Genomic DNA, 230686 nt, shown 5'->3' on the forward strand with positions numbered 1-230686 from the left:
ACCCTCCCCTTGCCAAGGGCAGGGTTGGGGAGGGGTAATTTTGTACCTCACCAGAGTTGGAAACGCTAGATACCCGACATTCTTCAAGAAAGTCGGGTATCTGAAAATAAATGAGTTTTACATATCAAATATATTAATTATGAATACTACTTGCACTTAAAACTGGTACAGGCGCAAGACTGATACCGCGGACAAAAATATCAACGCAAGTATTTATATATTCTTCACTGGTATAACTTTTGTTCTTGAGTTTGGCATTGTGGCAAAGCATACCAGCTAACAGCATCCCGGTAAACATATCGACTGCTGGCGTGGGGTCAAGTTCAGGTATGACAGTACCATTTTTCTGACAAGATTGGAGATAGGCAATTAATTTTTTGCTTAATGGTTGAACAGCTTCTTGGATAACTTGTTTAGCTGCTTCTGGATGACGTTTAGCTTCGCCAATGAAGGTACGAATTAAGTCTTCTTGAGCTTCCAGCATACTGTTATACAGTTTGGCATAGTTTCTCAGATCAACACGGAGATTTTGTGTCCAAGTTTCTGGGTGAGCCAAAGCTTCTATTTGGAGTGCAAGAGCATTTTCCATAACTGCTTTGAGCAGTTGTTCTTTGCTGGCAAAGTGACGAAATAATGTCACCTCATTCACGCCAGCAACGCGAGCTATTTCGCGGGTAGTTGCGCCTTGCACACCTAAACTAGCAAATACCTGTGAGGCGGCTTCGATTAAACGTATACGGGTGAGAGTTGATGAACGGATGTTTTTGGCCATTTTGCTTGCAAGTACTTACTTGCATTATATTTAAGGTTGAAAAATGTTTTATTGAGCAACTTACTATAATATTTAGCAAAAAGTTGCAAATTTAAGAAAGACGGAGAATACTGAGCTTAATAAAGCTATAGGAATTCTTATCTGCGGGTGTAGCGATGCTTGACTCCAATGGGGAAATATTCGCGATCGCCTGTTGCGGTTAAAGTCACCTGTGGTGTTTGATATTCTGGGGGAACGTAATTAGCAAATTCACTGTTGAGGCGTAGTAGCTGCGCCAGAATTGACTCAGTTATGGCTTGGCGTTTATCTTCACTACCTGCTATTCCCGGTGCTAGTTCTACAACTACAGATAAAAATCGGTTCTTGTCTGCATCTTCTTTAACTTGCAAGACGAATTTACCAGTCACCCATACTTGAATGAGTGGTTGTTCTAAACCGACACTGATATTTTCGGGATAAATATTCGCGCCGAAGTAAGACACCGTAAAGTTAGAACGTCCAAAAACGTAGACGAAAGGTAAGGGGTGAATTCCTCTGGGGGAGTGCTGAGTGATGGAGTTGAGATGTTCTAGTGGGTTGAAGTTCCATTCTGCTAAAAACTCCAGCATTGCATCGTAGGTAATAATTCCGCCAGTGTCGAGGATGTCGTAACGTATTAGGGGAATACCATTGTCACCAGAAAATAGCAATGAGTTGTTCTGCATCTCGAAAAAGCGACTGGTGGGGTCATATTGGACTAATGTGGGTAAACGAGATTCACCAAATAACGCTCTAGCCGCATCGGGATTTTTGGCTAAGAAACGACGAATGCAGATACTCAAAGGTGTTTCATTCCCTAACACACCAGCATCCGCAGTTCCGTAAAGTGAAGCGAAATCATAATAAGGATTTTGCGAACCTACTCTTTCACCAACTAAACTGCGCCATTCTTCGCTAAATACTTCTCCCGCCATGACTAACTTAATGTGATATTGCGACCATTCCACGCCACGACTAATACCTGTGTCAATGACATCTTTGAGGAATGGTGGATATCCCAAAAGGACAACTTGCTGAAAATTTCCCCCTAGTTCTTGAACTACGCGCAAGATTTCGTCTTTGTTGTTACCGGGTGTAATAACGGTGAGGGGATAACCTTTACTCGCCAGATAGCGACAGCAATTAGTGGTGAACATTCCCCCTACCCAAGTTCCCAGTGTGAAACAAATTACGGCGAGGGTGCGTCGAGTATCTGTAAAAAAACTATCATGGAAAATTTGCTCAAAGCGTGTAGCAATTTGCAGTTCATCGGTGAAGAAGCGCGGCCAAAATGTGGGTTTACCTGTGGAACCAGAAGAAGCGGCTATCATATCGCACTCGGCTAATTGACCATTGCGACACAAATCAGGCAGAGGATAACTTTGGATATAATTTTCTTTAGCGATCGCTGGTAATTGCTGAAAATCTTCCAGAGTTTGAATTTTATCAGGATTAATATCTCTTTCTGCTAAAAAAGCCTTGTATGCTGGGACATTAGCCGCCACATCGTGAAACAATGTTAAGACTACTGATGAATTGGCGGTGTTTAGATGCCTGTGTAGTATGGTTTCTATAGGTGTAGAGATAAATTCCTCAAATGCCTTGATGCTTCGTTGCTGTTGGGAATTGGCGTTCATAAATCTATCTGAAGTCGTTGAATATCAAGCTAGATTTGATTTTAAACGCCCAGGAACATGGAGGTAAACGCAAAGAGGCGCAGAGTTAGTTGATGAATTGTCCGTAAACAGAACTACTCCTGTTGTAGTAATTTATAAAAACCCTAATTTATCCTTCAGCACCATGCAAGTTTATTGCAGTAAACAACACACAAATCTTGACAGTAATCGGTTTTGCACCTCGTGTGGTGAACCATTACCTCTGGCTGTTGGGCAAATTGTCAATCAACGCTATCAAATTATACGTCAGCTAGGACAAGGTGGTTTTGGACGTACTTATTTAGCGGAAGATCAACAAAAAGCCAATCAAGTGTGCGTGCTGAAGGAATTTGCACCCCAAGTCCAAGCACAACAAGATTTACAAAAAGCGAAGGAATTATTTGAGAGGGAAGCAAATGTACTCAAGAAACTCCAGCATTCGCAAATTCCTCGGTTTCATGCTTCTTTACAGGTGCAGATAGGTAGTAAAGATTTTTTCTTTCTGGTGCAAGATTATATTGAGGGTGATAATTATTGCCAGTTATTAGAACAACGTCAAGCTAAAGGACAAACTTTTACTGAGGAAGAAATCATTCTGCTGCTGCAACAGATTTTACCTGTGTTGTCTTACATCCACTCCCAAGATGTTGTACATCGTGATATCTCACCGGATAATTTGATTTGGCGACGTTCTGACCATTTACCTGTACTGATTGATTTTGGCGGGGTGAAGCAATTACCTGCATCTCAAGGTTTTTGGTTCACAAAGTTAGCTGTGAATCACACATTGTTAGGTAAAAAAGGCTACGCACCAGAAGAACAAATCCGTCAAGGAAAAGTATTTCTCAGCAGTGATTTATATTCTTTAGCGGTGACGATACTCGTATTATTAACAGGTAAGGAACCTCAAAAATTATACGACAGCTATCAAGGGATGTGGTATTGGGGTAAGGAAATTCGGGTTAGCCCCAAACTAGAATCTGTATTGAAAAAGATGTTGGCTTATAAACCGAGCGATCGCTATCAAACAGCCGAACAAGTTCTCAAAGATTTACCATTGCCAGCTGTAACCCAACCAAGCAATCCTTATATTACCAAACTCAAGACTCAGATAGTTTCGCCGGGACAAAAACGCGCTAACGCAATTGTCAGTAGAATTCATCAAAGAACTCAAGCTGTGAGCCGCGCTTTACCTTTACCTGCGTGGTTACGTCCTTTTGCGGTGAGTATGGCGGGGACAGCAATAGTTGGTTTAACCGTGGCGGGAACTTTTGCAGCAGTAAATGCGGTAGTGCGAGGGATCACATCTATCACCATACCTTCTATATCATTGCCCACAATGCCATCATTACCTAATCCGCTGGCTCAACCAGTCAGCGACAAAGGAAGTAAAAGTAATGGGGATGTGCTGGCGCGTCGTCAAGAGTTGGAAATTTCCGAAGTATTTTTTGTCCGAATGGTAGATACTTTGTTTTATAGTCAAAAGCCGGAAATGCAAGGGCGTACCATCACATCAAAATCGGAAGATAAGGCTTTGCGCGATGAATGGTTGAGAATTGGTGATGACTTGTTGGATAAACTAGAACAGGCTGAACTTAGCGCCGCCGCACGGAGGAAATTAGGTAGTTACAGTCAAAAAGATTATGAAAGATGGAGACTGCAAGCCAGAACCGGAAAGTTAGGTAACTATACAGCCAGTCAGTTGAACAAAGACACAAATCAAAAATTTGCCGAGTTATTTCCCGGAAAGCAACGGGAGAAACAGAACCAACAAACTTACGGTCAAATTTGGTATGCGATCGCGGCTGATAAAGTTAGTAAAATACAATCGAACAATTAGTTAAGGTGTCAGGGTGATGAGTGTGAGAGGAAGCAGAGGTGTAAGGGTACAGACTTCGACTGCGCTCAGTCAGCGGGGGTGTACTTCGACTGCGCTCAGTAACCAGGGTGTAGGGGAAAAATTTATGACTCAGCATTCAAAACGGGCTAAACGCCCCGCTACCGGTAACAGCACTCAGCACTAATGACTAAATTCTATTGCTCTAAAGGTCATGAAAATCCAGCAGGTAGTCGGTTTTGTCTCCAGTGTGGTGAGAATTTACAAAATTTACCTGTCAGTAATGGTATCCAAGCTGGTTTAACTTTAAGCGATCGCTATGTTATTGTCCGTCAAATCGGACAAGGTGGGTTTGGACGCACTTATTTAGCTGAAGATATCAACCGCTTCCGCGAACCTTGTGTTTTAAAAGAATTTTCTCCCCAAGTGCAAACGGCTTACGTTTTACAAAAAGCCGAAGAACTATTTCAACGTGAAGCCAGTGTTCTTTACAACTTACAACATCTGCAAATTCCCCGCTTTCGAGAATTGTTTCGCACAAATCTGCAAGGTAAGGAATACTTATTTTTAGTGCAAGATTATGTAGAGGGACAAACATATAACTCTTTATTAAATACTCGCAAACAGCAAGGTTTACGGTTTACAGAAGCAGAAGTCCGTCAACTGTTACAGCAGATTTTGCCAGTTTTAGAATATATCCACTCGCTGGGTGTGATTCATCGAGATATTTCCCCAGATAATTTAATTTTACGCGCCGCCGACCAACTGCCAGTATTAATTGACTTTGGGGGTGTGAAACAAGTAGTCGCCACGGTTGCTTCTCAATATTACCAACCAGGTGCGGCGGCTCCAACCCCAGCGCCAACTTTATTGGGTAAAATCGGCTTTGCACCATCAGAACAAATGCAAACTGGTGCAGTATCTCCCCATAGTGACTTGTATGCTTTGGCAGTCACCATATTAGTATTATTAACAGGGAAACAACCCCAAGAATTATTAGATAATTACACTCTGGCTTGGAAATGGCAGCAAGAAGCTAGTGTGAGTCCGGCGTTAGCACAACTGTTAGATAAAATGTTAGCGCCTCGACCAAGCGATCGCTATCAATCTGCTAGTCAAGTTTTACACGCCTTGAACCCGACACCGATTCAATATCCTGTAACTCAACCACCAGTTATATCTCAGCCAGCAACCTCGGCTACTTTTGCAGTCGCCCCTTCTCCTGCTATTAACCCAATACAACCTCGTCCTCTCTCCCCATCTTCCGCACCTATTCCCCAAGCCAAAAGTCGATGGACAACAACGAAAACTTTTACTGCAACATTAGCGGTAGTTGGTGTGATTGGGGTACTCTGGTTAGGGACAAATCGGAATAAGAATGATGGTGGGAATAATATTGACCCTACACCAACACCCAGCGTTACCCAACCCGTTGATGCTTCCGAGAATTATTCCCCAGCAGAAAAGCAACGCAAAGAAAAATTAAGCGATCGCCGTCAAGAGTTGGGAATTGAGCAAAGCTTTTATGTAAACTTAGTCAATCAAATCTTTTGGCGGAGAAACCCTAGTTTACAAGGGCGCACCCTCAGCGATCAACCAGAAGATGAAAGTTTGCGCGCTGCTTGGGATAAAACTGCGGATGAAGTGTTAAATAAGGTTGCGGTTCTCAGTAATCAATCACGGCGACAACTAGGAAATTATACCGCAGCCGATCGCGATCGCTGGAAAGCCGCAGTGAATAAAATTAACGTTGGTAGTCGCGCTTTATATGATTTAGGTGATGTAGCCTTTTACCGCATATTTCCTGAACAGCGTGGGCGAGATTTTATGAAGGAACCCATCGGACAAGTTTGGCATGGGTTTGTCAACGATCAACTAAATGCTATCCTCAACGGGAGTGCTTTTGACAAGATTGTTTTTGAGACAGGAGCGATAAGTAAAACAGTCAGTGGAACTCTCAAACCGGGAACTGGTAAAGTTTTCATCGCTGGACTGGCTAAAGGGCAAACATTAGACTTAAACCTCAAAGCAAATTCCCAAGTTTTGCTATCAGTTTATTCTCCTTCCGGCAAAATCAGACTTTTAGAAGACTCGACAAAACGCACTTTAACCGCAGAATTACCCGAAAAGGGATACTATGAGTTTGCGATCGCTTCCACAGCCTCAGCAGCCGTAGATTATCAACTCACTATCGCCGCAGAAAATCCCGCCCCAGTGGAAACCCCAACACCCACACCTACAGAAACGCCCACGCCCATAGAAACGCCTACAGAAACGCCCACAGAAACGCCCACGCCAGTAGGAACAGAACTGTGAACTGATTTGGCTTTGTTTAGAGTGCGATCGCGATTAAATCTTCAAAATGAGCGCGCGTAATTTCTGTGTCAGTATTTTTAATTTTCTAGAGAACTGCTACAATCCCCCTATTCCCGATAGAGAATATGAATTTTTTGTGGAGTTTGCAATTAAACATCATTAATCCGTGCAAACATCTAGTACTATAAATCTTATATAACCATATATACATCAATTTACCGTAGATTGAGAGGAGCCACGGAATGAATTTTTGGCAGCGTCCCCTGAAGCGATCGCAGCAACTTATGAATCAGCACCAACCATATCGGTTCAGGCTCAATTCGCTCAAAGGTTTTGTATCGCTCACATTGGTAGGAGCTATTTTGAGTGTGGCGCTGGCGGCCTGCTCTGGTGGAAATAGCAGTAATTCTGGAACTGAAGCTCCTTCTGCTAGTCCAGTTGCAGCTAACAAGCAAAACGTTGAAGTCACTTTAGTTTCCTTTGCTGTAACTAAAGCTGCTCACGAAGCCATCATTCCTAAGTTTGTTGAAAAGTGGAAGCAAGAGCATAACCAAACTGTCACTTTTAAACAAAGCTATGGCGGTTCTGGCTCTCAAACTCGTGCTGTCATTGACGGTTTAGAAGCAGATGTTGTTCACTTAGCACTATCTGGAGATACGCAAAAAATTGAGAAAGCCGGATTAATTCAGCCTGGATGGGAAACTGAAGTACCAAATAACGGTATTGTTTCTAAATCTGTAGCGGCGATCGTTACCCGTGAAGGTAATCCGAAAAACATCAAGACTTGGACAGATTTAGCCAAAGATGGCGTAAAACTAATTACAGCTGACCCAAAAACATCAGGTGTAGCTAAGTGGAACTTCCTCGCGCTGTGGAATTCGGCAATTAAAACTGGTGCAGACGACGCTAAGGCAACTGAATTTGTCGGTAAAGTTTATAACAATGTACCCCTTTTAACTAAAGATGCCCGTGAAGCAACTGACGCATTTTTCAAACAAGGTCAGGGAGATGCTTTAATTAATTACGAAAACGAAATTGTTTTGGCAGAACAAAAGGGTGAAAAAGTAAGTTACATCGTTCCTGAAGTTAATATTTCTATCGATAACCCAGTTGCGGTGGTTGATAAAAATGTTGATAAGCATGGCACCCGTGAAGTTGCCGAAGCTTTTGTCAAATACCTGTATACACCAGAAGCACAGCAAGAATTTGCCAAATTGGGATTCCGCCCAGTTGATGAAACTGTTGCCCAATCTAAAGAAGTGAAAGACAAATTCCCCAGTGTGAAAACATTAGGTACAGTGAAAGATTACGGTGGTTGGAGTGAAATTGATAAGAAGTTCTTCGCTGAGGGTGGTATTTTTGACAAGATTCAAGCCCAAAAGAAACGGTAATTAATTATTAGTCAATGGTCAAGGGTCATTTGTTCTTTGTCAAATGACCCTTGACTCATGACAAATTACAAAAAACAAATTCTCATTTTTTTATGGCTGTATCTTCTCCTCCATCCCCACATCAGAATCTCGCTTCGGAAACTCCAGCCTGGAAGAAGTTTCTACATCAGTTAATTCATCTGCCTTGGACATGGCGAATTACGTTGGTATACCTAACATTTATGTTATTTATGCCCATAGCTGCTATGTTCCTGAAAGCCAGTACAGAATCTCCGGCTAGGTTCTGGGAAATTGCTACTAGCGAGATTGCCTTAGCAACTTACAACGTGACTTTTGTTACATCCATAGGGGCTGCACTACTCAATGGAGTATTTGGTACTTTAATTGCCTGGGTTTTAGTGCGTTACGACTTTCCTTTGAAAAAGGTAATTGATGCCACCGTAGACTTACCTTTTGCCCTGCCAACTTCTGTTGCTGGTTTAACATTGGCGACAGTTTACAGCAATAATGGCTGGATTGGTTCACTGTTAGCCCCATTGGGAATTAAAGTCTCTTTCACTCGGTTGGGTGTAGCAGTAGCCATGATATTTATTTCCCTACCATTTGTTGTCAGGACTGTACAACCTGTACTCCAAGAAATGGAACAAGACATTGAAGAAGCAGCTTGGTGTCTGGGTGCTTCTCAATGGCAAACATTTTGGAAAGTGATTTTACCGCCATTATTCCCGACAATTTTGACTGGGATTGCCTTGGGTTTTTCTCGCGCCGTTGGTGAATATGGCTCGACGGTCATTATTTCTTCTAATACACCCTATCAAGATTTAATTGCGCCGGTACTAATTTTTCAACGCTTAGAACAGTATGACTATTCTGGCGCTACTGTTATTGGCATGGTGCTACTAACAATTTCTTTGATACTGCTATTGGCGATTAATTTCTTACAAGCGTGGGCAAGAAGGTATGACAGTAAATAAGCCAAAACTTCACTCATCTGGGTCTACTAGAGGTATAGCCAAGCCCAAACAACAGAATAGTTGGGTTCCTACCATTTTAATTGGTATAGCAATTGGTTATTTAGCCTTAATTCAATACATCCCAGCCATTAACGTTTTTATCCAAGCTTTTAGAAAGGGTGTTGGCCCGTTTTTTGCTAACTTGACCCACCCGGCCTTTCTTCATGCAGCTTGGCTAACGCTGATACTGGCATTAATTGCCGTACCGTTAAATACAGTTTTTGGCTTGTGTGCAGCTTGGGCGATCGCCCGGCATAAATTCCCTGGTCGTGCCATAGTTTTAAGTATTATTGACCTGCCCTTTTCCATCTCCCCAGTAGTCGCCGGGTTGATGATTGTCTTACTCTACGGTCGGAACGGTTGGTTTGGGCCTTTTCTGGAAGCCCACGACATTAAAATTATCTTTGCCTTTCCCGGTATGGTATTGGCTACAGCATTTGTGAGTATGCCTTTTGTCGCACGAGAAGTCATTCCTGTGTTAGAGGAATTTGGTAGTGATCAAGAGGAAGCCGCTAAAACCTTGGGTGCAAAAGATTGGCAGATATTCTGGCGCGTCACCTTACCTAGCATTCGCTGGGGATTACTTTACGGCTTAATTTTGACTAATGCCAGAGCAATGGGAGAATTCGGTGCTGTTTCTGTAGTTTCCGGTAACATTGCTGACAAAACCCAGAGCTTACCACTGTTTGTCGAAGATGCTTACAAACAGTACGAAACTGAAGCCGCCTTTTCCGCCGCGGTACTTTTGGCACTATTAGCAGTCGTCACCTTAATCCTGAAGGAAATTTTAGAACGCAAAACTCGCATCAAAGATGTTGAGTAGTGCATCTGTCCCGCCGCGGCACTTACCAGTCTCATAGCATAAATCATCTAAGGATGAGTCAAATAAAAATTTATTTCAGTCCACGCTTTGTGGACTTTGGCTATGAGTCTGGAACTTTAGTTCTAGGCGGGAACGTTTTTATAGTTCCCTATTAATTAAAGGTTGATTTGATATGGATAGCGAAGATACCCTTAAATCTAAACGGATACGGCTAAGAATTCCCAAAGATTATCATCAAGAACCTGTGATTTCCCACTTAGTTTCAGACTACGGTCTGACTGTAAATATTACTGCGGCAATTCTGGGAGCGAATGCTGTAGGTGATGGTTGGTTTGATTTGGAACTCAAAGGAATCGATACACAAATTCAGGATGGACTCAGCTATCTCCAAAATCTACAACTAGAAGTCTGGGACGATCGCAAAATAGCTGATTGGTAATACCAATTAAAAAAAAGCAGATCAACGTTACATCTAATGATGGTTGGAAAAACCTTCACTGGAACCATGACTTATGCGGGTGAAGACCCGATGGGTTTCCGCGCTACCAAAATCTAAAAAGGCGATCGCGCACAAAGGTTAGTACAGACAGTCAAGTAGGGTAGGCGATCGCATTGCACGCACCCTACTTGACTACCGTAGCCTCAACATCAGTAGATTATCAACTCACTATGGTTGCGGAAAATCCTATCCCTGTGGAAACACCCACGCCTGTGGGAACAGAACAATGAAGAGGCTGTTGATTGAGAATTTTCTGGAAAATACCCACCCTACAAATTTTATTTAAGACCAACCAAGTGTATCCAGAATGTCCAGCGATCGCACATCATCTGATAAAAGTTCTACTTCTTGCACCTCATGGCAAGTAATGTCACCTATCACCTGCTCCCTACTATAAGTCAGTCAGGCGACTCCATTCATTCCAAGAGCCATCGTAATTCCGAACATTTGGATAGCCTAGTAGATACGTTAAGACAAACCAAGTGTATCCAGAACGTCCACCGATCGCACAATAGGGAAAAATTTCTTTATCCGGTGTAATACCTTGGCTGGTATAAAGATTTTTTAACTCAGCAAATGATTTAAAAGTACCGTCCTCATTCAGTGTGAGGATATGCTCAAGATGAACTGCGCCAGGGATATGTCCAGTGCGTTCATTGGCTTTAGGTGGTTGGTTAAAAAACCACTCACCGTTGTATTCTTGAATTGTGCGGACATCTAATAAAATGCGTTCCTGTTGATGAATTGCCGCTTCAACTTCAGGATGTAAGACTCTCAAACTATGATCAGGCGCTTGGGGTTGATAATCAGTGGTGGGAAATGTAGATAACTCAGTTGCGAGTGGACGATTTTCTGTCTTCCATTTTTGATAGCCGCCATTGAGAACTCTAACATTATCGTGACCAAAGACTTTTAACAACCAAAAAATCCAGCCGCCGATGCCGGGATAATTGCCATAAGCAATGACTGTTGTATCATTACTGATACCAGAGCGTGCCATGAGTTTGGCAAAAGCGATCGCATCTAAATTAATTTTTAAATCGGGTAATAGTAAGTCTGTAAAAATATTCCAAAATACCGCACCCGGTAGATGGGCATTTTTGTAAGGCTCTGGACTTGTATCTACTTCAACAATGCGAACATGAGGATCATGGAAATGATCTGCTAACCATTGGGTATCAACGATAACTGATGGATCAGCGTAATCAGAATTTATAGTCATAGTGAATTTATCCAAAAATCTATACTCAAAACTCACACTTCGGCTTCTCCTGTCGGAGACGCTGCGCGAACGCTCAGTGAACAGCACTCAGTACTCAGCACATTGCTCTAAGATAAAGCAGGTGGCAGTATTGCTTCTAGACCTCAAAAGTGTACAATTTGCCTATGGTTGCGTTACAAGATATATTTCGGGCAATTGCTCAAGCTGAAGATGAACAAACATTGCGATCGTATATATTCACAGATATCAGTCACTATTTTGCCGCTACACGCAGTGGGCTGTTTTTCTTTGATCAAAGTCATCTGATTGACAAAGCAATACTAATTGCCTTATCACCCCAATACAACCCAGTTGCACGTTACTTACTAGAACGCCACGCCCCAGTTCACGAAGCCTTGGTAGTCGAACCAAAAACATGGAAATTGATTTGTCCTCGTCCTGATCACTATCATGTTATGGCTGGGCCAATTGTTAGCGCTGGTAAATTAGTAGGTGCATTAGGTTTTACCCGTCAACAAGATATACCTGCATTCGATTCGCAAAATCTCACAGATTTGAGTGCAATTTGTCTGCACATTTCCACTTGGGTAACAATGACTCAAGCCCAACATCCACCTTTACAAACAGCAGGTTTAACTTCTAGAGAAGTGGAAATTGCTACCCTAGTGGCGCAAGGGTGTAGCAATACAGAAATTAGTCGTGAATTGTGGATTACCCAGAACTCTGTGAAACAAGCTTTAAAAAGAATGTTCCGCAAGCTAGAAGTTTCATCTCGCACGCAAATGTTGGCAAAGCTTTCGACAGTTGCACAGTCCCAGCAATTGCCGAAATAGTAATTGTAATTTTTATCATGAAAATATAAATTTTGGGATTTCTTGAGATGAATTAATAGATAGTAAATAGTGATAAATCTCAAAATTCGCAGTGTTCAGATCCCCGAATTCTTGAAAAAGTCGGGGATCTCGCTTAGTCAACTTTAAATAGCGCGATCGCACACAAAGGTTAGTATAGTCAAGTAGGATAGGTGACACCCTACTTGACTAGCATTGGTTCTTGCTTAGGTAACGCAGAGGCTGTAAGTGGGTCGTAGCCTAATTGTTGAGTAATTCGTTGTCTAGCTAAAACCCGGTACTCCCAAAAATGTTCTCCCGCAGCACATAGTCCTAAATACATATTCAAAACTTGCGGTTTTGTCACTAGAATTGCCCAGAGTTGTTGCCAGAACTGCACACGAATTTCTGGTTGACGTAAGCCTTGAAGCCAGATTAACTGAACAACGAGACGCAATGCCTTACCTGGAGACAATTGCATAGTTTGTTTTCGCTGGGCGAGGGAACCAAGACTCAGACATTGCTGAAAACAGCGTCTCAGATAGTTTCTGGGTTCATATAAAGTCCATAAACCTTCTACATATTCTCTGGCAATTTCATCAATGGAGCGTGTGGGGATGAAATTCATTAAGGTATTCTGGTCTCCTACTTCAGTTCCACCAATACCCTTACTATCTAACAAACGCTGTTCTTTTTGCAGACGGTTCCATAAAGCAGTATTGGGCAAAGCTTGAAGAATGCCCAACATTGGTTGAGGAATATTAGTTTGTTCGACAAAAGCCTGAATTTTTTCTCCTGCGCCTGGGCGTTCTCCATCAAAACCGAGGATAAACCCGGCATAGATGAGTATGCCTGCTTGATTAATCTTCTGACAGGCTTGCACAAGCGGACTTCGAGTATTTTGCACTTTTTGTGTTAGATGCAAACTTTCTTGGTCAGGAGTTTCTATGCCGAGAAAAACTGCATAGAAACCTGCTTCATTCATTAATTGCAACAGTTCTTCATCTTCGGCTAAATTCACAGAAGCTTCAGTGATGAATGTGAAGGGATAGGAGTGCTGCTTCATCCAAGGAATCAACTCCCGCAGGAAACGTTTGACGTTCCGCTGATTGCCAATAAAGTTGTCGTCCACGATAAACAGTGACCCTCGCCAGCCTAAATCATACAAAGCTTGTAACTCAGCGATGGCTTGCAGAGGTTCTTTTGTGCGTGGTTTGCGACCGTAGAGCGTAATAATATCGCAAAACTCGCAGTTAAAGGGGCAACCGCGAGAAAACTGGATAGCCATCATCAAGTAAGCATCCCGTTTTAGCAAGTCAAAACGAGGCATGGGGCTTTGGCTGACATCAGGTTTTTCCAGAGAGCGAAATATCCCCTGTTCTTCACCTTGATTGAGGGCTGCTAAAAATTGCGGAACAGTTAATTCCCCCTCATCCAAAATTAAATAATGCGCTCCAGAGTTCAAAGCATCTTGTGGAATAGATGTTGGGTAAGGGCCACCGACTGCTACTTTTTTACCTAAGCGCACGGCTTTTTGAATCAGGGCATGAAAATCTGGTTTCTGCACCAACATTGCCGACAAGATGACGAGATCGCACCACTCCCAATCAGCTTCTGTTTCCAGAGTGACATTGCGATCGCAAAATCTAATTTCCCATTCTGGGGGTAGCAGTGCTGCAACTGTGATAATTCCTAGTGGCGGTAAAACGGCTTTCAGTCCGGCGATTTCCATGAAGCGATCGTAAGACCAAAAGGACTGGGGAAACTGAGGGTAGAGCAATAATGCTTTCATAAAATCCTTGTTGCAAAACTTATGCTATCTCGGACTCCCATCAATAGCCAACATAATCAGTTTGGGAACTGATTTGTTGCTCCAAACAAATTAACGCCTCATCTCTGCACTACAAGTTAGGCATATAAGCATGATAAAAATAATCAAAACCTTAATTTGTTTGAGTCTTTTAAATTAGCAATACATCTGTCAGAAGATTGAGAATATCTTCTTGCTAAATGAATCAACAAAGACACTCTAAATAATACAACTTAGAAGGCTTTTCTTCTCTCTGTCTAAAGTAAGAACAAATTGATATTCCTAGTCTGTAGGCAGAATATTCATTAAACTGGATTGAATTGCAGGATAATTCAGAAGTCAAAATCAATAATATCACCGAGAATCCAATTCTCAATTCTCGCTCCTGACTTCTGAATTCTGTTTTGATAAAATCAATATTGCCAGATTTAGAACTCTTTCAAACTATGGTTGTTTCGCCTCTGGTTTTTGATATTTACCTGGATATTTCCTTTGATAATAGTCTTGCATAATTTCTAAAATCATCGGCGCGGCGATCGCACCACCACCACCACCAGAATGTTCGGCAAAAGCAACAATCACCATTTCTGGATTATCGGCGGGCGCATAAGCACCAAACCAAGCATGATTTTGCTTGACGCGATTTTTCCAGGCTTCTGCTGTACCACTTTTGCCAGCCACAGGGGGAATTGTCGGCTTATTTAAAGCTTTACCTGTACCTTCAGCTACAACCTTGCGTAGTCCATCGCGGAGAACCTTAATGGTTGTCGGCTGCATATTTAAAGATTCACGCCAGCTTTTAGCTTCTTCATTATCTTTGAGTAAATGCGGCTGGACTCGATAACCGCCATTAGCTGGAACTGCAAACATAATCGCCACTTGTAAAGGTGTGGTTTGTAAAGCACCTTGACCAATAGACATATTAATGGTATCGCCCACAGTCCAGGGGATTTTCCAGGCTTTTTGCTTCCAGTTTTCATCCGGGACTAAACCTTTGGTTTCTTCGGCGGCGAACTCAAAGCCAGTTTTTTGCCCAAATCCATACTTGCGAGTCCATTCAATTAAAGTCGGGCCGCCAACACCTCTACCTATTTGATAAAAGAAAGTATCACTACTCCACTGCATCGCACCGACAAATCCTAAAGGCCCAAACCCTGCATGATTCCACTCGCCAAATCTGGTTCCGCCAATGTTTAAGGAACCGTAGGTTTGTAAAACTGTGCTGGGCGAAAATTTCCCTGATTCTAACCCAGCCGTTGCAGTGACAATTTTAAAAGTACTAGCGGGGGGAAAGGCGCTGAGGGCGCGATTAACTAGGGGATGGTCTTCACCTTGAACAGATTCCCAGTCTTTTTGCGTGAGTTTTTGTTTAGAAAAGATATTGGGGTTAAAGGTGGGATGGGAAACTAAGGCTAAAACTGCACCATTTTTCGGGTTGATTGCCACAATAGCACCATCGCGATCGCCCAAGGCTTTTTCTGCGGCTTTCTGTATATCTAAATCTAAAGTCAAGTGCAGATCATTCCCAGCTTTGGCTTGTTTTTCTCCTAAAACCCGCAACGGTCGCCCAGCCCCATCGACTTCTACCTGCTGACCGCCCCATTCACCTCGCAATGATTTCTCATAAGCCTTTTCGACCCCCATCTGGCCAATAACATCACCTAAGCGATAACCTTCTTTTTTTCTTTCTTTTAGTTGTTCAGCCGTTAATTCCCTGGTATAACCCAGTACATGAGCGAGGGCTGTACCGTGGGGATAGTAACGCACCGCTTCTGTATGAACTTCTACTTCTGGTAGTTCGTTTTCATATTCCTTCATCGCTGTGACTTGCGCTTCATTCAAGTCACGGGCAATTCTAATTAAAGAAGATGAATATGCACCAGCTTCATCTAGCTTTTTTTCGATGTCTGCTTGGGGAATATCTAAAATACTGGCTAACCTTGGCCCGACAATTGGCCAAGAAGGTTTAGTATGTGCCATTGGCCAAAGATACACAGAACGGGGATAACGCGTACTAGCCAAAAGTTTGCCGTTCCGGTCAAAAATATTCCCCCGTTCTGGTTGTTTCGCAATTACCCGAATGCGGTTAGACTCGGCGCGTTTGCGGTGGATTTCCCCCTCAGCAATTTGCAAATATGCTAACCGCGCCCCAATGCCCGTTAACATTGAAAGGGTAAATAGGATTAAAAACCCCGACTGAAAATTGCGTCCGACTGTACGGGTATTTTTTTTGCCACCAAGAGGAGACGGGTGTAATACTGCCATAAACAAATTAATTTACTTATTAAGTACTATATGTATTCAATGGGTCTGACCTTATACCGGGTATTACTGTAAATTACAATAATTTTTTGTATAGAGTTTTACCCATTTATGTAAAACTATACTGCTGATTAAGTTTATCAACAATTATTGCAATTAGCCATTCGTAAGATGTATGGCTACTCTAAATATTCGTGATAAATAAGATACCCAATTTCTTCAATGCGGTTCAGGAAAATGCCAATCTTCCCTCTTCCCGACGATTAATGTTTACGCCGCTAAGATATTTTAATAAAATAATTGCATTAAAAGATTCGCAGATATATCAATGGACTGGATTACGCTACTGCGATCGCTACAGTCTGATTTTATTCAAAGGTTAACATCCGGTTCTCTGCTTCATTGCGAAACAGAAGCTCAATATAGTGAATTCACTATAATTTCTGGAGAGAGATTAAAAATCCTCCGAGATTTTTGCTGGCTGATGGCGGAAAAATATAAGCGGGTTTCGCCAGTGCGTGACGTGTTTATCAGCTATCTCAAAGGTAAATTGGGTGAAGAGGTTGTCAAAGAACGTTTAGCTGATTTGATTACCGAAGTTGATTATGAAAAACGCTTCGGCGGTGATGGCAAGATTGATTTTACCCTAACTACTAACCCCTCCGTTGGCATTGAAGTCAAATCTCGGCATGGTAGCCTTGATAAAGTCAGATGGTCTGTCAGTTCCGAAGAAGTAGAAAAAAATGCAGTGATAGTCTGCATTTTAATTCAAGAAGAAGTACACGAAGCCCAATCTGAATATCATCTTTTTTTAGCAGGGTTTCTACCAACCCGGATGATTAAACTCAAAACAGGTAGAATCGCCTTTGGGATAGAACAATTATTATATGGCGGTGGTTTGCGTTGCTATTTAGAACAGTATCAAACCAGCATTAATTACAATATATCTCAGCCAGAAAACAATCACAAATCACAAAGTTTATTTTCTGCAAATAATCATCAATTCATTAAGGCTAATCCAGTCATTAATCAAGAGTCAAAATTATTAATATCTCCCCAAGAAATTGATTATCTAAAACTAGGACATAATTGCTTAGTCAAAGGAGAATATACAGATGCGATCGCTCACTACAGCCAAGCCTTAAAATTACATCAAAATGATGCTGAAATTTATTATCAACGAGGGTTGAGTTATTATCATTTAGGAGATTATGCAGAAGCGATCGCTGATTATTCTCAAGCAATAAGAATTAACCTTAATGATTCAAAATTCTACATCAAACGGGGTTTAGCTAATTATCAATTAGGAGACTATACCGCAGCAATTGATGATTATACTCAAGCTATTAGACTCAACCCCAATGTGGCAGTTGCTTATAAAAACCGCGCCGATGCGCGTTCTCATTTAGGAGATAATCAAGGCGCAATTGAAGATTATACGCAAGCACTCAAAATTAATCCTAACTATGCTATAACTTATAAAAACCGTGGGATGTCACGTTATTTTTTAGGATATCAGCAAAGCTTTACTAAAGCCATCAAAATAAATCCCCACGATGCAATTGCTTATAAAAACCGTGGTAATGCTCGTGCGGATATAGGTGATTATGAAGGTGCAATTGATGATTATACTCAAGTAATTACTATTAACCCTCATGATGCCCACGCTTATTACAATCGCGGCAACGCTCGTTATGATTTAGGTGATAATGCCGGAGCTTTTGAAGATTATACTCAGGCTATACAAATTAATCCTAATTACGCTGATGCTTATTATAACCGTGGCAATGTGCAATCAGAAATCGGCGATAAACAAGAAGCAATTGCCGATTTCCAAAAAGCTGTAGAACTTTATCGCAAAGAAGGTAAATTAGATGCGCTTAAAGATGCACGAGCAAGAGTTTTAGATTTGCAAATTGAAGAATCATTAGATATTTTGAATTTCTAAATATATTTAGTAATACCAATTCTGCGTAAAGATGCACTTAATATAAAATAATATAAAAAACCGACCCGCTAAGTAGGCTGAACAGCACAACAAAAAATCTATCTAAATGCGCGGATGGGTAGGTGTACAAAATCGCCCTTGAACAACAATCGCTAGATTCCTTTCAGCACAAGCTTTTACAAGAAATTTTAATTAAAATTATCCGCGCACCTTACTCAGTCTACATTACAGCTATTTTCGTTCAATTAACTTACATTTGCTTGTGTTAAAATTAATCCATCCGCGAAATAGAACCTTGAAAACTAAATACAGATTGGCTTTCCGGCTTCAGCGATTGCAATTCCACTTAATCCCTATTAGGGATTGAAACATACTTTTGGGAAATAAGAGGAGGGGGTGAGGTTCCATTGCAATTCCACTTAATCCCTATTAGGGATTGAAACGTTAAATCCGCTTTTGATTTAGGATTTCCTCAAGATTGCAATTCCACTTAATCCCTATTAGGGATTGAAACCCTTGATGATTTGGACGCGATCTCCTGGCTGAAATTCGTTGAATTGCAATTCCACTTAATCCCTATTAGGGATTGAAACGACCCCAACGCCACCCCAGAGCAAAAGGACGCTGCAATTGCAATTCCACTTAATCCCTATTAGGGATTGAAACTTATTTTTGAAGGCGCTGATTTTGCGCCCACCAATATTGCAATTCCACTTAATCCCTATTAGGGATTGAAACGTGAATGCATTCGGGCAATGGCGTATCAATGTTGATTGCAATTCCACTTAATCCCTATTAGGGATTGAAACTTGTATGAAGGAAAACAACCACCAGCTTTATTTGCATTGCAATTCCACTTAATCCCTATTAGGGATTGAAACATTCTCATGCTTTTGCTCCTTGAGACAAGCGATCGCTCAAATTGCAATTCCACTTAATCCCTATTAGGGATTGAAACTCAATAGAGTAAGTTGTCAACTGACAACTCACTTTAATTGCAATTCCACTTAATCCCTATTAGGGATTGAAACACCTCTACAGGTAATGAATCGCCCCGCCCCAAATTATTGCAATTCCACTTAATCCCTATTAGGGATTGAAACCAATCATGTTCAGAATTGGGATGCAAAAATTCCCATTGCAATTCCACTTAATCCCTATTAGGGATTGAAACAAAATCTGATTGATAACTGCTTTATTGTAGATGAGATTGCAATTCCACTTAATCCCTATTAGGGATTGAAACTAATGCAACTAATCCCAAAGATGCACGCACATTGCAATTCCACTTAATCCCTATTAGGGATTGAAACTAAATATCTCATTTCGCTGGGGTGTATCCCCGCAAATTGCAATTCCACTTAATCCCTATTAGGGATTGAAACTATCTAAAAACTCAAACCTGGGAACCAAGCTATGTTATTGCAATTCCACTTAATCCCTATTAGGGATTGAAACAAACGCCCAGAAAAATAAAGCAATTCCTGCACCTGATCGATTGCAATTCCACTTAATCCCTATTAGGGATTGAAACCCGCATTGGGCAAGGCTCATCAACATCTACCAATATTGCAATTCCACTTAATCCCTATTAGGGATTGAAACATTTAGCTAATAATTGCTTACCTTCAGCAAATTTATTGCAATTCCACTTAATCCCTATTAGGGATTGAAACTGTAATCATTAAAATATCGGCAGACTTATATTTAATTGCAATTCCACTTAATCCCTATTAGGGATTGAAACCCGATGCAAAGGCTGGAAAACTTTTCTGGCTTTGAATTGCAATTCCACTTAATCCCTATTAGGGATTGAAACGAGCATATCAGCCATAACTTAGTTATTACTTTTATTGCAATTCCACTTAATCCCTATTAGGGATTGAAACGTAGTTACCAAGAGAGAACACAAAATTATCTAAATTGCAATTCCACTTAATCCCTATTAGGGATTGAAACTCCACTTCGGTACACCCAAACTACAAGAAAATTTGGCATTATTGAATTAGGGGATGAAATCTCAGAGGATATCTGAAAATTATTAAATATTTCTATTGATCCCCCCTAGCCCCCCTTAAAAAGGGGGGAAATAATTCAAAGTCCCCCTTTTTAAGGGAGATTTAGGGGGATCTACTAGTCTTGAATACAACACTAAAAAGTTTTCAGACATCCTCTCAAATATTCAATTTAACCGAGTGCGATCGCACTCGGTTAAATTGGGTAAAGTACCCAACCTAATATTGCTAAGAAATGGACACAACCCAATCCCTTAAAAGTTGGTTTACCTCATCGGGAATTTCATCATGGGGACAATGACCAGCTTTGAGAAAATATTCAGTTAGTTGAGGATAATATTGGCGAAATTTTTGCGAACGTTCTCGCGCCTTCATCCAAGGATCAGCTTCGCCCCATAATAATAATAAAGGACAAGTTAAGCACTGCAATAGCACATCAACTTTTTCCCCTTGAGGACTGCTAAAAACAGAAACAAACACATCAAAAGCACCAGTATCAAAAGCAGGGCGATAAATATCTTCTACTAATTGGTCTGTAATTGCAGTTTTGTCTAAATAAACTTTTTCTAAAGTGCGGCGAATTACCCAACGCTGTCGCACATATTGAAATATCACAAACCGCGAGAAAGATTGTTTCAAAACCCACTTCACACTATCACCCAATATTTTTTGTAGGTGTGATGGTTTAGGCGGTTGGATTTGTGATTGGATAGGTTCTGGTTCGGCTGTGGGTGGGTTGTCGCTAAAAGGGCCAGCACTATTGAGTAATACTACCCCAGCAACACTCTCAGGATATTGGGCTGCAACACACAAACAGCCATAGCCACCGAGAGAGTTACCCGCTAAGATGGCTTTGCGACCAATCACTTCATTAATAAAATCATGAAGTTGGTCACGCCATAAATCGCCACTATACTGCAATTTGGGTTTAGCCGATCGCCCAAATCCCAGCAAGTCGATCGCAAAAACTTCAAAATCTTGTTCCAATCCATTAATATTCTTCCGCCAGTGGTCTGTGGAAGCGCCAAATCCATGCACCAACAGCAAAGGCGGACGTTGCGGGTGTGACTTTCCCGCACGTACATAGTAAACTTTTTGCCCTCGCCACTGCCAATATTGACCGGGAACTGGATTTGTCGAGGGGGCTGTACTTACCTGCATGATTTTAAGTAATGTTAAGTAGCTCTTAACAATTGTAGAACAAGAAAAGAAAGGGGGTGGGGTGTAAGGGGAATGGCACGCGTGTAAAGCGTAAATCCATAATTTGACTGGGTTTTGGGTGTAAGGGTATAAGGGAAAGAATAAAAACGACCATTACATAGTTACAAATTAGTACTCTGTGTAGGGAAGAACTAATGACAAAGACCAGGACGAGAATAAGGGAAAATAACTATTGACTCTTGACCATTAATCAATGACTAAAGTTACAGGCACTACCAAATTATTGGGTGTAATTGGGCATCCGGTGGAACATTCTCTGTCGCCGGTGATGCACAATGCAGCGTTAGCAGCACTAGGCTTAGATTATATTTATCTACCTTTCCCCATTGCACCAGAGAATTTACAAATAGCGATCGCCGGTTTTGCGGCAATTGGGGTGACAGGTTTTAGTGTCACAATCCCTCATAAACAGGCAATTATGCCTTTACTCTCAGAAATTACACCCGTAGCCCAAGCGATAGGTGCAGTTAATACTGTTACCCGTCAAAATCAGCAATGGGTAGGAACCAACACTGATATTGAGGGATTTATCGACCCATTACAAACAACATATCAGCAAGATTGGAGTCAGAAGATAGCGGTAATTTTAGGTAATGGTGGTGCAGCTAGGGCTGTGGTTGCAGGTTGTTATCAATTAGGTTTTGCCGAAATTCATGTTGTCGGACGCAACGAACAACGATTAAGAGAGTTCCGTGATAGTTGGGGAAGTTCACCTATAGCTGAGAAACTGCAAGTTCATACATGGCATACTCTAGCGAAACTCATTCCCCAAACGCATTTACTAGTGAATACTACACCAATTGGGATGTATCCCAAAGTAGAAGACTCGCCGCTAAGTGCTGCGGAAATGAGTGATCTGCCAGCAGGTGCGATCGCCTATGATTTAATTTATATTCCCCAACCGACAAAATTTCTCCAACAGGCTGAAAAACAAGGCGCAATTGTTATTGATGGCTTAGAAATGCTAGTGCAACAAGGTGCAGCGGCCTTAAAAATTTGGTTACAAACAGACGCTGTACCAGTTGATGTGATGCGCCAAGCACTACGCCAACATTTAGGTTTGTAGGAGGGGATAGGTTACAGGTTACAGGTGATAGGGGACAGGGGACAGGGGATAGCTGATAGGGTTAAAAGTCTTTTAGTATCTAGGTTAGAAAATGTTTTGATTTTCTAATTACACTTTGGCTGTTGCTATAAATATTCAGCACTCAGAACTCAGCACTCAATACTTACTGTTTGACAAGGTTAATGGTAGCTGAACTGTAAACCTTGTCCAACCCTGAGAACTTGTAACTGCGATCGCACCTTGCAGATATTCCACTAGTTTTTTCACCAAAGTCAACCCTAAACCTGTACCGCTATTGAGTACAAATTCGTCTTGCAGAATTTGGTAAGTAGAATCAAAAATGGAGGATTTATCTTGGTTTTGATGTTGAGGCATCCGATAAAATGGTTCAAAGATTTGAGATTGTTCTGTTGCCGAAATTTCTACCCCAAAATTGCTCACGGTGATTTCTACCCAAGGAATTTGAACATCAAATGATTCGTCTTGAAGGTTTGGCGGATGGAAGGTTGTAGTAAGTTGAGCCGCCACGGCAATAACTTTGCCAAAGGGAGTATATTTGCAAGCATTGGTTAATAACTCTGATAAAATCCGAGTCAAGATAGCTAAATCAGTAATGATATTAGGTAAATCTGGGGGAACCTCAACTTGCAAAATTTGCTGCTGAGTTTGAGCAACTTCCTGAAAGCTTTCAGTAATGTGAGGTAGCCAGTCTTGCAACCGAATGGAAGTTAATTCCAAGGGATACATATCTGCATCAACGAAACGCATATTTAATAAATTGTCTACCAAATTTAGCTCGCGTTCGCATTCGTGACGCAAGATATTGATGTAGTGAGCTACGGCATTTAATTCAGGGGGTTTACCTGACTGAATCATCCGCCGCCGATCAAGAATACTTTCCAGCATAGTGATTGCCATTTTAATGTTTGACAACGGCGTACGCATTTCATGAGACGTAGCTGTTAAAAAATCTTCTTTTAACTGATTTAGCCGTTGCAGTTCGATCATTTGAATTTCTAATTGACGGGCGCGTTCATTTGCCAAGTTGCGCTCTTGAGTTAATCTGCGTTGGGTATCATCACGGAATACCAACACTGCACCAGTAACCTTACCTTGGTTGTCGCGCAGAGGTGCAGCGCTATCAGCAACGGGAATAGTTTTTTTATTTTTGGTAATAAGTAAAGTGCGATCGCCCAAATATACAGTTGTTTCTTGTTCTAGGGCTGCATGAATCGGATTTGCTACAGGTAGCTGAGTTTGTTCATCAATAATCTGAAAAACTTGATGTAATATCTCGTCTTGCACTTCTTGTAATTCCCAGCCTGTAAGAGTTTCTGCGACTTGATTCATATACTTGATGTGCAACTGAAGATCAACCACAATCACCCCATCCCCCATACCTCGCAGCACAGTACTCAAAAACTGCTCTCGTTCATAGCGATTCAGCGCCGTTTGAATGGCCACATAGAGTTCTTGCTCCCTAATAGGTTTGAGAATGTAACCAAAAGGAAAGGTGAGTGTTGCCCGTTCTACAGTACTTTGATCAGAGTGTCCCGTAACATAGATAATTGGGATTTGCAAATCATTCCAGATTTGTTCTGCCGCCTGGATACCATCAATTTCGCCGCGCAGTCGGATATCCATTAGAATCAAAGTTGGACGCAGTACGATCGCTTTAGCAATAGCACCTTCTGCTGTATCTGTGATGTCAACAACTGTGTATCCGAGAGATTCTAAACTTTCTTGTAAGTTGATGGCAAGAATATACTCATCTTCAACAACCAAAACTTGAACTGTGTTGTTTTTTTTGGTATCTGAAGAGATGTTCATCATATTCATGCCTTGCTTTTTGTAAAAGTAATTTTAAATTCTGTTCCTTGCTGATGGCTAATCTCCATCGTGCCTCTTAACTGCTTAACTAAGCCTTGTACAAGAATAATACCTAGAGTTTTTGTGTTTTTACTATCAAAATCTTGAGGTAATCCAACTCCATTATCTCGAATAGTCAGTATCAAATTGTCATTTCCTTGTTGCTCTAAGCTAACTATAATTTCTCCTTTACCTTGATCTGTAAAAGCATATTTTAAAGCATTTGAAACTAATTCATTAATAATCAAACCACAAGGAATTGCTGTTTCAATATCCAAGCTGGCATTATTAACTTGGATTTTTAGTTTAATACAGTTGGGAGTGATATTGTAAGAATCAAATAAATGAGTTGTGAGATCTGGGATGTATTGAGCAAAATCAATATTGGCTAAATCTGCGGAACGATAGAGTTTTTCATGAACTAGGGCAATAGAAGCAATGCGATTTTGGCTATCGCGGAGAATTGCTGTTGCTTGAGGGTCTTCTGTGCGACGACACTGCATTTGTAATAAGCTGCTCACAATGCCTAAGTTATTTTTGACCCGATGATGAATTTCTTTTAGTAAAACTTCTTTTTCTTTTAGAGATGCTTTGAGTTGTTCCTGTGCTTGCTTTTTTTCGGTAATGTCTTGGTGAACAGCAACGAAAACTCGTCCGTATTCAGGATGTTCAAACATAGAGGTGGTTGCACTACACCAAAAGGGAGTGCCATCTTTTTTCACATTGTGGACTTCATAACTAGCTTCACCATGTTCTAAAACAGCCGCAGTAATGGTATTGTTCACCTCTTCTGCTTGAGCTTGATCATCTGCGTAATTAACAATTGATATATGTAACTCGGTTAATTCATTGGTTTCATAACCAAACAGTTGCTCAAATTTAGGATTTGCATAGACGATAATTCCATCGTTGGCGCGAACCAAGCAAATACCTTCAGCCATATTGCGAGTAATGACTGCTTGCAGTTCTAGCAATTGTTGAGCGCGTTTTTGTTCTGTGATATTAATACTGCTACCAACAATGCGATAAATACTTAAGTCTTCGTCTCTCAGAGGTGTCAGACTGGTAATCCACCAGGTTTCCTGTCCTTTAAAAGATAAACATTCGTTATAAGTAATGGTTGTACCTGCGGCTAGACAATTTTGATAATGTTGTCTGACTATTACCGCTGCATCTGGTGGAAGAACTTGTTCTGGGGTTTTACCTTGCAACTCATCTGAACGTAAACCCGTTATTTCTTCGTGAGTGTGGTTAAAACCCACATAGCGAAAATCATCATTGACAACATCGACGACGAAAATTGACTGTCCTACGCCATCGTAGATACTGCGTAAAAAATGCTCTTTCTCTTGCAGTGCTTGTTCTGCTTGTTTGCGATCGCTAATATTAAAAGCTACCCCTTGTAGAATTTGGGTTTTTCCATCAGGTGCTAAGACTAAACTCGCTTGATCTTGTACCCAAATGACTTTGTTATCCCTAGTCACCATCCGATACTCAGTGTTGATAGACTCTCCAGTGGCGATACCGGTTTGAACTGCTTGTAAGACACGTAGGTGATCTTGGGGATGTACAAAGTTTGCCCAACTGTTACAGAAGCCTGCTTCCCATTCTTGTGGCGGAACATTGAGTAATGTTTGAATTTGGGGGCTAATGTAGGCAAATTCCAAACTATCGCTGATTGGTGATGTATACACTACTCCCGGAATTTGCTCAACGACAGTACGATATCGCAATTCTGCTTGCTTGAGCTTATCTTGTGCGAGTTTGCGATCGCTAATATCAATAATCACCCCTAACATCCGCATGGGCTGACCTACTTTGTCATAAATCCCCTGTCCTTTGCCTAGTAGCCAGCGAATTTCTCCATTCGGGAGAATCACCCGATATTCAGCTTCAAAATTAGTATGTTCTGTCAAAGCCTGGAAGACAGCCTGTTCAATTCGTTCTAAATCTTCTGGATGGATAGCGTCATTCCATAACTGATATTGGGCTGTAGATTTTTCTGGATCTAAACCCAGCAAGCGATAAATTTGCTCATTCCAGATAACTTCTTGTGTCTGAAGATTCCAATCCCAGATACCGATATGAGTGAATTCTAATGTTAGTCGCTGTTGTTCTTCACTTTTAGCTAAAGCTGCTTCTGTATATTTGCGATCGCTGATATCTGTAATTCTCACCAGATTCATAACTTGATCGGCAATCTTAATTTCTTTAGTTGCGATGTTTCCCCAAAAACTCTTGCCCTGTTTGGTGACGTATTCTATTTCTTGACACCAAAATCCTTGCTGGTTAATTTGGTCAACGATATCAGCTAATTCCTGAGAACTCAACTGTCGTTTTTGTAGGGCGTATCCTTCAATACCAATTAGGTCAGCTTTACATGAGGCGGCAAATAATTCTACTGCCCGATGATTACAGTCTGTAGTTAATAGTGTTTTGGGATCAACTAAAAACAGCGCATCCGTAGATTCATTAAAAATAGCTTCTCGCAAGTCGCGGCTTTTAATAATTTCTAATTCAGTTTGTTTACGCTCTGTAATATCGAGAACGGCTCCAAACAACTTAATTGTTTTTCCTTGAGTATCATAAACTACCTCGGCTCTAAATTCCAAATAGCGGATTGAGTTATCAGGTCTAATAATCCGAAACTCAATATTAAGAGGGGTTGTATCTACAACTGCCTCTAAAAAATGGGCTTGTAAAATTGACCGATCATCTGGGTGAACCATGTGCAAAAATTCAGCTTGAGTTGGTGCTGGTTGAATTGGGTAGAGGCCAAAAATGCGAAAGGTTTCCGCTGACCAAATTTGCTGTTCATTACCCAAATTCCATTCCCAACTACCAACATGGGCAATATGCTGTGCAGCAGTTAGCTGTGCTTCACTACGGCGCAATTTTTCTTCCGCCTGAAGGCGATCGCGCAACGCAACTTGTTGTTCAGTAATATCCCGGCCTTCAGGAATTAACAAAATCACTTCGCCACTTTCGTCTTGAAGTGGACGCAAGGAAAAATCAATGGTTGCTACTCGGTTATTTGCTCCTAAAACATCAACTTCATAGCGGATAAAGTTTCCTTGAGCCGCTGAAGCAATTGCCTGTTTAAGTTGCTCTTGGGTTTCTGGTGAAATTGTCCACCAGTGTGTTTCCCAAAATGGTCGATTAATTACATCTTCAGGCTTAAGTTCTGCAAAATCGAGCGCTGTCTGATTCGCCTCTAACAAAGTTCCATCAATATTCAGTAGTCCGATAAACTGAAATGAATGATTGAAAATTCCTCGAAATCTGCGTTCGCTTGCTTGTAAGGCAAATTCTGCTTGCTTACGATCGGTAATATCTTGAGTAGTACCATAAAGGCGGACTACTTCTCGATTAGCATTTAACTCTGCATAACCAATCCCCTCAATATAGATTTCCTCTTTATCAGATCTGGTCGCACGCAAAACTAGTTTGTAAGATTCACCAGTGGAGATAGTACGCACTACAGCTTGGTTTAATTTTTGCCGATCTTCAGGGTGATATAGTTGTAAATTTTCTTCATAGCTGGGAGCCAACAGATTTGGATCTCGTTGAAAAAGTTCAAACAGTCCTTTTGACCAACTAATTTTCCCAGTAGCCAGATCATAGTCCCAGTTTCCCAGACGAGCCACTCGCTGGGATTCTTCTAACAAAGCTTCATTTTTGCGGAGTATTTCTTCAGTCCGTTTAAATTCGGTCACATCCACTATCAGTCCATCCCAAGCTATGCGACCATCTTCTAACTGACGTGGCGAGGAACGAAAATGACACCATTTAATTTGACCACTGGGTGTGCAGATTCGCAGCTGAACATTAAAAATAGAGAGATGTTGCATTGACTCATTAACAGCTGCCTCCAGTCGGGGCATATCTTCTGGGATAAACTGACGATAGAGTAAGCTTGCATCCCTGAGTGCATCTGCTGCACTAACTTCCATGATTTTTTCAATTCCCGCACTCAGATAGTAAAAGCGATCGCTCCCATCTAATTCCCGAATAACTTTATAAATTGCGCCATTTGGTAAGTTATCTCCAATCCGGCGCAACATGGCTTCTCGCTCTTGCAATGCCAATTCTACTTGTTTGCGGTCTGTAATTTCCCCTAGTGAACCAACCAATCGCACGGCATTTCCTTGCTCATCCCAGATCCCTTTTGCCCGTGATCTAAACCACCCATAACTACCATCTTTGCGGCGTAGTCGGTATTCAAAGTTATAATCTGGGGTTTGTTGTAATAAATAAGCGGTTTGATCTGCGATTACTTGTGCATAATCATCAGGATGTATGCGTTTGCTCCATTCATCATCGTTACTACTCAGTTCATAACGTTCATATCCCAACATCTCAAACCAACGCTCAGACCGGAAAGTTTGATTAGTTGATATGTTCCAATCCCAAATCGCCTCATTCGTACCAGCAATAGCTAAATGCCACCGTTCTTCACTGCACCGCAAGGCGGCTTCTACCTGTTGGCGTTCGTTGATTTCCCTTTCTAGTTCTTGATTAGCAGCCTCCAGTTGTGCCGGACTGGGAAAAGCAAGTGCTTTTGGCATCCAACTTATGAGTTCAAATGCTGTGTACAGTGAGATGAAAGCGGTAATAGCTTTGATAACCCCACTTAGCCAATAGGTAGGATACCAGAGCGTCCAAATTTCCATCAGGTGGGTAGTACCACAGGTAATAATAAATGTGGCAAATAGCAAGAATATCCAGTTAAATGGCAAATCTCGGCGCTGGCGAACAAAATAAAGTAGGGTGAAGGGAATTGAATAATACGCCAGTGCAATTAAACTATCAGATAAAATATGCAGCCCTAGTAAATTTGATTGCCAAAGATAGCAATGACCATGAGGAATAAACTGTTGAGTAGTTAAAAGGATTTTAAAAAAATCCATCATAGATTTGTCTCAAACATAAGCTCCCTAAAAATTACATCTATCCTCAAAATAGGCAATAGGGAATGCTGAGATAAAACTGTTAACAGATTATAGAGGTTGCTGGAAGGTTAATCATCTAGGACTCATATCATGTCCGCTTGATTACTTATAAAAACCGAGGAACCCCACCGCCAAAACTACGTTTTGTCTCTCCTCGCTGTTCACGGCTGTGGTGTACACACAAATGAATGTTCGTTGAGTGCATCTGTCCCGCCTCGGAATGAATTCCGAGTCTCATAGCGCAAGTCATCTCAAGATGACTGAACGAGAAATATATTGCAGTCCAGTTGAGTGGACTTTGGCTATGAGCCTGGAACTTTAGTTCTCGGCGGGATGTGGTTGAACATGAAAATTTTTGACTTGTTAACCCTTAACTCCGCCTATTTAAAATCCCATTGCTGTGGCTACAGCTGTTAGTTCGGCGGGGATGCCTTGCTGAAATTTACTATCACTGTGCTTAATGGCTGTATCGGGATCTTTGAGTCCGTTACCTGTCAGCACACAAACTACTGTTGCACCTGTGGGTACTTGGTCTTTGACTTTTAATAATCCGGCTACAGAAGCGGCGCTGGCTGGTTCACAGAAAATCCCTTCGGATGCAGCCAAAAGCCGATAAGCATCCAGAATTTCGGCATCAGTGACGGCTTGAAAATTTCCTTGACTGGCAGATTGAGCCGCGATCGCTTTGTCCCAACTAGCGGGATTCCCAATGCGAATGGCTGTGGCGATGGTTTCGGGATGGGCGACTGGTTGACCGTTAACTAAGGGCGCTGCACCTGCGGCTTGAAATCCCATCATCTTGGGTAGGCGATCGCATTTACCAGCTTGGTGATATTGACAAAATCCCATCCAATATGCAGAGATATTCCCGGCATTTCCCACAGGGATACATAACCAATCTGGCGCGTTACCCAGTGCATCAACTACTTCAAAGGCTCCGGTTTTTTGCCCTTCTAAGCGGTAGGGATTAACGGAATTTACCAAAGTTATCGGATAGCTCTCGGCCATTTCTCGGACAATTTCTAAGGCGCGGTCAAAATTCCCTTTAATTGCCAGGACTTCGGCTCCATATAATAAAGCTTGTGCTAATTTGCCCAGAGCAACATAACCATCAGGAATCAGCACAAAAGCATCCATTCCCCCACGTTTGGCATAAGCGGCGGCGGCGGCGGAAGTGTTACCTGTACTGGCGCAAATTACTGCTTTGGCACCAGCTTCCTTGGCTTTGGAAATGGCCATTGTCATCCCCCGGTCTTTAAAACTGCCAGTTGGGTTAAGACCGTCGTACTTCACAAATACACTAACTTGTCTGCCAATGCGTTCTGCGATCGCCGGCACCGGAATCAAAGGAGTGTTACCCTCTAACAAGGTAACAACAGGTGTATTGTCACTGACAGGTAAGTACTCACGATAGGCTTCTATCAGTCCGGGCCAAGGTTGGCGATGAGATTTAGCAACAGACAAGCTCACAGTCACAGGTTTTAACAGTTTTTCGCTAAAGATTTATTGGTGATGGATGATCAAAGCTAATATTTAGCTTTCTCTCTCCACAGTTTGCACTTTACTATTCCAGAAAAATATTATCTTTGTTTGGTGTAATTTTTGAGATGATTTTTATTTTGTGCAGATTGTTAGTTTAACATAACCGCTTGCTCACTTGAACAAGCATGGGTGTAAGAGTGTAGGGGTGTCAAGGGACTTAGAAGCATACAGGCTCTTAATTTTTTGTAGCGATCGCCACAGGGGAACATCAGATTATCATCGCCGTCACTTATCACAAAACTCGTAACCCATCAGATGATTTGATGAAAACTATACAATAATTTAACAAACCTTAAACCGACACTACTATAATATTTAATATTGGTGTGAGTTGAGTTGTGTATCTATACTTAGTAAGCAATGTCTACATTATCTAGTGTTTCAGAACGGCAGTCTCAAGCTACTTTAATCAGTGATCTGAACAAGTCGTACTATCAAGCAGATCAGCAAGCTAAGTTGAAAAACCTGGAAGCAGAGGTAGATTCTCTGTTACAGCAATTACAAAACTTGAAAGAGCAAAAGTTAGCGGCGGCTCATCCAGAAGAAGAATAAATTCATTTTCATCAAAAGCGATCGCCTAATATCAGATGTAAATCTGATTGTGACCACAGCGCTAATTTAAAGCGTTGATTTTTATCTAACTAAAATTTAAAACCGTAATTTTTGGCATTGTCTACGAGAAAAGCTAAATACGGCGATCGCTAATGAAAACTCTTTGCGTATTGATGTTTAAAATCTGTATAAATAAAACTTAGCACTATCAAAAACAATTAGGATAGGAGTAAACTACTGATTTTCAGACAAATTCAAGCTGTGTGAGTATGAAACTGCTCACACAGCTTAACTGAGAACTTTCACAACCTATTCTCTAAAAACGGAAAGTTGTGCGAATAGTACCGACATATATAGTGTCGTTATTTCTATTGTGTTCAGGATTAAACAGGACAATAAACCCTGGTGTAATTGAAATATTGCTGTTCACCTGATAACGATACAAAGCTTCTAAATGATAGGAAGTATCGCTATCTTCACGACGCGCACTTGTAGCGGTGAGAGTTTGCGCCCCGTAATCATTACTTGTCACCTTCGGCGGTTGACCAAAAATAATTCCCCCGACATTACCTTTTTTACCTAAGTCGGGAAGTCCTAAAGTAACAGCCCAGTTCCAAATATCTGCCTTATCGCCTCTATTGACAGTGTTGGTAACGGGGTTTCGCCCAGAATTTGTTTCAGCGATCGCCTGAGTATAACCCACCCAACCAGATAAGATGAATTTATCACTCAACTTATAACTACTTTGAATGCCGTAGTGATTAGCTGATGTGGCAATTGGATTTGCAGTTGTCCCAAAAGGATTATTTGCAAAGGTACTTCCTTCAGAACCAGAAACATTCACATCACCAGTTGCAACTCCATTACCATCAACAGCACTAAAGTAAGAGTGAGCGTAAGTTAAAGCCAGCGTCAAGTTTTTATTTGGTTGAAATGCTACCTGTCCTAAAGCACCATAACTACCATCAAACAAACCTCTACCATCAACGGGATTTTCGGCATTTCTCGCTATATAACCACCTGAGAAGGTAATAGCATCACTCAACTTGAAGATAGCACTGATACCAGAACCTCTACCAACCGCCAGTCCAGAGTTACTTGCACGATAAATTGGTGCAAACCGACCAAACCGCGAAATAGCACCAGTTGTTGCAGCTGAGAATAGGGGGTTAACGGTGTTGAAATTATCGAAAAATGAACCGCCAATTGCGTCAACATTCACATTCAACTTATCCCCAACGGGAAAGTTATAAAATAACTTGGCAACTCCAAAACTGTTATCTGGTTCAAGAGTTGTATCCCAAGCCAACCGTGTCATGTTTGTCCCAGACACTTGATTTGTCGCATTAAAAGCTAGAGTATTATTTGCTCTTAATATTAACCGCAAGCGGTCTTGACCAGAAAAACTCGAATCAAATATTATTCGCACTCGGTCAGCCAATATTGTATTGTCTTCCAAGTCGCGCCCACCAGCACTTCTATAGGCGGTGGCTTCTCTGGCGGCTCTATTTCCACCTGGTGTATTATTGATAGTCCGCCACGCATCGGAAGTTAAAGCTTTTTCATCACCATATACACCTCCAAAGGTGACAATTACATCCCCTGATAATTTGGTTGTGGTGGAAAATTGATTGGCTTCTAGTTCGGCGGTACGTGCTTCTAGTGGATCGATTCTACCGCGCAACTCTACTAGACCATCAGCAAATTCTTGTTGCAGTTTTTGTAAGGTTTCCAAGTCTGCTTTTTTTACAGCATCAGCGGTACTAGTGGCAATTAATTCATTAATTTTTTCTAAGCAAGCATTTAACCCAGCGGCAAACTCATAACGCGTCATGGCGCGATTACCACGATATGTACTATCGGGATAACCTGCAATACATCCATATCTCTCAACTAAAGATTGTAGAGCTTGGAATGCCCAGTCTGTAGGTTGCACATCTGATAGCTGGGACACGGATGTAACTTGATTCATTGTATCGGAATTATCATTTTGCTGTGTTAATTCTGATACATTAATATTTTCAGGTTTAACCTCTGTTTGAGCAGTCGGAGTTGGTTGTGTTTGGATTAACTTGATACTTTCTGCCTGTATATTGCTGTTAGCTTCAACCGGATTTGCCAGCACTTTTTTACTTGTAACGACACTAGCAATCAACAATATTGGAGTTATCCATACTGCACTACGTAAAATACTATTCATGCGCCTCACACCTGATATATATTACACAATCAAGTTAGTAAAACTATATACTAACCAAGAAAGTTGGTAAAGCTAATCTATCATAGTTAAGGTGAGTTTAAAAGTTCGCCCGCTTAAGTTGTGTGGAAATGTTAACAACTCAGTCAGGAAAATACTTACCCAGTTACGAGTTTTGCCTTGTAACGTATTGAAGAGACAATTGCGCTAGATGCAAAACTTGTAACATACTACGTTCTAGAATTAGCGCTCGTTGAACTCAGGGTAAGTACAGATAATATTTTACTAGTTCTTTACCAACTTTATTTGTAAAATCCTATATAGTTGGTATTTATTCGGTGACATAGTATAAATATAAAAAAATAGTAAAAAAACTGCGTTGAATTTGATATTGCTAAATTTTAAAAATACTAAATGCTATATTAAACCTGCTAAGAATACTCAATCAGGGAGCAATAGAATATGCAAGTTAGCGCCCGCAATGGCTTAAAAGGGACAGTTAAAAAGGTTGAGGCTGGTAGTGTCAACACTGAAGTAACAATAGATATTGGTAATGGAGTAGAAGTAACTGCCATTATTACTAAATCATCAGCAGAAAACCTCAAACTGTCTGAGGGCAAGGAAGTATATGCAATCATTAAAGCTACTGATGTCATAATTGCTATCGATTAACTAATTAATAATTAGTTAATCGATAGTAAGCAAAGGGCAGTTAAGCTGTCCTTTGCTGTATCGAATTTTCACACTTTTTTTGTAGTAGATAAAAGTTGCGATCGCCAACTTTTAAACAATCTATCTTGCGCTAGTTGATATTAGCTAATTCTCATGCTTGGTTGACAGAATCCATAGCAAATCTAACCATAGCTGAGGATGAGTTCGCTTCAGATGAGACATAGGATCTTTAACTAAGTTGGTAGCATTGAAGCAGACAACTTCAATTAGCCCCAAGTAATGTGCTACTTCTCTGAGGAGATTTTTTTGCGTGAGTACAGCAGCCATCAGTTTGTCAGGACAGTAAATACTGACATATCGTTTATGGAAGTATGTAGGATGCAGATATGTAAACTGGGGATTAATGACTTTCACATAACAGTGGCGAATTACTTCCCATGCACCCGGATGAGTGTGTTCGACAATAGTAGTAAATTGCTGTGCCAAATCTTCTTCGGTAATCATATTGCCTCTAAAATCTTTCATTGCCAGGGATATCTAGATAGTTAGAACTATGGCGCGATCGCCTGATCCCTGTAACAATATTTGTTGGTGTATTTTTCACTAAGGAAATTACCCACCTCAAAAGCATCAAAACCGAAACTAAAAATAAAAACTGTATCAAACGTAGCTTTTTACCAACTTAATTGGTAATTAACTAAAAAATTAACCAACAAATTTTGAAAACTACCAAGCCTCAAAAGCCTGTTATCTCCAGGTTTGATGATTACTACTGCCTGACAAAAGCAGGTAAAACGAACTTAGTGCCAAAATTTTTGATTTTTTCGCAAGTAAACTAGCAAGATGTATGTTATTCTTTCTTTAGAGGGAATCGAAAAGGCAAAGCAAAAATAAAACAAATCTTTTGCAAGGGCAGATACAGGTAAATCCGCTACGGCTTTGTAAAGTTGAGAAAAAAGGAAGCCAATGAAGCAGGATAGTGACCTCCGCAATAACTTGAAGTCAATCAGAACCCGCTTAGGAATGAGCCAGCAAGATTTAGCAAACATCGCTGGTGTCACTCGTCAAACTATTAGTGGTGTAGAGTCGGGACAATATGCTCCTTCTGTTGCCATCACCCTAAAATTAGCGAAAGCACTTGGCTGTCAAGTTGAGGATCTATTCTGGTTAGAGCAGGATTTACCGGAAATTGAAGCCATTCTGGCCAAACCTGTCACGATTAATCAACCTCTGCGCGTCAGCCTAGCCAGAGTTGGCGGACAATGGATAGCTTATCCTTTAGTGGGAAAAGATGCGTTTCGCCAAGATATGACACCTGCTGATGGTGAGACAGTTGCGGTGGACGGGTTCCCCGGCATAAGCAAACTGTTGTTAGCGTCAGCGGTAGCGAGGAACGAGCGTCATCCGGAGGGAGAGGCAGAAAAGCAAATAGGTGCAGATAAAGTCAAAGTCAGGCTTTTAGACGATAATCTCGAAGCACTACATAATACAGTAGTTATTGCTGGCTGTTCACCTGTAATTTCCTTATGGGCAAGGGCTACCGAACGCTGGCATCCACAGTTGCGAGTGCATTTTACCTTTGCTAACAGCATGGCTGCATTACACAGTTTATGCAGAGGTGAAGCGCACATTGCTGGGATGCACCTGTATGATCCGAAAACAGGCGAACATAATGTTCCTTTTGTGCGAGAGGTTTTAGCGGGAAAGTCAGCAGTTGTAATTACCCTAGGTTTATGGGAAGAAGGATTATTAGTGCCATCGGGTAATCCCAAAGACTGGAAAACACTATCCGATTTAGTTGCAGCCAAAGCAACAATTATCAATCGTGAAACTGGCGCTGGTAGCCGGATGCTGTTGGAACGCAAACTACAAGAAGCACAAATACCATTTGATGCAGTCAAAGGATTTGAGCATATTGTTACCAGTCACCAAGATGTTGCCCAAGCTGTCGCATTCGGGTTAGCCGACGCAGGTATTAGTACAGCATCCATCGCTGCAACCTTTGGCTTAGGATTTATCCCACTGCATCAGTCACGCTACGACTTAGTAATTCTCAAGGAATATCTAGAAGAATCACCAATACAACAATTGCTGAGTACCTTGGGACATCGGATGGTTCACTCGCAATTAGAGGTTCTCGGTGGCTACGACATTAGCAAAATTGGGGAAGTTGTAGCAACTGTTTAGGCTGGGGAATAGGGAAATAGGGAGTAAGTAGGAAGGGTAAAATTTCCTACTACCTTACGGGAAGATGCTAAAAGCGTCTACACACTTCAGAATTTACACTTCACACTTCAATATGTACTGGATTTTCACAGTTGTGGGAGTAGAGCGATCGCCTCCAACGACGTTCTACTTACCATGCGAACACTTCACATCGCAGACCCACAACAATTCACCAATTACTAGGAAACTACATCATCATGTCCGACGAAAAAATTAGACAAATAGCCTTTTACGGTAAAGGTGGCATTGGTAAATCTACCACCTCCCAAAATACCCTTGCGGCAATGGCAGAAGTTGGTCAACGCATCTTAATTGTCGGATGTGACCCCAAAGCTGACTCTACCCGCTTGATTCTCCACACTAAAGCTCAAACAACCGTTCTGCACTTAGCTGCTGAACGTGGTGCAGTCGAAGATCTTGAACTTGAAGAAGTTGTGATTGAAGGTTTTCGGGGGATTAGGTGTGTGGAATCTGGAGGCCCTGAACCCGGCGTAGGTTGCGCTGGACGAGGTATTATCACCGCGATTAACTTTTTGGAAGAAAACGGCGCTTACAGTAACGTAGATTTCGTATCTTATGACGTACTCGGTGACGTTGTATGTGGTGGTTTCGCCATGCCAATTCGGGAAGGGAAAGCCCAAGAAATCTATATTGTTACCTCTGGTGAAATGATGGCGATGTTTGCAGCTAATAACATCGCTCGTGGTGTTCTGAAATATGCACACACTGGCGGTGTGCGCTTGGGTGGCCTAATTTGTAACAGCCGCAAAACAGACCGAGAAGATGAACTGATTACCACCCTAGCATCCCGATTAAGCACCCAGATGATTCACTTTGTACCGCGTGACAACATCGTGCAACACGCTGAATTGCGTCGGATGACGGTTAACGAGTATGCACCTGACAGCAATCAAGCGTCGGAATATCGCACATTAGCGGACAAGATTATCAACAATAAAAATCTTGCCATTCCTACACCCATCGAAATGGATGAGCTAGAAGATTTGTTGATTGAGTTCGGTATTCTTGAAAGTGAAGAAAATGCTGCAAAAATGATTGCCGCTGCTAATGCCCAAGAAGAAGCTGCTAAAAAGCAAGAAGATGCTCAAGGCGAAGCATTAGAAGCACTCAAACAAGGCAATGTTGAAGTTGTTTCTGGTAGTGACAAAAACTAAAGTTTGTTAGTTACCTCATCAGCATTGGGTGGGCGAAAATAGCCCACTCTATCCTCAAGATTCTATCAATATTTGGAGGTATTCTCATAGCTGAACTATTGTTTCGGATGTTTTCGCTTTACCGTTCTTACCGTAACCTTTTCAGATTTTTAATGCGGAATTAGTATTTTATTTTTTCTCTTTCTCTACTTGGTTGGTTGTTTATTTCCAAGGGAATGGGAAAAATAACTTTCCCATTCTTTTTTTATCTCGCTTCTAGACACACAGATGAGATGAGTTTTTTAGATTCAATTCCCAAATACTACCTGCTAATCACGAGCTATGAAAACTAATCAAGAAAATACCAACAGACATCCTCATAATTCAATGCCAGACAATGAAGATAGATTTGGGATGGAAGTACCTTCAGCTTTAGATGTTCATGAAGATTGTGCTTTTGATGGAGCAATGTTAACTCTTGTACCTATTGTTGATGCTGCACATTTAATTCATGGGCCAAGTGGGTGCATGAGTAATTATTGGGGAAATCACAGCAATCTTGCATCTGATTCTAGACTCAACAAAGTTCGCTTTACCACTGATATGGAGGAAAGCGATATTATTTTTGGCGGTGCTAATAAATTACAAAAAGCTATTGTCCAGTTAGTTAGACGCTACCAACCTAGTGCTGTATTTGTCTATTCTACTTGTGTTTCTGCTCTGATTGGTGATGACATTCATGGAGCTTGTAACGATGCTCATGCACAAACAGGAATACCAATTATCCCTGTAGATTCTCCTGGTTTTGTTGGACGCAAAAATTTAGGAATTCGTCTGGCTGGGGAAACTTTAATAGAACAGGTAATTGGCACAGCCGAACCAGAATTTATTACACCTTATGACATCAATATTATTAGTGAATATAATATCGCCAGTGCAGTTAATCATATCTTGCCGTTGCTAGAAAAATTAGGTATCAGAGTTTTAGCCAAAATTACAGGTGATACTCATTACAAAGAAATTTGTTATGCCCATCGGGCTAAACTTAATGTCGTAATTTCGGCAAAAGTGATGTTGAAATTTGCTAAAAAAATGCAGGATAAATTTGATATACCATATATTGAAACATCATTGTATGGTGTGGAAGAGATTAATCAACTTTTGAGAAATGTTGCTACCAAGCTGGGTAATAATGAACTTAGAGAACGCACAGAAAAATTAATTGCCGAAGAGATTGATAATTTATCTGAAAAACTCACATTCTATAAATCCAAACTTGCAGGTAAAACTGTAATTATTGATATGACTGATTTCCCTGTATGGGAGATGATTTCGTCTGCTAAGTCTTTAGGGATGAATGTGATTCCGATTAGTAGTAGAAGATTGAATCAAGAAGATAAAAATAGACTGAAACAATGGCTTGATAGAGATGACATAGTTTTAGTAAATGACCAAATCGCCGAGATTATGTTGATAATTAATGAAAATCAAGCTGATCTATTCATAGCAAGCAATGGCTTCAATTCTCTCGCCTGTCAATCCCACATTCCTTTCCTCAACATTAATCCAGAACGGCATTATGTTTACGCTGGTTATGTAGGGGTGTTAGCAGCCGCACAAGAATTGTACGCAACTATTTACAGTCCCATTTGGTCACAAGTACACAAATCTGCACCGTGGGAAGAGGTTGAATGATATTACCTGTTGGGATGAATCCTCATCAATAAACTTGCACCAAAGTTGAATTATGGCAATTGTTAGTATTACCAGTACATCAGTTACAGTTAATCCTCTGAAACAAAGTCAAGCAATTGGCGCAATTTTAGCATTCTTAGGCTTGATAGGAATGTTGCCTTTATTGCATGGTTCACCTGGTTGTAGTGCTTTTACTAAATCTCCTCTCGTACAGCATTTGCATACGGCAATTCCCCTTTCTAGTACGGCGATGACAGAAGTCTCGACTATTTTGGGTGGTGAGGAGAAGGTTGAAGAGGCAATTTTACAGATGGTGCAGAGATATCAACCAGAAATTGTCGGTTTATGTACCACTGGATTGACGGAGACTAGAGGTGATGATCTGCGGCGTTTGACTAAAGATATTCGCCAACGTTACCCAGAATTGAATGATTTACCAATTGTCTTAGTTTCTACGCCAGATTTTAAAGGGACTTTGCAAGATGGTTTCGCCGCCGCGGTGGAAAGCATCGTTAAGGAAATTCCCCAAAATAGTGACGGCTGTTGTCTTCAGCAAGTTGTAGTGTTGGCGAGTTCTGCGTTTACACCCGCCGATGTCGAACAGGTACAAGAAATAATTGCGGCTTTTGGTTTGCAGGCGATCGCAATTCCTGATCTTTCTGGTTTACTAGATAGTCAGTGGGATCGTGACTATAACGGCATCACAGCCAGCGGTACAACTTTGGCACAATTACAACAAATAGGTCATTCTGTCTTCACTTTAGCTTTGGGTGCAAGTATGCGCGGTGCTGCCAAAATTTTAGAACAGCGTTTTGACATTCCTTATGAAATATTTAATGAATTAACCGGATTAGATGCAACGGACAGATTTCTGCAAGCATTGGCAGATATTAGCGGTAATACTGTCCCAGAAAAATATCGTCGCCAACGCCGTCAATTACAAGATTTGATGCTGCATACTCACACTTACTTTGGTGGTAAGCGAGTTTCTGTCGCACTCGAACCAGACTTGCTTTTGTCTATGGTGACTTTTTTACAGTCTATGGGTGTGCATATTCATGCAGCTGTCACAACAACACGTTCTCCGGTGCTGGAAAAACTGGCGATTCCTTGTGTTACTATTGGTGACTTAGAAGATTTTGAGCAGATGGCAGTTGGTTCTGACTTGCTGATTGCTAATTCTTGTGCGGTTGCGATCGCGCAACGCCTGAATATCCCCCTTTATCGTCAAGGAATCCCAATTTTTGACCGCTTAGGCCATGCTTTCTCTACTAAAGTTGGCTACCAAGGTACTATGCAGCTTTTATTAGATATCGGTAACTTATTTTTGACGTGTTAATCATCTTGCAAGTTCTAGATATTTACCAACTAATTTGGTAAAAAGACATAATTGATACAATTTGGGTGTTCACTTTGGGCTTTGATGCTTATTAGGCACTATTAAATACCTGTTCCTACTATACCAACCAAAACTAGTCAGCAAGGTGAAAAATTGGCATAGGCGCAAAATTAAGCCTTTCACTTCAATTAATCCTATTAGGTCAAGAAAAACAATTGCAAAAGCAGCTGGCTTGGCTAAAAAACCTCATCCTTACTGGAATTGGACACCATCAATTGGAGTCGATTCCTTCCTGACGTGGTTTGAAGTCATTGGCTACACCGTAGAACTAGAAGCAGATATCGCCGCTGGTAGACATCAGAAAGAACGCAACAATGAGACTGAAGTGATTTTAAAAGATAGGCTGCGTCGCGCTTTAATGCGGATTAATCCTACAATATCATCAGAGGCACTCCAAGAAACTGTTCGTCAGTTGACAGCTTTACCAAATACTAACCTGATTGAAAACAACCTCCACTTTCATCAATTATTAACTCAAGGGATTGATATTACATACTCCATTAACCATCAAATATTTACCGAAAAAGTATGCCTCATAGACCCATCTAATTTACTCAACAATGATTGGTTATTAATTCATCCATTTACTATTGTTGCAGGCAAACATAGTCACCAACTAGATGCGGTTATTTTTATTAATGGCTTACCTTTAGCCGTTTTTTGTAATCAACCCCAGCAAATAGCACATATATTTAAAGAAGCTCAAGAAACATTACAAAAATATATTCAAAATCTTCCCCAATTATTTTTGTATAATGTCTTTCTCGTAATTTCTAATGGTAATCGAGCCAGCATTGGTACATTAACCTGTAACTCAAAAGAGTTTTTACCTTGGCGCACAATAGATGGTGAAGACTTTCCCCATCTACAAGCAACAGAAATAGATGTGCTAATCCAGAGTATCTTTGACAAGCGGCGCTTTCTAGAATTAATCAAACATTTTATAGTGTTTGAACCCAATGGCATCAGCCTCAGTAAAAAGTTACTTCGTTATCATTTCTGTACTGTGCCATAGGCTACTAACTTACCAACAAATTTAGTTTTATAACCTAATATCTGCTGTATACAACCAGTAAATACAAGCTTCAACATTTTGTAAGCTGGGTATCCACTACTATCTTTTTTGGCTTTGATTGAGAATTTTGCTGAAAATGCCTGCTATAAATATAATTCTGAGCCTCTCGATTTTTCGTCATAGAAATTAATTTTGTTACCACTTGATTACCAACTATCTTGATCTAAACCAATAAAGTTGGTATGATTACCCTGTCCAAAGATGTACTGAGTTTTTTCAAAACTCAAACGATGACATTTCTTTTAACCAAGTTGATAAAAACTAGGTCAATTTTATGCGCGAAACTATTAGGTTTATAACCAGAATTAAAAACTGTTAATCAAGGAATATTTTTATGTATTTTACTCGCCAGATAGCTAGTGTTTCTTTGATGTTGTCCATATTAGGATTTTGGCAACCAACCTTAGCTGAACCTGGAAATATTTTACCTTGGAGAAAACAAGAAATACCTGCTCCTTGGGCAAAAAATAGATGTCCTGGTGGATTTGTAGAAAAATTTCGTTTAAGTGGCGAACTTAATCATCCAAGGACTTTTACACTTCAAAAACTCACAGAGTTACGAGATTTAGTAAAAAACCAAAACCCATCAGCCGTTACAGAACTCACTGTTAGCTTTCAAACAGGTTCAGGCCCCAGAACAGAAACATACTATGGAGTTCCACTGTGGGATTTCATTAACAATGAAAAAGCTGGTGGTGGACTAGAACCTCGTAATCCTGGACAAAATTCCAAAAATGCCTTTCTACGTCAGTATATTTTAGTGGAAGCTACAGATTGCTATGGAGCCGTTGTAGCTATTGGCGAAATTCATCCCAACTTTGAAAATAAATCAATACTAGTTGCATTTGCTAAAAAAGCCAGCGATGGAACAGTACAATTGCTGACAGATGAAGGGTTTGCGCGGCTAGTAGTTCCTGGTGATAGAGCCGGAGGACGTTATATTAGCAATATTAGAAATATCGTCGTGCTTTCTGCGCCACCTTCTCCTTTAGAAGTTAAAGATTTTCGCTATCCTTAAGTGAGTTTTTTTATATCTATCTCCAAACTGAACAGTTTGTATTTAATAAATCATCAGCTTGATGTTAAAAACACATTTTTTTCAAAACCCATTAATAGTTATTTTGGGGTTCGTACTAACTACCTTCGCTACTGCTAAACCCTCGAAAGCAGCTATCTTTACTTATCAGGGTGATACAACAAATCAACCGATTTGGCGGCGTGTTGCACCAGGTAATCCTCCTACCCTAATTTCTGGACAAAGAGATGGTAATTTAGGGATGAGTGTATCTTATAGCGTGTTCGATTTTGTGGTTGATCAATCAGGTTTATATACTATAAGTGGTACATCTAAAGTTACGCCTCTCAATAATACGAAATGGGATATTTTTTTGGCTTTATATCAGGACAAATTCAATCCTTCTCAACAGCTAAATAATGTTCTCATAGCAAGTACTAACCCTAATACTGGCACTGTTGAATTCAGTAGACAACTGATTTCTCAACGAAAATACTTTTTAGTGACAACTGGCCGGAGAATAGCTGATTTTGGAGTTTTTACCAACTCAATTAGTGGTTCGGGTAGAGTCATTCCAATTCCTGAATCAGATTCGCTACTATCTGTGTTAGTCGCAAGTGGTGTAACTTTACTACTATACAAGCGAAATTCATGAAGAAAAATTCATGATTCAGAATTTACCTGAAGTTATTTAACGTCCCTAATGTTAATTTTGGCAATAAAAAATCTTTGTTTTGAAACTCTTGACTTCACTCCTGTTTATTTTGAAACAATTATAGTTATATAGAAATCATATTTGATTTGGAGAAAAAAACTCAGTACACATGTGTTACTTGTTTTCCTGTTCCCTATTCCCTACCTACACAAGTAATTTCAATAATCAAGTCGGATTCCTATAGTGATGAGTTGGGATTTAAGACTTTGCAGATTCATGATTCAATCGTTTTAGTAAATCTTGAATATCTGCAATAGTAGCCTTAGTTATTTTTGGCTGTTTTTCCAGCCATGAATTAGCACTTTCATCTCCTTGTTGAACGGCTAAGATTAAAGCCCCCCAAGCTAGTATTTCTGGCTGTTGTGGGTTAACTTCCAATGCTGCTACTACACGATTCCACAACTTGCCTTTTTCTGCTTTTAAAAGGATAGAAATTTCTTGGACATTTTGCGGTGATGCTTTAAAGACTTTTAAAGCTTTTTCCCAACGTCCATCAATTAAATCTGCCAAGATTTGTTCACTAGGACTAGCCCAAGTTTTTTCTGCTTGTGCTTGGGTGAATTGAGCATGTAGGCGAATTAAATCGATTTGAGTTTGTGCTGAGGTTGGTAAGGGGGTTTTGCGTTGTTTTTGAAGAGATTTTAAAGATTCTAAAGCAGGTGTCCACAAACCACTACGAGCAATCGATATAGCATTTTGGTAAGCAGTATCTTTGATGGCTGGTGGTTTCAGAGAAATTTTATCTAGCTGAATTGGGTTAAGGTAAAGCTTGGTAGGTTTAACTTGGTAAACGCGTAATTGAGGTTCTAAACCGACTGTTTGATCTAAAATTAATTCTTTAGCGTCGTTACCAGTAACTTGCTGCCATTTTGGTAATTGGCCATAAGAATTTTTCCAAGACAGAAGTTGGATTAAGTTAGAGCGTTCTGGATTGTAATATAAAATCTGACCATAGGCGATCGCACTTGTGCCTTGTTTATATTCCCCTTGCAAATTAAACCACACTCCCGGTGCTGGTGTTTCATCCTCAAAACCTTTGACGGTGGTTAAAGGTAACAGAGTATTAGTGTCATCACTTTCTGTTGTCGATTCGACAAAGGATTTTTCGATTCCAGTGATAGATAGTTGCGTTGCTAGACGATAGTGTTTTTCTGATTGTGATTTAAACTCTGCGTCTTGTGCTAGTTGATAAACTCGTAGTGCTACTAATTCTTGACAATTAGACTGACAATTGGCACGTTGTTGAAAAACTGGCATTAAAAATGAATTTTTGTTTTTATCTAAAGCCAGAGTCGCCCCAAATGTTTGTTTTTGTTCTCGCAAGCTGGCTTGAATTTCTTGTAGGGTGTGGGGATGTTCGCTATAACCAAAGGGAATTTGCGCCCATTCTGGTAAAAATTTGTTTAGCCAAACAATTTTTTCGGGATTGAAGATAAACAGCCAACTAATCCAAGCAAACACAAAAATTAACCCAGCACTACTGAATAAAACCGTAATTGCTACTGTTGATGTCAGCAAATTTGCCTGTTGCGGGGTTTTTTCTGCAATGTCTGTGGAAGGTTGATTGCGTCTAAAAAATTTGAGCGATAGTTTACGCGCGGGATGTGCCATATTACTTTTTGATCAATCTTGTAGGTGGGGTGAGGCTAGTTAGTGGCGGGAACAGACTCATAGAAAATTAACTACGCGCCCATAGTGAGAGAACTAACCCGATAAATAGCTTAGTTTTCCCTGTTCCCTTTCATTTTTATACTCGCGTTTTCTCCTATTGCCCAGAACTAGTTTCGTCTCATTTAGTACAAAGTCGGTAAAATTTCTCATGTCGAACCTGATATTTTTGCTTACACTCAGACTTCAGTATTGTCTGTAGAGTTTAAAAAATTGGAAGTTAACGTGATTCGCTATAGTCATCTGAAATTCTGGATAATCGCATCTTGCTTGATTGCTGGATTAAACGGCGGATCACAAACAGCATCCGCCCAAGATTATACAAATACAGACTTAGAACCAAGTCTGAGTTTAGACAACCAAGATTACCCGATATTCCCTACCGCTTCAACAGATCAGGGTGTAACAGAAAATACTGAGCCGATGGCACAAGTCACATCGGTGTCGCAATTAAATGATGTTCAACCTAGCGATTGGGCTTTTACGGCGTTGCAATCTTTGGTGGAACGTTATAACTGCATTGCTGGCTATCCTAATAATTCCTTTCGTGGCGATCGCGCTGTCACTAGGTATGAGTTTGCTGCCGGGATGAATGCTTGCTTAGATAAAATTAACCAAATTATCGCCGCCGCCGCACCCAGCGCCGAACTCGTAAAGCGTGCAGATTTAGATACAATTCAACGCTTACAAACAGAATTTAGCAGCGAATTAGTAACCTTGCGCGGACGAGTCGATAGCTTAGAAGCACGCAGCGCCGAAGTTCAAGCTAACCAATTTTCTACCACAACTAAACTTAACGGGCTGTTAATTGCAGGTGTTCAAGGACGGACTTCTAACCGTGCTGATGTTAATCCCAGAGATGGCGTAAAAGATTCAAATGATAATGGGACAAACATTAACGTCTTGACCTTTTCTTATCTGAGTTTAACTACTCAGCTAACTCCCCGTAGTGTTTTATTTACAGGGTTATTAGCCGCTGATGGGGTTACTTCACCGAGATTCAGCAATGATGTGATACTCAGCTACGAATATCCTACAGATAGTAAAATAACCATTACTGACTTGAATTATCGCTGGTTAGTCACTGACAAATTAGCCGTCATGGTGGGAACAGAAGGCGTAAATATGACAAACGCTTTCCGAGGCCCAGTACGAGTTGAAAGTGCAGCCACAGGCCCCTTATCTCTGTTTGCTCAAAGAAACCCGATTTTAAACACCGGCTTTGGTCACGGCGGTGTTGCTGTGGATTGGCAATTTGCCAAACGTGCCAGTATCCAAGCTCTCTATACTAGTTACAATCCTGGGAAGCCTGGTGAACGTAGTGGTTTGTTTGATGGAACTACAACCGCCGCGGTGCAATTGTTATTAACACCAATTGACACCGTTGATTTGAGTTTGTATTACGTCAATAATTATGCTTCTAATGGTTGTTTGCTTACCTTTGTGGGCGATGAATGTTTAACAGCATCTAACGCACCCTTAAAAACCAACGCCTATGGTGGGACACTCAGTTGGCAAATTTCGCCCCGCGTCACTGTTGGCGCGTGGGGTGGTTATACTACATCGTCTATTCCTGGGCGATCGGGCCGTGTGGAAACGACAAATTACATGGTATTTCTGAACTTCCCCGATTTATTTGCTCCAGGGAATTTAGGTGGGATTTATGTCGGACAACCACCAAAAATTACCAGTAGTACTTTACCTGTCGGTAATAATGTCCCAGATTTTGAGAATACAGGTTTAGGACGTGCAGGCGGACAACCAGGAACAACCACTCAAATCGAAGCTTTTTATCGTTTTAGAATGACAGATAACATCTATATTACGCCAGGGATAATTCATATATTGGAACCTGGTCACACACCAGATAGCGACCCAATTACCATTGGGATTCTTCGGAGTACCTTTCTGTTTTAGCTAAAAATCAACTCCCTTCTCTACGAGAGGCTGCGCTGGGAGCGTAGCTATGCCGCAGTCTTTACGGGAGAGGGAACTTTTAACGGGCGGGAAGAGTTTGTCCGTTTCCTCTCCTATCTCTGAGTCCCCACCATAGACAGTCCCTATTCCCTATTCCCCGTTAAACCCGTTTTTCGGGTCAAAACTGATTTGCAAGACACAAGCAGAAAAACATATTACAATACTACAGTATTACACAGCGAATACAAGAGTAACTAAATGGAAGAAACAGTAACGCTGTATCGTCCAACTGGCCCCAAAGAACTGGAATTGGTAAAACAAAGCGGTTACACAAAATGGCCGCCGCGACTCCCGGAACAGCCAATTTTTTACCCAGTGACTAACGAACAATATGCAAAAGAAATTGCCACTAAATGGAATATTCGAGACAGTGGTGTGGGTTATGTGACACGTTTTAAAGTTAAACAGGAATTTATGAATAAATATGAAGTTCATCAAGTAGGAGCTTCATATCATACAGAATGGTGGATTCCAGCAGAAGAACTAGAACAGTTGAATGAAAACATCGTCGGTCAAATTGAGGTAATTGGAGAATATAGAGATTGACATAGGACTTATACCAATTTTTTGTGAAAACTCATAAAAAACCAACACCTTGATCGGAAAAAGTTGGGAAAGGCTAAAGTAATGTGCAGCTTTACGGAGAATTGGTATAAACCATATTGAATTGTTTCAACTGATGGAGAAGTTTGAACAGCTAAATTCTTGAGCAGAAGCTAGACAAAAAGAATGCCAGTAATATGAAGTCTTCTCTAGATAAGTTAAGTTAATTTAAAATTATCAAACATAATTAAATTTATTTAAATCACCACTTTTAGCTGATTGATGTGTAGCAAATTATTTTAATAGCTACAAAAAGAAAAAAGGTTTGGCTCACCACCAAACCTGACTATAAATCCAGTGCATAACAACATCCCGCATTTATTTACTCATGATTTTTGCTGCAAAGCATCTTCCTATAGGATGTATCCAAAACTTATAAAAACTGATATTAAGCCAAGAATGTATTATTAATTACATTAACATAAAATCATTGCCAGGAATTATTTCAAAATTAAAAACTGCTGATATAATTTATAGATTTCTGACATCTGGATATGTTTTTATGGCTTGATTGGCAAATATCAGCAAAATAAAAGACGGGCTTTCACCCGTCGAAATAGCTTGAAAGTGGCGATGCACCTTGAATTATAGAAAAATCATACAAATTAAACTTAGTAGATTGTCAAGAAGACTCAGGATTTAAGCAATAAGAACAGTATTCGTACTCTACTTAATGGTAAGTATTCAGGAGTCAGAATTCAGGAGCCAGAAGGTTTACAGAATCAGGAGAAATATTTGATGAATTAATTTGCTAATCCTATAGATATTTCTAAATTCTGACTTCTGACTCCTGGGTGCTGAATTCTTACACTTAATGTTTTAACCAAAGTCATTCTTGTAGTGTTGATCAATTTAGCACAATAAAATTTTTATTAAATGCCAAAATGCCGAAATATTCAATAAAAAATATTATTTTATATCTCTTGATCAGTCTTATTTAGTAAACTCTATTAGTTATTTGTGTCATTTATTAATATCTCTGGGGTGCAAGTTATTCAAATAAGAGCAAGTAGTAAAAGCTACTAAATTTTTTGCGTGTTTTAGAGGCACAAAACCAACTACTATTCCATCATGATCTAAGATTGTTGGGTATTCTCTAGTTTACGATCGCCACCCTTACCGATGATTGAAGTTGAACATCTCAGTAAAACTTACGGTTCTACCCCAGCGATTACAGATGTAACTTTTCGGGTTGAACCAGGGGAAATTTTAGGGTTTTTAGGGCCGAATGGCGCTGGTAAAACGACAATGATGCGAATTTTAGCAGGTTATTTACCGGCAACTAGCGGTACAGCTAAGATTTCTGGGTTTGATGTCCATGATAATTCTTTGGCTGTGCGTCAACGCATTGGTTATTTACCAGAAACACCGCCGTTATATCCAGAGATGACGGTGGAGGGATTTTTGCATTTTGTTGCCAGAATCAAAGGAGTATCCGCAGGCGATCGCACTGCGAAAGTAAAAGCAGCGATCGCCCGATGTAACTTAGAAGATAAGCAAAAAGTCATTATTCGCAAACTTTCTAAAGGATATCGCCAAAGGGTGGGCATTGCTCAGGCGATCGTTCACGACCCGCCAGCCATCATCCTTGATGAACCCACCGTGGGACTTGATCCCCGCCAAATTATCGAAGTGCGAAATCTGATTAAAAGCCTGGCGGGGACACACACGATTATTTTGTCTACTCACATTTTGCCGGAAGTGAGCATGACCTGTACCCGTGTTGCTATTATTAATCGCGGTAAAGTTGTTGCCACTAATACCCCAGAAAACCTGATGACACAGTTGACTGGAGGCTCAGGATATGAATTGGAAATTGAGGGCGAAGCTAACTTAGCCAAACAAGTCTTGCAAAATGTAGCGGGAGTGAGTCTGGTAGAATCAATTCCTGGTCATCATCTGATCCATGCTACAGACGGACGGGCTTATTTGCGAGTGATTGCTCAACCGGGAAGCGAACCGGGAAGAGAAATCGCCGCTACCCTAATCCGGGCTGGATTTGGGTTACAAGAAATGCGCCGAGTCAGCGCCACCTTAGAAGATGTGTTCTTGCAACTGACCACCGAAGAAAAGCATTTTGAACCAGAAATAAACTCAATAGCCAACGAAGGAGAAGCAGCGTAAATGGGTATAGTGCTGGCGAATATTATTGCCATTTATCGCCGAGAGTTACAGAGTTACTTTATCTCGCCCTTAGCTTATGCGATCGCTGGCGTATTTTGGTTTATCTCCGGGTTATTTTTCGTGACCATTTTGTTTGGCCCTGATGGTATTTTGCCATCCGTTGCAGCCATTGACTTACAAGGTCAACAACTGGGTGTCCCAGTCCCCTTAATTGATGTCCCTTATGAATTTATTCGGGCATTTTTAGACCGGATGGGTTGGTTATTGCTGTTTATTTTGCCAATTTTATCGATGGGGCTGTACGCCGAAGAACGCAAACGCGGCACATTGGAACTTTTAGCCACCTCACCCTTAACTAATTGGGCAGTAGCCGTTGGCAAATTATTAGGCGTGGTGACATTCTTAATTACAATGGTTGCACCACTTTTGATATTTGAAGCGATCGCCCTGAGTGGTTCCAATCCTCCCATGTCGCCAGCTATTCCCCTACTCGGTCATTTAGGCTTAATCTTGCTGGCAGCTGCAATTTTATCTTTGGGAATGTTTATTTCCTCCTTAACAGACAGCACTATCCTCTCTGCGGTTCTCACCTTTGGCTTGGTTTTGTTGCTGTTATTTGTTGATTTAATCGCTAAAAGTATTGGTGGCCCTGTTGGTGAAGCCTTGGGTCATTTGTCATTACTCAAACATTACAACACCTTCATCCAAGGAATTTTTGACACCAGCGCCTTAATGTTATTTGCTAGTTACATTTTTTTAGGTATCTTTCTTACAGCCCAATCAATTGATGCTCTACGTTTTCAACGGCAATAGTTTAATAGTCAATAGTTTAAATTCCTGACCATTGACTCTTGAGAAAATATGAAAAAAATCACAAAAAAACAACCTTGGAAATATTTGTTTTGGCTGGGGCCGTTTCTATTTATGGTCGGCTTCACAGCGGGGTTAGTGTCTGGTAGCTGGGGATTATTATCCCTAGCATTTATGATTCCCGGAATTGCCGTTATTATATTTTGGGTAGTTTGGCAAAGCCAGCAAAACCGTTGGTGGGCGAGTCGTTCTACCCAAGCGGGAACTAATGCCTTAGTTGCCACATTAGCTGTCTTGGTAATTTTAGGGTTAATTAACTTTTTGGGTGTTCGCTATCAACTACGCCAAGATTTAACCGAAACTCAGTTATTTACCCTTGCGCCCCAATCAAAAGAATTAGTCCGTCGTCTACCACAAGCAGTCAAAATTTGGGTATTTGATACTAATCAAAGTCCCCAAGATAGAGAATTACTCGAAAACTATCAACGGCAAAGTTCTAAGTTTCAATTTGAATATGTTGACCCCCAACGCCGACCCGGAATCGCTGAGAAATTTGGGGTAAAAGAATATGGAGAAGTTTATTTAGAATCGGGCAACAAACGCCAATTAGTACAATCTTTAAATGTCAATGAACGCTTATCAGAAATTAAATTAACTAACCGACTACAGCAACTTACTAATTCCACTGTTGTCAAAGCCTACTTCCTTCAAGGTCATGGCGAACATCCTTTAACTGGTGGTGAAACTGGAATTTCCCAAGCAGTGCAAGGATTAACCGAGAAAGGTTACACCGTTGAACCTCTAAATTTAGCTGACAAACTGCAAGTTCCTAACGATGCGGCGACTGTAGTAGTCGCAGGTGCTAAACGCGGTTTGTTTGACGCAGAGGTCAAAGCTTTACAAGATTATCTCAATCGTGGCGGTAACTTGCTACTGATGATTGATCCTGATACTGACCCCAAACTCAGCCCTTTATTACAAGAGTGGGGTGTGCGCCTGGATAATCGTTTAGCAGTTGATGTTTCCGGTGCGGGTGTAGGACTCGGCCCCGCAGCACCCATCATCACAGACTATGGACAACACCCAATTACTAAAGATTTTGGCAAAGGTATTTCTTTTTATCGCTTGGCTAGACCGATAGAAATTACCTCAATCCCTGGTGTTGAGTCTACGCCCCTCATCCGAACCAAACCCTATCCCAATAGCTGGGCGGAAAGCGACCTGCAAAGCGAAAAATTAGAATTCAATCCTGATAAAGACCTCAAAGGGCCGCTGACTTTAGGTGTGGCGTTGACGAGAAAAGTATCAGTATCTAACCCTGTTCCCACTCCTACTGCTGCGACAACTCCTTTACCCACACCAACAACGCAACCTCAAGCAACTCCTACTCCTACTTCCTTACCTTCACCCACGACAAAACCTCAAGCAACTCCCACTTCTACACCAACAACTACTTCCTTACCCTCACCAACAACAACTCCCCCAACAGGCGAGAAATCTGAACAAACTCCGAAAGAATCACGGTTAGTCGTCTTCGGAAATTCTGATTTTGCTACTGATGGAGTATTTCAACAACAACTCAATGGTGATGTATTTCTTAACTCTGTAACTTGGCTGAGTCAGCAAGATCAGCAACCTCTTTCCATTCGTCCCAAAGAACCAAAAAATCGTCGCATCACTTTATCAACATCACAAGCCAATGTTTTAACATTGTCATCTTTGTTGGCATTACCTTTGCTTGGCTTTTTAACAGCCGCTTTCATTTGGTGGCGAAGAAGATGAAGTATGAAGTGTGAAGTATGAAGTCTGAAATTTCTAGGAATTACGCAAAAAATCTCTCAAACTCTCATTTCTCTGTAACCTCTGCGTCTCTGTGGTACCCTTCGGGAAGCCGCTTGCGCGTCTACGATTTTCCGTAGACTGTTCGTAAGTCCCGATTTCATCCTTCTGCTTTTTGACCAATGACAAATGACCAATGACAAATAACAAATGACTATTCCAAAGACAACTTTAATTTTGGTATTTTTGGCGCTGGGTTTGGGCGGTTTCGTGTATTTCCATGAAATGAGAGGTGCAACTCAGCAAGAAGAAGTCAAGGCAAAACAGCAGCAAATTTTCGCTTTTGCAGAAGATGATGTGCAGTCTTTGACAATCAAAACAAAAGCTTACACTCTGATGTTAGAACGCAATTCTCAGGGTATTAATCCTAAATGGTTGCTGAAATATCCAGTATCAGATTCAGCCAATGATGCGATTGTTTCTTATTTAATGGATTTGTTGGTTAAAGGTAAGAGCAATAACATTGTATCAACCCCCGCTAACCAACTCACAGAATTTGGTTTAGTTCAACCCAATGCCACCATTGATATTAAACTGAAAAATCAGCAAACCCATCAGTTACTTTTGGGCAAATCTAATTTCAATAATCGTTTTGTGTATGCTAAAACTGACTCAGCTAAACAACCAAATGGCAATATCAATGTATTATTAGTATCTACAGATTTTGCAAATGCCGTTAATCGAGAGCTATCAGAATGGCGACAAACTGTTGATAACAGTAAATCAACACCTTTACCAACTAATCTTCCTCTGCCAACACCTTAGAAGAAGTATGAAGTATGAAAGGTGAATAAACTCAAATAAAATTTATTGAATTACGCATTATTTTATGTCCAATCCAACTGCAACCTTGCTAATTTCTTGTCCTGATCAACGAGGACTAGTTGCCAAAATTGCTAACTTTATTTATGCCAATGGGGGCAATATTATTCATGCAGATCAGCACACAGATTTTTCGGCTGGGTTATTTCTGACGCGCATAGAATGGCAGTTAGCTGGATTTAATTTACCTAAAGATTTGATTGCTCCAGCATTTAATGCAATTTCTCAGCCTTTAGGTGCTAAATGGGAACTACATTTTTCTGACTCTGTACCACGGATAGCGATTTGGGTAAGCCGCCAAGACCACTGTCTCTACGATTTAATTTGGCGACACCGTGCTAAAGAATTCACCGCAGAAATTCCGTTAATTATTAGCAATCATCCTCACTTAAAAGTAGTGGCGGAACAGTTTGGTATTGATTTTCATCACATTCCCATTACTAAAGAAAATAAACCAGAACAAGAAGCTCAACAACTAGAATTATTGCGTCAATACAAAATTGATTTGGTTGTTTTAGCAAAATATATGCAAATTGTTAGTTCTGATTTTATTGCTCAATTCCCCCAAATTATTAATATTCATCACTCATTTTTACCTGCCTTTGTCGGCGCAAATCCATATCACAGAGCGTTTGAAAGAGGCGTAAAAATAATTGGTGCCACCTCTCATTATGTGACTACAGATTTAGATGCAGGGCCAATTATTGAACAAGATGTTGTGAGAGTCAGCCACCGCGATGAAGTGGAAGATTTGGTAAGAAAAGGTAAAGATTTAGAGCGAGTAGTCTTAGCAAGGGCTGTGCGGTTACACTTACAAAACCGCGTGTTAGTTTATGGTAATCGTACTGTTGTGTTTGAGTGATTGTTTGTCAGTACATAGTAGTCGCAGGTGATGGGTTATTTCTATGCGTCATCATAAATGATGGGTATAAACAATCTTTGGCTAACAATTGCGTCGTAGCTGGGTTAACAACACAACAATCTCATCAATAGCTTGCCTGATATTGCTGGCTGGTTGTTCAGATTGATTCACAATAATACTAAAAGCTAACGGCTCATATTGTGGCGAATTTATATATCCTGACAGAGAAATTACACCTCTCAAACTACCCGTTTTTGCTTGAACGATTCCCTGCGCCGAAGTGTTGCGAAAGCGCCCTTGCAAAGTACCACTAACTCCCGCCACAGGTAAAGAAGCCCGAAAAACTTTGGCTTCTGGTGATGCGGCTATTATTTGTAAAACTTGTACTAAAGCTTCTGGACTAATTAAATTCTTCCGCGATAGTCCTGAACCATCGACCACACTATAACTGTTTGGGTTAACGCCTAATTGGGTGAGAGTTTCTTGCATCACTTTTAACCCAACATCAGCAGTATTTTGATTTTTGGCTACTTGTTGTTTGTCAGCTAAAGTTCTTAATAAAGCCTCAGCAAATAAATTATTACTGTTTAAATTAGTCTCTTTTAATAACTCAGATAAAGGTGGAGATTCAATGGCTGCAACTTCGCGTTCATTATTTCCACCATTAGCAGTAGATGTTTGTTGTACAAAAATGCCTTCTGCGGCTAAACTCTGACGAAAGTGACGTAAGAAATTTTGTGTAGGGTCAAATACTGCGATCGCACTAATATCTGGTTGTGAATTTACCGCCAGTTGTCCTTGCAAATACAGCACAGCGCCTTTTAAGTCACGTCTTACTTCAACTAACCCTGGTTCATCTTTTTGCGCTGTGACAGAATTATTTTCGACTCGCCACTGATAAGCCTCTGTAGGATCAGCCCATTTAATTTGCAATGGTTTGCCGATAGTTTGGGGCAGAACTGTTAATACAGCAGCATTTTCATTCAAAATTAAACTATTGACTGGTGCGCCATAATAAGCTTGCACATCTTCCCATTGCCAACTCGGATTTATCAAATCTCCTTGAAAATAACTATCATCAGCAATTAAATTATTGACTTGAGTAATACCCTGTTGGCGTAATTGCTTGGCTAAGAGTGTTAATTGAGCATTTTTTAAACTGGGATCTCCCCTACCAACTACACGCAAATTACCATCAGCATCTTGATAAATAGAGGTACGAATGCGAAAATCTGCGCCTAATTGTTTGAGTGCCGCAGATGTCGTCAACAATTTAGTATTAGAAGCAGGTGTAAAGTATTTCTCAGCATCATGGCTGTAAATAGTTTGCGTAGAAGCTAAGTTTTTAACTAAAATTCCCCAGCGGGCGCGACTAAATAAGGGACGATTGATTGCAGTATCTATAGATGTTCCTAGTTCAGCGGGACAAAGTGATTTTGTGGTAGTTGCAGAGGGAACTGGCGTTTGGGCTGTAACTGCTTGTTGGGTAATTCCAATATGAGTCCCAAAAAACAATAGCAGCAAACTTAGGGAAATTTTGCGAGAAAACATACTTAAACTTCTACATTGAGAACTGAGGGTTATATTATTTTGTAGTGTTTGGCGATCGCCGCAGGCAGTATACTAAACGTATTAAAATTTACTAGGGAATAAATAGCCTACTCACGCCTAAATAATTTTCAACATAAAGTACAATCTCGATCAGACGCTCAACACACTGTTCTCGATACTCTCTCTCTATTATGCGGTCAACATTTGCAAGAGTAATTACAGGTAGAGATGTTGGCAGACTTTCTTCACGTATCACTTGTTCTAAAGAATCTTCTCCCTTCATACTGCGATTCCCTGTTAAGAGAATCATCTGCTTTTCTTGAGCAAAATCGCCAAACCATCCTATCGCTGCTGTCTATTGACAATTGAGCCTCATCAAAGGACATAAAATGAATAGGTAGAACATCAAGCCATCCCCCAGTAGTCAGGCTACCAAACAACATGAGGGCTTGCCCTTCAATATTATGGTCGATAAGAAAAATCATTGACTTGAGGTAATACGTTTAGCTTTCAGTTTCTGTAATTTTTCCCAAGCAGCTTTATACTCAGGTTTTGGTGTCAATGTGGCAATATCAACCAAACGCTTTTGATTTAGTTCTTCCCAATACTGACGAATTTCTTCGGCTTGTTGTAGCACACTCTGATACTCTGCTTCTACTTCAGCACGATGGGTTTCAATGTAAGACATTGCTGCACTGAACTGCTCATCAGTAATGTAGAAATAATTACGAATTAGATGGGGTGCGTAACCTGTAGAAATATAGTCCATCAACTGATACAAAGTAATACGTGTACCTGCAATGGTTAGTCCCCTTTCTGTACGAATAATAGCTGGTTGATCATTGACTACTTGAGACATAATAAAAACTTTGAGTCGGATATTTTCATAATATCCTGTACAAAAACTCGGAGAGCATTACCAGAAAGTGCTGTACTAAGGGGTTGGTTAAAATCTTCTCAGCAGTCGCAAGCCGTTAAGGGTAACTAATACTGTAGAGCCTTCATGGCCAATTACACCGATGGGTAGGTTAATATTCCCGAAAAAGTTAGCCAGCATCAGCAGAATAATTGATGTGAGCGCAAAGGTGATATTTTGTTTGATAATGAATTGAGATCGCCTACCTAGTTCCATTGCTGCGACAATTTTTTCTAGTCTGTCTGCTATTAATACAATATCCGCGGTTTCTAGTGCAACATCACTACCAGCACCGCCCATTGCTATTCCTACCGTTGCTTGGGCTAAAGCAGGTGCATCATTAATTCCATCGCCTACCATCGCTACAGTGTGATATTGTTTCTGCAAGCTGCGGATGAGGTTAAGTTTATCTTCTGGTAATAGTTGGGCGTGAACCTGAGTGATACCGACTGCTTGAGCGACAGTTTGGGCTGTACGCTGGTTATCTCCAGTAATCATGACGATTTGTTCTACACCTAGCTGACGCAGATGGCGAATAGTGGCGGCGGCTTCTGGTCTAATCATATCTGCAATAGCGATCGCTCCGATGACTTTTGTATCTTGAGCAACCCAAACTACAGTTTTTCCCTCAGATTCCCAACTATGAGCTAAATCTTGAAGTTTGTGCGGTAACTGGATCACATACTGCTGAACAAAAGCTGCATTTCCCAGGGTAATTTTTACACCATTCACATTGCCGATAATTCCCTGTCCAGGTATAGCTTGCACATCTACACCACGCTCCCAGCTTAAATCACTGGCTGCTTGAACAATGGCTTTGGCAATGGGATGTTCCGAAAATGCTTCTAAAGCTGCTGCTGCTTTTAATACATCTGCTTGTGTATATTCATCGGTCGCAATTACTTGGGATACTTGCACTTGTCCGGTAGTTAGAGTACCAGTTTTATCAAAAGCGATCGCCCGGACTTTGCCCATGTTCTCTAACTGTGCGCCATTCTTAAACAAAATCCCCTGTCTGGCACCGTTGGCAATGCCTGATAATAATGCTGGCATAATTGCCGCCATCAGCGCACAAGGAGAAGCCACCACCAAAAAAGTCAAAGCGCGATAAATCGTCGTGTCCCAGTCCCACGCCAAAATAAATGGCGGTAAAATTGCCAGTAATATGCCAGCTACAACAATTACCTTGGCATATCCCCGCTCAAATTTTGCGATAAACTCTTGAGAAGGTGGGGCTGATTCTTGCGCTTCTTCCACTAACCGAATCACTCGCTGAATCAAATTACTCGCAGCTGGTTTGTGAACTTTCAACCTCAGCGCCCCATAACCGTTGAGTGTCCCAGCAAAAACCTCTTCGCCTACTGTCTTTTCTACAGGTAAAGATTCCCCAGTAATCGCCGCCTGATTAATGGTGCTGTAACCAGACAAAATTATCCCATCGGTGGGAATTAACTCTCCTGGTTTGACAACTATTTCATCTCCTACTTTTAATTGACTGATGGGTAACATCTGTTCCTGTCCCTGATGCAGTACCCTGGCTGTATCGGGTGTCAAACTCATCAAACTGCGGATACTCCTTTCCGTCCGCCCCATTGCATAACCTTCTAACGCGCCGCTAACAGCAAAGATGAGAATTAAAATTGCCCCATCAATAATTAGGTGATATTCTCTGCGCCATAAACCTAAACTAGCTGCACCAACCGCCGCCACAATCATCAGCAAATCTACATCAAGTTCTTTCTCTTTAATTAATGTAGTTATTCCCTCACGGGCGCTTTCGTAACCACCAATAACATAAGCCGCACTTAACAACAGTATTGCCCATCCCAACCAACCTAGATGCAAGGCGTACCAGCCAAAAAATAATAACAGTCCACAAACCAATGCTGCTAAGATATCTGCGTGTTCTTTGGTGTATTTGGTTAAATGCTGTGGGTAAAGCATAAGAGTGAAATCCTTGATAACTGATCTCACGGTAAACCTTGACATTAATGTTAAGGTCAAGCAATTGTTTTTCTACAAGGAGGTATTTTGATGACGCGCCTGCATAATAAAACCGCTGTGATTACCGGAGGGACATCGGGGATTGGGTTTGAGACTGCGAAACAGTTTGTGAAAGAAGGGGCGCGGGTAATTATTACCGGACAAGATGAAGGACGTTTGCAAACCGCAGCCCAAGAACTGGGTTCTCAGGTAATTCCGGTGATAGCGGATGTGCGATCGCTTTCTCAACTAGATAATTTAGCAGCACGAGTCAAATCAGAATTTGGCAGTCTTGATATTTTGTTTGCTAACGCTGGTATCGGATTTTTTACGCCTTTAGAGGCGATCGACGAAACTTTGTATGATAACCAATTTGATATCAACGTTAAGGGTATCTTTTTCACTGTCCAGAAGCTATCAGGATTACTAAATCCAGGCGCTAGTGTCATCTTGAATGCTTCATCAGTCAATGAAAAAGGTATGGCGATGGGCAGTGTCTATTGTGCGACAAAAGCGGCTGTGCGCTCATTTGCCCGCAATTTAGCAGCAGAATTAGGCGATCGCCAAATTAGAGTCAATGCGATTAGTCCTGGTTTAATCCCTACGAATTTTCAAACTAAGATGGGCTTATCACCAGAGGCCTTGGAAAATTTTGGCAATTATATTAAGCAAACCGTACCTTTGGGACGCTTTGGTAAACCAGAAGAAATTGCGGCGGCGGTAGTTTTTCTGGCTAGTGATGAATCTTCTTACATGACTGCGGCAGATCTAGTTATTGATGGTGGCTATATGAACGTTTAGCAACGCAATATAGGAATCATATTTGATTTTTGAACGAAGGTGATAGGCGATCGTACGTCATATTCCCCAACGGTAGGGGCATACGGCCGTACGCCCATACTTAGATTTTTTCAAAAATCAAAAGTTTGACTTTTCGAGATGACGGAAATCAAATGAGAAAATTATGTACAAACGAGTACCAAGAACTGGTAAAGATGATTATGATATTTTTTACTGAATTTTATCATTGAGTGTCGAGTTACACTTTGTTGCACTCAATCTACCTTTTGAGTGATTTGCGCTTTGTAAAGGCTTGAGTAGTTAAAATGATAGGGTAAGCAAGGCAATTCTTAAACAGATTGAATGAAACAAACCCACTATTTAACAACAACAGTTCAAAAAGGCAACCGATTGGAAATTACCCTTCCTAATTTAACTGAAGGACAAACCATAGAAGTTATTATCATTGTGCCTGAAGCTGTCCCTCATCAATCAATAAATCGCCAAGCTTTTCGACAACTTCCTATTGAAGAACGTCGTCGTATTTTAACCCAACAAGCAGAAGCCATGAAAGATTATTATCAAAATGATCAAGACTGGAAAGATTGGGTTAATTTTGATAACGAGGAATGCGATGACAGTCACTCCTAAAAGAGGAGAAATTTGGTTGATTAACTTAGATCCGACGGTTGGCGCAGAAATCAAAAAAACTCGACCTGCGGTGGTTGTTAACTCAGATTACATCGGAAAACTCCCGCTTAAATGGGTTGTTCCCATCACTAACTGGCAATCAACTTTTAACGATAATCTTTGGCATATTTGTCTAACACCTACCTCGGAAAATGGATTAATCAAATTATCATCGGCTGATGTATTACAACTAAGAAGTGTTGATCTACAGAGATTTATTCGGAAACTTGGATCTGTATCAATTTCAGACTTACAAGAAATAGTGACGGCCATTTCAATTATTATTGAAAGTGATGTCCCAATCTCTTAGAGCGATCGCTTGGTTGTAGAGATTTGTAAAGGCGATTCTGCTTCCCAGACGCAAGGCGATCGCAGCTTCAATATATTGTCTGGTATGAGGTGGACGCAAGCAAGCTCATCTAAAGCAGTTATTGGTAGAAGTTGTCACTCTGTTGAAAGAGCGAATTTATCTAATAACTTTTGATGAAAAAACCTCTGTCTCTAGCACGATTTGGCACATTGCAAAAATCAAGTAAATCTAAGAATACTAAATCTCAAAGAGAAGGTATTCTATGTTAATGAAACGGCTTTCTGCTATTGGAAGTTGGATAACTACAACAGTTATTTGTTTATCTGCGATCGCTTTTATTTGGCAAGGTGCATTTTTCAACAATAATTCAGCAATGGCGGCTCCCTCTGTCAACTTGATTGCATCATCTGATGCAGGCGATAAAGTTCAAGAAAAAACCCGTGAAGATGCTGGACGCGCGAAGAATTTTATTCGAGATACCGCAGATAAAGTTGAGCGCACTGCCAATAAAAATGCGCGTAAAGTTGGGGACGCAACAGATAATAGTGGTAACTTGATTGAGCGTAAAGCTAAGAGTGATAGAAACACTATTGAGAAAAGAGCCGAGGAAGATGCGGCTCGGACAGAAAAAGCTGTAGACAATACCAAGAATGCGATTGAACGCACTGTTGATAACATTAAGGATGCTTTCAGTAAATAGACATAACAATCTTACTTAATTTGTAAGATGTTATGTGGTGCTTGTTCTGAGTTATTCCTAAAAATTAATTTAGGGTTACACAGTCAATGTACATTGTTGATTCATTTCATTTGCTTGATTTGAAACTTACGATGTACATTGATTAATTTTATGTATTTTAACTACCTAAATAAACATTAAATCAAGATAAGAATAAACTGAAAAAAAGATAAGTTTATGCTGAAATAAATAAAATAAAAGCTAAATAAATCAGAGCGATCGCATTTGTTGATAAAGTATCTTTGTCCTTATGGGATTTTTGCTCAAAAATCTAAAATTATGGCAAAGCTCACTGTTTACGGAACTCCCCTCAGTACTTATGTTCGTACTGTCCGGTTGCTGCTTGAGGAAGCAGGTGTAGACTATACCCTCAAAGAAATTGATATCTTCAAAGGCGAAAATCAGTCACCAGAGTATCTAGCCAAAAATCCTTTTGGGAAAGTACCAACCCTGCAAGTAGAAGCAGAAGTAATTTACGAAACTCCTGCAATTACGGACTACCTAAATACAGTCTTTACCAATCATCAGTTCAGCCCATCTGAACCACTACTTCAGGCGCGGATGCGCCAAATAATCACGATTATTGATAACTATTTTTATCCTACGGCGGTTGGGGCAATTGTCATTCAACGTCTGATTGTGCCAATTCGCGGTGGAAAGCCAGACGAAGATAAAGTAAAAAATGCTGTCGCACCTGCACAAACAGCCATACAAGCAATTGAAGCGATCGCTGTTGGTAGTCCATATCTGCTTGGTAGCCAGGTAAGTATTGCTGATTTCTACCTGATCCCTATCTTTATCTACCTGGCGCAAACTCCAGAGTACGAAGTAATTACGGCGCAAACTCCCAAACTGCGGACTTGGTGGGAGCAAGTCCAGCAGCTTGAGAGCGTCAAAAAGGTGTGTGCATAACCGCAGTTGATTGTGCTGAGTAAAAAATACTGACAAATATTTTCGCAATCCTAAAAACCCCCAGATTTATCTGTGGGGTTAATCAAAAAGCTAATTCAGCGACAGACTTTGTAAATTTGCGCCTAAATCAGCTGGTTTTAGGTAGTGTTTAAACCATTGACTTGCCAATCGTGCGACTGCTTCTAAAGCTCCAGGTTCGCCAAACTGATGAGTTGCGCCAGAAATAATCTCTAGTTGCTTGTTGAATGCGGGGATATTTGCCAGTGCATCTTCATTCATGGCAATGATGGGTAAGTCATCACCACCAACAATTAATAAAGTTGGAGTTTGTACACAAGCTATGGCTTCACTAACTAAATCGGTTTGTCCACTACGGGAAACAATCGCTTTCACCGCCATTGGACGTGTTGCAGCTGCTAACAAAGCTGCACTAGCACCTGTATCTGCACCAAAATAGCCGAGCTTGAGATTACGAGTGAAAGGATTTTCTAACAACCAGTCTGTCACAGCCACTACGCGATCGCTCAGGAAGCTAATATCACTGCGAAAATGTTTGGTGCGCTGATCTATTGCTTCTTCTTCTTTGGTGAGTAAGTCGATCAACAGAGTTGCTAGTTTACCTTCCTGACGTAGTATATGGGCGAGATAGTGGTTGCGGGTACTGTAGCGACTACTCGCACTGCCATGTGCAAACAATACCAAGCCTTCAGCACCAGCAGGTACAACCAATTCTCCTTTAAGTCTGGCTTTGGCAAGTTCGACAATAACAATTTGTTCTTCAACGTTGAGTAATAATGTGGTATTCATAACTTTCCCCTGATGATTAATTGAGATCCGTTTTTTTGTTAAGCTGATGTGCATTCAAGTTGCAGAATTTGAATTGTTGGTAAAAACTTCAAACCCTCTCCCCTGCTCCCCTGCCCCCTTGCGGACTAAACGAGCAAATTCAGTGATTAACAGCTTATTCAGGTGTAACTGCACATATCTCACACCCTCAATTGCGTTGTTATGCGTAAGTTTTATCTGGATTGTTGATCACTGACGATTGTGCAAGTAAATACCGTACTTCTACATCGGTTGTTTGCGAAAAATCTTCATACCAAAGACCGATTGCACATAATGACTCTGGCATAACTAAACAAACTACTTCATCAACTTCGGCTTGCAATTCTTTGTAAGTTATGGGTGCTGCAACTGGTACAGCCACAATCAGCCGTTGGGGTTGTTGTTGTTTAACAATGGCAATAGCCGCACGCATGGTTGAACCCGTAGCAATGCCATCATCGACTAAAATGACAGTCCGATTTTTAATTTTTGGTAGGGGTTGATCGCCTCGATAAGCGCGATCGCGTCGCTGTAATTCTTGCAACTCTTTGATTGCAACGTTGTCAATTATCTTGCTGTCGATACCCAAACTATTAATGACATCGTAATTTAACACGCGTACACCACCTGAAGCGATTGCACCCATCGCCAGTTCTTCCTGATCAGGTACGCCCAATTTTCTCACCAAACATATATCTAGTGGTGTATTCAGGCTGTTGGCAATTTCATAAGCTACTGGGACACCGCCACGAGGCAGAGCTAACACTAACAAATCTTGACTGTTAGTATATGCTGTTATTCTTTTCGCTAATATCTTGCCTGCATCACGGCGATCGCGAAATTTACTTGTCATAATTTTAAGCTCCCCTAGAGAGGAACGCTGACATGGATGAAGAAAACTTGCCATTGTCTCCACCCTTGTTTGCTTATAGGATGAAGGGTGCAACTTGCTAGTTCAGCTAAAACTTGAGCCAATACAGTTTGATTGACTTGACATTTTTCCCTTGTTATCATGCTTCTCTTACACCTTAATATTAACGCTCCATCACATTAAGGGTTTCAAATTGATACAAATTACCTAAAAATTTTATATGTTTAAACAAATGTAGTATTACAACCCTAGTGAACAACTGACTTCTACATTTAGTCTTATTTCCAGACTATTCCCTACAACATATTTAACTATGAACTCTGTGATTAATGTAATTTTTTTAATTAGCTTAGGCGCAGTTCCAGGTGCTATAAGTCGTTATTACCTCACTGTATTGTTTGGGCGCTGGTTTGGTATAGCATTTCCCTATGGAACCTTATTTATTAATGTGACAGGAGCTTTTATGATGGGCTTTTTTGCCACCATTATACCGAGGTTGACAATTTCTTCTAGTCTATCTTTATTAATAACAGTAGGCTTTTTAGGTGCTTATACAACATTTTCAACTTATGCGCTCGATACCTCTAACCTCTTACGCACTAGAGACTATAAAGCTGTAATAATTTACTGGATTGGTACTCCCATCTTAGGATTTATAAGTATAGAACTAGGAATTTTATTAGCAAAGATAGTATAACTCATACTCTCAAGTACAGACAGTTCCTGTTCACTGTTGCCCGTTAAAATTCCTTTTTGTGCCTGATAAATCCAGCTATCCTATTACCTAATAAGAGACTGAGCAGGGATAATATAGGACTACTTAGCCAGTAAACTAAACTAACTTCTATGCTGCGTTGTTGCAGCAACTTCACCACATCTAACTCATAAGTTGAAAAAGTTGTGTAAGACCCTAAAAAACCAGTACTTACTAATAATCTAATATCAGGATGAATAGTAATTAATCTTCCCAATACCAGTATCGTAAACAAACCCATTACAAAACATCCACTGACATTAATAATTAGCGTACTGAAAGGAAATTCTTGACCGAAAAGCTGAGTGAACCACAAACCGAGATAGTAACGCGAGAGTGCGCCTGCAATTGCGCCAAGACTAATACTTGCAGGGGTACGCAGCGCAGAATTTTGCAGCATAATCACTAGTTCCATCAAATTAAATTAGGAGCGAACTGAGATTTTTTCAAATATCAAATCATACTGCTATATCACTACAAATACTATAGCGATCGCGCCAAAACTGACTAATTTCTTCGGTATTGGCGCGAACATTTTACCACATACTTAAAGCTTTAATTTTTTCCGAACCACTGACTCATCTCTAAACCCAGCCAATACGGCTATTCCATCTTGAACAAACAACGGACGTTTAAGCAGCATTGCATCAAGCGCGAATGCATCAATCCACTGCTCCTCACTCCAAGTCTTTTTTTCATCGCCCAAAGCACGATAAGATTGACCAGAGGTATTTCGCATAGCAGCAACACCCAGAGACTTGACCCAGTTTTGGATTTGCTCACGAGTTGGTAGAGTATCTTTGGTATTAATGAACTGATAGTCAATATTGTTAGCTTGAAGCCAAGTAAAAGCTTTTTTGCAAGTACCACAGTTGGGGATACCGTAAATTTGCAGGGACATAAATTAATAATTCTCTAATTGCAGCTTAGGAGTCAGAATAAATTATTGCAAATTTTCACAATGAGAAACGCTTATCGAATTTCTTTAGAGATTATATCGGGAAAAAGTAAACCTACAATGGTAGTAATCTGTATATATAGCGAGATTAACTGATAATCTTGAAATTAATATGCCGCACCAAAAAAAAGAGCGCAGTGGATGTGGGTGTTTAAATATTCCATTATCCGTAATACTAGCTGTCGTCGGAGGTGGTTACTGGTGGTTCAGTCAACCAGGAAATTTAGATATGATCAGCAAAATTTTATCTAAGAATGAACGAATAAATATCCCAATTTTCAATTCTACTCCAAAGTCCGCCGCAATTTCCATCCCCACTGCCTCTTTAACTCCAAATAATTCTTTACCTACATCTCTAAATTTAGCTAATAAAAATAACAAAGCTCCCAGCACAATAAAACAAGAGACAAAAACAGTATTACCTCCAACTCCTTGGGAGAAAAAAGTAATTAGAGGGATTTATTTAACTCGTTATCAAGCTACAAATAATGCTGATGAGCAAACGATTCGCCAGCGAGTTCGCTACTATCATTCTCAAGGTATCAATACCATTATTCATGGTGTTTGGGGTAATGGTTGTACGATGTACAAAAGTGAGGTGATGCAGCAAACTTTAGGATATAGCAGTTGTCCTAATCAGTTTCAAGAAAAATGGTTAAATTGGCTGATTGATGAAGCACATAAACAAGAAATGCAAGTTCATGCTTATTTTGAAAAGGGAATTAAAATAGATAAAAATAGTCCGATTTTTGATTTAGCTGTTGCTAAAAAGTGGATTGTGCCAGGCATAGATAAAACTTATGCTGGAATTGACCATTATGTACTTGATGTAGAGAACCCAGAAGTGGCTACTTTCTTTAAAAATATTTCCGTTGAGTTTGTGAATAAATATCCTAATGTTGATGCAGTTCAATGGGATGATTATCTAGGATATTATGCTGAACTACCTGGAAAAGTTGACAGAACTGAGCATTTAACTAAGTTTGTACAACAAATGACAAGCTCGATGAAAAAAGCTAATTCTTCGGTAAGTTTTGATATTTGTCATCATAACCCTTATTGGGCTAAGAAATATTTTGCGGCTGATTGGGAACACTGGGGTGTAGATCGAGTATTTATTCAAGCTTATAATGATACGAATTTTGCTGAAGAACTAAATTATGCCCAAAAGTATGCTGGAATTGCAATTACAGATAAGCAGCTTGGTCGTTTAAAAGAATTAGTGAATAATCCCAATATTCACAGTATTTTAGTTTTTCCATTTTCCGGTAATCCAGAAAAGACAGCTTCTAATTTAAAACAAGCTATATAAAATGTGAAGCGCAGCTATATCTGCTATATCTGATACTGTTGTCTGTGCGATCGCTATCTGAGCATATAAACACTGAAGACTGTTAAAGCATACCGCTTCTCAGTATAAAATGTTAAGTCCTTAGTTAAATTATAGTTATACTCCTCGTTAACCATACTTGAGTAGCCTGAAGGTAAAAGCCCGTAGGGATAGCTCAAACTTGGTTTTTCGTAAGTTTGTATTAGCATAGCTATTTGAAGTGATATATGATACATAATTGTAAGTAAATTCAATACTTTATCAAGATCTCGAAAGTTTATCAGTTCACTCTGTCCACAAAATGTCTTAACTAGTACTTCATTTTGGGTATTCTCTGAATATGGATACACTCGCTTACCTGCATTTAGCTGAAAACTACGAAACATCTGTTAATTCAGAACAGGAAAATCTGGCCGATTCTGATTTATGTTATCCAGAACTAAACTGGCTACCAGAAAAGCGCGGAGCTTTGATGTTATTCATCTCTTGTGCTTTTGGTATTAGTTCTTTCGGTTGGACTAACCCGGCTCAGGCGCTAAAAAAAGGTGAAAAAAATCCACAAGTAGCATCGCTACAGCAAAAACTGCAAGCAGCAGGATATTTTAAACAAGCTGTAACTGGATATTTTGGCTCTGTAACCGAAGCAGCTGTCATCAAATTCCAAAAAGCTAATGGATTAAAAGCTGATGGCGTAGTTGGTTCTCAGACATTAACTGCACTGGAGTCTGCTTCGGGGACATCTACTCCACCGCTGATTCCCACAAAGCCTTCTGTAACTAAAACTACTCCAAAAAAGTCGCCGACTCCTAGTTCTTCAGTAGTGTTACAACGGGGTGATCTTAGCTATGAAGTGATGTCAATTCAGCGAAAATTGGAAGTAGCAGGATATTTTGACCAACCAATCACTGGAGATTTTAACGCCGCGACGGAAGCCGCTGTGATTAAATTTCAGAAAGCTCACGGACTTGTTGGTAATGGAATTGTTGATAATCGCACGTTAACAGCAATGGAATTGGGTAAAACCCAGCAAGCTGCTGCACCATCTCAGTCTACCACACCTGCTGTAGTGAATCCGCCAGTTAGTTCGTCAAAATTGCGATCGCCGCATACTTCACTGTTACGCAGAGGTGATGTCAGTGCTGAGGTGAAGTTTATCCAGCAACAACTGCAAACATCGGGATATCTGGAACAATCAATTACCGGGTCTTTTGATACAGCCACAGAAATAGCCGTGCTGAAATTTCAAAAAGCTCATGGACTCATTGCTGATGGGATTGTTGGGCCAAAAACATTAGCAATCATCAAATCTAAATCTATTAAATCGGCTTCTCCAACCTCTCAGCCTGCTAATCAAAATTCTGTAGTTCCCGATAAATCTAAACAACTCAAAAATTCCACCCAAAAACCAACAAAACCCTCACCAAAAGCTAATGCGATAAAATTCGCTTCAAATCCCACTCAAGCAACAAAAGAAAATTCTCTAGTTCCAAATCAACCACCGCAATTAGAAAATCCTAACCAAGAAAAAATATTAGTAGCATCTGTATCAGAATATGATTTCACTCAACCCTTAGAAAATTCAGCCCAAAAAGATAATATTCAGAAAACTGCTCCCAGTCATTCTCGGAAGATGACACTCAAAAAAACTATTGCGGGGAAGATTTCACCAAAATCTGTTGTACATTCAGGTAATGGGCTATTCTTTGCCCAAAACATGATGTATAACCACACAATCACTGTATACAATCGAGAGCATAAATTAGTCAAAGTCATTCCTGATAAAGTTGATTTATCTAAATTTGGTTACGCTAAATTTAAAGGTAATTATCAAGGCGCACCTGTTGAAGCTAGTTTTTCCCAAGATGGTAAGTACGCCTGGATTTCTAACTACCAAATGTATGGCGCAGGATTTAACAATCCTGGTAGCGATAAATGTAATCCCTCCCAAAAAACAGACAAGAGTTTTTTATATCGGATAAACACCGATAGTTTAGAAATTGACCACGTTGTTCAAGTTGGGTCTGTACCTAAATTTGTTGCTACAGCTAACGATGAAGGGTTAGTACTAGTTAGTAATTGGTGTTCTTGGGATTTGAGTGTTGTAGATACTGCCAAAAATAAGGAGATCAAAAAAATTCCCCTTGGCCCTTATCCCCGTGGAATCGCCATAGATGCAGCTACAAATCAGGCTTATGTTGCCGTTATGGGTTCTTATGATATTGCTAAAGTTGACCTGACAAACTTTTCCGTAAAATGGCTAAAAAATATTGGTAATGCACCAAGACATTTAAATATAGATCCCACAGGTAATTATCTTTATGCTTCCTTGAATGGAGAAGGAAAAATTGCCAAAATTCAGTTACCACAAGGTAAGTTAGTAGATAAAATTTCCACAGGTAATGCACCACGTAGTATGGTTTTATCGGATGATGGACAACGACTTTATGTTGTTAACTACGGCGATAACACAATTAGTAAAATTCGTACTAATGATATGAAAGTAGTACAAAAGATTACTGTTGGTGCTAACCCCATTGGCATTACTTACGACCCACAAACTAGAGAAGTTTGGGTCGCCTGTTACTCCGGTAATATCATGGTCTTTCAGGATTAAGTGAGAGTTTGAGCTAAACTTTAACTGTCTCTCCCTATGGAATGTTAGTAGCTGCTATCAAGAGGAGAGACAGCTTTTTTATTACTAAAACAACAAAGCCGTCATATTATTGCACTAAAACTCTAATACATATAGCTATCTTGCCAAAACGTACAGATGTTTATCTTTACTAAATAATTTGTTATTAACGTTAAACAGCATTATAAGTAAATCACCAAATTTTTTAACAAAAAACTACAAAAAATATTAAGAAAAGTAATAAATAAACTTTTTGCAAAAGTTAATAAATAAATGTGTCATCTTGATAATTTATAACCTATTTATAAATTACTAGCTGATTTTAAAATCAGGATTTACACGGTTATTTCTGAAATTAAAATTGTTTAAGATAATGTTAATGAGATTTTAGTTTTGAAATATAGCAATTCCAATTTTCAATCATAAATTACTTTAGTTGGGTAGCCAATAACAAAAAGGTTGTATTAGATAGTTTTTCTACTAATACAGTTGTGTCTCTTGGTTTTTATGACTCTGTTCGATCTTGCATAAGAAAAGCTATATATCAATATCCATAAAATAGCTATAGAAAGAAGAAGGTGGCAACTAAATATTGCGAGCTTCTAAATTCTTGCCAATCACTATGTGGCTAGTGTGGGTTTTGGCAGGCTAACTTGTGCATTATAAGAAAAAAGGATGACCTACCTGGAACTAATGGTATCAAATAACATAATTAATGAATTTAGAACTTGCACTCAGCTGCAATACAATGGTCAACTGGATATTAAAAGTGTCAAAGGACAAAAGTGGTCTTTTTATTATCGTCTAGGGCGGATAGTGTGGGCAACAGGAGGCACTCATCCTTTTCGGCGCTGGCGCAGATATATGACACAATATTGTCCGCAAATTGATATTGAGAAAATCCAGTTTCGCCAGCAAGATTTCGTAGCTTCTTACTGGGATTATCGCCTGTTAGAAATTTTATACAAACGGCAAAAGATTCAGAGAGAGCAAATTCAAGGGATTGTCGAAAGTACAATCACTGAATTGTTGTTTGACCTAGCCCAGCATACAGATTTTGTTACTTTCAGTTGCGATCGCAACCAAAACATAATTTTAGAAACACCAATGAGTTTCACCAGTGCAGATTTATCTGTCAAACACATGCAAGACTCGTGGAAAAGTTGGTCAGAAGCAGGCTTGACTAACTTTTCTCCCGACTTAGCACCAGTTCTCCGCCGGCCAGAACAACTCCAGCAACATGTCAGTCCATCTGTTTACAAAAACTTTGTCAGTTTGATCAATGGTAAACAAACACTGCGGGATTTAGCCGCAACAATGAAGCAGAATGTTTTACCTGTAACTCGCTCATTGCTTCCATACATCCTTAAAGGCATCATTGAATTAATCGAAGTGCCAGACCTACCTTTGCTATGTACTGAAGTTAATAATGAATCTAATTCCACGCAACCAAAAAACGCTTATATTCCATTAGTAGCCTGCGTAGATGATAGTCCCCAAGTCTGTAAAATGCTAGAAGAGATTGTTACTTCTCATGGGTTAAGATTCATTAAAATTCAAGACCCAATACAAGCACTCCCAATTTTAATTCAAAATAAACCAGATCTGATTTTTTTAGATTTAATTATGCCAGTCGCTAGTGGTTATGAAATCTGTACTCAGCTGCGACGAGTCTCTACTTTTGCGAATACACCCGTAGTCATCTTAACGGGCAATGATGGTTTATTAGATAGAGTCCGTGCTAAGGTTGTTGGTTCTACAGATTTTTTGACTAAACCTGTAGCTGCCGATAAAGTTATGAGCGTGATCCGGAAATATCTGCAAGTCCAAACTCCCACGAAAGTTACACCATCTAAAACGCAGAGTACATCTAGTTTAGAGATATCTTTAGGACATTAGTTATCTACTACAGATAGTTAGTAACAACAGACATGAATAGATATTTATCTGGCTTAATCTAATAGTTTGAGCAAACAAATTTTACTGGCTTTAAACTATGCCACTTTATCTATGTTCGAGAAAATGTTACATTTTTGTACCAACTTTTTTACAAAAAAAATCTAAAAGTAAGTGTTTTTTCTATAACATTTACCCCAATAATCAACCAGAATTGAATCAAGAAAAAACTCGGATTTATTTATGACTGTAGATTTAGAGTTTTTGTTTCTATTTGTAAGTAAATTTAGCAGGAAATTTCTATGAATACTGTTTTAGTTGTTGAAGATGGTTTGACAGATATGGAAATACTCAGTCGTTATCTGCAACAAGCTGGCTATTCTGTCATTAGTGCAATAAGTAGTGAAGAAGCCCAAGTTAAGATCCAAGGAAATAAGCCAGATGTAATATTTCTAGATGTAATTTTGCCCGGAAAAAGTGGATTTGAAATTTGTCGGGAACTAAAAGCTAATCCCGAAACTAGTAAAATACCTGTGGTTTTTTGTTCAACTAAAAATAGTGATGTGGATAAAATGTGGGGAAATATGTTAGGAGCGGATGGTTATTTATCCAAGCCTATTAATAAAGAAGAATTAGTGAAAACCCTGAAGCAACTACTACATTGAAGTTGTTCACATTTGTATTTCAAATTAATGCCCTATTTGCAATACACATCTTATCAAAAATTAAAGGATTAATTAACTTTGGAAAACCAGGAAAAATTTTTAAGCTTTACTTTAGGTAGCAGTGATCAGGCAGTAATTTCATTACAGTATATTACAGAAGTTTTACAAGTGTCATTGGGAGATATCTGTGGTGTACCTCAAATGCCTAGTTGTGTTTTAGGTATATATAATTGGCGGGGTGAAATGCTGTGGTTAGTTGATTTAGAAGAGATGCTAGGTTATCCCTCACTTTTACAAGGGATTAATTTTCTCTCCAAAATGATGGCTATTATTTTAGAAGTGGATGGGAAGAATCTCGGATTTTTAGTACGAAATATGATGGATATTGAGTGGCTAGAAACTCAGCAAATGAAGCTGCCATCTACTGATTTTTTCTCGCCCAAAATTTCGGCTTTTCTCCAAGGTTACTTTATTAATGCTATGGAAGAAATGGTACTTAGCTTAGATGCAGTAGCGATTATTAAATCTCCTATGTGGTTGAGCCAAAATTGAAATCAAAATGTGAATATTTGCCGTAAGTAAAAGCTGAAAAATCAATATTTTAATAACGTAATGGAGGTATTTTGAAATGACAATTGCATATCATAACAGTAAAGAAGGGCATGAACACGTAATCACTGAAGTAGAAGTAAGCGAAAATCAATCTGTCAGCCAGATAACTACAAATATTTCTCATACTGAATTAGCTACAGTCAATACAGTGGCTCAAGAATTTAAACTGTGGCGACAGCAGTTACAAGCCATGACATCTGTGATGCGTCAAGCTAAAGATATAGATACATTGCTGAAGGTGACTGTAAATCAAGTTAGAGAAAAAATTACTTGCGATCGCGCCTTAATTTATCAGTTTACTTCCATAGATTCTGGTACGGTCTTAGCAGAGTCAAGAATACTAGGTTGGACACCTGTATTAGGTGAAAATCTACCAGGAATGCTGTTTGGTTTGTATAACAATCAAGATTATTTAGAATCTGTAGTAATTGACGACATTGAGCAAATTCAAGTTACACCTTATCAAAAACAATTACTGGATAAATATCAAATCAAAGCGAGTTTAAGTTTACCCATCGTGATTGAAGGTAAAGTCTGGGGATTACTCACTGTTAATACTTGTTCTTATACCAGACAGTGGCAAGAAACAGAAATTACCTTTTTGTCTCAAGTTACTACAGAATTAGCTTACAAATTTCAGAGCTTTGAATTCCACAGAGAATTAGAAATTAGAACCCAGTCTAAAAAATCAGTAGCTAAAGTCATTGAGAAGATTATTCAAATATCTGATATTGACAAGATTTTTCAAACAACAACTCAGGAAATCCGGCAATTATTACGATGCGATCGCGTTGCTGTTTATCGTTTTAATCCTGATTGGAGTGGCGAATTTGTTGCCGAATCAGTTGGTCATGGTTGGGTAAAGCTAGTCGGCCCAGGGATTAAAACTGTTTGGGAAGATACACATTTACAAGAAACCCAAGGTGGACGTTACCGCCATCATGAAAGCTTTGTGGTTGATGATATTTATCAGGCAGGCCATTTTCAGTGCCATGTGGAAGTTTTAGAGCAATTTGAAGTTAAAGCTTATGTGATAGTACCCGTATTTGCTGGAGAAAAATTGTGGGGTTTGTTAGCAGCTTATCAAAATTCTGGCACCCGCAATTGGCAAGATTGGGAAGCTAGTTTCTTAGGGCAAATAGGTTTGCAATTTGGCATAGCGATCGCCCATGCAGAGTATCTCGGACAAATGCAAGTACAATCTCGACAATTAGTCCAGATTGCGGAACAAGAAAAAACCTTAACTAAGATAGTCAACCGCATCCGCCAATCTCAAGATGTGGAAAGTGTTTTTAGAACAACTACCCAAGAAGTCAGGCTCTCCTTAAGATGCGATCGCGTTGCTGTTTATCGTTTCAATTCTGACTGGGGTGGTGAGTTTGTTGCTGAGTCAGTAGGTAGCAATTGGGTAAAATTGGTAGGGCCAAATATCAACACTGTCCTAGATGATACTTATCTGCAAGAAACTCAAGGGGGTCGATATATCAGAGGTGAAAATTTTGTAGTTAATGATATCTACAAAATCGGTCTAGCCCCCTGTCACATCGAAATTTTAGAACAATTTGAAGCCAGAGCTTATATTATTGTTCCCATCTTTTTTGGTGAACAATTGTGGGGTTTATTGGCAGCATATCAAAACTCTAGCAGCCGTGAATGGCACCCGTGGGAAGTTAACTTTTTAAATCAGATTGCCTTGCAATTTAGTGTGGCAAAATCGCAAATAGACTATTTAGAACAAGTGCGAGTTAAAACCGAAAAATTAACTCAGATTGCTGAACAAGAAAAAGCCTTTACGAAGATAGTTAACCGGATTAGACAATCATTAGACGTAGATGAAATCTTCAAAATTACTACTCAAGAAGTACGGCAATTATTACGATGCGATCGCATCGCTGTGTATCGCTTAAACTCTGACTGGAGTGGTGAGTTTATTGCTGAGTCAGTTGGTCATAATTGGGTCAAACTGGTAGGCATAGATATCAAAACAGTCTGGGAAGATACCCATCTCCAAGAAACTCAAGGGGGACGATACGCCAAAGGTGAAAACTTTGTTGTAAATGACATTTATCAAGTAGGTCATTCTCCTTGCCATCTCGAAATTTTAGAGCAATTTGAAGCTAAAGCTTATGTAATTGTGCCAATCTTCTTTGGAGAAACATTGTGGGGCTTATTAGCAGCTTATCAAAATTCTGCCTCTCGTGATTGGGAAGAATCACAAGTCAGCTTGTTAGCCCGGATTGGTGATCAATTAGGACTAGCATTACAACAAACAGAACATTTACATCAACTACAGGCGCAGTCAGCACAACTAGCAGAAGCAGCCGAAAGAGAAAAAGCCGCCAAGGAATTACTGCAACAAAGATCTATTCAACTGTTAATGGCACTCCGGCCTGCTTTAGACGGTGATTTAACAGTCCGTGCGCCCATTACAGAAGATGAACTCGGCACGATTGCCGATGCTTACAATAATACTCTGCAAGCACTGCGGCAAATTGTAACTCAGGTGCAAGCAGCTGCCCAAAAAGTAGTGCAAACTTCTGCCAGTAGCAATGCTTCTCTTGCTGGACTGAACAATTTAGCACAACAACAATCTGAAGAAATTACCTCTGCTTTGGGTGATATTCAACAAATGGTAGATTCTACCCAAGCTGTGGTGGCTAACGCTGAATTAGTGCAAGTAGCAGTACAAAAAGCCAATCAAACAGTAGAATCAGGCGATACAGCCATGAATCTAACTGTCAAAGCTATTGAAGCAATTCGAGAAACTGTTGCCCAAACTAGCAAGAAGATTAAGCGCCTGAGTGAATCTTCGCAAAAAATCTCGAAAGTAGTCAATTTAATTAGTAATTTTGCTACCCAAACCAACGTTTTAGCACTGAATGCAGCCATTGAAGCCACCCGTGCAGGTGAGTATGGCAAAGGCTTTGCAGTTGTAGCTGATGAAGTACGTTCTTTATCTCGTCAATCAGCAGCAGCAACTATTGAAATTGAAAAATTAGTTCAAGAAATTCAAGCAGAGACTGGAGAAGTTGCTGTAGCAATGGAAACAGGTATTCAGCAAGTTGTAGAAGGAACAAATTTAGTTAGCGAAACCCGCCAAAACTTGAACGCTATTGTTTCGGTAACTGCTGAAATTAGCCAATTAATTCAACAAATTACCGCAGCTACTCAAACACAAATGGGTCAGTCGAAAACTGTGACTACATCAATGCAAGATGTCGCAGAAATTGCTAACAAAACCTTTGCTGAATCTCAAGAAATCGCGGCTATTTTCCAAGATTTATTAGGGATGGCACAAGAACTATTAACAACTGCAAGTAAGTTCAAAGTTCATTAAGTCAAAGAGAGTAGGAAGAAGGAGCCAATTACTTAGTCTCCTTTTTCCTTCACCTCTAGCCTCTAGCCTCTAGTTCCTAAAATTCATTTCCCAATTATGATTACAGATGCTGAAATCCGTGAACAAGGTTATATCTATTTCTTAGCAGAAGCCCCAGAACTGTTACAAACCATTGAACAAGAACTGTTGGGTTTTGCAGAAGACGAAGATAATAGAAAGAATAAAGTTCATACTTTAATGCGGGCTACTCATACACTCAAGGGCGGCGCTGCTAATGTTGGACTAGAAGCAATTCAAATAATTGCTCACTCTCTAGAAGATGTATTTAAAGCTTTATATAATCCAGAAATAGTTATTGATGCTGATTTACATACCCTCTTAATTAAATCTTACGAGTGTTTGCGTCTAGCTTTAACCGCAGAATTAACCAGCAGTGCAGTTAATGTGGAAGAAATTATTGCCCGCGCAACTACTATTTTTGCACAGTTACAAGAAAAACTCGGTGATGATTTTGGTGCGGATAATTATATTCCCACTTCTCAAGAATTAGGATTTGATGTTGTTCGGTCAATTTTTGAACTGGGAGTTCAACAACACATCGAAAGTATTGCTGCAATTATTCAGCATCCTCCTGATGATGATGAATTGAGAGATTTTTTGAACTCCCAAGCAGAAGTATTTCTGGGACTAGCACAATCTTTAGATTTACTTGGATTAGGAGAACTCGCAGAAAAAATTATAGCTGCTTTGCAAGTAAGCCCTGCTCAAGTTCAGCAAATTGCCGAACTGGCACTACAAGATTTACAAGCGTTACAAACAGCAGTATTCTCAGGCGATCGCACTTGTGTTGGTATCATCTCTTCAGCTTGGCAAAATCTCACACACGTAGTCAATCAAGAACCGTTATCTCAAGACGTTCAAGATAATTCACCTGCTTGTAATTTACTCAAAAGTGCGACAGAATTTTACCAATTTTTAACTATATCGGAAAATCACAATCATGAACGGGTTAAGCCTACAACGGCTAAGTTATACCTTAAGCTCATTCAATATATTTTAGGTTGGTTTGATTCCCAGAAACAAATACCTAAACAAGAGCTTAATTTATCTCTATTAATTCCCAAATTAGATATAGACAATCAAATAAATTATATTAAAGATTGGTCAACAGAATTTTTATCTTTCGTGCAGAATCCCGAAGATAGTTATAGTCTTTGTGTTTATCGCCAAGGGATTGTTTTAATTGTCCTTCTGGCAGTTACTAAATTTGAGTACGCCAATGAGCCGGGTGATAGCTACATTCTTTTAACCCAGAGCTTGCAAAAACAAATCCTGACATTAGCCAAAGAATATAAAAATTATCCGCCTGTAAATAGCCAAGAAAAAAATTGGCTAGAGCATCCTAAATTACAAAGTCTTTTAGCTCTCAACGAAACATTAAATTCTGATTTTCCAGAAACAGATAACTTATTAGAATCAATCTGGGGGGTGGAAGCAGAAGCTGGACTTTTACAAGATAATCATAATATTGATAAATTATCTGGTGAAGAACAGCAAGTTTTAGAGCCAGTTATTGAAGCTACTAGTAATACTCATGAGCAGTTAGCAGATAAAAGCCATCAATTTATCAAAAATCAAAACTTACGTCAGACTTCATTTGTACGTGTAGATGTTGAAGGATTACGCAACCTCAATTATCTAGCAGGAGAACTACTGATTCACCAAAAGAAACGTACTCTCCAGGATACACAACTGCAAGATGTGATTGAGCAACTATTCCGGCAGATAAATACTCATCAAATGGTATTAAATCATTTAAGAGATTTGCCATTAAATTTGCCAATTTTTACTAATCAATCACCACAAAATTTTGCCGCAGTGAAATTTGACTCACTGGAAATGGATGTATATACAGAATTTAACTTAGCACTACACGCAGCGATAGAAGAAACTCTACAACTACAAGAAACTACAGAATCTCTGGATTTAATTATCAAACAAGCTACTCAAGTAAGCGATAAAAAACAAAATTTAGTTTTCACTATTCTTGATAACTTGTTAGAAGCTAGGATGTTACCTTTAGGCGATATCTTGAATCGTTTTCCTTTAATGGTGAAAAAATTAGCTAACATTTATCATAAAAATGTCAAGTTACAACTTAATGGTACAGAGGTACTGGTAGATAAAGCGATCGCCGAAAAACTTTATGAGCCATTATTACACTTAGTGCGTAATGCTTTTGATCACGGGATTGAACCTCCACAAGTACGTCAAGAACGCGGTAAACCAGAACAAGGTTTAATTACAATCCGGGCATATCATCAAAGTAGCCAAACTATTATTGAGGTGCAAGACGATGGACAAGGATTAAATCTGGAAAGCATTCGTCAAAAAGCAATTGAGATGAATCTTGTTGTATCTAATGAACATGAACCAGAATTATTAGATTTGATGTTTGCACCAGGATTATCCACTGCTGAACAGGTAAGTAATATTTCGGGACGCGGTATGGGGTTGGATATTGTGCGTTCTCAAATGGAAGCGCTTCATGGTTCAATTTCTGTCCGAACTTTGCCGCAACAAGGCACAAAATTCACACTCAAATTACCTTTTTCTATGACTACTGACCAATTGATGCTAGTTCAGGTGGGGGGCGTTATTTATGCATTATTGTTAGACAATGTGGAAAAAATCTTAATTCCTTCTCCGCAACAAATTAAGCACCTAGAAGGTAAAAAAGTTTTACACTGGAATACAGACCAGGATGAGAGTTTAATTAGTTTATATCAGCTTTCTGAGTTGATGCCTTATAACTGTTCTGCTGTTAAGAGTAATAGCCTCAATCATACACAAACCACTCTTGACACAAGATTTATAAATAATCCTGTATTAATAATTAGGCGTAATCAGAGTGTTTTTGGGTTAGAAGTTGACCAAATAATTGGTGAACAAGAATTAGTCATTAGACCATTAGGAAATGCGATCGCGCCACCAAAATATGTTTACGGTTGTAGTACTTCTGCTAATGGTAATCTAATTTTAGTCATCGATGGCTCTCTGCTATCAGAGTCTATCAATATTCCAGCCACACCTGAACTTACCACAATACCAATAGTTTCTTATAGTCAACCCGCGTTACAAACAGCAGACGATTTACCTATCTCTCTACCCTTAGATACTAAAGAAATAATATTTTCTCAGCAGGTAGAAACTAATTCTCAAGCACCAAAGGTAGTTTTGATAGTAGATGATGCGATTAGTTTGCGACAAACCCTCTCTCTGACACTACAACGAGATGGTTATCAAGTAATTCAAGCACAAAATGGTGTGGAAGCTCTAGAGCAGCTACAAAAATATTCAGATATTCAAGTGATTATTTCTGATTTGGAAATGCCACACATGAATGGATTTGAATTGTTGAATAATATTAAACAATTCCCGAATATTGCCAAAATCCCCGTAGTAATTTTATCTTCTCGGAGCGCCGAAAAACATCGTCAACTTGCTCAAGAACTTGGTGCTAAAGCTTACCTAACTAAGCCTTATCTAGAGCATGAATTTCTCTCTACGATTTCGTCTTTAATTAAGAAAACAGACGCTGCAACTAATGTGGTCATGGAGTTAACTTATGAAGCTGTTTGACCAATGAACTATAGAAATAATTTAGAGGACTTACGCAATTGTCATATTTTTGTCGTTGAGGCTGTCAACAGTCAATGGTCAATAGTCTAAAAAAACCTTGATTTTTGACCATTGACCATTGACTATTGACTCTTGTACCAGAAAATAGGCGTGCCAGTTCCGTAAGTCCTGAATTAATTTCTCTGTTAATATATTCTCAGATCGGTTGAGTTTCTGGTAGCTTGAGTTGAAGCAATATTCATAGCTTTGTAAATCTGAGTTTAATGTCTATAGATTTAGTTTATCGACTGGGTGTTGCTTCACCAAATTTAATTAAAAAGGCGATCGCTACACTCACCGCTAAAATTAATGTCATACTTAGTGCAGAACCAAAACCCCAATTTTGGGTAACTCCAAGGAATTGGTTGTAAACTAACCGCGCCGCTGTCATACTCGAAGACCCACCCAAGAGTTCGGGGTCAATGAAATCTCCTAATCCTGTAATAAAGACTAGGATTGAACCAGCCGTTATTCCTGGGGAAACTTGGGGTGCGGTTACTTTCCAAAAAGTCTGCATAGGATTTGCACCTAAATCAGCAGCAGCTTCTAGCAAGCGCTTATCTAATTTTTCTAGAGAAGCATATAAAATTAACACCATATAAGGTAATAAGCTGTAACTCATGCCAATGAATACAGCAGGAATGCTGTAAAGTAAGTCTAAAGTTGGTAAGCCTAAATTACTCAGAATATTATTTAATAACCCAGTTCGACGGAGAATTGTAATCCAAGCGTAAGAACGGAGTAAAGAGGAAGTCCACAAAGGTAAAACAAAAGCTAATAATAGTAAATTACGCCATTTTTTGGGTGCAATTTGTGCTAACCAATAAGCAACAGGAAAACCGAATATTAAACAGATTATAGTTGTCCCCAATGCCAACCAGAGCGATCGCACAATCACATGCAAATAAAGCGAGTCGAATATCCGAATATAATTCTCTAAGCTACTGGGATTTACTAAATCCCCCGGTCTAATATGGGGAACTAAACTTAGCTGGAAAATTATCAATGCTGGTAGTACTAGTAATAATAGTAACCAAATACCTGCTGGGGCTAGTAATAATAAGGGTTGCAGAAAGTTAAATGTAGGACGATGCAATTTTTCAACACTGGGAATCTCATCGGGATGATTTATTGAAGAAGACATATTGCTTATCGATAGAAGTTTAGTTTAAAGTTTTACTTGGGAAACTTATTAGTACAGGTCGGTGTAAATCAACAGACCATGTGGAATTGCTAAAAGGCTTGTGGTATTAATATTCTTTGTTTTGACTTTTGACTTTTATCTTGTTGTACTAGTCTCTTGTTCATTAGTCTTAACTGCTAGTTAATTGAGTCCAGTAACGCTCATAAACTTCCTCAAAGTCACCCAGAGGAGTAATCCGTTCACACTTTTCTAAAAGTTCGGGGTCGGGAAATAAATTCTTATTATCTTGCAGCTTTTTGGGTAATTGTTCAAATCCTGCACCATTAGGAGTAGAAATATTCAAATTTTTGCTAATAATTGCTGCAACTTCCGGTTGCAAAATAAAGTTAATCCAAGCATAAGCACCATCGGTATTTGGGGCGCTTTTGGGGATGACAATTGTATCAGTCCATAAGGAAGAACCACTGCGGGGTACCACATATTTAAATTTAGGATTTTCTTTAATGACGCGAATAGCATCGGCTGAGTAACACATAGCTAATAGCAAATCTCCCGCCAGAATTTGGTTTTGCCAAGCATCAGTATCAAAGGAGGCGATCGCCGGTTTTAATTGCTGCAATTTGTTATATGCTTGTTTCAGTTCCTCTTCCTCTTTTGAATTGTAGGAATAACCTAACATTCGTAATACTGCACCCATCACCTCCCGGACATCATTGAGTAATGTTATCCGCTTATTTAGCATTGTCTGATTTTGCCAGAGATAATCCCAATCTTCTGGTGCTGTTTGCAGAACTTCAGAGTTGTAAATTAATCCTGTCGTTCCCCAGTTGAATGGTAAACTATAACGATTATTTGGGTCATAACTAGGATTTTTAAATTGCGGAAATAAATTATCTAAACCAATTAAGCGATTATGATTTAATTCGATTAATAAATTTTTCTCTACCATCTTCTGTACCATATAGTCAGATGGGTAAATTACACTGTAAGCACCACCACCTCCAGCTAATAGTTTGGCTAACATCACTTCATTAGAATCATAAGGATCTACAAGCACTTGCAGTCCTGTTTGGCTGCTAAAAGTTTGGAGTAGTTTTTTATCTGCATATTGTGTCCAAGTATAAAGATATAATTTGTCAGTGTGAGTTGATTTTGTAGCCGCACGGACATTTGCTAATCTCCAACCACAACCAGTTAAAGATAAGCTAGAAAATGCTGCTACTTTTTGGAGAAACTTTCTTCTATTTGTCATGTCTCATTTAAATTATTGACTAATAGCCAAACAATCACTTTCTGCCCATAAAACGTAAATAGGTGTGTCTCTATCTGGCAAATTACCAAAGGTATTAGGCTGTAAAACGCTGATGTTTATACCGTTTGTTAATTCCACCACATAAGTAACATGGGTTCCCAAATACATAACATTAACGAGTCTTCCTTCAAAGGAATTACTTGGTAAATTCGGCGGATATAGTGATAGTTGGATTTTTTCTGGGCGGACACTTACCACTACTGATTGTGATAATTCTGTTGGTGTGTCTTCATAACGCGTAACTATAATTTGCAGTCCGGTTTTCGTGACAACTTGTATACAATCAGCTTCGACAGCAGCAATTTCACCACTAAATAAATTAGTATCACCAATAAAATCAGCGACAAAAGCGGTTTGAGGATGTTCGTAAATTTCGCTGGGAGTACCAATTTGCTCAATTTTGCCTTGATTCATCACAGCAATGCGATCGCTCAAAGACAATGCTTCTTCTTGGTCGTGGGTGACTAAAATAAAGGTTAAGCCTAACTTTTTATGTAAGTTAGATAATTCCACCTGCATTTCTTTTCGCAGTTTTAAATCTAAAGCGCCTAAAGGTTCATCCAACAGCAGCACAGTTGGATGATTAACTAAAGCCCTAGCTAATGCTACCCTTTGCTGTTGACCACCAGAAAGTTGACTGGGAAAGCGCGATCGCAAACTTTCCATTTTGACGAGTTTTAAAGCTTCTGTCACTCGACTTTCAATTTCAGATTTGCGGAGTTTTTTTAATTGCAGTCCAAAGGCGATGTTATCCCAAACATTCAGGTGATTGAACAGCGCGTAACTTTGAAATACAGTATTGACTGGACGGCGATAAGGCGGAACATTCGTCATGGGTTGACCTTGAATCAACACCTTACCCGCATCCGCAGTTTCAAATCCCGCAATTAAACGTAATGTTGTTGTCTTGCCACAACCAGAGGGGCCTAAAATACTAAAAAACTCCCCTTTGCGGACATCTAAATCGATTCCATGTACGGCTGGTTCTTGCTTGAAGAACTTAAACACGTTACGCAGTTCCACATCCAGTGGCTGAAACGACGTAATCCCCTTCTGATTCTGCACAACAGATTGAGCCATAATCCTCAGTAGAATGCTGTGATTTAACCTGATTGTTTCCGTGAATGTAGCCTATTAAGCAGACTTAAATAACACTTTGGTTAATTGTATCCGCCAAAAACCCTAGATCGGGAATATACGTTTGTGATTGTTACAAGCTTAATATCAAGGCTCATTTTCGGGCATTCTATACCCAGCACTTGATCTCAGAATTTTTACTTAATATATGAGCAACGTTTCCCCAAAGGAACAAACCACAGGTTGATCTGTGGAATCAATCTAAAATCCCAAATCTAAAATTATTTGTCCTATGGCTTTATTTCCATCATCTTTACCAAATAGCAGAAAAGATACACGGACTGTCGGACGTGGTATACAGTCAATCTTCTTAATTGGATTCACTTTATTGACTCTGGCGGGGATTGAAGCACGGTTAGCATATTTACAAATCGTGGAAGGATCTCAACTGCGGAAACGTGCTGAATCTAACAGGGTTCGCACCATTCTCAAACAGCCAGAACGAGGTAATATTTTTGACCGCAATGGTAAGCTGTTAGCCACTACCCGATATCCGCATTCTGTATACTTGTGGCCGCTGGCACATACTAAGCCATCTTGGTCGGTGGTGGGGCCACGATTATCGAAAATTCTGGGTATCCCCCAAGAAGAAATGGAACATAAGCTAGACGCAGCTGGCCCTAACTCTGCTTCTCTAATTCGGATTGCGCGTGATGTTAGCGAAGCCCAAATTACAGCTTTAAAAGAGTATGAAAACGAACTAAAAGATGTAGAAATTAACACAGATGCAGTACGCTACTATCCACATGGTCAAGAATTAGCCCACATACTGGGTTATACAAGGGAATTGACCCCCGAACAGTTGAAAGATAAGCAAAAAGAAGGCTACCGTCTGGGAGATGTCATCGGCCAGATGGGCATAGAAAAGGCTTATGAAAAGACCTTACGCGGCGAATGGGGTGGTCAGCAGGTCGAAGTGGATGGCGCAGGTCGCCCAATCCGTATTTTGGGAGAAAAACAAGCTAAATCAGGTAAAGATCTACATTTAACAATAGACTGGGAACTGCAAAAAGCCGCAGACAAAGCTTTAGGTAAGTATCAAGGTGCAATTGTCGCCCTTGATCCTAGAAACGGTGCAGTTTTAGCAATGGTGTCTCATCCTGGGTTTGACCCGAATATTTTTTCTAAGCAAAAACTCTCACAAAAAGATTGGGAAAGTGTTCAAGGTAAAGACCATCCTTTAGTAAATCGGGCGTTAAGTGCTTTTCCTCCCGCGAGTACGTTCAAAATTGTCACCACAACGGCTGGGTTGGAATCAGGTAGGTTTTCCCCTGGAACAGTGCTGCAAACCTATGGTTCCTTAACTGTTGGTGGTGTGACCTTTGGGGAATGGAACCATGCAGGGTTTGGGCCTTTGGGATTTCCTAGGGCGATCGCTATGAGTAGTGATACATTCTTTTATCAAGTTGGTAAAGGCGTTGGTGGCCCGACTTTAATTGAGTGGAGTCGCAAATATGGTTTCGGTCAAAGAACTGGAATTGAGTTCCCCAGTGAAGAAACGAAGGGTTTAGTTCCTGATGAAAGCTGGAAACAAAAAGCTTGGAAAATACCTTGGACTGTAGGCGACACAATTAATATGTCCATTGGTCAAGGTGCTTTGCAGGTGACACCACTGCAATCAGCAATTATGTTTTCTGTCCCTGCTAATGGTGGGTATCGTGTCAAGCCCCATTTGTTGAAAGACAACGAAGAAGCAAAAAGCTGGCGCGAATCTTTAGATATGAAGCAGTCAACTATTAACGTTCTCCGGGATGGACTGCGGAAGGTAATTACTGAAGGTACAGGTAAGCGCTTAAATCTACCAACTATCGCCCCATCATCCGGTAAGAGTGGTACAGCCGAAGCTGGTGTTGGTCGGCCTAATCATACTTGGTTTGGTGCTTATAGCCCTAGCGATCGCCCCGAAATTACCGTTGTCGCCTTTGGCGAAAACTCCGGTGATCATGGTGGTACAGTCTGCGGCCCAATGGTTTTACAAGTATTGGAAGCATATTTCCAGCACAAGTATCCAGGTAAGTACCAAAAACCAGAATCAGCAAATTCTCAAAACGCTAGTGGTGTTAACGGTGACTAATACTGAATTAGTCATTGATCATTTGTATTTACAAAGGACAAAGAACAAATGATCAATGACATTCTCCACCAGAGAATTAGCACTCAAAGGAGCGTGACAATGAAAAAAGTAGCAGTATTTGGTAATGCTGGCGGCGGTAAATCAACTCTCAGCAAGGCATTATCCCAAATCACTGGTTTGCCACTTCACGTCTTAGACAAACTTAAATTTAAATCTGGGGGTGCTGAAGTTTCCAATGAAGATTATCAGCATATCCATCAGCAAATTTTGACTACTGACCGATGGATTATTGACGGATTTGGTAGCATAGAAACCCTCTGGCCACGACTGGATGAGGCGGATACTCTGATTTATGTTGATTTACCCCTATATGTACATTTCTGGTGGGTCACTAAAAGATTTATCATAGGTTACTTTCGTCCACCAGAAGGCTGGCCTCAAAATAGTCCAATCTTGAGGAGTTCCCTGAATAGCTACCGCACACTTTGGTTATGTCACAAATATCTAACCCCAAAATATCGTCAATATATTGAGCAGGCTAAAAACACAAAAAATGTGTATCACATTCGTTCGACTCAACAGATTTCGCAGTTTTTTGAACTAATTGAAAATGAGACTAAGTTGAAAGATGTACACTAACTTTACTAATCACCAGCTACAAACAACCTCTTAGGAATTATCCCTTTGATAAGATTCCAAAATTCCACTACGAACCATCAATTGTGGCCAAATAAATACAAAAAAGCCCATCCAAGTGAGTACCGGAATAGACACAAGAATTGTGAGCCAAATTGCCTTAAATAATAACCAACTACCACTAATTAAGATTAAAGATGTCAGAACTATAGACCAAGGCTGACACCACCAAGGTTTATAATCCCAAGGATTTAAAGGCTTTTGTTCAGTCATAAAACATCATAGACGGCGTGAATCAGACAGGGATGAGAGGCTAGAGATTAGTGTGTTTCAGAACTCAATACTTTTCTTACTTTACACCCCAAAACCCTTACACCCCTGTGTTGTTTAATCAACCATTCACAATATATTGCGAATTGACCGCCGCTACACGGCCAGCATCAACCAAAGCTTGATAAACCATCACCGCTACCTCAGCCCGTGTCGCATCGCGGGTAGGATTAAGTTGCTTCAGGTTAGGATGATTGACAATAATTCCCTTGTCTATAGCTTTTGCTACCGCATCTTTGGCATAATCAGGAATTTTGGCTTGGTCATCGAAAATTTTGATCGCGTTGGCTACATTACCAGATGTGCCTAACTGTAGTCCATTGATTAGAGAAACTACAACTTGCACCCGCTGAATATTTTGGTTGGGACGAAATGTATTATTAGGAAAACCAGAAAGAAATTGACCTTGATATGCTTGCTGAATTACTTTAGATGCCCAGAAGCTGGCGGATACATCTTTAAATTGGGCTGCTGCACGCTTTGAGGGTGGTGCAAAAGCTTTGACAATTAATGCTGCATACTGCGCCCTGGTCATCGTTGCATCGGGTTTAAAGGTGCGGTCTGGAAAACCGTTGACTATACCTTGTTTGATTAATTCCCGAATAAAGGCTGCTGCCCAATGATTAGCAATATCGGTTAAATCGAGGCTGGGTGTTGGGGTTGGTACTGGTGTTGGGGTTGGTGTTGGGGTTGGTGTTGGTGTTGGTGTTGGGGTTGGTGTTGGTGTTGGTGTTGGGGTTGGTGTTGGTGTTGGGGTTGGTGTTGGTGTTGGTGTGGGCGTTGGTGTTGGTATAGGGATAGGTACTGGTATTGGCGTTGGCGTGGGGGTTGGTACTGGTGTTGGGGTTGGAGTCGGGGTTGGTGTCGGCGTAGGAACTGGAGTGCTGGCAAACTGGATATTACCGCTGACTTTGCTAGGGTCAATTTGATTACCAACGGAAATTAGTTGATTAGAACTGGCATTTTGTAAATCGAATTTAGCGTTATTGCGGAAAATATTACCTCCAGGACTGGCAGCACTACCTAAATCTGGTAAGGCAGTGGAAATTACAGTTAGACCATCGTCGGTATTATTTTCACTAACATTGTTGCGGAGGATGGGGCGGGCGCTACCAGAAACGACTATGCCAGAACGGTTTTCGGAAATTTTGTTATTTAAGAGGGTGGGTGAGGCTGTATCACTGATGGCTATGCCAAAACCTGTTTTAAAGCAGGTGTTATCTTGAATTTGACCTTGGGAATTTTTAGCGATCGCAATTCCATTGGCCGCATTCTCTGTAAATACATTACCTTGAATCACTGGGTTAGCATCACCAGTAGCGAATACTCCCTCACGCTTACAATTTTTGAAGGTGCAATTAGCAATGGTGGGAGTAGTGGATTCTGCCCAGACACCACTACCGCGAGAGGCGGGGTTTGTCACACTCACTCCCCGGAGTGCAGCACCATCCATCATGACAAAAGTGACGTTTTGACCAGCAAAAGTCCGGCTGAGGTAAGTACCACTACCTTCAATTAAAATACTGCTACCTTTGTTTGCTTCGTTACCAATTACTTTGACACCAAATGGAATGGTTAAGGGGAAAACTTCTCCACTAGCGACGCTGTAATTTCCATCTGTGAGTTGAATTGTTGTATCTGGTGTAGCAACCTTGAGGGCTTGGGTAATTGTTTTAAAGGGCGCTTGTTGGCTACCAGAATTAGTACTATTTCCAGTTAAAGGATTTACGTAAAAAGTTTGAGGCATATTTATACCGCTAAAAAATACATAGTCATACTATTAGCTTTAACTTTGCGAATAGCTAGTTATCGCTAAAATTTGCAACATTGACTACCAAATTTAGCTGGTAAATTCCAGAAAAGCTGCTATTTGCTACTTATTTTACCTTGATTGGCTCATAACTAAATTCATCAAACTATCTAACAGGCGATCGCGTGACAAGGATGTGAGTTCTTTACCGTACAGCATTTCCTGTATAATTACGTAAGAAACTAAGGAACCCATGAAAATATGGGCGATCGCTTCTGGATCTATAATCCCTAATTCTGGATGGGCTGTAAAATACTCACTCAACAATAAGCGACCGCGTTGGACAACTGTTTGATTATAAAGTTTGGCGAGTTCAGGAAAGTTTTGTGACTCAGTAATAATCAAGCGTAACAGTGCCAAATAATCAGGATTCTCGGCAACTTTAGTTAAGTAAATTTCCCCAACCTGACGTAATAAACCTTCCGGTTCGCCGTGCAATTGTGTGTTAGAAAAGATACTTTGAAAACAAGTGAGCGTTAACCTTTCCATTAACGCTTTAAACAGTCCTTCTTTATCTCCGAAGTGACTGTAAATTGTTTGCTTAGAAACTCCAGCTTCTGCACTTACCCTATCCATACTGGTTCTAGCGTAACCTTCGCGCAAAAATACCCGAATTGCACCTTGCAAAATTTGTTCTTGTTTTTGCGTAATCGCAGGTAACACAGTTTCCAGTTGAGAGGTAAAGGAGTTAGGCATGAAAAGTAAATTTTTTTGCTGATCTCTTGCTGTATCATACTGGACAGTCTAGTATGATGACCAAAATATTTTCACAATCCAGGATGCTACTATGACTCAGACTACCCCAATCCCACCGGAAAGTCTTACAAATGTCCCAGTATCCAAGCAGCAGCGCCGCAAGAAGCCAATTCCGTTACTGATTGGCGGTTTGCTGGTTATCAGTGGTATTAGCTACGCAGTCTGGCACAGTCAACCCCAAGGTGCAGTAAATATACTGAAAGTTAGTGGTCGGATTGAGGGTTATGAAACTGAGATTGGGGTAAAGCGTTCTGGCAGAATTGAGACAATTGCCATGCGGGAAGGGACGGCAGTCAAAAAGGGACAAGAATTAATCACAATGGATGACAGCAATGACCAACTCCTGCAAGACCAATTGCGTGGTGCAGAAGCTAGGATAGCATCGGCGCAATCTGATGAACAGCAAGCAATTTCTGATGTTGAGCGAGTAGAAAGAGAAATTCAAGAAATTACCAGCCAAATTAACGAAGCCAAACTGAATGTGCGTCAGTCTCAAGGCGATACCCAAGGACGAATTGAACAGGCAAAATCGAACGTTGCAGCCGCCAAAGCTCAGTTAGTGCAAGCACAAGCCCAAGTTAAACAAGCAGCCGCAGAAGTAAATTTAGCCAATATCAACCGCGATCGCTATGCCAAATTAGTCAAAGAAGGCGCTATCAATCAACAACAATTTGATCAAGCCCAAACTACTCTTGACACAGCCATAGCCACCTTAGAAGCCAGACAAGCCGCAGTTAACGCCGCACGCCAAAATTTAAGTGCAGTCGAAGGGGCGCTAACCCAAGCCAAAACTACAGGTTTCAACCCCGACATTCGCAACGCCCAGCTAACTTCGTTATTCAGAAAGCAACAACAAAGCTATGCTCAACTTAAATCTGCACAAGCTAAAGTTAAATCTGCACAAGCTAAAGTCAGAGATGCCCAAGCCTCAAAGCAGCAACTCATTACCCAAATTACCGACTCTAAAAAAGATTTAAACGTCCTCAGCCCCATAGATGGCGTAGTTACAGCCCGGAGTGCCGAACCAGGGGCAGTAGTTAACAGCCAAACAAAGATTTTGACCATTGTTGATCCCAAAACATTGTATTTTCGCGGTTTCATTCCCGAAGGCGATATTGGCAAAGTGCGCTTAGGACAAACCACAAAAATTCTCCTAGATTCTGCACCAGACAAACCCTTACAAGGCAAAGTCATTGCCATTGATCCCCAAGCTTCATTCACACCAGAAAATATTTATTTCCAAAAAGATCGAGTCAGACAAGTAGTCGGCATTCGCGTCGAAGTTACAAACCCAGATGGTTGCTTTAACCCCGAAAATCCCTACGCCGAATCAGATTTACCCTGCGCCAAAATTGGGATGCCGGCAGATGCAGAGATTCTGTTGAAGGCAGGAGGCAGTGGTTCGGCTACGCTCACCAACCAGGGGCAGGAGGCAGGAGGTTGAAGGGAACAAATCTGACTCAACAAATAATTCTCTAAGAACTCTCTGCGCCTCCTCGTCTCTGCGTGAAAAAATATGAAACAGCCACTCATTATCTCACGACCATCATCCAGCCCCACCACAACCGCCATCAAAGTACACGCCTTACACAAGCACTACAACAACCTAGCAGCCGTTCGGGGGATTGATTTCAGCGTCCATAAAGGCGAGATGTTCGGACTCATCGGCCCTGATGGGGCGGGGAAAACCACCACCTTTCACATCTTGGGCGGTGTGATGGAAGCAACGGCGGGAGAAGTGGAGATATTTGGACAGCCGGCGCGAGATGCAAGATTAATAACAGGTTATCTCACCCAACAGTTTTCCCTGTATTTAGATTTGAGTATTGATGAGAATTTACGTTATGCCGCAGGTTTACGGCAAGTAGCAGATGATTTGCTTCAAGAACGCCGCCAGAAATATTTAAAATTAATGAATTTAGATAAATTTGGCGATCGCTTGGCGGGACAATTATCTGGGGGAATGAAACAAAAGCTGGCGCTATGTTGTGCTTTAGTTTCTCAGCCAGAAGTATTGTTATTAGATGAACCAACCACAGGTGTTGATCCCGTTTCCCGGCGAGAATTTTGGGATGTGTTAGCGGAACTTTCCGCCGAGGGGATGACAATTGTCGTGGCGACACCTTACCTCGACGAAGCCGAACGCTGTCACCGCGTGGCTTTGATGTATGGTGGGCAAATTCAGGAAATTGGCACACCCGCAGATTTACGCGCTAATTTGGGCTTGCATCGCTTGGAAGTGCGAACAGCCAATTTAACAACCACAGAAGAGATACTTTCCCAGACTGTACAGAACAATATTATAGATGTGCAGATTTTTGGCGATCGCTTGGATGTACTCGTTCCAGATTTAGACGCGGGAGAAACAGAAGTCCGCCAACTTTTGCAACAACATCAGTTACCCTCCCCCACTATCGAACGTGGCGAACCCACATTAGAAAACGTCTTCGTTACTCGCCTGCGTCAACAAGGTTCTGTTCCACAGTTTTTTCCCTTCCCTCGTTCGCGTATGAGGGGAGTAGAGGGGCAGGAGAGTTTTAAACCTATACCTGTGAATCAACAGACGCAGCAACTGGCTATATATGCCCAAAATTTGAGTCGGGTTTTTGGTAAATTCCAAGCTGTGAAAGATGTCAACGTTGAGGTGCGCTACGGCGAAATATTTGGCTTATTGGGTGCTAACGGTGCAGGAAAAACCACCACAATTAAAATGTTGTGCGGACTGTTAGAAGCCAGCGGTGGGGAAATTTCTCTCGGTGGTGAAACGGGAAATTTGCGGAGTGCAGACTTACGGCGACGCATTGGTTACATGAGTCAAAAATTCACCCTCTACGACGACTTAACCATTCTGCAAAACCTCGAATTTTATAGCGGAGTTTACGGCGTACCGCGCAAACTGCGACGAGAAAAAATCGATTGGGTAATTGCTACCTGCGGCTTAGAAGGACAAGAAAATCTCGTTACTGGACAATTACCAGGAGGTTGGAAACAGCGAGTCGCTTTCGGTGCTTCCGTCATGCACGAGCCAGATATTTTATTTTTAGATGAACCCACATCAGGTGTAGATCCCTTAGCGCGTCGCCAATTTTGGAAGCTAATTAATGACTTCGCCCGCAACGGAACAGCCATCTTAGTGACAACTCACTATTTAGAAGAAGCCGAACAGTGTAACCGCATGAGTTTTATGGTTGCGGGGGAAACCGTCGCCGAAGGTTCACCGAGTGCTATCAAAGCTTCCCAACCAGGACAATTAATCGAAATTATTGTCAATCAAAATCAAACAGCTTCCAAATTACTCAAACAACACTTTGATTCTTGGCGTATCTCGATTTTTGCCGATCGTTTACACGTTGTTCTCGACAACCCCGAAAAAGAAATCAACCAAATAACGCAACTATTAGCCGCCAATCAAATCAACATCAACTCCCTACGCCCCATCCCCTTTTCGTTAGAAGATGCCTTTATTGGCATAGTAGAGCGATCGCAAATATAAAAAACTCCGCGCCCCTTTGCCTTTACTTCCCCACACCTTGGCGTTAAACAAATGAAAAGAATCATTGCCCAATGTATTAAAGAAATAGCCCAATTTCGCCGCGATCGCCTTACCTTAGCCTTAGCCTTTATCTTGCCATTTATCACCCTCATAATTTTTGGTTTTGCTATTAGATTAGAAAGCAAAGATATCCCTTTAATTGTCCAAGATTTTAATCGCACCAGCCTCAGCAATAGCTACATTGAAAGATTATACGCCACTAATCAATTTACCCCTAAACAATGGTCAGGTGGCAACCCTACACGAGATGCTATAGATAAAGGAATTGCTAAAGCTGCCGTCATTATTCCTCCTGAATTTAGCCGTGATATTCAAGCAGGCAAAAGTACAACGGTGCAAGTTTTAATTGATGCGACTGATGTTAACAACGCGCGAGTAATTAGAAATAGTATTCAAAGAGTCACAAACTTTTTCATGCAGGAGCATGGACTATTACCACCTACTAATAGTATTACAGCAAGAACGCGTTTGTGGTTTAATCCTGGCAGATTAGAATCACTGTATATAGTGCCGGGAGTGTATGGAGTTGTGCTGTGGATTTTCCCTTCATTACTGGCTGCGATCGCAATGGTTAGGGAAAAAGAAAAAGGGACAATTATTCAAGTCTACGCTTCTAGTATCAGTGCCACTGAACTCTTACTTGGTAAAGGATTAGCCTACTTATTAATTGCTATCTTAGAAACCTTAATAGTCATGATATTAGGCTCAATAATTTTCCAAGTTGGTATAGTAGGCAATCCCATAACTTTAGTAATTGGCACTCTCTTATTCTTGATGGATAGTGTACTATTTGGTTTACTTTTAGGAGTACGCAGTAGTAACCAAAATGCTGCTGTTCAAGGCGTTTCTCTCGTTGGGTTTATTACATCATTATTATTATCAGGTTTTATTTATCCCCTCAATAACATTCCCTTCCCTCTTTCATTAGCACCTAATATAGTTCCAGCGCGTTATTACATTGATATTACTCGTGATTCTTTTGTACGTGGTACAGGCTTTGCTGGAGTTTGGTTTGATTTACTCATGTTGACAATCTTGGGTTTATTCTTTTTTAACGTATCACACCGAGTTTTAAGTCGAATGCAATTACCTAGTTAATCTTAAAAAAACTGCGTAAGTATTCAGGAGTCAGAATTAAGGAGTCAGAAGGTTTAAAGAATCAGGAGAAATATTTGATGAATTAATTTGCTAATCCTCTAGATATTTCTAAATTCTGGCTTCTGACTCCTGGGTGCTGAATTCTTACAAAACTGCTTCTTCTCTTTGCGTCCTTAGCGTACTTTGCGGTTTGTTAAAATGAAACTTATTCGTCAACTATTCGACAGTCCATTTTGGGCATTAGTCCGAAAAGAAATCAATCAGATATTACGCAATAGACAATTAATTGTATTGCTAATTGTCCCGCCGACTATCCAACTATTACTATATGGATTTATCTTAAACCCTGACGTGCATAACTTAAGATTAGGTGTCATCGATTATGCCAACGTCAGCGCCAGCCGTGAGTTAGTTTCAGCTATGACATCTAATCAAATTTTTACACTTGAATCTGTACCAAGTAGTGAAAAAGATTTGAGTCGGCAAGTAGAAGAAGGCAAGCTAGATGTCGGCGTGATCATTCCTCCTGATTTCCCTCGAAAACTCGCACAAAAATCAGCAGAAATTCAGGTATTTATTGATGCAGTCAATGCCAATACAGCCGGAATTGCTGGCAATTATATGAATCAAATTATTCAACAATATAATTTGCATTTGACTCAGGCGCGAGTTACTCTGCCAATTTCCCCTGAAGTCGTATTTCTCTACAACCCTGGATTAATTAGTAGCTGGTTTTTTGTACCGGGAGTTATGGGGTTAGTTCTCACATTAATTGGCACATTAGTTTCCGCAATCACAGTTGTTCGAGAAAAAGATACGGGAACTTTAGAACAATTATTGATGACTCCGGCGGCAAACTGGCAAATTTTACTATCAAAAATTGTGCCTTTAGCTGTTTTATTATTAGGAGATGTTTTACTCGCTTTAACTTTAGCAACAGTAGTATTTCACGTCCCATTTCGGGGAAATTTTTTCCTGTTTTTTGCCCTGTCGAGTATGTATGTATTTGTGGGGATTAGTTTAGGGATTATGTTGGCTACTGTTTGCCGATCGCAACAACAAGTAGTTCTGACATCTTTCTTTATTAATTTACCAATGGTACAGACTTCTGGTGCGATCGCACCTATTGAAGCTATGCCACCTTTTTTCCAAGTTTTGTCTTTAATCAATCCCCTACGTCATTATATCGCCATTGTCAGAGGCATTCTACTCAAAGGAGTTGGGTTAGATGTCTTGTGGATTAATGTTTTGGCATTAGTAGCCTTTGCGATTGTTTTATTAACTATTAGTATTAATAAATTTCGTAGTCAATTGAGCTAAATATATTTTTACATTGCTGGTAATACTGGTTAAATTTGCAGTGTTTTTTTGATGGTAAAAAAGAATGTGCTACCCTGATGAAATTCTGATTCCACCCAAATACTGCCACCATACATCTCAACAATCTTTTTGACTATAGATAAACCAATTCCCGTGCTTGTGGAATCTTCAGTACTAGATAATTTTTGGAAAATCTGGAAGATTTTTGTAAAATATTTTTCTTCGATCCCAATTCCATTATCAGCAACACTGATTTGCCAATAATCATCTTTTTCTGTGCAGTCAACTAAAATCTTTCCTTGAGGTTTATCTAAAAACTTGATGGCGTTACTCAACAAATTTTGAAAAACTTGTTCAAGTTTAGTCTTTTCCCAATAAATAATCGGTAAAGGTTTAGTTATTTCGATTTGAATATTTTTGCTTGCTTCCAAAGTTTCAATTACGTCTCTAATCAAAACATTTAAATTAACTTCTCTTTTGTCTTCTCTCAGCCTGCCAACTCTAGAATATTCTAAAATTCCATCAATCAAATTTTGTAACTTATTAACCCTGCTGATGAGTCTATTAACTAAGTCTTTACCTTCTGCATCAAATTTGTCTGCATAATCATTTAATAACCATTCTGATAATAAACCAACACCTCTTAATGGAGCTTTTAAATCATGGGAAACTATATGAGCAAAGTCATTCAATTCTTGATTAGTATTTTTTAATTGTTGGAGTAATTCACCCATTCTTTCTTGAGATTTCTGGCGTTGCACAATCTCCATTTGAAGTTGTTTATTGGCTGTGGCTAGTTCAACAGTACGTTGTTCTACCAGTTCTTCTAAGCGTTCTTTGTATTGGCGTAACTCATTCTCTACTAATTTACGTTCTGTAATTTCAACTTGCAAAGCTTGATTTGCTGCTTCTAGTTGTGCTGGGCTTGGTAAAGCTAGTGCTTGAGGCACTAACGGGATTAATGTCAAAGAAGTATAAAAGGAAATAATCGCTGTCAGTGCTTTGATACTTCCAGATAACCAATAATAAGGATGCCAAAGGGTGAATATTTCTGTTAAATGCGTTGTGCCACAAGAAATAATAAAAGCACTGAATAAAATAAAAATATTTTTAAATGGTATATCTTGTCTTTTTCGGACGAAATATACCAACATCAGCGGAATGGAATAATAAGAGAAAGCAATTATCGAATCTGACAAAATGTGTAACCATACTAACCCTGGCTGCCATAAGTAACAATGCCCATGTGGAATAAAATTGTCTGATAGAAAAGAATTAAAAAAATCTTCCACCTGCATACCCCCCATTCTTAGTTAAAGCTTTGTATCATAATTAGACTAAAATATTAGAAATAAATAATAATTTTTTATATTTTTCTAGATGCCCATAACTAAAGCTCCCAAATTTAGTTAAAATTTGGGAGCTAAAAATTTATAAGTTCACCGCAACGCCGTTTTACCTAAGTTTATGACCTGGTTAAACCAGGTGGGTACCGATGTTGCTCGTTTAAAGTTTCCGGGTACATGCCCGGTCTACTGCCACGATAACTGTTGGTTCCCTTTTCTTTAAAGACATAGATCAAAAAACTTGATGGCAGTCACCAACGTCGCAGTGCAACTAACTCATTATAGCTTTCTCAAACAACTTGTGTGTTCAATATAAAAATTCTCTGACCAATTTAACTGGGATACCAGATAGATTCGAGGGCTTGGGCGAGATTATTTGCCGCTGCTGGGTTATATTCATCTAGCAAAACCGTGACGTGTCCCAATTTCCGCCCAGGACGAGATGCGGTTTTGTTGTACCAGTGAACTGTCGCTTGGGGGATGGTGGCTAATTGTTGGCGCTGGGTTTGATAGTCACTCTCGGAATTTTCATATCCTAGTAGGTTAACCATTATCGCCATTGGACAGTGTAAACTAGGGTTGCCCAAAGGTAGACCACACACGGCTCTAAGGTGTTGTGCAAATTGGGAAGTTTCGCAAGCATCGATGGAGAAATGTCCCGAATTGTGCGTGCGGGGGGCTATTTCGTTGACTAGGACTTGGCCATCTTTGGTGAGAAATAGTTCTATACCAAAAACGCCCACGACTTGTAGGCTATTTAAGAGAGTATGGGCGATCGCTTGACTTTGTTGGGCTTGATTGGGTGTAATATCCGCAGGGGCGATGACTCGCCGACAGACTTGTTGTTCTTGTTGGGTTTCTACCACTGGATAGCTGACAACTTCACCATTAACAGAACGGGCTGCTATTACCGCTAGTTCCCGTGTAAATGGCACAAATTCTTCAATTAAAAACTGTGATTTATTTGCTGCTTGAGCTAACTTTTGCTGTAAACTTGCTAAATCTTGGATAATAAATGTGCCTTGTCCGTCGTAACCATGACGACGTGATTTTAACACAACAGGAAAACTTAAAGCCTCTAGCTTAGATGTTAAATTCTCGATATCATCTACAGCAAAAAATTGCGGTACAGGTAAGCCTAAATCTCGCAAATAACAACGCTGATGATATTTATCTAATAATGGTGATAAAGCTTCTAACCTCGGACGAAAGCAAACACCTTGATTAGCTAATAAAGATAAAGCATCAAGGTCAACAAATTCATTCTCAAAGGTGATAACTTCACTTTTTTGGGCTAATATTTCTGTGGCTTTTGCATCATCAATTGCCGCAAAAACCGTATCTTGAGCAATAGCCACAGCCGGATCAAATTTACTAGGAGTCTGTACAATTAATTCTACTCCTAGTTTTTGCGCTGCATCTCCCATCATCCAGGCTAGTTGCCCACCACCAATTACACCAACACGCTTCATCGACATCCTAAAGATTCACGAGTTTCTACGCCAGTTTTGGAATTTACCCCACTAGCTTTACTGCACAGTTCTTTGATTTGGGCTTTATCCAACACTGCATCAGTGAAGTCTGCACCTTGAATATTCACATCTGTAAACAGGGCGCGAAGTAACAAGGCTTCTTTGAAAACGGCATCGCTCAAATCAGCCCCTGTTAAGTTTACCTGATCGACCATCGCATTAGTTAAATCGGCTTGATGAAGATTAGCTTTGGTCATCACTGAAGCACTCAAGACGGCTCCGCGCAAGTCAGCACCTGTAAAGTTAGCCATTTCCATGTTCGCGTTGGAAAATTCCGCCGCTTGCAGCATTTGTCCCGAAAAATCACGTCTACCTAGCTGTGCATTACTAAATGACAATGGATGAGTCCAGTCTACTGCAAGGGCGGTAAGAGGCAGGAGGCAGAAGGCAGAAGGCAGGAGCAAGAGGGTAAGAATAGTTATTACTGTGTAGTGATTTTTGCTCAGGTGAATTAGACAAAGTAATAAACTTGCTAAAAGTAATATTAATCCTGGTAGCCAAAACATATTGATTTTTTAAGTATTGTAGATTACCTTAGCTTAACATTTTGTAATGTAACCCAGGCGATCGCCTAAACATCAACATTAGACTACGTATTAGAGTGGGCATTTTCAGCCAAACAGGCAATCAAAATATTATTTGATGCCCATATTTAGAGATATTGAAGTTTTGGCAACAATTAAATTGTCTCATCTCACCCAAGGCTGAGTTTCTTCAGTTCAAAACAATTTTCGGAAGTTATACCAATTTAATCTAAAGCTACACCCGATAAATTCTGTAGAGACTTTACCTGCAAAGTCTCTACAACAGCCGATTAATTGCATCTTCATAAAGCAACTGTATGACTACAGCGCATACTCACTTGTATATTTACAATTCTTGATTTTTAAAAATGCGTTTTGCGATATAAATGTTTTTATGATTATTTATCTACTATAGTTATTTACATTTCTTTATTATGGATTTTCAAAGTAAAGTTTATTAACTTTTGCTTTTAACAGCCATTATCGCCTGTTAATCTTCTTATTAAGGTGAGTAGTCAGCATTGCTTGAGCATATTGATTATCCGTCTCGAATGCTTGGCCGGCTACACAAGAGGAGAATTAAGTTTAGTTTCATAATAGTTGCTTGGTTAGTCAGAGAAAGGTAGGAGGAAGGCAAAAGTTCAAGAAGTTACATAATCGGCTTTTTAGCCTTCTCTAACATTCGGTTTATTTCTATTGCCAGTTGTTAGTTAGAAACCTATTAGTTTATATTCAGCAACTACACAAAATTCGTAAGCAGCATTACACAAATGATGAAACATTATTCTCTAGAATGGATCGAGACTTGGTGCCAAGAAAATGGCTGGACAGAATTATTTGTTGAACGGCGAAATAATTATTGGGCATTTCCTCCAGGCGGAGTAATGCCAGAACCCATTCCATCTCATGTTTTGAGAGGAATTAAAGCTGAAAAAGGATTCACCTTTGAAGAAAGAATTTGGTCAATGTCAGCCGTATTTGGTACGGTTGTAGCTGTCGCAAGCACCTTTATACTCAGATGTCCAATGCCTTTGGTAGTGGCCTTTGCCTTTAACGCTGTAACGGTAGCTCAGTTAGAATTAGAAGATGTTTAAGAGAAATCAAGGGTCAATGGTTGTGAAAGTTGACAATGACTATTGACCAGATTCCTGGGATACTTTGGCAATTTGTTGGGTAAAGTAAGATTCTTCGTGTTTGAGTTGTTGGGCTAGTTGTAGTCCTTGTTGAAAGGCTAAAAGTGCTTGAGGATAGTCTTTTTGCTGTAGGTAAATTTGCCCAATTTGGTCATAGGCTTGCATCAAGCCATAAGAGTTAGAAGTTTTTGCTTGGGTTTCGATGAGAATTTGACTTGTTTGTAATGCTGCGTCGATTTGTCCTTGGGAACGATAGAGGACAATTAACTTTTGTAAAGCTTCCGCAGCTATAACAAATTGCTGTGATTCCCAAGCGGTTGTATAAGCTTGTTGATAGTTATTAAAAGCTTCTTGAATCAAATTAGGATTTTCTTTAGCTAAAGATTCGTAATTACTGGCGATCGCTAATTTTAATTCTGGTATTTTAAGAATATTTTCTGGGTCAGTAGACATTAAGGCTAACTTATTTAATGTCTCGATCGCCTGTTGCGGTTGTTTGCCCTGCTGGTAAATATAAGCCAACTGTTTTAAATATGTTAGCTCACTGGTGCGATCGCCTCCATCCGAAGCTACCGTTAGTAATTCTTGATATGTGGCGGCGGCGTTGGGATAATCAAACCAAGCTAGGTTTAATTCGGCAATTGTTTGCAGGGTAGATAACTCTGCGGTTTTATCTTGTTGCTGGCGTACCGTTGTCAAAATTTGATTGTAAACTGCCAAAGCATTTTTAGGCGATCGCACATTTTGATAAGCTTCACCTAAAGCCTGCAACAATTGTACATTTACGCCTTGTTTAGCAATAGTTTTTGGTGATAAAGCCTGTTTTTGAATTGCTTGCAATCGTTGATTTATATAAAATAACTGCTGACGGTCGTTTTGATTCCATGCGATCGCCCCGACCCTAGATAAAGCTTGAATTTCGGGTATTGTACCCAAATAACGCCGCAAACGGATTTCGCGGTTCCAAATTTCAAAAGCTGTTACCTTATCTCCAGTTTGCAATGTCGCTGCTGCTTCCTGATTTAACTCATCCAAAGCCGCCTTTAGCTTTAGCTGTTCTATTGGAGTTAACGGTTCTTTATTCGCAGAACTCCGCACCAAAGGATCAGGTGTCGTAACTTCTAAAGGACTAGGGGGAAATTTATCTGCTTGGCTAGGGTCTTTCGGTGCAGCTAGTGTGACAGAGTTATTTAATAAGATAGAAAAAATTGCGATCGCACATAAGCGCCTGAGCATAAATACTTTACCTTTTTACTTTTACCTTGTTGTACTAGCTCAATAATGACGACATTTTTCTCAAAATTCTCCAGACGCGAATAGATTTATTGCATGAGGTAACATCAGCATTGACAAATAATTCATAGTTCTGCTTCACAAAATTTCATACTTTAGACTTCAGACTTCATACTTCATTAAAATACTCAAAGAGATTTTTAAACAACGAAAGATAATCTATAAATGACAAGCTCTACAGATATTACTACCCTAGCGCGGTGGATGGCGGCTGATTTTAGCAACCAAGCGCAGGCTTTTGAAAACCCGCCATTTTATGCACATATCCGCGTGTGTATGCGTCCCTTACCTTTAGAAGTGTTATCAGGGGTAAGTTTTTTTGTAGAACAAGCTTATGACTATCTGCTGAATGACCCTTATCGCTTGCGGGTGTTAAAGTTGGTGAACGCAGGCGATCGCATTCAAATAGAAAACTACACTGTTAAACAAGAAGAAAAATTTTACGGTGCATCCCGTGACCTAGAACGTCTCAAAACCGTAACAGCTGATGACTTAGAAAAATTACCAGGCTGTAACATGATTGTTGAGTGGACTGGTAATAGTTTCAAAGGTACTGTAGAACCAGGGAAAGCCTGTATTGTGTTCCGCAAAGGTCAAAGAACTTATTTAGATAGTGAATTTGAAATCGACGGCGAAAAATTCATCAGCCTTGACAGAGGACGCGACCCTGAAACTGATGAACATATCTGGGGTTCCGTCGCCGGGCCATTTTATTTCGTCCGGTGGGCGAGTTTTGCTGATGAAGTTAAGTGCTGAGTGCTGAACGCCGAGTAAATAGGGATATGATTTTTTTGACTTTTAACTTTTAACTTTTGACTTTCTTTAGTATCCCGTTGCGGCTAACTCCAGTGGGTGAAAATAGGGAACTCTTTCCACCGATGTTTCCCAGATACCACTGGGGTACAGTTTCAGCAGGCGAAAACCTGGGGCTTTTTGGTCAATGGCAAAAGTTGGACTATGGGAACGAAACTGAATACAAGTTGAGGGCGTTCCTAAATAGCCGACATTATGGCGCTGGCGTTGAAACTGTTGATGAATATGACCGAATAAAACTAATTTAACTTGTGGGTAGCGATCAATCACTGCAAATAATTCTTCAGGATTTTTAAGATTGCTGCTATCCAGCCATGCAGAATTGACCAAAAAAGGTGGATGATGAAGGGCTATTAGCGTGGGGTTATCACCTAGTTTTGCTAATTCTGAGTCCAGCCAATTGAGAGTGTTAGTTGAGAGATGACCATGTACACAGTCAGGTACAGCCGAGTTTAGTAAGATAAAATTCCAATTACCACGCTGGAAAGACTTGCGCCGGGAAATCATTTTGATGTTGAGAATCTCATTCATGGCGATCGCACAATCATGATTTCCTGGTAGCCAGTAAGTAGGTATTTGTAGTTGACTGACTAAACTTTGCAAATGTTCATAAGAGTCGGAAGTACCATCCCCAGATAAATCTCCCGTTAATAATAGTAAATCAATTTCCGATTTTAGCTCCTTTAATCGCTCCAGCACTACCTTAAAAGACTCAATGGTAGGCATTCCCAGCAGTTGATGACTTTCTGAGGCAAACAGATGTATATCTGTTACCTGAGCAATTGATACGGTAGATACTTGATTCATTCTTCACTGCTCACACTATGCTTGTCTTTGTACCCTGATTGTCATTCCTGGCAAAACACTGAACTTAAAATCAAGTAGCAAAACTAGCTTGATTTTAATTGTCTGCCCTATAGTTAGTGTGGCAACTTACCTCTAAACCTGAAAGCTTTGGCTCAAAAAATATGTTGCCATACTTTAAGTAATTTTTATACTCAAAGCTGTTCATAAAAATACAATTTGAAACAAAATTTTTTTGCATCTATCATCAGATAGAGATTGTATTTTTTGTATTTGACGATACTTATTTGCTTAAGGGGAAATATTGTTAGAACACAATTAAAATCAGCCTTTTATAGGAATCATATTTGATTTTTGAACGAGGGTGATAGGAGATCGTACTTCATGTTCCCCAACGGTAGGGGCGTTCGCTCTTAGCGTTCCCGCAGGGTACGGCCGTTCGCCCCTACTTGGCTTTCTCGCAGGTTACAGCCGGTTGGGGAATACGAAGTGCTTTGCTGGCTAAGCTAGTACAGTGCAGCGTCAATAAACCTACCATTTTAAATAGGTACAAGCCTTGATATACCTACTTTTTGAGTTTTGACTTTTGATTTCCACCTTGCGCTATTACGCATCGCCTACCAATCTCGTTTAAACATTAAATTATGATTCCTCAATGTTGAATATTGAGCGTTCCTGCACTAGCTTTTTTTACATAACTTTTCATATACTACGTTAAGACTATAGATTTGCCGGGTTTTATGAGTGATAGCAAAAAAGTTAGTGAAAATCTGAGTATTGCGGGACAAGTAACTCCTGAAGAATTACAGCAGTTAGCACAAGCAGGTTTTAAATCGGTGCTAAATCTACGTTCCCCTGACGAATCAGGCTTTTTTCATGATGAGCAACAACAAGCAGAAGAAGCGGGACTAGAATACGTCAACGTTCCATTAAAGCCTTCACAAGCAAATCAGGAACTAACAGAGTTAGCAATTGAAAAGATTGAAAACTTACCTAAACCAATTTTGATTCATTGTGCAGCTGGTGCAAGAGCAGGCGGTATCGCCTTAATAGCCAATGCTATTAGTGAGGGTTTAACTTATGAACAAGTCACTCAAAAAGCTAGTGAACTTGGGATTAATTTGGAACAACCACACCTCAAGCAATTTTTACTCGATAAATATATTGCTGATCAAACTGAGAAAGCTTAATTCAACCGAGTCAAACAATTATTGTCTGAGTTACGCCCTCACTAGCCTCTAACGTCAATGAAATGTCCCTCACTCACACGAGAAACGCTACAAAAGTTACATTACTTTGCAAACTCCGGCTTTTTTACCTCAGTACTAACGAAAAAGAATTAAAATAAACGAAGGTAAAACCAGGGAGGTGAACATAACATTATGTCAGTAAAACTTTTACCAGACCTTGGAGATTTAGCCGAAGGACTAGGAATTACCGGTATTGTCGGAGTTTTGCTTGTGCCTGTATTATTGCCACTGGTAGCTGGTGTGGGTAGACCAGTAGCTAAAGCGGTGGTTAAAAAAGGAATTGTGTTCTATGAAAAGAGCAAAGAAGCGATCGCCGAAGTTAGCGAAACCTGGGAAGATATCATTGCCGAAGCTAGGGCCGAAGTTGGTGAAGAACGTATGAAATCCGCTGAACCCAGAGAGACCTAGGCCACAACTCAGCGAACCTTTGCGTTTAAAAATAAACTCTGCTACTAAGACTCCCGCAGAACATATCCCACACCTCGCACTGTCTGAATTAACCGTTTTTGACCTTCGTCTTCGATTTTCAGGCGTAAGTAACGAATATACACTTCAATCACATTCGACTCACCCATAAAATCATAACCCCAGACATTTTCTAATATTTGTTCGCGGGTTAATACTTCACGGGGATGTTCCATTAAAAATTTTAATAACTCAAATTCTTTCATTGTCAAATCAATTACCCGTCCATTGTGGATGGCGCGGCGAGTTGATATATCTAAAACTAAATCCCCAAAGCGTAACTGTTCTGTCGTATCAATATCAGGTTTTAAATAAAGGCGAATTAGCTTTAAAAATTCTTCTGGGCGGTAGGGTTTAAGAATATAATCATCAGCACCCGCTTCTAGACAGGCTACACGGTCATCAACTGTATCTCTAGCCATTAAGACCAGCACAGGAGAACGCATCCCAGCACTTCTGATATTTTTACACAACGAGAGTCCTGATTCTCCTGCCAGCATCCGGTCTAGAACAATTAAAGCAGGTTGGCAATCACGACTGTATTGCAAACCACTGGCTGCATCGTGAGCCAAAATTGCATCATAACCTGCCTCTTGTAAATCAGAAGATAACTGATTTGCAAGGCTTTCATCAGTTTCAATCACCAAAACACAGGGACTGTGAGCAACTGTCATAAATAAGCCAAAGGTTAAAAATCAAAAGTCAAAACAACAGAACTGAGTAATAGTCCTGTTGTGAATGGTAACTTTGTTTTCCAATTCTATTTATAAACTAGCAATTCAGGAAAAAAGCCAAAGAAACAATTTTGACCATTTCCCTGTTGCTTGTTGCCCGTACCCTGTGGCTTTTTCAGAGAAATCAAGGTAACTCTACAGAGGTGGGTTTAGCTATATGCGGTAGACCCCATCCGAGTTTCTCGCGCAAGATGCGGAAAAATTCTGGTGGTTGTAGACGAATAAATCTCACACTGTATTGCGATCGCTCTAAATATACCCGATCTTCTGAGAATACATAACATCCGCCATTACCATCTACCACCATCACCAACCGCGGAATATTTACCGGATAAATATTGACCGTCTCTGTATCAGGAAACACTAAAGCTCTAGAAGCCAAGGAGTGAGGACAAATCGGCACTAACTGTAAAGCCGGGATACCAGGGGTGACTACCGGGCCACCTGCACTAAGTGAATAAGCCGTAGAACCAGTAGGTGTAGACACAATGATGCCATCTGCGGCAATATCTACTGGTGCGTGCCGACCAATAGCAATTTCAAAATGACACATACAGGTTAACGGTTCCCGATGCAGCACCATTTCGTTCAAGCACAATGCTTCCCATAGTACCGCATCCCCGCGCAATACCTTCACAGTCAGCATTGCCCGTTCTTCTATTTCATATTCACCCGCCATTGCTTGTTCAAGGGCTTGGGGCAGTTGATTAAGATATGTTTCTGTCAAAAACCCCATGTGACCAGTATTCACCGTTAACAAGGGAATCCCCAGAGGTGCAACCTGACGAGACGCAGCTAAAACAGTGCCATCTCCCCCAAGTACAACAGCAAACTTTATGTCTGAGTCAAAACCAGGGGGTGTCAAACCGTCAATAGGAGTGTGGCATACAGGGCTTTCTGGATTAGCATAGCCCAATATCCCACCGATGCTACTTGTAACACATACATCCCAACCAGCAGCGGTGAGTTTCTCTTCTAGTTCGATAGCGACACGACTCGCTATCGGTTTTAAATCATTGTAGATAATGCCTGCTTTCGGCACATTCAAATATCCAAACTTTTAGCGATGCTTTGTACTATGTAATCCTTACATATTTTGGCCAACCTAGTCATTAGTCTGTGAGCAAAAGTCAAAAAGAAAGAAGGCAGAATGTATTTATCACTCAGAACTTTCTAATCAGCACTATTGACCATTGACTATTGACTATTGACATTTTTAAACGGCGAACGTTTGTTTTTCTGTTTTTTGGTCTTGTTTTTTTCGTAATTTAGCTCTTTGAGCTTTTTCATAATTCTACTAAAATACTCTTGTAAGTAACTTTCTAGTGTGGTTGTTTCTTTTGGGTCTAAGCCAAAAACTTTGTATACTTCATCCATTGAGGCATTTAATGACTTACCACTGGCTAAAACTTCTGTAAATGCCAGCCTGTCTGCTACATTCCATCCCCACTGAAAGAACCGGACAAACCGGCGCACAGCCCGCAATAAATTTAATGGCATCCGTGTAACTTTGGCATCTTTCCCAGACAAGCGTTCACACAAGCTAATAATTTCTTCTGCACTCCAAGCACGAGTCCCCACTATCGGGAAAGCTTGTTTTTGTGTTTCTGGCACATTCAACGCCCGCACAGCAAATTTAGCAATATCTTGAGTATCCATGTAGGCTATTGGGGATGACTCACCAGTTACCCAAACTGGTTGTGCTTCTAAAATCGGGATGCCATATTGACCGATTAACCCTTGCATGAAGCCAGCTAAACGTAAGATGGTGTAATTCAGTCCAGACTCAGCTAAAAAGACTTCTGTACACCGCTTAATTTCCATCAGTGGGACTTCTGGGTACTTATCGGCATCAATTATCGAAAAGAAGATAAAACGCTCGACATTTGCAGCTTTGGCTGCCTGGATTAATGCTACTTGGCCTTCCCAGTCCACCTGTTTGATAGTTAAAGAATCAGTAGCCCGCGAGGTAGCCGCGTCAATAATTGCGGTTACTCCTTCTAATGCCTGGGGAAGAGTTTCTGGGTAACACAAGTCTCCTAGGACAAGTTCTGCGCCCCACTCTTTGAGAAATGCCGCTTTTTTACTACTCCGAACCAGACAGCGTACTTTATACCCCTCATCGATCGCCCGACGAGCCACTTGTCTGCCCAAGGTGCCAGTGGCACCGACTATTAGTAATGTCATGAGGGTTTGTATTAAATCTTAAAGTTTTATGAAAAGAATCTTAACAGAATTATATCTGTAAACAAAAGTTTACACTTTTCTTAGAAGTTAATTAATACTAGAGAATTGTGAAAACAGCGTTGTCCGTTGTAGCGGACACGCTATTTTGTCAGACTCCAGAGGGATTATTCTTCAGCACCCTGAATTTTCAGCAATAAAGCGCCTAAAGCCCAACCCACGAAGATTAAACCAAAAGACAAAAAAGCTGCGTTGAAAATTTCGCCACCCATTATTATGTTTCTCCTTTGTGAAGGTTTGTAATAATTCTAAAGCCTAAGCTTGAGATTGCATATATTTTGGGCTGTCTGTTGCCATTAAACTTGAAGTTGCTCAACAGCTACTGTTGAATTAAACCTGTGTAAATAATTTTAAACTAGTTTGATGGTTAATCCCTAGGGCTGAGGGATCAAGCGAAGTCCGTACCATATCCAGATAAAGTAGTCCTATGTATCACAGTGAGCAAAACTTAATCGTCAAACCACACAAAGAAAGTCTTCCGCGGTTAGCACTGACTTTGGGAGATCCCGCCGGAATTGGCACAGAAGTAATTTTAAAGGCTTTGGCAGAACCAGAAGTTAGCCAAAATTGTGAAATCACAGTTGTCGGAAATTGGGATTGGCTGGTGCAGACTTACGACGAGTTAAATTTGTCGGGTAATTTAGTAGCATTGGCAAATCCTCACAGCTTAAAAGTTGTGGATGTGCAGTTAAATCAAAATCTTGATGAGATTGTCACAGGTGTTGGTAATGCGGTGAGTGGTGCGGCGAGTTTTGCTTACATGGAATATGCGATCGCCCAAACATTAGCAGGTGAATTTGATGGTATAGTCACAGCGCCCATCGCTAAATCTGCCTGGAAAGCCGCAGGGTATAACTATCCAGGACAAACCGAACTGTTGGCAGAAAAATCAAATGTAGAGCGATATGGAATGTTATTTGTAGCGCGATCGCCTTACACTGGTTGGACACTCCGCACCCTCTTAGCTACGACACATATTCCCCTGCGTCAAGTAGCAGAAGCGCTGACACCCCAGTTATTAACTAAAAAACTAGATTTGTTGGTAGAGTGTTTGCACCAAGATTTTGGCATTAGTAAACCGCGAATTGCGATCGCGGGTTTAAATCCCCACAGTGGCGAACAAGGACAATTAGGGCGTGAAGAATTAGATTGGCTCATTCCCTGGCTTCACCAAGAACAGCAAAAACGCCCTCACTTACAGTTAGAGGGGCCAATTCCGCCCGATACAATGTGGGTGAAACCGGGTCAAGCTTGGTATGGTAATTCATCCATCCAGAATCCAGCCGATGCTTACTTGGCACTTTACCACGACCAAGGCTTGATTCCAGTCAAACTCATGGCCTTTGACCGCGCCGTGAATACTTCCATTGGTTTACCATTTGTCCGCACTTCACCCGACCACGGTACAGCATTTGATATTGCAGGTAAAGGCATTGCTGACTCTACCAGTATGAAAGCCGCCATCCAATTAGCCGCTGAGTTAGCTAGTGCTAGAAAACCGGATGATTTATAAAAAAATATCCTAAATCTTGACTAGCTAGATAAATATACGCTAACATTGACGATTGTGTGGTTAAGGACGTATAGCTCAGTTGGTTAGAGCGCTACGTTGACATCGTAGAGGTCACTGGTTCGAATCCAGTTACGTCCATTTATTGTACAGTGACTAATTATTTGTCGTCGGTGAAAGATTAGTGTCGTTATAACTATTTAATTGTCGTCGGGACAAATTAATGTCGTTTAAGTGCCAGTGACAGATTAATGCCATTTATTTAGAGACTATAGTTATCATGTCAACGTAGCGCTCTCTTTCAACCCTTCCTAACCAAAATTATGATAACCCATCTTGTATCTGGAGGGTTATTGCCACTTAGCTTACTTTCACAGCAATCGTAGAAAGACAAATCGGCTCTTTCAAACCATCCAGTACCTGGAAGGTTATTGCCACCAGGGTAAGGCGTAGTTCCATATTTGCTCAATCTCATCTTTCAACCCACTCAGTACCTGGAAGGTTGTTGCCACTGGCTGGGCTTACTGCTGCTGGCGTATTATCTCTGCGTCTTTCAACCCACCCAGTACCTGGAATGTACAGTGACTAATTATTTGTCACCGCGACAAATAATTAGTCACTGTACATACCTTGACAAAATTCATCTACCCAAGAAGCTATACTCCGGGCATTAGTACTAGGGAAAGGTTGAGCTTTATTAGGTGGGTTTTGGGGTGGCGATTTTTCTGCTGATTTGCCATTTGCAGACACTTCAGTATTCACAGTCAAAGATGGTGAGGTTTTTACTTGACTTACTACTGTTGTCTGGCGAGAAACCATAACACTTGTGGGCATTAATTTACGATGATTGGGGAGTTCCACTGCTAACGCGATAGTTTTACCGTTGCTGGGAACTGTTGTAGCCCAGGCTAAAGATGATATGGGTTGGTTTTGGGGTGATTTACTAGAAGATTTGAGAGTTACTTTAGTAGCAAATGCAAAGGCTGGTAAAGGTTTGTGTGCCTGTGGCAAATCTGAGGCGATGTTTTCGGGGTGTTGGATTGTCGCTGGAGATTGCGAAATGATATCGTTAGCAGTAGCGAGCGATCGCACTGGTTTTTCCTCAAGAGATGTTTGCTCCGTAAACTCGCTCTGACTCTGGTTTATAGCAACAGCATCATCTAAGTTGGTCAAACGTAACTCTTCATCGGGATTGAAGTTCAATCCCAAAGCTGTAACTATGTCATCAGGATTATTATTCAGATCCATCATAAAACTCAGCATTTGCTCAAACTCTGGCTCTAAAACCGATAAAGTTGCCAACATAAAGCCAGATGATGGTCGTCGCAGGCCATTATAATTTCCCCACACTCGCATTTTTACTAGCCAGGGGCGATTTTGTTTATAGTAACCCAGCCACTTCATTTTCAATGATTGACGTAGCTGCTGAATATTCATCGGATGCCTCTCTTGAGTCAAAAATAGTGCAGACCTGGTTGTTTTAAATAAAAAGAACTCAGAACTTAGAAGCAAGAATTCAAAATAATGACTATGCTTGCTTAATTCTGGATTGATGAAATTTTTATCGCTGTTTTAGGGCGGAGTGAAAACAGAAATTTTTCTTTTATCAGGAGTAATTCTGAATTGAGAATTTAGACTCCTTTATTCTGAATTTATTCCTGGGGATCAAACCGATAATAAAGCATCTGTTTGACTCTTTCACCACATCGTAAATGTTGTTCTACCAATAGAGGTATTTCATGGGGTTGAACACCGCTATACCAGACCATATCAGGTAGAACCAGCACCATTGGCCCGTTACCGCATTGTCCTAAACAGCTACTTGCTGTTACAGTCACATCTGGAACTGGTAAATTTGTCAACGCTGCTAAAACCTTAGCCGCGCCTTGCTTTTTACAGGTGCGATTTTGGCACACCCGCACACATCTGTGGGTAGATATTTGGCTAGTGGCTACTAAGTTAGATGGTTGAGTTATGTTTGTCATTTGTCCTTTGTCCTTTGTCAATGGTCATTTGACCATTGACTATTAACCATTGACTAATTTACTGATAACCCTTTAGAGGCCAGCCAATCACTATTAAATATGCGTGATTGATAGCGGGAACCACTATCACAGAGGATAGTAACAATCGTATGTCCAGGGCCTAATTGTTTTGCCAAAGCAACCGCCGCAGCCACATTAATACCTGTCGAGCCACCCATAAAGAGGCCATCTTTCCGTAGCAATTGGTAAACGACGCGCAAAGCTTCTGTGTCATCTATTTGGATGGCATCATCAGCAGGTGCGCCTTCCATATTTGCTGTAATTCGACTGTTCCCAATGCCTTCAGTAATAGAATTCCCTTCTAGATGGATTTCACCAGTTTTGATATAGCTATAAAGTCCACTACCTAAAGGATCGGCAACAACACATTTAACCGCCGGATTTTTTGATTTCAGGTACAACGCCACACCAGCAAAGGTTCCACCTGTACCAGTTGCCGCTACCCATCCGTCTATTTTACCATCTGTCTGTGTCCAAATTTCTGGTCCTGTAGTTTCGTAGTGAGCATGGCGATTAGCTAAATTATCAAATTGATTTGCCCAAATGGCATTATCTAACTCAGCGGCGACTCTACCAGATAACTTGACGTAGTTATTGGGGTCTTTATAGGGGACGGCGGGGACAGGACGAACTTCCGCGCCTAATGCGGTCAGTGCATCGATTTTTTCTTGGGACTGGGTATTCGGAATGATGATTAGGCATTTGTAGCCTTTGGCGTTACAAATATGCGCCAGTCCAATACCCGTGTTACCAGCGGTTCCCTCTACTACAGTACCACCGGGTTTGAGTAAACCTTTTGCTTCCGCATCTTCAATGATATATAGTGCTGCGCGGTCTTTGACAGAACCACCAGGGTTGAGATACTCTGCCTTAGCTAGAATTTCGCATCCTGTTTCTTCACTAAAACTGTTTAAACGAATTAAAGGTGTATTACCCACTGCGCCAATGAAACCGTTTTTGATGTCCATTTTCAATCTGCTTGAATTCTTCCCTATAAAAATTTTGGCTTATGGCGGTTGTAGAATTTACGGCTTCTATATGGATTTTCTAGTCAAACAATAGAAAAATTCAATTGTGATGCAATAATTACTACCAAATCTTACTTAAATTCAACACAAACCTAGGTAATACAGGTTCACCACTGACAGTTGCAGGATTTTGTAAAATTTTTACAGGTACGCCAGAACAATAAATATAGACCCGGTGATGCTTGCGGTCAATTAGCTAGCCTTTTATATTGAAACACTTAAGTAAAAAAATACTCCTAAATAAAAAGTAAGAATAAGGGCATCATTCTTGTTATTAGCAAAAATTTCTGGAATGACAAGAGATTTTATGGAAGATAACTTTTAACTTGAGTTGAATAAGCCATTGCGCTCAAAGCCGTAATATTACTGGAGTTTATAAAGTTTATTGTAAGTTAACATACACAGTGACTAACTTTTGAATGTCGATATCATTTCTTTGTTCTCAACGGAGTAAATACTGATGAAATCTGAAGAAGATCGCCGTCAAGAACTAGAACAGCGAGAACGTATACTGCGCGAAAGGGAAGTTGAATTACGACTTCGAGAAATAGAAACTGACATTCACGGTTTTCAAGCACCTTTTCATCAAACTGTGAAGCATCAGCCAGAAGATTCTCAAAAACCTTGGGTAAAAAAAGCTATCCTCGCGGGAAAGTTGTTTGCTTTGGGTGTTGTGGTACTAGTTGCAGCCAAAATAGCCTCAGCCGTTGCTGGTGTAATTATTGTTGCAGCACTTGTATGGATGTCTTACAAACTATTTTTTGAATCTCCAAAAAAGAATTCTTAATTAGAGTATTATTATCATGAGTAATCAAGTATTAACTGACCAATTTCTCAAAGATTTAGAGCGAGTTGCTCAAGTCAGGTCTGATATTTCAATATATTTGAATAATCTGGCTGAAACAATTACAAAAGCAGAGTTGGCGGGAGACTCTTCATCAGGAAAGTTGAGTTTAGAACGCAATATTGAAGATATTGCATTAGCTAGTAAAAATCTGCGTCAAGGTGTGTTTCGCCTTTTAGTATTAGGCGATATGAAGCGCGGTAAAAGTACATTTTTGAATGCTTTGATTGGGGAAAACCTTTTACCGAGTGATGTTAATCCTTGTACCGCAGTATTAACAATTTTACGTTACGGCCCCGAAAAGAGAGTTACCATTCATTTTAATGATGGGAAAAGCCCACAGCAGCTAGATTTTCAGAGTTTTAAATATAAATATACTATTGATCCGGCAGAAGCCAAAAAATTAGAGCAAGAGAAAAAACCAGCATTTCCTGATGTTGATTATGCTGTTGTGGAGTATCCTTTAGCATTACTCGAAAAGGGAATTGAAATTGTTGATAGTCCTGGATTGAATGATACCGAAGCACGCAATGAATTATCTTTAGGTTATGTGAATAACTGTCATGCAATTTTATTTGTCATGAGAGCTTCCCAGCCTTGTACTTTAGGAGAGCGACGCTATTTAGAAAATTATATTAAAGGTCGAGGTTTATCAGTTTTCTTCTTAATTAATGCGTGGGATCAGGTAAAAGAATCATTGATTGATCCCGATGATACAGCAGAACTAAAAGCAGCAGAAGATAGGCTCAGACAAGTATTTAAAGCCAATTTAGTTGATTATTGTTATGTAGACGGTCAAGATATTTATGATGAGCGAGTGTTTGAAGTTTCTTCCATCCAAGCATTGAGAAGGCGGTTGAAGAATCCCCAGGCTGATTTGAGTGGGACTGGCTTTCCAGAGTTTATGGGTGCTATTAATACTTTTCTTACCAGAGAAAGGGCGATCGCAGAACTCCGTCAAGTAAGAACTTTAGCCAGACAAGCCTGTAACCATACCCAAGAAGCCATCGCTAGACGCATACCTTTACTCGACCAAGATGTAGACGAACTCAAGAAACGCATTGAGTCAGTAGAACCAGAGTTTAACAAACTCACTGGTATCCGCGATCAATTCCAAAAAGAAATCATTAACACCAGAGATACACAAGCGCGAACCATATCAGAATCATTTCGCAGCTATGTTTTAAACTTAGGTAATACATTTGAAACTGATTTCTTGCGCTATCAACCAGAGCTAAATCTGTTAGATTTTCTTAGTAATGGTAAACGTGAGGCCTTTAATACCGCACTACAAAAAGCCTTTGAACAATATATTACCGATAAATCTGCGGCTTGGACTTTAACTGCTGAAAAAGATATTGATGCAGCATTTAAAAAGCTATCTCGCAGTGCGGCACAATATGGGGCATCATACAACAAAATCACTGACGAAATTACCGAAAAACTCACAGGACAAAAAGTTAATCTTAATGCTCATACTTCCCCAGAAGATGATAAATCTCCAGGTTGGGCAAAATGGGCAATGGGATTATTATCTTTAACTAAAGGTAATTTAGCGGGAGTAGCATTAGCTGGCGCAGGATTTGATTGGAAAAATATCCTGCTGAATTACTTTACTGTAATTGGAATCGGCGGCGTAATCACAGCAGTTACAGGCGTTCTACTTGGGCCAATTGGTTTTGCATTCCTCGGCTTAGGTGTAGGCTTTTTGCAAGCAGATCAAGCACGTAAAGAGTTAGTTAAAACTGCCAAAAAAGAGTTAGTTAGATACTTACCACAAGTTGCTCATGAACAATCACAAACTGTATACAATGCAGTTAAAGAGTGTTTTGACTCTTACGAAAAAGAAGTGAGTCAACGCATTAACGATGATATTACTTCTCGTAAATCTGAATTAGATAATTTAGTCAAGCAGAAACAAACACGAGAAATTAATCGAGAAACTGAGTTAAAGCGTTTAAAAACCTTGCAAGAAGATGTAATATCTCAATTGCAAAAAATAGAGGCTTCTTATAGTAATCTACTCACTTACTATAGTTAAGTTAGATAATTAGACCACAGATTGATGTATCTGTGGTTTAATTATGATCCTAAATTATTAAAAAACCTCCCCTACCGAAGTTTGGTTAACGTGGAGAACCCCGCACCTTAAGGTTAAAACAAAGCTACACTAAATCTAGATGCAGACAATAATTAGGGAAATATGCCAAATCCAGATGAAACTTACAAAAATTTAGCAACATCTCTCAAATCTGCATCTGAATTACTCAACTTAGAACGCACATCGCCACTATATCAAGATATAAATTCCATCTGCAATTATCTAACTAACCCTAACTTTAGAATTGCGGTATTTGGCCCGTTTAATCATGGCAAGTCTACCTTATTAAATGCAATCTTAGGAACGCGCACATTACCAATTGATTTAATTCCCACAACAGGCGCGGCGATTACTGTTAAATATGGTAGTAATGTCCGCACTCGCATCATGTTGACGGATGGGACAGAAGTATATCGCAATGGCACAGAAGTTTTACAACAATTTGCGATTCTTGATAACAATAGACAGATGCGAAAAGATGTCGCATCGGTAGAGGTTTTTTGTCCCCACACTTTTTTAGAAACTGGTGTAGAGTTTCTTGATTTACCAGGAACGAATGATAGAGATGAACAAGATAATTTAGTGAGAGAAAAATTATTAGGTGCAGATTTAGTTGTGCAATTACTAGATGCACGTAAGTTGATGACTTTAGGTGAACGAGAAAATTTACGCGATTGGTTATTAGATAGGGGAATTAAAACTGTTATTTTTGTGGCGAATTTTCTCAACTTACTAGAACCAGAAGAACAAAAGCAAGTGCAGAACCGCTTGTTATTTGTTGCTGAAAGTTTTCGCGCCGAATTACCCCCAGGTTTTAGTAATTTATATCGGGTTGATGCTTTACCTGCTTTACGCGCTAGGTTAAAGGGTGATGTAGCGGAGGCTAGTAGTAGTGGGTTAGTTGCGTTTGAAACGGCACTGCAAAATATTGTGGGTATTTTACAACAAAATCGGGGTAGTGTGAGGTTGCCGAGAGTGCAGGCGATCGCATCCCAAATTCAATTATCATTAAAAAATAAAATTGACCCCATCGCTAACGAATTTAAAGCTGTTGATGATAAATATAATGCCAAAATAGAAATTAAACAAAAAGCCAAAAATCTTATCTACCAAGGCTTTAATACTAGTATCTCTGAATTACGTGATTGGTTATCTTTATCAAAATTACTAGCTAAATATCAAGCTGATGCAGCTGTTGCATTGGCAGAAAATAAGTTTAAATATTGGCAAATTACTAATTTTAAAAAAGACTTAACAGAGTTACAGTTAGCTGTAATGAAATGGCTATATCAAGCGTATGATTTCTTCAAAGAAGAACGCCCTGAAGATTTATTAATTTCTTTTCCTCCAGAACCGCAAATTACTTTACCGCCGAAGTCAGATATTAATGAACTGTTAAGTGAACCGGGAGCAGTCGCAGTAGGTGGTGGAATTGGTTGGTTATTAGGTGGCCCTGTTGGTGCGGCTGTGGTTGGAAGTATTTCATATATATTAAATAAAAATATTCAAAAGCAAGAAGAAAAATCAACCAATGAATCATATCATCAACAAGTTGCGAAACTTTGCATAAATGCAACTGAAGATTATTTATCTCAATTTAGTAGCCAAGCTTTATCAATATTATCTGAATTTGAGCGCCAAGCTGAAAAAGTAATTTACTTTCAAGTACCTGAAGAATCTCAAGAAATAACTAAAAAACGTGCAGAATTACGACAACTGCAACAGGGATTTAATCAATTACTAAGTGAGTTAGAAAAGGCTAAAATTGCTACTAATTATCAACCTTATCAAGAAAATCCAAAAGTTATTCAACCTCAACAAAAATCTCATCGACAGCAAGAACAAGTTTATATACGTACCCTACAACCGGAAAATCAAGCCAAAACTACTGAGAAAAAAGTTGAACCTCCCAAACAGCAAGTTTATTCACCACCAAAAACTGCACCTTTACCCAATCCCGCAGAGGTAGAAGCGAAGTTTCGTAACTGGGAAATGGATGAAGAAATTGCGCGGATAAAAGCTCAAATGGGTTCTCCTGGTTTTCAAAATAACAAGCAGCAGACAAATCAAAATACCCAAGCAACTAAACCACCTCAAAGCCAAACTGAAAAAGAGAAAATTACTCGCGCCTATAAAATTTTAGGTGTACCACAAGATGCTACGTTTGCTGATATCAAACAGGCTTATAAAACTTTAGTAAAAAAATGGCATCCAGACTTATTTGTCAACCAACCCCAGATGCAAAAACAAGCGCAAGAAAAAATGCGTTTGTTTAATGAGGCTTATACAGTTTTGTCTAATAAGAATTAGGGGCGTGGGGAAAGAAAAAACCGGGATAAACCCGGTATAGTTTTGGATTATGCTTGCGATCGCAGTGTGATATACACCTTAGCTGTGAGCATTTGAGGGATGCGCCAAGAGACAAGCGATCGCCTGATAATATCAATTACCGCCTGTTCCTTAAAAGTGGAAGCCTGCTCATCTAACACCACCTGTCTGACTCGTCCCTTATTTATCTGCAACTCAAACACTAAATCGCCATTGACAACGGTATGTAATGGGAGAGATTCTAAATACTGAGTTAGCAGTGCAATCATCTGCTGATCCAATCCTGTCACACTAATAACCGCTAGATGCTTGACAGGTGCAATTTCCGCTAAAAAGGGTTCTTCATCCTCAAGACTTTCATCAAAAGCACGATACTGTTCTTCATAACGTGATACTTTTGGCGGTGGTGCTTCCTCAAAAATATCATCGAAAGAACCGTATGATAATTCAATTTCCAGTTCTTCACTTGGTGTGATTACTGGAGGTGGTTCAAACAGAAAACTCTCCGCTTCCGGTGCGCCTGGAGATAATTGGCTTCGTTTACGTTGCAAAAACTCAGGTGCAGGAGATAGCATATTTGCCATCATGGGAGGAGGCGTAACAGCACTAACAGCACTCCCAAAAATACCTTGATAACTGATACCTTCAGCCATTTCTACAGGTACTTGCACCGAAACTGAACCCTGACGCGAATCAACTCGCACATCATCACTCACCACTACAAAAGCTGTATATTGCGATAACAATTGATAAGTCAAAGCCGTATCCGTCACTGTTTCCACACCCAGCTTAGTTTCACCACTCACCATCTGATTCATCAATTCCTTAATACGGGAACGTCCCCAAAGTTGAGCGATTCCTCCGGAAAGCTTCGCTAACGCACAATTACCAGTTGCCTCAAAGTTCAAGTCAAAGGTATGCTGATAACGTGTACCACCCGCAGCCATTCCCGTAATATGCAATTTCCCCGCACGTCCATCTGGCTTTTTACCAAATAACACTAACGGCTGTTCTGCAAACAAATCTGGTGGGGTACAAGGATAGATAATTGGGGAATCGCCATCACCTTCCCATTGCAAATTAATGTTAGCCAGAACAGGATTGTTGATTTGACAGTAGAATTTTTCGACTACCTCATCAGTTGGTTCATCATGGCGAATGATGCGAGACATACCTCGTCCTAATTCTGCAATGCGGTTGAGTAAAAAACGATTCACCGAACTACCCGCACCAAAACTATAGAGGCGATTTCCTGGTTGGAGATGTTGTTGCACTTCGGAGAGAATTTGGTTTTCATTGCCGATATAACCATCCGTCAGCAGTACAATACTCCGCAACCGTCCGGGATCTGTGACTGGGAAATTTAAGACAGCACGAATCCCGCATAACATCTCCGTTCCGCCATTAGCACTCAATTGATTAATATAATTGATGGCTCTTGTGCGATTTTGGGAATTGTTGGCGAGGGGAACAGGCGATAGTTGCCGAGTCGTATCTGAGAAATCAATAATACTAAAAGTGTCATCAGGATTAAGTCCGTTAATGAAGCGGCGCATCAATTCCTGACATTGCATCAGTGGCGCACCCATCTGTGAGCCAGATGTATCAATGAGAAACACCACATCTTTAGGGACAACCTGATCTGGACGATATTGGAGCGCAGGAATTAAGTATAGTGCAAAGTGTCCCCCCCGTTCATCAACTTGGGTGAGTACAGTTACTTGGGTAGAGTCGCCTGCTACTTGATAGCGTAAAATCAAGTCTTTGTTAGGAATTGTGTCCCCACTGGCTAATTTCACCAACACCCGCTTACCTGCATAAGCTATCTGAATTTGGTGAGAAGGAGACTGGACATTTTGAACTTCAACCCCCGCATCAATTTCTATAGTCACATTAATATCATGAGGGGAGCGAGTACCCGATGGTAGGATAGGTGCATTCAACCGTGAACCATCGGGAACTATATCCGTATCTTGATTTTGCGTCATCGGTGCAGTAGCCGAACCGACACCACCTGCATTTCCCTCAATTGGTATCCCTGGAACGTAACGGGGAGCAACCACCATCGGGAAAACAAACTCATAATTACCCGCAGTAAATTTCAAGCTTTCAGAGTAGCAAATAATCACATCAATTTGCTCACCTGGTTGAATGTTGGCGAGGGATTGAGTAAAAATGTTGTCCCGTTCCTGTTCCAACAGTCCGGCGGTGCGTCCTTGCTGCTTCGCTTGCTCGTAGATTTGCTGTGCTTCTTGGCGTTTTTTAATACTACCTTTAATAGTCTTGTCACCAATCCGAATTAGCATATCATCAACAGCCGCCTCATCCGGTAATGGAAAAATATAGACAGCTTCGAGTGTAGTTTTAAAGGGATTTTCAAAGCTTTGGGTAACTTCCACCCGTGAGATATTCCCCGCAATTTTGGCTTGTACTTCAGTGTGTTTCAGGGGGAAAGCAATTTGCTGTTGTTCAGGCGTTTGAACATATAAGCCACCAGCTTGACGTTCTATAGTTTGAGTCATATCTGTTACCTCACGCTGTTTTGTTATGTCTCTAGAGTAGGCGCGTTTACTCGGCAGATATGCTCAGTTTTGTGTTCAGTCGATGCTCAGTGAGCAGCTAAGTAATGAACTTAGCGTAATCAAGAGTATTTTAAATGACCTTCAGAATTATCAGTATTATTAGTTGTTGAATTTTTTAATATGACAATGAAAAAAATCCTCTATGGTAAAATTCGGAGCAATCAGAATTAAGTAGCTGCTAGACTACACAAATATTACTGTAGAGTTTATTGATTATCGTATGTACACTTACAGACTTAACCGCATTGTATTCAATGATGGCTCAGAAATCATACCAGGAAACATGACAGTAATAATTGGCCCTAACAATGCAGGAAAGAGTCGTGTATTGAAAGATATTGCTGGGAAAACAACACAAGAAACTTCTTTACCTGGAATTGTTGTTAATGATGTTGAATGGACATCTCCATCTAGCTTGCAAGAATTCCGTGAAGCATACAGTATAGAGCGATATCTAGATGAAAATTATCAATGGATATTTCGTACATTAGCCCCTGAACTTTGCCAAGAATATCATAGTGGCGGGATAGATTGGCCTACTTGGTATGAACAAAATTTTCAGATGCTTATTACAGACAAGTTCCAGTTTGTTCAGCAATTTGGTAAGGCTATGGTTGCCTTTCTAACTACAGAACACCGTCTTCAGTTGGTGAAAAAGTGTGCTAGTGCAGAACATGATAAGCAAGAGGCCAACTTACTGCAAGCCCTTTATAATGCGGGGAGTCCTTTAGAAATTTCTATAAATGGATTAGTAAAACGTGCCTTTGGAAAAGAGATAAAATTGGACTTTACTGTACTCCAGCGATTGCTTCTTCGGGTAGGAGATAGCTTTAGTAGTGTTCCTCCAGATCCAAGAGATGCTAAACCAATTATGAGTCAGTATGACAAGTTAGATGAACAAGGTGATGGAATTAGGAGTTTTGTAGGAATTTTAACTGCGTTATTAGCAATTAAACGAAATGTGTTTTTAATTGATGAACCAGAGTCTTTTCTGCATCCACCTCAAGCTTTTCGTATAGGTGAATTTTTAGCGGAGCAAGCCAATAGTTCTCGCCAAATTATTTTAGCTACACACAGCACCGACTTGCTGCGTGGTATTTTAAGCAAGACAACTGATATAACTATTATCCGTATTGATCGGAAGGATAAAACTAACTTTTTCCATACACTTAACCCAAATGACTTACAAGAATTAGTTAAAGATCCTCTACTAAGTTCAGCGCGTGTTCTTGATGGACTTTTCTATACGGGTGTAGTTGTAGTGGAGGCTGATAGTGATGCACGTTTTTACCAGACTGCCTGCAATAAATTTAGGAATGACATTGACTTTCATTTTGTCAATGCAGATAACAAGCAGACTGTTTCACGAATCACTGAAACTTACCAACGAATGGGAGTACGTTGTGTAGGAATTGTTGATTTTGATGTGTTAAATAATCATGCAGAATTTGAAAAGCATTTAAAATCTTTACAACTTAGTCAAGAAGAAATTCAGAATTCGTTGAATATTCGTCAAAAGATTGCAGAAGCAGCTAAAGAAATTCCTGCTAATGAGAGATTAGCGAAAGTGCAAGAGCAAATGAAAGAACTAATAATCTCTGTTAATGAGATGCAAAATAAATTATTTACCTCAGAGGAAAAATCTACATCTGAAAAAGAAAAATTATTAAGGCAACTTGAGAGCAGATTCAAAGAGATTGCAGACACTACAAAAAATTGGAAGGATTTTAAGGCGAGAGGTCGTGAAGCTCTACCTGCAAAGCTACAATCAGAGTTCGATACTTTATGGCAAACTTGCGCTCAAAAAGGACTATTTATCAATCCGTGTGGTGAGTTGGAGTCAATGCTAACACAACAAGGTATTCCATACACAACTGACAAAAAAGGATGGATTACACAAGCCTTACAACTGCTTCCAAGACTTAATGTTAATGAAAGTGAATATCCTTGGCAGTTTATCAAAACAATCCATGATCATCTTGTAGAAGCAAAAACTTAATAATGGCACAAATATCGAAAATAACAGATATATGTCAAACTCGCTCAAAGCATCAACAACTGGACTGGTAATTGTAGACAAGGCGCGAAAACGTCTTGGCTGGACGAAAACTAGCACGGCTCGTTGGTGGCAAGATGCTCATACTTCTAGAGCTACTTTACGGCGATTTTGGCAGGCCGATCGCATTCAGCGAGAAATTTTCATCGCTATCTGTCAGGCTGTTGGGATTAACAATTGGGAAGCGATCGCAGAAATACCTGATGCAGATTCCGAGGAACTCTCTACGCAATACCTCGATTGGGATGAAGCACCTGATATTGAAAGTTTTTATGGACGCATCCAGGAATTAGCTCAGGTAGAGCAATGGACTATAGCCCATCGCTGTAAAATAGTCACTATTACAGGTATTGCTGGCATTGGGAAAACTGCTCTGGCTCTCGCTTTAGCCGACCGCCTTCAGTTACAATTTGATGGCTTAATTTGGAAATCGCTTGATTCTTCACCATCCCTAGTTTCCCTGCTAGATGGGCTTCTCAACACCTTTGAGCAAAATACTGTTAATGATATTCCCCAAGATACAGCAAAACTCATCCACCATCTGCAACAGCGTCGGTGTTTGTTGATTCTGGATGGGTTGGATGAGTCAGAGAAGCACTATCATCAATTTATCCAGCAATTAAGCCGCGCTCATCATCAAGGTTGCATTATCCTCACCAGTCGAGAACAACCAAACATCATTGAGTCAAATACTAAAACTGTTCGCAGTCTCACGTTAACGGGATTAGCAAAAGCCGAGGCTGTAGAACTATTGCAAGCCAGAGGATTCACAGGTAAGGAACTCGGATTATCAACCTTGATTCAACTTTATCGCGGCAATCCTTTAGCACTGAAACTTGTCACCCCATTGATTCAGTCGGTGTTTGGTGGGAATATTGCCGGATTTCTCAGTCAAAATACGATAGTGATTGGCGATCGCTTGCGTGGTATCTTCAAGCAACAGTTTGAGCAACTGTGTGATTTAGAACAAAGTATTCTCTATTGGTTAGCAATTTGGCAACAACCAATTTCTTTTAGCCGATTGCAAACTCATTTACTTATTTCTCTTGATCCTGCCACAGTTTTAGCAGCAATTATCAGTTTGGAAAAGCGATCGCTTTTAGAAAAATGGATCTGTAGTGGTGAACCTGCTTTTACCTTACAACCACTGGTGATGAAAATTATTACTGATGAATTAGTAGAACGTGCAACTCAAGAGATAATTCAGGTGATGCAGAGTCAAGATATCTCTGATTTTAAAATTTTGCGAACCCATTGGTTATTACGTCCGGGTAGTGATGATATTGTCGGCGATCGCATCTTACATCAACTACAAGAAAAACTCTGGCAGATTTATGGGGCAAATCTCGTACAGAATCTTCAACAAATTTTATTACTTTTAAATGATAAATCCCCTTTAGCAATTGGTTATATTGCTTGTAATATCACAACAATTATTAACCGATTAGGATAATAATATTGCTACCAAATTTTAGACATATTCAAGGAAAATCCTGGTAAAACTGGATCTGCGCTAACTGTCTCAGGATTTTCTAGACATTCTTCTGATTGACCAGGACGATAAATATAAACTCGGTGATGTTTGCGGTCAATTAAAAAACCTAACTGTACCCCTGGCGCTTGCATATATTCTGCCATTTTATCTTTGAGGGGTTGGAGGTTGTCGCTGGGCGATCGCAGTTCAATGACAAAATCAGGACAAATCGGTGCAAATACCTGTTTTTGTTCTGATGATAAAGCATTCCACCGTTCTAATTTCATCCAGGAAGCATCAGGAGAGCGTTTTGCACCCGTGGATAACGTAAAGCCTGTACTGGAGTCAAAACAAATACCTGTACCATCTTTTTCTGACCAAACTCCTAGCTGTAAAGCAACATTAAAGTTACGATTTCCTGTTTCTGAACCCGTAGGTGGCATAATTGATATTTCTCCGAATGGATTCATTTCAATGCGTAAATCTCGATTTACTTGACAGAAATCAAAGAATTGTTCGTCTGTCATTTGCATTGATGGTGGCATTTGGATCACAAAGGAAGATGACAGCATAATATTTCAAAAGCTGACTTTATTTTCCATTCTTACGTAAATACAAAAAAACGCAAAGATAAAGCTTTGCGTTCTATAAAAGAAACTAGTTAAAAATTTATTTACTCAATGCTGAATACTGGTTTTCACTCAGCACAGGCTAAACGCCCCGCTACTGCTAACAGCACTCAGCACTCAGCACTCAGCACTAATTACTTGTTAGGCTGAGGAGTTAACCGCAGATAGGGTTTGACTATTTCATAACCTTTGGGGAATTTTTCTTTTAAGACTTCGGGGTCTTTGAGGGAGGGGACGATGACAACTTTATCACCGTCTTTCCAGTCGGCTGGGGTAGCCACGCTGTAGTTATCAGTGAGTTGTAGTGAATCAATCACTCGCAAAATCTCGTCAAAGTTGCGTCCGGTGCTGGGAGGATAGGTGAAAGAAAGACGTAGTTTTTTGTTGGGGTCAATCACAAACACTGAACGCACTGTTACAGCCGCGTTAGCGTTGGGGTGAATCATGTCGTAAAGGTCAGAAACCTTACGGTCTGCGTCGGCCAAAATTGGATAGTTGAGTGTGGTGCTTTGGGTTTCTTCGATGTCGCCAACCCAGCCGTTATGAGATTCTACATCATCAACGCTGAGGGCGATCGCTTTCACATTACGCTTGTCAAATTCTGGTTTGAGTTTGGCAACTGTGCCAAGTTCTGTAGTACAAACAGGTGTAAAGTCAGCAGGGTGAGAAAACAGCACCACCCAGCTGTCACCTGCCCATTCGTAAAAATTTATGTCGCCGTGTGTTGAGGCTTGTGTAAAGTTGGGTACTGTATCACCAAGATGGAGAGTCATGAGAGATTCCCTGTAGATAAAGAGGCAGATGTAGTCTACTTTGCCATCATCCCATAAAACATCGGTTTCCCTATCGACTTGTAGCTGTTTTTTACAAAATTTTAATTTCTCAGCGTAGAGACAGAGATAGGGTCAGTGTAACTAGATGAGGCTTGATCATTATACAGATATAATGTTTGTCTTTTGCACTCAATAAAGTTAACTGAAAATTAACTTTTCTATCACACAATAGAAGCGGGATTCCACTTATTTATTGCAGAGATTGCTAGATGACTAATAATTCGGGGAAAAGTGCATGATTTTTCAAAGGTATCGGTTCGTCACCCATCTTGTCGTAATCTCTGCTGTAGTGTTCATGACTGGGTGTAATACTAATTCAACATCCGGCGATAATTTTACAGGGTTACAAGTCAAACTGTTGGTAGGTAGCGCGTTGGGAGACTTCTGTAACCAAGCGGCAAAAAACTTTAATGCTACACAACCAAAACTAGATAGTGGTGCAGCTTTTCAGGTGAAATGCGAAGCACTAGGTAGTGGTGATGTTGTAACTAAGATAGTTGGTCTAGCAGATCAATTGCAAAAAGGGACAGTACAAGCTGATGTAGTAGATTTTCCCACAGTTATTTCTCTGGATGGAGATATATATCAAAGTCAGTTAATTTACCGGATGAACCAAATTTCGCCGGGTAAAAATTACATTCCAGACATTACAGAATCACCACTCATCGCTAACACGCCAATGGTATTTATGGCGCAAGCTGATGTAGCTAGTGGATTGCGAAAAGTCGCTGACCCTTATAAAGTGTTGGTGACAGCAAAAACTCACCGTGATATTGACCCAGCTTCACCACCGTTAACAGTTCATTATGTACATTCTGCACCGACGCGTTCTAATTCTGGGTTGCAAACACTGGTAGCGCAATATGTCAGCGTCTCAGGTAAGCGTCCTGAAGATGTCACAGTGGCGGATGTGCAGAAGTTTCAATCCCAAATTCAACAAATCCAAAGTAAAATTACGCGTTACGGGGTTTCGACTAATTCTCTCGCCCAAGCAATGGTTAAGAATGGGCCTTTTTGGGCTTCAGTTGGTTCGGTGTATGAATCGAGTGTAATTGTTGCTAATTCCGGACTACCGCAGGGACAACAGCGTTATCAAGCAGTTTATCCCAAAGCCACATTTACTTCTAATATGCGGGCGATTGTACCGAATGCACCTTGGGTAAGCGCAGATGAGAAGGCTGCTGCGGAAAAGTTTATCACCTATTGGCGATCGCCTGATACACAAAAAATTGCCACAGATTTGGGTTTACGTCCCGGAACGCCTGGGGTTGCGTTGGGTGCTAAGTTTACTCCCGAATTCGGTGTAGAAGCTCAAGCCAAGTATGATTCCTTGCGTCCACCAAAGCCGGAAGTTGTAGACGCAATGTTGAAATCTTGGCAAGAATCAGCAAAAAAACCATCATTGGTGGTGGTTGTTGTCGATTCTTCTGGTTCAATGTCAGGGGATAAATTACCTGCTGTCCAAAATACTTTACAAAATTACATTAAGAACTTGGGGCCAAAAGAGCAAATTGCCTTGATTGATTTTGACTCGGTAATTCGTCAGCCTGTATTAGTAGATGGTACACCCCAAGGACGCGATCGCGGTTGGCAATTTATCAATGGACTTCAAGCTGAAGGCGGAACAAATTTATACGATGCGGCTTTAGAAGCCAGAAATTGGCTACAAAAAAATCTGCGTCAAGATGCAATTAACGCTGTGTTGATATTAACTGATGGAGAAGATGCTGGTTCAAAAATTAGGTTGAATGAATTAGAGGAAGAATTGAAAAAAAGTGGATTCTCTACTGACCAAAGAATTGGATTTTTTACTATTGGTTATGGTAAAGAAGGCGAATTTAAACCGGATGTTTTGAAAGAAATCGCTGAGTTGAATGGAGGTTATTATTCTCAAGGAAATCCAGAGACAATTTTGCAGTTAATGTCAAATTTGCAGGTGGAATTTTAAATCACAGATGAATACAGCCAGAATATCTGTTTGGTGAGGTGATATTTGATGAAATTAGTAAATCCACTTTATTATCCGTTAGCCGTTTTGACTGGAGGAGCGTTTCTATTCTTGGGTGTGCGTTTACTGCAATTGCCCAGCCTAGTGATGTTACCAGTCGCGTCGGGCATTACTATAATAAGTGCAGGTTGGCTAAAATTCCGTGAACCAACATCTTTTGAATTGGTAAATCCCGAATTAGAACGAGAAATTAACGCCGTCAAAGTAGCTGCTTTAGGTTTAGTGAATCAATCAGAAAGCTTGCGTTTAGAAGCTAAAAAAATACTCACTGATACCTTTCAAATAGAGCTTTTAACAGCATTAGAAATAAATAGCGATCGCACTGCTACATTACCCCCTAAAATAGACACTTTAGTTGTTAACTTATACGGCAATACTTCTATACTTTCGGTTAGTTCTTTACAACAGCAATTAATTGAAGTACAACAAAAAATTAATGCAAGTTCTGGTATAGCCAAAGAACATCTCAATCAACTTGAACAAAGTCTCAAACGCAATCTTAAGTTAGCTCAAGATGGTGAAGATACACGTTTAGCTAGGATGATTAATATTTCGACTTTAATTCAAAATTGTACGGGAATATTGCAACAATTACAAACTAAACTACGTACTTCTGATTTAACGGACTCTCAACAAATTAATGAAATGCAGTCACTTAGTGATGAACTGACGAGCTTATTAGAAAATCTCGATTTATTAGTTCGCAAGTAAGCAAAATTATGCCAATAGATTTAAAAAGTAACTCTAAAGTAAAGTCCCAATCAAAATCATCAAAAATTGTTACTTCAGTTGCGATTATTATTGCCACTTTGGGTTTAACTTATATTCCTCTTCCTGGTTCGCAAAAAAATGTCATTATTGTTAGTGGAACAGAGCTACAAGAACCTCTCCAACAATTAGAAGCTAAATTTGAGCAGGCAAACCCTAATATTAAATTAGAATTAAAATTTCAAGGCTCTCAAGAACTAGTTAATAATTATCTTGACCAGAAGAATGATTTTAAACCAACCATATTAATTCCCGCTAATGGAGAAATTTTAGCAGAATTAGGCGATCGCCTCCGCGCCACAAATTCAACTGAACCATTTTATGATTCTCCCCGACCACTGGCAAAAACCCTAGTAGTTGGTATAGCTTGGCCAGAAAGGGGTAAAGTCCTCTTTCCCAATGGACACTTTCAATGGTCAAAACTGGAACAAGCAATGCAAGCTGGTAACTGGGAAAAAGTAGGCGGTTCAAGTAATTGGGGTAGTTTTGATTTTGTCACCACAGACCCCACTCGGTCTAATAGTGGTCAGTTAACTTTGAATTTGTGGACACAATCAAAATTAGGCGGAACTATCAACGCCGATAGCTTCAACAGTCCATCAGTGCGATCGCTATTTAGTTTAATCAAAAAATCAGTTTATCAGCCGCCTCGCTCGACAGATATTCTTCTGCAAGAATTTATTGTCAGAGGTGCTAATGATGCTGATGTCGCTACTGTCTATGAAAGTGTAGCTTTATATCGTTGGCAACAATCAGCCGCCAGTAAAGGCAAACCTTACCAAGTTTATTATTTAAACCCATCAATTGAAACTACCGCCACAGCTGCAATTATCCGGCGAGATGTAGACGCAAGTACAGCAAAAGCCGCCAAACAATTTTTAGACTTTCTCACCCAACCAGAACAACAAGCAGTATTTGTCCAATACGGTTTTCGTCCAGTGAATAATAATGTTGATTTAAAAACTGTACCCAATAGTCCGTGGAGTCAAAACATTCCTGGCGCAGAAGTCAAGCCGAGTGTGAAAATCCTTCCACCACCTGATAGTAAAACAATTACAGAAATTCAACGCCTATGGGAAAGAGCTAATTAAAAAATTTTTCACGCAGAGTCGCCAAGGCGCAGAGAGGAAACTAACCTCTTATTCTCTGCGTCCTCTGCGTCTTGGCGGTTCGTTTAAATTACTTCTTGAGAATCTGTTGATAAGCTTGAATCATTTGGCGTGCGATCGCATCCCAGCTAAAATTTTCTAAGGCATATTTTTGAGCATTTTTTCCCCGACGTTGGCATTCTGTAGGATTTTGCAAAGCTTGTTGTAATAACTCAAACAACGCTGAAACCTCTGTTTTACCCACCCATCCCGATTCACTGTCGCTGACTTCCTGGCAAATATGCACTTGGTCAGAAATTACTACAGGTATCCCGGCTACCATCGCCTCAGCCACAGCAATCCCGAAGTTTTCGTAGTAGGAAGGTAACACGAATAAATCAGCAGCTTGGAGTAACCCAGTTTTCAATTTACCACTGACAAAGCCTGTAATAGTGGTATGCGATCGCAATGGTGAATTCTCAATTTGAGTTTGAATTTTTTTTTCATAGTCTGGGTCTTGAGGATTTGTCCCAGCTAAAACAAAATGAAACTTGTGATTATCCGCTAACAGTTTTTCTAAAGCTGGAATTAACAAATTCAACCCTTTTTTGGGGTCAATCCGCGACATAAACAGCACCAAAGATATATCTTCCGCAATTCCTAGCTGACTGCGTATGACACTTTGATAATTTGGTTGAGTAGGTTTCACACCCAAAGGTATCACCAAATCTTTTGTATTGACTCCAAATCTTGCTGATATTTTAGCTTCTTGTTCACTGGTAAAATGAATCGCTGCTGCACCTGCTAAATTTTGGCGTTCGATAAGTTCTACATATAGCTTTTTCAATTGTTTTTTCTTCTGTAAATCAGCCGGGTCAAGAGTACCTAAAGGACGCAAAATATAAGGTAGTTTTTTTTCCCGACAAACCGTTGCTGCTGCACTACTAATAGGCGAAAATAAAGCATGAATGTGTGCTAAATCAAATTCCCCAGCATGATTTTTCAGCCATTTGAGTAAATCCAGCGAAAATTTATAACGACGAAATGGCGCACAGCGGAAATAAATTATTTCATAACCATCTTGTTGAATTGGCCGATTTAAAGGTATATCTAAAGGCTGTTGACCATTATCGCCATTACTATCCGTTGTCAGAATAGTAACTTTTACATTCTCTTTAGCTAAAGCTGGAGCTAACCCTAATACCATTTGACTAGGGCCACCATAAATTAAAGAAATAGATGGAACAATTTGCAGTATTCGCATTTTAATTTAATAGTTTATTTTATTTTATTTTTATTGCTGCGCTATATTTCTATATTATCAAGAAGTTCATATCCCCAATTTCTTCAAAAAATCGGGGATATGAAGACTGCGATCGCAATTTTCAATTAGCAGACATAGAAGGTTGTTTATCAACAACTAACATCTCCGATTCTTGATCCAATTTGCTATATATCTGCCCATCATTCCAGATGGATTGAATTACACTAGATGAAGCATTTATAAAACCTAAAATGTAGAACATCGCACGGGACAAGACAGCAACAAAAGAACCGCTTTTGTTACAAGGTGGATGTCCCAAAACCTGACAATCAAATAAACGCGAGGCTAGTTGTAAAATTTCACTAAAATTCAGGTTCTTCAACGCCATCAAAAAATTATTGTGATAGAACGTGAATTGATATTTGAGCGATCGCGTACTAATATCATGGCAACCACCAGTTTCTTCACCTAAATGCACTAAATGAGCTTCTGGGTCATACCAAATCTTATATCCTGTCTGCCGAATTCTCAAACAAAAATCAGATTCTTCCCGCACTGCACTCCCGCGAAATCTCTCATCAAACCTCAGTCCATACTGACTGAAAATCTCGCGGCGGAATGACATATTACAACCCCTGGCTGTTAACACCTGTTGGGGTTTAATTGTATGTACTAAATCAAGATAATGCCAAGCAAGACCAGGATTCATAGCCTGGGGAGGGAGATATTCAATCTGTAAATTTCCCCCAGATTCGCTTAACTTCATTCGGTCAAATACTCGCCCCGCCACAGCCCCAATCTCTGGATTTTGCAAATAATTTTTCGCATGAGCCATTAAAAACCCAGGCGTTAACCTCACATCATCATCAATAAATAAAATTATTTCGCCAGATGACCGCCGCACGCCATAATTTCGCGCCCCAGGTAAACTAGCCCAATCTAAGCGAAACCATTGAATTTTACCTAATGCAGCTACTTCTTCTAAATAAGCTTGAACTTCTGGTTGGTGTTTTGGTGATTGATCTACTACCAAAACTTCAAAATGGGGATAATCTTGAATCAGAACATCCACTATACTATCCTTTAAAGCTTCCTCTCGTCCGTAGGTTGGTATAATTACGGAAATTACAGGCAAATCATTCATGTAATTTTCTGCTCAACTAAATTGGTTGTTTTTGTAGTAGAATGACCTGTGATTATATTCGTCACTGCCAAGATAAATATAATCAATTAAAACTTGATTTGTAAGCGTTTTTTCTTGTTTGCTTTTTCAGGATCGGCATCTTCTTTTTCTTGTTTATCCAGTACTGGTAATTTGAAGAGTACTCCCGCAAAAAACCAATAATATACAGCGACCGGATCAACGTCTAAAGGATAGTAGTAGGTGTTGTAACTAATAAACAATATAAACACCCACATAGATGCTCCGTAACTGCGGAAATTACGGTTTTTTATCGAGCGATAAGTCTTGAACGCCGTAAATGTCAGGACATTAGCTAAAGCGAAAAAACCCAACACACCAAAAATCCCCACCTCATATAAGACTTTTGGATAGTATGTCTCTACTAACTTGGTCTCACCTAATGCACGCGCCGAGTTAGTCGCTCGACCTAAGCCACTTCCTAAAGGGGTATCGACATTTTTCCAGTTTTCCTCAAATTGCTGAATAATAAAATCTTGCGGTGGAGAAGCATTCCAGCGAACCAAAAAACTATCCAGTCGCTCTTGGACAACTACAGGGTTAGTCACAACTGCAATTCCCAAAATCATCACCAGACCCACCCCAATAGGGATAAACCGTTTGAGGTTAGCAATTTGACCAGTGAGTAATAGCAGCATCACAAAGCAAGTGGGTACTAAGGCTAAAGCAATTCTCTGTCCAGAAATTACCGCATTCACAAAGATTAAAGCCAAAGAACCTAAACTTGTGAGCCGCCACAAAACCGACGGGTCAGAAAAACCTGTAGCAAAGGCAAAAAATGTGCTAGAAATTAAAAACCATGCCCATTGCCAAGGCGCAACAAATGTTCCGGGTAGGCGAATAATTCCTTGACTGGGGCTGTAGACTAAAGCTCCTCCAAAATAACATCGGGCTTCAAGTGTGGCTTTAAATAAAGCAGCACCTTCTAAATTTCTAGTACCTTCACAAATTCCCACTACTAATAGCAGATATTGTAAAAATCCCAGCCCACAGCAAATGATGATGAGGACAATCTGTAAGCGTGTTAACAACAGAAAATCTTTTTTATTACGGATTAGATAGTAAGCACAAGTAATTAAAGGCACATAACCTAAAAATACTTTTAAACCGAGAATTCCTAAGCCTATAGGTATTTCTTTAACTGGTGTTTGTAATAGTCCTACAGGTGGTGGGTTAAGTTGTTGTCCGCCATTGATAAACACCAAAGTTAATAAACTTGAAGCTAAGACAAAATACAAAGGAATTTTAATAGCTTGGGGGACAATGAAAGGTAGCTTCTGTGTGCGGCAAATTTGCCAAAGTGCGATCGCTGCTGGGACATAAAATGAATCTTTCGCTAATTGCAGAATCGGACTATTGCCAATGTAATAAGTGATTGTTCCCCCAAAGGGGACATAAATAATAAAGCCAATTAAAGCTTGACGGGGATATTTATAAGAAAAGGACATCACCAGAATCCCCAAGACAGCAGGTAATGCTGCCTTAATCCCGCCGACTAAAAATAACAAAAAGCCTAAAAATAAACCGCCAGAAAGGGATTTACTCAGCAAATCCATGAATTCTTTGCGGGCTTTAGTTGCTTGACGTTTTTGAGCTAACCTTTCTTGGAGGCTCAGAGTCGGGGCTTCCTTTGCAGGCTGCTTTTTTGAGTTTTTTGATTTTTGGAATTTTGATTTTACTTTTGCCATAGCAGCGCTTTAGCCTGTTAGCCCTTGTATAAAAAGTGCTGTTTGCTGAGTCAGAAATACTACTTTCTAGCCTCTAGTTTCCAAGCCCTTTTTCTTGGTTAATGATGGCTAATTACTTCAGCCCGAAAGCTAAAACCTGATAATAACATACATAAAGCTGGTGTCTAATGAGACTCAAAAACTTACTCAAGTGGATTATTCTTGGCGCACACCTCCAACTACTGGTCTAACTTGATTCGTAGAAAATGGGTCTGTACCACCAGTCCAATTAAAGTCACTAATGCGAATACTGAAGCCGCCCAACTCTAATACAGGATTGTAACGTAGGGTAATGCCATAGGTACGGCGGCTGTACTCCAAAATATAGTCGGTACTGGTTTCTCTTCCCGTATCCAAGTTAACTGAGGTTTGAAAACCGATGCGAAATGGCCCATAAATTTGTTGCACAATTCCGGCACTCAGGACTCTCACATCTACAGAACGGTCAAAGAAAAAAGGCGATAATCCGCTATTGAGACCTTGGGCGTAACTAATATTAAAGGCTGTGTAATCTAAAAAAGGACGAGAAAAATGGCCAATTTGTCCCAGTAATCCAACTGTACCAATTAAAGTGGTTTGGTCATCACCACTGGTGTAATAACTAGTAGTACCCCTCAGATTAGCCACCGCCCGTAAGTAGGGAACCACAGGATTACCTGTATAGCGCAATCCTTCGGTAGCCGTCGCTGGTAATGCCTTTCCTTGCCAGAGGTATACACCTGTGCTGAGAGCAGCACTGGCTTGCAGGCGACCTAAAGAGACTCGTTCAAAACCACGATCAGATCCATATATGTCTTGACGATCGCTATTGGCGTTAATATATTGTGCGCCTGCTTGATAGTCGAGGTAAATCCCACTTTTCCCCAAAGGAACAAGCGGAGAGGTAATAATTGCGCCCAAACTACTTTGGACAGTTTGAAAGCCCAGAGAACCGTTATATAAGCGATCGCGATAGGTATATTCCAAATTTAAAAGATGGGGATTGCGATCGCCCAACTGCTGTTGCAGCCGCACATTTGCCCGGAGATTTGAGTCTAATTGGCTCAAGTCAAAACTGGTTAATTCCCCAGAACCACGCAATGTGGTTTTTGGGCTTAAAGCAGCATTCACTCTACTTCTGACACCAAACAAAGACGCGGGATCACTAAAACCGCCCTGTGCTGCTTTCTGCACAAACAACTGCGGCGTGATGATCCAACGTGCTGTTTCTGTATTTATCGGTGTAAAACTCCGTTCCACGTATAAACCACCACGGTCATCGCCATCATAACCAGGAGACACAATTGCAGGCGTGACTTCTTGTTCTCGTCGGTCAATAGTTTGGTTATCTATTGGTATCGGTAAGCTAAGACCTTGATCAAATACCAAACGTTGACGTTCGGTTTTAATCCGGTCAATTAAGGGCGCTTGGCGTGTCAGGGTAACTTTACTCGCCCGTAATTCTAGTTCGGGCGGCGAAAATGGGTCATTTGTGAGGCGTACATCCCTAGCTTGCCAACCTCGCGGATAAAAATCAATGTGTCTGGCTTCAAACCGAACTCGTTTGACTTGTCCACCTTGTGGCGGTGTTGGCAAATTACTGGCGCTGCGACCACCGACAACCACATTCACTTCTCCCGGACTTCTCACATTTGTGAGTGGCTGATTAGCTCGAATGCGATCGCTTGGTGGTCTGAGTTGCAAACCAACAGGGGTGTTCTCAGCGGGTAAAAAGCCTAAATCTGTCGAAGATGTGGGGATATAAATTTCACCGCTACCATTTTCTAATTCCCCACTGTCTTGCAAGAAATTATAAGTAAAGCGTTGCCCACGCAACAATTGATCGCCTCTAGTCAGGGCCACATTACCTTCACCAACAGCAATTAAATTTGCTAAATTCACTTGTAGGCGATCGGCATCCACTACAGCCCCATCAAATCGCACAACTACATTACCTTCAGCCGTGACAATTCGTCGTTGCTCATCGTATTCTTGCCGATCGGAGATAACTTCGACAATTCTCGCCCTGACTACTGGTGTGGTTGTCGGGGATGATGGTTGGGCTGTTGGAGAACTAGGTGCAGCTTGAGTTGGTTGATTGGGTGATTTGAATTCTATATTTGTTGGGGTAGTCGATTCATTTGCCGGGCTACGAGATTTAAACTCGATAATATTTTGAACTGGCTGATTACTCGGTACGTCATCGCTAAAAGTACCAGAGAGATTGATATTTTCTGGTTTTTGTGGTGGCGCAGTAGTTGGTGTTGGGGATGCTGGTGGAGTTACTTTTTCCGCAACAACTTGTTCTGGTGATGGGAATTGTTGAACAGATGTTGGCTGAATAATTTTTTCAGTGACAACTTTTTTTGGTGATGGGAATTGCTGAATATTTGAGCCAGCTTGAGGCGGATTCTCACCACTTACATTCACTGTCTGAATGCCATAACCAACACCTAAAGGTTGTCCTAGAGTTGCAGCACTTCTAGATGAAGAAAAAGGAGAAAGTGCGGGTGGTAAAGTTTCTGGTGTATTGGGAGTGGGGATAGTTTTCGCAGTTCCTAAATTCTCGGTAGCCGATGCGATCGGTACTAACTGAGGCGTTGCATTTTTACTATCCGCAATTTTGGCACTTTGGGGCTTTTCGGGAATATTTTGGGTATCACTAACTGGATCTACAAATGCATGAATTTGGGTATGACCAACCGATGGCAAAGAATTTGTAGATTTTATCGGTTCAAGAACAGGAGGTGGTGCAGGCGGCAGAACTGGATGAAGCATATCTGGGCAAAAATAACCTAACAAATAGCCAACTAATAGCCGGAAAGATGAACTCACCTGTTGTCTTCCGACTTTTGCTTTCTGCCTACATGCAGCAAGCTGCTAAAAAGAGGAAATTGCATTGTCAAGGACAGTGCTTTGCCAAAATTCCCTTTGTTTGTCACAGAGGGTGGCTTCCTACTAGGTAGCAACTTTGCCATCAGCTAAACTCATGAAAAGCTAGTGTCTGTTGGAGTTGTCGAGGCAGTATGTTTCACCACGATTACTTTGTGTAGAAACCCAGTTACTGCGAAGGGAAACTCCGTTTTAGCCACTGGCTGCGGATTTTCCCTGTTGTAGCAACTGCCATTCAGTTTTAGGCGTAAAGCTTTCCCGTAGGATAGCAAGCAATTGTCCGTGACTTTGGGTGTTTTCCACCTTCCGGTAGTCGCGGATAATTTGTCTTGTTCTTACTCTAAATCCCGACGACCGGGGTTACGAGCAGGATCATTCGACAAGAATCCGAAGATAAAGATAGTGACAAAGAAGGCAACAACAATATAAACAGCGATTTTTAAAGTCAGCATAGAAATATCTCCAAAGGGGGTCGGAAAAAAGCTTCTCTCAGTATCTGCTATGCAGAAAAGATAGCTCCTTTATCTTACCCAAATCTTGTCTCGTTTTGAGCGGACTCTGTTGAGAGTGGAGGGCTATGTTATGACCACCCATAGAGTATGGCACAAGTTTGGATATTATCTCATACTGTGGTTTGTTTGATTCGTAGATGCCTGTGAGATGTAGTTGTTGACTGGCTAATCTTGTGACGTTAATTAATGCCAAAGGTTTCCTGAGTGTTTAGGGCGCGGGGGTATAGGTTTTCAAAACCCTTACACCCCAAACCCTTACACCCGGATTTCTCACCACACCTTTCAAAGCCTGCGCTTGTACAGGGGAGCAAGGGAACAGGGGGAAATGAAAGTAACCTCTCCCCTGCCCCTCTGCCCCATCAAACGCCTGAAGCTTTTGAGAAATGCGGGTTACACTTTCAAACCAGCCCTAGCTTGAATATATTCTTCTAGTTCAATTTTCACTGGTACAGCATTCCAGATTTCTTGACAATATTCTAAGATGGCTCGGTCAGAAGAGAATTTGCCCATACGTGCTGCATTGAGAATTGACATCCGTGTCCAGTGTTCTTGGTCTTGGTAAGCTTGATTTACCTGATCTTGGGAGTCAATGTATGACTGGTAATCGGCAAACAGCATATAGGGATCGTGGTACAAGAGCGAGTCTACTAACGGGCGGAAAAGATTAGTATCACCATGAGAGAAAAATCCAGAACTGATCAGGTCAATGACTTCTCTGAGTTGAGTGTTGTTATTGTAATAGTCCCAAGGGTTATAACCTTTGGATTTTAAATCGTACACTTCTTCAGTTGTTAATCCAAACAAGAAGAAGTTTTCTGCTCCCACTTCTTCGCGGATTTCGATATTCGCACCATCCAGTGTGCCAATAGTTAGCGCCCCATTCATGGCAAATTTCATATTGCCAGTACCAGAAGCTTCTTTACCAGCGGTGGAGATTTGTTCAGAAAGGTCGGCGGCTGGGTACACTCGTTGACCAAATCTTACATTGTAATCAGGTAAGAATACTACTTTTAGGCGATCGCGCACATCGGGATCATTATTCACCACATCACCAACAGAGTTGATCAGTTTAATGATCAATTTGGCAATGAAATAGCCAGGTGCAGCTTTACCACCAAAAATAAATGTGCGGGGTGTAATTTCAATGTTGGGATTTTCTTTGATGCGTTTGTAGAGCGTAATGATGTGCAGCACATTCAAATGTTGTCGCTTGTACTCATGTAATCGCTTCACCTGCACATCAAATAGTGATTCGGGATTGACTTCAATTCCGTGGTTTTCTCGAATATATGCTGCCAAATAGCTCTTAATGTCTTGTTTGGTTTGTCGCCATTCCCGACAAAACTCAGCATCTTCCACAAAGGCTTCGAGTTGCTTGAGATCCTCTAGATGACTAATCCAATTTGCCCCAATTTTACGCGTGATCAAGTTAGCTAGTAGGGGATTACTTACTACTATCCAACGCCGTGGTGTGACTCCATTGGTTTTGTTGCTGAATTTCTCTGGCCAAAGTTCGTGAAAATCGCCCAGCACATCCTGCTTGAGTAACTCTGTATGTAGGGCTGCAACACCATTAATTGCATGAGAACCCACACTAGCTAAGTTCGCCATACGAATATACTTTTCACCACTTTCATCAATTAATGATAGGCGTGCGAGGCGATCGCTATCGTTGGGATATTTAGCACGCACTTGACCTAAGAAACGCTGGTTGATTTCATAGATAATTTGCAGATGTCTGGGGAGTAAATTCTTAAATAGGCTTAAAGACCATTTTTCTAGAGCCTCTGGTAACAGTGTATGGTTAGTGTAACCAAAGGTGTTTTGGGTGATTTGCCAAGCCTGATCCCACTCGATTTCATACTCATCGACCAACAGCCGCATTAATTCTGCCACACCGATGGATGGGTGGGTGTCATTGAGTTGTACCGCAAAGGACTGATGAAAGGTGTCTAAGCTCTCGCCTTTTTGCAAGTGCAGCCGAATCATGTCTTGCAAAGAACAAGAAACAAAGAAATACTGTTGTTCTAACCGCAGTTCTTTGCCTTTGATCAACTCATCATTCGGATAAAGAACTTTGGTAATATTTTCGGAAACTACCTTTCTGTTGACTGCACCGTAGTAGTCACCAACGTTAAACGCTTGGAATTCAAAAGACTCAGGAGCTTCAGCTTTCCACAAACGTAAGGTATTAACAGTGTTAACGTTATACCCTGTGATGGGTGTATCGTAGGGGACACCCTTCACAACTTTATCGGGAATCCAACGCACCCGATAGCGACACTTTTCATCATAATAAGCTTCGGTGCGCCCGCCAAACTTGACTTCTATGGTTTCCTCTAGACGGGGAATTTCCCAAGGGTTGCCTAAACGCAGCCATTTATCAGTAATTTCTACTTGCCAACCGTCTCGAATTTCTTGGTCAAAGATGCCAAATTCGTAGCGAATTCCATAGCCAATGGCGGGAATTTCTAAAGTTGACAGGGAGTCCATATAACAGGCTGCAAGACGACCTAAGCCGCCATTACCTAGTCCTGGTTCTTCTTCAATTTCCCGTAATTGGACAAAATCTAGCCCAGATTCCTCGACTACTTGGCGCACTAAATCATAAATTCCCAAATTGACCAAGTTATTACTCAAATGTGGCCCCAAGAGGAATTCTGCTGAGAGATAACTGACAACTTTGACACCTTTTTTTGTGTAGACTTCAGTGGTTTTGAACCAACGTTGCAACATCCGATCGCGCACTGTATAAGCTAAAGCCATGTAATAATCATTGGGCGTTGCTGTAGCTGGGTACTTGCCTTGAATGTAAAAAAGATTATCAGCCAGGGCGCGTTTGATGGTTTCTTTACTTAAACCAGTGCGATCGTCTTCAAATTCACATTGAAATATTGGAGCTTGCTCAAATGTGGTCATAATTATTTCCTATGGAGAATAGAGAGTAGGCAAATCAGAACTCCTGACTTAGCACTTAGCCCTAAGTCATCACAGTTGGTTCTCGTCCCGTTAGTTCTCAAAGCTGAACTACTTCTTCAGCAAAAGTAATGAAACAAGCAAGTACTGATTGGGGATCAAGGTTATGTTCTGCGGGTTGGCTCGTAGCTTACTCAATAAACTCTTGGGATTCCACCTTGAGTACCTGTACCGGAAAGTTGCATCACAATGCGAGAACCATCGGTAAAGCCAATGCGAATACCCTGTTTTTGACTAAGGCTGTCATCAACAGGGTATGTATAACTTAAGTCATGGTTATTCTACGGCTTTGTTTTCTCAAGGAAAAAAAAGACACACTTTTCTTTAGATGAGGTGGTAATTATGTCCAAGAAATTTCTACACCTCTCTCCGATAATGGTTGATTCATCCGATTTTTGATGACTCGTGCAGGTACACCGATGGCCACGGAGAATGGGGGAATATCTTTAGTGACGACTGCGCCTGCGCCAATCACACTACCTTCACCGATAGTTACGCCATCTAATACCGTAACTCCATGCCCCAACCAACAATCATCAGCAATGACAATTCCTTGACGAGTAATACCTTGAGATTTAATTGGTTCTAGGGGATTAGAAAAATTGTGATTGTTAGCATATATGCCTGAGTGGGCGGCAATCAGACACCGTTTGCCAATTGTAATGTCTCCTGGGCCAGCTATACATACGTCAGGGCCGATAAAGGTTTCTTCGTCGATGTAGATGGATGTGTTGTCTAAACACCCGATATCAACGTTACGTTCTATCGCTACCCCACGACTCAAATAAATTTTGTTATTTGAGTGTCCTTGAGCATCTATTCGCACACCTTTAAAGATATGCACCTCTTTACCAATGCCAATCCGATCAGTTCCGAGAAATTCCACGCCATTTTGAATATAAACTGAGCTATCTAACTGAGCAAAAATACGGCGATATAATAAACTCCGAAGTTTTGTTCCCAAGGCAAGGGTAGGAATATCTCCTAACAAGGTGGTGAGCAGCAATTCCTTGAAGCGTTGGGATTTAGCAAAATATTTTTGGTTACTCATGACTGCTTATCTCTGAGACGAGTTTGTGTTGATTGAATTGAAGATGGGTATTTTTGGGTAGTGCTGCTTATTGGGAATTGCTCACGTTATTTTTTGGGAATAATTGAGCTAAAAGTTATCAATATTTTTTGATATTTTTGGGAAAATTTAGCAGGGTAAAAGCTGTATTCGCTGAAATTTGCAATCTTTTTATGTGGGGGCGATCGCCTAAGAAACGACTTAGAAAAATACCAATGAAGTTTGGCGTTTCCATCGTTAAGTAAGCAAGATAAAATTATTGCGCTGAAATGTTTTCCAGCCATTATCTAGATTGCCCTATCAAACCTCAGACTATGAAATAGTTTGAGTGGCTTGATATAGATTGTTCCTCAAGCTGCTATAGGTAATTTTTCCCATAAAAAACTTCACAAGCACAAGCTTTTTCAACAACAATATATGTTTGATTGATGAAACTCAAAATTTGCTGCGGATTTTTGATCAATCAAAATTTTATGTTGCTGCCTATTGTGTTGTTATTCTTAAGCCAATTAAATTTTACTAAGGTGGAGTATCACCAACTTCAGCCATCACATTAAAATTTACCATCGGTGCAAACAAGTAAGCGCTTCCCCGACTGCAATGACGACTTTCTTGCAATAAATTTTTAGAGTATGCGGCTACGCTCATTTGGCACACAGATGATTTACAACTTAACCAAGTCACGATTTCATTTAGATGGGTGGCTTTTCATAATAGTTGCCTCCCAGAATAACACATTTTATTTTTGATGGATCACTCCCAAGTAGGAAGTTATTCACAATATAATTAATTGCCAGAGATTGGTAGTTTAAACAACATTCATTTCCGAATAAATAGCAGGATATAAAATTTGATTGGCGTTATCAAAATCACCTTTAGATAAGAGAAAAACTTTCACTATAACCGCTTGGCTATTTGATATTGACTACACTAGTAAAAATTTAAGTTTTTTTATAGAATTGTTGTAGGTCAAGAAAAACATAGCAGGTATACAAGTAAGTGAATGATATCTGCGCTACTATTGAACAGTTATATTTCTCAGCAGTAGATTATAACCCTGTTCCCTTCATCAAGGAACGTTATTTACTGAACCCTATTGATCCATAACTATAATCTCAAAAATATAAATCACCCGATCAGGTGAGCCAAATGGACGATGCGTGTAGGATCTCCGCCATTATAAATTTTGAAATCTAGAGAAAATACATGCTCTTAGTAGGAATCCTCACAAGAAGACCAAATTTACAGACTAAGCTCTTCTAAATTAACTGCCACACTTGGTTGAAATTATGGTTGAAATTAAACAAATCGTCCAGCAAGCTTTTAGAACTGGTTATTTAAGTATCGCCGAGCAAAACCAGATACAAGTTTTACTACGGCAAGATTATGACTCAGAAGACTTGGATGCTTTTATTATTTTGCAGCGAGCGATCGCCTCTGGTGAGGTTCAGCAAGAGTTAAAACACCGACAAGCTACTTCTGTCTCTCACCACAAGGATAGCGCATCTAATATAAAACTTGCTTATAAGATAGCCGCAGATCTGGCCTATGCAGCGGCGATGACTCTGACAATGCCAAAAAATCCACAAGATCAGCCTTCTTTAGGAAGTTAAATATTGAAACTCAACTACTAACCTCTCTGTTCTGCCTAGAATAGGGAGTTTTTGTGTGATGCTTTTGACCGATGGATAAATAATCAACTGCGTCAATTATTAAATTTTCCTCACTCAGCCGACACTCAAGGAGAACACGGAAAAGCACAAAGATGCTTGGCACAAGATTTAGCCATAATTCTCATCTAAGTTTTTAATACTTAACAAAGTCAGCAGTACTTTACAAACACAGTATAAAGAATTGGCAGCATTGCATCAAGAAGGTAAACAATAACCATAGCTGAACTTGGAGAATTGCTAACCTATGCAGCCAATTCGCACTTTTAATGTGTCGCCGTCACTACCGCCGCGCCTGGAACCACTGCGGCGGCTGGCGTATAACTTACATTGGGATTGGAATGTTGAAACTAAAGATTTATTTCGCCGCTTAGACACAGATTTGTGGGAATCTAGCCGTCATAACCCAGTGTTAATGCTAGGTACCATCTCTCAAGCACGGCTTTTAGAGGTAGTTGAAGATGACGGCTTTTTAGCGCAAATGGATCGCGCCGCCCGTCAGTTGGAAGATTATCTCCAAGAAGGAACTTGGTATCAGAAACAACGTAGTCAAAAGCCTAAAGAATGCTACGCCTATTTTTCGGCTGAGTTTGGCTTAGTTGACTGTTTACCGGTTTATTCTGGTGGCTTGGGTGTTCTGGCTGGTGATCATTTAAAATCTGCCAGTGACTTAGGGCTACCACTAGTGGGTGTTGGCTTGCTCTATCAACAAGGGTATTTTGCCCAATATCTCAATGCTGATGGCTGGCAACAAGAGCGCTACCCCATCAACGATTTTTATAATATGCCCTTGCATTTAGAACGCAATCCTGACGGTTCAGAATTGCAGATTGCCGTTGATTATCCGGGGCGCAAGGTATACGCCAGAGTGTGGCGGGTACAGGTGGGTATGGTGCCTTTATATATGTTAGACACCAATATCGAACCCAATAACCAATACGATCACGACATTACAGATCAGCTGTATGGTGGTGATATCGATATGCGTATCCACCAAGAAATCATGTTGGGGATCGGTGGTGTGCAGATGCTCAAAGCTCTGGGCTATGATGTCACTGCTTATCACATGAATGAAGGCCATGCTGCCTTCTCGGCTTTAGAACGCATCCGGCTGTTAATTCAAGAAGATGGTTTGAGTTATGCCCAAGCTAAACAGGTAGTGATGTCTAGCAACATTTTTACGACTCACACACCTGTACCAGCGGGGATTGACTTGTTCCCTCCCGATAAAATTTTGTATTATTTGGGATACTATGCAGATATCTTTGGTTTACCCAAAGAGCAATTTTTAGGATTGGGGCGAGAAAATACCGGCGATTTATCTGCACCGTTTAGTATGGCAGTGCTGGCGTTGAAAATGGCGACATTTTCTAACGGGGTGGCGCAGCTGCATGGTGTGGTGTCGCGGCAGATGTTCCAAGGTTTGTGGAAGAAAGTCCCAGTCGAAGAAGTCCCAATCACCGCTATTACTAACGGTGTTCACGCGCGTAGTTGTGTGGCTAAATCAACTCAAGAGTTGTACGATCGCTACTTAGGGCCAAACTGGTCGTCAGTACCACCAGAGAACCAACTGTGGGAGCGGATGGAAGCTATTCCTGATCAGGAGTTGTGGCGCAATCACGAACGCTGCCGCTTGGATATGGTACTGTACGTGCGGGAGCATTTAGTTAAACATTTACGCGATCGCGGTGCTTCGGCTTCGGAAATCGCCCAAGCCCAAGAAGTATTAGATCCATACGTTTTAACCATTGGTTTTGCCCGACGGTTTGCTACTTATAAACGTGCTACCCTGTGGATGCGCGATTTAGAACGCATTAAACACATCTTGCTTGGTGATAAAACCCGTAAAGTCCAATTTGTGATTGCTGGTAAAGCCCACCCTAAAGATATTCCGGGAAAAGAACTGATTCGTGATATCAATCACTTTATCCGCGAACACCATTTAGAAAAACAAGTTGTTTTTGTTCCTAACTACGATATTCATATTGCTCGGTTAATGGTAGCAGGGTGCGATATCTGGTTGAACACACCCCGCCGTCCACGGGAAGCGTCCGGTACTAGCGGGATGAAAGCCGCGATGAATGGATTGCCCAATTTAAGTGTTTTAGATGGTTGGTGGGATGAAGCTGATTACGTCCGCACCGGGTGGGCGATTGGACACGGCGAAAATTACGAAGATCCCAATTATCAGGATGAAGTGGAAGCTAACGCGCTCTACGATTTGTTAGAGAAAGAAGTTGTGCCTCTATTTTATGACCACCGCGATGAGGATGGTCTACCCCGGCCTTGGGTTGCCAAAATGAAAGATGCAATTCGCTTGAACTGTCCGTTCTTTAATACAGCGCGGATGGTACGGGATTATGCTCAACAGGCTTATTTCCCCGCGAGCGATCGCTGTCATACTCTCATTACTGATAATTACGCCCCAGCTAAGGAATTAGCTGCGTGGAAAGCTAAACTCAGCGATCACTGGTTTAATTTGAGAATCAAAGATATTGATGTCTCCGTAGGTACAGATATTGAGGTTAACCAAAGCGTTGCTGTCAAGGCCAAAGTTGATTTAGCAACTTTGAGTCAAGATGATATCCAAGTGGAATTATATCAAGGTGTAATCGATGCCAATGGTGAAATCGTCAATGCGACACCAGTAGTCATGGATTACCAAGGCCAAGATGATCAAGGCTTGAGTGTCTACACGGCAGATATCATCTACACCACCTCTGGTTTTCAAGGTTTGTCCTTGCGTGTATTACCCAAGCACCCCAACTTGTCTAATGCTTATGAACCAAGATTGATTGCTTGGGCGGAATAGAAGGCAAAAGTCTTCCTTTTTACTTTTACCTTTTATTTGGGATGACAATGTAACCTGTGGTGCGATCGCCTAATACTAAGTTACGTTGTTCTCCCCAATACCACCAGTGTGCAGCAACATAAGCGCAGATTAAACTATCGAGTTTATCTTCAATCGCTTTCAGTGCTGCACCCGTGGTAGGTAAAAGAAAAAAATCAAAAGGAAAAAGATCAGGTTGTTGTGTCGTTAGCGTTCGATTCAATTTGAGACTAGGTTCGAGAGTTGGTAAAACTTCCATAATATATTCATAGAGTTTGATTAATTCCAGGCGACGCTCATTGATGCGTCCTTTTTTGTATTTGAGAATGCGTTCTAACCCAAATAAATGCACTATGGCTGGGTGAGGAAAAACTTCTATTTGATATTTACCAAGTTCTTTGGCTTCTATGGTTGGTGCATGAGCAAAACCACGCGATTCTAATTCTAAGCCAAAATTAATTGTCCGGTCGGCAAAGGGTAAATTTTGATTTGCGGGATAGCAGCCAGCGTGATATTTACCGAAGTATTTATGACTGAGTTTATCGGGGAGGCGGCTACCTGTGGCGTTAGGAATGAGAGTCGGTGCGTCAACAGCAATGATGGCTGGTTCTTCTGGTTGTACCCAGGTATCTAGCCAATTTAAAATTTGGGCGATCGCATCTTGGCGATCTAAATCGATTAATTGCAACTGTCCATCTATTAATTCTAAACAGCATAAGCCACTTGGTTGCGATTTCCAACCTAAATCAATCCCAATAAATTTCATTTAGATATAACTAATTACTGTCTAACTCAAAATATATCCATCTCTAATTTTAATACTATTAGACGAAAACTTTGATATGCGTAGTTTTTTTATATCTTGTACCATTCTCAATAACTGTAGTTGGCAATTTATACAACGCAAAATTAGATTTTAAGTAAGAATTCAGCACCCAGGAGTCAGAAGCCAGAATTGAGAAATATCTATAGAATTCGCAAATTAATTCATCACATATTTCTTCTTATTCTTTAACCATTCTGACTCCTGAATACTTACGATTTTAATTAGATTTTTAGCATTGCTCACCTGATTTTAATTGCCCTAAATTAGCTAGTGCAAGATGTAATTTTACACCTTTATCACTGAATAATATCTACAAGTAAACAGAGAGATAAATATATATCTCTCTGTTCCATTAACTTAATTTTTTAGAGAACAAAAGAGACTTTCCAACTTGCTCAAAATTCAATTACTTTTGAGAAGTTATCAAAATCTTATTAATCTTGGGTTTGAGAACCTTCTCCGCCTCCACAACTTTGCCCAGGTAAACAAAAGGCAAATGGGGTTACTGTAATGATACTACCTACAGCTAGACGTAATATCGGTTGCGATGCAATTACTGGTGATGGCGATTGCGATGGCGTTTCGGGTGATGATTCTACTGGCGATGATCCTTGAGTGGGTTCTTCACTACGACCATAATATCTACATCCACCAGCTAGAAATTGCTGTTTTTCCGTAGATAAATCCACAAGTAAATCGGATACACTTGTTTGTAATAACATAATCTTGACCTCACTTACTTGACACAGGTATGTGTTAATTACCTATGCTTCTGTTATAAACTGATTGATGCAGTTTAAAATTATTCTTTAGTTATAAAAAAATAGTTTAAAATTCTATCTTGAGATATTGCACAAAAAAGTTTTAGCTTATAATTACGGAATTAAAAAATATTAATTGATGATTTTTGCATAAACAATATAATTAACGTGCGCCGCGAACAGAGACACACGTTAGTTTTTGAATATGTGTAAAGGAGTTAAGTTAGTTCTAGCCGTCCACGATAGCCGGTGACAATACGGCTACCATCCTTGAGAATGTGGATTTCGATTTGGTCACTCGCCCAAGTAATTTGGTCAGCTAAAGCTGGGTTAAAGACATTCACCCGTTGATTACTGGAAGAAACAGGGGAGTTGGGAGAATTAATCGCCAGAGATTCGACAAATGGCCCATCAATTAATATATCTAACTGTTCTAATAATTCTTGAGAACCTGGAGGTGCAGAGTCAGACTGGAGTTGCTTGAGGGTAAAACCAGTGAAAGACATAACATTTAAACCAGCAGCTTTCAGTTTACGTGCTAAAGCGGCCAGTGCAGATGCTTGCCAAAAAGGTTCACCGCCAGAGAAAGTTACGCCTGTGTTTTGTGGTTTACTGAGTATTTGCTCGGCGAGGGTATCGATAGAAATCAGTTGGTTAATTTCAAATGGCCAAGACTCAGGATTAAAGCAACCAGGACATTCACGGGGACAACCTTGTACCCAAACAACAGCACGACAACCAGGGCCATTGACTTCTGACTCGTCAATATAGCCCATAATGTTGAGGTAGCCAAGGGGAATTTCTGGAAGTGTTGGCGATGGGCGAGTTGGTTGAGTTTCCATCTGTTTCCTCCGGTGCTGAAATTATCCAATACTCGTGATATTCTGATCACAATTGCGCGGTGCGATCGCGGTCAAAATCTTTATGAAAGCAATTATCGCTACAAGTTACTTGACGTACTGCATTTGATTTGACGAAACCACATCTAAATTTTTGGCAGTTATGCAGCCCATAGCAAGTGCAACAATTCTTTCAACCAATCCAAAAAGCATTGAACACGAAAAAAATGAGGAACTTGTGAAGATATTAGTTTTGTGGCTTAGTTCTGTTTATTTCCCGCAACTTGCTTAAATCACCACAAACCAATTAAATTTATGTTATGAATATCTTTTCTGATTGATTGAGATAATTTTTGATAATTTTATGTATATAAAAAGAATCGGGAAAAAATACTAGTATTTTATATTTACGTCAGATTTATTAATATTTTGTATTTTTAATATTGTAGGTTTTTCATAAACTATACAATTTTATAATAAGTATGTATAATCAGCCGATAAAAATTTTCTTAGTTGATGATCAACCTGAAGATTTAAAATTTTTAACTCAAATTCTTCAATGTCAAAATTATCAGGTACAAGAATTCACTTCCGGGAAACTGGCAATTGAGGCAACGATAGAAACACCACCTGATTTAATTTTACTGGCGGTGATTATGCCAGAAATGGATGGTTATACAGTTTGTCAACATCTTAAAAGCAATAAACAAACTCAAAATATTCCCATAATTTTTCTCTGTCCTATCGAAACTTTGCAGGATAAAGAGAAATTCTTTGCATTAGGGGTTGCTGACTATATTACTAAGCCACTTTGCTCGCGCGAAATTTTAATCAGAGTTCAAAATCACCTTTATCTTCCAACTCAGTTAAAACCAGAAAAATTTCATCCTCAACAGCCAGAGTTGGCTTTAGCACAAACAAAAGATAAATCTACAGAACAAACTCTCAAATTACTTAATCTTAAGCTGCGTAATCATAACTTAGTATTAACAGAATTAGTCAAAAATCAGATCTTGTATCAAGGTGATCTCAAAGCAGCATTGGCAACAATTACAGAAGCAGCTACCAAAAATCTGGAAATTGAACGAACTAGTGTCTGGTTATATAATCAAACTTCAACTTCTATTTACTGCATAGACTTATTTGAGCAAAGTCTTCACCAGCATAGTGAAGGGCGCACTTTAGATATAGCCGATTATCCGATTTATTTTCAAGCTTTGCAGCAAGAAGAAGTAATTGCTGTAGAAAATGCTCAAACTGATCCTCGAACTCAAGAATTTTCTCAACCTTACTTAGCTCTGAACATTATTTCTATTTTAGATACACCGATTCGATTAGCGGGAAAAACGATAGGAGTTTTGTGTTTAGAGGTGGTGGGAGTTTTGCGTGAGTGGACACTAGAAGACCAAAATTTTGCTCGTTCTCTGACAAATTTAGTTTCTTTGGCACTGGAAGCACGGGAACATCAACGAGCCGACACTGCGCGTCGTGCTTCTGAAGCCAAATTAGCGTCTGCTTTTAAAGCCTCTCCTGACCCTATTATTTTGTGTACATTGCCAGAAACTCGCTACATTGAAGTTAATGACAGTTTCTGTAGGCTGTTTGGTTATTCTCGTCATCAAGTGATTGGTCACACCGATAAAGAATTGCAGATTTGGGTTAATTCTGACGAAAGTGTGTTTCTGACCCAAATCTTGCAACAAACAAAATCTCTCCGCAACTATGAAGTTGATTTCCGTACCTCAACTGGAGAGATTAAAATAATGCTGTTCAGTGCAGAAATGATCGAAATTGACGGGCAAAAATATGTGTTAGGCACAGCTAAAGATATTACTGAGCGGAAGCAGGCAGAAAATGAAAGTAGGTTACTGCTATTAACATCTCAAGCTATTACCCGCGCGGTTGATGTGAATAGTGCTTTAAAAGTAGTGCTGCGCTTAATTTGTCATTCCATCAACTGGGATTTTGGCGAAGCATGGCTACCTAGTGATGATGGTGCAGTTTTAGAACATAGCTTAGTGTGGTATGCAGAAGAAATTGACTTAGAGGAATTTTCAATAAGTAGCCGAACGATCAAATTTGCCTTGGGTGAGGGACTACCAGGGCGGATTTGGCAAATGAGACAACCAGAATGGGTTGAAGATGTTGCTGCGGTTGGACAACCAGTGTTTGTGCGATCGCAACAAGCTACCAAAGTAGGATTAAAAGCTGCCTTTGGTGTGCCAATTTTAGCTAATGGGGAAGTATTAGCGATTTTAGTATTTTTTAAACGTAGTGCAGCAGTAATTGATAAACGTTTGCTGATGTTAGTCGGGGCTGTTGCTACCCAGTTAGGTAGTTTAATTCAACGTAAAATAATTGAAGCCGCCCATAGACAAAGTGAAGAACGTTTACAACTCGCCCTAGAAGCTAGTGATTTGGGTTTGTGGGATTGGAATCTGATCACTGATGAAGCCTACTGTGGCAGTCAGTGGAAACAAACACTGGGGTATAAAGGCGAACATCTGGCAAATGTGTCCCAAACTCTTGAGCAATTTCTCCATCCAGAAGATGTTTCGATCGTCAGTTCCGCTTTAAAAGCTCATCTCCAAGGGGGAAATGCTGTTTATGAAGTTGAGTATCGGATGCGCTGTGTCGATGGTAGCTGGAAGTGGATTCAGTCTCGCGGAAAAATTGTCGAATACGATGAATGGGGTCAGCCGTTGCGGATGATCGGCACTCACAAAGATATTACAGAACGCAAAACTTTAGAACGGGAAATAGCACTGCGAGAGGCGTATCTTAATGCTTTTTTCAGTAGTGCGCCTGTGGGAATGAATATATTAGACAACCAATTGCGATATGTGCAGGTTAATCAAGTTTTAGCTGATATTAATGGCTTATCACAACAAGAGCATATCGGCAAAACAATGTATGAGATTATACCCGAAATTGAGCCTCTAGTAATGCCATTCTACAAACATGTATTATCGACTGGGCAAGAAATTTTGAATGTAGAAGTTAGTACAAGCACACCCAAACAACCAGGAAAAATTGGTTACTTTCTCACTTCGTATTTTCCGATTCCCGGTGAAGACAACTGTATTTCTGGTGTGGGTACAGTTGTGATAGAAATTAGCGATCGCAAACAGGCAGAACTAGCTTTGCAAGCAAGTCGGTTGCGCTATCAAACGTTAGCCGAGGCTTCACCTGTGGGCATATACCATACAGATAAGTTAGGTCATTGCATTTATCTCAATCAGCGCTGGTGTGACATTACTGGTTTAGAACAATCACAAGCAATGGGCGCTGGCTGGGCAAAAGCCTTGCATCCAGATGACCGCGATCGCGTTTTTGCCATGTGGTACGAGGCAGCAGCAGCTAAATCTTTGTATAAATGTGAACATCGTTTTCTACGTCCTGATGGTCAAAGTGTTTGGGTGATTTGCCAAGCTATACCTGAAATCAACGAAAATGGAGAAATTACCGGACACATAGGGACAATTACAGATATTACCGAGAGTAAACTAGCAGAAGCAGCCTTACGTGAGAGTGCCGAACGAGAAAAAGCGATCGCCCAAGTAATTCAAAGAATGCGACAGACTTTAGATTTAAACACAATCTTTGCCGCCACCACCGAAGAACTACGCCAAATATTAAATTGCGATCGGGTGGTTGTCTATCGTTTTAATCCTGATTGGAGTGGTGAATTTGTCTCAGAGTCAGTGAGCCAAGGTTGGAAGTCTCTAATTTTAGAACAGAGAAACGATCCCATTGTTACAAATAATGCTTTAGAAGATGGTCGATGCTTAGAAACAATTTTAGCAAATGCTACTTATCCCATTCAAGATACTTATTTACAAGCAACCCAAGGTGGTGTTTATAGCCAAAATGCGAATTTTCGTTGTGTTCAAGATATTTACAAAGCTGATTTTGATTCTTGTTACATAGATTTATTAGAGCGATTTCAAGCCAAAGCTTATATTATTGTCCCCATTTTTTGCGGTAGCCAACTGTGGGGATTACTAGCCAGTTATCAAAATTCTAGCCCTCGGCAATGGAAAACAGGAGAAGTTAATATTGTTGCTCAAATTGGCAATCATTTAGGAGTTGCTTTACAACAAGCTGAATTGCTTGCCCAAACTCAAAGACAATCAGCCGCATTACAAGCAGCTGTGATTACTGCTGATGCTGCAAACAAAGCCAAAAGCGAATTTCTGGCCAACATGAGCCACGAATTACGCACACCACTCAACGCAATTCTCGGCTTTACACAAATAATGAGCTATGACCATGAACTATCAACAGAACATCTACAAAACCTAGCAATTATCAATCGTGCAGGCGAACATCTGCTTAACTTAATCAACGACATCTTAGAAATGTCTAAAATTGAAGCAGGCAGAACTACATTAAATATTAGTAATTTTGACTTAATTGCCTTATTAGATAACATCGAAGAAATGTTACGTTTGCGTGCCGAATCGAAAGGGTTGCAATTGCAATTTGAATATGCATCACAGTTACCAAAATATGTGCAAACAGATGAAAACAAACTGCGGCAAATTTTACTCAATATCTTAGGAAATGCAATTAAATTTACTTCTACAGGCAGTGTGATTCTGCGTGTCAAATTAGCAGATAAAATAAATCAAGAACACCCAGATACAGAGAATATTTCCCACTCTTTAATTTTCGAGGTACAAGATACAGGTGTTGGCATTTCTCCCCAAGAAATCGGTTTGTTGTTTCAAGCTTTTGGACAAACAGAAATTGGGCGTAAATTCCAACAGGGAACTGGACTAGGTTTAGCAATTAGTCGGAAATATGTGCAATTGATGGGGGGAGATATTACTGTCACTAGTCAAGAAGGTATTGGTAGTACTTTTACTTTCCAGATTGAGATTGATTTAGTCTTAACTAATCAAGTTCTAGTTAGGCAAACTCAATGCCGAGTTCTAGGTTTAGCACCAGGACAAACTGAGTATCGAATTCTAGTTGTGGATGATGTTTTAGAAAACCGTTTAGTATTAGTTAAATTGCTGCAAATTAAGGGTTTTATGGTGCGCGAAGCTGCAAATGGTCAGGAAGCTGTTAACTTATCGCAAGAATGGCAACCACATCTAATTTTTATGGATATGCGGATGCCTGTTATGGATGGCTATACAGCTACAAAGATGATTAAAGCTATAAATGAAGCAGTAGTTTTGTCTAATCTTCATCCTATGATTATTGCTTTAACTGCCCATGCTTTTGAGGAACAACGAGAAGCAATACTAGCAGCAGGCTGTGATGATTTAATTAACAAGCCTTTCCGAGAGGAGCAAATATTAGCAAAAATTCAGCAATATTTAGATGTTAAATATATTTATCAGGAAGAAAACCAACAAATTTTCAATGCAATGCAGCCCAATCTGATTCAGGAAGATTTATTATCTTGGTTAGCACAAATGCCAAATGAATGGTTGGCAAAACTACACAATGCTGCTGCTCAATGTAGTGATGATCTAATTTTAAAATTAATGTCAGATGTTACTGTAAACAATCATATTTTTCAACAATATTTAACTGATTTAGCTCAAAACTTCCAGTTTGAAAAACTTATGGAACTAACTAAAAATAATGGTATAAAGAATGGCTAATTACTGATAAGTAGAACGACTCAAAAAAACAAACTATGTGAATAAAAATTAACTATGCTAAAACCCTCTTCACTCCTGTCTTGTCCTAGCGATAAATATTCACAACGACTTACTTACTAAATCACTTACCATAATTTAATTAATTGCTTACTTTGCAAAAATAAATCAAATCTGTGGATATCTTTTTCACTTTCAAAAGCAGCAACTGGTAAGTAATAAAATTGGGCTTTGGTCATGTATAAAAAATAATAGTCAGCTTTTTTGGTAACTTTGAAGAAGTGTGAATAATTCAGTTTAATGATACTACCATCTTCATAAAATAGGGCAAAAAAGTTTTCATCAATTTCACAGTATCTATTTTGAAAATTTAAGGCGGAACTTCGTTTTTGCACTTGAAATAACAAGGGCAAAGATACAAAATAGGCGATTAAGCCGACTAAATATATTAACCACCAATCAAAACGATTTTGTATAACTGCAAAAATAATATTTATTACTAATAAAACTACTAATATAATAAAAGTAATTTTCATCCGCCTGTAATAGTCAAAAGTTAACAGGTTGCGTAATTGTTTGGGTGTGATTTCAAAAGTTTTAGTTTTGATTTGCATGATTTTAGAAAAACTCAATTAAATCACTGGTAAGCGAATTTGCGAACTGCGATCGCCGCCACAATGGACTGTTAAAGTGATAATCTGGGCATTGAATAAATCAGTGCTATTCATCACTGCGCCATGACCAGAGTTCATGGTGTATGCCGGAAAACAAGCTGCGCTTAAACTCAAACGCAAGGCATTACCTTTAGCAATGCGTACACAAGTGGTTTGCAGTTGAATTTTCACCGGGACGGCAGTTGTTTGTGAACAATGCACATACCCCTGCGTCAAATTATATACTTTACCATCAGGTTGTAGTTGCGATAGTACCACGCATAAATCATAACTAGGTTTATCAGTGCTGCAATCAATCTCTACAACTACATCTCCTAATAAATGTAAGTCTTCTGTGAGTGGTTGACTAGTATAAGTTAAAACATCTGAACGACAATCAATGTGCGATCGCTCAAATACTCCGGCGGGGATTCCGGCATGACCGCCTAAAGATGGTACTGGTCGCCAAGGGTCGTGAACTAACACATCTTGATTGCTGGGGAGCCGCTGCGTTGCTGAGTTTTGAGTGCTGAGTATTCCTGAGTCTTCGCGGATGCTGGCTAGTCCGGTAGTTGACAAAAAATAAGATTTCTGGTTATCTGTGTTTAAAGTGGGGGAAGTGCGCCAAATATTACTACCCATTTCAAACAGGCAAATAGAAGATTCCTGCAATAAGCCTGTATCTATATCTTTCAAAAACTGGTCAAACCAACGGATTTGCATTCTATCGACAGGACTAGCTGCTTTAGCTCCAAAGTCCACTTCACTAACTTTTCGACCCCAAGGCAAATGCGCCCAAGGCCCAACTAATAAATGCTGGGGTTTAGTGCTACGGGCGGCCATATCTTTGTATAAATGCAGGGTACCGCGCAGGTAAGTATCAAACCAGCCTCCAATGTGAAACATGGGCAAATCAACAGCTTGCAAATGATGCTTGGGTGAAAGTTCTTCCCAATAAGTATCGGGTTGGGGATGTGCAGCCCATTCATGATAAAACGACTCTGGGGCAAGTTGTTGGAGAATTTCAGGATTATTGACAGGCAAGTTACGTGCCGCTGTTAACAAAGCTTGGTAGGCTGTTTGATCATTCCGTAGACGCGCAGTTTCTGTGGCTAATTGAATTGCCCAAGCGAGATTTGTTTGCAAACATAATGCGCCGCCTTCATAAGCCCAATCTGTATACAAATCATAACCAATCATCGCCGGACAAATTGTTTTTAAAGCGCTGGGTTGAGCCGCAGCAGCGTAGAGTTGAGTCATTCCCTGATAGGAAAAACCATACATCCCAACTTTGCCATTACTTCCAGGTAAATGTGCTGCCCAATGTATGCTATCTTCACCATCCACAATTTCATGAGCAAATAACTTAAATTCCCCGGCGGAAGTACCGCGTCCGCGCACATCTTGAATCACAACAATATAACCGTGGGCAGCATACCAACTTGGATGAGCATAAACAACAGTTGAGGCGATCGCTCTACCATAAGGTTGCCGCATTAATAATACCGGAAAATTCTCTGTTGCATCGGGGCGATAGATATCTGCATCCAGACGGACACCATCGCGGGTGTACATTGATGCAGTTTGTTTGGGAAGGATTTTATACATGGATATGATGGCGGATGTTCAAAATAACCACAAATGGGCAGATTAAAATCATGCAGATGATTATATGTTAGGACTTACGCACTAGTTACGGAATAACGTAGACGCGATAGCGGCTTGCCGCAGGCTACCACAGAGACGCAGAGAACACAGAGAAATGAGAGTTTGAGAGGTTTTTTGCGTAAGTCCTATATGTATCTATCGGGGGAATTCTATATGAATATATGATATTACTTACTGCTCTAATTTCAGCAATTAGATGTATGTGTGATATTTGGCTTAGTGTTTTAATGTAATTAAGGTAATGACAATTTGTAGAAGCTAATCATTTTTAGCTAATTAGAAATCTCATCTTATGGAAAATACATTAGTTGATAAAACCTTCCGTGACAGCAGTGGCAATATTGTAATTGCTCAACCGCCAAATCCACCGCTAATTCTTTGGGTGGTAGCGAGTTTACTAACTTTAATTGTTCCCAGTGGCACCATTAATACGGTGTTACATATCCTGGCGAATGGCGCTTTGTTTACTTGGGCGTGGCTGGAATTATTTCAAGGTGTTAATTATTTTCGCAGAGCTTTAGGTTTAGCTGTGCTGATTGGTCTGATTATATTCCAAATTCAGTAGTGATTTATCTAATGAGAATTTAGGAGTAAGGAAGCCCAAATTCAGAATTTTATTCTGTTGGCTGACTCCTAAATTCTGACTTCTGATTTTTCTTCAAGCTGTTTGTTCTGTATTTTCTGTTTCTGTGACTAACTTCTGACCAATTTTTGGTTCAGTACCAGCTAACAGTCGCTCTACATTACTGCGGTGGCGGACAATTACATACAATCCACCAACAATACCAAACAAAATATAAGGTAATGGTTGATGGAAAATTACCATAAAAATAGAAACAGCGATCGCCCCAGTAATCGAACTCAAGGATACAATGCGAGAAATTGCCACAACAACGGCAAATACTCCCAAAGTTGCCAAACCAACTTGCCAACTCATCGCTAATAATATTCCTAAACTAGTAGCGACAGATTTTCCACCTGTGAAGCCGAGAAAAATTGATTTACTATGTCCTAAAATGGCAGCTAACCCAACTAAAGTTACTATCGAGGGTTGCCATAATCCTAAATCTATATTTGCCGGGATCAACTCTGAAGTCTCGGCAAAGTTAAATAAAGTATAAACTAGAGCGATCGCTAATACTCCTTTTAAGCAATCAAGCCCTAAAACAAATGCTCCTGGAACTTTACCCAAAGTTCTTAGTACATTGGTGGCTCCCGTTGAGCCTGAACCCACTTCTCGAATATCAATACCTTTTAACTGTTTAACAGCAATATAGCCAGTGGGAAAAGAACCCAGCAAGTAAGCTACTACTAAAATAGCCCCACACAAACTTAACCAAATAGCCATAAACAATCCAAACAAGTCAAGAGTCTGTAGTCAATAGTTTGACATAATCCCCGCAATTCAATTGCAGGGATTTTAGCCTCAACCCAGAAAATGTAAGTAGTTGCACCAAATTAAATTCATTCGTGGAGGTAGGGAACGGGGAACAGCAAAAGAATGTGTGTAATTAATTCTGTGTGAGTAGTTACAACTTGAATGCCCACCAGATGATGATCTAATCTAATTCTTGCAAAGCTCCTAGTTTAACCATACCTGGCCAAACTTTCGCAACAGCTATCACTACCAGAATAGTGCCAATACCGCCGCCGACAACCGCCGCAATGGGGCCAAACACCGCCGCCGCTAAACCGGATTCAAAACCACCCAATTCATTAGAAGCACTGATAAATACGCTATTAATTGCTGCTACTCGGCCACGTAAATGATCGGGTGTTCTAATTTGGACTAAAGTATGGCGAATGACAACACTAATACTATCTAATGCTCCACTCAAGACCAACATGAGTAGGGATAGCCAAAACCAACGCGATAGACCAAAAATAATGGTGACAACGCCAAAGCCAACGACTGACCAAAGTAAGGCTGGCCCGGCTTTACGTAATGGTGGAAGATATGCCAAACTCACCGCCATAATTAGCGCCCCGATGGAAGGGGCGGCTTGCAGGTAGCCTAATTCTACTGGCCCGACGCGCAAGATATCTTTGGCAAAAATTGGTAATAGAGCGATCGCACCGCCAAATAATACCGCAAACATATCGAGGGTAATTGCCGCTAAAATCAATTGATTCTGCCAGAGAAATTTCATCCCGGCGGAGAGTGCTTGCAGAGAAATTGGTTCTTTAGCGCGGGTATTTGGTTGCTCTTTAATTGCAGCGGTGAGACAGAAACAGAAAAAAGCCGCGATCGCCGCTAATATATATACCCCTGTTGCACTTCCCAGCAAAGCAATGCCAAATCCACCCAAGGCGGGGCCAATCACGGCGGCTAACTGAAAACTACTACTGTTCCAAGTGGCGGCGTTGGTAAAGGCACTCACGGGTATTAACTGCCACATTAAAGCATCACCCGCAGGTTTGAGAAATGCCCTGGCTACACCAGATAACATCAAGCAGGCATAAATGAGAAATATTGCACCCTTAGTATAGGAAAGTACAGCTAGAGTCAGGGAACAAAGAGCGAGTAAAATGATTGAAGATAAAACTGTGATTTTGCGATCGCGGCGATCGGCTAAATCTCCGGCAATTAAGGTGAGAGCAATAATGGGTAAGACTTGGGCGAGTCCCACCCCGCCTAACGCTAAAGCTGAATCGGTGCGTTCATAAAGTTCCCAGCCGATAGCTACAGTCTGCATTTGCGAACCAGTAAATAGCAGCAAACGCCCGATGGTAAATAATCTATAGTCTCGAAATCTTAGAGCCGCGAAGGGATCATGTTGTCCAGGCTCATGACTCTGGGGGGTGGATTTCCGTTTGATCGAAGACATTTTTTAAGAAGGTTAACCCTTGTTCTATCTGGGCAAATTCTTCGGCTGACAGACTATTGAGAATGTCAGCAATTTGAGCGCGAGTATGATTGAGAGATTGCTGAAGATGGTACTTTCCCTCGTCAGTTAAATTGAGAACTATCCGCCGTCGCTCTTGGGGATGGTGTTCCCGTTGGACTAAATTGCGTTGTACTAGCCGTTCTATGGTTGCTGAAGCTGTCGCCGAGGTGACACCGAGATGTTCTGCTAAACCAGATAGTGAACCACCAGGATTACGATTGATAAATGCCAGCGATCGCAACTGAGGAATTGACAAAAACCCGGCGTTATGCTCTCGCATTTCCTTCCTGATAAACCGCATCACTAATGGAATAGTATCCATTACTTTGGCAGCACATTCTTCAGAAGTCGCACCATGTGAGGGTTTATCAAGCTTCATCGGCTAGTCATTCTCCTACTTACATTGCCACCCGTGGATAAAGTTTCCCACAGATGAGGGTTAATATTATTAATGTTAGTAGGAGAATTGTACAATCCAAACCAAACCCATAAAGACTAGTGCCGTTAAGTAGCATTGTGCCACGTAAAGCGTCAACCTCATAAGTTAAGGGGTTGATATGAGAAATAAATTTTAGCCAGTCAGGCATTAAGGAAATGGGATAAATGGCATTACTGGCGAAAAACAACGGCATGGTTAATAATTGCCCAATTCCGGTCATTCTTTCTCTGGTTTTCACCAAACAGCCAATAATTAGGGAAAAAATACAAAAGCAACTCGCACCCATCAGCACGATTAATAACACTTTAATGATTGCCAAGGGATGCAAATTTAGTTTCACGCCTAATAGCAGCGCCAATCCATAAATGATAAATACTTGGGACAAACACCGTACGCCACAAGCAACGGCTTTGCCTAACACCATTGCAACGCGGGGTGTAGGACTAGCTAAAAATTTATGCACAATCCCTAAATCTCGTTCCCAAACCAGGGTCATCCCCCCAGTAAAAATGGCAACAAACAGTACACTCTGAGCGAGAATCCCCGCCGTCATAAAATCTAAATAAGGCAGATTTCCGCCTGTAGGAATGGCTCTAATTTTGGAGAAGACTTGCCCAAATATGAGTAACCACAGTGCTGGCTGGACGGCTCTGACGGCTAAATCGGTGGGATCATGGCGGAGTTTGCGAATTTCTAATTCGGCGATCGCTAATGTTTTGACAATTAACTCACTCAATGCAGAGATAAAATTATGTTTGCGCGTCGCTTTGGTTCTAGCCCAACCGTTGAGCAGTACGCCGGGTTCTTGCTGTGTCACGGTAGTTAACTCCTGATACTAATTGGTCGCCTGTGTAGTGAATAAAGACATCATCTAAAGTTGCATTCGGCTTATCCAACGAGGCTTTTAAGTCTTTGGGTGTGCCTTTGGTAATTTCTTCACCGCGTTGCATAATTACCACTCGGTCACAAAGATTATCGGCTTCTTCTAAAAAGTGAGTGGTTAAAAATATGGTGGTACCAAAATCAGTACAAAGTTTTTGTACTAGTTGCCAAACCTGAGTTCGCGCTAAGGGATCTAACCCAACTGTGGGTTCATCTAAAAACAAAATTTGCGGTTGATGCAAGATTGATTGGGCAATTTCTAGCTTACGAATCATCCCACCAGAGTAATTTCGCACTAAGCGATGGGTGGCATCGGCTAAACCCATAAATGCGAGAATTTCCTTAATGTATCGCTCTCGATGCTTGCTAGGAATTTCATACAACTTGGCAAATATCAACAGATTTTCGTAACCTGTCAGGCTACCATCAGCAGAAAGGGCTTGCGGTACATAGCCAATCACCCGTCTGACAGCCGTAGATTGATGGGTAATGTCATAGCCTGCTAAGGTTGCTTTCCCGGCACTGGCAGGTAACAGAGTTGTCAACATTTTAATAACTGTACTCTTACCTGCCCCATTCGGCCCTAGTAAGCCAAAAATTTCCCCCTCTTCCACAGAGATACTCAGGTTGTTAACCGCACTAACTTTACCAAAGCGGCGTGTGAGTTCTTGGGTTTCTAAAATAATCGGTTTCGGTGTGCTGGGAGTTGTTTCCGACCGATCTGCTCTTCCTATCAGTCTTGTCACAAGTTTGATCTACCCTTCATTTAGATTATCTAAATATTAGGTTTGCAATATATTCCTGTCAATATGTTGCTCGCATAAAAATTGACCAAGATGCGATCGCAGTTACTCAGCCTGATATTTTTGGGTGGGACAATAAACCTTGATTTTGTGTTAGTCCGAGCAGGTGGTCACTGAGCTTGTCGAAGTGCGGGCTTAGTTTGTATAGCAGCGAATTCCATTCGTCGGGGCATACTACAGAGATAAGGTGGAGATGGAATATCTTGGTTTCGCACGTAGCACTCCCGGAGAAGATTTATATGGCTTCAGATTCTCACGAACAGCAGCAGCAAAATTCTGCCAGCGGTAGGAAAGTCAATGGGGAGGAGCAAAGCAGTATGAGCAGTGATGAAATTAAAGCAGGATCAAAAGAGATGATGACTCACGCTCAAAGACAAGCTTTTCTGAAAAAATCTTCTTTAGGAAAATTATTTGGAATTGCACATTTACTCCCTGAAGTTGCAGAAGTACAAGAAGAAACTCCAGAGAAACTACCAAAAATAGTTAATAATTAATAGCTTATCTTTGATATTATCAGCATTCCCAGTAAATTATTATGTGTTTATACACTATATTAATGTTGGGCGATCGCCTACAATATCCATCTCTTCTTCTATAGACTCTTCTGTAATCACATCCTTACTAATAAAATCAAAATATTGTTCTTTAACTGTTTTTAATTCCTTAATTGATTCTAGGAAGAAATTTTTGATGTGATGTGATTGGTCTTCATAAGACAAAAAGTCTTGTAAGGTTTTACGATAAAATATACTAGACCAATCTGGTGTAACTGTTAAACCATAAGGAGTCCATATTTCAGGTTTATCATTGACTATGTTTTGCATAGCTTTAATAATTTTTGGGCGATTTCTGAAAATTGGTGAAACCTCTAAACATATACCTATATAAGGATAACTAGTAAAATCATTTGAATTTAAATAAAAATACCCTAGCCCACACCAAAGATTCCATCCATCAGACAAGCTAGTGTAAATAATATATCTACTGCGATGTCTCCATTGCGTAATACTGGGTGAACCACTAGTTACTCTAGCAAAAGCATTCTTAAATTCCGCTTCTACTTCTTCACTCAGGGTTGCTTGCATAAAATTGAGAGTTTTGTTAAAGTTCATCATTGTTAATAAATCAATTGATGAGAATTGATTTTTGTCTGCCATTTTATTACTCCTCATGAATGTTAATATTTCTTTGGCCAAGGTATCATAACCATGCTTTGCTAAAAAAGAATAGAACTGATACCACCTTAACTGATGAAAATTTACTATTGGTTTTTGTTCTAAAGCGAAAGTCTTGATTTCTTTTTGAGGGTCATAATTACGAGTAATATAAAGTAAGATACGTTGATTAACATTTGGTAGATTACTCAAAATCTCAACATATCTTTTTAAAGCATTATTCCCATCTGTAGAACCAATTTTGGATTCAATAATTATTATGTCTGTGTTTAAACCATTTGATAATTCAATCAAAATGTCGAATCTACTATCGGCGGTATGACTTTCTAGCCCTTGGTGTTCTTTTTGGGTAGTAATAGTGATACGAGAGTAACTCTCATCGCTAATAATGAGATTTTGTTGCAGCCAAGCAATTAGTAAATCTTGATGAATCGAGAAAAAGTAAGCAACAATTTCAGTGAAAAAGTCTTCTAATGGTTTACTGCCTGAATGCAGATTGAGTAAATTGGTAAATAAGGACATTTCAATTAAAGCTGATTAGATTAGTCAGCATGAAATGTGCGTTATGCGTTGCTAACACACCTGATAATGAATTGGATTGCAACAGTTTTAACTTAGATATTGCCAGTTGACAATATCAAAAACAAATAGGGGTAAAAATTTTACCCCTACACAGTAATATATACATTTGCAAAGAAGCTGGAATTTAGGTTAAGTGATTTTCTAGCAAAGATGCGATCGCTTCTGGGTGAAGTTTTTTATACTTCTTTTTACCGAGTTGTAAAACGCAGTTAGGGGCGCTGCTGCAACGCTTTTGACAGTCTGTGTGTTCAATTTTTACTTTGTCTAACAAACCGCGATCGCACAAAGTTTTTTCTATTTCTGATAATAAACCTTTACCGCCGCGTTTCACACAACCAGATTTTTGACACACCATAATTTTGGCTTGTGGTGGCGGTGATAATTCTTGATTTGGGCAAGTATCAAGTTGTGTTACTTGATGTGCTTTAATTTTCATCTTGCCTGTATGGGTGTTAACTTTAGTCACACCACAAATGTGAATTTGTTCACCAATAATTAAACTATGTGGCAAAATACTCCGCAATTTTTTAGGTAATTTAATATGCAAATCACCGGAAGAAATTGCTAATTGCAGATATTTAGCTTTTCCTGATTTCATGCCAGCAAAACCTAGGAACTGCCCTTCTAGGTTCAATTCCGATAACTTGAGATATTTGTCACCCATGTTAACTACTCAAAATTTATATTACAAAATAATTAACCCCAAGCTTTTGGGGCATTGTTGCTCATGCTGAGTAAAAAGGAAGAAGGGAAAATTGGTTTTTACCTTTTGCCTTCTCTTTTTACTTTTGACTTGTAATTTTAAGCTAAACGTCTAGCTTCTACAGTTTTAGGTAAATTTGCTACATCAGGTATTTCGTGGAATTCTAATTCCCAACCATTGGCTAAGGTAAGAATTTTTCCGGCTTCACCGTCTGTTTGTTTAACTACTACTTCTTCCAAATCTTTTTTAGCGACGTAGACTGTTAAATTACCAGTATCATTCATCCGTAGCATTACCTTCATGATTTTCCTCAGCAGATTCTAGTTCTTTTTTGCGACAACCAACAACGATTCCTTTATCTAAGAAATGCACGGCATAAATATAGGAACGTTGTAAAAAAGTGCCTATACTTGCGATGTAACCAATATCTCCTTTTTTTGCTAAAATTTCGCCAATCTCTCTACCGGGAAAAGTTCCATCGTTTTTAATTTGTTTGCGGAGTCTGACTTTTTCACCAATTTCAAAATCGGGTTCTGACTCTAATTCATATTCATCGGGTTGCATGAGAATACCTCTGTTCTTTTACCAAGTTCAAAAGTTCTTCTGTTGTCAGGCTACGTTTTTTCTTAACTGATTGCTGGCGAACTGCATCTAAAACAGATTGGGTTTCTTCGGGGTTGAGAAAGATTCCATGCTGCTGAAGCAAGTTAGACACTAAATGTTTGCCAGAATGTTTACCAACGACTAAACGTCGTTCCCAACCGACTTCTTCCGGTGCAAAGGGTTCGTAGGTGTTAGGGTTTTGCAATACGCCGTGTGCATGGATTCCCGATTCGTGAGCAAAGGTATTCTCACCGACAATTGCTTTCCAAGGTGGTACACCAGCACCAGCGGCGGCGGCTACGAGTTGGGATAATTCCAACAAACGGGGTGTGTTGATACCCATATCTAAGCCATAGATGCGTTTGATGGCCATGACAACTTCTTCTAAAGCAGCATTACCTGCTCTTTCACCTAAGCCATTAACAGTGGTGTTAACAGATATGGCTCCACCTTTAATTCCAGCGAGTGCGTTAGCTGTCGCCAAGCCGAAATCGTTGTGGGTGTGGATTTCTACAGGAATCGACAACCAGGAAACAAGGCGTTTAACTTTTTTGTAGGTTGTGAAAGGATCGAGAACTCCTACGGTGTCGCAGAAGCGAAAGCGAGATGCACCCCATTCTTGAGCATACAGAGCGACATCTAACAAGAAGTTTTCATCGGCTCTGGAAGAATCTTCGCCACCGACTGCCACCCAAAGACCGCGATCGCGTGCATAACTGATACAATCTTTGAGTCTTTGCAGACTTACTCGCCACTGTCCATGAAATTTTGCAGCGATTTGGATACCAGAAACGGGTATCGCAATATGGACTCTCTGCATTCCACAGGCGATGGAAGCTTTGATATCAGAAATGACAGCGCGGTTCCAGGCGAGGAGGTTGGCTTTTAATCCCAAGTCAGCAATGATTGAGATGGCACGAATTTCTTCTTCTCCCATCGCTGGGATACCGACTTCTAATTCATGCACGCCGATAGCATCAAGAAACTGAGCGATCGCAACTTTCTCCTTTAAGGTAAAAGCAACACCTGCTGCTTGTTCGCCATCGCGTAATGTAGTGTCATTAATTATGATTTCACTCATTTCAAACAGCCTCATAGGAATTTTTCTTAATATTCTTTCTGGAGCGTTAACTGTTATCCGCAACGCTAAGGAAAGGTAAATGCGATAAATTAATACAATTAATATTTTGTCTTCATCATTCTTTAATATTACCCAGACAAAGACATTGCATCTGTATGACAGAAAACAAAATGACAGTATAATTTAGCCGCCATTTTTACTATTGTCAGACAAAGTTTTTTCGAGTAGGAGATAGCCTAGATAGGTATTAACTAGACTCGTGGTTAATAAGAAAGCAAACCCACAAATTAAGCTGGAAATCATAGTCGTATCTCCCAATAATTGCAAGTCATTTCTGCCAAAAACTTAAGATAGCGATCGCCATCTGGTGGAAACTCGAAAGTCTTTCATGGCTGCTCATCCAGCCAATCTAAAATCTGTTCTAGCTGGTCTAAATTAACTAGTCCATATTGCCAAAGCAGCATCGGTAATGGTGCATCATCGAATTTTTTGTGTCGCAATGCTACAGCAATATCTGCATTGGTCAGTTCAATTTCTGTATGTAAAAAATTGATGAATTTTAATTCTTTCGTGCGGGTGGACATAATTAGAGCAGAAACAGATAAGTATAGAGAAGAATTAAAGGTGAAGAATGCAATTTAAGCGACGGAAAAAATCAGAACTAGAGATATTGGCGAGGCTGATTTTTTTCTGTGAGCAACCGCAGGTTTATAAATACCAGCAATGTTCTAACCAATTCAATAATTCTTGACGCGGAGCTAAACATTGCATAACGGTACTGCGGACTAAAATTGCGGCGAGTAAACTATTTACTTGTACCCGTAAAGAACCATCGGGGTGACAAGCACAGGGAATCGTCAGCTCTTGCAAACGGTGGTAGATTCGCCAGCGATCGCTCAACGGAATCTGTAAAACTTGCTCACCTAAAGTATTATTTGCCATTTGTCCTGTGAATTACCGTTGACTCGTAACTTTTGAGTTTTTGTTCAAGTTGCTCAATGCGAGAAAGTAAGGAACGAATCACAGTGGCTTCTACGTCTGGGAGTTTGTTGTGTTCCAGGGGAGAGTGATGATTGTCTTTGCGAGAGATAATCCTTCCGGGAACGCCGACAACGGTGGAATCAGCCGGAACATCGCGCAACACAACCGAACCTGCACCCACACGAACGCGATCGCCTAATTGAATATTCCCTAACACCTTCGCACCTGAACCAATCACAACGTTTTTACCCACAGTTGGGTGACGTTTCCCGCTTTCCTTCCCAGTTCCACCGAGAGTCACTCCTTGGTAAATTAGCGTGTAGTCTCCCACAATCGCCGTTTCACCAATCACAACCCCCATCCCGTGGTCGATAAATACTCCTTTACCAATTTCTGCACCTGGGTGAATTTCAATTCCGGTGAAGAATCGACCAATATGAGAAATTAAGCGCGGAAAAAAACTTACTCCTCGACAATGCAACCAGTGGGCGAGACGATGTAAACACAGCGCGTGCAATCCAGGGTAGCAAAACACCACCTCTAACCAATTACGTGCAGCAGGGTCACGTTCAAAAATAATCCGAAAATCACTCAATACTGGCTCAAAATCAAAGCCAAAGAGTAAATTTTTCAGCAGGGATGTTTTTACAGAATCTGGCGCTACTGTCGCTTTTTGATTACTGTCTAATGACTGTTGCATCGTTACTGTCTGGGTAAAAAAGCCTTGTGCTATTTTTATGCTTATATCAGGCGACTCCCAACAGGACAGTACACTCTATGTCGGTTGGATTTATTGTATTTATTAACCTTGTACTCAACGACTGCAAAGCTTGATTTTAAATTAACTTCAATATTCTCTTGGGGTGGGGGTACTAGTGTTTCAAGGTAGGGGTACTAGTATTTCTTGGGTGGGGGTATCAGAATTGCGGTACTCACTATCAAATGCTTTGGCTGTCAGCGATTGCCGCGATTTAGCCAAGTTATTTTACGATATATTAAGCTGTACTCAATTGCCCGGAAATAGCCTGTAGAGACGACTACAACTTAATTTCTGTATCCCTAGTTACGATTGTAATTTTAAGGTTTTGCCACACAAAAAACCAATTTCTTCACTTTGTTTTAGCTTTTATTGTCTGTATTTTTAGATACTAATAAATTCCCATCCCGCCTCGGAATCAATTCCGAGTCTCACAGCACAAGTTCTCTAAAGAGAACTCAAAAAGAAGTTTATTCCAGTCCACTCTTTGTGGACTTTGGCTATGAGCCTGGAACTTTAGTTCTAGGCGGGAATGGCTACAACATAGAAGTTGCAGAAGGTTTATAACGCCTGAAACCCTTGCAGATAGTACTTGTGTGTACACTGTAGCCTTAGAATGGGGGGAATTTTCTTCAAGTCCCCCTTTTAAGAGGGATTTAGGGAGATCTAAAATGTTTTACTACCAATGAGAAGACTTTTAAAACATCCTCTAAATTTATCTGTTTAATTTTATTATGCTACTTTTAATGACTTGCCTAAAGTTTGCGGCTCTGGCAACGTTTCACCCTCTTCTAAAGCTGATTCAATTAGCATTTCTAAAACTTCCTGAGCATTTTTTAAAGCTTCCTCATAAGTATCTCCGTGAGTGTGGCAATAATCTCCCCATTCAGGAAGACTTACAACAAAACAATCATCTTCATCAGACCATTGAATAATTATTGTGTAATGAAAATTCATTCTTGTTCTTCCTCTTGTGCTTGTTTAATTTCTTCTACTTTTTGAAGTGCATTATTAACGTCTTTCTCCTGGTAAGCTTTCGCATCATTTCCATCTTTACCTGATAGCGTCACTCTTCCAGGTAGCAGAGGATGATACCAATTAGTATGACTACCCTTCCCAGGACGGTAGCTAAACCCTGCTTGTAGCAATAAGCTTTTGAGTTCTCTAATTTTCTTGGGCATAACCTCAGTTTATGTTTACCCTTCCCACTGTTTCAACTGTTGTTGAGCATATTCCCGTACTTGCTCATCTGGGTCATTTTCGGCGCGATCGCGCAACAGTGGTAAAGTCCGTTCATGCTGGGGATATTGTTTGACAATTATCTCCAGTGTGGTTTGGCGCGGGTTGCTTTCCCAATTATATTTTCGCTGAAAGGGGTCATTGACCACGCAATTGTAGTAGATGTCAAACAACTCAGGTTGATTTTTGAAATATTTGCCCAATTCCTGCACCGCCGCTTGTCGCACATTGTATCTAGCATCATTAGTAGCGAGGTCTTTGAGGAAGGAGAGAGTTTGCGGGTCATCCTTGTAGCCACGGGCTAATTCTTGCACCGCCGCTTGTCGCACATCGTATCTAGCATCATTAGTAGCGCGGTCTTTGAGCCAGGTAAAAGTTTGGGGAGATTTTATCCAAGTAGTTGCGATTTCCACAACTGCTTGAGTACGAATTTCTTGAACTAGCTGAGTTTCTTCTTCATCTCTATAGGGTGTGTAGTAGTAATACCACAGGTCATATTTAGTTAAATCCTTGAGTTTGTTCAGCAATTTGTCAGCTATTACTTCAATTTCCTGACGATTTCTCACTTCTGCTAAACACTTAGCTGCTAAAAAGAGATTAAGAAACTGTTCGGTTTCACCATCTTGCACCATTAAATATTTAATCACTTCCCCCACAAATTTTGCCTCTATAATTCCAGCAATTAACAACAAAACTTCATGCCAGGTTTCATCCTGCCAGTGTTTACCAAACACTTCTTGCTTTAGTTCCTCAATACTTAGCGTTTGCGTTTCTTTAAACTGCCAGACAAACTCCCAGGCACAGAAATATTCTAAAAAAGTCCGATGCACAAAGGCATAATAATCAGCACCAAGAAAACATAACATAAAGTTACGAGTCCGCAGTTGATTAATCATTACCCTTGCAGCTTGTCTGGGTTGATTAATTTCTAAAGTTCTTAAATATGCAGCCAAAATATTTTCTAATTGACTGGCGCTAATCAAATTACCCGCTAAACCTTTATCACTGGTCTGCATACTATAGGCAACTTGACGCAACATTGCCTGTTTATCTTTATAATCAATGGTTTTATTGTCTAGTCGATGATCTTCTACTAAAGCGCGTTCTACATCCCACTGATGCAGCAATACCCGCGATGCTTGATTATAAAGTTCGGCTCTATCCCTAGGCAATTCCTGATTCCGATTCAGAATTGCCATCATCGTTAACAACAGAGGATTTCCTGCTAATTCAGTAATAGCTTTAGAAGCTTCAATTCCTCTTTGTAATCTTTCCCGTTTTCTAACTTTATCCGCTTCATCACTAAAAGTTAATTCATGCCAACGGTGAATAAAATCTTGAATTTGTTCTGAGTCTAAATCTTGCAACATCAAGTGACGAAACTCAGCATCTCGAAGCCGTTGCGGTTTATAACCAATCACGCGAGAAGTGACAATTACCTGCACATTAGGATAGTCATTAGTAAAACGATGAATATCAGTAATCACATCCTCTCGCTTACCAGGGTCAAATACTTCATCTAAACCATCAAACATTACTAAAGCGTTACCAGCTTTTAGTTGTTCGTGCAGTTGATGTTGGTTTAAATGTGTAATTGCACCGCTACATTTATGAAAAAATTCGAGAAAGTTATGACATTCTTTATCATCACGCCGCCGCATATAAGTGCGTAACTCAATCAGTAACGGAATTGGTAATGAAATAACATTATCTAGTGGTGATTCTGCCCAATTCAAAGCTAAATACTGCAATAATGTAGACTTACCCGAACCAGGATCACCCAAAACCACAATATATTTATAAGTCTGTTTTTCATTAACAACATCTAATACAGAACGTATCGGTTGCTCTAAATAAACCCGTTTGTGGTTTTCTAATTCCTCTGCTGCAATTTCCGCCTCTAGTTGGTCACTTTCCCGCAATCGTTTTAAATGCTCTTTTGGTAGTTCATGTACTTGCGGTAAAACTTGATGCACTTCCCGCACATTTTGAGCAATAAACATTCGCCATAACTTCAGTTCGTTATAGGCGTAACCTGTTGTATCTAAACTATCTAACTTCAAATTACCGTAGCTTTCGCGGATGGCTTCTTGATATTTAACTAAGTTGAAATCTGCAACAATCCCAGCAAGTTCTTTTGTATTCGTTTCAATACTCGATAATTTTTGTAGTTCTAAAATAGAATGTAATTCTTTCGATTTCTCAAGCAATTCTTGGACTTGTATAAAATACTGTTCAGTTAATAATTCCCAGTTAAATTTAGCTGGTAAAGCTTTGAGTTGTAGCTTTTGCCAACTATCTTCTAAAATTCGATAGTTTAAATCTTCCCAGCTAATATCAAAAGCTCTCCCAAGAGTTTCCTTGACAGATTTATCACTAATAAATTTCTTAATATCCCCGGTATATTCTTTAATTTCACCTTCCGGCAGTTTACACCGCACCTTTAACTGCTGCTGCATCAGTTGTAAAAACTCTTTCAACGCCTTACCCGCAGCAATTTCAATATCTTCCTTTTTCAGTTTCTCAAAAACCTTACCAGGAATGCCTTTTAATATATCCTTCGCCCAGTCTTTCGCCGCATCTTTGGCTAAATCTTCTAAAATTGGTTTAAAAATCAACCCCGCACCTTGAGCAACTCCCCAGATAACCAGCCAGTCAAGCATAATACCCGCATCCGCAGAGATTTTAATTACGAGTATATACACCAGCCTCAGCCAGCATTTCCGAGTTTAGGTTAATTTAAACTCAGTGATAAAAAAGAAAAGGCGATCGCATCAGTATAATTAATCGTTGTAGAGACATCGCACACAACATCTCTACGGCATTTAGAGAAATTACAAATAATCTTTTTGCTTCTCTTCTATCATCATTCGCACTACATCTTTCATTATGTATTGTGCTTGCCATCCTAACTTTTCTTTTGCCTTCGCTGGGTTGCCTCTACCAACTGCAATATCAGTAGGTCGTAATAAACTACTATCAGTGGTTACATATTCTTGCCAGTCTAGTCCTACACAAGCAAAAGCCTGCGCGACAAAATCCTCTAATTTTGATGTCTCACCCGTAGCTATAACATAATCATCGGGCTGTTCTTGTTGCAACATTAAATACATCGCATTCACATACTCAGGGGCCCAACCCCAGTCACGCCGAACCGAAAGATTCCCTAAATAAAGATGATTATCAGTTCCTTGAGCAATACGACAAGCCGCAGAAATAATTTTTTGTGTCACAAACCTTTCCGGCCTTAACGGTGACTCATGGTTGTATAAAATACCAGAACAAGCAAACAAACCATAAGCTTCTCGGTAATTAGCCACTTCCCAAAAAGCCGTAGCCTTCGCCACACCATAGGGACTGCGTGGCCGAAATGGTGTATTTTCATCTGCTGGCTGTTCACCTGTATTTCCAAAGCACTCACTAGAACCAGCATTATAAAGTTTAATCGGCGCACCAATAAAACGAATCGCTTCTAATAAATTCAAAGTCCCAGTAGCAATACTCTCTAAAGTTTCTACTGGTTGATCAAAAGACAAACCCACAGAACTTTGTCCCGCTAGGTTATATACTTCATCAGGCTGAATTTTTGTCAACACCTGCAAAACACTACGAAAATCAGTCAATGCTACAGATGCGAGTTTAATTTGATCACAGATGCCCAAACGCACTAAATTATAAAACGACGACATCTGTGCGTCTCGTGAAGTTCCACAGACAATGTATCCCTTGTTTAATAGCAACTCTGCTAAATAAGCTCCATCTTGGCCTGAAACGCCACAAATAAGTGCTTTTTTCTGCATAATTTTATCTCAGTAATTTTACGTAGGCAAATGTATTACCTTGAACTCAAGGTAAAAATAAAACAACCATACTATCATTATTTTTTAGGAATGCCTTGCTCACATTCCTGGTGGCTCAACTCCCAATACAGTTCGGTTAAGATATCTCTTCGTTGAAGCAGCAGGGGAGCGGAGGAGCAGAGGGGCAGGGGAGAGGTTACAATTCTCCCTTGCACCCCTGCACCCAGTCTCCACAGACAATTTTTGTGTGTAAGTCCTATTAGCGATCGCCTTTCATTTGTGACGTAATTAACTTTTTGTGCTATCTGTTAGATATGCTGCAATTTCAATATCAGAATATTTTACTTTTTATATAAAAAAATTAATTTTTGCAAATTATATTCATTAATTTTCACGGATTTGAAAACCGCGAAACCCAACATTATCATACTTTTCAGTGCGATTTAATTTCATTAAACTGACAAAACTTAAGAAAATGTGAATTACATTTTTCTCTAAAAAAAAATGATATGTTGTATACAGAATTGAATTTCGCACGTATCTGGAGTAGTACCAACGAATCTACTCCAGTTTTTCCCCCTTAAATCCTTCAGTCGGCGCTATTTTTGGCAAGATTTGTGAGGGGTTGAGTACAATTTTTTGTATCCCGAAATCAGCAGCAAACAGCCTCAAAGCTTTGCTGAGATTCGGTTATAGCTGAGTACAAAGAAATCCTAAACCCCACTCTAAAAATACAAGAACCCTGACCTAAAAATACTAGAACCTCTACCCAAAAATAAAAAATATAAATTTTTTGATAGCTCAATATCAAGGTTTCGAGATTTGAGTACAAATCTAATAAATCCAATAAATTCTATTCACAACTAACTATCAACCAAGATAAAAAACGGCTGCTATAAATCATATATCGCCAATCACTTAAAGCTCAAAACAAAACAGAGAGCCAAAAGTGAGTGGAGGGATGAGATAGCACCATGCCTCGGTGAATCGAAGTCGCGGCTGTACACACCAACTCTACCCAAAACCTCAAAGTTGACACACACCAGCCGAAACACAAAAATTCATAGCCTGCCATCATCTGCGAAGTTGCCCACCAAGTGGCTTTGCTACAACCAAAGGATGCACTTCTGCGGGCAGTGTGATGGCCGTGACTTCCATTCTACTAGGGCAAATAAAATAGCAACTGCATCTCCCACAGTGGCAGCTTAGTCCACCGACATTTGCGAAATTCAATGACACCACAGGTTACAGACTCCTCCGTTACTGAATCGACACCTACCCAAGCAAAATCTGGTGGTTGCGGATGCGACAGCAAAAGCAGCGCCACCGTGGAAATGGACGAAAAGCTCCAAGAACGTATTGCTAAACATCCCTGCTACAGCGAAGAAGCTCACCACCATTATGCGAGAATGCACGTTGCAGTTGCACCCGCTTGCAACATCCAATGCAACTATTGCAACCGCAAATATGATTGTGCTAACGAAAGTCGTCCTGGTGTAGTGAGCGAGTTACTCACACCCGAAGAAGCAGCACACAAAGCGTTGGTTATCGCTGGCAAAATTCCCCAAATGACAGTTTTGGGAATTGCAGGCCCTGGCGATCCTCTAGCCAACCCCGAAAAAACTTTCCGCACCTTTGAGTTGATTGCAGACAAAGCACCAGACATCAAGCTTTGCTTATCAACCAATGGTTTGATGCTAACTGAATACATCGATCGCATTAAACAACTAAATATAGATCACGTTACTATCACCCTAAATACCATCGACCCAGAAATCGGCGCGCAGATTTACTCATGGGTTCACTATAAGCGCAAACGTTACAGAGGTGTTGAAGGAGCTAGAATCCTGCTCGAAAAGCAGTTAGAAGGCTTACAAGCCTTAAGAGAAGCCGACATTCTCTGCAAGGTCAACTCCGTGATGATTCCCGGAATCAACGACCAACACTTGGTTGAAGTCAACAAGGCAATTCGTGAGCGTGGTGCATTCTTGCACAACATCATGCCTTTGATTTCTGCACCAGAACACGGTACACACTTCGGCTTAACAGGTCAGCGCGGCCCCTCACAAAAAGAACTCAAATCAGTTCAAGACCAGTGCGCCGGCAACATGAAAATGATGCGCCACTGTCGTCAATGCCGTGCAGATGCTATTGGCTTGTTGGGTGAAGACCGCAGCCAAGAATTCACAAAAGAGAATTTCTTGGAAATGGCTCCAGAATACGACTTCAGCAAGCGTCAAGAAGTTCACGAAGGTATTGAGAAATTTAGAGAAGAAATCAAAGCAGCCAAAGAAAAAGCCAAAGCAGGCAAACAGCAAAGTGCTAACAATCCGAAAATCTTAGTTGCAGTCGCAACCAAAGGCGGCGGATTAGTTAACCAACATTTCGGTCATGTCAAAGAATTCCAAGTTTACGAAGTTGATGGTAGCGAAGTTCGTTTCGTTAGTCACCGCAAGATAGATCAATATTGTCAAGGTGGATACGGTGAAGCTGCCACCGCAGAGAATATCATGAAGACAATTGCAGATTGTAAAGCCGTATTGGTTTCCAAAATTGGCAACTGTCCCAAAGAAAAATTGCACGAAGCTGGCATACAGACCGTTGAAGCTTACGACGTAATCGAGAAAGTTGCTTTAGAGTTTTACGAGCAATATATCCAAGAACTAGGGAATAAGGAATAGGGAATAGGGTACAGGTGACAGGGAACAGATGATTTTCTATCACCCATCACCTATCGCCTGTCACCTATCACCCTTCGGGTGACGCTCCTGCGTCGCTACCGCTTCGCTAACGCCACTTGCTTTATGCCGGGAAACCCGTCCACCGCAGTGGCTCACCTGTCACCTGTCACCACTCCCCTCATTCGCAAGGAGAATAATCATGGCTTATAAGATTACCAGCCAGTGTATTTCTTGCAATCTCTGTGAGTCTGTATGCCCCACTGGCGCAATTAAAGTAGAAGGCACCCGCCACTGGATTGAAACCGAACTTTGCACAAACTGCGTTGGTAGTATTCATACCGTGCCTCAATGTAAAGCTGGTTGCCCAACCTGTCATGGTTGCGTTAAAGAGACAAACGATTATTGGGAAAGCTGGTTTGCTAAATATAACCGCGTTATAGGTAAATTAACAAAAAAACAAGATTATTGGGAACGTTGGTTTGATTGTTATTCTCAGAAGTTAATGCTATCAAACAATTAAAAATGCCGATTCTGCAAGGTTTCATCAATATCTGCATCAAAGCTGATGTCCCCGTGTTTTTCACAAGAAACAAAAAGTATGAGCATTCGCTAAATTCTGACCCATTTCAATACTTTGGGGTCTTTGTTATAGCGGTAGGTAAAGCCGTCTTTAGCAGTGATGGATTTTCCTTGGCTTGATCGGCTTCTGATAGTGCCGAGTGAATAGTCTGTTAATGTCTGCATTTCTTTGTGAGAAAATCCGGCAACTGTGTTTGTTACTACTTTATTTTCCGGGTGCATTTGTGATTGATTATTAGGAATCTCATCTATAGTGATTGGAGCATTTTCAGAATGATTAGTAACTATTGCTTTTTGATGCTGATAATCTTCCACAGTTAAAAGCTGCCAAGTTGAATTTTCCGAGAGTTCTAAAACCCATTGATGATATTGAAATAAACTCTCTCGATGTCCAACACTGATAAAAGTTGTTTTCGCCTCTTGTAATTTTTGATACAAAACTCCTTCATTGGTTAAATCTAAGGCACTCGTTGCTTCGTCTAATATAGTGAAGCTAGGATGAGTAACTAATAGTCGTGCAAATGCTAGGCGCTGTTGTTCTCCTAGCGATAATATATTCTCCCAAGGAACTTCTGTATCAAAACCATCGACTCGATCTAGCACATTTTGCAGGTTAACTTGTTGCAAAACTTCTTTGAGTTGTGCATCGGTCATTTGATGATTAGTCTGAGGATAAAGTAACTGTTCGCGCAAAGTTCCCAAAATTATGTAAGGACGTTGGGGTAAAAATAAGACATCTTCTAGAGGAGGCCTTACTAAACGACCTGTTCCAGCATTCCATAAACCGGCGATCGCTCTCAGCAAAGAACTTTTTCCTCGACCACTAGGCCCGATAATTAATAAGCCCTCTCCTGGTTGAACAGCGAGTGATAAGTCTTCGACAATCACTTGTTTATAATTGGGTGTTTGTAAGGTAACACTCTCAAATGCGATATGATTATCTTCTACTATTTTGATACTACTAACATTTTCTGGTTGTTTAGCAACTTCTTCCAAAGCATAAGAAAATTTAGATAACCGCTCAACATAAATAGAAAACCGACCGGAAGTACCAAATTCATTGATTAATTCTGCTAGGGAATTAGCAAAAAGATATGCCGATAAGGAGGCTTGACTAATTTCTCCGAATTCTAGTTTATTTGTAATATATAAAGGCCCTAGTATGAGAAATGGAAATATTTCGATTACAGCCTGATATCCTCTATTAAAAACATCTTGATTTCTTTCCCAGTTAATTCTACGTTTAGCATTGTTGATTAACTGATTAAATCTTTTACCAATGATATTTGACTCTTGTTTCTCTCCCCGAAAAAAAGCAATTGATTCAGCATGAACTCGCACATGAGTCAGGCAATAGTTATAGTCAGCTTTAGATTCTAGTTCTTCTTGATTAATCTTATTTAATTCTTGAGTCAGGTATACGGCGACCACATTGCCTATAACTGTATAAATCACTAAAATAATTGCAACTTGATTAGAGATTGACCAAATAATTATGATATAAGCTATGATTTCCAGGATTTTTTCCAAGAAAGTAGCTAGAAAAGTCAAAGCATTAGTGATAACAGGTTCGATTTCTTGAGATAGACGTTGATCAGGATTATCAATATCAGATTTAAAGTTTATTTTGTAGTATGCTCTCCCAGATAAATATTTTGAAAGGATGTGATTATTGAGCCATTGATACCAATCAATGGCAATTTGCTTTCTAATAAATTTAGAAACTCCTACAAAGGCTGTTACAAAGAGCAGAGCTATACTATAAATCAATACAATATTAAAAAACTTAGAAACATCCTTTCCTGTAATTGTAATATCGACTAAATACCGATAAAGAAAATTAGTAAATACATTTAGTCCAACAAGTCCAATTATGAGTATTATTAGGAGAATAAGCATTCCCCATGAACGGATTACATCTGAAAATGCTCTTCCCCCTGGCTTAGTTGGATACCAATAATTTTCAATAATTACTTTAACATTTTCCCAAAATTGAGTAAAAGCTGAATAAGAAGTTTTGAGAGTTTCATCGCGGGAAATTTGAGCTTGCATATTCTAAAAATATTCTGATTCTAATTTGAGGTATAGGCAGCAATTTAATACTTGTCAGTTCAAGATAAAAGGTAAGAAAGAAACTTTGTTCTGATCCCTTCTTACCCTGTCTTTTGAGGTTGTCAGACTAATTAGTTCATGTGGTTAGCTAGTCATAGTACCAAATGCCATTTGATTATTTGCTAATTTGTCATCTAAAAAACCACTACTGATGAAGTATGAAATGTAAGTTTCCAGTAATTTTTGGTCTAATATAGGGTATGTTATACCAGTATTGACGAGACCATTCAAGGTGTTTTGATAGTCAATTTTTGGCTTTTGGTAGATTTTTACAGGAGTTTTGGGGATGATATGAGACAAAAATCTTAAGTTATCTCTATCAGACATTTTACTATGACGTGAAATCTCTGAATGCCATTGCTCTACAGGAATCATCTGCATAGGATATCCTAAAGAACAAAGCAAGTTAAACAAATGCTGGATCGGAGTAGATTCAGGATTGACCAGGTGAAATGCTTTTCCTAGAGATTCCTTCTGTCCTGACAAATAAACAATTATCTTGGTCACATAGTCTACAGGAGTCAAGTTATCTTCCAGGTGAATATCAGGAACTATTTTTGTTTGTAAACAACCTTTTACTACCCTACAAAATAAATCTTCTGTGTTACTAATCCCAGTTTGGCTGTGTCCTGAGATCCTTGATGCTCTATAAATAGCCACAGGCAATCCTAAATCACGAGCTTGCATCACTAACTTCTCTGCTACCCACTTGCTTTGGACATAGCCATTGTCAATGGTCTGATATTGGTCAAGAAGATCTGATTCAAGAATTAATCCACCATCATTTTGAGAAGATGCTGATAAGACAGATGTTGTGGAGATGAAATGCAAAGGTTTAACTTTAATTTCACTAGCTAGTCGAATAATTTCTTGAGTCCCAAGTACATTGGCTGCTTTTAACACAGAGTAAGGATATATGACATTGACCAAAGCACCACAGTGATAGATAACATCTATCTGACTGGCTAACCGCTGAAATTCTGATGTAGAAAGACCTAAATAGTTTTTTGCCAAATCGCCAACCACAATAATGATGCGCTCCCTGTCAAGTCCTTCCCAGAGTTGGTAGGATTTGAGTTGACTTTGCAGCTTATGTTGTGCATCTTCGGCATTGGTAGCGCGGATCAAGCAATAAATCTCAGTCTGAGTTTGTTGTAAGAGTTCATACAGTAAATGAATTCCGAGAAAGCCTGTTACTCCTGTTAACAAGATCCGCTTAGGCTTTTTGTTGTAGTCAAAAGTCTGGCTTGGGATCTGAATGCTGGAATCTAAAACAGTTTCTGCTTTTAAATCAAGATTAGTTGTGGTGGTAATATCCGTCTGGCTTGTTTGTAAGCTATCGATACCTGCTGCAAGTTCTCCAACTGTAGGGTTCTCAAATAGATAACGTAGGGGTAACTCTATTTGCAAAGCCTCTCTTAATAGAGACATCACCTGCATCGTAAGTAAAGAATTTCCCCCCATATCAAAAAAGTTGTGGTGAATGCCTAACTGTGTTGTTCCTAAAACACTACTCCAAATATCTGCTATCAGTTTTTGTGTGGGAGTGGTGGGGAAAACAAAGTTACTCAGGTCAATTTCTTGGGAGGGTGCGGGTAGGGAATGACGATCAACTTTGCCATTAGTCGTAACTGGTAAAGCCTCCATCATCACAAAAGCTGTTGGGATCATATAGCCGGGAAGCTTTTGTTTTAAGAAGCTTTGTAATTCATTTTGGGTTAAGGATGGATTATCGGAGACGACATAAGCAACCAACTGTTTATTTCCTGGTTGGTCTTCTCTGAGCATTACCACCTGGCAAATCACATCAGGATGCTGAACTAAGAGACTTTCGATTTCTCCGAGTGCAACACGAAAACCTCGGATTTTCACGACATCATCAATTCGACCGATAAATTCGATATTACCATCGGGTAAATAACGCGCTAAATCCCCTGTTTTATATAATTTATTTCCTTGTGCCAACGCTCGTGGACTCGCTAACGCTGCGCTATCCTGTCTTCTGCCTCTTGCCTTCACAAACGGGTTGGGAATAAATTTTTCTTCTGTCAATTCTGGGCGGTTGAGATAACCCCGTGCTAAACGCACACCACCAATGTACAATTCGCCTTTAACTCCAATCGGTACTGGTTGGAGATTATGGTCAAGGATATATATTTCCGTATTAGCAACAGGACGACCAATGAGGACTATGTTGGTTTTCTCTAATTGGAAACTTTGCACATCATAGACTACGGCTGTAACCGAAGCTTCGGTAGGCCCGTAGGCATTGAGACAAGTGACGCGATCGCCTCCGGTGGGCGAAACGCCATTGCCTACAAATTGCTGCCACATAGCCACTGTTTCCGGCAAAACTATATCCCCACCCACAGTCAATAAACGTAGACTTTGCGGCACAGTGGCATAAGATTGAGATACTGCTACCATCCATTCATGCCAATAGGCTGAAGTTAGAGTCAAGACACTTAGCTGTTGTTGTTCAATAAACTGGGCAAAATTGGCAAAGGAAGAAAACAGTTGTATCGGTCTTAACACAACTGTTCCACCTTTAAACCAAGTGGGGAAGATTTCTTCGACTGCCACATCAAAACCAAAAGCGGCAAATTGTAATACGCGATCGCGGCTAGTCAAACCAAATGCTTCACTAATACCACTGCTATGATTTACCAAAGCTGCATGAGTCAGCATCACGCCTTTAGGTTTGCCGGTAGACCCAGAAGTATACAATACACAAGCCAAGTTTTCTGGTATGACTCCACTAACTGGATTTTCTAGATGTTGAGAATTGAGTCCCTCCAACTCTTGATCTAAGGCAATCACTTTCACCCCGGCAACTGGCAAGAAATTGAGTAAAGTTTCCTGTGTAATCAATACAGAAATTTGTGAGTCTTCGGATATGTAAGCTAATCGCTGCTGAGGATAATCAACGTCTAAGGGGACATAACCGCCACCAGCTTTGAGGACGGCTAACAGTGCCACTATCATAGATAGCGATCGCTCTAAATAAATTCCTACCAAATCCTCTGGCCCTACACCCAAAGATTGTAAGTAATGGGCTAATTGATTCGCTTGGGTGTTTAACTGCTGATAAGTCAGTTGTTGATTGTCAAACACCACAGCTACTGCATCAGGTGTAAGTTCTACCTGCTGCTCAAATAAGTGATGGAGACATTTATCCCAAGGGTAATCGGCCTGAGTATCATTCCACTCAACCAATAACTTTTGTTGCTCAACTGCTGTTAATATTGGCAATTGGTCAATACGCGCTTGGGGATTGCTGACAACTGCTTCCAACAAAGTCACAAAATGACCAATCATCCGCTCAATGGTGCTGTGGTCAAACAAATCAGTGTTGTATTCCCATACTCCCACTAGCCCATCGGCAGTGTTCTGCATGGATAAGGTCAGATCAAATGCTGCTGTGACACCTTTGATTGGCAGTGAACTAACAGTTAACCCATTTAACTCCAACTCAGAAGCAGGGGAATTTTGCAGGATAAACATCACTTGGAATAGTGGTGTATGGGCTAGATCCCTTTCTGGCTGCAATGCTTCGACCAGCATTTCAAAGGGCAAGTGCTGATGAGCATAAGCCCCCATAGCCATTTCCCGAACCTGAGTCAGCAATTCACTAAAACATGGATTACCTGCCATGTTGGTACGCATGACTAAGGTATTAATAAAAAAGCCAATTAACCCTTCTATTTCACTGCGATCGCGGTTAGCAATGGGTGAACCTACCAAAATGTCTGATTGTCCAGTGTAGCGATAAAGCAAGGTGTCATAAGCTGCTAACAGTGTCATGAATAGGGTACACCCTTGCTCCTGGCTGAGTTGAACCAATTTATCAGTTAAGTCAACTGACAGGGCAAATTCATGAATTGAGCCGGCCACAGTTTGCACAGCCGGTCTTGGTCGGTCAGTCGGTAATGATAATACAGTTGGTGCGTCTTTTAGTTGCTGTTGCCAGTAAGAGAGTTGACTTTGGAGGACATATCCTTGCAACCATTCTCTCTGCCAAATTGCAAAATCTGCATACTGAATTGGCAGAGGTGTTAAAGGTGAAAGCTGACCTTGGGAATAAGCATTATATATTTGTGCTAGTTCTTGGACAAACACACCCATTGACCAACCATCAGAGACAATGTGGTGCATAAAGACTAACAAGACTTGTTCTGTCTGTGACAGCAATACTAATGTTGCTCTGATTAACGATTGTCTTACCAGGTCAAATGGTTCAATTAGTTGCTGTTGCCCTAATTGTTGTGTGACTATTTCTTGTTCAGTAGTTGGTAGATGTTGATAGTCAACAATTGATAGTGTCCAATTGGTCTGTGATTTAATACTTTGTTTGGTTTGTCCATTAATTGTGATGAAGTTGGTACGTAACGCAGCGTGACGATGAATAATTTCTTGTAAACTTTTTTCTAACGCTACAACATTGAGGTTTCCTACTAGACGCAAAGCTGTGGGGATGTTATATACAGGACTGTTCGGCTCAAATTGGTCTAAGAACCACAAACGCTGTTGAGCAAAAGACATTGGTACGTCTGAATTGTTTGCTCTTGATAAAATAGGCGGTATAGATACTTCCGCTTTTTGTTGCTGTAACTGCCCAATCAGATGTGCTAATTCACCAACTGTAGCTTTGGCAAACAACTCACGCAATGGTAGTTCTACTTTGAAAATGTTGCGAATGCGTGAAACCAATTGTGTTGCTAATAGTGAGTGTCCCCCCAGTTCAAAGAAGTTATCATGAATACCCACTTGCTCTACTTTCAGCACTTGCGTCCAAATTGGTGTTAGCAGTTCTTCAATAGGAGTGCGTGGGGCGACATATTTTTTTAGCAGTCTGCTGTCTAAGTCTGGTTCTGGTAGGGCGCGACGGTCGATTTTGCCGTTGGGTGTCAGGGGTAATGACTCTAACATGACAAACGCGCCTGGTATCATGTGTTCTGGTAGTTTTGTTTTTAGGAAGCTACGCAGTTCCTGGGCTATGGGTTTAGAGTCTTGATGTGGTACGACGTAGGCGACTAGACGTTTGTCTCCAGAGCTATCTTCGCGGGCGATCACTACAACTGATTTAATCTCAGGATATTGGCTGAGTAGGGTTTCGATTTCTCCCAACTCAATGCGGAATCCCCGAATTTTCACCTGATTATCAATGCGTTCTATGTATTCAACATTACCATTTGCCAAATAACGCACTAAATCCCCTGTTTTATACAATTTTTGTGAATTATCAAAGGGGTTGGCAATAAATTTCTCCTTGGTCAATTCAAGACGGTTGAGATAGCCTCGCGCTAATCCGTCTCCACCAAGGTACAATTCTCCTGGTACGCTAATGGGTACTGGTTGTAAATTTTGGTCAAGGATATAAATCTGCGTATTGGCAATGGGACGACCAATGGGAATAGTTGTAGCTGTTGCTGCTACATCTTCAACTAAATACCAAGAAGAAAAAGTAGTATTTTCGGTTGGGCCATAAACATGGAGCAAGTATTGAGGCGCACCTTTTTCTAGGACTTCTTGCACCCATTTGGGATCAACTGCTTCCCCACCAAATAGTAAATATTTTAAAGAACTAAATGCTTGTGGGAAAATACTGGCTAATTGATTGAATAAGGCTGTAGTTAAAAATAAGACGCTGATTTTGTGTGAGCGAATATTGACGGCTAGTTCTTCTGGCATCAACAAGACAGATTTGGTGATCATAACTAGCACTGCTCCGTGTAGTAATGCTCCCCAAATTTCAAAGGTGGCTGCATCAAAAGCTATATTTGCGGTTTGTGCAACCCGCTCTGAGGCTGTGAGTTCGATGTAATTGGTGTTTAAAACCAGTCGATTGACGGACTGATGAGTGACGGCGACTCCTTTGGGTATACCTGTAGAACCTGATGTATAAATTACATAGGCTAGACTTTCTGGACTGGCTTGGCAGTTGAGATTATTCTGATTTTCCAGGAATACGCTCTTCCAATCGCTGTCTAAACAAACCACACTCCCTTGATGTTCAGGAATAAACTCTAGTAATTTCTCTTGAGTTAGCAGCACTTTGATCTGAGTGTCTGCGAGCATAAAGCTTAAGCGTTCAGCCGGATAATCAGGATCTAGTGGGACGTAAGCACCACCTGCTTTGAGAATACCCAACAGTCCCACGATCATTTCTAAGGAACGCTCTACACAAATACCCACCAGTGTATCTGGTTTTACACCCAAAGATTGCAAGTAATGAGCCAACTGATTAGCGCGACAATTCAACTGGTGATAGGTCAGTTGTTCATTTTCAAACACCACAGCTACAGCATCTGGTGTTTTCTCCACCTGCTCCTCAAATAACTGATGAATACACTGATCTTGGGGATAATTTGCCTGAGTATTATTCCACTCTAGTAATAATTTATGTCGTTCTGGCTCAGTTAGCAAAGGTAATTCCTTTACTTTCTGATGGGAATCTTTCACTATTGCTGCTAACAAAGTCTGGAAATGACCGATCATCCTTGCAATTGTCTCTGCGGCAAACAGATCACTGTTATATTCCCATGACCCAAATAATCCCTTTTGTGTCTGCCACATAGAGAGGTTCAAGTCAAACTTAGATGTACCCCGCTCTACCATTTCTGGGGTGAGACTAATGCCAGGTAACTCCAAAGTATCGAGGGAGAAATTTTCTAGAACAAACGACACCTGAAACAGTGGGTTGTAGCCAAGAAAACGTTCAGGCTGTAGTGCTTCTACTATCTGCTCAAATGGTATATCTTGGTTTGCATGAGCATCCCAAACAAGAGAGCGGACTTTTTCGAGTAACTGGGAGAAACTCAGATTACCTTCTATCTGCGTACGCATCACCAAAGTATTGACAAAAAAGCCAATTAGTGGGTCAATCTCTCGGCGATCGCGATTAGCAAAAGGCGAACCAATGCAGATATCATCCTGACCGCTGTAACGATGCAGTAAAACAGCATAAGCTGACAGCAGGGTCATAAACAAGGTGACATCCGACTTTTGGCTGAGGGCTACAAGTTGAGAGGTTAAATGCTGGTCGATTTGAAATTCTCTAGTAGCACCTGCGAAAGTCTGTACTGGAGGGCGTGGATAATCACTTGGTAACTCCAACAAGGGCGGAGCGCCAGCTAATTTTTGTTTCCAGTAATCAAGTTGTTTGTCTTGAATTTCTTTAGTTAGCCATTGACGTTGCCACAGAGCAAAATCAGCATATTGTATTGTTAACTCTGGTAAGGGACTTGGTTGTCCTTGAATAAAAGCTGGATAGAGTGCATCTAATTCTTTGAAGAATACCCCCATTGACCAACCATCTACAACGATATGGTGCATAATTAATATCAACAGATGGGATTCTGGGGCTTGCCGTAGTAAAGTGCCTCGTACTAAGGGATCTATGCCTAAATCAAAGGAATGGCTAACCTCGTGAGTGATCATCTGTTGTACAGCAGTTTCCGTTAAGTACTGCACCTCTACCACTGGTATAGTGATGGTTAAACTCGGTCTGATTACCTGGAAAGGGACACCCTCTACGATAGGAAAATTAGTACGTAAAGCTTCATGACGGCGGATAATTTCGTTGATGCTCTGTTCTAAGGCTGTTAGGGAGAGTTTACCAACAATTCGTAGTTGGAAACTTTCATTGTAAAAAGTGCTTTCTCCATCCAATTGAGAAAGAAACCACATCCTTTGCTGGGCAAAAGATAACGGTAAATCTTTATCTCTGTTTCCAGAGACTAAAGATAAAGAAGTTAATTGTGTGGCGGTTTGAGCTTCCTGGAGAAAAGCCAGGATTTCTGTTTTCCGTTCCTTGAGTTGCTGCTTTATTTCTGCCGTCATTACTCCTTTAGGAGCGCGATAGTGTAACTGATCATCCTCAATCCAGATTTTAATATCTAAAGTATTTAGTAAAGATAAAAATTCAAATATAGCCATTTTATAAAAAATCCTCTTCGTATTCTTCTTCGAGTATTTGAGTCAAGGTATTCTTACTTTGGGTTACTGCTTGAATCGCCTCAATAGCTTGAGCTAAACCTGCGATAGTAGGTGCTTGAAACAAACGCTGGAGAGACAATTCTAGAGAGAAATATTCGCGTAACTGAGCAATTACTTGACCAGCGAGTAAGGAATTTCCCCCCAACTCAAAAAAGTTGTCGTGAATGCCTAAAAGTTGCACTTTCAGCACTTGTTGCCAACATTGGGCAATTTTGAACTCTATCTCGTTGCGTGGTTCTATTCGCTCTCTAATTTCCTGAGAGTTAATTTTTTTAATTAGGCTGGTGCGATCAATGTCGCCGTTTTCCAGACAAGGCATTTGGGGTAGTTGTACCAAGTCATAGATACAAGTCTTTCCAAAGCGGTCTTGCACATTCAAGTCTGGTAATTGAACAACCTCGTTACTAGCAGCAGTGAAATAGGCCGTTAATTTCTGTAAACTTACAGCTTGTGATTGCCAATATTGAATATTTTGATTGCTACCATCCAAACCTATCAAGAGATTTTTTTGTTGATTTTGTAAGCCAGCCAGCATTGAAGATATTGCTTGAGAGGCAGACATAATATAAGAACCTTTATTGCGGATCAGACTTTTCATCTGATAACCTTGGCTCATGCCTATGTCATCCCACATAGTCCAATTGAAACAATAGCTTGTTAATTCACTTTTACTTTTGTCATTTTGGTAATGAGAAAAGCAATTTAAAAAGCTATTGGCAGCAGCATAAGCTCCGACAGCAGTACTGCCAAAAAAACCGTGTGCAGAAGAAAAGTTAATAAAGATGATTTCTTTATTTTCTTTCACTAATTGATGTAATGCCCAAGCACCCGACACCTTGGGACGTAACACTGTGGCTAGGTTATCCTGAGTTTCTTCCAGTACAAGTTGCTCGTGGAAAGTTCCGGCTAAATGCAATATCCCATCCAGCTTTTTACCCCATTTGAATTGAGCTTTCTCAACTATTATTTGCAACTGTTGCAAATCACAAATATCAACGGCTTCATAAATTACTTCTCCCCCAAGCTCTTCTAATTCTTGTTCGACTTTTATACGTCTTTCTGAAGTTAAAGGGGTTCTGCCCAATAACAATAATCTAGCTTTATAATGTTTGAGTAAGTAGCGAGCAATTTCAATACCTATACCACCGAGTCCGCCGGTAATTAAATAAGTTCCTCTTTGCTGGAAGGTAATTGAGGATTTAGGTTTGCTTGTAAAATCAACCTTTTCTAAACGAGGAACAAAACGCTGTCCATTTCTGTAAGCTACTTCTCGTTCTTTTGATAAAACTTGTAACTCCCGTAATATCAAAACTCCATTTGTTTCCACTTCAGCAAAGGGTAAATCAATGTGGCGACAGTTCAACCAGGGTAATTCTAGAGGAATGGTTTTCAGTAGTCCTAATACTGTTGATTTCTCATAAGCTATGGGGTCATCTGAGAAAATAGACTGGATATGAGAAGAAATAAATAGTAATTGAACATAATTATCTGCACCTTGAACTTTGGCTAAAACTTGAACTAGGAATAATAAACTGTATATCCCATGCTCTTGTGCTTGTTCGAGAGTTTCTTGGCTTTTGAGTTCACCAATATATTGGTCATAAGTCCATAAGTGAAGAACCTGCCCAATGATAATATTATCTGTGGCTAAGGATTCGATTAAAAGTTGATAGTCCTTAGTATTTCCTGGAGTAATCGTGTAGTGTGAAAAATTGATTTTTCGGAAATCTTCTCCAGGTGAAATAATAATGTATGGTAGTTTATTTTCTGACAATTTTTGACATAAATATTCACCCAAACCGCAAGTGTCTAGAAATACTAGAGTGGTATTAGCTATAGTTAAAGCCGAATTAATAGTAATGGGTGATTTAGGTTTCCATACTTGACGATAGAACCAATTAGGAATAGTATTTGGATTACTCAGTAATATATCAATGCGTTTAATAATTGATTTAAATTCATCTGTTTGGAAACGTTGGCTGAGTTGCGATCGCTGGATCTTACCAATAGCGGTTTTAGGAATAATTTGTTTATCTACTGGAATGAGATAATCTGGATTTACTCCTACCTGATTGACAACACAAGTGCGAATTTCTTTAAGCAGAGCTAGTAAACCGGCATCATCAGCAAGGAGGGTATTGAAAAAGATAGCTAATTTATCAGTATTGATTCCTGGTTGTCTGACTGCACAAGCAGCTGTGTAAGAAGCTTCTACTCCTTTAACTTCTTCAACAGCGGCTTCGATTTCGTGACAGTAGTAATTGAGTCCATTGATAATAATGACATCTTTTTGCCTTCCAGTAATCGTTAAACGTCCTTGATGGAGAAACCCTAAATCTCCGGTATTAAACCAACTATCACTGGTAAAAGCTTCTTGGTTTGCCTGTGAATTTTGATAGTAACCAATAGTAACAGATGCACCTTTTACCTGCACTCTCCCAATGGTCTGTTCTTCAATTACTCGGTTTTGGTTATCTACAATTCGTATGGCACATCCGGGAATCGGTGCGCCCACTTCCACAAATTTTTGCTCGTCCGTGGTTGAATCTAGCAAAAAACTATCGGCAAATACAACACCGGAAGAGGTTTCAGACATTCCCCATCCTGGGTGCATTGCTGTCGCTGGCAGGTGATATGGTTGGAGTAGCTGTAAAAATTTTCTTGCTGTTTTGGCAACTATGGCTTCACCTCCATTATGGATTAATCGCATTGAAGATAAATCCCACGTTTGAGTCACGATATTTTTTAGCTTTTCTAGTTGCTCATTTATTAAGCCATAAGCAAAATTAGGTGCCCAAGTAACCGTAACTCGATAGTGAGAAATCCAATCTAACCATCTTGTAGGTTTTTGCAAAACTAATTCTGGGGTTGCATGAATTTGTTGGCAACCTACATAAAGATCCCTAATATGGAACATTACTAGCCCCACAACATGGTCTAGGGAAAACCAATTTAAAGATATATCTTCACTTGTGTAACCGTTCATATCAGTAGTACCAGCACAACGTGCTATCAAGCTGCTATGACTCTGCATAACAGCTTTGGGTGTACCTGTGCTTCCAGAGGTTAACAACAAAATTGCCAAATCCTCTGGCTGACTTTGATGCAAGTTAAAATCAGCTTTGCACTCACGCAACTTATCAATAATTTCAACTTTCAAGTCGATCAAATTCAAAAGCCTTGATAAAGCATTAATCTTGGGAGCTAAAGACGCACTTGTGATCACAAGCGGTCTTCCTAGCATCTGCCAAGTATTTTGAAGTTTGCTCGTGCTAGTGTTAAGTTGTTCGTATGTTGGGGCGATTGATAATGGCACGGGGACAAAGCCCCCTAGCACGCAACCCCAAAAAGCACAGATTAAATCTTGATTATCTTCTAGTTGAAAAATTACTTTGTCTTGGGGTTTTAGTCCTAAGCTTCTCAAGCCAGCTAAGATTCTTTGGACATCTTGCCATAATTCCCTATAGGATTGAACTTTCTCAGTGCCATCAGGTTGAATGTAGATAATACCTTTAGTTGAAGTTTCCGCAGCTCGTTGCAATACTTCCACTAAAGTTTTGGGATCGTCTTCGGAGTATTGGAGTTCTTTCCCGTGACTAATGGCTAACTTTTTTGACGAGGATGGGGTCTTGTTTTCTATCTTATGATTAGGTGTAGTTGCTTTTACCTCTTGCTGACTATTTGCAGAGATAATTTGAATATCGCCTAGCAAATCCTCCAAATGCACAGGAGGAATACTTGTAACTCTTGGTTCGACAACCACCGCAACACGCTCAATTCCTGATAATGACTCTAATTGACTTTCTATACGGCGCACTAAGTCAGTGTTAATAACTTCTAAGTTGGCTAGAGTCGCTTCATCTACCAAACCTACATCTGTTATGGGTATGGCAGAGATTGGTACGAATGCTGTGGGTATCAATTCGCTAGGCAGAATTGTTTGCAGATGAGACAACAATTGCTCTGGTAAGAATAAGCCTGAAGGAACTATGTAGGCAACTAATTCTTGTTGTTGCTTTTGGGTTTGTCTTTCTCTGACTATACAATCATTTACAGTCAAACTCGACCGAATAGCAACTTCTATTTTTCGGTTTAGAACATTTTTATTACTTGAGGTTGCTAAAATTTGACTATGATTATTTGACTGCATTAACTTTTATATCCTTATGAAATTGATATTTTTTACACATATATTAAAATTTTTTATTATCAAAAATTATAAGCTTGATTCATCTATTGTTTTTCAAAACTAGCTACCAGTATAAGTCGGTCGGCGTAAATAATTATTGTTGGAATAAGGCAGAGGCAGGATGAAAAAGAGTTTAAGCCTTATTTACTTTTCTTTACATAGTTTGATTTTATTCCACTGATTTACTTAGAGGAATGATCTCAGTTTTATCAGTAAAATGCAATAGTAGTTAAGACAGTTAATTGTCTTTTTAACTTAGCTAGATGGACAGTTAAGACATTTAAAATATGCAATAAGACAGTTAAGACATTTAAGGGTATGGTAAAAATATTTAAAAATTAGGATTGACGCATAAAGATTAGCCGTTGAGACTGGTTATAGAGGAGTAAAGGTTTTGCTTTGTAACACCTCTAAACTTCTATACCCGCTATTCAAACCCTTGATTTTTCGTATCACAGTGTACGTCCAATTTGAAAAATAATTACTATATATAATAGGTTAAATTGAGGGACATAGATGTAGATTTTTCGGAAAGTACCCTAAGAGTCAAAAGCTTGTATATGTTGGGGTTCACTTATAAAATTGCCCTGTTTTCTTGATTGGTGCAAGAGGTCTATTGTTGATACCGCTGTCAATCTTTACTTCAGTAGTAAGATTTGATTCGAGGGCTAACTGGCTTTCACTGGTCGATTAAACTAGGAGTGTAATCGGAAATAATTATCCGAACGTAATGTGAGTCATATATCTGCTTAACTGTCTTAACTGTCCACTTAACTGTCTTAACTGCTATTGCATTTTATTAGTAAAACTGAGATTATATTTTAACTAAAGTTCTAAGTACCAAATTATTGTGAAACCGCATAAAATTTTAGTAGGCTAGAATGCTCAAATAGCAAAGTTTTTAGCCTTTTTGTTCTATGCCATTTAATCTAAATTGGTATAAACTGTTTAATGTCAAAGTCAGTTAAGCAAAAATTCATATCATAATAATTAAAGAAATTAATTTATTATCTATAATCAATTGAGGGAAAATTCTTATTACAATAAATACGCTCAAAATAAATATATATATTTTATAGCCAATAAAATATATATATTTTTAATTAGAAAACTCTGGCTTTAATAGTTTCAAGATGAGTCATCATTAATTAACAAATACGTAAAAATGAAGTCTTCAAGTAATCCGTCTTATCGCATTGTTGCTATTGGTGGTGAAGGTATTGGTACAGAAGTTGTAGAAGCCTCTTTAAAAGTTTTGCAACTAGTTGCAAAACTTGAAGGATTTACTTTGCAGATAAACTATGGTTGGTTGGGTAAAACAGCCTTAGAACAATTTGGTAGTTACTTTCCGCAAGCCACAGTCGAGCTATGCAATGGATCTGATGGTATTGTATTTGGTGCAGTTACTCAGGGCGGACTGTTAGAACTACGAAAATATTACGACTTTTTTTGCAATCTACGTCCAATTCGGATTGTTGATAGTCTATTGCATAAATCTAGCCTCCGAGCAGAAAAAGTTCAAGGGCTGGATATACTCGTCATTCGAGAATTAGTCAGTGGTATTTATTTTGGCCCTGCGGGAAGGTCTAGTGATGAAAAGGGAGCTTATGGCTACCACACCATGCTCTATTACGATGAAGAGATTAGGCGGATAGCTCGTCAAGCATTAGAAAAAGCCCAACAGCGCAGAGGATTACTAACTGTAGCTCACAAAGAAAATGCCTTGCCTCATTTGCCTTGGACTCGTTTAGTGCAAGAAGAAGCTCTAAGGTTTCCAGATGTTGTTGTCGAACCAATGCTAGTAGATAACTTAGCGATGCAAATGGTTCTAAATCCCCAGAGATTTGATGTAATTTTGGCAAGCAATCTGTTTGGGGATATTCTCAGCGATATTGGCGGAGCATTAGTTGGTTCTGTGGGCTTATTAGGATCGGCGAGTCTGAATAGTGATGGATTTGGACTATACGAAGCAGTTCATGGTACAGCCCCAGATATTGCAGGTAAAGGAATTGCTAATCCTTTAGGAACTTTGGCAGCTTGTGTTTTAATGCTCCAGCAGTGGGGAGAATTGGGTGCTGCCCAACGAATTATGGCAGCGCAAGAGAGAGTTTTAGCTAAAGGATATCGGACAGCTGATTTGTCTCCTCAAGGAGCAGAGATATTGGTCAATACGGAAAAATTAGTTGACCTTTTATTAGAAGAACTTTCTAGTGAAAAACATTCTAAATATAAGGAGCTTTATGAATCAATTAAATAGAGTTTTACACTTAGGAGATGATATTAATACTGATGATATTATTCCTGCCAATCGAGCCACAACTTACGATCCAGATATTTTAAAACGATATGCTTTAGAACATTTGATTGGTGTAGGAGAGCTATCAAAATATAACGTAATTGTTGCCGGAGAAAATTTCGGGTGTGGTTCTAGTCGAGAAATTGCCCCTGTTGCCCTTAAAGCCGCAGGAATTGAAAAGATTCAAGCCAAATCCTTTGCAGAAATTTTTTATCGCAATAGCATCAATATTGGACTGTCTCTAGAAATTCTGGGAGAAAAACAAGAGAATCCTGTAGTAAATGCGATCGCCCAAGTCGGTGGACTGATACCTTTTAATCAAATGCGTCGTCAGGGAGAAATCAGCATTCCTCAAAGCGTAACTCCCAAACGACCCATGACTTTAGTCGAAAAACTCTTGGCTAAAGCCTCCGGTCATCCTTACGTCCGTCCTGGAGAAGTAGTTTTTGCTCAGGTCGATTTAGCTTTATCTCATGATGCTGTCGCTGGGCCTGTCGCCACGACATTTTATAAACACTATGGAGAAGATGCCAAGCTGTGGGATGCTCAAAAGGTAGTTCTAGTAGCAGATCACTTTATCCAAGTCAATGACATTCGTAGCGATCGCAAAGCCAATGTCATGTATGAGGAGATGATTCAGTTTGCCCAAGAGCAAGGCTGTCATTTATTTGATATTGTTTCCCCTGGTGAAGCTGCGGGCATCTGTCATGTTTTACTGCCAGAGAAAGGATTTGTCCGGCCAGGAATGATCATCGCGGGTACAGATTCCCATACCTGTACTTATGGGGCATTGGGAGCCTTTTCCGCCGGGGTCGGCACTACAGATATGGCGAATATCTATGCGATGGGGGATATGTGGATTCGTGTTCCCTCAACATTAGTATTCGAGTTGAATGGAACCCTACCTCCTTATATCAGTGCCAAAGATATTATCCTGTTTATTCTGGGACAAATCGGTTGTGCTGGCGCTACTAGTAAAGTGATGGAGTTTCGCGGGTCAGTCCTAGAACAACTGCCTTTTGATGAACGATTGACTCTAGCTAATATGGCCGTTGAGTGTGGTGCTATCTGTGGGTTGATTGTGCCTGATGAGACTACGCGAAATTATGTGAAAAGTCGCTCTACACAGGAATTTACAGAAATTATTGCCGATTCTGATGCTGAGTACGAAAAGGTATATAAATTTGACTTCAGTAATCTAGAACCACAAGTTGCCCGTCCGCCAAAACCAGATCGAGTAGTCCCGATTAGCCAGTTAGAAGAAGTTCCCATTACTAAAGCTTTTATTGGTTCTTGTACAGGCGGTAAACTCTACGATTTAGCTCAGGCTGCTGAGGTTTTGCAAGGTCGTCAACTAGCAGACGGCGTGAACTTGTTTATTGTCCCGGCAAGTGTGGAAATCAAAGAACAAGCCCAAGAATTAGGCTATCTCGACATTTTTGCCCAAGCAGGCGCACAAATTCTCAAGTCTGGTTGTGGTGCTTGTATCAATTCTGGAATTGGGGTTTTGGACAAAGAAGAAACCGGGATTTATGCAACCAACCGCAATTTTAAAGGACGTAGTGGCGATCCCACAGGCAAAAACTATTTAGCCTCTCCAAGAACGGTTGCGATATCTGCTGTCAAAGGCAAAATCAGCCACTCGCTTGATGAAGAATAAAGCTACTAATTTATCAGTCTATATACAAAATTTATGAAAGAAATGGTGAGCAACTCTACTCGTGATATTCATAATTTGTCTGTTTTAACTGAGCAAGAACGGCACAAAATATTGCTGGAATGGAATGATACAAAGGTAGATTATCCTAAACATTTGTGCATACATGAATTATTTGCAGCACAAGTGGAAAAAACTCCAGACAATATTGCTGTCGTCTTCGATAAACAGAAGCTTACTTATCAAGAGTTGAATCACCGAGCCAACAAAGTAGCTCATTATCTGCAATCTTTGGGTGTAGGAAGAGAAGTTCTGGTAGGGATTTGTGTTGAGCGTTCCTTAGAAACGATTGTTGGACTATTGGGGATTCTTAAGGCAGGAGCAGCATATCTTCCATTAGATCCAACTTATCCTAAGGAGCGTCTATCGTTCATGCTGTCAGATTCACAAGTACAAGTCCTGTTAACGCAGCAGAAGTTTGTTGATGAATTTTCTGCAAGCGGGGTGAAGACAGTTTGTTTAGATAGTAATTGGGAATCAATTAACAGCCAGAGCCAAGAAAATCCTACTAGCGATGTGACGGCAGAAAATCTCGCTTATGTGATTTACACATCTGGGTCAACTGGAACGCCCAAAGGCGTGCTGATTCAGCATCAAGGTGTATGCAATCTTGCCCAAGCGCAAATTAAATTGTTTGATGTACACCCGCACAGCCGTGTTCTTCAGTTTGCTTCTTTCAGCTTTGATGCTTCTGTTTGGGAAATTATCATGGCTTTGGGTTCTGGAGCTAGTCTTTACATGGGAACTCAAGATTCCTTGCGCCCAGGAGCAGATTTAATCCGATTCTTGCGCGAGCATTCAATCACTCACGTCACACTACCACCCACAGCACTAGCAGCTTTACCAGCAGAGGCATTACCAACCTTACAAACTCTCATCGTTGCTGGAGAAGCTTGTAATCCTAAGCTAATAGCTCAATGGTCACAAGGGCGGCGTTTCTTTAATGCTTATGGGCCAACGGAATCAACTGTTTGCGCCACAGTTGCAGAGTGTCATGCTGGGGATACTCAAACAACCATTGGTCGAGCGATCGCTAATACACAAGTTTATATCCTCGATAATCATTTGCAACCCGTTCCTATTGGGACTCCTGGCGAATTATATATTGGTGGCGACGGTTTGGCTAGAGGCTATCTGAACCGTCCAGAGTTGACTAGAGAAAGATTTATCCCCAATCCATTTGACGATAGCGCAGCGTTAGCGAGTCCGCGAGCGTCGACAGGAAGTAGATTATATAAAACTGGGGATTTGGCACGTTATTTACCAGACGGGAATATTGAGTTTCTGGGACGAGTTGATAATCAGGTGAAGATTCGCGGCTTCCGCATTGAACTGGATGAAATCGAGAAGCTTTTAATTCAACACCCAGATGTCAAACAAGTAGCTGTAATTGCCCGTGAAGACATTCCTGGCGATAAACGGCTTGTTGCTTATATAGTCTTGAATCAAAAGCCAGAAGCGATCATTGCTACTCTGAAACGCTTTCTGGAAGAAAAGCTGCCTAAATATATGGTTCCTGGGGTATTTGTCATTTTAGATTCTTTACCCCTGACTCCAAATGGCAAAGTAGACCGGCAAAATCTGCCAGATGGCGATCGCATCCGCCCTAATCTCGAAGAAACCTTTGTCGCACCGCGTAACCCAATTGAAGAAAAACTAGCAAGCATCTGGGCTGAGTTACTGGGAATTGAGCCTATAGGAATCAATGACAATTTTTTCAATTTAGGCGGTCATTCTTTAATTGCAGCGCAAATGCTTTCCCGCATCCGCGATGGTTTCCAAGTCGAGTTATTCTTTCACCACATCTTCGCCAACCCTACCATAGCGGCTTTAGCTGCGCTGATTGAACAGCCCAGCCACCTCCAGCAGCAATTACAACGTCCTGCAATCCAACCTGTTTCACGCTCAGAATACTTGCCAGCTTCCTTTGCTCAAGAACGAGTGCATTTCATTCAAGAAGTAGCACCGGAAGGTAGCGCCTATCAAGCTCAGGTAACTCTGCGATTTACCGGGGAACTTAATGTTGCAGCACTAGAACAGTGCCTCAGCGAGATTGTCCGCCGACATGAAATCTTCCGCACAACTTTTCCCGCCGCAGATGGACGCTTATTTCAAGTAATCCATCCAGCCTGGCCAGTCAACTTAAAAGTGGTAGATGTCCAAACCGTTCCTAAGTCCGAGCAACAAGCAGAAATTCAACGTCTATTTGACGCAGAGGTGCAGAAGCCTTTTTACTTGGATAAACTGCCGTTAGTCAGGTGGTTATTGTTGAAGTTGAGCGACCAAGAACATCTGTTAATCCACATCGAACATCACATGGTTCATGATGGTTGGTCTTTCAACAATGTATTTTTGAATGAGTTTCTTGCACTTTATCAAGCTTTCTGCTTAGGTCAACCTTCACCATTACCAGAATTAACACTCCAGTTTGCAGACTATGCCCATTGGCAGCGAGAGTGGGTGAAAAGCGAGGAAGCCCAAGCTCAATTAGCCTTTTGGCAGCAAAAATTATCCGGCAGTCCGCCTCTGTTGGAATTACCCTATGACCGCCCCCGACCAGTAGAACAAACTTACAATGGCACTCAAATCAGGGTAGAGTTGCCTATTCCCTTGTGTGAATCTTTGAGAGTTCTCAGCCGTCAAGAGGGAACCACTTTATTCATGACCACGCTGGCGGCTTTTTTGATAATATTGCGCCGATATACTGCACAAGAGGATCTGTGTGTGGGTACAGCTGTCGCCAATCGGCGGATGCGCGAAACAGAACAATTAATTGGCATGATTGTCAATAATTTGGTATTACGCACCAATTTGTCTGGTAATCCTACGTTTCGGGAGTTACTAGAGCGAGTCCGCCAAGTCACGCTGGAAGCTTTTGCTAACGAAGATTTACCCTTCGATAAGGTCGTGGAGGTTCTCAAGCCAATCAGGAACTTGAGTTATAATCCTGTATTTCAAGTGATGTTTAGCTTCCATGATTCTCCTCGGCCTGACTTAACACTCCCAGGCTTGAACATCACAACAAATGTAGCCCTGAGCAACAAATCAACAAAGTTTGACCTGGATGTTGTCTTAATTCCGCAATATGGCGAAGGGAAAGGAATTACGGCGATTTGGGAATACAACACTGATTTATTCGACGCTGCCACAATCCAGCAGATGGTAGAGCTGTATCAAAATTTACTACAAAAGATTGTTGTTAGCACAGAGCAGGGAATTTCTAATTTACCACTGCTAACCCAGTCTCAGCAGCAATTATTGATGGAGTGGAATCAGACTCACAAGGAGTATTCTTCTGTTGAATGTATCCATAAATTGTTTGAGGCTCAGGTAGAGTTAACGCCTGATGCTGTAGCTGTAGAGCAGGATGGGCAGAGATTAACTTACCGCGAATTGAGCGATCGCTCCAACAAAATAGCGCATTATTTACAAAGTTTGGGAGTCAAGCCAGAAACCCTGGTTGGTATCTGCGTTGAGCGTTCCCTAGACATGATTGCTGGCTTACTTGGCATTCTCAAAGCTGGTGGTGCTTATCTTCCCCTTGACCCGGCTTATCCCCAAGAGCGCATCGCTGAAATTATTGCCGATACGCAACTCGGCTTTTTGCTGACGCAAGATAAATACCAAGATCAATTACTAGGTTATACCGGAAAAACAATTTGTTTAGATACAAATTGGGAAATCATTGCAACCCACAGTACAGCCAATCCAATTAGCGACGTTCAACTAAATAACCTGGCTTACATTATCTACACCTCCGGTTCTACAGGTAAACCCAAGGGGGTAACGATTGAACATCGCTCCTTGATGAATTTTGTTAATACAGCCATTGATGAATATGGCATCAAGGCCAGCGATAAGGTTCTGCAATTTGCATCTGTTTGCTTTGATACATCAATTGAAGAAATCTTCCCTTGTTTGTGCGTCGGTGCAACCTTAGTTTTACGCACCGAAGAAATGCTCAACTCCAGTGAGGATTTTTGGCGGTATTGCCAAAAATGGCAGTTAACTGTTTTAGATTTGCCTACAGCATACTGGCATCAGTTAGTAGCCGAACTTAAACCCCAAGATTCTCACATTTATGAAGGTTTGAGAACTGTAATTATTGGGGGTGAAGCAGTTCAACTAGAAAAAGTGCAGCATTGGCATAGTTGTGTGGCTCATTTTTCCCCAGTACCCGAATTATTCAATACTTACGGGCCGACAGAAGCAACGGTTGTTACCACCTTAGAATGCTTAACCCCAGCAGCCACCTCTGTTAGTATTGGACGACCCATCAACAATGCTCAGGTTTATGTTTTAGACCAATATCAGCAACCTGTACCGATTGGCGTTCCCGGAGAACTGCATATTGGTGGCGCAGGATTAGCTAGGGGATATTGGCAACGTCCTGAGTTAACAAACGAAAAATTTGCCTCCAATGCTTTACAAAGCAGGGGAGCAGGGGAGCAGGGGAGCAGGGGAGCAAACGAAGACCAATCATCTCGCCTATACAAAACTGGGGATTTAGTCAGATTCCGCAAAGATGGCAAGCTGGAATACTTGGGTCGAGTTGATAATCAGGTGAAGATTCGCGGCTTCCGCATCGAATTGGGCGAAATTGAAGCAGTATTGAGACAACACCCACAAGTATTGCAAGCTGTTGTCATTGCTCATGAAGATACCCCCGGACAAAAGCGGCTTGTGGCTTACGTCGTACCCCAAAAACCGCAACCAACCACCAATGAATTACGGGATTTCCTCAAGCTGAAACTACCGAATTACATGATTCCTGCTGCCTTCATGGCGCTGGAAAGCATACCGATGACTGCCAACCAAAAGGTAGACTACCGCGCTCTACCTACACCCGATTTTTCTCGCAGTGCTGAAGATAAATTTATTGCTCCTCGTACACTGATAGAAGAGAAATTAGTGGCGATTTGGTCGGAAGTTTTAAGAGTAGAAAATGTTGGCATCCACGATAACTTTTTTGAACTAGGTGGAGATTCCATTCTCAGTATTCAGTTAATTTCCAAAGCTAACCAAGCAGGTATTCAAATTGCTGCTAAACAGTTATTTAAGTATCAAACCATTGCAGAGTTAGCGACTGTAGCAGGTATCACTCGTCAAATCAACGCTGAACAAGGGTTGGTAACTGGTTCTGTAGCGTTGACACCGATTCAACATTGGTTTTTCGACCAGAAATTGCCCGAACCCCATTACTTTAACCAGTCTGCACTGCTAGAAGTGCCGTCAGATTTGCAACCTGAACAATTGCAGCTAATAGTTCAGCAATTGTTAACGCATCATGATGCTTTGCGTTTGCGGTTTGTGCAGGAAGGGGAGAACTGGCTGCAAATTAACGCCACTACTCAAGAATCTGTACCATTGAGTGTATTTGATTTGTCTCATCTATCACTAGCAGAACAGCAAACGGCGATCGCCACTAAAGATGCTGAACTCCGGGCTAGTTTGGATTTATCTACAGGAACGCTCGCAAAATTAGCATTATTTCAATTAGGCAATGATAGACCTAGTTGTTTACTCTTCATCATCCATCACTTAGCGGTCGATGGGGTTTCTTGGCGGATTCTATTGGAAGACTTAGCTACTGCTTACCAACAAATTAGCCGAGGCGAGGCTATTAAATTACCAGCAAAAACAACCTCTTGGCAATATTGGAGCGATCGCCTAACAGAATACGCCCAAACAGAAGCCGTCAAACAGTTGGATTACTGGCTAAGTCAATCTAATCTTCAAGTCACAGCTTTACCAGTAGACTATCCATCTGGTCAAGAAAAGAACACCGTAGCTTCAACTGCTTCTGTGACCTTTGCTTTAAATGAAGAACAGACACGCGCCCTTTTACAAGATGTACCCTCTGCTTACAACACTCAAATTAATGATGTACTTTTGACTGCCTTAGTACAAAGCTTTACTCAGTGGACAGGCGAAAGTTCTTTACTAATTGATTTGGAAGGACATGGCAGGGAAGACTTATTTGAAGATGTAGATTTGTCCCGAACCGTCGGTTGGTTTACTACATTATTTCCTGTTGGGTTACAGCTAGGAGAAATCGAACATCCTGGAGAGGCTTTAAAGTCAGTCAAAGAACAACTGCGGCGCATCCCCAACCGAGGAATTGGATATGGTGTATTGCGTTATTTGCATGAAAACACCACAATTCGGGAAAAATTACAGTCCCTACCCGTAGCACAAGTAAGTTTTAACTACTTGGGACAATTCGATCAAGTCTTGAAAGCATCTGAAGTTTTGGGTTTGGCGAAAGAGTTCAAATCCGAACAAAGCCTACTTAATCAACGCAGTCACCTATTAGGAATAAGCGGCTTTATTCGTGCAGGACAACTTGAAATGACTTGGGCTTATAGCAAGAAAGTTCACAAGCCAGACACCATTGAACGGTTAGCTTCAGGATTTATGGAAGCATTAAAAAATCTCATTGCTCACTGTCAATCAAAAAACTCTCAAAGTTATACTCCATCAGATTTTTCAGCAGCTAAACTCAATCAAAAACAGCTAGATAAATTCCTAGCCAAACTCAACAAGAAGTAGTCAATGGTCAATGGTCATTAGTCCATAGTTAACAGCCCATAGTCAGAACGTTTTTCTCCCTTATCTTCCCCTACTCCCCACTCCCCTACTCCAGAGGTAATTATGCAAAATATCGAAGACCTTTATGAACTTTCGCCGATGCAACAAGGGATGTTGTTTCATACCCTTTATGCACCAGAATCGGAAGTTTATTTTGAGCAATTACTTTGCATTATCTCTGGGGAACTAAATTTTTCTGCTTTCCAAAAAGCTTGGAAACAGGTTGTAGCGAGATACTCTATTTTACGCAGTTCTTTTTATTGGCAGGAGATAGAAAAGCCCTTGCAAATGGTGAATAAGCAAGTGGATCTTCCTTGGGTGCAAATGGACTGGCGACATTTAACACCTGATGAACAGCAGAAACACTTAGAGAAGTTCTTGTCAAGCGATCGCCAAAAGGGATTTACTCTCAATCAAGCTCCTCTAATGCGCTTTACTATCATTCAATTAGGGGAGCAAACCCACCAATTTATTTGGAGTCATCATCATATTCTTTTTGATGGCTGGTCAATGCAAATTGTCCTCAAAGAAGTCTTAGCTTTGTATGAAGCCAATCAGCGAGGCGAACATTTACGGCTGCAAGGAGTTCGCCCTTATCGAGAATATATTGAATGGTTACAGCAACAAGATAGCGATAAAGCAAAAAACTTTTGGCAAAAAACTCTTCAGGGGTTTGAAACTCCTACTCTTATAGGGAACAGGGAACAGAGAACGGGGAACAGGGGAACACATAACGAGCAACGGTTTCAGTTCTCTCAAACGGTAACTGAAAAATTGAAATCTGCGGCGCGACAGCACCATTTAACTTTGAATAATTTAGTGCAGGGAGCATGGGCTATATTAATTTCTCGCTACAGTGGAGAAAGCGATGTAGTCTTTGGTGCAACTGTATCTGGTCGTCCACCGCAGCTTGAGCAAGTAGAATCGATGGTGGGGCTATTTATCAATACCCTTCCCATCCGGGCAAAAGTAACAGCCAAGACAGAATTATTACCTTGGCTTCAGCAATTACAAACCCAAGCACTAGAACAGGAACAGTATACTTATTTTTCTCTTGCAGAAATTCAACAATTAAGTGATATCCCGACCGGATTACCACTTTTTGAAAGTATTTTAGTATTTGAAAATTATCCTTTGGATTCTACTAAACCAGAAAATCAAAGAATTTTAGAAATTAGTCATCTTAGTTGTTTTGAACGCACAAATTATCCTATCACAGTAGTAATTAATCCCGGTTTACAACTAGCTGGCAGAATTGTTTATGATACTAGCTGCTTTGACGAACAAACAATTACTCGCATGATTGGACATTTCCAAACATTGCTAGTAGGGATGGCAGATAACTTCCAACAATATATTTCTCAATTATCTATACTTAGTGCAGATGAAGAACAACAAATAATTACACTAGAAAATCATCAACGAATAAATTCTATTAATTATAAATGTCTTCATGTTTTATTTGAAGAACAGGTAGAAAAAAGCCCCGATGCTATAGCAATTGTATATCAACAACAATATTTAACTTATCGGGAATTAAATAACCGTGCCAATCAATTAGCTTATTATTTAAAATGGCTAGGAGTTAAACCGGAAGTCCGTGTGGGAATTTGTATTGAGCGTTCCTTAGAAATGGTAATCGTAATACTCGCTATTCTCAAAGCGGGAGGGGCTTACGTTCCCATAGATCCAGCTTATCCTGCCGAAAGATTAGCGTTTATGCTGGAAGATGTACAAACACCTATATTATTAACACAAACTCATTTACGAAATAGGCTCCCACTCAATAATCAAACTGTAGTAGATCTTGATTTATATTGGGAAATTATTGCCCAACAAAGACAAGATAATTTAACCAGTGAAGTTACACCAGAAAATTTAGCTTATATCATTTATACCTCTGGCTCAACAGGAACACCAAAAGGTACAGAGGTTGCTCATCGTAGCATTCTTGGATTTATGTTTGGAGTTGATTATATTCAACTAGATGCAAACCAGATTTGGCTACAACATTCATCTATTTCCTGGGATGCAGCAACTCTAGAACTTTGGACACCATTGCTTCATGGTGGACGTTGTGTGCTTTATCCAGAAAAAAATCCTACACCTGAAGGCTTAAGCCAGATTATTCAAGAACAAAAAGTTAATATTCTGTGGCTAACTTCCGCCTTATTCAATTTAATGATTGATACAATACCGTCAGGATTGTTAGGCGTTAAACAACTGCTCATTGGGGGAGAAGTTCTTTCTGTAAATCATGTTCTGCATGCCTTAGAACTATTACCAGGATCGCAAATAATTAATGGTTACGGCCCTTCGGAATGTACAGTATTTACCTGTTGTTATCCGATTCCTCAACAACTTGCTGAAAATGCCAATTCAATTCTTATTGGTAAACCAATCGGTGATAGAACAGTTTACATACTAGATGAGAATTTAAACAGAACCCCAATTGGTGTTCTTGGTGAACTTTATATAGGCGGTAAAAGCGTAGCTAGAGGTTACTTAAATCAAGCAAAATTAACCAGTAAAAAATTTATACATAATCCTTTTATTGAGGGAGAAAGACTTTACAAAACTGGTGATTTAGTCCGTCGTTTACCTGATGGAAATATCGAATTTATTGGGCGAATTGATACACAAGTAAAAATTCGTGGTTTTCGCATTGAATTAGCAGAAATCGAAGCTGTTTTAATTCAGCATCCTGACATTAAACAAGTTGTAGTGATAGTGCGGGAAGATCAACCAGAGAATAAATTATTAGTAGCCTATTTGGTAGTGCAAAATAATACACTAACTCCTAAGATTTTACGAAATTTCTTAAAGGAAAAGCTACCAGATTACATGATTCCGACTGCTTTCGTAGTTCTGGAAGCCTTACCCCTAACTACTAATGGTAAAGTTAATCGCCGTGCTTTACCTACTCCTGAGCATACGCAAAGAAGTCTAGAGATTGATTTTGTTGCTCCTAGCACACCAATCGAAAAAGAATTATCCACAATTTGGGCTGAAGTTCTGAAATTACAACAGGTGGGAATTCACGATAACTTTTTTGAGTTAGGAGGACATTCTTTACTGGCTACTCAGGTGATTTCTCGCTTAAGGGAAGTTTTTAATCTAGATTTCCCTTTGCATTATTTGTTTGAGAATCCTACTATTGCTGAACTCTCTCAAAAAGTAATAGAACAACAAATTGAGCAAGCAGAAAATGACGATTTGGCGAGAATTTTAGCAGAAGTGGATCAGTTATCAGAAGAGGAGGTAACACAGCAATTACGGTTGTGATTATTTTTTAATTACAGAGGGGCGCAAAGTGACGCAGAGTTTTTAATTACGAGTTACCAATTATAAATTAACTTTTATCATGAGCGATTTATTGAAACGTCTTGACAGCCTATCACCAGAAAAACGAGAATTAGTTCTACAAAAATTAAAACAGCAGCAGAAACCATCTCTCTTCACGCCCGTATCTAGGGAACAAAATCTTCCTCTATCTTTTGCTCAACAAAGACTATGGTTTATTGACCAATTAGAAGGTGAAAACTGTGTCTATAATGTCCCGTTTTTCTGGCGAATTGAAGGTTTACTAGATATCAATGTTTTAGAAAAAGCCATTTTAGAAATTGTGCAACGTCATGAGGTCTTACGCACAAGTTTTTCTATGGTCGATGAGTCACCGGTACAGGTAATTCATGCTCATCTTCAAGTGAAAATACAGGTGCTAGACTGGCGACAAATCCCAGCAGCAGAACAATTAAGCAAGGCGCAACATTTAGCAACAACAGAATTACAACAGTCATTCGACTTATCAAACCCGCCTTTACTAAGAGTCAAGCTGTTAAAACTAGCTGATCAATCCCATCTATTGCTGTTGGTTATCCATCATATTATTTGTGATGGTTGGTCAATAGATATTTTCCGTCAGGAATTGTTCACTCTCTATAAAGCTTTTTATGCTGAGGAATCCTCTTTTTTACCAGCGTTATCTCTACAATACGCCGATTTCGCCCATTGGCAAAGACAATACTTACAGGGAGAGGTACTGCAAAATCAACTAAATTACTGGCAAAAGCAATTAGCAGATGTCCCTCCTTTGTTAGAATTACCCACAGATCAACCGCGTCCCTCAGTTCAGAGTTTTAGGGGAAGCAGTGAGTTTTTAGCAATCAATCAAGATTTAACACAGAAGTTAAAGCGGTTAAGTCAGGAGTCAGGAACTACTTTGTTTATGACTTTATTGGCGGTATTCGCTCTATTATTGTCGCGCTACAGTGGACAAAAAGATATTATTGTTGGTTCTGCGATCGCCAATCGTAACCGTAGAGAGATAGAGCCGTTGATTGGCTTTTTTGTCAATACTTTGGCTTTGCGTACCAACTTAGAAGGAAATCCCAGTTTCTTAGAGTTACTACAAAGGGTGAAGCAAGTAACTCTGGACGCTTATGATCACCAAGATTTACCCTTTGAGAAATTAGTTGATGAATTGGGATTAGAGCGATCGCTTGCTCATCATCCCCTATTTCAAGTCGCTTTTGGTTTGCAAGGTGGAACCCCAGAAACACTAAGCATTCCTGGGTTAACTCTCACCCGGTTTGAGTGGGAAAACACCACAACATTCTTTGATTTATCCTTGATTTTCCGTGAAACTCCCCACGGTTTAAGAGGTGAATGGGAATACGCAACCGATTTGTTTGCGGCTGAAACTATCCAAGGGATGATACAACATTTTAAAGTTCTACTGAAGCAAATTATTGATAATCCCAATCAATCAATTAATACTTTATCTTTGCTAACAGAGGATGAACGTCAGCAACTACAAATCTGGAATCAAACTCAAACAGAATATCCTCAAGATACAACTTTAGTTGACTTATTTGAACAACAAGTTACAAAAAATCCTGATAATTTAGCTGTAGTTTTTGAATCTCATGTAAGAGGGAACAGGGAACAGGGAACAGGTAACAGTAAAGAGTTAAAAACCTTAACTTATCAAGAACTGAATCAAAAGGCGGAGCAATTAGCTGAGTATTTAATTGAAAACTACCAAATTCCACCAGATACCTTAATTGGTATTTCTGTGGAACGCTCTTTAGAAATGATAATTGGTGTCCTTGGTATTCTCAAATCTGGTGGTGCATACCTACCGATTGATCCTAATTATCCCCCAGAGAGAATTCAGTTCATGTTAGAAGATTCTGGGGTATCAGTATTATTAAGTCAAAGTTATTTATTAGATAAATTACCTTTAGATAGTTTAGAAAATCCTGTTACAGTTGTTTGTTTAGATGATGGCTCACGCAAAGGCGCAAAGGCGCAAAGGGAAATATGTAAAAATCTAGTTAAGCCTGATAATTTAGCTTATGTTATCTACACTTCTGGTTCTACTGGAAAACCAAAGGGTGTGATGATTGAGCATAAGGCAATTGTTAATTTAGCCTTGGGTTGGGTTGAAACTTTTCAATTTCAACCTCACAGTCGCTTGCTGCAATTTGGTTCTTTTAGTTTCGATTTATCTATTGGTGAAATTGCGACTGCTTTATCCGCAGGTGCTTGTTTATATTTAGCTAATCAAGAAACTTTATTACCTAGTCAAACCTTAGTTGATTTTTTAACTGAACATAAAATTACCCATCTCTTTTTACCACCATCTGCTTTAGCGACATTACCAAAAGCAACTCTGACAAATTTACAATCCATCGGCGTTGGTGGGGAGGCTTGTCCGGCAGAATTAGTGAGCGAGTGGGGAACGGGACGACGTTTCTATAACTGCTACGGGCCGACAGAATGTACAGTTATTTCGGCAATATCTCTTTGTCAAGCCAATGGCAAAAAACCGCTAATTGGTAAACCTTCAGCTAATCTCCGCATTTATATTTTAGATGCTAACAATCAACTACTACCCCCAGGAATACAGGGGGAATTATGTGTTGCGGGAGTAGGTTTAGCACGAGGTTATCTCAACCGTCCCGAAACTACTGCCCACAAATTTATTGAAATTGATTTGTTTGGTAAAACTGAGCGCATTTATAAAACTGGTGACTTAGCCAGATGGAATGCTAACGGTAATTTAGAATATTTGGGTCGGATTGATGAGCAGATAAAATTACGCGGCTTCAGAATTGAACTCGGAGAAATTGAAGCTTTATTATTACAACATCCCTTAGTTCAAGAAGCTGTTGTCATTTTATATGAATCTGATAGCAATGCCAGATTAGTAGCTTATATTACGGAAGCAGAAAAAACCGCTAATTTAGCTGTTGAAGTGAGGGATTACCTGAAAAATCAATTGCCAAATTATATGATTCCTAGCCAGATTATGGTTTTGGAACAATTACCTTTGACTGCTAATGGTAAATTAGATCGACGAGCATTACCAGCACCAAATACAGCCAGTGGTAGTGATTTGGAAATACCAGTAACTCCCACAGAAGAATTACTAGCTAGTTTATGGCAAGGCTTATTAAAAATTAAATCTGTTGGTCGCTCGGATAACTTTTTTGAACGGGGGGGGAATTCCCTGTTAGCAACTCAATTAATTGCCCGTATTCGTGATAGTTTTGGGGTTGAATTATCTGTCCGCAAGGTATTTGAGCAAAGCATTTTGTCTGAGTTGGCGCGAGAAATTGACAAAGTGTCTGCGAGCGTTACTTTAACTGTTATCGCACCCCAGCCAGAAAATCAACCTAAAACTCTGTCTTTTGCCCAATCAAGACTCTGGTTTTTAGCCCAACTTGAAGGTAAAGGAACTTCTTCCACCTACAATATGCCGATCGCATTTCAACTTGATGGCAACCTAAATGTAGAAGCTCTACGGCAGAGTTTAACTTATTTGCTGCAACGGCATACTATTTTACGCACTTATTTTCCTGCCTTGGAAGGAGAACCGCAGGTAGTAGTTAAAAATCTAGAAGATATGGAAGTGCTGGAAGTTGCAGACTTACAAGCACTCAATCCCCATACTCAAGCAGACACTGTACAACAGTTGGCCAATACCCACGCTCAAGAACCCTTCGATTTAAATACTGACTCCCTGTTTAGAGCCAAACTACTACAACTCAACGAACAGAAAAATGTCCTACTGATTAACATTCACCACATTATCAGTGATGGCTGGTCGATGGGTATATTTAAGCGGGAATGGGAAAAAGCATACACCGCTTTTGCAGTCGGTTCTACCCCAAACTTATCACCCTTACCAATTCAGTATAGTGATTATGCAGCTTGGCAACGCAATTGGTTACAAGCGGAGATTTTATCAACTCAGGAAAATTATTGGCAACAACAACTAGGCGATGCGCCGCGCTTGCTGGAGTTACCTACAGATTGTCCCCGTCCAGCGCAGCAAAGTTACCAAGGTGAGCGTGAAGAATTTTGCTTGAGCAAAGAACTGACTCAAAAACTGAAACACCTGAGTCAACAACAGGGAGTGAGTTTATTTATGACTCTGTTGACGGCTTTCAATATCTTACTATCACGTTACAGCCGCCAAGAGGATTTATGTGTTGGCAGCGCGATCGCTAACCGTACCCATAGTTACACAGAAGGGTTAATTGGCTTTTTTGTAAACACCTTAGTATTGCGGAGCAAAATCAAGCCAGAACAAGGATTTATTGATTTACTCCAACAAACCCGCCAAACCTGCTTAGATGCTTATGCTCATCAAGATATTCCCTTTGAGTATTTGGTAGAACAACTGCAACCAGAACGCAGTCTCAGTCATAATCCCTTATTCCAAGTGATGATGGTGTTGCAAAACGCAGCGGGAGCCGGGGCGAGTGTCAGTTTACCAGGGCTTGATATTAAATACTTGGAACAAAGTTTCCCGTTTGCCAAATTTGATTTATTGCTGGATTTGTGCGAACGAGATGAGCAGCTACATTGTATGTGGGAATATGCCACAGATTTATTTGCGGCATCAACAATTAGGCGTATGGCTGGACATTTTGAAGTTTTGCTGACAGCAATTACCCAAAATCCCCAACAGCCGATTTATCAGCTACCCATCATCACCCCAGCCGAAATCCAACAACTGCAAATTTGGAATCAAACCGAGACACATTATCCTCATAACTCTACTTTGGTAACTCTGTTTGAACAACAGGTAGCAAAAACACCCGATAAGATTGCAGTTGTGTTTGCAGATCAAAGCCTGAGTTATCAAGAACTCAATCAAAAGGCTAATCAACTGGCGCATCATCTCTTGCAACTCAAAAACCTATCTGATAATCCATTGATAGCGATTTGCATTGATCGTTCCTTGGAAATGCTCATTGGTATCTTGGCTATCCTCAAAGCTGGTGGGGCTTATGTACCGATTGATCCGAGTTATCCCCAAGAACGCATTTATTTGATGCTGGAAGATAGTAATGCGTCTGTATTATTAACAACTAAATCGCTGAAGAAGCAACTGCCTTTAGAAAAGCTAAAAAATACTTCTCAAGTAGTATTTATAGATGAACAAACATGGACGAAACAGTCAACAAATAATCCTCAGCTAAACACTTGCACTGATGATTTAGCTTATGTAATTTACACTTCTGGTTCTACTGGAAGACCTAAAGGAGTGGCGATTTGTCACTCCTCACTGACTAATTTCCTATATTCCATGAAAGAACAGCCTGGAATAAACGCTTCCGATACTCTCCTGGCTGTGACAACTATATCTTTTGATATTGCTGCACTGGAAATTTATTTACCTCTAATAGTAGGAGCAAAAATAATTCTAGCCAGTAGAGAAATTGCCTCTGACGGTTTACAGTTAGCAGAACAATTAGTTAATGATGCCGTTACTTTTATGCAAGCTACTCCTGCTACCTGGCGGATGTTGTTAGCCGCAGGATGGAAAGGTTCAAGCAAACTTAAAATTTGCTGCGGTGGTGAGGCATTAACTTGGGAACTGGCTCATCAACTAATAGAAAGAAGTGCTGAACTTTGGAATTTATATGGCCCAACGGAGACTACCATTTGGTCAGATATTTATCCTGTAAATACTTTTGAGCAAAAAGAATATTTTCAAGGATCTGTATTATCCATTGGGAAGGCGATCGCTAATACTCGCATTTATATTTTAGATAATTACAATCAACCCCTTCCCCCAGGAATACCAGGGGAACTCTGCATTGCGGGCGCAGGTTTAGCACAGGGTTATTTACATCGTCCTGATTTAACCGCCACAAAATTTCTGGAAGTTAATTTATTTGGTAAAAATGAGCGCATCTATAAAACTGGTGATTTAGCCCGTTGGCTACCTGATGGTAATTTACAATATTTAAGACGGATTGATCATCAAATCAAACTGCGTGGTTTTCGCATTGAATTAGGCGAAATTGAAACATCTTTAATCAAACACTCAAAAATTCAAGAAGCGGTTGTCATCGTACAACAAGAAACTGAGTTTGATCAACGTCTAGTCGCCTATATTGTCCCCACACCAACAGAAGATGACTATCTCCAATGTGAGCAAGTGGAATTATGGCAACAAATTTTCAATGATACGTACCATCAATCGCAAAAACCAGAAGATGATCCTACCCTGAATTTAGCTAGTTGGATTAACAGCTATACGGGAGAACCTTATCCCAAAACTGTAATGCAAGAATGGCGAGATACAACCGTTGAGCAAATTTTAGAACTTGCACCCAAAAAGGTATGGGAAATCGGTTGTGGGACAGGGATGTTATTGTTTAAAATTGCACCCCATTGTCAGCATTATTTAGGCACAGATTTTTCATCAGGTGGATTGCAGTATATTGAACAATATCTCAAACAGCAGTCTCTCCAAAACAAAGTTACTTTAAAACAAAGTGCAGCTAACCAATTTGATGGCATTGGCACAAATGCTTATGACTTGGTAATCATCAATTCTGTAATTCAGTATTTCCCTTCCTTAGATTACTTGTTGTCAGTCATTGAAGGGGCTATCAAAACTGTGAGTCATCAAGGAAAAATCTTTATAGGCGATGTACGAAATCTGCATTTATTAGCGGCTTTTCACACCGCACTAGACTTTTATCGCGCCCCTGATCAATTATCAATTCACGACTTACGCCAACAGATTCAAAAAAGTATAGAGACTGAAGGAGAATTACTAATTGAGCCTGATTTCTTTATCGCACTCAAACAAAAATTCCCTCGAATTAGTCACGTAAAAATTGAATTAAAACGGGGTTATAATCATACAGAAATGAGCCGTTTTCGCTACAATGTTGTTTTATTTTTAGATGGTCAATATTCTATTTCTGTAGAACCGCAATGTTTGAGTTGGCAAGAACAACAGTTAAATTTGGAAACAATTGAGAAAATTCTAACAACTCAGCAACCCGATTTATTAAGCATTGAAGATATTCCCAATGCCCGGCTAACTTCAGAAATGACGTTGTTAGAAAAAGTAGCTCAATTAGATGGTACTGTTACAGATTTAAAAGCAGTAATTTCACAAATTAACTCAGGCATAGAACCAGAAATATTCCGAACTTTAACACAAAATTTACCTTATACACCTTTTATTCAATACAGTTCTACCAATTTTGCTAATTACGATGTTGTTTTGCAAAGGAATATACCTGGATGGGAGAAAATACCAAGATTTAATCAAGGGGCAAATTGGCGACTGAAACCTTGGCAAAATTACGCCAATCAACCATTACAATATCGCACCCATCAAGTTGATCCAGCGTTATTAGAAGAATGGCGAGATTTTCTGGCAAAAAATCTTCCTGATTATATGATTCCTAGCCATTTCGTTGTTTTAGAAAAACTACCATTAACACCAAATGGCAAAATAGATCGCAAAGCTTTACCCGCACGAAGTAAAGCAGTTGTAGCCACAAATATTGAATTACCTGTAACAGAAACAGAAAAATTACTAGCTCAACTATGGACAAAGTTGCTGAAATATGAAGCCATAGCCCGACAAGATAACTTCTTCAACTTGGGAGGACATTCCCTATTAGCCACTCAATTGTGCTACCGCATCCGCGACGTATTCAAGGTAGAAATACCACTGCGTCAAGTATTTGAGTCTCCCATACTCAGTGAATTGGCAAATTATATAGATAGCTGTATTTGGGTTAATTCCACCAGCGCAGATATACAACCTTTAAACTCAGACGAAGAGGAAATCGAACTATGACCATGACACAAAATCAGCAAATAGTTTCTTTAATGCTTCGTTTGCAGAATATGGGCTGCCGAATTTGGGCTGAAGATGATAAGTTACGGATTCGTACTAGCAAAAACACCCTCACTGCTGAACTCAAGCAGGACATTCAAAACAACAAAGCAGACATTTTAGCCTTCTTGAAAGCTGCTAGGACGCATGTCATCACAGAGGAAATTCCCACTTTAAGTGCTGACTCTCCTAAGCCTCTTTCCTTTGCTCAACAACGCCTCTGGCTATTAGCACAACTCCAAGAGTCATCAGCCGCTTACAATATGCCGATCGCTCTCCAATTAAACGGCAAATTGAATATTGATGCTCTGCGCTCTAGTTTGGCTTATCTGCTGAATCGCCACGACAGCCTGAGAATGTATTTCCCTGCGATCGCAGGACAACCCCAAATTGCTATCCGCAATTTAGACGAAATCAAAGTTTTAACTGTAGAAGATTGCCGGGAAGAAGCAGGGGAGCAGGGGAGCAGGGGAGCAGGGGAGAAATTTCTACAATGCCCAAATATCCAAAATTTAATTGATGCTCATGCTCAAGAACCCTTTGAGTTAAATACTGGCCCTTTGTTTAAAGCCAAACTACTGCAATTGAGCGATCTCCAATATGTGTTGCTGATCAATATGCACCACATTATCAGTGATGGCTGGTCAATGGGGGTATTTGTGCGGGAGTTACGGCAAGCCTATACTGCCTTTACCCAAGGTCAAACCCCAAATCTTGCTCCCTTACCGATTCAATACAGCGACTATGCAACTTGGCAACGTAACTGGTTACAAGGGGAGGTTTTAGAAAAGCAGATTAATTACTGGAAACATCAACTAGGTGATGCTTCCCCATTACTGAAATTGCCTACCGATTCTCCCCGCCCAGCACAACAAAGTTACAGAGGCGATCGCTTTCTTTACTCTCTCACGCCACAATTAAGTACAGCTGTTAAAACTTTCAGTCAACAACAAGGTGCAAGTCTATTTATGACCTTGTTGGCTATTTTGAGTATTCTGCTATCTCGTTACAGTCGCCAAGACGATTTGTGTATTGGTTCTCCCATTGCCAACCGCACCCATAGCCAAACTGATTCATTAATTGGCTTTTTTGTCAATACTTTGATATTGCGTAACCAAATCAAACCTGAGCAAAGTTTTATCGAGTTCCTGCAACAAACTCGCCAAACTTGTTTAGATGCTTATGCTCATCAAGATATCCCCTTTGAGTTGCTGGTGGAAAAGTTACAACCAGAACGCAGCATAAGTTATAACCCTTTATTCCAGGTGATGTTTGCGCTGGAAAATAATGAAAGTCCAGACTTGAGTTTACCAGGATTAGATATTCAATGGCTGGGAGTCAAGGGTGCGATCGCTAAGTTTGACTTAACCCTGATGGTGATGGAATATGACAACCGATTAAATTGCTCTTGGGAATACGCCACTGACCTTTTTGATAAGGCTACTATCCAACGGATGGCGGAACAATTTGAAGTTCTGCTCAAAGGAATTATTGATAACCCGAACCAACCGATTAATACTCTACCGTTGATGACAGCAGCTGAACTGCTACAACTACAAGGCTGGAATCAAACTCACACCGAATATCCTCACAATAAAACTTTGGTTGATTTGTTTGAGGCACAAGTTACTAAAAACCCTCATCATATCGCTTTAGTCTTTGAGTCTCAACAGCTAACTTATCAACAACTTAATCAGAAAGCTAACCAACTTGCTCATTATTTAATTCAAAATTACCAAATTCAGCCAGATACCTTAATTGGTATTTGTGTCGAACGTTCTTTAGAAATGATTATTGGCGTACTCGGTATTCTCAAAGCAGGTGGGGCTTATGTACCGATTGACTCTAATTATCCTCAAGAACGTATTGAATTAATGCTAGAAGATTCTGGGATATCAGTATTACTAACTCAAAGTTTTTTATTAGACCAATTACCTTTTGCTAATCAAGTCATTTGTTTGGATGCGGAACCTTTTAACGAAGAATTAACTGAAAACCCTAGTCCCCAAAGTCAGCCTGATAATTTAGCTTACGTTATCTATACCTCTGGTTCGACGGGAAGACCAAAGGGAGTGATGATTGAGCATCAAGCAATTGTTAATCTAGCCTTAGCCTGGGCTGAAACTTTTCAAGTTCAACACTACAGTCGTTTGCTTCAGTTTGGGTCTTTTAGTTTCGATTTATCTATTGGTGAAATTGCTACTGCTTTATCCGCAGGTGCTTGTTTATATCTAGCACCTAAAGAAACTTTGTTACCCAGTCAAGCCTTAGTTGATTTTTCAACTGAACACAAAATTACTAATATCTTTTTACCTCCCTCGGTGTTGTCTGTTTTACCAAGGGTGACTCTCGGCAATTTACAAACTATAAGCGTTGGTGGAGAGGCTTGTACTGCTGAATTAGTTAGTCAGTGGGGAATAAAACAACGTTTATATAATTGCTATGGGCCAACAGAATCTACTGTGACTGCGGCGATTTCTCTTTGTCAACCTAATGGCAAAAAACCAACTATTGGTAAACCAATATCTAATATAAACATCCATATTTTGGATACACATAATCAACCTTTACCTACTGGTATTCCTGGCGAATTGTGTATTGCTGGAGTGGGTTTAGCGCGGGGTTATCTCAACCGTTCCGAAACTACTGCTGAAAAATTTATTGAAATTGATTTATTCGGTAAAACTGAAAAAATTTATAAAACTGGTGACTTAGCCAGATGGAATGCTGATGGCAATCTAGAATATCTGGGGCGCATTGACGAGCAGGTGAAATTACGCGGCTTTAGAATTGAACTCGGTGAAATTGAATCACTCTTATTGCAACATCCATCAGTTAAAGAAGCCATTGTAACTTTACATAAAACTGAGAGCAACCAGAGTTTAATTGCATACGTAACAGGAATTCGTAATGATTTATCTACTGAATTGAAAAATCATCTCAAATCTCGTCTACCCGATTACATGATTCCGGCTCAGATTATTACCTTGGATAAGTTACCTTTAACTCCCAATGGCAAAATTGACCGTAAAACTTTACCTGCTCCTAATGTTGAAATTGAAGGGTTATACACAGCCCCACGCAACAAAGTTGAAAAACAACTAGCGCAATTATGGTCAGTTGTTCTTGAACGTCAAAAAATTGGCATTCATCATAACTTTTTCGACTTGGGGGGTCATTCTCTCTTGGCTATGAAGTTGCTCAATCATATTCAACAAGAGTTTGGGAAACAACTTTCCTTGAGCAGTTTATTTCAAAACCCTACCATTGCTCAACTAGCAGAACAACTCTCTAATAATGAGGTGCAACAGTCCCATCCCGATTTACTGTTACTCAAACCTCAAGGAGATGCAACCCCTCTATTTTGTCTACCTGGCGCAAATGGACACGGCTTCTATTTTCAAGATTTGGTTATCAATTTAGGAAATGAGCATCCAGTTTATGGGCTAGAAACTCCAGGAAGAGATGGACTGAGTGCAGTTCCAAACTCAGTAGAACTTCATGCAAGTCAATTGATTGAGCTATTACGCCAACAGCAACCCAAAAGTCCGTATCTACTTGCAGGATACTCATCAGGTTGTGCTGTTGCTTTTGAAATAGCTTCCCAACTGGAACAGCAAGGTGAAAAAGTTAGTTTACTGGCTATTTTGGATGCTGGTCTGGTTTCTCATCCTGAGCATTTAATTAATAGAAAAGAGATTGATTGGATTTGGCAATTACTCCAACGGATTGAAGCTTTAAAGGGAGTTTCTTTAGGTTTAAAATACGCTGATTTAGCTGCTCAACACGATGACCAAGCCCGTTGGGATGTAGCAGCACAGTATTTATACAAACATAACGTCCTACCAGAACACTCAAGCCTTGATTTACTAAAAAACAATATGCAGGTGATGAAAATGCTGACGCTCAATTACGCGAATTATCAGCCTACCCATCGGATTTCTGCACCGATTGTTTTATTCCGCGCTCAAGAAGTCCATGAAATTGTGTTGCAAGAACTCCAAGCTATTTCCAATTACGATTTACCGGATTGGGGATGGAAATCGTATACCCACAACCCTGTCAAGGTAATCTCTATACCTGGAAACCACGGTCGAATGCTTTATGAACCCAATGTAAAAATCTTAGCCACCCAATTACGGATGATGATGTCTTAATCGGTCAAGAGGTTTGTAGTAAGAATTAAAGTTCTTACTACAAACTGATTCAATCATTAACCTAATTTTCTTAATTTTGAATTGGTATACAAAAATGCAAACTCTTCCGATCAAAATTTACGATGAAACCCTACGAGATGGGGAACAACAAGTAGGCATTTTCTTCCCTTACTCAACTAAACACAAACTTGCCCATCTGATTGCTCAAACAGGAATTGATGGAATCGCCATCATGCCAAGTGTCTGTGAACAAGAAGCCGAGCTAGTCAAATCCTTAGTATCAGAGGGATGGGATGATTTGATTACGGCTGATACGATGATGGGAAAAGAGTACATTGATCACGCAAAAAGCTGCGGAGTAAAGCGCATCATTCTATTTCATGCAGTTTCTGACCGACTCCTGTTTTTACGCAATCCCCACATCCGCCTGATGAGCGAATACCAAGGTAAAACTATTGATGACGATATCCCATCTCATATCATCAATAAAATTCGTCAAGATGCTCTTAATGTGATTGTGGAAAATCTGCACTATGCCACAAAAGTAGCTGGCTTGAGAGTGGATTTTGCAGCCGAAGATGCTTCTAGGGCAGATTTTGATTTTTTAGTAGAATGTATTCGCTTATCCAGTCCTTATATCGAACATTTCTTGCTGTGCGATACAGTGGGGGTTCTCACTCCCGAAAAGAGTTATATCTGGGTTAACGACTTGCTCCAATCTACAACCGGGGTAGCATTGGGAGTACATTATCACAACGATATGGGTTTGGCTTTAGAAAATACTCTCCAATCTCTGATGGCGGGAGCAATTTTAGTATCTGGGACATTTTGTGGCTTAGGGGAACGAGCCGGAAATGTTGCGCTTGAGCAAGTGTTAAATGGGTTGCAAGTTCGCTTCGGCATAGAAGTTGAGGGGATCAACTACGATACTATAACAGCAGTGACTAATTACATCGAGCAAATGGGGATTCGTCCTGCACCACCTTATTCTCAAACGGCACAACGTCACGAATCTGGTATTCACGTTAATTCTTTGTTTCGTGACCCCAAGAGCTATGCTGTATTTCGTCATAACAAGATAGATATTGTATTTGGCAAATGGAGTGGAGTCAGTAATTTCCAATATCTATTTGAAAAGCAACTGCAAAATCCTCAACCCAGAAAGCAGTACGAGAAAATGCGTGCCGTAATCAAATCTCTGGCGACGGAACAAGAGCGCTATTTTACAGCCAACGAAGTCTTAGAATTATGGAAAGATGGTATCTTTGAATAGTCCATTGTGCTAATTTACAACTCACAATTCCTAATCGTTAAAGACTCAGGAGAATATTGGCTCAATCCGGGATTTATATCAATGCTGGCTTGTCAATCCTGAGTATTGATATAGGAATTTTATTTAATTTTTGTTGGCGTAGCCTGGGATTTGTGCTTACCAATTCCCTGTATATCTATTAGCCTACTTTTGGTGTTACCTATTATCTGCCACAAAAGACTAAAATCATTTTTATCCAGATGCAAGCTACAAGTTTTATTAATAAATCCGCAAACAATAATTCTGCTCCAGTTGCAAATCAATTTTGGAAGAACTTCCAAGCAATTATCGGGCCTTATTGGTATCCCACAGATATGAGCGGCAGGCCGTTTTCTGATGTGATTCGGACATGGGGAATGCTATTTCTCCTAATATTATTAATCATCGCCCTAGTAGGGGTAACTGTTTTTAATAGCTTTGTGAACCGCTATTTACTTGATGTTATTACTGAAGAAAAAGATTTAAAGAAATTTATTGATATATTATTGCTTTATGGTGTAGCCCTAGTTTCGGTAACACTTTTAGTAGGATTTTCTAAATTTATTAGGAAACGAATTGCTCTCGATTGGTATAATTGGCTTAATAATCATATTTTATCAAAATACTTAAGTAATCGTGCTTATTATAAAATCAACTTTAAATCCGATGTTAATAATCCAGATCAACAAATTGCTCAAGAAATAGAACCTTTAACCAGATATGTTCTCAGTTTTTTAGCTACGTTTCTAGAGAAAATTCTAGAGATGACAGCTTTTATAGTTATTCTCTGGTCTCTCTCCCAATTTGTAGCAATTGCTGTAGTTTGTTATACTATAATTGGTAATGTAATTGCCGTTTACTTGGCTCAAGAATTAAATAAAATTAGACAAGAAGAACTTGAATCTACAGCAGACTATACTTACAGTGTCACGCATATTCGGAATCATGCTGAATCAATAGCTTTTTTTCAGGGAGAAGAGCAAGAGTTAAATATCATTCAGCGCAGATTTAATAAGATTGTTGAAGGTACTAAACGCAAGATTAATTGGGAGAGGAGCCAAGATATTTTTAATAGAGGATATCAGGCTGTAATTCAAATATTTCCATTTATAGTATTCGGGCCTTTACAGATTAAGGGTGAAATTGATTTTGGCGAAATCGCTCAAGCTAGTTTAGCTTGTAATCTGTTCGCCAATGCAATGGCAGAATTAATCAGAGAATTTGCAACTTCAGGCCGCTTTTCCAGTTATATTGATCGTTTGGTTGAACTGTCGGAAGCATTAACAGTTGTCACTAAACAACCAGAAAATGTCAGTACAATTAAAACCAGAGAAGAGAAACGACTAGCCTTTGAGAATGTTACTTTACAAACACCCAATTATGAACAGGTAATTGTTGAGGAATTGTCGCTGACTGTTCAGCCTGGAGAGGGTTTGTTAATTGTCGGGCCTAGCGGTCGAGGAAAAAGTTCTCTGTTGAGAGCGATCGCAGGCTTGTGGAACTCAGGAACCGGTAGTGTGATCAGACCTCCCTTAGAAGACGTATTATTTTTACCTCAACGTCCTTACATCATTTTAGGAACTTTGCGCGAACAGTTACTCTATCCACACACAAAACGGGGAATGACCGATGCAGAAATCAAAGATGTTTTGCAACAAGTAAACTTACAAAACTTACTAAGTCGAGTTGAAGGTTTTGATACAGAAGTTCCTTGGGAAAATATATTATCGCTAGGAGAACAGCAACGTCTGGCTTTCGCACGCTTATTAGTCAGTCATCCAAGATTCACCATATTAGATGAAGCAACAAGTGCCTTGGATTTGAAAAATGAAGGGAATTTATACAAACAATTACAAGATACAAAAACAACATTTATTAGTGTAGGGCATAGAGAAAGCTTATTTGATTATCATCAATGGGTTTTGGAACTTTCACAAGCTTCTAGTTGGCAACTTCTGAGTATTCAAGATTATCGAAACCAAAAAACAATTACCGTAAACTCGACAGAAAATACTCGCATTACTCAAGACAATTTACCTAAAAATGAATATCAAAGCAAATCAGCAACATCAATTCAAAAAACTCTCATTGAAGGTCTTTCTCATAAAGAAATGAGTGAATTAACTTCCTATACTATTAATACTATTAGGAGTAAGGCCAGCAAAGGAGAGACTGTTGCAGCGAGAGATGGCTTTACCTACCGCTATGACAAAGATCCTCATACACTGAAATGGATCAAAGTTTAGTGATTACTTACGTAAGTCGATGCAATAAACCAAACTATGTAAAGAAACGTAAATAAGTCTCAAACTCTTTCTCTCTCTGCCTTATTCCAAAAATAATAGACCTGTTGCAAAATTCCCCGCACACCCCACCCGCCTTTGACACAAGTTAAAGGTGGGTGGGGTTCTTTTTTGATTTATGTAAGAAGTCTATTGATATCATTTGGTATTTCATTCATTACTACAATGCCTTATTGTTTATGTATTAATACTGCTTAATTCTCTTTTTCAGCATATTTTTTTTGATACATATTCAGAAGTATAGCTGTAGCCAAAGTAGTTAGGACATTGGTAAGCGATAAAACTTAAACAATAAGAGACTTTTAACTCTGTCACCTGCTATAGCTGCATAGCGCTTAATCTTCCAACAGGTTTTCAGAGCCTCTGAAGATGATTGCCAGACAAATTCTTTTCTACAGACAAGCTGTTAAATTACAGTTCCTTTGTCAGTACTTTAGTTTGGGTATTCAAACTACTTCTTAAAATTTTTCTCTCAAAACTAATTATTTTGAGTAACTGGCTTGTGATGAACAAAAAAATTTTGAACTTTCGCTATCCTCATATTAACTAACAATGGTACTTATGGTTTACGAAACTTGGTCACAAGTGGTAATTCGCACAGTTATGGAATGGGAAAAACGTAAAGCCGAGCTACAATCTACCTCGGCTATTCCAGAACAAAAAACAAAGTCTAAAAACAAAACTGCCTAGTAACGATACTCAATGGTTGTAATGAAGTTGCCATCTACACATATTTTTTTTACGCAACCATTGAGTATTAATCGTTTATCTTGGGCTTGAAGTCCTTGCCAGTAACTTTTATGAGAAAAAGCCTGGATAATGCGTTCTTTAGCAATCAGGGATTCTTTGGCTGTATTATTTGTTACGCCAAATGCGATCGCAATTTGTTCTTTGAGGTCATTTTTTATTTGTTCGATGGCTGAACTTGGCGGTAAAGTTTCTAGAGTATTCAGCGATGCACGCAGAGTTTTGACTTCTGGGGGTTCCTCAACAGGAATTTGCTCATCTGTGTCAACTAAGTTCGCTAATCTTTCAGCTTCTTGAGCTAAGAAATCTACTACTTGGATATCTAATATTTTGGATGAAATCATATTTTTATTGCCACAGTTGCCGGCTTTATACAAACGGCACTGAAAATAATAGATAGCCTCTCCATTTTTATTTATCCGTTTTGCATGGCGCGTCATTGAACCTCCACAATGGCTGCATTTGATTAAATTAGAAAATGGGTTCACTTCGTTCTCGTCTCTGGAAGCCCATCGGTTATTACGATTTTCTCTAATAATCTGTTTTACTCGTTCATGTTCGTCGTATGTGATGATGGCCTCATCGTCATGCGTTCCCCATTTTACCTTCCACTCGTCAAAGTGTTTGCGTTTTCCCTTTGATTTAACGTAAGTATCATAAGGTAAACCCCCTGCATAAACAGGGTTGACTAATAATGCTTTTAAACCTGCAATCGACCATCTCAGTCCAGACCACGGATAACGCAAGGGGTGGTTAACTTTATTTGGTGTAAAAACAATTTTATCTAAGTCATGATCACTCACAATCCGTGAAGATGTTTCCGCCTTGTTCCAATCAAAAGCCTTTGTTTCTATCCCAAAATCTGAATGCAGTTTACGCACAGTCGCCGCTACCGAACCGCACTCAAAAAAAGTGTTAAAAATATGTTTTGCCAAATCAGACGCAGTTAATTCTCTGCGTCCGGCTAACAAGCAAACGCATGGTGAGTCATCGCAGACATATTTATCTTTGTGGATACGATATCCCAATGGGGCAACTCGGTGACTTTTTCCTTGATTTACCCGATGACGACGTTCACTTTTTAACCTTTCCGTCACCATTCTGACCTCAAATTTGGCAGCCGCCAGTAACATATCTATTGTTAGTTCTCCGCCAAGACTGTCAGGGTCAACTCCTTGATCTAAGGCTATCAGTTTAATTCCCTTAGAACGCAGTACCTCCAACAATGAATAAAACAAGCGTGATGATGAACCAATACGGTCAATTCGGGTAAATTGTAGTGATTTTACTTTACCCTTAGGCGATGTCTGCAAATCATTAATTAATTGTTGTAACCCTTCTCTGACCTCCGTTGTCCGCGACTGAATATCCCAGTATACTTTTGAACATCCAGCACCACGTAAACGTTCTATTTGTTTACGCAATGCACCTTTATCTGTTTGCTGCTCTTCACCGCTGACTCTGGCGTAACCCCAATTTTCCATAACAACGCATAGATACAACCTTTATTATATTAGATAGTGAATACTTCTATTCTCAGAAATTCTCCGAACAATTGCAAAAGCATCAGGGTGAAATCCTAGGGGTATAAGAATGAGTGTCATTTATCTAGACAATAATGCGACTACTAAGATAGACCCACAGGTTTTAGAGGCAATGATGCCTTACTTAACCGAATATTACGCCAACCCCTCAAGTATGCACACCTTTGGCGGGCAACTTGGTAAAGCAGTGAAAACAGCCAGGGAACAACTAGCCGCCCTCCTCGGTGCAGATGAATCAGAAATTGTTTTTACTAGTTGTGGAACCGAGGGAGATAACGCAGCCATTCGCGCCGCTTTATTAGCCCAGCCCGAAAAACGCCACATCATCACCACCCAAGTAGAACACCCAGCGGTGCTGAATGTCTGCAAACAACTAGAAACCCAAGGTTATAGTGTTACCTATCTTTCAGTAAATAGTCAGGGACAGTTGGATCTAGATGAACTAGAAGCCTCTCTGACTGGGAACACAGCTTTGGTCAGCATCATGTATGCTAACAACGAGACAGGGACAATTTTCCCGATAGAACAGATTGGGTTACGCGTCAAAGAAAGCGGCGCACTCTTCCACGTCGATGCAGTGCAAGCAGTAGGTAAACTGGCACTGAACATGAAGACCAGCACCATAGATATGTTAACTATGTCTGGTCATAAGATTCACGCACCCAAAGGTATTGGCGCTTTGTATGTGCGTCGGGGCGTGAGATTTCGTCCCCTGTTGATTGGTGGACACCAAGAACGCGGTCGCCGCGCGGGTACAGAGAATGTTCCGGGTATCGTTGGTTTAGGTAAAGCAGCGGAATTAGAATTGCTGCATTTAGAAGAAGCAACTAATAGAGAAAGACAGTTGCGCGATCGCCTGGAACAAACCCTCCTCGCTAAAATCCCTGATTGCGAAGTTAACGGCGATACTAAAAACAGATTGCCCAACACCACCAACATCGGTTTTAAATATATCGAAGGTGAAGCAATTCTGTTGCTGTTAAACAAATACGGTATCTGTGCCTCATCTGGTTCCGCTTGCACCTCCGGTTCACTCGAACCATCCCACGTTCTGCGGGCAATGGGTTTACCATACACTACCTTACATGGTTCCATTCGCTTCAGTCTTTGTCGCTACACCACCGACGCTGAAATCGATCGCGTCATTGAAGTTATGCCCGAAATTGTAGAACGTCTCCGCGCTCTGTCACCATTCAAAAACGACGACGCGAGTTGGTTGCAATCTCAAGAACAAACATTAGCACATCGTTAATTAGGTTACAGGGAACAGGTTACAGGGAAAAGGAAATAGATAATTTATCACCTGTCACCTATCACCTATCACCTCTCTCCACTCAGCACTCGGAACTCAGCACTTAAAATATGTGGGACTACACAGATAAAGTATTAGAACTGTTTTACGATCCCAAGAATCAGGGAGTCATTGAAGAAACTAGCGAACCTGGAGTTAAGGTTGCAACGGGAGAAGTAGGCAGCATTTCCTGTGGTGATGCCCTCAGACTGCATCTAAAAGTAGAAGTAGAATCTGATAAAATTCTTGATGCCCGCTTCCAAACCTTTGGTTGTACCAGTGCGATCGCTTCTTCTAGCGCATTGACCGAAATGGTTAAGGGTTTAACTTTAGATGAAGCCCTGAAGGTATCTAACAAAGATATTGCCAATTATCTCGGCGGCTTACCTGAAGCCAAAATGCACTGCTCAGTAATGGGTCAAGAAGCTCTAGAAGCCGCAATCTATAACTATCGTGGCATTCCTCTGGCTGCCCATGACGACGATGACGAAGGCGCTTTAATTTGCACCTGCTTTGGTATCACTGATACAAAAATCCGTCGCGTAGTGAAAGAAAATAACCTTACTACTGCGGAGCAGGTAACAAATTATGTCAAAGCTGGTGGCGGGTGCGGTTCCTGTTTAACAAAAATTGATGATATTATTAAGGAAGTAGAGCAGGAACTCGCTACAACCAGCAAAAACAGCAATAACGACATAAAAACAACACAAATTCTTAACTCCGGTCAGATAGCTACAAAACCGCTGACCAACGTCCAAAAGATTGCCTTAATTCAAAAAGTCCTGGACGAAGAGGTAAGACCAGTATTAATCGCTGACGGTGGAGACGTAGAACTGTACGACATAGACGGAAATACCGTACAAGTAATCCTCAAAGGTGCTTGTGGTTCATGTTCTAGCAGCACCGCTACGCTGAAAATAGCAATTGAGTCCAGACTGCGCGATCGCATTAGCAAAGATATCGTAGTGCAAGCAGTTGAGCCATTGCTCTAAGTTTTACTCACAACACAAATACACCTTGATGTGCGACAGCCAAGAACAAAAAGTAGGATTTAACTGATACGATTGTTTTCCCATCAATGGTTTTATTCCTACTAACAACAGACAGCTAACAGCACATAGGCAAAGTTATACAGCGCCTACCTGCAATTTCATTATCCAATACGCTTCAAAGGAAAAGGATATGAGTGCAACATTGTATGAAAAACTTGGTGGACAAGCAACTATTGAGAAAATAGTTGATGATTTACACAAACGCATCGTCGCAGACAACTCCCTCAAACCATTTTTCGCTAACACAGATATGGCGAAACAACGGGCGCATCAAATTGCTTTCTTCTCTTTGATATTTGAAGGGCCAAAGCAATACACTGGTCGTCCAATGGACAAAACCCACACAGGGATGAACCTACAAGAACAACACTTTGATGCGATCGCCAAGCACCTAACTGCGGCTATGGCTGTAGGTGGAGCATCAGCAGACGACACCAAAGCTGCATTAGATCGCGTTGCATCCTTGAAGGGCGCTATTTTGAACAAGTAAGACGAATCCTGCGGGGCGATCTAGTATATCCGCAGAATTCACCAAGGGTAAGACTGACGCATTGATAGTTGAATAGCTAGTCAAATCCTACCCAGCGTTCCGCGTTCTTCCAGATTATGGCGTATTTGTAAAGTGTGTAATTCCTTTGTCATTTGCCTAATCAACAACAAATGACAAAGACTAAATAAAATTTTAACCCCGAATCATTATGACACCAGTATCCACCAATTTTGCTGTAGAGCGATCGCCCCCGGCGTGTGCCATTCGCGATCGTTCTACAAACCCCTCACAGCCATAGCTCAACAGGCGTGAGATTCTCAAACAAACCCAAAGACCCACTAAACCAACCAATTGTAGGACAAGAGAACCATGACTGACGAAAAAATTAGACAAATAGCTTTCTATGGTAAAGGCGGTATCGGTAAGTCTACCACCTCCCAAAACACCCTGGCAGCTATGGCAGAAATGGGTCAACGCATCATGATCGTAGGATGCGACCCTAAAGCAGACTCCACCCGTTTGATGCTCCACGCCAAAGCACAAACCACCGTATTACACTTAGCTGCTGAACGCGGTGCAGTAGAAGACCTAGAACTCGAAGAAGTAATGCTCACCGGCTTCCGTGGTGTGAAGTGCGTAGAATCTGGTGGGCCAGAACCAGGTGTAGGTTGCGCTGGTCGTGGTATTATCACCGCCATCAACTTCTTAGAAGAAAACGGTGCTTACCAAGACCTAGATTTCGTATCCTACGACGTATTAGGTGACGTTGTATGCGGTGGTTTCGCTATGCCTATCCGTGAAGGTAAAGCACAAGAAATCTACATCGTTACTTCCGGTGAAATGATGGCGATGTACGCTGCAAACAACATCGCTCGCGGTATTTTAAAATATGCTCACTCCGGTGGTGTACGCTTGGGTGGTTTGATTTGTAACAGCCGTAAGACAGACCGGGAACACGAACTCATCGAAACCTTGGCAAAACGGTTGAACACCCAAATGATTCACTTCGTACCTCGTGACAACATCGTTCAACACGCTGAATTGCGTCGGATGACCGTCAACGAGTACGCACCTGACAGCAACCAAGGTAATGAATACCGTGAATTAGCTAAGAAAATCATCAACAACGACAAGCTCACTATTCCTACACCAATAGAGATGGACGAACTAGAAGCACTGTTGATCGAATACGGTATCTTAGATGATGATTCTAAGCACGCAGAAATCATCGGTAAGCCCGCAGAAGCTACCAAATAGATCATCCCGTAATTAGGAGACAAGGAAAGTATGAAGATTGAAGTGTGAAGTATGAAGTGTGAAATATGAAATATGAAATCTACAATCTTTCAACTTTTAACCTTCAGCTTTGATCCTTTAGCCTTCAGCCTTCATCCTTCTCCTCTCCCTTTTTTCCCTAAATTTCCCCATCCGTAACAGAAACCGAGGCAGACTATGACACCTCCCGAAAACAAGAATCTTGTAGAAGAAAATAAGGAACTTATTCAAGAAGTTCTCAAAGCTTATCCCGAAAAATCTCGCAAAAAACGCGAAAAACACCTCAACGTCCACGAAGAAAGCAAGTCTGATTGCGGCGTTAAGTCTAACATCAAATCTATTCCTGGTGTAATGACCGCCCGTGGTTGTGCTTACGCAGGTTCTAAAGGTGTGGTTTGGGGTCCTATTAAGGACATGATCCACATCAGCCACGGCCCAGTAGGTTGCGGTTACTGGTCTTGGTCTGGTCGTCGTAACTACTATGTAGGTATCACAGGTATCAACTCCTTTGGTACCATGCACTTCACCTCCGACTTCCAAGAACGCGACATCGTATTCGGTGGTGACAAAAAACTCACCAAAATCATCGACGAACTAGAAATTCTCTTCCCTCTCAACCGTGGTATCTCCATTCAATCTGAATGTCCTATCGGTCTAATTGGGGATGACATCGAAGCTGTAGCTAAAAAAGCTTCTAAGCAATATGGTAAACCAGTTGTACCCCTACGTTGCGAAGGTTTCCGTGGTGTATCTCAGTCTTTAGGACACCACATTGCTAACGACGCTATCCGTGACTGGATTTTCCCTGAATATGACAAGCTCAAAAAAGACAACAAACTTGACTTCGAGCCAAGCCAATATGATGTAGCCCTAATCGGTGACTACAACATCGGTGGTGACGCTTGGGCCAGCCGGATGTTGTTAGAAGAAATGGGCTTGCGCGTTGTTGCTCAGTGGTCTGGTGACGGTACACTGAACGAATTGATTCAAGGCCCTGCTGCTAAATTAGTTCTAATTCACTGCTATCGTTCTATGAACTACATCTGCCGTAGTTTGGAAGAACAATACGGTATGCCTTGGATGGAATTCAACTTCTTCGGCCCCACCAAGATTGCTGCATCTTTACGCGAAATCGCCGCTAAATTTGACTCTAAGATTCAAGAAAACGCTGAGAAAGTTATCGCTAAGTACACACCAGTGATGACTGCGGTACTTGAAAAGTATCGTCCTCGCCTCGAAGGTAACACCGTAATGTTGTACGTAGGTGGTCTACGTCCTCGTCACGTTGTTCCTGCTTTTGAAGATTTGGGTATCAAAGTTGTCGGTACAGGCTACGAATTTGGTCACAATGATGACTACAAACGTACTGCCGATTATATCAATAACGCTACCATCATTTACGATGACGTTACCGCTTACGAATTCGAGGAATTCGTTAAAGCTAAGAAGCCTGACTTAGTTGCTTCTGGTATTAAAGAGAAGTATGCCTTCCAAAAGATGGGTCTACCCTTCCGTCAAATGCACTCTTGGGATTACTCCGAACTTGGCGACGGGGTGCAGATGTCAGACGAGGTAAGGTTTTTTAGTGGTGGTAGAAAAAAGAGTCTATTTTTAGCCTAAATGTCGGTTTTAGGGTTGGCTAGGCACAATATATTTTTGCTGATTTAGATAATATAACTCTTGTTGAGTCTGGTTTTTAGGTTTTGTTAGGTTTTGATGATATTAAAACTGTAAAGTGAAAGACTATTTTAAGAGAGTTTTTTTAGATTAATTTGGTGCGATCACACTAAAAATACCATTTATCTGGCTTGGTCAAGTGATAAATTAACTAAATAGTTTTAGTACAGTTGTATGTAAAGGAATTGTTAGGTTTACTTTGCTTTACTTGCAGAAGGATTAATTCTTCCGTCAACAATGAAAATTTCAGGTACTCTTCTACCACTACTTATTTCACTTTGTCTAAATTTTAGTAGCTCATCTAAAGCTCTTGTAGAATCCGTAGTCTTAATAATTAAAAAAATACTGTATTCGGTTCTTTCGGCGGCATTATATATAGGAAGTTGTTTTTCGTAACCTGCTCTAATATTGTTCGATGTGTACTTAACTTCAACATTTATCCGTGCTTTATAACCGTTAGATATTTTGAAGTCAACAGGCCCTCTTCCAGCGTTAGGCTCTCTATTCAAATCTAGATTATGGGCATTACAATAGGCATCAGCTATGCCATAGAAAAGCAGTTGCGCAAAGCGTTCATTTCTTAAGTTTTTTGAATCACTCCAGAAATGTACAGCTAATCCATTATCTTCAACCAGAACTTTAAAGTTGTTGCATATCTTAATTACCACCTGAAGAATATTTTCAGGAGTCACTTTATCTACATCTAATAAAAGTGGAAATAGATTAACATATTCTTTGGCAAGAGAATACCAGATAAGTTGTCCAGATGGATCATTTTCAAAATCATACTTTTCAGCAGGATTTTTCTTATATTGTTCAACTAAATCTCGCAGCACGTCAGGATTATTAAGCAGTATGTTCTTCAGTTCACGCTTCGTTATCTTTTTCCTCTTCGTTGCATTTTGCCAAGAATCACCGATGATATCGTTAACACGATTTCGTAATTCCTCATTGTACGCACAAACCCGGTCAATATCACATGCTCCATTGGCAACAGGAAGATCATTTAGAATCTCGTAAGGAATAAATACGGTAGGATTGTTACTACCTAGTACGGCTGGTAAGCATAATTCCTGACCGCTTACGTCTACAGGAACAGTATTCAAATTAAGATTTTTAGCAACTCGCTCTGAGTAAACCAACAGGTCTGAAAAAATGATGTAAATCGTCATATCACTAATTCTATCTGCACCTATATTTTCTTCAATGAGTCCAACTAACTCGAATATTACTGGATCGGTTATGCCTGCTTGTATAATTTCCCAAGCGGTTTTAGTCAGATTCATCGCTATACCTGATCCAATACCTCTACCGGAAGAGCCTTCTGACGAATATCCTAAAGACACAAACGGCAATTCTGGAAATATTAATTTTTGGTGAGCAGCACGGAAAAATCTATCCTCAGAATTTTTCGTTACCTGTAGAAGATGAATAATTTGAGCAAAATGCTCTTGAAACCTTTGGTATGAATCCTTAAGTTCAGAAATTTTTGTAGCTTGAAGAAGATGAGGATCGACATGGAATTTTGAGTCAATATCTATAAAACCGTTGAACACTCCTTCATTTTTTAAAGCTTCTTCAGAAACTCCAAACATCTCATTTATTTTCTTAGGCATAAACTTAGTGCAAATACTGCCAACACCTTAACATTCATCATCAGAAAGATAACAGAGGGTATATATGGTAATTAATCCGCTTTTATAAGCCATGCAATTGCATTGAAAACTATATAATAAGTAATTTTACTTATTCCTCAAGAACCTATTGAAACAGTTACATCCCTATTAACAACTCTGGTACTTTGCTGAAATATTGATGATTAATTTACGACATAGAGCGATCGCACCAAGTACCCACAACATCGATAGACTATCAGACTCGTTTTGTGTTGGGCTAAGAGTTGAATATTTAAATCGCATACATCATTAATTATCTACATCGGATTGCTTAAGCGCATCCATCAAAACTGCACCAGCCCCAAAGCTATTATATGGGGTGGATAAGCCGTAAGTTTTGAAAGGTTCTAATGGCGAAATATCCTCAGCTATGTTCAAATCCTCTGCTAGAATCCGAATTAGTTTAAGTTTTTCTATTGGGGAAAGTTGCAGAATAGGAGGAAGTATCTCAGCTAAGGTCATAATCTCTACCTCTACAGCTTTCTCAATAGTAATTGAATTTGTCCGACAGGCGATCGCAGACAAGCTGGGGAAACAAATCAGCTTCTTGGGTGGTGATTCCCAAATCAGTGGCAGCTTTTTCTAAGATAAAGTCACTGTAAGCCATAGTTTTGCAGTGCTTTGATTGTATTATGATATATACCCTAGCGTAGCTTAACCTATGGCGTTGGTAGATTATTGCCAGGAAGTTAGGCGGAGGAATAGAGGAGAATTAGTGTAGCTTCGCTACAGCTTGAAACAAGTTTTAAATCGCTAGACTGAATCTAGACTTGTAAATAAAATTAGTAATTATGCCTTATAGCCAGTTTACAACTATCAGTAAAGTTAAAGAAGCTTTCGGATTAAAAACCCAGGAAGGTGGAAGATTTATTCCACCAACTGAACCAATAGAAGCTTCTCATACACTAACTGCATATCTTGAAGAAAGTCTAACACTTGCTGCTTCTGCTAGTGAAAAAGCGCGTTCTGAGGGTATTATTTACCCAGTATTATTGGAAGTTAGACGCATATTAAATCGACAAATTGGCTTATTTTCTGGAGAAGATTTTACAGTTGATGAATCAGTTGGGCTTAATGGAATGTGTGATTTTCTGTTAAGTAAATCGCCGGAAGTGCTAGAAATTGAAGCCCCTGTAGTTGTAATTCTAGAAGCAAAAAAAGCAGATTTAAGAACTGGATTTGGACAATGTATTGCAGAGATGCTTGCAGCACAAAGATTCAATGCGGCAAAAAATCATCCGATTTCAGTTATTTATGGCTCGATTAGTAATGGTACACAATGGCGATTTTTGAAGCTGGAAGAGAATGTGGTGACTATTGACTTAATGGATTATCCTCTTCCTCCCGTGGACGAAATTCTCGGAATTTTAGTGTGGATGGTTAACAATAGTTAATTCATGTGTGTAAATGTAGTATTTTAGTACGATCGCCTGAATCAAAATTGTCATGAGAAACTGTCTCAAGTTTCAATTTAACTTTCCAACTTTCTTAAAAAATCGGCAAGCACAGTTTTATCCTGAAATGTTGCTCGAATCGTATCATTATTATTGTAATCAACAATAACTTCAAATCTCTCAAAGTTACCATTGGGGTTATCAATATTAAGTGTATTTAACTCCATAAGTGCGTTATCAATACTCTCAAACTCATATCTCACTGCAAAAAGTGGCATGATAACTATTTTAGTAACGTAACGCTCAAGACTGTTTCTCAGCGTTGCCATAAAAATGTCTACTTCTTTTTGAGAAACTTGCATTAAAGCTTGTCTCAGGTTTTCTTTATCTGAGCTACTAAGACTCGCTAATCTCTTTGATGCTGTTGTATAAAGTTCATGAGGAGTGTCTTCATCAAAAGCAACATCGAAATCAATTGTTTTAAATGCTGAAACTACATCTTTGTAAGGAATATAAATAACTGCAAAGCCATTATTTTTTAGTTGTTCTAGTGCTGGTTTGGTAAAGTCTCCTGCTAATACTACTCCATAGAATGGGGCAGACAAATGATGAAGCTCAATAATCGGTAAGATAGCCCCTTGTATTTCTTGAGCTTTATTTTTGGAGTGTTTTGTATATCTCCGCCATGCAGACTCAATAAATGCAACTGGTCTACCAATTTTATCATCTGTACCATCAACTTCAATGACAAAATCTAAATCGTGTTTGTTACCATATTTATCTTTCCAAGTAACTTTTTTTCCAGTTCTGGCTGGACGCGCTTTTTGTGAATCGAGATAATAATTTTTGGTTTGAGCAAACTGCTGTAGTCGGGGTTTGAGAATATCGTCTAAAACAATATCTTCTAGAAGTTTCCCTAGTGCTTGACCAAATTTATGTGATGGTGATTGTGCCATAATCTTGCTTTCTATCCAAAGTCTTCCTTCGTGGAGTGGAACATCATGTTTTCGATTTTTCCACTTGACATTTCGTTGTCTAATTTGTTCAAAAGACCAATCATCAAAACCTGCTGCGATCGCTAATTCTCCTAACCACTTCTCTACAGGAACATATACACCATAAGGGGCTGAATCTCCTACCACAAGGCACATTCTGCAATCAGAATTTGCAACTCGATGCAGAGATTGAAAGACTTTTGCCATATCCGCAAAATAAGCAGCAATCATTGTATGATATGCTTTATTGCCGCCCTTAGTCCCTCGAACTGCTTCTAACTCTTTACAAGTAGGAATTAGTTCATCTTTGATTGGTTCGATAATAGATTCAGCTATCAAAGAATCTAAGCTAAGTTTTTCCTTAGAAACGTGTTGTGAACTTGAGCGAATCAAGAACTTACGGACTGTTTCATGCAAATCTCCCCAAGAATTAACTTCACCCCAAAAAGTCATTTCCAGACGTGTTGCATCTGCGTAATCATAATTATTTGCATAGGGTGGAGATGTTATAACTAAATCAATTGATTTATCTG

The 230686-nt window shown here is 40.2% G+C and carries 160 protein-coding genes, 1 tRNA gene, 1 other RNA gene, 2 pseudogenes and 1 CRISPR repeat array (1 of these 165 cut by a window edge); of the genes and pseudogenes, 83 read left to right on the forward strand and 81 right to left on the reverse strand.

The window, feature by feature from the left end; translation table 11 throughout:
• Positions 1-133: 133 nt before the first annotated feature.
• Positions 134-772 (reverse strand): TetR/AcrR family transcriptional regulator, encoded by a 639-nt coding sequence (locus IQ244_RS03970; RefSeq protein WP_193890027.1) that lies wholly within the window; start codon positions 770-772, stop codon positions 134-136.
• A gap of 137 nt (positions 773-909) precedes the next feature.
• Positions 910-2427: a phenylacetate--CoA ligase family protein gene (locus tag IQ244_RS03975; protein ID WP_193890029.1), complete on the reverse strand. Its 1518-nt coding sequence runs from the start codon at positions 2425-2427 to the stop codon at positions 910-912.
• 163 nt (positions 2428-2590) lie between these two features.
• Between IQ244_RS03975 and IQ244_RS03980 the strand changes: the two genes are divergently transcribed.
• From IQ244_RS03980 to IQ244_RS33330, 7 genes and pseudogenes are all read left to right on the forward strand, one after another.
• Complete coding sequence (locus tag IQ244_RS03980) at positions 2591-4285, forward strand: serine/threonine-protein kinase (protein WP_193890031.1); 1695 nt, start codon at positions 2591-2593, stop codon at positions 4283-4285.
• A 183-nt stretch (positions 4286-4468) separates the two neighbouring features.
• Positions 4469-5350, forward strand: a pseudogene (locus IQ244_RS33325) (protein kinase domain-containing protein); the annotation flags it as partial.
• A 1490-nt stretch (positions 5351-6840) separates the two neighbouring features.
• Entirely contained in the window at positions 6841-7989 is a 1149-nt protein-coding gene (locus IQ244_RS03990) for a sulfate ABC transporter substrate-binding protein (RefSeq protein ID WP_193890035.1), read from the forward strand.
• A 92-nt stretch (positions 7990-8081) separates the two neighbouring features.
• Entirely contained in the window at positions 8082-8963 is an 882-nt protein-coding gene (cysT, locus tag IQ244_RS03995) for a sulfate ABC transporter permease subunit CysT (protein WP_193890037.1), read from the forward strand.
• Positions 8950-9825, forward strand: a complete 876-nt coding sequence (gene cysW, locus IQ244_RS04000; RefSeq protein ID WP_193890038.1) for a sulfate ABC transporter permease subunit CysW — start codon at positions 8950-8952, stop codon at positions 9823-9825. Before cysT ends, cysW begins: the two co-directional genes overlap by 14 nt.
• Positions 9826-9997: 172 nt before the next feature.
• On the forward strand, positions 9998-10264 hold the full coding sequence (locus IQ244_RS04005; RefSeq protein WP_193890040.1) for an NIL domain-containing protein: 267 nt from the start codon (positions 9998-10000) through the stop codon (positions 10262-10264).
• Between the two features lie 66 nt (positions 10265-10330).
• Positions 10331-10381 (forward strand): hypothetical protein, encoded by a 51-nt coding sequence (locus IQ244_RS33330; protein ID WP_416209757.1) that lies wholly within the window; start codon positions 10331-10333, stop codon positions 10379-10381.
• Positions 10382-10715: 334 nt separating this feature from the next.
• Here the strand turns inward: IQ244_RS33330 and IQ244_RS04015 are convergent, their stop codons facing one another.
• A complete protein-coding gene (locus IQ244_RS04015) occupies positions 10716-11546 on the reverse strand; it encodes a sulfurtransferase (protein WP_193890041.1) in 831 nt (276 codons plus the stop codon).
• A gap of 164 nt (positions 11547-11710) precedes the next feature.
• Between IQ244_RS04015 and IQ244_RS04020 the strand changes: the two genes are divergently transcribed.
• Positions 11711-12379 carry a LuxR C-terminal-related transcriptional regulator gene (locus tag IQ244_RS04020; RefSeq protein WP_193890043.1) on the forward strand — a complete coding sequence of 223 codons (669 nt, stop codon included), beginning with the start codon at positions 11711-11713 and terminating at the stop codon, positions 12377-12379.
• 199 nt (positions 12380-12578) lie between these two features.
• On the opposite strand, the gene IQ244_RS04025 is transcribed toward IQ244_RS04020, so the two are convergent.
• Positions 12579-14168, reverse strand: a complete 1590-nt coding sequence (locus IQ244_RS04025; RefSeq protein WP_193890044.1) for a B12-binding domain-containing radical SAM protein — start codon at positions 14166-14168, stop codon at positions 12579-12581.
• Between the two features lie 462 nt (positions 14169-14630).
• A complete protein-coding gene (mrdA, locus tag IQ244_RS04030) occupies positions 14631-16451 on the reverse strand; it encodes a penicillin-binding protein 2 (protein ID WP_193890045.1) in 1821 nt (606 codons plus the stop codon).
• Between the two features lie 325 nt (positions 16452-16776).
• On the opposite strand from mrdA (IQ244_RS04030), the gene IQ244_RS04035 reads away from it, so the two are divergent.
• Positions 16777-18396 carry a tetratricopeptide repeat protein gene (locus tag IQ244_RS04035; protein WP_193890046.1) on the forward strand — a complete coding sequence of 540 codons (1620 nt, stop codon included), beginning with the start codon at positions 16777-16779 and terminating at the stop codon, positions 18394-18396.
• A 333-nt stretch (positions 18397-18729) separates the two neighbouring features.
• Positions 18730-20355: direct repeats of the CRISPR family, unit length 37 nt; unit sequence ATTGCAATTCCACTTAATCCCTATTAGGGATTGAAAC.
• Between the two features lie 284 nt (positions 20356-20639).
• On the opposite strand, the gene IQ244_RS04040 is transcribed toward IQ244_RS04035, so the two are convergent.
• Positions 20640-21572 (reverse strand): alpha/beta fold hydrolase, encoded by a 933-nt coding sequence (locus tag IQ244_RS04040; RefSeq protein ID WP_193890047.1) that lies wholly within the window; start codon positions 21570-21572, stop codon positions 20640-20642.
• A gap of 253 nt (positions 21573-21825) precedes the next feature.
• On the opposite strand from IQ244_RS04040, the gene IQ244_RS04045 reads away from it, so the two are divergent.
• Complete coding sequence (locus tag IQ244_RS04045; protein WP_193890048.1) at positions 21826-22698, forward strand: shikimate dehydrogenase; 873 nt, start codon at positions 21826-21828, stop codon at positions 22696-22698.
• A gap of 156 nt (positions 22699-22854) precedes the next feature.
• Here IQ244_RS04045 and IQ244_RS04050 read toward each other — a convergent pair whose 3' ends face one another.
• The 4 genes from IQ244_RS04050 to thrC form a co-directional block, all read right to left on the reverse strand.
• Positions 22855-24531, reverse strand: a complete 1677-nt coding sequence (locus IQ244_RS04050) for a response regulator (RefSeq protein ID WP_193890049.1) — start codon at positions 24529-24531, stop codon at positions 22855-22857.
• Between the two features lie 2 nt (positions 24532-24533).
• Positions 24534-29480 carry a PAS domain-containing protein gene (locus tag IQ244_RS04055; protein ID WP_193890055.1) on the reverse strand — a complete coding sequence of 1649 codons (4947 nt, stop codon included), beginning with the start codon at positions 29478-29480 and terminating at the stop codon, positions 24534-24536.
• 145 nt (positions 29481-29625) lie between these two features.
• Positions 29626-29757 carry a hypothetical protein gene (locus IQ244_RS32920; protein WP_265578899.1) on the reverse strand — a complete coding sequence of 44 codons (132 nt, stop codon included), beginning with the start codon at positions 29755-29757 and terminating at the stop codon, positions 29626-29628.
• A 146-nt stretch (positions 29758-29903) separates the two neighbouring features.
• Positions 29904-30995, reverse strand: a complete 1092-nt coding sequence (thrC, locus tag IQ244_RS04060) for a threonine synthase (RefSeq protein ID WP_193890057.1) — start codon at positions 30993-30995, stop codon at positions 29904-29906.
• A gap of 426 nt (positions 30996-31421) precedes the next feature.
• Between thrC and IQ244_RS04065 the strand changes: the two genes are divergently transcribed.
• Positions 31422-31613: a hypothetical protein gene (locus tag IQ244_RS04065; RefSeq protein WP_096576031.1), complete on the forward strand. Its 192-nt coding sequence runs from the start codon at positions 31422-31424 to the stop codon at positions 31611-31613.
• A gap of 316 nt (positions 31614-31929) precedes the next feature.
• Here IQ244_RS04065 and IQ244_RS04070 read toward each other — a convergent pair whose 3' ends face one another.
• Positions 31930-33813: an iron uptake porin gene (locus IQ244_RS04070; RefSeq protein WP_193890059.1), complete on the reverse strand. Its 1884-nt coding sequence runs from the start codon at positions 33811-33813 to the stop codon at positions 31930-31932.
• Between the two features lie 459 nt (positions 33814-34272).
• Here IQ244_RS04070 and IQ244_RS04075 point away from each other — a divergent pair, with 459 nt between their 5' ends.
• Positions 34273-34482 carry a TOBE domain-containing protein gene (locus tag IQ244_RS04075; RefSeq protein ID WP_193890061.1) on the forward strand — a complete coding sequence of 70 codons (210 nt, stop codon included), beginning with the start codon at positions 34273-34275 and terminating at the stop codon, positions 34480-34482.
• Between the two features lie 144 nt (positions 34483-34626).
• Here IQ244_RS04075 and IQ244_RS04080 read toward each other — a convergent pair whose 3' ends face one another.
• Positions 34627-35007: a hypothetical protein gene (locus IQ244_RS04080; RefSeq protein ID WP_228058731.1), complete on the reverse strand. Its 381-nt coding sequence runs from the start codon at positions 35005-35007 to the stop codon at positions 34627-34629.
• Between the two features lie 441 nt (positions 35008-35448).
• Here IQ244_RS04080 and IQ244_RS04085 point away from each other — a divergent pair, with 441 nt between their 5' ends.
• From IQ244_RS04085 to IQ244_RS04115, 7 genes are all read left to right on the forward strand, one after another.
• Positions 35449-36669, forward strand: a complete 1221-nt coding sequence (locus tag IQ244_RS04085) for a substrate-binding domain-containing protein (protein ID WP_193890063.1) — start codon at positions 35449-35451, stop codon at positions 36667-36669.
• Between the two features lie 236 nt (positions 36670-36905).
• A complete protein-coding gene (gene nifH / locus IQ244_RS04090; RefSeq protein ID WP_193890065.1) occupies positions 36906-37883 on the forward strand; it encodes a nitrogenase iron protein in 978 nt (325 codons plus the stop codon).
• 321 nt (positions 37884-38204) lie between these two features.
• Entirely contained in the window at positions 38205-39557 is a 1353-nt protein-coding gene (locus IQ244_RS04095) for a nitrogenase component 1 (RefSeq protein ID WP_193890067.1), read from the forward strand.
• A 52-nt stretch (positions 39558-39609) separates the two neighbouring features.
• Entirely contained in the window at positions 39610-40896 is a 1287-nt protein-coding gene (gene nifN / locus IQ244_RS04100; protein ID WP_193890069.1) for a nitrogenase iron-molybdenum cofactor biosynthesis protein NifN, read from the forward strand.
• Between the two features lie 232 nt (positions 40897-41128).
• Entirely contained in the window at positions 41129-41971 is an 843-nt protein-coding gene (locus IQ244_RS04105; protein ID WP_193890071.1) for a type I restriction endonuclease, read from the forward strand.
• 394 nt (positions 41972-42365) lie between these two features.
• Positions 42366-43049 carry a hypothetical protein gene (locus IQ244_RS04110; protein ID WP_193890073.1) on the forward strand — a complete coding sequence of 228 codons (684 nt, stop codon included), beginning with the start codon at positions 42366-42368 and terminating at the stop codon, positions 43047-43049.
• Positions 43050-43110: 61 nt separating this feature from the next.
• Positions 43111-43701, forward strand: a complete 591-nt coding sequence (locus tag IQ244_RS04115; RefSeq protein ID WP_193890075.1) for a PEP-CTERM sorting domain-containing protein — start codon at positions 43111-43113, stop codon at positions 43699-43701.
• Positions 43702-43959: 258 nt separating this feature from the next.
• Here the strand turns inward: IQ244_RS04115 and IQ244_RS04120 are convergent, their stop codons facing one another.
• Positions 43960-45372, reverse strand: coding sequence for a hypothetical protein (locus tag IQ244_RS04120; RefSeq protein WP_193890077.1), 1413 nt, complete (start codon positions 45370-45372; stop codon positions 43960-43962).
• Positions 45373-45642: 270 nt separating this feature from the next.
• Between IQ244_RS04120 and IQ244_RS04125 the strand changes: the two genes are divergently transcribed.
• The 7 genes from IQ244_RS04125 to purU all read left to right on the forward strand — a co-directional run bounded on the left by IQ244_RS04125 (position 45643) and on the right by purU (position 54466).
• Positions 45643-47346: an iron uptake porin gene (locus IQ244_RS04125; RefSeq protein WP_228058732.1), complete on the forward strand. Its 1704-nt coding sequence runs from the start codon at positions 45643-45645 to the stop codon at positions 47344-47346.
• A gap of 258 nt (positions 47347-47604) precedes the next feature.
• Positions 47605-47952 (forward strand): hypothetical protein, encoded by a 348-nt coding sequence (locus IQ244_RS04130; RefSeq protein ID WP_193890079.1) that lies wholly within the window; start codon positions 47605-47607, stop codon positions 47950-47952.
• Between the two features lie 1179 nt (positions 47953-49131).
• A complete protein-coding gene (locus IQ244_RS04135) occupies positions 49132-50133 on the forward strand; it encodes an ABC transporter ATP-binding protein (RefSeq protein WP_193890081.1) in 1002 nt (333 codons plus the stop codon).
• The gene (locus IQ244_RS04140) at positions 50134-50946 is read left to right on the forward strand and encodes an ABC transporter permease (RefSeq protein ID WP_193890083.1); all 813 of its coding nucleotides are present in this window, start codon (positions 50134-50136) and stop codon (positions 50944-50946) included.
• Positions 50947-50994: 48 nt separating this feature from the next.
• Entirely contained in the window at positions 50995-52725 is a 1731-nt protein-coding gene (locus IQ244_RS04145; protein WP_193890085.1) for a GldG family protein, read from the forward strand.
• Positions 52726-52932: 207 nt separating this feature from the next.
• Positions 52933-53547 (forward strand): DUF4340 domain-containing protein, encoded by a 615-nt coding sequence (locus IQ244_RS04150; protein ID WP_193890087.1) that lies wholly within the window; start codon positions 52933-52935, stop codon positions 53545-53547.
• A 64-nt stretch (positions 53548-53611) separates the two neighbouring features.
• Complete coding sequence (gene purU / locus IQ244_RS04155; RefSeq protein WP_193890089.1) at positions 53612-54466, forward strand: formyltetrahydrofolate deformylase; 855 nt, start codon at positions 53612-53614, stop codon at positions 54464-54466.
• A gap of 81 nt (positions 54467-54547) precedes the next feature.
• On the opposite strand, the gene dacB is transcribed toward purU, so the two are convergent.
• The 4 genes from dacB to IQ244_RS04175 form a co-directional block, all read right to left on the reverse strand.
• Positions 54548-56017: a D-alanyl-D-alanine carboxypeptidase/D-alanyl-D-alanine-endopeptidase gene (dacB, locus tag IQ244_RS04160; RefSeq protein ID WP_193890098.1), complete on the reverse strand. Its 1470-nt coding sequence runs from the start codon at positions 56015-56017 to the stop codon at positions 54548-54550.
• A 91-nt stretch (positions 56018-56108) separates the two neighbouring features.
• Positions 56109-56327 carry a hypothetical protein gene (locus IQ244_RS33335; RefSeq protein ID WP_416209756.1) on the reverse strand — a complete coding sequence of 73 codons (219 nt, stop codon included), beginning with the start codon at positions 56325-56327 and terminating at the stop codon, positions 56109-56111.
• Positions 56328-56498: 171 nt separating this feature from the next.
• Entirely contained in the window at positions 56499-56876 is a 378-nt protein-coding gene (locus tag IQ244_RS04170) for a DUF433 domain-containing protein (RefSeq protein ID WP_193890100.1), read from the reverse strand.
• Positions 56877-56963: 87 nt separating this feature from the next.
• Complete coding sequence (locus IQ244_RS04175) at positions 56964-58877, reverse strand: heavy metal translocating P-type ATPase (protein ID WP_193890101.1); 1914 nt, start codon at positions 58875-58877, stop codon at positions 56964-56966.
• Positions 58878-58967: 90 nt separating this feature from the next.
• Between IQ244_RS04175 and IQ244_RS04180 the strand changes: the two genes are divergently transcribed.
• From IQ244_RS04180 to IQ244_RS04200, 5 genes are all read left to right on the forward strand, one after another.
• Positions 58968-59717, forward strand: coding sequence for a glucose 1-dehydrogenase (locus tag IQ244_RS04180; protein WP_193890103.1), 750 nt, complete (start codon positions 58968-58970; stop codon positions 59715-59717).
• Between the two features lie 342 nt (positions 59718-60059).
• On the forward strand, positions 60060-60347 hold the full coding sequence (locus tag IQ244_RS04185; RefSeq protein WP_193890106.1) for a hypothetical protein: 288 nt from the start codon (positions 60060-60062) through the stop codon (positions 60345-60347).
• On the forward strand, positions 60331-60696 hold the full coding sequence (locus tag IQ244_RS04190) for a type II toxin-antitoxin system PemK/MazF family toxin (RefSeq protein WP_193890108.1): 366 nt from the start codon (positions 60331-60333) through the stop codon (positions 60694-60696). Before IQ244_RS04185 ends, IQ244_RS04190 begins: the two co-directional genes overlap by 17 nt.
• A 262-nt stretch (positions 60697-60958) precedes the next feature.
• Complete coding sequence (locus IQ244_RS04195; RefSeq protein WP_193890110.1) at positions 60959-61396, forward strand: hypothetical protein; 438 nt, start codon at positions 60959-60961, stop codon at positions 61394-61396.
• A 318-nt stretch (positions 61397-61714) separates the two neighbouring features.
• Positions 61715-62347, forward strand: a complete 633-nt coding sequence (locus IQ244_RS04200) for a glutathione S-transferase family protein (protein ID WP_193890112.1) — start codon at positions 61715-61717, stop codon at positions 62345-62347.
• A 90-nt stretch (positions 62348-62437) separates the two neighbouring features.
• Here IQ244_RS04200 and IQ244_RS04205 read toward each other — a convergent pair whose 3' ends face one another.
• Together IQ244_RS04205 and IQ244_RS04210 are read right to left on the reverse strand one after the other, a co-directional pair.
• On the reverse strand, positions 62438-63154 hold the full coding sequence (locus IQ244_RS04205; protein ID WP_193890114.1) for a dienelactone hydrolase family protein: 717 nt from the start codon (positions 63152-63154) through the stop codon (positions 62438-62440).
• Positions 63155-63353: 199 nt separating this feature from the next.
• On the reverse strand, positions 63354-64025 hold the full coding sequence (locus IQ244_RS04210) for a phosphoribosyltransferase (protein WP_193890117.1): 672 nt from the start codon (positions 64023-64025) through the stop codon (positions 63354-63356).
• A gap of 331 nt (positions 64026-64356) precedes the next feature.
• On the opposite strand from IQ244_RS04210, the gene crcB (IQ244_RS04215) reads away from it, so the two are divergent.
• On the forward strand, positions 64357-64740 hold the full coding sequence (crcB, locus tag IQ244_RS04215; protein WP_193890119.1) for a fluoride efflux transporter CrcB: 384 nt from the start codon (positions 64357-64359) through the stop codon (positions 64738-64740).
• Positions 64741-64783: 43 nt separating this feature from the next.
• Here crcB (IQ244_RS04215) and crcB (IQ244_RS04220) read toward each other — a convergent pair whose 3' ends face one another.
• On the reverse strand, positions 64784-65197 hold the full coding sequence (gene crcB / locus IQ244_RS04220) for a fluoride efflux transporter CrcB (protein WP_193890121.1): 414 nt from the start codon (positions 65195-65197) through the stop codon (positions 64784-64786).
• A gap of 147 nt (positions 65198-65344) precedes the next feature.
• The gene (locus IQ244_RS04225; protein WP_193890129.1) at positions 65345-65698 is read right to left on the reverse strand and encodes a Spx/MgsR family RNA polymerase-binding regulatory protein; all 354 of its coding nucleotides are present in this window, start codon (positions 65696-65698) and stop codon (positions 65345-65347) included.
• Between the two features lie 169 nt (positions 65699-65867).
• Between IQ244_RS04225 and IQ244_RS04230 the strand changes: the two genes are divergently transcribed.
• The 7 genes from IQ244_RS04230 to IQ244_RS04260 all read left to right on the forward strand — a co-directional run bounded on the left by IQ244_RS04230 (position 65868) and on the right by IQ244_RS04260 (position 79869).
• A complete protein-coding gene (locus IQ244_RS04230) occupies positions 65868-67067 on the forward strand; it encodes a family 10 glycosylhydrolase (protein WP_193890132.1) in 1200 nt (399 codons plus the stop codon).
• A gap of 358 nt (positions 67068-67425) precedes the next feature.
• Positions 67426-69699, forward strand: a complete 2274-nt coding sequence (locus IQ244_RS04235; protein WP_193890140.1) for a peptidoglycan-binding protein — start codon at positions 67426-67428, stop codon at positions 69697-69699.
• 693 nt (positions 69700-70392) lie between these two features.
• On the forward strand, positions 70393-71616 hold the full coding sequence (locus tag IQ244_RS04240) for a response regulator (protein ID WP_193890142.1): 1224 nt from the start codon (positions 70393-70395) through the stop codon (positions 71614-71616).
• 299 nt (positions 71617-71915) lie between these two features.
• The gene (locus IQ244_RS04245; RefSeq protein WP_193890144.1) at positions 71916-72278 is read left to right on the forward strand and encodes a response regulator transcription factor; all 363 of its coding nucleotides are present in this window, start codon (positions 71916-71918) and stop codon (positions 72276-72278) included.
• Between the two features lie 78 nt (positions 72279-72356).
• Complete coding sequence (locus tag IQ244_RS04250; protein WP_193890146.1) at positions 72357-72830, forward strand: chemotaxis protein CheW; 474 nt, start codon at positions 72357-72359, stop codon at positions 72828-72830.
• 76 nt (positions 72831-72906) lie between these two features.
• Positions 72907-76227: a GAF domain-containing protein gene (locus IQ244_RS04255; protein WP_193890154.1), complete on the forward strand. Its 3321-nt coding sequence runs from the start codon at positions 72907-72909 to the stop codon at positions 76225-76227.
• A gap of 96 nt (positions 76228-76323) precedes the next feature.
• Entirely contained in the window at positions 76324-79869 is a 3546-nt protein-coding gene (locus tag IQ244_RS04260; protein WP_193890156.1) for a hybrid sensor histidine kinase/response regulator, read from the forward strand.
• Between the two features lie 280 nt (positions 79870-80149).
• Here IQ244_RS04260 and IQ244_RS04265 read toward each other — a convergent pair whose 3' ends face one another.
• From IQ244_RS04265 to IQ244_RS04275, 3 genes are all read right to left on the reverse strand, one after another.
• A complete protein-coding gene (locus IQ244_RS04265; RefSeq protein ID WP_193890158.1) occupies positions 80150-81052 on the reverse strand; it encodes an ABC transporter permease in 903 nt (300 codons plus the stop codon).
• Positions 81053-81221: 169 nt separating this feature from the next.
• Entirely contained in the window at positions 81222-82304 is a 1083-nt protein-coding gene (locus IQ244_RS04270; protein ID WP_193890160.1) for an ABC transporter substrate-binding protein, read from the reverse strand.
• Between the two features lie 12 nt (positions 82305-82316).
• Positions 82317-83444 (reverse strand): ABC transporter ATP-binding protein, encoded by a 1128-nt coding sequence (locus tag IQ244_RS04275; protein ID WP_193890162.1) that lies wholly within the window; start codon positions 83442-83444, stop codon positions 82317-82319.
• 289 nt (positions 83445-83733) lie between these two features.
• Here IQ244_RS04275 and mrdA (IQ244_RS04280) point away from each other — a divergent pair, with 289 nt between their 5' ends.
• Positions 83734-85575, forward strand: a complete 1842-nt coding sequence (mrdA, locus tag IQ244_RS04280; protein WP_193890164.1) for a penicillin-binding protein 2 — start codon at positions 83734-83736, stop codon at positions 85573-85575.
• A 99-nt stretch (positions 85576-85674) separates the two neighbouring features.
• On the forward strand, positions 85675-86214 hold the full coding sequence (locus tag IQ244_RS04285; RefSeq protein ID WP_193890166.1) for an adenylate kinase: 540 nt from the start codon (positions 85675-85677) through the stop codon (positions 86212-86214).
• Positions 86215-86244: 30 nt separating this feature from the next.
• Here IQ244_RS04285 and IQ244_RS04290 read toward each other — a convergent pair whose 3' ends face one another.
• The 3 genes from IQ244_RS04290 to IQ244_RS04300 form a co-directional block, all read right to left on the reverse strand.
• Positions 86245-86484, reverse strand: a complete 240-nt coding sequence (locus IQ244_RS04290) for a DUF6737 family protein (RefSeq protein ID WP_193890169.1) — start codon at positions 86482-86484, stop codon at positions 86245-86247.
• Between the two features lie 118 nt (positions 86485-86602).
• Positions 86603-88288 (reverse strand): DUF1565 domain-containing protein, encoded by a 1686-nt coding sequence (locus IQ244_RS04295; protein WP_193890171.1) that lies wholly within the window; start codon positions 88286-88288, stop codon positions 86603-86605.
• 135 nt (positions 88289-88423) lie between these two features.
• On the reverse strand, positions 88424-89047 hold the full coding sequence (locus IQ244_RS04300) for a TetR/AcrR family transcriptional regulator (RefSeq protein ID WP_193890172.1): 624 nt from the start codon (positions 89045-89047) through the stop codon (positions 88424-88426).
• A gap of 91 nt (positions 89048-89138) precedes the next feature.
• Here IQ244_RS04300 and IQ244_RS04305 point away from each other — a divergent pair, with 91 nt between their 5' ends.
• From IQ244_RS04305 to IQ244_RS04320, 4 genes are all read left to right on the forward strand, one after another.
• Positions 89139-90551: an HlyD family secretion protein gene (locus IQ244_RS04305; protein WP_193890174.1), complete on the forward strand. Its 1413-nt coding sequence runs from the start codon at positions 89139-89141 to the stop codon at positions 90549-90551.
• Between the two features lie 72 nt (positions 90552-90623).
• Positions 90624-92600, forward strand: a complete 1977-nt coding sequence (locus IQ244_RS04310; protein WP_193890176.1) for an ATP-binding cassette domain-containing protein — start codon at positions 90624-90626, stop codon at positions 92598-92600.
• Positions 92601-92651: 51 nt separating this feature from the next.
• Positions 92652-93758: an ABC transporter permease gene (locus IQ244_RS04315; RefSeq protein ID WP_193890178.1), complete on the forward strand. Its 1107-nt coding sequence runs from the start codon at positions 92652-92654 to the stop codon at positions 93756-93758.
• A gap of 198 nt (positions 93759-93956) precedes the next feature.
• A complete protein-coding gene (locus tag IQ244_RS04320; protein ID WP_193890180.1) occupies positions 93957-95078 on the forward strand; it encodes an ABC transporter permease in 1122 nt (373 codons plus the stop codon).
• Positions 95079-95107: 29 nt separating this feature from the next.
• On the opposite strand, the gene IQ244_RS04325 is transcribed toward IQ244_RS04320, so the two are convergent.
• The 4 genes from IQ244_RS04325 to IQ244_RS04340 all read right to left on the reverse strand — a co-directional run bounded on the left by IQ244_RS04325 (position 95108) and on the right by IQ244_RS04340 (position 98462).
• Complete coding sequence (locus tag IQ244_RS04325) at positions 95108-96376, reverse strand: sensor histidine kinase (protein WP_193890182.1); 1269 nt, start codon at positions 96374-96376, stop codon at positions 95108-95110.
• A 137-nt stretch (positions 96377-96513) separates the two neighbouring features.
• A non-coding RNA gene (gene ssrS / locus IQ244_RS04330) (6S RNA) lies at positions 96514-96696 on the reverse strand.
• 60 nt (positions 96697-96756) lie between these two features.
• Positions 96757-97896 carry a 5-(carboxyamino)imidazole ribonucleotide synthase gene (locus IQ244_RS04335; RefSeq protein ID WP_193890378.1) on the reverse strand — a complete coding sequence of 380 codons (1140 nt, stop codon included), beginning with the start codon at positions 97894-97896 and terminating at the stop codon, positions 96757-96759.
• Positions 97893-98462 carry a pentapeptide repeat-containing protein gene (locus tag IQ244_RS04340; RefSeq protein WP_193890184.1) on the reverse strand — a complete coding sequence of 190 codons (570 nt, stop codon included), beginning with the start codon at positions 98460-98462 and terminating at the stop codon, positions 97893-97895. Before IQ244_RS04340 ends, IQ244_RS04335 begins: the two co-directional genes overlap by 4 nt.
• A 788-nt stretch (positions 98463-99250) precedes the next feature.
• Here IQ244_RS04340 and IQ244_RS04345 point away from each other — a divergent pair.
• A complete protein-coding gene (locus tag IQ244_RS04345; protein ID WP_193890186.1) occupies positions 99251-99574 on the forward strand; it encodes a hypothetical protein in 324 nt (107 codons plus the stop codon).
• Positions 99575-99613: 39 nt separating this feature from the next.
• On the opposite strand, the gene IQ244_RS04350 is transcribed toward IQ244_RS04345, so the two are convergent.
• Positions 99614-100849, reverse strand: coding sequence for a tetratricopeptide repeat protein (locus IQ244_RS04350; RefSeq protein ID WP_193890188.1), 1236 nt, complete (start codon positions 100847-100849; stop codon positions 99614-99616).
• A gap of 222 nt (positions 100850-101071) precedes the next feature.
• Here IQ244_RS04350 and IQ244_RS04355 point away from each other — a divergent pair, with 222 nt between their 5' ends.
• Positions 101072-101662 (forward strand): chromophore lyase CpcT/CpeT, encoded by a 591-nt coding sequence (locus IQ244_RS04355; RefSeq protein WP_193890190.1) that lies wholly within the window; start codon positions 101072-101074, stop codon positions 101660-101662.
• A gap of 66 nt (positions 101663-101728) precedes the next feature.
• On the opposite strand, the gene cpdA is transcribed toward IQ244_RS04355, so the two are convergent.
• A complete protein-coding gene (gene cpdA / locus IQ244_RS04360; RefSeq protein WP_193890193.1) occupies positions 101729-102526 on the reverse strand; it encodes a 3',5'-cyclic-AMP phosphodiesterase in 798 nt (265 codons plus the stop codon).
• Positions 102527-103263: 737 nt separating this feature from the next.
• On the opposite strand from cpdA, the gene IQ244_RS04365 reads away from it, so the two are divergent.
• Together IQ244_RS04365 and IQ244_RS04370 are read left to right on the forward strand one after the other, a co-directional pair.
• Positions 103264-103713 (forward strand): beta-lactamase hydrolase domain-containing protein, encoded by a 450-nt coding sequence (locus IQ244_RS04365; RefSeq protein WP_193890195.1) that lies wholly within the window; start codon positions 103264-103266, stop codon positions 103711-103713.
• Between the two features lie 192 nt (positions 103714-103905).
• The gene (locus IQ244_RS04370; RefSeq protein WP_193890197.1) at positions 103906-104181 is read left to right on the forward strand and encodes a DUF5132 domain-containing protein; all 276 of its coding nucleotides are present in this window, start codon (positions 103906-103908) and stop codon (positions 104179-104181) included.
• A 44-nt stretch (positions 104182-104225) separates the two neighbouring features.
• Here the strand turns inward: IQ244_RS04370 and nblR are convergent, their stop codons facing one another.
• From nblR to IQ244_RS04390, 4 genes are all read right to left on the reverse strand, one after another.
• Complete coding sequence (gene nblR / locus IQ244_RS04375) at positions 104226-104912, reverse strand: response regulator transcription factor NblR (RefSeq protein ID WP_193890199.1); 687 nt, start codon at positions 104910-104912, stop codon at positions 104226-104228.
• Between the two features lie 184 nt (positions 104913-105096).
• Complete coding sequence (locus tag IQ244_RS04380) at positions 105097-106014, reverse strand: NAD(+) kinase (protein ID WP_193890201.1); 918 nt, start codon at positions 106012-106014, stop codon at positions 105097-105099.
• A gap of 155 nt (positions 106015-106169) precedes the next feature.
• Complete coding sequence (locus IQ244_RS04385; RefSeq protein ID WP_193890203.1) at positions 106170-107159, reverse strand: SDR family oxidoreductase; 990 nt, start codon at positions 107157-107159, stop codon at positions 106170-106172.
• Positions 107160-107323: 164 nt separating this feature from the next.
• Positions 107324-107428, reverse strand: coding sequence for a PetM family cytochrome b6-f complex subunit 7 (locus IQ244_RS04390; protein ID WP_193890205.1), 105 nt, complete (start codon positions 107426-107428; stop codon positions 107324-107326).
• A 215-nt stretch (positions 107429-107643) separates the two neighbouring features.
• Between IQ244_RS04390 and pdxA the strand changes: the two genes are divergently transcribed.
• Together pdxA and IQ244_RS04400 are read left to right on the forward strand one after the other, a co-directional pair.
• On the forward strand, positions 107644-108729 hold the full coding sequence (pdxA, locus tag IQ244_RS04395) for a 4-hydroxythreonine-4-phosphate dehydrogenase PdxA (RefSeq protein WP_193890207.1): 1086 nt from the start codon (positions 107644-107646) through the stop codon (positions 108727-108729).
• Between the two features lie 64 nt (positions 108730-108793).
• Positions 108794-108867, forward strand: a tRNA-Val gene (locus IQ244_RS04400).
• A 471-nt stretch (positions 108868-109338) separates the two neighbouring features.
• On the opposite strand, the gene IQ244_RS04405 is transcribed toward IQ244_RS04400, so the two are convergent.
• The 3 genes from IQ244_RS04405 to IQ244_RS04415 all read right to left on the reverse strand — a co-directional run bounded on the left by IQ244_RS04405 (position 109339) and on the right by IQ244_RS04415 (position 111739).
• Positions 109339-110163, reverse strand: a complete 825-nt coding sequence (locus IQ244_RS04405; RefSeq protein WP_193890209.1) for a DUF5331 domain-containing protein — start codon at positions 110161-110163, stop codon at positions 109339-109341.
• 215 nt (positions 110164-110378) lie between these two features.
• Positions 110379-110711 (reverse strand): (2Fe-2S) ferredoxin domain-containing protein, encoded by a 333-nt coding sequence (locus IQ244_RS04410; protein WP_193890211.1) that lies wholly within the window; start codon positions 110709-110711, stop codon positions 110379-110381.
• A gap of 53 nt (positions 110712-110764) precedes the next feature.
• Positions 110765-111739: a cysteine synthase A gene (locus tag IQ244_RS04415; RefSeq protein WP_193890213.1), complete on the reverse strand. Its 975-nt coding sequence runs from the start codon at positions 111737-111739 to the stop codon at positions 110765-110767.
• 520 nt (positions 111740-112259) lie between these two features.
• On the opposite strand from IQ244_RS04415, the gene IQ244_RS04420 reads away from it, so the two are divergent.
• The 3 genes from IQ244_RS04420 (at position 112260) to IQ244_RS04430 (ending at position 117054) form a co-directional block, all read left to right on the forward strand.
• Positions 112260-112586, forward strand: a complete 327-nt coding sequence (locus tag IQ244_RS04420; RefSeq protein WP_193890215.1) for a DUF3040 domain-containing protein — start codon at positions 112260-112262, stop codon at positions 112584-112586.
• A gap of 16 nt (positions 112587-112602) precedes the next feature.
• Positions 112603-114684, forward strand: coding sequence for a dynamin family protein (locus IQ244_RS04425; protein WP_193890217.1), 2082 nt, complete (start codon positions 112603-112605; stop codon positions 114682-114684).
• Between the two features lie 162 nt (positions 114685-114846).
• On the forward strand, positions 114847-117054 hold the full coding sequence (locus IQ244_RS04430; protein WP_193890218.1) for a dynamin family protein: 2208 nt from the start codon (positions 114847-114849) through the stop codon (positions 117052-117054).
• 47 nt (positions 117055-117101) lie between these two features.
• On the opposite strand, the gene IQ244_RS04435 is transcribed toward IQ244_RS04430, so the two are convergent.
• Positions 117102-119594: a VIT domain-containing protein gene (locus IQ244_RS04435; RefSeq protein WP_193890220.1), complete on the reverse strand. Its 2493-nt coding sequence runs from the start codon at positions 119592-119594 to the stop codon at positions 117102-117104.
• A 343-nt stretch (positions 119595-119937) separates the two neighbouring features.
• Between IQ244_RS04435 and IQ244_RS04440 the strand changes: the two genes are divergently transcribed.
• Positions 119938-121653: an ATP-dependent nuclease gene (locus IQ244_RS04440; protein WP_193890222.1), complete on the forward strand. Its 1716-nt coding sequence runs from the start codon at positions 119938-119940 to the stop codon at positions 121651-121653.
• Positions 121654-121684: 31 nt separating this feature from the next.
• Complete coding sequence (locus tag IQ244_RS04445; RefSeq protein WP_193890224.1) at positions 121685-123163, forward strand: NB-ARC domain-containing protein; 1479 nt, start codon at positions 121685-121687, stop codon at positions 123161-123163.
• An 8-nt stretch (positions 123164-123171) separates the two neighbouring features.
• On the opposite strand, the gene IQ244_RS04450 is transcribed toward IQ244_RS04445, so the two are convergent.
• A complete protein-coding gene (locus tag IQ244_RS04450) occupies positions 123172-123756 on the reverse strand; it encodes a Uma2 family endonuclease (RefSeq protein ID WP_193890226.1) in 585 nt (194 codons plus the stop codon).
• Positions 123757-123947: 191 nt separating this feature from the next.
• A complete protein-coding gene (locus tag IQ244_RS04455; RefSeq protein ID WP_193890228.1) occupies positions 123948-124586 on the reverse strand; it encodes a peroxiredoxin in 639 nt (212 codons plus the stop codon).
• Between the two features lie 295 nt (positions 124587-124881).
• Here IQ244_RS04455 and IQ244_RS04460 point away from each other — a divergent pair, with 295 nt between their 5' ends.
• From IQ244_RS04460 to IQ244_RS04470, 3 genes are read left to right on the forward strand one after another with little or no spacing between them, the layout of a single operon-like run.
• A complete protein-coding gene (locus IQ244_RS04460) occupies positions 124882-126594 on the forward strand; it encodes a VWA domain-containing protein (protein WP_193890230.1) in 1713 nt (570 codons plus the stop codon).
• 48 nt (positions 126595-126642) lie between these two features.
• On the forward strand, positions 126643-127365 hold the full coding sequence (locus IQ244_RS04465; RefSeq protein ID WP_193890232.1) for a hypothetical protein: 723 nt from the start codon (positions 126643-126645) through the stop codon (positions 127363-127365).
• A gap of 8 nt (positions 127366-127373) precedes the next feature.
• Positions 127374-128513 (forward strand): extracellular solute-binding protein, encoded by a 1140-nt coding sequence (locus IQ244_RS04470; RefSeq protein WP_193890234.1) that lies wholly within the window; start codon positions 127374-127376, stop codon positions 128511-128513.
• An 88-nt stretch (positions 128514-128601) separates the two neighbouring features.
• On the opposite strand, the gene hpsP is transcribed toward IQ244_RS04470, so the two are convergent.
• The 8 genes from hpsP to IQ244_RS32925 all read right to left on the reverse strand — a co-directional run bounded on the left by hpsP (position 128602) and on the right by IQ244_RS32925 (position 140778).
• On the reverse strand, positions 128602-129774 hold the full coding sequence (hpsP, locus tag IQ244_RS04475; protein WP_193890236.1) for a hormogonium polysaccharide biosynthesis glycosyltransferase HpsP: 1173 nt from the start codon (positions 129772-129774) through the stop codon (positions 128602-128604).
• Positions 129775-129895: 121 nt separating this feature from the next.
• Positions 129896-130918: a hormogonium polysaccharide biosynthesis glycosyltransferase HpsN gene (hpsN, locus tag IQ244_RS04480; protein ID WP_193890238.1), complete on the reverse strand. Its 1023-nt coding sequence runs from the start codon at positions 130916-130918 to the stop codon at positions 129896-129898.
• 86 nt (positions 130919-131004) lie between these two features.
• Positions 131005-132663 (reverse strand): hormogonium polysaccharide biosynthesis protein HpsL, encoded by a 1659-nt coding sequence (gene hpsL / locus IQ244_RS04485; protein WP_193890240.1) that lies wholly within the window; start codon positions 132661-132663, stop codon positions 131005-131007.
• Positions 132664-132858: 195 nt separating this feature from the next.
• Positions 132859-135459, reverse strand: coding sequence for a DUF3769 domain-containing protein (locus tag IQ244_RS04490; RefSeq protein WP_193890380.1), 2601 nt, complete (start codon positions 135457-135459; stop codon positions 132859-132861).
• Positions 135460-135908: 449 nt separating this feature from the next.
• On the reverse strand, positions 135909-136025 hold the full coding sequence (locus tag IQ244_RS04495; protein WP_041566417.1) for a photosystem II reaction center protein I: 117 nt from the start codon (positions 136023-136025) through the stop codon (positions 135909-135911).
• 450 nt (positions 136026-136475) lie between these two features.
• Complete coding sequence (locus tag IQ244_RS04500; RefSeq protein WP_193890242.1) at positions 136476-139004, reverse strand: glycogen/starch/alpha-glucan phosphorylase; 2529 nt, start codon at positions 139002-139004, stop codon at positions 136476-136478.
• A gap of 397 nt (positions 139005-139401) precedes the next feature.
• On the reverse strand, positions 139402-140112 hold the full coding sequence (locus tag IQ244_RS04505; protein ID WP_193890244.1) for an acyltransferase: 711 nt from the start codon (positions 140110-140112) through the stop codon (positions 139402-139404).
• Between the two features lie 537 nt (positions 140113-140649).
• A complete protein-coding gene (locus tag IQ244_RS32925; protein WP_265578900.1) occupies positions 140650-140778 on the reverse strand; it encodes a hypothetical protein in 129 nt (42 codons plus the stop codon).
• 641 nt (positions 140779-141419) lie between these two features.
• Between IQ244_RS32925 and IQ244_RS04510 the strand changes: the two genes are divergently transcribed.
• The 3 genes from IQ244_RS04510 to glgP all read left to right on the forward strand — a co-directional run bounded on the left by IQ244_RS04510 (position 141420) and on the right by glgP (position 144612).
• Entirely contained in the window at positions 141420-141743 is a 324-nt protein-coding gene (locus IQ244_RS04510) for a hypothetical protein (protein ID WP_193890246.1), read from the forward strand.
• A 51-nt stretch (positions 141744-141794) separates the two neighbouring features.
• Entirely contained in the window at positions 141795-141932 is a 138-nt protein-coding gene (locus tag IQ244_RS04515) for a hypothetical protein (RefSeq protein ID WP_193890248.1), read from the forward strand.
• 115 nt (positions 141933-142047) lie between these two features.
• Positions 142048-144612: an alpha-glucan family phosphorylase gene (gene glgP / locus IQ244_RS04520; RefSeq protein ID WP_193890250.1), complete on the forward strand. Its 2565-nt coding sequence runs from the start codon at positions 142048-142050 to the stop codon at positions 144610-144612.
• A 25-nt stretch (positions 144613-144637) separates the two neighbouring features.
• On the opposite strand, the gene IQ244_RS04525 is transcribed toward glgP, so the two are convergent.
• The 3 genes from IQ244_RS04525 to IQ244_RS04535 all read right to left on the reverse strand — a co-directional run bounded on the left by IQ244_RS04525 (position 144638) and on the right by IQ244_RS04535 (position 147059).
• A complete protein-coding gene (locus tag IQ244_RS04525) occupies positions 144638-145396 on the reverse strand; it encodes a DUF429 domain-containing protein (protein ID WP_193890252.1) in 759 nt (252 codons plus the stop codon).
• Positions 145397-145890: 494 nt separating this feature from the next.
• Entirely contained in the window at positions 145891-146178 is a 288-nt protein-coding gene (locus IQ244_RS04530) for a hypothetical protein (RefSeq protein WP_193890254.1), read from the reverse strand.
• A 257-nt stretch (positions 146179-146435) separates the two neighbouring features.
• Positions 146436-147059, reverse strand: a complete 624-nt coding sequence (locus IQ244_RS04535) for a 4Fe-4S single cluster domain-containing protein (RefSeq protein WP_193890256.1) — start codon at positions 147057-147059, stop codon at positions 146436-146438.
• Between the two features lie 479 nt (positions 147060-147538).
• Between IQ244_RS04535 and IQ244_RS04540 the strand changes: the two genes are divergently transcribed.
• Entirely contained in the window at positions 147539-152677 is a 5139-nt protein-coding gene (locus IQ244_RS04540) for a PAS domain S-box protein (RefSeq protein WP_193890258.1), read from the forward strand.
• Positions 152678-152802: 125 nt separating this feature from the next.
• On the opposite strand, the gene IQ244_RS04545 is transcribed toward IQ244_RS04540, so the two are convergent.
• Positions 152803-153288 (reverse strand): YcxB family protein, encoded by a 486-nt coding sequence (locus IQ244_RS04545; RefSeq protein ID WP_193890260.1) that lies wholly within the window; start codon positions 153286-153288, stop codon positions 152803-152805.
• 18 nt (positions 153289-153306) lie between these two features.
• Entirely contained in the window at positions 153307-154935 is a 1629-nt protein-coding gene (locus IQ244_RS04550; RefSeq protein ID WP_193890262.1) for a CocE/NonD family hydrolase, read from the reverse strand.
• Positions 154936-155287: 352 nt separating this feature from the next.
• Here IQ244_RS04550 and IQ244_RS04555 point away from each other — a divergent pair, with 352 nt between their 5' ends.
• Positions 155288-155560, forward strand: a complete 273-nt coding sequence (locus tag IQ244_RS04555) for a hypothetical protein (RefSeq protein WP_193890264.1) — start codon at positions 155288-155290, stop codon at positions 155558-155560.
• A 93-nt stretch (positions 155561-155653) separates the two neighbouring features.
• On the opposite strand, the gene plsY is transcribed toward IQ244_RS04555, so the two are convergent.
• From plsY to IQ244_RS04580, 5 genes are all read right to left on the reverse strand, one after another.
• Positions 155654-156343, reverse strand: coding sequence for a glycerol-3-phosphate 1-O-acyltransferase PlsY (plsY, locus tag IQ244_RS04560; protein ID WP_193890266.1), 690 nt, complete (start codon positions 156341-156343; stop codon positions 155654-155656).
• Positions 156344-156554: 211 nt separating this feature from the next.
• Positions 156555-157823 (reverse strand): MFS transporter, encoded by a 1269-nt coding sequence (locus IQ244_RS04565; RefSeq protein ID WP_193890268.1) that lies wholly within the window; start codon positions 157821-157823, stop codon positions 156555-156557.
• Positions 157783-158262, reverse strand: coding sequence for a MarR family winged helix-turn-helix transcriptional regulator (locus IQ244_RS04570; protein WP_015114094.1), 480 nt, complete (start codon positions 158260-158262; stop codon positions 157783-157785). The genes IQ244_RS04565 and IQ244_RS04570 overlap by 41 nt, the downstream gene beginning before the upstream one ends.
• 19 nt (positions 158263-158281) lie before the next feature.
• Positions 158282-159139 carry an ABC transporter permease gene (locus IQ244_RS04575; RefSeq protein WP_193890270.1) on the reverse strand — a complete coding sequence of 286 codons (858 nt, stop codon included), beginning with the start codon at positions 159137-159139 and terminating at the stop codon, positions 158282-158284.
• Positions 159096-159950: an ABC transporter ATP-binding protein gene (locus IQ244_RS04580; protein ID WP_193890272.1), complete on the reverse strand. Its 855-nt coding sequence runs from the start codon at positions 159948-159950 to the stop codon at positions 159096-159098. The genes IQ244_RS04575 and IQ244_RS04580 overlap by 44 nt, the downstream gene beginning before the upstream one ends.
• Positions 159951-160246: 296 nt before the next feature.
• Between IQ244_RS04580 and IQ244_RS04585 the strand changes: the two genes are divergently transcribed.
• Complete coding sequence (locus IQ244_RS04585) at positions 160247-160501, forward strand: hypothetical protein (RefSeq protein ID WP_193890274.1); 255 nt, start codon at positions 160247-160249, stop codon at positions 160499-160501.
• A gap of 54 nt (positions 160502-160555) precedes the next feature.
• Here IQ244_RS04585 and IQ244_RS04590 read toward each other — a convergent pair whose 3' ends face one another.
• The 12 genes from IQ244_RS04590 to IQ244_RS04645 form a co-directional block, all read right to left on the reverse strand.
• On the reverse strand, positions 160556-161704 hold the full coding sequence (locus tag IQ244_RS04590) for a PD-(D/E)XK nuclease family protein (RefSeq protein ID WP_193890276.1): 1149 nt from the start codon (positions 161702-161704) through the stop codon (positions 160556-160558).
• A 184-nt stretch (positions 161705-161888) separates the two neighbouring features.
• Complete coding sequence (locus IQ244_RS04595; protein WP_193890278.1) at positions 161889-162428, reverse strand: (2Fe-2S) ferredoxin domain-containing protein; 540 nt, start codon at positions 162426-162428, stop codon at positions 161889-161891.
• A gap of 137 nt (positions 162429-162565) precedes the next feature.
• Positions 162566-162769, reverse strand: a complete 204-nt coding sequence (nifT, locus tag IQ244_RS04600; protein ID WP_193890280.1) for a putative nitrogen fixation protein NifT — start codon at positions 162767-162769, stop codon at positions 162566-162568.
• On the reverse strand, positions 162744-163031 hold the full coding sequence (locus IQ244_RS04605) for a nitrogen fixation protein NifZ (protein ID WP_193890282.1): 288 nt from the start codon (positions 163029-163031) through the stop codon (positions 162744-162746). Before IQ244_RS04605 ends, nifT begins: the two co-directional genes overlap by 26 nt.
• Positions 163018-164151 carry a homocitrate synthase gene (gene nifV / locus IQ244_RS04610; RefSeq protein ID WP_193890284.1) on the reverse strand — a complete coding sequence of 378 codons (1134 nt, stop codon included), beginning with the start codon at positions 164149-164151 and terminating at the stop codon, positions 163018-163020. Before nifV ends, IQ244_RS04605 begins: the two co-directional genes overlap by 14 nt.
• A 386-nt stretch (positions 164152-164537) precedes the next feature.
• Complete coding sequence (locus IQ244_RS04615; protein WP_193890286.1) at positions 164538-164735, reverse strand: DUF2949 domain-containing protein; 198 nt, start codon at positions 164733-164735, stop codon at positions 164538-164540.
• A 124-nt stretch (positions 164736-164859) separates the two neighbouring features.
• Entirely contained in the window at positions 164860-165093 is a 234-nt protein-coding gene (locus IQ244_RS04620; RefSeq protein WP_193890288.1) for an Asr1405/Asl0597 family protein, read from the reverse strand.
• On the reverse strand, positions 165083-165832 hold the full coding sequence (gene cysE / locus IQ244_RS04625) for a serine O-acetyltransferase (protein ID WP_193890290.1): 750 nt from the start codon (positions 165830-165832) through the stop codon (positions 165083-165085). Before cysE ends, IQ244_RS04620 begins: the two co-directional genes overlap by 11 nt.
• Positions 165833-166621: 789 nt before the next feature.
• Positions 166622-166846, reverse strand: a complete 225-nt coding sequence (locus IQ244_RS04630; RefSeq protein WP_193890292.1) for a type II toxin-antitoxin system HicB family antitoxin — start codon at positions 166844-166846, stop codon at positions 166622-166624.
• Positions 166843-167070, reverse strand: coding sequence for a type II toxin-antitoxin system HicA family toxin (locus IQ244_RS04635; protein ID WP_193890294.1), 228 nt, complete (start codon positions 167068-167070; stop codon positions 166843-166845). The genes IQ244_RS04630 and IQ244_RS04635 overlap by 4 nt, the downstream gene beginning before the upstream one ends.
• A 15-nt stretch (positions 167071-167085) precedes the next feature.
• Positions 167086-169791: an NACHT domain-containing protein gene (locus IQ244_RS04640; RefSeq protein WP_193890296.1), complete on the reverse strand. Its 2706-nt coding sequence runs from the start codon at positions 169789-169791 to the stop codon at positions 167086-167088.
• Positions 169792-169962: 171 nt separating this feature from the next.
• Positions 169963-170928, reverse strand: coding sequence for a GDP-mannose 4,6-dehydratase (locus IQ244_RS04645; protein ID WP_193890298.1), 966 nt, complete (start codon positions 170926-170928; stop codon positions 169963-169965).
• A gap of 1232 nt (positions 170929-172160) precedes the next feature.
• On the opposite strand from IQ244_RS04645, the gene nifB reads away from it, so the two are divergent.
• Entirely contained in the window at positions 172161-173609 is a 1449-nt protein-coding gene (gene nifB / locus IQ244_RS04650) for a nitrogenase cofactor biosynthesis protein NifB (RefSeq protein WP_193890300.1), read from the forward strand.
• A 199-nt stretch (positions 173610-173808) separates the two neighbouring features.
• Positions 173809-174129, forward strand: a complete 321-nt coding sequence (locus tag IQ244_RS04655; protein ID WP_193890302.1) for a DUF362 domain-containing protein — start codon at positions 173809-173811, stop codon at positions 174127-174129.
• 89 nt (positions 174130-174218) lie between these two features.
• Here the strand turns inward: IQ244_RS04655 and IQ244_RS04660 are convergent, their stop codons facing one another.
• The 3 genes from IQ244_RS04660 to IQ244_RS04670 form a co-directional block, all read right to left on the reverse strand.
• A complete protein-coding gene (locus tag IQ244_RS04660) occupies positions 174219-176240 on the reverse strand; it encodes an ABC transporter ATP-binding protein/permease (RefSeq protein ID WP_193890304.1) in 2022 nt (673 codons plus the stop codon).
• Positions 176241-176384: 144 nt separating this feature from the next.
• Positions 176385-184238, reverse strand: a complete 7854-nt coding sequence (locus tag IQ244_RS04665; RefSeq protein ID WP_193890306.1) for a non-ribosomal peptide synthetase — start codon at positions 184236-184238, stop codon at positions 176385-176387.
• Between the two features lies 1 nt (position 184239).
• Positions 184240-188448: an SDR family NAD(P)-dependent oxidoreductase gene (locus tag IQ244_RS04670; RefSeq protein ID WP_193890308.1), complete on the reverse strand. Its 4209-nt coding sequence runs from the start codon at positions 188446-188448 to the stop codon at positions 184240-184242.
• Between the two features lie 1204 nt (positions 188449-189652).
• Between IQ244_RS04670 and IQ244_RS04675 the strand changes: the two genes are divergently transcribed.
• The 10 genes and pseudogenes from IQ244_RS04675 to IQ244_RS32935 all read left to right on the forward strand — a co-directional run bounded on the left by IQ244_RS04675 (position 189653) and on the right by IQ244_RS32935 (position 218702).
• Entirely contained in the window at positions 189653-190744 is a 1092-nt protein-coding gene (locus tag IQ244_RS04675) for an isocitrate/isopropylmalate dehydrogenase family protein (RefSeq protein WP_193890310.1), read from the forward strand.
• A gap of 133 nt (positions 190745-190877) precedes the next feature.
• Positions 190878-191027, forward strand: a pseudogene (locus IQ244_RS32930) (3-isopropylmalate dehydratase); the annotation flags it as partial.
• Positions 191028-191159: 132 nt separating this feature from the next.
• The gene (locus IQ244_RS04680; RefSeq protein ID WP_265578905.1) at positions 191160-192443 is read left to right on the forward strand and encodes a 3-isopropylmalate dehydratase large subunit; all 1284 of its coding nucleotides are present in this window, start codon (positions 191160-191162) and stop codon (positions 192441-192443) included.
• A 45-nt stretch (positions 192444-192488) separates the two neighbouring features.
• Entirely contained in the window at positions 192489-199052 is a 6564-nt protein-coding gene (locus IQ244_RS04685; RefSeq protein ID WP_416209758.1) for an amino acid adenylation domain-containing protein, read from the forward strand.
• Positions 199053-199154: 102 nt separating this feature from the next.
• Entirely contained in the window at positions 199155-202376 is a 3222-nt protein-coding gene (locus tag IQ244_RS04690) for a non-ribosomal peptide synthetase (protein WP_193890316.1), read from the forward strand.
• Positions 202377-202455: 79 nt separating this feature from the next.
• Entirely contained in the window at positions 202456-210222 is a 7767-nt protein-coding gene (locus IQ244_RS04695) for a non-ribosomal peptide synthetase (protein WP_193890318.1), read from the forward strand.
• Positions 210219-214418: a non-ribosomal peptide synthetase gene (locus IQ244_RS04700; RefSeq protein WP_193890320.1), complete on the forward strand. Its 4200-nt coding sequence runs from the start codon at positions 210219-210221 to the stop codon at positions 214416-214418. Before IQ244_RS04695 ends, IQ244_RS04700 begins: the two co-directional genes overlap by 4 nt.
• Positions 214419-214512: 94 nt before the next feature.
• Positions 214513-215691 (forward strand): 2-isopropylmalate synthase, encoded by a 1179-nt coding sequence (locus IQ244_RS04705; protein WP_193890322.1) that lies wholly within the window; start codon positions 214513-214515, stop codon positions 215689-215691.
• A 239-nt stretch (positions 215692-215930) separates the two neighbouring features.
• The gene (locus IQ244_RS04710) at positions 215931-217955 is read left to right on the forward strand and encodes an ABC transporter ATP-binding protein/permease (RefSeq protein WP_193890324.1); all 2025 of its coding nucleotides are present in this window, start codon (positions 215931-215933) and stop codon (positions 217953-217955) included.
• Positions 217956-218573: 618 nt separating this feature from the next.
• Complete coding sequence (locus IQ244_RS32935) at positions 218574-218702, forward strand: hypothetical protein (protein ID WP_265578901.1); 129 nt, start codon at positions 218574-218576, stop codon at positions 218700-218702.
• Here IQ244_RS32935 and xisF read toward each other — a convergent pair.
• Positions 218699-220243: a fdxN element excision recombinase XisF gene (gene xisF, locus IQ244_RS04715; protein ID WP_193890326.1), complete on the reverse strand. Its 1545-nt coding sequence runs from the start codon at positions 220241-220243 to the stop codon at positions 218699-218701. The genes IQ244_RS32935 and xisF overlap by 4 nt on opposite strands.
• Before the next feature lie 109 nt (positions 220244-220352).
• On the opposite strand from xisF, the gene nifS reads away from it, so the two are divergent.
• The 5 genes from nifS (at position 220353) to nifD (ending at position 226031) form a co-directional block, all read left to right on the forward strand.
• Positions 220353-221555: a cysteine desulfurase NifS gene (nifS, locus tag IQ244_RS04720; protein WP_193890328.1), complete on the forward strand. Its 1203-nt coding sequence runs from the start codon at positions 220353-220355 to the stop codon at positions 221553-221555.
• A gap of 110 nt (positions 221556-221665) precedes the next feature.
• The gene (nifU, locus tag IQ244_RS04725; RefSeq protein WP_193890330.1) at positions 221666-222586 is read left to right on the forward strand and encodes a Fe-S cluster assembly protein NifU; all 921 of its coding nucleotides are present in this window, start codon (positions 221666-221668) and stop codon (positions 222584-222586) included.
• Between the two features lie 190 nt (positions 222587-222776).
• Positions 222777-223136 (forward strand): group I truncated hemoglobin, encoded by a 360-nt coding sequence (locus tag IQ244_RS04730; protein WP_193890332.1) that lies wholly within the window; start codon positions 222777-222779, stop codon positions 223134-223136.
• Positions 223137-223505: 369 nt separating this feature from the next.
• Positions 223506-224393 (forward strand): nitrogenase iron protein, encoded by an 888-nt coding sequence (gene nifH, locus IQ244_RS04735; RefSeq protein ID WP_096576486.1) that lies wholly within the window; start codon positions 223506-223508, stop codon positions 224391-224393.
• A 195-nt stretch (positions 224394-224588) separates the two neighbouring features.
• On the forward strand, positions 224589-226031 hold the full coding sequence (gene nifD / locus IQ244_RS04740; RefSeq protein ID WP_193890334.1) for a nitrogenase molybdenum-iron protein alpha chain: 1443 nt from the start codon (positions 224589-224591) through the stop codon (positions 226029-226031).
• Positions 226032-226282: 251 nt separating this feature from the next.
• Here the strand turns inward: nifD and IQ244_RS04745 are convergent, their stop codons facing one another.
• The 3 genes from IQ244_RS04745 to IQ244_RS32940 form a co-directional block, all read right to left on the reverse strand.
• A complete protein-coding gene (locus IQ244_RS04745) occupies positions 226283-227704 on the reverse strand; it encodes a hypothetical protein (RefSeq protein ID WP_193890336.1) in 1422 nt (473 codons plus the stop codon).
• A 309-nt stretch (positions 227705-228013) separates the two neighbouring features.
• Entirely contained in the window at positions 228014-228226 is a 213-nt protein-coding gene (locus tag IQ244_RS04750; RefSeq protein ID WP_193890338.1) for a hypothetical protein, read from the reverse strand.
• Positions 228227-228248: 22 nt separating this feature from the next.
• Positions 228249-228371 (reverse strand): hypothetical protein, encoded by a 123-nt coding sequence (locus IQ244_RS32940; RefSeq protein ID WP_265578902.1) that lies wholly within the window; start codon positions 228369-228371, stop codon positions 228249-228251.
• Between the two features lie 184 nt (positions 228372-228555).
• Here IQ244_RS32940 and IQ244_RS04755 point away from each other — a divergent pair, with 184 nt between their 5' ends.
• Positions 228556-229158, forward strand: a complete 603-nt coding sequence (locus IQ244_RS04755) for a hypothetical protein (protein ID WP_193890340.1) — start codon at positions 228556-228558, stop codon at positions 229156-229158.
• Between the two features lie 77 nt (positions 229159-229235).
• On the opposite strand, the gene IQ244_RS04760 is transcribed toward IQ244_RS04755, so the two are convergent.
• Positions 229236-230686, reverse strand: partial view of a DNA methyltransferase gene (locus tag IQ244_RS04760; protein WP_193890342.1) — the 3' portion only. The gene runs 730 nt beyond the window's last position; 1451 of the gene's 2181 nt are visible here — the last part of the coding sequence; its start codon lies off the right edge, out of view; the stop codon is at positions 229236-229238.

The organism is Nostoc sp. LEGE 06077 (assembly GCF_015207705.1).
GTDB lineage: Bacteria > Cyanobacteriota > Cyanobacteriia > Cyanobacteriales > Nostocaceae > Nostoc_B.

Bases quoted from the DNA above. Each gene is read 5' to 3' on its own strand.
- IQ244_RS03970 (WP_193890027.1), bottom strand. From the start codon at position 772: ATGGCCAAAAACATCCGTTCATCAACTCTCACCCGTATACGTTTAATC.
- IQ244_RS03975 (WP_193890029.1), bottom strand. From the start codon at position 2,427: ATGAACGCCAATTCCCAACAGCAACGAAGCATCAAGGCATTTGAGGAA.
- IQ244_RS03980 (WP_193890031.1), top strand. From the start codon at position 2,591: ATGCAAGTTTATTGCAGTAAACAACACACAAATCTTGACAGTAATCGG.
- IQ244_RS03990 (WP_193890035.1), top strand. From the start codon at position 6,841: ATGAATTTTTGGCAGCGTCCCCTGAAGCGATCGCAGCAACTTATGAAT.
- cysT (WP_193890037.1), top strand. From the start codon at position 8,082: ATGGCTGTATCTTCTCCTCCATCCCCACATCAGAATCTCGCTTCGGAA.
- cysW (WP_193890038.1), top strand. From the start codon at position 8,950: ATGACAGTAAATAAGCCAAAACTTCACTCATCTGGGTCTACTAGAGGT.
- IQ244_RS04005 (WP_193890040.1), top strand. From the start codon at position 9,998: ATGGATAGCGAAGATACCCTTAAATCTAAACGGATACGGCTAAGAATT.
- IQ244_RS04015 (WP_193890041.1), bottom strand. From the start codon at position 11,546: ATGACTATAAATTCTGATTACGCTGATCCATCAGTTATCGTTGATACC.
- IQ244_RS04020 (WP_193890043.1), top strand. From the start codon at position 11,711: ATGGTTGCGTTACAAGATATATTTCGGGCAATTGCTCAAGCTGAAGAT.
- IQ244_RS04025 (WP_193890044.1), bottom strand. From the start codon at position 14,168: ATGAAAGCATTATTGCTCTACCCTCAGTTTCCCCAGTCCTTTTGGTCT.
- mrdA (WP_193890045.1), bottom strand. From the start codon at position 16,451: ATGGCAGTATTACACCCGTCTCCTCTTGGTGGCAAAAAAAATACCCGT.
- IQ244_RS04035 (WP_193890046.1), top strand. From the start codon at position 16,777: ATGGACTGGATTACGCTACTGCGATCGCTACAGTCTGATTTTATTCAA.
- IQ244_RS04040 (WP_193890047.1), bottom strand. From the start codon at position 21,572: ATGCAGGTAAGTACAGCCCCCTCGACAAATCCAGTTCCCGGTCAATAT.
- IQ244_RS04045 (WP_193890048.1), top strand. From the start codon at position 21,826: ATGACTAAAGTTACAGGCACTACCAAATTATTGGGTGTAATTGGGCAT.
- IQ244_RS04050 (WP_193890049.1), bottom strand. From the start codon at position 24,531: ATGATGAACATCTCTTCAGATACCAAAAAAAACAACACAGTTCAAGTT.
- IQ244_RS04055 (WP_193890055.1), bottom strand. From the start codon at position 29,480: ATGATGGATTTTTTTAAAATCCTTTTAACTACTCAACAGTTTATTCCT.
- IQ244_RS32920 (WP_265578899.1), bottom strand. From the start codon at position 29,757: ATGAGACTCGGAATTCATTCCGAGGCGGGACAGATGCACTCAACGAAC.
- IQ244_RS04065 (WP_096576031.1), top strand. From the start codon at position 31,422: ATGTCTACATTATCTAGTGTTTCAGAACGGCAGTCTCAAGCTACTTTA.
- IQ244_RS04070 (WP_193890059.1), bottom strand. From the start codon at position 33,813: ATGAATAGTATTTTACGTAGTGCAGTATGGATAACTCCAATATTGTTG.
- IQ244_RS04075 (WP_193890061.1), top strand. From the start codon at position 34,273: ATGCAAGTTAGCGCCCGCAATGGCTTAAAAGGGACAGTTAAAAAGGTT.
- IQ244_RS04080 (WP_228058731.1), bottom strand. From the start codon at position 35,007: ATGAAAGATTTTAGAGGCAATATGATTACCGAAGAAGATTTGGCACAG.
- IQ244_RS04085 (WP_193890063.1), top strand. From the start codon at position 35,449: ATGAAGCAGGATAGTGACCTCCGCAATAACTTGAAGTCAATCAGAACC.
- nifH (WP_193890065.1), top strand. From the start codon at position 36,906: ATGTCCGACGAAAAAATTAGACAAATAGCCTTTTACGGTAAAGGTGGC.
- IQ244_RS04095 (WP_193890067.1), top strand. From the start codon at position 38,205: ATGAAAACTAATCAAGAAAATACCAACAGACATCCTCATAATTCAATG.
- nifN (WP_193890069.1), top strand. From the start codon at position 39,610: ATGGCAATTGTTAGTATTACCAGTACATCAGTTACAGTTAATCCTCTG.
- IQ244_RS04110 (WP_193890073.1), top strand. From the start codon at position 42,366: ATGTATTTTACTCGCCAGATAGCTAGTGTTTCTTTGATGTTGTCCATA.
- IQ244_RS04115 (WP_193890075.1), top strand. From the start codon at position 43,111: ATGTTAAAAACACATTTTTTTCAAAACCCATTAATAGTTATTTTGGGG.
- IQ244_RS04120 (WP_193890077.1), bottom strand. From the start codon at position 45,372: ATGGCACATCCCGCGCGTAAACTATCGCTCAAATTTTTTAGACGCAAT.
- IQ244_RS04130 (WP_193890079.1), top strand. From the start codon at position 47,605: ATGGAAGAAACAGTAACGCTGTATCGTCCAACTGGCCCCAAAGAACTG.
- IQ244_RS04135 (WP_193890081.1), top strand. From the start codon at position 49,132: ATGATTGAAGTTGAACATCTCAGTAAAACTTACGGTTCTACCCCAGCG.
- IQ244_RS04140 (WP_193890083.1), top strand. From the start codon at position 50,134: ATGGGTATAGTGCTGGCGAATATTATTGCCATTTATCGCCGAGAGTTA.
- IQ244_RS04145 (WP_193890085.1), top strand. From the start codon at position 50,995: ATGAAAAAAATCACAAAAAAACAACCTTGGAAATATTTGTTTTGGCTG.
- IQ244_RS04150 (WP_193890087.1), top strand. From the start codon at position 52,933: ATGACTATTCCAAAGACAACTTTAATTTTGGTATTTTTGGCGCTGGGT.
- purU (WP_193890089.1), top strand. From the start codon at position 53,612: ATGTCCAATCCAACTGCAACCTTGCTAATTTCTTGTCCTGATCAACGA.
- dacB (WP_193890098.1), bottom strand. From the start codon at position 56,017: ATGTTTTCTCGCAAAATTTCCCTAAGTTTGCTGCTATTGTTTTTTGGG.
- IQ244_RS33335 (WP_416209756.1), bottom strand. From the start codon at position 56,327: ATGATTCTCTTAACAGGGAATCGCAGTATGAAGGGAGAAGATTCTTTA.
- IQ244_RS04170 (WP_193890100.1), bottom strand. From the start codon at position 56,876: ATGTCTCAAGTAGTCAATGATCAACCAGCTATTATTCGTACAGAAAGG.
- IQ244_RS04175 (WP_193890101.1), bottom strand. From the start codon at position 58,877: ATGCTTTACCCACAGCATTTAACCAAATACACCAAAGAACACGCAGAT.
- IQ244_RS04180 (WP_193890103.1), top strand. From the start codon at position 58,968: ATGACGCGCCTGCATAATAAAACCGCTGTGATTACCGGAGGGACATCG.
- IQ244_RS04185 (WP_193890106.1), top strand. From the start codon at position 60,060: ATGAAACAAACCCACTATTTAACAACAACAGTTCAAAAAGGCAACCGA.
- IQ244_RS04190 (WP_193890108.1), top strand. From the start codon at position 60,331: ATGACAGTCACTCCTAAAAGAGGAGAAATTTGGTTGATTAACTTAGAT.
- IQ244_RS04195 (WP_193890110.1), top strand. From the start codon at position 60,959: ATGTTAATGAAACGGCTTTCTGCTATTGGAAGTTGGATAACTACAACA.
- IQ244_RS04200 (WP_193890112.1), top strand. From the start codon at position 61,715: ATGGCAAAGCTCACTGTTTACGGAACTCCCCTCAGTACTTATGTTCGT.
- IQ244_RS04205 (WP_193890114.1), bottom strand. From the start codon at position 63,154: ATGAATACCACATTATTACTCAACGTTGAAGAACAAATTGTTATTGTC.
- IQ244_RS04210 (WP_193890117.1), bottom strand. From the start codon at position 64,025: ATGACAAGTAAATTTCGCGATCGCCGTGATGCAGGCAAGATATTAGCG.
- crcB (WP_193890119.1), top strand. From the start codon at position 64,357: ATGAACTCTGTGATTAATGTAATTTTTTTAATTAGCTTAGGCGCAGTT.
- crcB (WP_193890121.1), bottom strand. From the start codon at position 65,197: ATGCTGCAAAATTCTGCGCTGCGTACCCCTGCAAGTATTAGTCTTGGC.
- IQ244_RS04225 (WP_193890129.1), bottom strand. From the start codon at position 65,698: ATGTCCCTGCAAATTTACGGTATCCCCAACTGTGGTACTTGCAAAAAA.
- IQ244_RS04230 (WP_193890132.1), top strand. From the start codon at position 65,868: ATGCCGCACCAAAAAAAAGAGCGCAGTGGATGTGGGTGTTTAAATATT.
- IQ244_RS04235 (WP_193890140.1), top strand. From the start codon at position 67,426: ATGGATACACTCGCTTACCTGCATTTAGCTGAAAACTACGAAACATCT.
- IQ244_RS04240 (WP_193890142.1), top strand. From the start codon at position 70,393: ATGACCTACCTGGAACTAATGGTATCAAATAACATAATTAATGAATTT.
- IQ244_RS04245 (WP_193890144.1), top strand. From the start codon at position 71,916: ATGAATACTGTTTTAGTTGTTGAAGATGGTTTGACAGATATGGAAATA.
- IQ244_RS04255 (WP_193890154.1), top strand. From the start codon at position 72,907: ATGACAATTGCATATCATAACAGTAAAGAAGGGCATGAACACGTAATC.
- IQ244_RS04260 (WP_193890156.1), top strand. From the start codon at position 76,324: ATGATTACAGATGCTGAAATCCGTGAACAAGGTTATATCTATTTCTTA.
- IQ244_RS04265 (WP_193890158.1), bottom strand. From the start codon at position 81,052: ATGTCTTCTTCAATAAATCATCCCGATGAGATTCCCAGTGTTGAAAAA.
- IQ244_RS04270 (WP_193890160.1), bottom strand. From the start codon at position 82,304: ATGACAAATAGAAGAAAGTTTCTCCAAAAAGTAGCAGCATTTTCTAGC.
- IQ244_RS04275 (WP_193890162.1), bottom strand. From the start codon at position 83,444: ATGGCTCAATCTGTTGTGCAGAATCAGAAGGGGATTACGTCGTTTCAG.
- mrdA (WP_193890164.1), top strand. From the start codon at position 83,734: ATGGCTTTATTTCCATCATCTTTACCAAATAGCAGAAAAGATACACGG.
- IQ244_RS04285 (WP_193890166.1), top strand. From the start codon at position 85,675: ATGAAAAAAGTAGCAGTATTTGGTAATGCTGGCGGCGGTAAATCAACT.
- IQ244_RS04290 (WP_193890169.1), bottom strand. From the start codon at position 86,484: ATGACTGAACAAAAGCCTTTAAATCCTTGGGATTATAAACCTTGGTGG.
- IQ244_RS04295 (WP_193890171.1), bottom strand. From the start codon at position 88,288: ATGCCTCAAACTTTTTACGTAAATCCTTTAACTGGAAATAGTACTAAT.
- IQ244_RS04300 (WP_193890172.1), bottom strand. From the start codon at position 89,047: ATGCCTAACTCCTTTACCTCTCAACTGGAAACTGTGTTACCTGCGATT.
- IQ244_RS04305 (WP_193890174.1), top strand. From the start codon at position 89,139: ATGACTCAGACTACCCCAATCCCACCGGAAAGTCTTACAAATGTCCCA.
- IQ244_RS04310 (WP_193890176.1), top strand. From the start codon at position 90,624: ATGAAACAGCCACTCATTATCTCACGACCATCATCCAGCCCCACCACA.
- IQ244_RS04315 (WP_193890178.1), top strand. From the start codon at position 92,652: ATGAAAAGAATCATTGCCCAATGTATTAAAGAAATAGCCCAATTTCGC.
- IQ244_RS04320 (WP_193890180.1), top strand. From the start codon at position 93,957: ATGAAACTTATTCGTCAACTATTCGACAGTCCATTTTGGGCATTAGTC.
- IQ244_RS04325 (WP_193890182.1), bottom strand. From the start codon at position 96,376: ATGCAGGTGGAAGATTTTTTTAATTCTTTTCTATCAGACAATTTTATT.
- IQ244_RS04335 (WP_193890378.1), bottom strand. From the start codon at position 97,896: ATGAAGCGTGTTGGTGTAATTGGTGGTGGGCAACTAGCCTGGATGATG.
- IQ244_RS04340 (WP_193890184.1), bottom strand. From the start codon at position 98,462: ATGTTTTGGCTACCAGGATTAATATTACTTTTAGCAAGTTTATTACTT.
- IQ244_RS04345 (WP_193890186.1), top strand. From the start codon at position 99,251: ATGATGAAACATTATTCTCTAGAATGGATCGAGACTTGGTGCCAAGAA.
- IQ244_RS04350 (WP_193890188.1), bottom strand. From the start codon at position 100,849: ATGCTCAGGCGCTTATGTGCGATCGCAATTTTTTCTATCTTATTAAAT.
- IQ244_RS04355 (WP_193890190.1), top strand. From the start codon at position 101,072: ATGACAAGCTCTACAGATATTACTACCCTAGCGCGGTGGATGGCGGCT.
- cpdA (WP_193890193.1), bottom strand. From the start codon at position 102,526: ATGAATCAAGTATCTACCGTATCAATTGCTCAGGTAACAGATATACAT.
- IQ244_RS04365 (WP_193890195.1), top strand. From the start codon at position 103,264: ATGAGTGATAGCAAAAAAGTTAGTGAAAATCTGAGTATTGCGGGACAA.
- IQ244_RS04370 (WP_193890197.1), top strand. From the start codon at position 103,906: ATGTCAGTAAAACTTTTACCAGACCTTGGAGATTTAGCCGAAGGACTA.
- nblR (WP_193890199.1), bottom strand. From the start codon at position 104,912: ATGACAGTTGCTCACAGTCCCTGTGTTTTGGTGATTGAAACTGATGAA.
- IQ244_RS04385 (WP_193890203.1), bottom strand. From the start codon at position 107,159: ATGACATTACTAATAGTCGGTGCCACTGGCACCTTGGGCAGACAAGTG.
- IQ244_RS04390 (WP_193890205.1), bottom strand. From the start codon at position 107,428: ATGGGTGGCGAAATTTTCAACGCAGCTTTTTTGTCTTTTGGTTTAATC.
- pdxA (WP_193890207.1), top strand. From the start codon at position 107,644: ATGTATCACAGTGAGCAAAACTTAATCGTCAAACCACACAAAGAAAGT.
- IQ244_RS04405 (WP_193890209.1), bottom strand. From the start codon at position 110,163: ATGAATATTCAGCAGCTACGTCAATCATTGAAAATGAAGTGGCTGGGT.
- IQ244_RS04410 (WP_193890211.1), bottom strand. From the start codon at position 110,711: ATGACAAACATAACTCAACCATCTAACTTAGTAGCCACTAGCCAAATA.
- IQ244_RS04415 (WP_193890213.1), bottom strand. From the start codon at position 111,739: ATGGACATCAAAAACGGTTTCATTGGCGCAGTGGGTAATACACCTTTA.
- IQ244_RS04420 (WP_193890215.1), top strand. From the start codon at position 112,260: ATGAAATCTGAAGAAGATCGCCGTCAAGAACTAGAACAGCGAGAACGT.
- IQ244_RS04425 (WP_193890217.1), top strand. From the start codon at position 112,603: ATGAGTAATCAAGTATTAACTGACCAATTTCTCAAAGATTTAGAGCGA.
- IQ244_RS04430 (WP_193890218.1), top strand. From the start codon at position 114,847: ATGCCAAATCCAGATGAAACTTACAAAAATTTAGCAACATCTCTCAAA.
- IQ244_RS04435 (WP_193890220.1), bottom strand. From the start codon at position 119,594: ATGACTCAAACTATAGAACGTCAAGCTGGTGGCTTATATGTTCAAACG.
- IQ244_RS04440 (WP_193890222.1), top strand. From the start codon at position 119,938: ATGACAGTAATAATTGGCCCTAACAATGCAGGAAAGAGTCGTGTATTG.
- IQ244_RS04445 (WP_193890224.1), top strand. From the start codon at position 121,685: ATGTCAAACTCGCTCAAAGCATCAACAACTGGACTGGTAATTGTAGAC.
- IQ244_RS04450 (WP_193890226.1), bottom strand. From the start codon at position 123,756: ATGCTGTCATCTTCCTTTGTGATCCAAATGCCACCATCAATGCAAATG.
- IQ244_RS04455 (WP_193890228.1), bottom strand. From the start codon at position 124,586: ATGACTCTCCATCTTGGTGATACAGTACCCAACTTTACACAAGCCTCA.
- IQ244_RS04460 (WP_193890230.1), top strand. From the start codon at position 124,882: ATGATTTTTCAAAGGTATCGGTTCGTCACCCATCTTGTCGTAATCTCT.
- IQ244_RS04465 (WP_193890232.1), top strand. From the start codon at position 126,643: ATGAAATTAGTAAATCCACTTTATTATCCGTTAGCCGTTTTGACTGGA.
- IQ244_RS04470 (WP_193890234.1), top strand. From the start codon at position 127,374: ATGCCAATAGATTTAAAAAGTAACTCTAAAGTAAAGTCCCAATCAAAA.
- hpsP (WP_193890236.1), bottom strand. From the start codon at position 129,774: ATGCGAATACTGCAAATTGTTCCATCTATTTCTTTAATTTATGGTGGC.
- hpsN (WP_193890238.1), bottom strand. From the start codon at position 130,918: ATGAATGATTTGCCTGTAATTTCCGTAATTATACCAACCTACGGACGA.
- hpsL (WP_193890240.1), bottom strand. From the start codon at position 132,663: ATGGCAAAAGTAAAATCAAAATTCCAAAAATCAAAAAACTCAAAAAAG.
- IQ244_RS04490 (WP_193890380.1), bottom strand. From the start codon at position 135,459: ATGCTTCATCCAGTTCTGCCGCCTGCACCACCTCCTGTTCTTGAACCG.
- IQ244_RS04495 (WP_041566417.1), bottom strand. From the start codon at position 136,025: ATGCTGACTTTAAAAATCGCTGTTTATATTGTTGTTGCCTTCTTTGTC.
- IQ244_RS04500 (WP_193890242.1), bottom strand. From the start codon at position 139,004: ATGACCACATTTGAGCAAGCTCCAATATTTCAATGTGAATTTGAAGAC.
- IQ244_RS04505 (WP_193890244.1), bottom strand. From the start codon at position 140,112: ATGAGTAACCAAAAATATTTTGCTAAATCCCAACGCTTCAAGGAATTG.
- IQ244_RS32925 (WP_265578900.1), bottom strand. From the start codon at position 140,778: ATGAGCGTAGCCGCATACTCTAAAAATTTATTGCAAGAAAGTCGTCAT.
- IQ244_RS04510 (WP_193890246.1), top strand. From the start codon at position 141,420: ATGGTTGAAATTAAACAAATCGTCCAGCAAGCTTTTAGAACTGGTTAT.
- glgP (WP_193890250.1), top strand. From the start codon at position 142,048: ATGCAGCCAATTCGCACTTTTAATGTGTCGCCGTCACTACCGCCGCGC.
- IQ244_RS04525 (WP_193890252.1), bottom strand. From the start codon at position 145,396: ATGAAATTTATTGGGATTGATTTAGGTTGGAAATCGCAACCAAGTGGC.
- IQ244_RS04530 (WP_193890254.1), bottom strand. From the start codon at position 146,178: ATGTTATTACAAACAAGTGTATCCGATTTACTTGTGGATTTATCTACG.
- IQ244_RS04535 (WP_193890256.1), bottom strand. From the start codon at position 147,059: ATGGAAACTCAACCAACTCGCCCATCGCCAACACTTCCAGAAATTCCC.
- IQ244_RS04540 (WP_193890258.1), top strand. From the start codon at position 147,539: ATGTATAATCAGCCGATAAAAATTTTCTTAGTTGATGATCAACCTGAA.
- IQ244_RS04545 (WP_193890260.1), bottom strand. From the start codon at position 153,288: ATGCAAATCAAAACTAAAACTTTTGAAATCACACCCAAACAATTACGC.
- IQ244_RS04550 (WP_193890262.1), bottom strand. From the start codon at position 154,935: ATGTATAAAATCCTTCCCAAACAAACTGCATCAATGTACACCCGCGAT.
- IQ244_RS04555 (WP_193890264.1), top strand. From the start codon at position 155,288: ATGGAAAATACATTAGTTGATAAAACCTTCCGTGACAGCAGTGGCAAT.
- plsY (WP_193890266.1), bottom strand. From the start codon at position 156,343: ATGGCTATTTGGTTAAGTTTGTGTGGGGCTATTTTAGTAGTAGCTTAC.
- IQ244_RS04565 (WP_193890268.1), bottom strand. From the start codon at position 157,823: ATGTCTTCGATCAAACGGAAATCCACCCCCCAGAGTCATGAGCCTGGA.
- IQ244_RS04570 (WP_015114094.1), bottom strand. From the start codon at position 158,262: ATGAAGCTTGATAAACCCTCACATGGTGCGACTTCTGAAGAATGTGCT.
- IQ244_RS04585 (WP_193890274.1), top strand. From the start codon at position 160,247: ATGGCTTCAGATTCTCACGAACAGCAGCAGCAAAATTCTGCCAGCGGT.
- IQ244_RS04590 (WP_193890276.1), bottom strand. From the start codon at position 161,704: ATGTCCTTATTTACCAATTTACTCAATCTGCATTCAGGCAGTAAACCA.
- IQ244_RS04595 (WP_193890278.1), bottom strand. From the start codon at position 162,428: ATGGGTGACAAATATCTCAAGTTATCGGAATTGAACCTAGAAGGGCAG.
- nifT (WP_193890280.1), bottom strand. From the start codon at position 162,769: ATGAAGGTAATGCTACGGATGAATGATACTGGTAATTTAACAGTCTAC.
- IQ244_RS04605 (WP_193890282.1), bottom strand. From the start codon at position 163,031: ATGCAACCCGATGAATATGAATTAGAGTCAGAACCCGATTTTGAAATT.
- nifV (WP_193890284.1), bottom strand. From the start codon at position 164,151: ATGAGTGAAATCATAATTAATGACACTACATTACGCGATGGCGAACAA.
- IQ244_RS04615 (WP_193890286.1), bottom strand. From the start codon at position 164,735: ATGTCCACCCGCACGAAAGAATTAAAATTCATCAATTTTTTACATACA.
- IQ244_RS04620 (WP_193890288.1), bottom strand. From the start codon at position 165,093: ATGGCAAATAATACTTTAGGTGAGCAAGTTTTACAGATTCCGTTGAGC.
- cysE (WP_193890290.1), bottom strand. From the start codon at position 165,832: ATGCAACAGTCATTAGACAGTAATCAAAAAGCGACAGTAGCGCCAGAT.
- IQ244_RS04630 (WP_193890292.1), bottom strand. From the start codon at position 166,846: ATGAATTTTCATTACACAATAATTATTCAATGGTCTGATGAAGATGAT.
- IQ244_RS04635 (WP_193890294.1), bottom strand. From the start codon at position 167,070: ATGCCCAAGAAAATTAGAGAACTCAAAAGCTTATTGCTACAAGCAGGG.
- IQ244_RS04640 (WP_193890296.1), bottom strand. From the start codon at position 169,791: ATGCTTGACTGGCTGGTTATCTGGGGAGTTGCTCAAGGTGCGGGGTTG.
- IQ244_RS04645 (WP_193890298.1), bottom strand. From the start codon at position 170,928: ATGCAGAAAAAAGCACTTATTTGTGGCGTTTCAGGCCAAGATGGAGCT.
- nifB (WP_193890300.1), top strand. From the start codon at position 172,161: ATGACACCACAGGTTACAGACTCCTCCGTTACTGAATCGACACCTACC.
- IQ244_RS04655 (WP_193890302.1), top strand. From the start codon at position 173,809: ATGGCTTATAAGATTACCAGCCAGTGTATTTCTTGCAATCTCTGTGAG.
- IQ244_RS04660 (WP_193890304.1), bottom strand. From the start codon at position 176,240: ATGCAAGCTCAAATTTCCCGCGATGAAACTCTCAAAACTTCTTATTCA.
- IQ244_RS04665 (WP_193890306.1), bottom strand. From the start codon at position 184,238: ATGGCTATATTTGAATTTTTATCTTTACTAAATACTTTAGATATTAAA.
- IQ244_RS04670 (WP_193890308.1), bottom strand. From the start codon at position 188,448: ATGCAGTCAAATAATCATAGTCAAATTTTAGCAACCTCAAGTAATAAA.
- IQ244_RS04675 (WP_193890310.1), top strand. From the start codon at position 189,653: ATGAAGTCTTCAAGTAATCCGTCTTATCGCATTGTTGCTATTGGTGGT.
- IQ244_RS04680 (WP_265578905.1), top strand. From the start codon at position 191,160: ATGACTTTAGTCGAAAAACTCTTGGCTAAAGCCTCCGGTCATCCTTAC.
- IQ244_RS04690 (WP_193890316.1), top strand. From the start codon at position 199,155: ATGCAAAATATCGAAGACCTTTATGAACTTTCGCCGATGCAACAAGGG.
- IQ244_RS04695 (WP_193890318.1), top strand. From the start codon at position 202,456: ATGAGCGATTTATTGAAACGTCTTGACAGCCTATCACCAGAAAAACGA.
- IQ244_RS04700 (WP_193890320.1), top strand. From the start codon at position 210,219: ATGACCATGACACAAAATCAGCAAATAGTTTCTTTAATGCTTCGTTTG.
- IQ244_RS04705 (WP_193890322.1), top strand. From the start codon at position 214,513: ATGCAAACTCTTCCGATCAAAATTTACGATGAAACCCTACGAGATGGG.
- IQ244_RS04710 (WP_193890324.1), top strand. From the start codon at position 215,931: ATGCAAGCTACAAGTTTTATTAATAAATCCGCAAACAATAATTCTGCT.
- IQ244_RS32935 (WP_265578901.1), top strand. From the start codon at position 218,574: ATGGTTTACGAAACTTGGTCACAAGTGGTAATTCGCACAGTTATGGAA.
- xisF (WP_193890326.1), bottom strand. From the start codon at position 220,243: ATGGAAAATTGGGGTTACGCCAGAGTCAGCGGTGAAGAGCAGCAAACA.
- nifS (WP_193890328.1), top strand. From the start codon at position 220,353: ATGAGTGTCATTTATCTAGACAATAATGCGACTACTAAGATAGACCCA.
- nifU (WP_193890330.1), top strand. From the start codon at position 221,666: ATGTGGGACTACACAGATAAAGTATTAGAACTGTTTTACGATCCCAAG.
- IQ244_RS04730 (WP_193890332.1), top strand. From the start codon at position 222,777: ATGAGTGCAACATTGTATGAAAAACTTGGTGGACAAGCAACTATTGAG.
- nifH (WP_096576486.1), top strand. From the start codon at position 223,506: ATGACTGACGAAAAAATTAGACAAATAGCTTTCTATGGTAAAGGCGGT.
- nifD (WP_193890334.1), top strand. From the start codon at position 224,589: ATGACACCTCCCGAAAACAAGAATCTTGTAGAAGAAAATAAGGAACTT.
- IQ244_RS04745 (WP_193890336.1), bottom strand. From the start codon at position 227,704: ATGCCTAAGAAAATAAATGAGATGTTTGGAGTTTCTGAAGAAGCTTTA.
- IQ244_RS04750 (WP_193890338.1), bottom strand. From the start codon at position 228,226: ATGACCTTAGCTGAGATACTTCCTCCTATTCTGCAACTTTCCCCAATA.
- IQ244_RS32940 (WP_265578902.1), bottom strand. From the start codon at position 228,371: ATGGCTTACAGTGACTTTATCTTAGAAAAAGCTGCCACTGATTTGGGA.
- IQ244_RS04755 (WP_193890340.1), top strand. From the start codon at position 228,556: ATGCCTTATAGCCAGTTTACAACTATCAGTAAAGTTAAAGAAGCTTTC.